The 225,902-nt window shown below is 62.3% G+C and carries 209 protein-coding genes, 3 tRNA genes, 3 pseudogenes and 1 riboswitch (2 of these 216 only partly in view); of the genes and pseudogenes, 85 read left to right on the top strand and 130 right to left on the bottom strand.

The annotated features are described in order from the left end of the window. Window positions 1–66, bottom strand: the 5' portion of a protein-coding gene (locus tag SINAR_RS0112445) for a TetR family transcriptional regulator C-terminal domain-containing protein (protein ID WP_027999405.1). Its footprint begins 549 nt before the window's first position; the window shows 66 of its 615 coding nt (coding positions 1–66); its start codon is at window positions 64–66; its stop codon lies off the left edge, out of view. 269 nt (window positions 67–335) lie between these two features. Here SINAR_RS0112445 and SINAR_RS0112440 point away from each other — a divergent pair, with 269 nt between their 5' ends. From SINAR_RS0112440 to SINAR_RS0112400, 8 genes are all read left to right on the top strand, one after another. Then, window positions 336–1,109, top strand: coding sequence for an ABC transporter ATP-binding protein (locus tag SINAR_RS0112440; RefSeq protein ID WP_027999404.1), 774 nt, complete (start codon window positions 336–338; stop codon window positions 1,107–1,109). A 36-nt stretch (window positions 1,110–1,145) separates the two neighbouring features. Further along, window positions 1,146–1,928 (top strand): transporter substrate-binding domain-containing protein, encoded by a 783-nt coding sequence (locus tag SINAR_RS0112435; RefSeq protein ID WP_027999403.1) that lies wholly within the window; start codon window positions 1,146–1,148, stop codon window positions 1,926–1,928. A 106-nt stretch (window positions 1,929–2,034) separates the two neighbouring features. After that, the gene (locus tag SINAR_RS0112430) at window positions 2,035–2,760 is read left to right on the top strand and encodes an ABC transporter permease (protein WP_027999402.1); all 726 of its coding nucleotides are present in this window, start codon (window positions 2,035–2,037) and stop codon (window positions 2,758–2,760) included. Continuing rightward, the gene (locus SINAR_RS0112425) at window positions 2,757–3,581 is read left to right on the top strand and encodes an ABC transporter permease (RefSeq protein WP_027999401.1); all 825 of its coding nucleotides are present in this window, start codon (window positions 2,757–2,759) and stop codon (window positions 3,579–3,581) included. Before SINAR_RS0112430 ends, SINAR_RS0112425 begins: the two co-directional genes overlap by 4 nt. Before the next feature lies 1 nt (window position 3,582). Continuing rightward, entirely contained in the window at window positions 3,583–4,752 is a 1,170-nt protein-coding gene (locus SINAR_RS0112420; RefSeq protein WP_027999400.1) for a M20 aminoacylase family protein, read from the top strand. 211 nt (window positions 4,753–4,963) lie between these two features. Then, entirely contained in the window at window positions 4,964–6,445 is a 1,482-nt protein-coding gene (locus SINAR_RS0112415) for a cytochrome ubiquinol oxidase subunit I (RefSeq protein ID WP_027999399.1), read from the top strand. Then, window positions 6,435–7,439, top strand: coding sequence for a cytochrome d ubiquinol oxidase subunit II (gene cydB, locus SINAR_RS0112410; RefSeq protein WP_027999398.1), 1,005 nt, complete (start codon window positions 6,435–6,437; stop codon window positions 7,437–7,439). The genes SINAR_RS0112415 and cydB overlap by 11 nt, the downstream gene beginning before the upstream one ends. A gap of 235 nt (window positions 7,440–7,674) precedes the next feature. Then, window positions 7,675–7,986 (top strand): chorismate mutase family protein, encoded by a 312-nt coding sequence (locus tag SINAR_RS0112400; RefSeq protein ID WP_027999396.1) that lies wholly within the window; start codon window positions 7,675–7,677, stop codon window positions 7,984–7,986. Window positions 7,987–8,019: 33 nt separating this feature from the next. Here the strand turns inward: SINAR_RS0112400 and galE are convergent, their stop codons facing one another. From galE to mscL, 3 genes are all read right to left on the bottom strand, one after another. Then, window positions 8,020–9,048, bottom strand: a complete 1,029-nt coding sequence (galE, locus tag SINAR_RS0112395; RefSeq protein WP_027999395.1) for a UDP-glucose 4-epimerase GalE — start codon at window positions 9,046–9,048, stop codon at window positions 8,020–8,022. A gap of 169 nt (window positions 9,049–9,217) precedes the next feature. Then, on the bottom strand, window positions 9,218–10,384 hold the full coding sequence (locus tag SINAR_RS0112390; RefSeq protein WP_027999394.1) for a pyridoxal phosphate-dependent aminotransferase: 1,167 nt from the start codon (window positions 10,382–10,384) through the stop codon (window positions 9,218–9,220). A 127-nt stretch (window positions 10,385–10,511) separates the two neighbouring features. Further along, on the bottom strand, window positions 10,512–10,940 hold the full coding sequence (gene mscL / locus SINAR_RS0112385; protein ID WP_027999393.1) for a large conductance mechanosensitive channel protein MscL: 429 nt from the start codon (window positions 10,938–10,940) through the stop codon (window positions 10,512–10,514). 219 nt (window positions 10,941–11,159) lie between these two features. On the opposite strand from mscL, the gene SINAR_RS0112380 reads away from it, so the two are divergent. Continuing rightward, complete coding sequence (locus tag SINAR_RS0112380; protein WP_027999392.1) at window positions 11,160–14,666, top strand: PAS domain-containing hybrid sensor histidine kinase/response regulator; 3,507 nt, start codon at window positions 11,160–11,162, stop codon at window positions 14,664–14,666. A 213-nt stretch (window positions 14,667–14,879) separates the two neighbouring features. Here the strand turns inward: SINAR_RS0112380 and SINAR_RS0112375 are convergent, their stop codons facing one another. After that, window positions 14,880–15,527: a response regulator gene (locus tag SINAR_RS0112375; RefSeq protein WP_027999391.1), complete on the bottom strand. Its 648-nt coding sequence runs from the start codon at window positions 15,525–15,527 to the stop codon at window positions 14,880–14,882. A gap of 143 nt (window positions 15,528–15,670) precedes the next feature. Further along, on the bottom strand, window positions 15,671–16,108 hold the full coding sequence (locus SINAR_RS0112370; RefSeq protein ID WP_027999390.1) for a hypothetical protein: 438 nt from the start codon (window positions 16,106–16,108) through the stop codon (window positions 15,671–15,673). A 120-nt stretch (window positions 16,109–16,228) separates the two neighbouring features. On the opposite strand from SINAR_RS0112370, the gene SINAR_RS0112365 reads away from it, so the two are divergent. Together SINAR_RS0112365 and SINAR_RS0112360 are read left to right on the top strand one after the other, a co-directional pair. Then, complete coding sequence (locus SINAR_RS0112365) at window positions 16,229–16,576, top strand: DUF952 domain-containing protein (protein WP_027999389.1); 348 nt, start codon at window positions 16,229–16,231, stop codon at window positions 16,574–16,576. Further along, window positions 16,573–17,661, top strand: a complete 1,089-nt coding sequence (locus SINAR_RS0112360; protein ID WP_027999388.1) for a quinone-dependent dihydroorotate dehydrogenase — start codon at window positions 16,573–16,575, stop codon at window positions 17,659–17,661. Before SINAR_RS0112365 ends, SINAR_RS0112360 begins: the two co-directional genes overlap by 4 nt. On the opposite strand, the gene SINAR_RS0112355 is transcribed toward SINAR_RS0112360, so the two are convergent. Genes SINAR_RS0112355 through SINAR_RS0112345 form a run of 3 tightly spaced genes read right to left on the bottom strand, consistent with a single transcriptional unit; the run spans window position 17,637 to window position 19,823 of the window. Next, on the bottom strand, window positions 17,637–19,004 hold the full coding sequence (locus tag SINAR_RS0112355; protein ID WP_027999387.1) for an MATE family efflux transporter: 1,368 nt from the start codon (window positions 19,002–19,004) through the stop codon (window positions 17,637–17,639). The genes SINAR_RS0112360 and SINAR_RS0112355 overlap by 25 nt on opposite strands. A 46-nt stretch (window positions 19,005–19,050) precedes the next feature. Next, window positions 19,051–19,554 carry a CAP domain-containing protein gene (locus tag SINAR_RS0112350; RefSeq protein WP_027999386.1) on the bottom strand — a complete coding sequence of 168 codons (504 nt, stop codon included), beginning with the start codon at window positions 19,552–19,554 and terminating at the stop codon, window positions 19,051–19,053. A 2-nt stretch (window positions 19,555–19,556) separates the two neighbouring features. Further along, on the bottom strand, window positions 19,557–19,823 hold the full coding sequence (locus tag SINAR_RS0112345) for a DUF6460 domain-containing protein (RefSeq protein ID WP_027999385.1): 267 nt from the start codon (window positions 19,821–19,823) through the stop codon (window positions 19,557–19,559). A gap of 147 nt (window positions 19,824–19,970) precedes the next feature. Between SINAR_RS0112345 and SINAR_RS0112340 the strand changes: the two genes are divergently transcribed. Beyond that, on the top strand, window positions 19,971–20,909 hold the full coding sequence (locus SINAR_RS0112340; protein ID WP_027999384.1) for a class I SAM-dependent methyltransferase: 939 nt from the start codon (window positions 19,971–19,973) through the stop codon (window positions 20,907–20,909). A gap of 109 nt (window positions 20,910–21,018) precedes the next feature. Then, entirely contained in the window at window positions 21,019–21,654 is a 636-nt protein-coding gene (locus SINAR_RS0112335) for a YitT family protein (protein ID WP_027999383.1), read from the top strand. Between the two features lie 50 nt (window positions 21,655–21,704). On the opposite strand, the gene SINAR_RS0112330 is transcribed toward SINAR_RS0112335, so the two are convergent. Next, window positions 21,705–22,166: a carboxymuconolactone decarboxylase family protein gene (locus SINAR_RS0112330; protein WP_027999382.1), complete on the bottom strand. Its 462-nt coding sequence runs from the start codon at window positions 22,164–22,166 to the stop codon at window positions 21,705–21,707. Window positions 22,167–22,193: 27 nt separating this feature from the next. Further along, window positions 22,194–22,700 (bottom strand): Rrf2 family transcriptional regulator, encoded by a 507-nt coding sequence (locus SINAR_RS0112325; protein ID WP_027999381.1) that lies wholly within the window; start codon window positions 22,698–22,700, stop codon window positions 22,194–22,196. A 107-nt stretch (window positions 22,701–22,807) separates the two neighbouring features. On the opposite strand from SINAR_RS0112325, the gene SINAR_RS0112320 reads away from it, so the two are divergent. Both SINAR_RS0112320 and pdeM read left to right on the top strand, forming a co-directional pair. After that, window positions 22,808–25,363: a ligase-associated DNA damage response DEXH box helicase gene (locus SINAR_RS0112320; protein WP_027999380.1), complete on the top strand. Its 2,556-nt coding sequence runs from the start codon at window positions 22,808–22,810 to the stop codon at window positions 25,361–25,363. A 247-nt stretch (window positions 25,364–25,610) separates the two neighbouring features. Beyond that, window positions 25,611–26,339 (top strand): ligase-associated DNA damage response endonuclease PdeM, encoded by a 729-nt coding sequence (gene pdeM, locus SINAR_RS0112315; RefSeq protein WP_027999379.1) that lies wholly within the window; start codon window positions 25,611–25,613, stop codon window positions 26,337–26,339. Window positions 26,340–26,341: 2 nt separating this feature from the next. Here pdeM and SINAR_RS0112310 read toward each other — a convergent pair whose 3' ends face one another. The 4 genes from SINAR_RS0112310 to SINAR_RS0112295 form a co-directional block, all read right to left on the bottom strand. Further along, window positions 26,342–26,578: an Lrp/AsnC ligand binding domain-containing protein gene (locus SINAR_RS0112310; protein WP_027999378.1), complete on the bottom strand. Its 237-nt coding sequence runs from the start codon at window positions 26,576–26,578 to the stop codon at window positions 26,342–26,344. Between the two features lie 110 nt (window positions 26,579–26,688). Next, window positions 26,689–27,492, bottom strand: coding sequence for a TIGR02186 family protein (locus SINAR_RS0112305; protein ID WP_027999377.1), 804 nt, complete (start codon window positions 27,490–27,492; stop codon window positions 26,689–26,691). Continuing rightward, window positions 27,492–28,418 carry a sulfite exporter TauE/SafE family protein gene (locus tag SINAR_RS0112300; protein WP_027999376.1) on the bottom strand — a complete coding sequence of 309 codons (927 nt, stop codon included), beginning with the start codon at window positions 28,416–28,418 and terminating at the stop codon, window positions 27,492–27,494. The genes SINAR_RS0112305 and SINAR_RS0112300 overlap by 1 nt, the downstream gene beginning before the upstream one ends. A 376-nt stretch (window positions 28,419–28,794) precedes the next feature. Continuing rightward, a complete protein-coding gene (locus SINAR_RS0112295; protein WP_027999375.1) occupies window positions 28,795–32,496 on the bottom strand; it encodes a peptidoglycan-binding protein in 3,702 nt (1,233 codons plus the stop codon). Between the two features lie 417 nt (window positions 32,497–32,913). On the opposite strand from SINAR_RS0112295, the gene SINAR_RS0112285 reads away from it, so the two are divergent. The 3 genes from SINAR_RS0112285 (at window position 32,914) to SINAR_RS0112275 (ending at window position 38,295) form a co-directional block, all read left to right on the top strand. Next, window positions 32,914–34,710: an acyl-CoA dehydrogenase C-terminal domain-containing protein gene (locus SINAR_RS0112285; RefSeq protein ID WP_027999374.1), complete on the top strand. Its 1,797-nt coding sequence runs from the start codon at window positions 32,914–32,916 to the stop codon at window positions 34,708–34,710. Window positions 34,711–34,851: 141 nt separating this feature from the next. Beyond that, a complete protein-coding gene (locus SINAR_RS0112280) occupies window positions 34,852–36,060 on the top strand; it encodes an acetyl-CoA C-acetyltransferase (protein ID WP_027999373.1) in 1,209 nt (402 codons plus the stop codon). A gap of 21 nt (window positions 36,061–36,081) precedes the next feature. Beyond that, on the top strand, window positions 36,082–38,295 hold the full coding sequence (locus SINAR_RS0112275; RefSeq protein WP_027999372.1) for a 3-hydroxyacyl-CoA dehydrogenase NAD-binding domain-containing protein: 2,214 nt from the start codon (window positions 36,082–36,084) through the stop codon (window positions 38,293–38,295). A gap of 125 nt (window positions 38,296–38,420) precedes the next feature. On the opposite strand, the gene SINAR_RS0112270 is transcribed toward SINAR_RS0112275, so the two are convergent. After that, window positions 38,421–38,894 carry an SRPBCC family protein gene (locus SINAR_RS0112270; RefSeq protein ID WP_027999371.1) on the bottom strand — a complete coding sequence of 158 codons (474 nt, stop codon included), beginning with the start codon at window positions 38,892–38,894 and terminating at the stop codon, window positions 38,421–38,423. A 123-nt stretch (window positions 38,895–39,017) separates the two neighbouring features. On the opposite strand from SINAR_RS0112270, the gene SINAR_RS0112265 reads away from it, so the two are divergent. Next, window positions 39,018–39,527, top strand: coding sequence for a winged helix-turn-helix transcriptional regulator (locus SINAR_RS0112265; protein ID WP_027999370.1), 510 nt, complete (start codon window positions 39,018–39,020; stop codon window positions 39,525–39,527). A gap of 3 nt (window positions 39,528–39,530) precedes the next feature. On the opposite strand, the gene SINAR_RS0112260 is transcribed toward SINAR_RS0112265, so the two are convergent. Then, window positions 39,531–40,616 carry a calcium:cation antiporter gene (locus tag SINAR_RS0112260; RefSeq protein WP_027999369.1) on the bottom strand — a complete coding sequence of 362 codons (1,086 nt, stop codon included), beginning with the start codon at window positions 40,614–40,616 and terminating at the stop codon, window positions 39,531–39,533. 229 nt (window positions 40,617–40,845) lie between these two features. Between SINAR_RS0112260 and SINAR_RS0112255 the strand changes: the two genes are divergently transcribed. The 4 genes from SINAR_RS0112255 to SINAR_RS0112240 all read left to right on the top strand — a co-directional run bounded on the left by SINAR_RS0112255 (window position 40,846) and on the right by SINAR_RS0112240 (window position 43,737). Then, a complete protein-coding gene (locus SINAR_RS0112255; RefSeq protein WP_027999368.1) occupies window positions 40,846–41,502 on the top strand; it encodes a S24 family peptidase in 657 nt (218 codons plus the stop codon). A gap of 10 nt (window positions 41,503–41,512) precedes the next feature. Continuing rightward, window positions 41,513–42,322, top strand: a complete 810-nt coding sequence (locus SINAR_RS0112250) for a thermonuclease family protein (RefSeq protein WP_027999367.1) — start codon at window positions 41,513–41,515, stop codon at window positions 42,320–42,322. A gap of 110 nt (window positions 42,323–42,432) precedes the next feature. Next, window positions 42,433–42,843, top strand: a complete 411-nt coding sequence (locus tag SINAR_RS0112245; protein WP_027999366.1) for a tellurite resistance TerB family protein — start codon at window positions 42,433–42,435, stop codon at window positions 42,841–42,843. Window positions 42,844–42,924: 81 nt separating this feature from the next. Continuing rightward, the gene (locus tag SINAR_RS0112240; protein ID WP_027999365.1) at window positions 42,925–43,737 is read left to right on the top strand and encodes a sterol desaturase family protein; all 813 of its coding nucleotides are present in this window, start codon (window positions 42,925–42,927) and stop codon (window positions 43,735–43,737) included. 46 nt (window positions 43,738–43,783) lie between these two features. On the opposite strand, the gene SINAR_RS0112235 is transcribed toward SINAR_RS0112240, so the two are convergent. From SINAR_RS0112235 to SINAR_RS0112225, 3 genes are all read right to left on the bottom strand, one after another. Continuing rightward, entirely contained in the window at window positions 43,784–44,617 is an 834-nt protein-coding gene (locus tag SINAR_RS0112235; protein ID WP_027999364.1) for a transporter substrate-binding domain-containing protein, read from the bottom strand. Between the two features lie 29 nt (window positions 44,618–44,646). Further along, window positions 44,647–44,721: transfer RNA gene (locus SINAR_RS0112230), tRNA-Gly, on the bottom strand. Between the two features lie 49 nt (window positions 44,722–44,770). After that, the gene (locus tag SINAR_RS0112225; RefSeq protein ID WP_027999363.1) at window positions 44,771–45,868 is read right to left on the bottom strand and encodes a 2'-deoxycytidine 5'-triphosphate deaminase; all 1,098 of its coding nucleotides are present in this window, start codon (window positions 45,866–45,868) and stop codon (window positions 44,771–44,773) included. Between the two features lie 75 nt (window positions 45,869–45,943). Beyond that, window positions 45,944–46,022: riboswitch (SAM riboswitch) on the top strand. 42 nt (window positions 46,023–46,064) lie between these two features. Here SINAR_RS0112225 and SINAR_RS0112220 point away from each other — a divergent pair. Further along, window positions 46,065–47,249, top strand: a complete 1,185-nt coding sequence (locus tag SINAR_RS0112220) for an O-succinylhomoserine sulfhydrylase (protein WP_027999362.1) — start codon at window positions 46,065–46,067, stop codon at window positions 47,247–47,249. A 54-nt stretch (window positions 47,250–47,303) separates the two neighbouring features. Here the strand turns inward: SINAR_RS0112220 and SINAR_RS0112215 are convergent, their stop codons facing one another. Then, the gene (locus SINAR_RS0112215) at window positions 47,304–47,921 is read right to left on the bottom strand and encodes a CDP-alcohol phosphatidyltransferase family protein (RefSeq protein WP_027999361.1); all 618 of its coding nucleotides are present in this window, start codon (window positions 47,919–47,921) and stop codon (window positions 47,304–47,306) included. Between the two features lie 285 nt (window positions 47,922–48,206). Between SINAR_RS0112215 and apaG the strand changes: the two genes are divergently transcribed. Next, entirely contained in the window at window positions 48,207–48,599 is a 393-nt protein-coding gene (apaG, locus tag SINAR_RS0112210; protein ID WP_027999360.1) for a Co2+/Mg2+ efflux facilitator ApaG/CorD, read from the top strand. A gap of 15 nt (window positions 48,600–48,614) precedes the next feature. On the opposite strand, the gene SINAR_RS0112205 is transcribed toward apaG, so the two are convergent. The 3 genes from SINAR_RS0112205 to SINAR_RS0112195 all read right to left on the bottom strand — a co-directional run bounded on the left by SINAR_RS0112205 (window position 48,615) and on the right by SINAR_RS0112195 (window position 52,250). After that, window positions 48,615–49,607: an Hsp33 family molecular chaperone gene (locus SINAR_RS0112205; protein WP_027999359.1), complete on the bottom strand. Its 993-nt coding sequence runs from the start codon at window positions 49,605–49,607 to the stop codon at window positions 48,615–48,617. 457 nt (window positions 49,608–50,064) lie between these two features. Next, on the bottom strand, window positions 50,065–50,976 hold the full coding sequence (gene argF, locus SINAR_RS0112200) for an ornithine carbamoyltransferase (RefSeq protein WP_027999358.1): 912 nt from the start codon (window positions 50,974–50,976) through the stop codon (window positions 50,065–50,067). Window positions 50,977–51,050: 74 nt separating this feature from the next. Next, on the bottom strand, window positions 51,051–52,250 hold the full coding sequence (locus SINAR_RS0112195; protein WP_027999357.1) for an aspartate aminotransferase family protein: 1,200 nt from the start codon (window positions 52,248–52,250) through the stop codon (window positions 51,051–51,053). Between the two features lie 411 nt (window positions 52,251–52,661). On the opposite strand from SINAR_RS0112195, the gene SINAR_RS0112190 reads away from it, so the two are divergent. Then, window positions 52,662–53,183 (top strand): GcrA family cell cycle regulator, encoded by a 522-nt coding sequence (locus tag SINAR_RS0112190; RefSeq protein WP_027999356.1) that lies wholly within the window; start codon window positions 52,662–52,664, stop codon window positions 53,181–53,183. A 217-nt stretch (window positions 53,184–53,400) separates the two neighbouring features. On the opposite strand, the gene phoB is transcribed toward SINAR_RS0112190, so the two are convergent. The 7 genes from phoB to phoR form a co-directional block, all read right to left on the bottom strand. Beyond that, the gene (phoB, locus tag SINAR_RS0112185) at window positions 53,401–54,084 is read right to left on the bottom strand and encodes a phosphate regulon transcriptional regulator PhoB (protein ID WP_003530178.1); all 684 of its coding nucleotides are present in this window, start codon (window positions 54,082–54,084) and stop codon (window positions 53,401–53,403) included. A gap of 111 nt (window positions 54,085–54,195) precedes the next feature. Further along, complete coding sequence (gene phoU / locus SINAR_RS0112180; protein ID WP_027999355.1) at window positions 54,196–54,909, bottom strand: phosphate signaling complex protein PhoU; 714 nt, start codon at window positions 54,907–54,909, stop codon at window positions 54,196–54,198. An 85-nt stretch (window positions 54,910–54,994) separates the two neighbouring features. Next, the gene (gene pstB / locus SINAR_RS0112175; RefSeq protein WP_027999354.1) at window positions 54,995–55,810 is read right to left on the bottom strand and encodes a phosphate ABC transporter ATP-binding protein PstB; all 816 of its coding nucleotides are present in this window, start codon (window positions 55,808–55,810) and stop codon (window positions 54,995–54,997) included. Between the two features lie 13 nt (window positions 55,811–55,823). Then, window positions 55,824–57,146, bottom strand: a complete 1,323-nt coding sequence (gene pstA / locus SINAR_RS0112170; protein ID WP_027999353.1) for a phosphate ABC transporter permease PstA — start codon at window positions 57,144–57,146, stop codon at window positions 55,824–55,826. Beyond that, window positions 57,143–58,627: a phosphate ABC transporter permease subunit PstC gene (gene pstC, locus SINAR_RS0112165; protein WP_027999352.1), complete on the bottom strand. Its 1,485-nt coding sequence runs from the start codon at window positions 58,625–58,627 to the stop codon at window positions 57,143–57,145. The genes pstA and pstC overlap by 4 nt, the downstream gene beginning before the upstream one ends. A gap of 90 nt (window positions 58,628–58,717) precedes the next feature. Beyond that, complete coding sequence (locus SINAR_RS0112160; RefSeq protein WP_027999351.1) at window positions 58,718–59,752, bottom strand: substrate-binding domain-containing protein; 1,035 nt, start codon at window positions 59,750–59,752, stop codon at window positions 58,718–58,720. Window positions 59,753–59,946: 194 nt separating this feature from the next. Next, window positions 59,947–61,209: a phosphate regulon sensor histidine kinase PhoR gene (gene phoR / locus SINAR_RS0112155; protein WP_027999350.1), complete on the bottom strand. Its 1,263-nt coding sequence runs from the start codon at window positions 61,207–61,209 to the stop codon at window positions 59,947–59,949. A gap of 211 nt (window positions 61,210–61,420) precedes the next feature. On the opposite strand from phoR, the gene ppk2 reads away from it, so the two are divergent. After that, window positions 61,421–62,323, top strand: a complete 903-nt coding sequence (gene ppk2, locus SINAR_RS0112150; RefSeq protein WP_027999349.1) for a polyphosphate kinase 2 — start codon at window positions 61,421–61,423, stop codon at window positions 62,321–62,323. Between the two features lie 30 nt (window positions 62,324–62,353). On the opposite strand, the gene SINAR_RS0112145 is transcribed toward ppk2, so the two are convergent. After that, window positions 62,354–63,508 carry a hypothetical protein gene (locus tag SINAR_RS0112145; RefSeq protein ID WP_027999348.1) on the bottom strand — a complete coding sequence of 385 codons (1,155 nt, stop codon included), beginning with the start codon at window positions 63,506–63,508 and terminating at the stop codon, window positions 62,354–62,356. Between the two features lie 389 nt (window positions 63,509–63,897). Between SINAR_RS0112145 and SINAR_RS0112140 the strand changes: the two genes are divergently transcribed. Next, a complete protein-coding gene (locus SINAR_RS0112140) occupies window positions 63,898–64,908 on the top strand; it encodes an NAD(P)H-dependent flavin oxidoreductase (protein ID WP_027999347.1) in 1,011 nt (336 codons plus the stop codon). A gap of 75 nt (window positions 64,909–64,983) precedes the next feature. Beyond that, window positions 64,984–65,059: transfer RNA gene (locus SINAR_RS0112135), tRNA-Thr, on the top strand. A gap of 134 nt (window positions 65,060–65,193) precedes the next feature. Here SINAR_RS0112135 and SINAR_RS0112130 read toward each other — a convergent pair. The 3 genes from SINAR_RS0112130 to SINAR_RS0112120 are packed head-to-tail and all read right to left on the bottom strand — an operon-like array spanning window position 65,194 to window position 66,205. Then, a complete protein-coding gene (locus tag SINAR_RS0112130) occupies window positions 65,194–65,652 on the bottom strand; it encodes a hypothetical protein (protein WP_027999346.1) in 459 nt (152 codons plus the stop codon). Beyond that, window positions 65,649–66,014 (bottom strand): S24/S26 family peptidase, encoded by a 366-nt coding sequence (locus SINAR_RS0112125; protein WP_027999345.1) that lies wholly within the window; start codon window positions 66,012–66,014, stop codon window positions 65,649–65,651. The genes SINAR_RS0112130 and SINAR_RS0112125 overlap by 4 nt, the downstream gene beginning before the upstream one ends. Beyond that, complete coding sequence (locus SINAR_RS0112120; RefSeq protein ID WP_027999344.1) at window positions 66,011–66,205, bottom strand: hypothetical protein; 195 nt, start codon at window positions 66,203–66,205, stop codon at window positions 66,011–66,013. Before SINAR_RS0112120 ends, SINAR_RS0112125 begins: the two co-directional genes overlap by 4 nt. 126 nt (window positions 66,206–66,331) lie before the next feature. Here SINAR_RS0112120 and SINAR_RS0112115 point away from each other — a divergent pair, with 126 nt between their 5' ends. Next, window positions 66,332–66,574, top strand: coding sequence for a helix-turn-helix transcriptional regulator (locus SINAR_RS0112115; RefSeq protein WP_027999343.1), 243 nt, complete (start codon window positions 66,332–66,334; stop codon window positions 66,572–66,574). Window positions 66,575–66,578: 4 nt separating this feature from the next. On the opposite strand, the gene SINAR_RS1000000136640 is transcribed toward SINAR_RS0112115, so the two are convergent. Next, entirely contained in the window at window positions 66,579–66,779 is a 201-nt protein-coding gene (locus SINAR_RS1000000136640) for a YlcI/YnfO family protein (RefSeq protein ID WP_150823914.1), read from the bottom strand. A gap of 93 nt (window positions 66,780–66,872) precedes the next feature. Here SINAR_RS1000000136640 and SINAR_RS0112105 point away from each other — a divergent pair, with 93 nt between their 5' ends. Beyond that, complete coding sequence (locus tag SINAR_RS0112105) at window positions 66,873–67,130, top strand: hypothetical protein (protein ID WP_027999342.1); 258 nt, start codon at window positions 66,873–66,875, stop codon at window positions 67,128–67,130. Window positions 67,131–67,175: 45 nt separating this feature from the next. On the opposite strand, the gene SINAR_RS0112100 is transcribed toward SINAR_RS0112105, so the two are convergent. After that, a complete protein-coding gene (locus SINAR_RS0112100; RefSeq protein ID WP_027999341.1) occupies window positions 67,176–68,030 on the bottom strand; it encodes a DUF6551 family protein in 855 nt (284 codons plus the stop codon). Between the two features lie 203 nt (window positions 68,031–68,233). Here SINAR_RS0112100 and SINAR_RS0112095 point away from each other — a divergent pair, with 203 nt between their 5' ends. Further along, window positions 68,234–69,031, top strand: a complete 798-nt coding sequence (locus tag SINAR_RS0112095) for an RES family NAD+ phosphorylase (protein WP_027999340.1) — start codon at window positions 68,234–68,236, stop codon at window positions 69,029–69,031. A gap of 25 nt (window positions 69,032–69,056) precedes the next feature. Here SINAR_RS0112095 and SINAR_RS0112090 read toward each other — a convergent pair whose 3' ends face one another. The 4 genes from SINAR_RS0112090 to SINAR_RS01000000133475 form a co-directional block, all read right to left on the bottom strand. Next, the gene (locus SINAR_RS0112090; protein ID WP_033057671.1) at window positions 69,057–69,419 is read right to left on the bottom strand and encodes a hypothetical protein; all 363 of its coding nucleotides are present in this window, start codon (window positions 69,417–69,419) and stop codon (window positions 69,057–69,059) included. Window positions 69,420–69,612: 193 nt separating this feature from the next. Continuing rightward, on the bottom strand, window positions 69,613–69,888 hold the full coding sequence (locus SINAR_RS0112085; RefSeq protein ID WP_027999338.1) for a hypothetical protein: 276 nt from the start codon (window positions 69,886–69,888) through the stop codon (window positions 69,613–69,615). Then, the gene (locus tag SINAR_RS0112080) at window positions 69,885–70,085 is read right to left on the bottom strand and encodes a Pam3-gp28 family putative phage holin (protein ID WP_150823913.1); all 201 of its coding nucleotides are present in this window, start codon (window positions 70,083–70,085) and stop codon (window positions 69,885–69,887) included. The genes SINAR_RS0112085 and SINAR_RS0112080 overlap by 4 nt, the downstream gene beginning before the upstream one ends. A gap of 5 nt (window positions 70,086–70,090) precedes the next feature. Then, window positions 70,091–70,807, bottom strand: coding sequence for a lysozyme family protein (locus SINAR_RS01000000133475; protein WP_084617355.1), 717 nt, complete (start codon window positions 70,805–70,807; stop codon window positions 70,091–70,093). Between the two features lie 95 nt (window positions 70,808–70,902). Between SINAR_RS01000000133475 and SINAR_RS1000000136635 the strand changes: the two genes are divergently transcribed. Then, entirely contained in the window at window positions 70,903–71,856 is a 954-nt protein-coding gene (locus SINAR_RS1000000136635) for a hypothetical protein (RefSeq protein WP_150823912.1), read from the top strand. 70 nt (window positions 71,857–71,926) lie between these two features. On the opposite strand, the gene SINAR_RS0112060 is transcribed toward SINAR_RS1000000136635, so the two are convergent. After that, window positions 71,927–73,831, bottom strand: coding sequence for a hypothetical protein (locus SINAR_RS0112060; protein WP_027999335.1), 1,905 nt, complete (start codon window positions 73,829–73,831; stop codon window positions 71,927–71,929). Window positions 73,832–73,926: 95 nt separating this feature from the next. Between SINAR_RS0112060 and SINAR_RS1000000136630 the strand changes: the two genes are divergently transcribed. Then, on the top strand, window positions 73,927–74,379 hold the full coding sequence (locus SINAR_RS1000000136630; RefSeq protein ID WP_150823911.1) for a hypothetical protein: 453 nt from the start codon (window positions 73,927–73,929) through the stop codon (window positions 74,377–74,379). Here SINAR_RS1000000136630 and SINAR_RS0112055 read toward each other — a convergent pair. The 23 genes from SINAR_RS0112055 to SINAR_RS0111940 form a co-directional block, all read right to left on the bottom strand. Beyond that, the gene (locus SINAR_RS0112055) at window positions 74,376–78,494 is read right to left on the bottom strand and encodes a hypothetical protein (RefSeq protein WP_027999334.1); all 4,119 of its coding nucleotides are present in this window, start codon (window positions 78,492–78,494) and stop codon (window positions 74,376–74,378) included. The two genes, SINAR_RS1000000136630 and SINAR_RS0112055, sit on opposite strands and share 4 nt — an antisense overlap. Beyond that, window positions 78,494–81,088, bottom strand: a complete 2,595-nt coding sequence (locus SINAR_RS1000000134685; RefSeq protein ID WP_050577497.1) for a hypothetical protein — start codon at window positions 81,086–81,088, stop codon at window positions 78,494–78,496. Before SINAR_RS1000000134685 ends, SINAR_RS0112055 begins: the two co-directional genes overlap by 1 nt. 9 nt (window positions 81,089–81,097) lie before the next feature. Next, window positions 81,098–81,625: a hypothetical protein gene (locus tag SINAR_RS0112045; RefSeq protein WP_234710610.1), complete on the bottom strand. Its 528-nt coding sequence runs from the start codon at window positions 81,623–81,625 to the stop codon at window positions 81,098–81,100. Further along, window positions 81,613–81,978 (bottom strand): hypothetical protein, encoded by a 366-nt coding sequence (locus SINAR_RS0112040; protein ID WP_027999332.1) that lies wholly within the window; start codon window positions 81,976–81,978, stop codon window positions 81,613–81,615. Before SINAR_RS0112040 ends, SINAR_RS0112045 begins: the two co-directional genes overlap by 13 nt. Further along, a complete protein-coding gene (locus SINAR_RS0112035) occupies window positions 81,971–84,637 on the bottom strand; it encodes a phage tail protein (RefSeq protein ID WP_027999331.1) in 2,667 nt (888 codons plus the stop codon). Before SINAR_RS0112035 ends, SINAR_RS0112040 begins: the two co-directional genes overlap by 8 nt. After that, window positions 84,637–85,299, bottom strand: coding sequence for a phage connector family protein (locus SINAR_RS0112030; protein WP_027999330.1), 663 nt, complete (start codon window positions 85,297–85,299; stop codon window positions 84,637–84,639). The genes SINAR_RS0112035 and SINAR_RS0112030 overlap by 1 nt, the downstream gene beginning before the upstream one ends. A 2-nt stretch (window positions 85,300–85,301) precedes the next feature. Next, window positions 85,302–85,739 (bottom strand): hypothetical protein, encoded by a 438-nt coding sequence (locus SINAR_RS0112025; RefSeq protein ID WP_027999329.1) that lies wholly within the window; start codon window positions 85,737–85,739, stop codon window positions 85,302–85,304. A gap of 69 nt (window positions 85,740–85,808) precedes the next feature. Then, the gene (locus SINAR_RS0112020) at window positions 85,809–86,114 is read right to left on the bottom strand and encodes a hypothetical protein (RefSeq protein ID WP_027999328.1); all 306 of its coding nucleotides are present in this window, start codon (window positions 86,112–86,114) and stop codon (window positions 85,809–85,811) included. Window positions 86,115–86,126: 12 nt separating this feature from the next. Then, the gene (locus SINAR_RS0112015) at window positions 86,127–86,963 is read right to left on the bottom strand and encodes a phage capsid protein (RefSeq protein ID WP_027999327.1); all 837 of its coding nucleotides are present in this window, start codon (window positions 86,961–86,963) and stop codon (window positions 86,127–86,129) included. A gap of 382 nt (window positions 86,964–87,345) precedes the next feature. Next, on the bottom strand, window positions 87,346–88,299 hold the full coding sequence (locus tag SINAR_RS0112005) for a hypothetical protein (RefSeq protein ID WP_234710609.1): 954 nt from the start codon (window positions 88,297–88,299) through the stop codon (window positions 87,346–87,348). Beyond that, window positions 88,226–88,618: a hypothetical protein gene (locus tag SINAR_RS0112000; protein ID WP_027999325.1), complete on the bottom strand. Its 393-nt coding sequence runs from the start codon at window positions 88,616–88,618 to the stop codon at window positions 88,226–88,228. The genes SINAR_RS0112005 and SINAR_RS0112000 overlap by 74 nt, the downstream gene beginning before the upstream one ends. Beyond that, complete coding sequence (locus SINAR_RS0111995; protein WP_027999324.1) at window positions 88,611–90,284, bottom strand: portal protein; 1,674 nt, start codon at window positions 90,282–90,284, stop codon at window positions 88,611–88,613. The genes SINAR_RS0112000 and SINAR_RS0111995 overlap by 8 nt, the downstream gene beginning before the upstream one ends. Further along, on the bottom strand, window positions 90,284–90,496 hold the full coding sequence (locus SINAR_RS0111990) for a hypothetical protein (RefSeq protein WP_027999323.1): 213 nt from the start codon (window positions 90,494–90,496) through the stop codon (window positions 90,284–90,286). Before SINAR_RS0111990 ends, SINAR_RS0111995 begins: the two co-directional genes overlap by 1 nt. Further along, complete coding sequence (locus SINAR_RS01000000133465) at window positions 90,493–92,079, bottom strand: terminase family protein (RefSeq protein ID WP_033057387.1); 1,587 nt, start codon at window positions 92,077–92,079, stop codon at window positions 90,493–90,495. Before SINAR_RS01000000133465 ends, SINAR_RS0111990 begins: the two co-directional genes overlap by 4 nt. Further along, the gene (locus SINAR_RS01000000133460) at window positions 92,066–92,584 is read right to left on the bottom strand and encodes a DNA-packaging protein (protein WP_050577496.1); all 519 of its coding nucleotides are present in this window, start codon (window positions 92,582–92,584) and stop codon (window positions 92,066–92,068) included. The genes SINAR_RS01000000133465 and SINAR_RS01000000133460 overlap by 14 nt, the downstream gene beginning before the upstream one ends. 214 nt (window positions 92,585–92,798) lie before the next feature. Further along, window positions 92,799–93,308 carry a transcription termination/antitermination protein NusG gene (gene nusG, locus SINAR_RS0111975; RefSeq protein ID WP_027999322.1) on the bottom strand — a complete coding sequence of 170 codons (510 nt, stop codon included), beginning with the start codon at window positions 93,306–93,308 and terminating at the stop codon, window positions 92,799–92,801. A gap of 56 nt (window positions 93,309–93,364) precedes the next feature. Continuing rightward, window positions 93,365–93,967, bottom strand: a complete 603-nt coding sequence (locus SINAR_RS0111970) for a ribonuclease H family protein (protein WP_027999321.1) — start codon at window positions 93,965–93,967, stop codon at window positions 93,365–93,367. Beyond that, window positions 93,955–95,046, bottom strand: coding sequence for a hypothetical protein (locus SINAR_RS01000000133455; RefSeq protein ID WP_050577495.1), 1,092 nt, complete (start codon window positions 95,044–95,046; stop codon window positions 93,955–93,957). Before SINAR_RS01000000133455 ends, SINAR_RS0111970 begins: the two co-directional genes overlap by 13 nt. Beyond that, on the bottom strand, window positions 95,046–95,294 hold the full coding sequence (locus SINAR_RS0111960) for a DUF6074 family protein (RefSeq protein ID WP_027999320.1): 249 nt from the start codon (window positions 95,292–95,294) through the stop codon (window positions 95,046–95,048). The genes SINAR_RS01000000133455 and SINAR_RS0111960 overlap by 1 nt, the downstream gene beginning before the upstream one ends. Next, window positions 95,291–96,079 (bottom strand): hypothetical protein, encoded by a 789-nt coding sequence (locus SINAR_RS0111955; protein ID WP_027999319.1) that lies wholly within the window; start codon window positions 96,077–96,079, stop codon window positions 95,291–95,293. Before SINAR_RS0111955 ends, SINAR_RS0111960 begins: the two co-directional genes overlap by 4 nt. After that, on the bottom strand, window positions 96,076–96,252 hold the full coding sequence (locus SINAR_RS1000000137355; protein ID WP_167333599.1) for a thioredoxin domain-containing protein: 177 nt from the start codon (window positions 96,250–96,252) through the stop codon (window positions 96,076–96,078). Before SINAR_RS1000000137355 ends, SINAR_RS0111955 begins: the two co-directional genes overlap by 4 nt. Further along, the gene (locus SINAR_RS0111945) at window positions 96,249–96,536 is read right to left on the bottom strand and encodes a winged helix domain-containing protein (RefSeq protein WP_234710647.1); all 288 of its coding nucleotides are present in this window, start codon (window positions 96,534–96,536) and stop codon (window positions 96,249–96,251) included. The genes SINAR_RS1000000137355 and SINAR_RS0111945 overlap by 4 nt, the downstream gene beginning before the upstream one ends. Before the next feature lie 142 nt (window positions 96,537–96,678). Beyond that, the gene (locus SINAR_RS0111940) at window positions 96,679–96,891 is read right to left on the bottom strand and encodes a helix-turn-helix transcriptional regulator (RefSeq protein ID WP_027999317.1); all 213 of its coding nucleotides are present in this window, start codon (window positions 96,889–96,891) and stop codon (window positions 96,679–96,681) included. Window positions 96,892–97,032: 141 nt separating this feature from the next. On the opposite strand from SINAR_RS0111940, the gene SINAR_RS0111935 reads away from it, so the two are divergent. Beyond that, window positions 97,033–97,602 (top strand): hypothetical protein, encoded by a 570-nt coding sequence (locus tag SINAR_RS0111935; protein WP_146033153.1) that lies wholly within the window; start codon window positions 97,033–97,035, stop codon window positions 97,600–97,602. Here SINAR_RS0111935 and SINAR_RS0111930 read toward each other — a convergent pair. The 6 genes from SINAR_RS0111930 to SINAR_RS0111905 form a co-directional block, all read right to left on the bottom strand. Further along, window positions 97,579–98,892, bottom strand: coding sequence for a tyrosine-type recombinase/integrase (locus SINAR_RS0111930; protein WP_027999315.1), 1,314 nt, complete (start codon window positions 98,890–98,892; stop codon window positions 97,579–97,581). The two genes, SINAR_RS0111935 and SINAR_RS0111930, sit on opposite strands and share 24 nt — an antisense overlap. 553 nt (window positions 98,893–99,445) lie before the next feature. Next, window positions 99,446–100,243: a substrate-binding domain-containing protein gene (locus tag SINAR_RS0111925; protein ID WP_027999314.1), complete on the bottom strand. Its 798-nt coding sequence runs from the start codon at window positions 100,241–100,243 to the stop codon at window positions 99,446–99,448. Window positions 100,244–100,392: 149 nt separating this feature from the next. Next, window positions 100,393–101,334 carry a phosphatidate cytidylyltransferase gene (locus tag SINAR_RS0111920; RefSeq protein WP_027999313.1) on the bottom strand — a complete coding sequence of 314 codons (942 nt, stop codon included), beginning with the start codon at window positions 101,332–101,334 and terminating at the stop codon, window positions 100,393–100,395. Window positions 101,335–101,341: 7 nt separating this feature from the next. Next, window positions 101,342–101,953, bottom strand: a complete 612-nt coding sequence (locus SINAR_RS0111915; protein ID WP_027999312.1) for a lysophospholipid acyltransferase family protein — start codon at window positions 101,951–101,953, stop codon at window positions 101,342–101,344. Continuing rightward, window positions 101,950–102,615 carry a CDP-alcohol phosphatidyltransferase family protein gene (locus SINAR_RS0111910; RefSeq protein ID WP_027999311.1) on the bottom strand — a complete coding sequence of 222 codons (666 nt, stop codon included), beginning with the start codon at window positions 102,613–102,615 and terminating at the stop codon, window positions 101,950–101,952. Before SINAR_RS0111910 ends, SINAR_RS0111915 begins: the two co-directional genes overlap by 4 nt. Window positions 102,616–102,710: 95 nt before the next feature. Next, complete coding sequence (locus SINAR_RS0111905; RefSeq protein ID WP_027999310.1) at window positions 102,711–103,886, bottom strand: AI-2E family transporter; 1,176 nt, start codon at window positions 103,884–103,886, stop codon at window positions 102,711–102,713. A 450-nt stretch (window positions 103,887–104,336) separates the two neighbouring features. Here SINAR_RS0111905 and SINAR_RS0111900 point away from each other — a divergent pair, with 450 nt between their 5' ends. Both SINAR_RS0111900 and pgi read left to right on the top strand, forming a co-directional pair. Beyond that, a complete protein-coding gene (locus tag SINAR_RS0111900; RefSeq protein WP_027999309.1) occupies window positions 104,337–106,037 on the top strand; it encodes a long-chain fatty acid--CoA ligase in 1,701 nt (566 codons plus the stop codon). Between the two features lie 191 nt (window positions 106,038–106,228). Further along, window positions 106,229–107,854 (top strand): glucose-6-phosphate isomerase, encoded by a 1,626-nt coding sequence (gene pgi / locus SINAR_RS0111895; protein WP_027999308.1) that lies wholly within the window; start codon window positions 106,229–106,231, stop codon window positions 107,852–107,854. Window positions 107,855–108,004: 150 nt separating this feature from the next. Here pgi and SINAR_RS0111890 read toward each other — a convergent pair whose 3' ends face one another. The 7 genes from SINAR_RS0111890 to SINAR_RS0111855 all read right to left on the bottom strand — a co-directional run bounded on the left by SINAR_RS0111890 (window position 108,005) and on the right by SINAR_RS0111855 (window position 114,725). After that, window positions 108,005–108,931 (bottom strand): carbohydrate kinase family protein, encoded by a 927-nt coding sequence (locus tag SINAR_RS0111890; protein WP_027999307.1) that lies wholly within the window; start codon window positions 108,929–108,931, stop codon window positions 108,005–108,007. Window positions 108,932–108,987: 56 nt separating this feature from the next. Further along, window positions 108,988–109,686: an orotate phosphoribosyltransferase gene (locus SINAR_RS0111885; RefSeq protein WP_027999306.1), complete on the bottom strand. Its 699-nt coding sequence runs from the start codon at window positions 109,684–109,686 to the stop codon at window positions 108,988–108,990. A gap of 14 nt (window positions 109,687–109,700) precedes the next feature. Next, complete coding sequence (pyrC, locus tag SINAR_RS0111880; protein WP_027999305.1) at window positions 109,701–110,747, bottom strand: dihydroorotase; 1,047 nt, start codon at window positions 110,745–110,747, stop codon at window positions 109,701–109,703. Window positions 110,748–110,939: 192 nt separating this feature from the next. Next, the gene (locus tag SINAR_RS0111875) at window positions 110,940–111,560 is read right to left on the bottom strand and encodes a nucleoside triphosphate hydrolase (RefSeq protein ID WP_027999304.1); all 621 of its coding nucleotides are present in this window, start codon (window positions 111,558–111,560) and stop codon (window positions 110,940–110,942) included. Further along, on the bottom strand, window positions 111,557–112,339 hold the full coding sequence (locus SINAR_RS0111870) for an ATP-binding cassette domain-containing protein (protein WP_027999303.1): 783 nt from the start codon (window positions 112,337–112,339) through the stop codon (window positions 111,557–111,559). The genes SINAR_RS0111875 and SINAR_RS0111870 overlap by 4 nt, the downstream gene beginning before the upstream one ends. Then, a complete protein-coding gene (locus tag SINAR_RS0111865) occupies window positions 112,339–113,421 on the bottom strand; it encodes an ABC transporter permease (RefSeq protein WP_027999302.1) in 1,083 nt (360 codons plus the stop codon). The genes SINAR_RS0111870 and SINAR_RS0111865 overlap by 1 nt, the downstream gene beginning before the upstream one ends. Before the next feature lie 278 nt (window positions 113,422–113,699). Further along, complete coding sequence (locus tag SINAR_RS0111855) at window positions 113,700–114,725, bottom strand: sugar ABC transporter substrate-binding protein (RefSeq protein ID WP_003531511.1); 1,026 nt, start codon at window positions 114,723–114,725, stop codon at window positions 113,700–113,702. A 358-nt stretch (window positions 114,726–115,083) separates the two neighbouring features. On the opposite strand from SINAR_RS0111855, the gene SINAR_RS0111845 reads away from it, so the two are divergent. Continuing rightward, entirely contained in the window at window positions 115,084–116,313 is a 1,230-nt protein-coding gene (locus SINAR_RS0111845; RefSeq protein WP_027999300.1) for an ROK family transcriptional regulator, read from the top strand. Between the two features lie 3 nt (window positions 116,314–116,316). Then, window positions 116,317–116,745 (top strand): RbsD/FucU family protein, encoded by a 429-nt coding sequence (locus tag SINAR_RS0111840; protein ID WP_027999299.1) that lies wholly within the window; start codon window positions 116,317–116,319, stop codon window positions 116,743–116,745. A gap of 70 nt (window positions 116,746–116,815) precedes the next feature. Here SINAR_RS0111840 and SINAR_RS0111835 read toward each other — a convergent pair whose 3' ends face one another. Next, window positions 116,816–117,253 carry a DoxX family protein gene (locus tag SINAR_RS0111835; RefSeq protein WP_027999298.1) on the bottom strand — a complete coding sequence of 146 codons (438 nt, stop codon included), beginning with the start codon at window positions 117,251–117,253 and terminating at the stop codon, window positions 116,816–116,818. A 239-nt stretch (window positions 117,254–117,492) separates the two neighbouring features. On the opposite strand from SINAR_RS0111835, the gene SINAR_RS0111830 reads away from it, so the two are divergent. Next, window positions 117,493–118,197, top strand: coding sequence for a Crp/Fnr family transcriptional regulator (locus tag SINAR_RS0111830; protein WP_027999297.1), 705 nt, complete (start codon window positions 117,493–117,495; stop codon window positions 118,195–118,197). A gap of 61 nt (window positions 118,198–118,258) precedes the next feature. Continuing rightward, window positions 118,259–120,126, top strand: a pseudogene (locus tag SINAR_RS0111825) (CHASE2 domain-containing protein); the annotation flags it as partial. A 232-nt stretch (window positions 120,127–120,358) separates the two neighbouring features. Here the strand turns inward: SINAR_RS0111825 and SINAR_RS0111820 are convergent. Then, window positions 120,359–120,973 carry a FecR domain-containing protein gene (locus SINAR_RS0111820; protein ID WP_027999295.1) on the bottom strand — a complete coding sequence of 205 codons (615 nt, stop codon included), beginning with the start codon at window positions 120,971–120,973 and terminating at the stop codon, window positions 120,359–120,361. A gap of 181 nt (window positions 120,974–121,154) precedes the next feature. Here SINAR_RS0111820 and SINAR_RS0111815 point away from each other — a divergent pair, with 181 nt between their 5' ends. The 9 genes from SINAR_RS0111815 (at window position 121,155) to SINAR_RS0111770 (ending at window position 131,073) form a co-directional block, all read left to right on the top strand. Further along, window positions 121,155–121,718 carry a hypothetical protein gene (locus SINAR_RS0111815; RefSeq protein ID WP_027999294.1) on the top strand — a complete coding sequence of 188 codons (564 nt, stop codon included), beginning with the start codon at window positions 121,155–121,157 and terminating at the stop codon, window positions 121,716–121,718. Window positions 121,719–121,827: 109 nt separating this feature from the next. Next, window positions 121,828–122,634 (top strand): 2', 3'cyclic nucleotide phosphodiesterase SpdA, encoded by an 807-nt coding sequence (gene spdA / locus SINAR_RS0111810; protein WP_027999293.1) that lies wholly within the window; start codon window positions 121,828–121,830, stop codon window positions 122,632–122,634. A gap of 58 nt (window positions 122,635–122,692) precedes the next feature. Further along, entirely contained in the window at window positions 122,693–123,007 is a 315-nt protein-coding gene (locus tag SINAR_RS0111805; protein ID WP_027999292.1) for a YkgJ family cysteine cluster protein, read from the top strand. Between the two features lie 185 nt (window positions 123,008–123,192). Further along, window positions 123,193–126,894 carry a trifunctional transcriptional regulator/proline dehydrogenase/L-glutamate gamma-semialdehyde dehydrogenase gene (gene putA, locus SINAR_RS0111800; RefSeq protein WP_050577494.1) on the top strand — a complete coding sequence of 1,234 codons (3,702 nt, stop codon included), beginning with the start codon at window positions 123,193–123,195 and terminating at the stop codon, window positions 126,892–126,894. Between the two features lie 250 nt (window positions 126,895–127,144). Continuing rightward, on the top strand, window positions 127,145–127,729 hold the full coding sequence (locus SINAR_RS0111795) for an IMPACT family protein (RefSeq protein ID WP_027999290.1): 585 nt from the start codon (window positions 127,145–127,147) through the stop codon (window positions 127,727–127,729). Window positions 127,730–127,818: 89 nt separating this feature from the next. Then, window positions 127,819–128,805 (top strand): aldo/keto reductase, encoded by a 987-nt coding sequence (locus SINAR_RS0111790; protein WP_027999289.1) that lies wholly within the window; start codon window positions 127,819–127,821, stop codon window positions 128,803–128,805. A gap of 18 nt (window positions 128,806–128,823) precedes the next feature. Beyond that, window positions 128,824–129,255 (top strand): DUF1810 domain-containing protein, encoded by a 432-nt coding sequence (locus tag SINAR_RS0111785; RefSeq protein ID WP_027999288.1) that lies wholly within the window; start codon window positions 128,824–128,826, stop codon window positions 129,253–129,255. A 487-nt stretch (window positions 129,256–129,742) separates the two neighbouring features. After that, on the top strand, window positions 129,743–130,420 hold the full coding sequence (locus SINAR_RS0111775) for a methyltransferase family protein (RefSeq protein WP_027999286.1): 678 nt from the start codon (window positions 129,743–129,745) through the stop codon (window positions 130,418–130,420). Between the two features lie 182 nt (window positions 130,421–130,602). Further along, window positions 130,603–131,073, top strand: a complete 471-nt coding sequence (locus SINAR_RS0111770; protein WP_027999285.1) for an aminoacyl-tRNA deacylase — start codon at window positions 130,603–130,605, stop codon at window positions 131,071–131,073. 54 nt (window positions 131,074–131,127) lie between these two features. On the opposite strand, the gene SINAR_RS1000000137800 is transcribed toward SINAR_RS0111770, so the two are convergent. The 7 genes from SINAR_RS1000000137800 to SINAR_RS0111730 all read right to left on the bottom strand — a co-directional run bounded on the left by SINAR_RS1000000137800 (window position 131,128) and on the right by SINAR_RS0111730 (window position 146,834). After that, window positions 131,128–131,646: a hypothetical protein gene (locus SINAR_RS1000000137800; RefSeq protein ID WP_084617349.1), complete on the bottom strand. Its 519-nt coding sequence runs from the start codon at window positions 131,644–131,646 to the stop codon at window positions 131,128–131,130. 157 nt (window positions 131,647–131,803) lie between these two features. Next, complete coding sequence (locus SINAR_RS0111755) at window positions 131,804–135,391, bottom strand: DUF7933 domain-containing protein (protein WP_027999284.1); 3,588 nt, start codon at window positions 135,389–135,391, stop codon at window positions 131,804–131,806. After that, window positions 135,388–141,207: a hypothetical protein gene (locus SINAR_RS0111750; protein WP_502362164.1), complete on the bottom strand. Its 5,820-nt coding sequence runs from the start codon at window positions 141,205–141,207 to the stop codon at window positions 135,388–135,390. Before SINAR_RS0111750 ends, SINAR_RS0111755 begins: the two co-directional genes overlap by 4 nt. A gap of 220 nt (window positions 141,208–141,427) precedes the next feature. After that, window positions 141,428–144,121 carry a DUF11 domain-containing protein gene (locus SINAR_RS0111745; RefSeq protein WP_027999282.1) on the bottom strand — a complete coding sequence of 898 codons (2,694 nt, stop codon included), beginning with the start codon at window positions 144,119–144,121 and terminating at the stop codon, window positions 141,428–141,430. Between the two features lie 561 nt (window positions 144,122–144,682). Continuing rightward, the gene (locus SINAR_RS0111740) at window positions 144,683–145,828 is read right to left on the bottom strand and encodes an alpha-hydroxy acid oxidase (protein ID WP_027999281.1); all 1,146 of its coding nucleotides are present in this window, start codon (window positions 145,826–145,828) and stop codon (window positions 144,683–144,685) included. A gap of 77 nt (window positions 145,829–145,905) precedes the next feature. Next, a complete protein-coding gene (locus SINAR_RS0111735) occupies window positions 145,906–146,127 on the bottom strand; it encodes a hypothetical protein (protein WP_027999280.1) in 222 nt (73 codons plus the stop codon). Window positions 146,128–146,138: 11 nt separating this feature from the next. Further along, a complete protein-coding gene (locus SINAR_RS0111730; RefSeq protein ID WP_027999279.1) occupies window positions 146,139–146,834 on the bottom strand; it encodes a TetR/AcrR family transcriptional regulator in 696 nt (231 codons plus the stop codon). Window positions 146,835–147,037: 203 nt separating this feature from the next. Here SINAR_RS0111730 and SINAR_RS0111725 point away from each other — a divergent pair, with 203 nt between their 5' ends. After that, complete coding sequence (locus SINAR_RS0111725; protein ID WP_027999278.1) at window positions 147,038–147,526, top strand: RidA family protein; 489 nt, start codon at window positions 147,038–147,040, stop codon at window positions 147,524–147,526. Between the two features lie 178 nt (window positions 147,527–147,704). After that, window positions 147,705–148,832 (top strand): glycoside hydrolase family 18 protein, encoded by a 1,128-nt coding sequence (locus SINAR_RS01000000133445; protein WP_050577493.1) that lies wholly within the window; start codon window positions 147,705–147,707, stop codon window positions 148,830–148,832. On the opposite strand, the gene SINAR_RS0111715 is transcribed toward SINAR_RS01000000133445, so the two are convergent. From SINAR_RS0111715 to SINAR_RS0111675, 9 genes are all read right to left on the bottom strand, one after another. Beyond that, window positions 148,833–150,365 (bottom strand): oligosaccharide flippase family protein, encoded by a 1,533-nt coding sequence (locus SINAR_RS0111715; RefSeq protein WP_027999277.1) that lies wholly within the window; start codon window positions 150,363–150,365, stop codon window positions 148,833–148,835. Then, window positions 150,362–151,657: a polysaccharide biosynthesis/export family protein gene (locus SINAR_RS0111710; RefSeq protein WP_027999276.1), complete on the bottom strand. Its 1,296-nt coding sequence runs from the start codon at window positions 151,655–151,657 to the stop codon at window positions 150,362–150,364. The genes SINAR_RS0111715 and SINAR_RS0111710 overlap by 4 nt, the downstream gene beginning before the upstream one ends. A 48-nt stretch (window positions 151,658–151,705) precedes the next feature. Beyond that, window positions 151,706–153,313: a nucleotide-binding protein gene (locus SINAR_RS0111705; RefSeq protein WP_027999275.1), complete on the bottom strand. Its 1,608-nt coding sequence runs from the start codon at window positions 153,311–153,313 to the stop codon at window positions 151,706–151,708. Window positions 153,314–153,357: 44 nt separating this feature from the next. Then, window positions 153,358–154,443, bottom strand: a complete 1,086-nt coding sequence (locus SINAR_RS0111700; RefSeq protein ID WP_027999274.1) for a glycosyltransferase family 4 protein — start codon at window positions 154,441–154,443, stop codon at window positions 153,358–153,360. Continuing rightward, window positions 154,440–155,228, bottom strand: a complete 789-nt coding sequence (locus SINAR_RS01000000133440) for a WecB/TagA/CpsF family glycosyltransferase (protein ID WP_050577492.1) — start codon at window positions 155,226–155,228, stop codon at window positions 154,440–154,442. The genes SINAR_RS0111700 and SINAR_RS01000000133440 overlap by 4 nt, the downstream gene beginning before the upstream one ends. Next, window positions 155,225–156,385 carry a hypothetical protein gene (locus SINAR_RS1000000134680; RefSeq protein WP_050577491.1) on the bottom strand — a complete coding sequence of 387 codons (1,161 nt, stop codon included), beginning with the start codon at window positions 156,383–156,385 and terminating at the stop codon, window positions 155,225–155,227. The genes SINAR_RS01000000133440 and SINAR_RS1000000134680 overlap by 4 nt, the downstream gene beginning before the upstream one ends. A 35-nt stretch (window positions 156,386–156,420) precedes the next feature. Next, window positions 156,421–157,569, bottom strand: coding sequence for a non-hydrolyzing UDP-N-acetylglucosamine 2-epimerase (gene wecB, locus SINAR_RS0111685; protein WP_336884852.1), 1,149 nt, complete (start codon window positions 157,567–157,569; stop codon window positions 156,421–156,423). A 219-nt stretch (window positions 157,570–157,788) separates the two neighbouring features. Continuing rightward, window positions 157,789–159,078 carry a hypothetical protein gene (locus tag SINAR_RS0111680; RefSeq protein WP_027999272.1) on the bottom strand — a complete coding sequence of 430 codons (1,290 nt, stop codon included), beginning with the start codon at window positions 159,076–159,078 and terminating at the stop codon, window positions 157,789–157,791. Window positions 159,079–159,189: 111 nt separating this feature from the next. After that, a complete protein-coding gene (locus SINAR_RS0111675) occupies window positions 159,190–159,435 on the bottom strand; it encodes a hypothetical protein (RefSeq protein WP_027999271.1) in 246 nt (81 codons plus the stop codon). A gap of 357 nt (window positions 159,436–159,792) precedes the next feature. On the opposite strand from SINAR_RS0111675, the gene SINAR_RS1000000137795 reads away from it, so the two are divergent. Both SINAR_RS1000000137795 and SINAR_RS01000000133430 read left to right on the top strand, forming a co-directional pair. Further along, a complete protein-coding gene (locus SINAR_RS1000000137795) occupies window positions 159,793–160,089 on the top strand; it encodes a hypothetical protein (protein ID WP_084617341.1) in 297 nt (98 codons plus the stop codon). A gap of 249 nt (window positions 160,090–160,338) precedes the next feature. Then, complete coding sequence (locus SINAR_RS01000000133430) at window positions 160,339–161,043, top strand: sugar transferase (protein ID WP_084617339.1); 705 nt, start codon at window positions 160,339–160,341, stop codon at window positions 161,041–161,043. A gap of 39 nt (window positions 161,044–161,082) precedes the next feature. On the opposite strand, the gene SINAR_RS0111665 is transcribed toward SINAR_RS01000000133430, so the two are convergent. Then, window positions 161,083–161,874 carry a YdcF family protein gene (locus tag SINAR_RS0111665; protein ID WP_027999270.1) on the bottom strand — a complete coding sequence of 264 codons (792 nt, stop codon included), beginning with the start codon at window positions 161,872–161,874 and terminating at the stop codon, window positions 161,083–161,085. 250 nt (window positions 161,875–162,124) lie between these two features. After that, the gene (locus SINAR_RS0111660) at window positions 162,125–163,021 is read right to left on the bottom strand and encodes a phosphotransferase (protein WP_027999269.1); all 897 of its coding nucleotides are present in this window, start codon (window positions 163,019–163,021) and stop codon (window positions 162,125–162,127) included. A gap of 794 nt (window positions 163,022–163,815) precedes the next feature. Here SINAR_RS0111660 and SINAR_RS0111655 point away from each other — a divergent pair. Together SINAR_RS0111655 and SINAR_RS0111650 are read left to right on the top strand one after the other, a co-directional pair. Next, window positions 163,816–165,429 carry a BCCT family transporter gene (locus tag SINAR_RS0111655; RefSeq protein ID WP_027999268.1) on the top strand — a complete coding sequence of 538 codons (1,614 nt, stop codon included), beginning with the start codon at window positions 163,816–163,818 and terminating at the stop codon, window positions 165,427–165,429. 186 nt (window positions 165,430–165,615) lie between these two features. Then, window positions 165,616–166,449 carry an alpha/beta fold hydrolase gene (locus SINAR_RS0111650; protein ID WP_027999267.1) on the top strand — a complete coding sequence of 278 codons (834 nt, stop codon included), beginning with the start codon at window positions 165,616–165,618 and terminating at the stop codon, window positions 166,447–166,449. A 42-nt stretch (window positions 166,450–166,491) separates the two neighbouring features. Here SINAR_RS0111650 and SINAR_RS1000000138285 read toward each other — a convergent pair whose 3' ends face one another. Continuing rightward, window positions 166,492–166,758 carry a c-type cytochrome gene (locus SINAR_RS1000000138285; protein ID WP_336884856.1) on the bottom strand — a complete coding sequence of 89 codons (267 nt, stop codon included), beginning with the start codon at window positions 166,756–166,758 and terminating at the stop codon, window positions 166,492–166,494. A gap of 122 nt (window positions 166,759–166,880) precedes the next feature. Further along, a complete protein-coding gene (locus SINAR_RS0111640) occupies window positions 166,881–167,171 on the bottom strand; it encodes a hypothetical protein (RefSeq protein ID WP_027999265.1) in 291 nt (96 codons plus the stop codon). Between the two features lie 352 nt (window positions 167,172–167,523). Here SINAR_RS0111640 and SINAR_RS0111635 point away from each other — a divergent pair, with 352 nt between their 5' ends. Together SINAR_RS0111635 and SINAR_RS0111630 are read left to right on the top strand one after the other, a co-directional pair. After that, the gene (locus SINAR_RS0111635) at window positions 167,524–168,201 is read left to right on the top strand and encodes a YoaK family protein (protein WP_027999264.1); all 678 of its coding nucleotides are present in this window, start codon (window positions 167,524–167,526) and stop codon (window positions 168,199–168,201) included. A 169-nt stretch (window positions 168,202–168,370) separates the two neighbouring features. Further along, window positions 168,371–169,621 (top strand): MgtC/SapB family protein, encoded by a 1,251-nt coding sequence (locus tag SINAR_RS0111630; protein ID WP_027999263.1) that lies wholly within the window; start codon window positions 168,371–168,373, stop codon window positions 169,619–169,621. 22 nt (window positions 169,622–169,643) lie between these two features. On the opposite strand, the pseudogene SINAR_RS01000000133425 reads toward SINAR_RS0111630, so the two are convergent. From SINAR_RS01000000133425 to SINAR_RS1000000137170, 6 genes and pseudogenes are all read right to left on the bottom strand, one after another. Then, window positions 169,644–172,330 (bottom strand): annotated as a pseudogene (locus SINAR_RS01000000133425) (cation-translocating P-type ATPase). 75 nt (window positions 172,331–172,405) lie between these two features. Further along, the gene (locus SINAR_RS1000000137785; RefSeq protein WP_234710606.1) at window positions 172,406–173,011 is read right to left on the bottom strand and encodes a hypothetical protein; all 606 of its coding nucleotides are present in this window, start codon (window positions 173,009–173,011) and stop codon (window positions 172,406–172,408) included. Window positions 173,012–173,020: 9 nt separating this feature from the next. Beyond that, the gene (locus tag SINAR_RS0111610; protein WP_027999261.1) at window positions 173,021–173,848 is read right to left on the bottom strand and encodes a universal stress protein; all 828 of its coding nucleotides are present in this window, start codon (window positions 173,846–173,848) and stop codon (window positions 173,021–173,023) included. Window positions 173,849–173,933: 85 nt separating this feature from the next. Beyond that, window positions 173,934–176,624 (bottom strand): bifunctional acetate--CoA ligase family protein/GNAT family N-acetyltransferase, encoded by a 2,691-nt coding sequence (locus tag SINAR_RS0111605; RefSeq protein ID WP_027999260.1) that lies wholly within the window; start codon window positions 176,622–176,624, stop codon window positions 173,934–173,936. A gap of 114 nt (window positions 176,625–176,738) precedes the next feature. After that, the gene (locus SINAR_RS0111600) at window positions 176,739–176,942 is read right to left on the bottom strand and encodes a DUF2933 domain-containing protein (RefSeq protein WP_027999259.1); all 204 of its coding nucleotides are present in this window, start codon (window positions 176,940–176,942) and stop codon (window positions 176,739–176,741) included. Between the two features lie 13 nt (window positions 176,943–176,955). Next, window positions 176,956–177,096: a hypothetical protein gene (locus tag SINAR_RS1000000137170; RefSeq protein ID WP_158500195.1), complete on the bottom strand. Its 141-nt coding sequence runs from the start codon at window positions 177,094–177,096 to the stop codon at window positions 176,956–176,958. A gap of 60 nt (window positions 177,097–177,156) precedes the next feature. Between SINAR_RS1000000137170 and SINAR_RS0111590 the strand changes: the two genes are divergently transcribed. Further along, window positions 177,157–177,813 (top strand): CBS domain-containing protein, encoded by a 657-nt coding sequence (locus SINAR_RS0111590; RefSeq protein WP_027999258.1) that lies wholly within the window; start codon window positions 177,157–177,159, stop codon window positions 177,811–177,813. A 373-nt stretch (window positions 177,814–178,186) separates the two neighbouring features. Beyond that, window positions 178,187–178,555 carry a VOC family protein gene (locus SINAR_RS0111585; protein WP_027999257.1) on the top strand — a complete coding sequence of 123 codons (369 nt, stop codon included), beginning with the start codon at window positions 178,187–178,189 and terminating at the stop codon, window positions 178,553–178,555. A 316-nt stretch (window positions 178,556–178,871) separates the two neighbouring features. Here the strand turns inward: SINAR_RS0111585 and SINAR_RS0111580 are convergent, their stop codons facing one another. The 3 genes from SINAR_RS0111580 to SINAR_RS0111570 form a co-directional block, all read right to left on the bottom strand. After that, window positions 178,872–179,372, bottom strand: a complete 501-nt coding sequence (locus tag SINAR_RS0111580) for a GNAT family N-acetyltransferase (protein WP_027999256.1) — start codon at window positions 179,370–179,372, stop codon at window positions 178,872–178,874. A 101-nt stretch (window positions 179,373–179,473) separates the two neighbouring features. After that, window positions 179,474–179,953, bottom strand: coding sequence for an NUDIX hydrolase (locus tag SINAR_RS0111575; protein WP_027999255.1), 480 nt, complete (start codon window positions 179,951–179,953; stop codon window positions 179,474–179,476). Continuing rightward, a complete protein-coding gene (locus tag SINAR_RS0111570; protein ID WP_027999254.1) occupies window positions 179,946–180,584 on the bottom strand; it encodes a histidine phosphatase family protein in 639 nt (212 codons plus the stop codon). Before SINAR_RS0111570 ends, SINAR_RS0111575 begins: the two co-directional genes overlap by 8 nt. A 147-nt stretch (window positions 180,585–180,731) precedes the next feature. Here SINAR_RS0111570 and SINAR_RS0111565 point away from each other — a divergent pair, with 147 nt between their 5' ends. From SINAR_RS0111565 to SINAR_RS0111545, 5 genes are all read left to right on the top strand, one after another. After that, entirely contained in the window at window positions 180,732–181,379 is a 648-nt protein-coding gene (locus SINAR_RS0111565) for an HAD family hydrolase (protein ID WP_027999253.1), read from the top strand. A gap of 33 nt (window positions 181,380–181,412) precedes the next feature. Next, window positions 181,413–181,964, top strand: a complete 552-nt coding sequence (locus tag SINAR_RS0111560; RefSeq protein WP_033057381.1) for a GrpB family protein — start codon at window positions 181,413–181,415, stop codon at window positions 181,962–181,964. 49 nt (window positions 181,965–182,013) lie between these two features. Next, window positions 182,014–182,439, top strand: coding sequence for an NUDIX hydrolase (locus SINAR_RS0111555; protein WP_027999251.1), 426 nt, complete (start codon window positions 182,014–182,016; stop codon window positions 182,437–182,439). Window positions 182,440–182,556: 117 nt separating this feature from the next. Further along, complete coding sequence (locus SINAR_RS1000000137165) at window positions 182,557–182,706, top strand: hypothetical protein (protein WP_158500194.1); 150 nt, start codon at window positions 182,557–182,559, stop codon at window positions 182,704–182,706. A 167-nt stretch (window positions 182,707–182,873) separates the two neighbouring features. Then, window positions 182,874–183,446: an alpha/beta hydrolase gene (locus SINAR_RS0111545; RefSeq protein WP_027999250.1), complete on the top strand. Its 573-nt coding sequence runs from the start codon at window positions 182,874–182,876 to the stop codon at window positions 183,444–183,446. An 80-nt stretch (window positions 183,447–183,526) separates the two neighbouring features. Here the strand turns inward: SINAR_RS0111545 and SINAR_RS01000000133420 are convergent, their stop codons facing one another. Together SINAR_RS01000000133420 and SINAR_RS0111535 are read right to left on the bottom strand one after the other, a co-directional pair. Next, window positions 183,527–183,880 carry a nucleoside triphosphate pyrophosphohydrolase family protein gene (locus SINAR_RS01000000133420; protein ID WP_234710605.1) on the bottom strand — a complete coding sequence of 118 codons (354 nt, stop codon included), beginning with the start codon at window positions 183,878–183,880 and terminating at the stop codon, window positions 183,527–183,529. A gap of 190 nt (window positions 183,881–184,070) precedes the next feature. Continuing rightward, window positions 184,071–184,550, bottom strand: coding sequence for an NUDIX hydrolase (locus SINAR_RS0111535; RefSeq protein WP_027999249.1), 480 nt, complete (start codon window positions 184,548–184,550; stop codon window positions 184,071–184,073). Between the two features lie 255 nt (window positions 184,551–184,805). Between SINAR_RS0111535 and SINAR_RS0111530 the strand changes: the two genes are divergently transcribed. Further along, a complete protein-coding gene (locus SINAR_RS0111530) occupies window positions 184,806–185,789 on the top strand; it encodes a phosphotransferase enzyme family protein (protein WP_027999248.1) in 984 nt (327 codons plus the stop codon). Between the two features lie 232 nt (window positions 185,790–186,021). Here the strand turns inward: SINAR_RS0111530 and SINAR_RS0111525 are convergent, their stop codons facing one another. Continuing rightward, window positions 186,022–187,488 (bottom strand): winged helix-turn-helix domain-containing tetratricopeptide repeat protein, encoded by a 1,467-nt coding sequence (locus SINAR_RS0111525; protein ID WP_234710604.1) that lies wholly within the window; start codon window positions 187,486–187,488, stop codon window positions 186,022–186,024. Between the two features lie 336 nt (window positions 187,489–187,824). After that, the gene (locus SINAR_RS0111520) at window positions 187,825–188,508 is read right to left on the bottom strand and encodes a gamma-glutamylcyclotransferase (RefSeq protein ID WP_027999246.1); all 684 of its coding nucleotides are present in this window, start codon (window positions 188,506–188,508) and stop codon (window positions 187,825–187,827) included. A 199-nt stretch (window positions 188,509–188,707) separates the two neighbouring features. On the opposite strand from SINAR_RS0111520, the gene SINAR_RS0111515 reads away from it, so the two are divergent. Next, the gene (locus SINAR_RS0111515; RefSeq protein ID WP_234710603.1) at window positions 188,708–190,597 is read left to right on the top strand and encodes a tetratricopeptide repeat protein; all 1,890 of its coding nucleotides are present in this window, start codon (window positions 188,708–188,710) and stop codon (window positions 190,595–190,597) included. A gap of 42 nt (window positions 190,598–190,639) precedes the next feature. On the opposite strand, the pseudogene SINAR_RS1000000138465 reads toward SINAR_RS0111515, so the two are convergent. Then, window positions 190,640–190,858 (bottom strand): annotated as a pseudogene (locus SINAR_RS1000000138465) (NUDIX domain-containing protein); the annotation flags it as partial. Between the two features lie 463 nt (window positions 190,859–191,321). Between SINAR_RS1000000138465 and SINAR_RS0111510 the strand changes: the two are divergent. Then, entirely contained in the window at window positions 191,322–191,819 is a 498-nt protein-coding gene (locus SINAR_RS0111510; RefSeq protein WP_084617337.1) for an SRPBCC family protein, read from the top strand. A 430-nt stretch (window positions 191,820–192,249) separates the two neighbouring features. On the opposite strand, the gene SINAR_RS0111505 is transcribed toward SINAR_RS0111510, so the two are convergent. From SINAR_RS0111505 to SINAR_RS0111485, 5 genes are all read right to left on the bottom strand, one after another. Then, window positions 192,250–192,326: transfer RNA gene (locus tag SINAR_RS0111505), tRNA-Arg, on the bottom strand. Window positions 192,327–192,462: 136 nt separating this feature from the next. Next, window positions 192,463–193,944, bottom strand: a complete 1,482-nt coding sequence (locus tag SINAR_RS0111500) for a sensor histidine kinase (protein ID WP_027999243.1) — start codon at window positions 193,942–193,944, stop codon at window positions 192,463–192,465. 122 nt (window positions 193,945–194,066) lie between these two features. Beyond that, a complete protein-coding gene (locus tag SINAR_RS0111495; RefSeq protein WP_027999242.1) occupies window positions 194,067–195,488 on the bottom strand; it encodes a dihydrolipoyl dehydrogenase family protein in 1,422 nt (473 codons plus the stop codon). Window positions 195,489–195,511: 23 nt separating this feature from the next. Beyond that, on the bottom strand, window positions 195,512–196,312 hold the full coding sequence (locus SINAR_RS0111490; RefSeq protein WP_027999241.1) for a TVP38/TMEM64 family protein: 801 nt from the start codon (window positions 196,310–196,312) through the stop codon (window positions 195,512–195,514). Between the two features lie 239 nt (window positions 196,313–196,551). Continuing rightward, window positions 196,552–198,549, bottom strand: coding sequence for a methyl-accepting chemotaxis protein (locus SINAR_RS0111485; RefSeq protein WP_027999240.1), 1,998 nt, complete (start codon window positions 198,547–198,549; stop codon window positions 196,552–196,554). 306 nt (window positions 198,550–198,855) lie between these two features. On the opposite strand from SINAR_RS0111485, the gene rpmH reads away from it, so the two are divergent. The 5 genes from rpmH to SINAR_RS0111465 all read left to right on the top strand — a co-directional run bounded on the left by rpmH (window position 198,856) and on the right by SINAR_RS0111465 (window position 202,674). Further along, window positions 198,856–198,990: a 50S ribosomal protein L34 gene (rpmH, locus tag SINAR_RS1000000135260; RefSeq protein ID WP_077068067.1), complete on the top strand. Its 135-nt coding sequence runs from the start codon at window positions 198,856–198,858 to the stop codon at window positions 198,988–198,990. Window positions 198,991–199,011: 21 nt separating this feature from the next. Continuing rightward, window positions 199,012–199,410 carry a ribonuclease P protein component gene (rnpA, locus tag SINAR_RS0111480; protein ID WP_027999239.1) on the top strand — a complete coding sequence of 133 codons (399 nt, stop codon included), beginning with the start codon at window positions 199,012–199,014 and terminating at the stop codon, window positions 199,408–199,410. Next, window positions 199,410–201,194: a membrane protein insertase YidC gene (gene yidC / locus SINAR_RS0111475; protein ID WP_027999238.1), complete on the top strand. Its 1,785-nt coding sequence runs from the start codon at window positions 199,410–199,412 to the stop codon at window positions 201,192–201,194. Before rnpA ends, yidC begins: the two co-directional genes overlap by 1 nt. 157 nt (window positions 201,195–201,351) lie before the next feature. Next, window positions 201,352–202,005: a ribosome biogenesis GTP-binding protein YihA/YsxC gene (gene yihA / locus SINAR_RS0111470; protein ID WP_027999237.1), complete on the top strand. Its 654-nt coding sequence runs from the start codon at window positions 201,352–201,354 to the stop codon at window positions 202,003–202,005. A 129-nt stretch (window positions 202,006–202,134) separates the two neighbouring features. After that, window positions 202,135–202,674, top strand: coding sequence for a DUF1269 domain-containing protein (locus SINAR_RS0111465; protein ID WP_027999236.1), 540 nt, complete (start codon window positions 202,135–202,137; stop codon window positions 202,672–202,674). A gap of 79 nt (window positions 202,675–202,753) precedes the next feature. Here SINAR_RS0111465 and msrB read toward each other — a convergent pair whose 3' ends face one another. Beyond that, entirely contained in the window at window positions 202,754–203,248 is a 495-nt protein-coding gene (msrB, locus tag SINAR_RS0111460; RefSeq protein ID WP_027999235.1) for a peptide-methionine (R)-S-oxide reductase MsrB, read from the bottom strand. A 277-nt stretch (window positions 203,249–203,525) separates the two neighbouring features. Continuing rightward, window positions 203,526–204,236 (bottom strand): anti-sigma factor, encoded by a 711-nt coding sequence (locus tag SINAR_RS0111455; protein WP_027999234.1) that lies wholly within the window; start codon window positions 204,234–204,236, stop codon window positions 203,526–203,528. A 288-nt stretch (window positions 204,237–204,524) separates the two neighbouring features. On the opposite strand from SINAR_RS0111455, the gene argB reads away from it, so the two are divergent. Then, window positions 204,525–205,412 (top strand): acetylglutamate kinase, encoded by an 888-nt coding sequence (argB, locus tag SINAR_RS0111450; protein WP_027999233.1) that lies wholly within the window; start codon window positions 204,525–204,527, stop codon window positions 205,410–205,412. Between the two features lie 238 nt (window positions 205,413–205,650). On the opposite strand, the gene SINAR_RS0111445 is transcribed toward argB, so the two are convergent. The 3 genes from SINAR_RS0111445 to SINAR_RS0111435 are packed head-to-tail and all read right to left on the bottom strand — an operon-like array spanning window position 205,651 to window position 208,563. Further along, window positions 205,651–206,427 (bottom strand): isocitrate lyase/PEP mutase family protein, encoded by a 777-nt coding sequence (locus SINAR_RS0111445; RefSeq protein WP_027999232.1) that lies wholly within the window; start codon window positions 206,425–206,427, stop codon window positions 205,651–205,653. A 35-nt stretch (window positions 206,428–206,462) separates the two neighbouring features. Next, entirely contained in the window at window positions 206,463–207,590 is a 1,128-nt protein-coding gene (locus SINAR_RS0111440) for a bifunctional transcriptional activator/DNA repair enzyme AdaA (protein WP_027999231.1), read from the bottom strand. Window positions 207,591–207,648: 58 nt separating this feature from the next. Then, window positions 207,649–208,563, bottom strand: coding sequence for an EamA family transporter (locus SINAR_RS0111435; protein ID WP_027999230.1), 915 nt, complete (start codon window positions 208,561–208,563; stop codon window positions 207,649–207,651). A gap of 203 nt (window positions 208,564–208,766) precedes the next feature. Here SINAR_RS0111435 and SINAR_RS0111430 point away from each other — a divergent pair, with 203 nt between their 5' ends. Further along, window positions 208,767–209,480 carry a pyrimidine 5'-nucleotidase gene (locus tag SINAR_RS0111430; RefSeq protein WP_150823906.1) on the top strand — a complete coding sequence of 238 codons (714 nt, stop codon included), beginning with the start codon at window positions 208,767–208,769 and terminating at the stop codon, window positions 209,478–209,480. On the opposite strand, the gene SINAR_RS0111425 is transcribed toward SINAR_RS0111430, so the two are convergent. Further along, a complete protein-coding gene (locus SINAR_RS0111425) occupies window positions 209,481–210,380 on the bottom strand; it encodes an LOG family protein (RefSeq protein ID WP_027999228.1) in 900 nt (299 codons plus the stop codon). It lies immediately after the preceding gene. Between the two features lie 295 nt (window positions 210,381–210,675). Here SINAR_RS0111425 and dapD point away from each other — a divergent pair, with 295 nt between their 5' ends. The 3 genes from dapD (at window position 210,676) to SINAR_RS0111410 (ending at window position 213,967) form a co-directional block, all read left to right on the top strand. Then, a complete protein-coding gene (dapD, locus tag SINAR_RS0111420) occupies window positions 210,676–211,533 on the top strand; it encodes a 2,3,4,5-tetrahydropyridine-2,6-dicarboxylate N-succinyltransferase (protein WP_027999227.1) in 858 nt (285 codons plus the stop codon). A gap of 2 nt (window positions 211,534–211,535) precedes the next feature. Continuing rightward, on the top strand, window positions 211,536–211,922 hold the full coding sequence (locus SINAR_RS0111415; protein ID WP_027999226.1) for a DUF805 domain-containing protein: 387 nt from the start codon (window positions 211,536–211,538) through the stop codon (window positions 211,920–211,922). Window positions 211,923–212,074: 152 nt separating this feature from the next. Beyond that, window positions 212,075–213,967 carry a DEAD/DEAH box helicase gene (locus SINAR_RS0111410; protein WP_027999225.1) on the top strand — a complete coding sequence of 631 codons (1,893 nt, stop codon included), beginning with the start codon at window positions 212,075–212,077 and terminating at the stop codon, window positions 213,965–213,967. 63 nt (window positions 213,968–214,030) lie between these two features. Here the strand turns inward: SINAR_RS0111410 and SINAR_RS0111405 are convergent, their stop codons facing one another. After that, window positions 214,031–214,348 carry a DMT family transporter gene (locus tag SINAR_RS0111405; protein ID WP_027999224.1) on the bottom strand — a complete coding sequence of 106 codons (318 nt, stop codon included), beginning with the start codon at window positions 214,346–214,348 and terminating at the stop codon, window positions 214,031–214,033. Between the two features lie 88 nt (window positions 214,349–214,436). Between SINAR_RS0111405 and SINAR_RS0111400 the strand changes: the two genes are divergently transcribed. Further along, window positions 214,437–214,835: a winged helix-turn-helix transcriptional regulator gene (locus SINAR_RS0111400; RefSeq protein ID WP_050577488.1), complete on the top strand. Its 399-nt coding sequence runs from the start codon at window positions 214,437–214,439 to the stop codon at window positions 214,833–214,835. Between the two features lie 8 nt (window positions 214,836–214,843). Here SINAR_RS0111400 and SINAR_RS0111395 read toward each other — a convergent pair whose 3' ends face one another. After that, a complete protein-coding gene (locus tag SINAR_RS0111395; protein WP_027999222.1) occupies window positions 214,844–215,752 on the bottom strand; it encodes a LysR family transcriptional regulator in 909 nt (302 codons plus the stop codon). A gap of 139 nt (window positions 215,753–215,891) precedes the next feature. On the opposite strand from SINAR_RS0111395, the gene SINAR_RS0111390 reads away from it, so the two are divergent. From SINAR_RS0111390 to SINAR_RS0111370, 5 genes are all read left to right on the top strand, one after another. After that, the gene (locus tag SINAR_RS0111390; protein ID WP_027999221.1) at window positions 215,892–216,707 is read left to right on the top strand and encodes an alpha/beta hydrolase; all 816 of its coding nucleotides are present in this window, start codon (window positions 215,892–215,894) and stop codon (window positions 216,705–216,707) included. A 66-nt stretch (window positions 216,708–216,773) separates the two neighbouring features. After that, window positions 216,774–217,982 (top strand): efflux RND transporter periplasmic adaptor subunit, encoded by a 1,209-nt coding sequence (locus SINAR_RS0111385; RefSeq protein WP_027999220.1) that lies wholly within the window; start codon window positions 216,774–216,776, stop codon window positions 217,980–217,982. Window positions 217,983–218,106: 124 nt separating this feature from the next. Next, window positions 218,107–221,292, top strand: a complete 3,186-nt coding sequence (locus SINAR_RS0111380; RefSeq protein ID WP_027999219.1) for an efflux RND transporter permease subunit — start codon at window positions 218,107–218,109, stop codon at window positions 221,290–221,292. A 182-nt stretch (window positions 221,293–221,474) separates the two neighbouring features. Then, complete coding sequence (gene dapE, locus SINAR_RS0111375) at window positions 221,475–222,671, top strand: succinyl-diaminopimelate desuccinylase (protein WP_027999218.1); 1,197 nt, start codon at window positions 221,475–221,477, stop codon at window positions 222,669–222,671. Next, window positions 222,658–223,254: a hypothetical protein gene (locus SINAR_RS0111370; protein ID WP_027999217.1), complete on the top strand. Its 597-nt coding sequence runs from the start codon at window positions 222,658–222,660 to the stop codon at window positions 223,252–223,254. Before dapE ends, SINAR_RS0111370 begins: the two co-directional genes overlap by 14 nt. 29 nt (window positions 223,255–223,283) lie before the next feature. Here SINAR_RS0111370 and truA read toward each other — a convergent pair whose 3' ends face one another. The 3 genes from truA to def all read right to left on the bottom strand — a co-directional run bounded on the left by truA (window position 223,284) and on the right by def (window position 225,561). Continuing rightward, window positions 223,284–224,027, bottom strand: a complete 744-nt coding sequence (truA, locus tag SINAR_RS0111365; RefSeq protein ID WP_027999216.1) for a tRNA pseudouridine(38-40) synthase TruA — start codon at window positions 224,025–224,027, stop codon at window positions 223,284–223,286. Next, window positions 224,027–224,962, bottom strand: a complete 936-nt coding sequence (fmt, locus tag SINAR_RS0111360) for a methionyl-tRNA formyltransferase (protein ID WP_027999215.1) — start codon at window positions 224,960–224,962, stop codon at window positions 224,027–224,029. Before fmt ends, truA begins: the two co-directional genes overlap by 1 nt. Window positions 224,963–225,036: 74 nt before the next feature. Continuing rightward, window positions 225,037–225,561: a peptide deformylase gene (def, locus tag SINAR_RS0111355; protein WP_027999214.1), complete on the bottom strand. Its 525-nt coding sequence runs from the start codon at window positions 225,559–225,561 to the stop codon at window positions 225,037–225,039. Between the two features lie 139 nt (window positions 225,562–225,700). On the opposite strand from def, the gene SINAR_RS0111350 reads away from it, so the two are divergent. After that, window positions 225,701–225,902, top strand: the 5' end (the start) of a protein-coding gene (locus SINAR_RS0111350; RefSeq protein ID WP_027999213.1) for a DNA recombination protein RmuC. Its footprint extends 1,004 nt past the window's final position; 202 of the gene's 1,206 nt are visible here — the first part of the coding sequence; its start codon is at window positions 225,701–225,703; its stop codon lies off the right edge, out of view.

Genomic DNA, 225,902 nt, shown 5'->3' with positions numbered 1-225,902 from the left:
CGTCGCCTCGATCAGTTCCTGGCGCCGCTCGCCCTCGGGGGCGCGATAGAAGCTGCGCCGGTTCACGGCATGCTCCGCGCGGTGCCGTTCAGCCAGATCGTCCATGCCTGCGAACCGGTGAGGCTCATGCGTTGCTCCGGGGAGTGACCATTGTTGCGAGGAGCGTCAAAAAATCGGCGCCGGCGTTATTATACGCTTGAATAATAGCGACACAAGTGCAACGATGCCATTCAGAAACAGCGTGACAAGCCGAAGATGCTGCACGAAAGAATGACCGGGGGAACTGTCTTCATGGCTTCAACGAGCGTTCCGCGAACGACAGGAGCCGCGCGCCGATGACGGATGCGCGGCAGGCCATCTCGGTTACCGAACTCCACAAGCGTTTCGGGCCATTGGAAGTGCTGAAGGGCGTATCGCTGAACGCGCGGCAGGGGGACGTGATCGCGATCATCGGCGGCAGCGGCTCCGGCAAATCCACTTTGCTTCGTTGCATCAACATGCTGGAGCTGCCCTCCGCCGGCCGGATCAGCGTGCACGGAGAAGAGATCCGCATGAAATCGGACGGCCACGGCGGGCTGATGCCGGCCGACCGCAAGCAGGTCCAGCGAATCCGGACGCAGCTCGGCATGGTCTTCCAGAGCTTCAATCTCTGGCAGCACATGACCATCCTCGAAAACGTCATCGAGGCACCGGTTCATGTGCTCGGCAAGGCGAAGGCCGAAGCGGTGGACACGGCCGAGGCGCTGCTCCGCAGGGTCGGTCTTTACGAGAAGCGGGACGCCTATCCCGCCTTCCTTTCCGGCGGCCAGCAGCAACGCGCCGCGATCGCCCGGGCCCTTGCAATCCAGCCGCTCGTCATGCTTTTCGACGAACCGACCTCTGCGCTCGATCCGGAACTCGTCGGAGAAGTGCTGTCCGTGATCGGCGATCTCGCGCGGGAAAAGCGGACGATGGTGCTCGTCACCCACGAGATGAAGTTCGCGCGCGACGTCGCGAGCCACATCGTTTTCCTGCACAACGGCGTGATCGAGGAACAGGGGCCGCCGGAGGCGATCTTCGGTGCCCCGAAATCCGAAAGGCTCAAGAAGTTCATCAGCTCCATTCACTGAATTCCGCAATGCTCAACAACCAAAAAAGGGAACGGCATGAAGAAGACATTGAAACGCATGGCGCTCGGCGCCGCTCTTGTGATCACGGGTGCGGCTGCCGCCTCGGCCGAACAGGTCAAGGTCGGCATCGCGGCGGAACCTTATCCGCCCTTCACCTCGCCTGACGCCAGCGGAAACTGGGAAGGCTGGGAAATCGAATTCATGAAGGCCATGTGCGCCGAAGCCAAGCTCGATTGCGTGGTCACGCCGGTTGCCTGGGACGGCATCATTCCGGCACTGACCTCGAAGAAAATCGACATGATCATCGGCTCGATGTCGATCACTGCGGAACGGCTGAAGACCATCGATTTCTCCGACAAATACTACAATACGCCAACCGGCATCATCGGCACGAAGGGCGAGGACATCAAGCCGACGCCGGAGGGCCTCGCCGGCAAGACGCTGGGCGTGCAGGTTGCGACCGTGCACCAGGCCTATGCCATGAAGCACTTCGCGCCGGCCGGCGTCGAAGTAAAGGAATATCAGACGCAGGACGAGGCAAACCAGGATCTCGCCGCCGGCCGCGTCGATGCCGTCCAGGCTGACGCGATCGCCCTCGATGCCTTCCTGAAGAGCGACCAGGGCGAGCAGTGCTGCGATTACAAGGGCGAGGTTGCAGAAGACGTCGACGTCATCGGTCCCGGGGTCGGCGTAGGATTGCGCAAGGGCGAGACGGAGCTGAAGGACAAGGTCAACGCGGCAATCAAGGCGATCCGCGAGAACGGCACCTACGACGCCTTCTCGAAGAAATATTTCGACTTCGACATCTACGGCGGATAACCGCGACCGGCCGGCGGTCCGGGCGGCCGCCGGCCCTGAATTCGTGTTCGAGCGAAATGTGGCCGGCACATGCGGTCCATGTTCCGCTCTTGTTTAAGAGGCTGCCTTGGTCGGGGATTCCTTCATCAACTGGAGCCTGCTTTGGGTCTCGGCGCCCGGCTGGGGCGGCGTCCTGCTGCAGGGCTTCCTCAGCTCGATCGAGATTGCCGTCGGCGGCTATGCGCTCGGGCTCGCCCTCGGTATCGGCGGGGCCTTCGGAAAGCTCTATGGCGGACCGGTGCTGCGCGATCTCCTGGAGTGCTACACGACTGTGGTTCGCGCGGTGCCCGAGCTCGTGCTCATTCTGCTCCTCTATTATGCCGGCACCGATCTTCTGAACCAGTTCCTCGGCGCCATCGGGATCGGAGCCGTCGATATCAGCGGGCTCATGGCCGGTATCTTCGTGATCGGGGTGGTCCAGGGCGCCTATTCGACGGAGGTGCTGCGCGGTGCGATCAAGGCGGTTCCCGCCGGCCAGATCGAGGCGGCCCGCGCCTACGGCATGTCGCCACTCCTGGTGCTGAGACGCATCACGCTTCCGGCGATGCTGCCCTACGCCATCCCCGGCCTCGCCAATCTGTGGCTGATCGCCACCAAGGACACGGCTTTACTCGCTGTCGTCGGTTTCAGCGAACTGACGCTCGTCACGCGGCAGGCGGCCGGCGCCACCAAGGCCTATTTCCTCTTCTTCTGCGCCGCCGGGGCGCTCTATCTGGCGCTGACGCTCGTTTCCAACCTCTTCATCGGCATGCTCGAGCGCCATGCGCGGCGCGGCTTCGCGGAACAACGATGACCGACGAAACAACGCATGCGCTCGCATATACGCCGGAAGACCTCCCGAGAAAGGAGAGCTTTCTCAAGCCCCACCGCATCCTGCTGATGCTTCTTTTCGCGGCGCTCGTGGTAGCGGTCGCGATTTTCATGCGCTGGGACTGGCTGCCGCGCTACCTGCCGCGGCTCGGCTCCGGCATTCTCGTGAGCCTGGCGATGCTCTTCAGCACGGCGATTCTCGGCTTCCTCCTGGCCGTGCCGCTCGGCCTCGCCCAGGTGACCGGCCCCTGGTTCTTCAAGGCTCCGGCCCGCATCTTCTGCACCGTGATCCGCGGGACGCCGCTGCTGCTGCAGCTATGGCTTCTCTATTACGGGCTCGGCTCGCTGTTTCCGCAGTTCCCGGCGATCAGACAATCCTTTCTCTGGCCGTATCTGCGCGAGGCCTGGCCCTATGGGGTGGCGGCGCTCACGCTCTCCTTCGCCGCCTATGAGGGCGAGGTCATGCGCGGCGCGTTCGCCGGCGTGCCGTCCGGGGAGCTGGAGGCCGCCCGTGCCTACGGCATGGGCCGATGGACGATGTTCCGGCGCATCTGGCTGCCGCGGGCGATCCACCGCGCGCTGCCGACCCTCAACGGCGAGACCGTGCTGCAGCTGAAATCCACGCCGCTCGTCGCGACGATCACCGTCGTCGACGTCTATGCGGTGATCTCGAAGGTGCGGCAGGAAACCTACCTGACCTACGAGCCGCTCCTGCTGCTCGCGGTCATCTACATGTGCCTGACCGGCATCCTGGTCGTCGCCTTCCGTTATTTCGAAAACCGCATACCGACTCGTGGTGCCTGACATGAAGCTTTCCGCCGTCATCGACAATGCCATGCCGGAACTCGTCGCCATCCGGCGCGATCTGCATGCCCATCCCGAGCTCGGGCTCGAAGAAACGCGGACATCCGCCTTCATCGCGCACCACTTGGAAGCGCTCGGATACCAGGTGACGACGGGCATCGCGAAAACGGGCGTGGTCGGTACGCTGCGGAATGGCACCGGGTCGCGCTCGATCGGCATCCGCGCCGATATCGATGCGCTGCCGATCCAGGAGGAAACCGGGGTCGCCTATGCAAGCACGAAGCCGGGCCTGATGCATGCCTGCGGTCATGACGGCCATACGGCGATGCTGCTCGGCGCGGCCCGGGCGCTCGCCGAACGGAAGAATTTCGACGGCACGATCCACCTGATTTTCCAGCCGGCGGAGGAGAATGCCGGCGGCGCGAAGATCATGGTCGACGAGGGTCTCTTCGACAGATTTCCCTGCGACGCCGTCTTCGCGCTTCACAACGAACCGAACCTGCCCTTCGGCCAGTTCGCGCTGCGCGAAGGTCCGATCATGGCGGCGGTCGACGAGGCGCGGATCACCGTCCACGGCCTCGGCGGCCACGGCGCCGAGCCGCAGGCGACGGCCGATCCGATCGTCTGCGGCGCCAGCATCGTCATGGCGCTGCAAACCATCGTCGCACGCAACATCCATCCGATGGATCCCTCCGTCGTAACCGTCGGCGCGTTCCACGCCGGCTCCGCGAGCAACATCATCCCCGAGCGTGCAGAGATTGTCGTCGGCATACGCTCCTTCGACCCGGCCGTTCGGGATGAGCTGGAACGCCGTATCCGGATGATCGCCGAGGTCCAGGCCGCAAGCTTCGGCATGCGTGCAACCGTCGATTACGAGCGAAGCTACGACGCGACGATCAACCACAAGGCGGAGACGGATTTTCTCCGCGAGGCCGCTATTCGGTTTGCCGGTGCCGAGAAGGTCGTCGATCTCGCCCGGCCGTTCATGGGAAGCGAGGACTTCGCCTATATGCTGAAGGAAAGGCCCGGCAGCTATTTCTTCCTGGGCTCGCGCGTGACGGGCGAGGAAAAATCGCTCCACCACCCCGGCTATAATTTCAACGACGATCTGCTGCCGATCGGCGCTGCCTTCTGGACAGAACTCGCCGAGGCCTACCTCGCGCGTCGGTGAGGTTGCGGACGGCCGGGGAAAGGCTTTTTAGTCCAAGAACTTGGACTGGCTGGGACAAGCATAGGAATGGGGAAGTTGGGGACGGGGCGCCGGCAGCTTCGATCTGCAAGGCGGTGCAAAATGCCGCGCGCGAACGATTGCCGCAGTGTGACAACGTGGCGATCCGACCGTCATTGACCTTTGGCGATATTGCGTCAGATTCAATCACACGATGCAGATCGCAGATATCGGACGCCCTTCGCGTCTGAGCTTGCGGCTTCCGTCTGAAAGGATCAGCGCCGTGTTCGAAGCTTTTGACGCAACTGTCCTTGCTCGCATTCAGTTCGCCTTCACCGTCTCCTTCCACATCATCTTCCCCGCCTTCTCCATCGGGCTCGCCAGCTATCTGGCCGTTCTCGAAGCGCTCTGGCTCTGGAAAAAAGACGCGGTCTATCTGGAGCTCTTCAATTTCTGGAAGACGATCTTCGCAGTCGCTTTCGGCATGGGCGTCGTCTCCGGCATCGTCATGTCCTACCAGTTCGGCACCAACTGGAGCGTGTTTTCCGACAAGGCCGGGCCGGTGATCGGGCCGCTGATGGGCTATGAGGTGCTGACGGCCTTCTTCCTGGAAGCGGGCTTTCTCGGCGTCATGCTTTTCGGCCTCAATCGCGTCGGTCCGAGGCTGCATTTTTTCGCAACCGCGATGGTCGCGCTCGGCACCCTGATCTCGGCCACCTGGATCCTTGCCGTGAACTCCTGGATGCAGACGCCCGCCGGCTTCTCCGTAAACGAGGCCGGGCAATTCATTCCAGAAGACTGGTGGGCCGTGATCTTCAACCCGTCCTTTCCCTACAGGCTGGTGCACATGGTGCTCGCCGCCTATCTGACGACGGCCTTCGTCGTCGGCGCCTGCGGGGCGTGGCACCTCCTGCGCAAGACCGCACCGCGCCGCGCCCGCACGATGTTCTCGATGGCCATGTGGATGGCGGCGATCGTCGCGCCGATTCAGATCTTCGCGGGCGACCAGCACGGCCTCAACACGCTCGAGCATCAGCCGGCAAAGGTGATGGCTATGGAAGGGCATTATCAAAGTCATCCCGACGGGGCGCCGCTGATCCTCTTCGGCTTGCCTAACTCCGCCGAGAAGCGCGTCGACTACGCGCTAGAGATCCCAAAACTTTCGAGCCTGATCCTGAAACACGCGCTCGATGCGCCGCTTGCCGGTCTCGACACCATACCCGAGGAGCGGCACCCGCCAGTCGCCATCGTCTTCTGGTCGTTCCGCGTGATGGTGGCGATCGGCTTCGCCATGCTCGGTCTCGGTCTCTGGAGCCTCTGGTGTCGGCTGCGCGGCACGCTCGACACGAGTGCCGCGCTCCACCGCGCGGCGGTGTTCATGGGCCCGGCGGGGTTCGTGGCGGTGCTTGCCGGCTGGATCACCACGGAGGTCGGACGGCAGCCCTACACGATCTATGGGCACCTTTTGACGGCGGACTCGATTTCCCCGATCGCAGCGCCGGCTGTCGGCGCCTCGCTCGTCGCCTTCATCATCGTCTATTTCCTCGTTTTCGGCGCCGGCACTTTCTATATCCTGCGGCTGATGGCGCGCCTGCCGCGCGATACGATGCCCGAACTCGACGAGGGACCGTTGCGCACGGCCGGCGTCACGCCCGGGCCGGCAACCGCCAACCAGGGAGGCCGTCATGGCCATTGATCTGCCGCTGATCTGGGCCGCGATCATCGCTTTTGCGGTGCTTGCCTATGTCGTTCTGGACGGTTTCGACCTCGGCGTCGGGATATTGTTTCCGTTCTTCCGTGAGAAGCATGACCGCGACGTGATGATGAACTCCGTGGCCCCCGTATGGGACGGTAACGAAACCTGGCTCGTGCTCGGCGGCGGAGGGCTGCTCGCCGTGTTCCCGCTCGCCTATGCGACTGTTCTGCCCGCGCTTTACGCGCCCATCGTCGCGATGCTGATCGGCCTCATCTTCCGCGGCGTGGCTTTCGAGTACCGCTGGCGCACGCAGCGAGGCGAATTCCTGTGGAACTGGGCCTTTGCGGGCGGCTCGATGCTCGCCGCCTTCGCGCAAGGACTGGCGCTCGGCGCCCTCGTGCAGGGCATCCCGGTCGAAAACCGGGCCTATGCCGGCGGCTGGTGGGACTGGCTGACGCCGTTTTCAATCGTGACGGGGCTGGCGATCGTGATCGGCTATGCGCTTCTCGGAGCGACCTGGCTGGTGATGAAGACCCGCGGCGAGCTCGCCGAGCGCGCGCGCGGCATCGCGCTTCGAACGGCTCTCGCCACGGTCGCGGCAATGGGTATCGTCAGTCTCTGGACACCGTTTCTCGAGCCGGTCTACCTGGAGCGCTGGTTCGGCTGGCCGACGGCGATCTTCAGCGTCGTCGTGCCGCTGCTCGTCCTCGGCTGCCTTTACCTCCTCCTCAAAGGCATTCGCGACCGGCATGACGTGCAGCCCTTCGTCGCCGCGCTCGGCCTTTTCGTGCTCGGCTATATCGGCATCGGCATCAGCTTCTTTCCCTTTATGGTCCCGCCGTCGCTGACGATCTGGGACGCCGCCGCGCCGGACGAGAGCCTTGCCTTCCTGCTCGTCGGCGCGCTTGTGCTGGTGCCGATGATTCTCGCCTATACCGCCTATGCGTACTGGGTTTTCCGCGGCAAGGTCGATCCGGAGGAGGGCTACCATTGACCCGCTCTAACGGCACTGCCCGCAAGCTTCTCTGGTTCGCGGCTCTCTGGGCCGCCGGCGTCGCCGCGGTCGGCATCGTCGGCCTTGCGATCAAGCTCGCTCTCGGCGGCTAAAAGCTTCGTCGCCGCCTGACCGGACTCTGCTGCGTCGGTTTAACCCCTTCTCAGCCGTCGTCCCCTTTGCTAGCAGTTCGGCGCGATCAAATGGGGCGGCCTCCGCTCCGCGAGGAGCCGACATGCAGAAAACACCCGCAGAATGCACGACGATGGCCGATATACGTGTGGAAATCGACCGCCTCGACCGCGCTTTGATGACGCTCTTTGCCGAGCGTTGGAGCTATATCGAGCGTGCCGCGGAGATCAAGCGGCCACTGAACCTGAAGGCGGACATCCCGGCTCGGGTGGCGGAGGTCAAAGAGAACGCGCGGCGCAACGCGGCCGAGCTCGGCATCGAGCCGGACTTCTACGAACAACTCTGGGCGCAGCTCATCGCGCATGCCATTGCACATGAGCGCAAGCTGCTCGGAGAGGACGAGGCCTGTTCATGATTTCAGGTCCATCGGCCCTGAAATCGTCGTGATCTAGCCATTGGCGATCAGCCGCTCGTCCTGATTCTCGTCGTAGCTGTTCTTGCGGCTGAGGTGGTTCTCCCAGTCGAAGGCGCTCTGGACGATATGCTCGAGGCTGACATGCGTCGGCACCCAATCGAGCTTCAGGCGGGCGACTGAGGGGTCGGCGACCACCTGCGCCGGATCGCCCGGACGCCGGGGCGCATAGTCGACGGTGAAATCCCGACCGGAAATCTGGCGCACCGTATCGAGTACCTGCAGCACCGAGAAACCGTGGCCGTAGCCGCAATTCGCGACGAGCGGCTCACCGCCGGTCCGCAGATAGGCGAGCGCGCTCCTATGTGCCGACACGAGGTCGCTCACATGGATATAATCGCGAACGCCGGTACCGTCCGCCGTCGGATAGTCCGTGCCGAACACATCAACCTTGCGGCGCCTCCCGAGCGCCGCCTCGCAGGCGACCTTGATCAGATGCGTGGCTCCGAATGTCGACTGGCCGGCACGACCAAGCGGATCGGCCCCGGCCACATTGAAATAGCGTAGTGCGACGAAGCTGAAATCATGCGCGGCCGCGGCATCCTGCAGCATCATCTCCGACATCAGCTTGGAGCGGCCGTAAGGACTCTGCGGCCTCAGGGTGGCCGTCTCCCTGACCGGATCGGGCGTGTCCTGGGTTCCGTAGACGGCAGCGGTCGAGGAAAAGACGAAACGGCGAATGCCGGCCTCGATGGATGCCGCAATGAGGGTGCGGGTATTGGCCGTGTTATTCTCATAGTAACGAAGCGGATTGGCGACCGATTCCGGTACGACAGCCGATCCCGCGAAATGAACGACCGAGTCGATGTCGTTCTCGGCAAAGACCCTTTCGAGCAGCGCCCGGTCGCCGACATCGCCGAAGTAAAAGCGCGCCTCCGGCGCAACCGCCCAGCGAAACCCGGTCGACAGATGGTCGAGCACCACCACGGCTTCGCCGCCGTCGAGTAGCGACCATACCATGTGACTGCCGATATAGCCTGCCCCACCTGTCACCAATACGGCCATTTCCCGTCCCCTGTCCCTGCGTACCCAGGATCAGAAAAGACGGGCGCCGCCTTCAGAAACGTAAATCGCGGCGCCATTCGCCGGCCGGCAGCGCCTATTCTCGGTTGTGTGGTTAAGGGTGCGCCACACCGGTCGTTCGGATTTTAACGATCGGCCTCATCCCGTCGTATCAGCGGCCGAGAATATAGCGCTGCAAACGCTCCGCGGCCTCAGCGATCTGGTTCGGATCGCGCAGGAAGCAGGCGCGCATGAAAGGCGCTCCGCCCTCGCCGAAGGCCGTCCCGGGCGCCAGGCCGACGCCGGTCCGGTCGACGATGTCGAGCGCCGCGGCCCGCGAGTCCTTGACGCCGTCGATCTTCAGGAAGGCGTAGAGCGCCCCATCGGGCTTCAGAGTTTCGACGCGGTTAGTCGCGATCAGAGCGTCGCACAGCGTATCGCGATTGCGCTTCGCCTTGGCGATATTCTCGTCGACGAAGCCGTCGCCCTCGTCGAGCGCGACGACTGCCCCGCGCTGCATGAATTGTGCGACGCCGGACGTCGAATACTGGATCAGATTCTCAAGCACCTGCCCCATTGCCGGCGGAGCCACGATCCATCCGACGCGCCAACCGGTCATGGACCAGTTCTTGGAGAAGGAATTGACGAGGAGGATGCGGTCATCCTCCTCCATCACGTCGAGGAAGGACGGCGCCCGGCCGCTGAGATAATAGTAGAGCGCGTAGATCTCGTCGGCGATGATCCAGAGCCCATGCTTGCGCGCGAGCGCCAGAATGGCCTTGAGATCGTCATGGCTGGCGGTCCAGCCGGTCGGGTTGGACGGCGTGTTGATGAAAAGCGCCCGCGTCCTCCCTCCGATCGCCGCCTGAAGACGCTCGGGATCGAGCTGCCATTTGCCGCCTTCGAAGCGTAGCGGCACCGCAACCGGGCGAACGCCGGAGAGTTCCGCAGCGGCCGCGAAATTCGGCCAGGCCGGCGAGAGCAGGACCACCTCGTCGCCGGGAGAGGCTACCGCCTCGATCGCAAGCTTGATCGCCTGCATTCCCGAACCGGTAACATAGAAGTTCTCAGGCGGAAGCGCCTTCCGGAACCGGCGCTGATAATAGCGGACCAGTGCCTCGCGCAGCGGCGGGATGCCGCGCTGCCAGGTGTAGAAAGTCTCGCCGCCCGTCAGCGCGTCGGCCGCGGTGCGGCTTACGAAATCCGGCGTCGGCAGATCGCCCTCGCCGACCCAGAGCGGGATCAGTCCTTCACGCTCACGCGCATAGTTGACGACTTCGACGATGCCGCTTTCGGGTGCTGCCGTCGCGCGGGGGCTGAGGCTGGTCATGATCGTCATCGGCAGGCTCCTGATTGCCTGCCGTTTCTAGACGCTTTGGCGTCTGCGATCACGCGAATTTCTCTTACCTGTTTATCGAATTCTGTGATGCTTCGACGGCCCGGGACGGGCCTCTGAAGGGCTTGCCTCAGGCGCGCTGCTTCAGAAGATCGCGAATTTCAGAGAGAAGCAGGATGTCCTGCGGCGGAGGTGCTGCCGGCTCCGGCGCCTTTTGCCTTTCGACCGAGGCACGCGCGCGATTCACCAGCTTGATCAGCAGAAAGATGATCCAGGCGAGAATCAGGAAGTTGATGAGCACCGTGATGAAATTGCCGTAGGCAAAGACCGCGCCCTGTTCGCGTGCGGCCGCGAGCGTCGGTGCAGTGACATTGGCTGAAAGCGGCAGGAAATAGTTGGAGAAGTCGAAGCCGCCGCCCGTGATCGCTCCGACGATCGGCATGACGAGATCGTTGACGACCGAATCGACAATCTTGCCAAAGGCCGCACCGATGATTACGCCGACCGCAAGGTCCATGACGTTGCCGCGGGCGATAAACTCCTTGAATTCGTTCAGCATGCCTCTCTCCGTGGATATCCTCCGAACGACCGCACGCACCTGTCCTGCGAGGCAACCGCCGGTAGGACTCTAGACCAAAGCCCCGCGTGAGGAAATCGCACTCCTTGCATTTGGTCAAGCTCTGCGGTTATCGGCGAGTTGTCTTGAACTTAAGACTGATACACGGGCCGATTTCCAAGCAAATGGACTTGTCCTATGCTGGCCGCGGAGGAGTGAGGCATGCTTTCGGGTTCGGTCATTTTCGCCTCAGCCTTCGCCTATCTGCTGCTGCTATTCGCAGTTGCAAGCTATGGCGACCGGCGAGCCAGACGAAACAAGATTGCCGAGAAGGGCAGACCGCTCGTCTATGCGCTGAGCCTTGCGATCTACTGCACCTCCTGGACCTATTTCGGCGGCGTCGGTCTTGCGGCCGGGCGCGGCCTCGAATTCACCGGCATCTACATCGGCCCTATTCTGATGTTCACGCTCGGAATGCCGCTGATCCGCCGCATCGTCCGGCTCGCCAAGACCGAGAAGCTCACCTCCGTCGCCGATTTCGTGGCTGCGCGCTACGGCAAGAACCCGGCCGTTGCGGCGATCGTTGCGCTGATTTCACTGGTCGGTGCCATTCCCTATATCGCCCTGCAGCTCAAGGCAGTGTCGAGTTCGGTCGCCACAATGATCGACACCAGCGACTACGGCATAGGTTCGGGCGAGAACTTCGTCGATCTGCCGCTGCTGGTCACGCTCTTTCTCGCCTGTTTCGCGATCGTCTTCGGTACGCGCCACACGGATGCGACGGAACACCAGGACGGACTGATCCTCGCGATCGCGATGGAATCGGTCGTCAAGCTCGTGGCAATGCTCACGGTGGGCGTCTATGTCGTCTTCATCCTGTTCGGCGGGCCTGCAAATCTATGGGCCGAAGCGCAGCAAAGCCCCACCGTGCTCGCCGCGCTCGAATACCAGACGCCGGTCGCGCGCTGGATTCTGATGATCGCGCTTTCCGCCTTCGGCATCATCATGCTTCCTCGGCAGTTCCATGTAACGGTCGTGGAAAACCGCACCGACAACGAACTGCGCACGGCCGGCATCCTCTTCCCCCTCTATCTGATCGCGATCAATGCCTTCGTCCTGCCGATCGCGATCGCCGGCATTCTTACCTTCTCCGGCTCCGGCAATGCGGATCTCTATCTGCTGGCGCTGCCGCTTGCCGGCGACGTGCCGCTCGTCACGCTCTTCACGTTTATCGGAGGCTTTTCGGCGGCGACCGCCATGGTCATCGTCGCTTCGGTCGCGCTCTCGATCATGGTCTCGAACGACATCGTCATGCCGGTGTTCCTGCGCCGCAGGCTCGGCACCCGCGGCTCTCTCCAGGAGGACATGGCCGGCACGCTCCTCAACATCCGCCGTACGGCGATCTTCGTCGTTCTCTTCCTCGGTTACGGCTATTATCGCGCGGCCGATATCAGCGCCGGGCTTGCCTCGCTCGGACTGCTCTCCTTCGCCGCAATCGCACAGATGGCGCCGGCGCTCCTCGGCGGTCTCGTCTGGCGGCAGGCCAATGCCCGCGGCGCGATTGCGGGGATGGTCGGCGGCTTTCTCGTCTGGGCCTATGTCCTCTTCCTGCCGAGCCTCGGAGGGCCGGACAATTCCCACATCGCCTCCACGGTGCTCAGCTTCCTCCTGCCCTTCACCGATCTCTTCTCCGGCGCGCAGTCCGACCCGCTGGTGAATGCGACGGCTCTCAGCATCCTCGTCAATGTCGCCGCCTATGTCGTGGGTTCGCTGACGCGGGCCCCGAAACCCCTGGAGCGCTTCCAGGCGGGCGTGTTCATCACCCGCCGCTCACGCACCGAACGGACATTCCGCGGGCGCAAGACCAAGGTTACGGTGCGCGACCTCAAGACGACGATCGGCCGCTACATGGGCGAGGAGCGCATGCAGCGCTCCTTCCATAGCTACGAGCAGCAGTCCGGCCGCTGGCTCGACGACAACGCTTCCGCCGACATGGCGCTTGTCCACTTTTCGGAACAATTGCTCGGTAGCGCCATCGGCTCGTCCTCCGCTCGCCTCGTCCTTTCACTTGTCCTGCAGCGCATGGACGACACCTCCTCCGACACCGCCTGGCTGCTCGACCAGGCAAGCGAAGCGCTCCAATACAACCAGGACATGCTGCATACGGCGCTCTCGCAGATGGACCAGGGCATTGCCGTTTTCGACAATGCCAACAATCTCATCATCTGGAACCGGCGTTTCCGCGAACTCATGGACCTCCCGGAGGCGGCCGGACAGGTGGGCTTTCCGCTCGCAGACATCGTCGCGATCCTTGCCCGCCGCGGAGATGTCCGCAAGGAAGAGGAAAAGGCGCTGATCGCCAATTTCCTGACGCTCGACAAACCATTCCTGCTCGAACTGGCGGGCGGCGCACGCATCATCGAAGTCAGAACCAATGCCATGCCCGACAAGGGCATCGTCACGACCTACACCGACATAACCCAGCGCGTCGCCGCCGACATGGCGCTCAAGCAGGCGAACGAAACGCTGGAATTGCGCGTGGCCGAGCGGACGGGAGAACTCACACGCGTCAACCGCGAACTGGGCGAGGCAAGAGCGGCCGCCGAGGAGGCGAATATCGGCAAGACCCGCTTCTTCGCCGCGGCCGGCCACGACATCCTGCAGCCCTTGAACGCGGCACGGCTCTACTCCTCCTCGCTGGTCGAGCGCCTCGGTGATTCCGACAACAGGGCGCTGGTGCAGAACATCGATTCGTCGCTCGAATCTGTAGAGGCCATCCTCGGGGCAGTGCTCGACATTTCGCGGCTCGACACCGGTGCGATGAAGCCGCGCCTGCAATCCGTGCCGCTCGACGAATTGCTCAGGCGGATCGAGACGGATTTCGCACCGATGGCGCGGGCGAAGAACATCGAACTCGTCGTGATGCGGACGTCGATTGCAGTGCGCAGCGATCCGAACCTGCTCCGGCGTGTCGTCCAGAACCTCGTGTCGAACGCCATAAAATACACCCTGCAGGGCAAGGTGCTGGTCGGCGTGCGCCGGCGCGGGCAGACGGCGACGATCGAGGTTCTCGATTCCGGCATCGGCATTCCGTCATCGAAGTTCCGCACGGTCTTCAAGGAGTTCGCCCGTCTCGACGAAGGTGCCCGAACGGCCTCGGGCCTTGGCCTCGGCCTCTCCATCGTCGATCGCATCTCGCGCGTTCTCAATCATCCTGTCGGCCTGCAATCGACGCCGGGGAAAGGCACCGGCTTCAAGGTCGCCGTGCCGCTCGACACGAGCTCCGGCGCCAGGGTGAAACAGCAACCGGTCGGAGCGGCGAAAGCAAGCGAGGTCTTGGCCGGGCTCAACGTCATCTGCATCGACAACGAGCCGAAAATACTCGAAGGCATGGCCCTCCTGCTCGGCGGCTGGGGCTGTGTGGTAACGACCGCCGAGTCGGTTGCCGCCTGCATCGAAATGGCGCCCGGCAGGCTGAGCGCGCGACCCGACGCGATCGTCGCCGATTATCATCTCGGCGACGGCACCGGTGTCGAGGCGATCGCCGCAATCCGGGATCTGTGGCAGGAGAGTATCCCCGCCCTCATGGTGACGGCCGACCGCTCGCCTGAAGTGCGCGGCGCCGCTGAACGGGACGGCGTCTCGCTGCAGCACAAACCCGTACGCCCGGCGGCGCTCCGGGCCTGGCTCACCCAGCTCGCCGCGGCGGGACGGGCAGCGGCGGAGTAGAGTGGCTTACCGCTCGGGATTGCCCCTCATCCGGCCTGCCGGCCACCTTCTCCCCACAGGCGGGGCGAAGGGACAAGCTGCGAACTCCCGGCGCAATCTCACCGTCTGCGAGGCGGCAGGACAGCGCCGCACGTCCCTTCTCCCCGTTTAACGGGGAGAAGGTCGCGGCAGCGGGATGAGGGGCAAAAATCGTAAATCTCAGGAGCCGCCGCCTCAAGCCGCCGCAACGGACCCGAGCTTCGATAGTTGGATCACCGCCTGGGTGCGGCTGTCGACGTTGAGCTTGAGGAGGATCGCCGAGACATGCGCCTTGATCGTCGCCTCCGACACGCCGAGCTCGTAAGCGATCTGCTTGTTGAGCAGACCCTCGGCGAGCATGGAGAGGACGCGCGACTGCTGTGGCGTCAGCGTCTGCAGCCGATGCAGAAGGTCGGCGACCTCCGGCTCGTATTCCTGGTTCTGGTCGTAACCGGCCGGGACGAACACCTCGCCGGCCATCACCTTTGCGATGCCCTCGCGGATTTCCTCGATACCGGCGGATTTGGACAGGAATCCGGCCGCGCCCAGGTCGAGCGCCCGGTGTATGGTTGCAGGATCGTCATGCGCCGAGACGATCATGACGGGCAGGCTGGGAAACTCGGCTCGCAAGGCGATCAGCCCCGAAAGTCCGCTGACGCCGGGCATTGTCAGGTCGAGCAGCATCAGATCGGCGTCCGGGTTCCCGGCCGCAGCCCTGCGCGCAGCGTCGAAATCTCCAGCCTCGACAATGGCCTGCGTGCCCGACATGCCGCTCAGCGCCTGGCGCATCGCGCCACGGAAAAGCGGGTGGTCGTCGGCGATGATGATGGTCATTTCCGGCATGATGACGCTCCCTCCCAAGAGCCTCGGCTGCGATCTCGCAGCCTCTGCGCTGCGGATCTGCCGCATCACCTTATCCCCAAATGATCCCTGTTTCAGGGAAACATGCGCGACGCGCGTCCTCCAACACGCCATGGACTTCGTTTTCAGGTCTTCTGCGGCGGATTCTCGCCCTCGCCGGCGGAATCGCTCCCCTTGTCCTCGAATTCCTTCACGATCCCCATGAACTTGCGCATCATTCTTTCCATGATGCTCATTGCCCGGTCAATCTCTTCATCGTCGGGAAGTGCCGGTTTGGCGGCGGTTTCGCCGCTTTCCACCGCCTTTTCCAGCGCTTCGACGCGGCTGGCGAGAAGATCGAGTTCGCGCTCGAAGGCGGCGCGTTCATCCGCGGCCATCCTGCAAACGAGCTCCCCGCCCTTTTCCCGGCACAAGGTGACCTCGCCGGTCGCGGTGTCGAGCCGGGCGAATCCGGTCTCCGACTTCTGCATGCTGTAGCGGCCGGGCGAGGCTTCCTGCGCAGCCGCCGGGACGGTCAGACCGAAGCCCAATCCGACCACGAGTGTTGCTACTGCCTGTCTCATGACGTTCTCTCCGTTGAATGCGCACGGAAAATCCGCTTCGATCTCATGCTGTGCGGTGGACAGGAGCCGATATTTGCGGCAAGGCCATCACTCATGCTCACGACGGATAAGCGAACAAAGATGAACGCTACCATATACAAGATCGTTCCGGCACTTCTATGGCAGGAAGCGCGACGGACCGGCCGGTTCGCCGGCGCGCCGGTCGATCTCGCCGACGGCTTCATTCATTTTTCGACCCGGGACCAGGTCGTCGAAACGGCCGCCCGGCACTTCGAAGGGCAGGAAGACCTGCTGCTCGTCGCGGTCGACGCGAACGCGCTGGGCGACAAACTCGTCTACGAACCCTCGCGCGGCGGCGCGCTGTTTCCACATCTTTACGCTCCGCTGCCGCTTAAAGCCGTGCTGTGGGAGAAACCCCTGCCTCTGCGGCCGGACGGGCAGCACAGCTTCCCCGAGCTTGCGCCATGATCGGCCGGCTGGAGCACCTCGCCCGGCGCGGCCTCTTCCTCTTCGAACCGGAAGCGGCGCACGGCCTTTCGATCAAGGCGCTGAAGAGCGGTCTGCTACCGAACTGCGCCGCACCGGCTGATCCCCGGCTCGAGCAAACCGTGGCGGGCCTCACTTTTCGCAATCCGGTCGGCATGGCCGCCGGTTACGACAAGAATGCCGAAGTCCCGGAAGCGCTGCTGAAGGCCGGCTTCGGCTTTACGGAGATCGGCACGGTGACGCCGAGGCCGCAGCCGGGCAACGACAAGCCGCGGCTCTTCCGGCTCGTCGAGGACCAGGCGGTGATCAACCGGCTCGGCTTCAACAACGAGGGCCACGGGGCGGCGCTGGCGCGGCTCAAGGGCTGCTCGCGCGAGGCGCTGATCGGCGTCAATATCGGCGCCAACAAGGACAGCGCCGACCGGATCGCCGACTATGTGACAGGCATCCGCACCTTCTACCCGGTCGCGCGCTATTTCACCGCCAACATCTCCTCCCCCAACACGCCGGGCCTGCGCGACCTGCAGGCGCGCGAGAGCCTTTCGGCGCTGCTTTCGGCCGTGCTTGCCGCCCGGGACGACGAAACGGGGAAAAGCGGGCGACGGGTTCCGGTCTTCCTCAAGATCGCTCCGGACCTGACCGAGGAGGGCATGGACGACATCGCAGCGGAGGTGCTGGCGCATGATCTCGACGGACTGATCGTTTCCAACACGACGCTCTCGCGCGAGGGTCTGAAGGACCGGAGGCAGGCCAACGAGGCCGGCGGGCTTTCCGGAAAGCCGCTCTTCGATAAATCGACGGCGGTGCTTGCGCGGATGCGCAAGCGTGTGGGGCCGGATTTGGCGATCATCGGCGTCGGCGGCGTCAGTTCGGCGGAAACCGCTGCGGAAAAGATCCGCGCCGGAGCCGATCTCGTCCAGCTCTACTCCTGCATGGTCTATGAGGGTCTGGGACTGCCGGGCCGGATCGTGCGCGGCCTCTCGGCGCTGTGCGATCGCGAGAAGCTTGCCTCGATCCGCGACATCCGCGACAGCCGGACCGATTACTGGATCGGGCGGAACGTCTGAGCCGCCCGGCGCGGAATCATCATCAGCAGGAAAGCGCCGCGCATCAGCAGGAACAGGTTGAGCCCGGCCCAGAGACCGTGATTGCCGAAGGCGGGGACGAGCACGGCAAGCGCCGCCACGTATCCGATGAAGGCGGCCAGCATCATGTTGCGCATGTCGCGCGACCAGCCGGCACCGATGAAGACTCCGTCCATGAGGAAGGCAAGCGCACCGGTCAGCGCCGTCACTGCCGCCCATGGCATGTATCCATAAGCGAGCGCGCGCACATCCGGCGCCGTGGTGAGCATGTCCACCACGGCATTGCCGAAGGCGAGCAGAGCGAGGGTGGTCAGTGCGGCGAGGCCGAGCGACCAAAGCGCAGTCATCCGCAGAACCCGGTCGAAAGCGGGGCGGTAAGCGGCGCCGATCGACCGGCCCGTCAGTTGCTCGGCCGCTGTGGCGAGCCCGTCGAGATAATAGCCGGCCACAAGGAAGATCGTCATCAGCACCGCATTTGCCGCAAGCGTCACGGGACCAAAGGACGTGCCGATCCGGGTCACGAGCGTGAAGGCGGCCAAAAGGGCGAATGAGCGGATCATGATGTCGCGGTTGAGGCCGAACAATTTCTTGAGGCGGTCGCCGGCAAAGATCAGCGCCCAGCCGGGCGCGTCCCTCTTGTCGAAGCGGCCATAGACGACTGCGAAACCCGCAACTGCGCCGATCACCTCCCCCGCCACCGTGCCGATCGCCACGCCGGCGACGCCCCAGCCCAGAACGAGGCCGAGCAGGATCGAAAGCGTAATGTTGGTTCCGTTGATCAGGGTCTGCAGCATCAGGCCGAGCGTGCCCTCGCCGCGCCCGAGCACGAATCCGAGGATGGTGTAGTTGGCCAGGGCGGCCGGGCCGGAGAGGATGCGACAGAGGAAATAGGTGCGCGTCACCTCCGCAACTTCCGGACCGGGACCCATAAGCCAGAGGCCGGCGGAAAGCAGGATGGGCGATATGAGCACGATGGCGGCGCCGGTGACCAGCGCGATCATGAGCGAACGCCAGAAGACCGCCTGCTGCTCGCGCCGGTCGCCGCGTCCATAGGCCTGTGCGACCAGACCCGTGGTTGCGGCCCGCAGGAAGTTGAAGGTGGTGAAGATGAGGTCGAACATCACCGCGCCGACCGCGAGGCCCGCGAGCAGCTCCGCCCGGCCGAACCGGCCGACGACGGCCGTGTCGACGAGGCCGAGCAGCGGCGTCGTGAGAAAGCCGAGCGTCATCGGCAGCGCGATCGAGAAGATCAGCCGGTTGGTGACCAGGAAAGGTCCGGCTTCTGGATTGTCCGTGTCGCGCTCGAGGCTTTCCGTGGCCGTCATGATCCTGTCCCTACGGTCCGATTCCGTAGGTCACCCGGGAATCAGCTCAGCTGCAAAGCACCATGGCCCAATAGGGTCGGTTTCCGGAAGCGGAATTCTGCGCCACGGCGACGCCAAGCCCCCGGTAATTGCCGAGCATGTTCTCAAGATGCTTCGGAGAATTGAACCAGGCGTCGTAGGCGCGCGCGGCGTCCTCCTGGCCTACCGCGATGTTCTCGGCGGCCGGCAGCGTGACGCCCTGCCCCTTCATCCGATCATGGAAACTATCCCGCCACCCGATATTGTGCCGCATCTTGCCCGCGCTCGCCATCCGTGCCGCCTGATGCATCGCCGCAACGGAAGCGACCGGATCGCGAGCGAGCGTGGGAAGGCCCCTGCCGTTGCGCAGCGCATTGACGTAGCCGAGCGTCGCGTCGGTCTGGTCGCTGCCCGTACCGCTGTCCGGAGAGAGGATGTTCGAGGTGGTGCAGCCGGCGATCACACTGAGGGAAACCACGGCACCGGCACGCAGAAACAGCCGTCTGCGGGCGACAAAGATCTGGTCGTGCATGCTTACCGTCGATAGCTGAAGAGACGCAGAATGATGAAGAGAGGAACGACGACGACCGCGCCGAGAAGCAGGTAGTCGCCCACCCGTCCGAGAGCCGCGAAACCGGTCCGCCAGAGGTCCAGGAGGAAATTGCGGATACCGTAGTAGATGTCGGCCGGATACCAGTCGAAGACCGTCATTACGAAGCCGACCAGGATCGACACCACCAGAAGCTTGACGAGCACGCGTAGCGGCGAGTCTCCCAGAAACTTGTTTATTCCGTCCGACATCGGCGAGAACTTCTCCTGTTTCCCTTCACATAAGCCGCCATTCCCCACCGTGCAAGGCATGACGGTCCGAGATACCGCTTCCAGAATCCGCTTGTATTTTGCCTTGGCCGGCGTCAGAAGCGTCCATCGCAACCAAGCCGCATCTCCATGACCTTCAACCAGCTCTCCTCTGGCGACCTGCTCGCCGACCGCCGCGCCGACTACGCGAAGATGCTCGCCGAAGCGGGCGATACGCCAGGTGCGGCGGAACTCATGGCCCAGGCTCTGGAGCTTGTCCCCGATTGGGCGGCAGGCTGGTTCCGGCTGGCGGACTATGAGGAGAAATCGGGCCGAATAGAGGCAGCCGTCGGCGCGCTGCGCAATACGCTTCGTCTCAATCCGGAAGACATTTTCGGCGCCAGCCTCAGGCTCGCTTTGCTCGGCGCGACCGGGACGCCCAAGCAGCCCCCGAGCCTCTATGTCGAGCGCCTTTTCGACGACTATGCCGACCGCTTCGACCATGCACTGGTCGAAAAGCTCGACTACAGCGTTCCGGAAAAGCTTGCGGCTTTGATCGACCGCGTGAACGGAAGCGGGCGATTTCGCCACGTCACCGATCTCGGTTGCGGCACCGGACTCTTCGGCGAACGTATCCGAGAGCGCGCCGATTTCCTCGAGGGCTTCGATCTTTCCGCCAATATGCTCGCCAAAGCCGAGGCGAAGCATGTCTATGACAGGCTCGCCCAGGCGGACCTTTCATTGGCTGCGGAGGATTCCGGCGTGTTCGGCGAGCTGGAACATCGGCGTGCCGATCTCGTCAGCGCGGCTGACGTGCTGATGTATCTCGGCAGTCTCGACAGCGTCTTCGTCATTGCCGATCGCCTGCTCGCGCCGGGCGGGCTCTTCGCCTTTTCCGTCGAGGACGCCGGCGCGGCCGAGGACTTCGTTCTGCGTCCGTCGCTGCGCTACGCGCATCCGGAAGCCTATATCGCCTCCCTTTGCACCGGAAGCGGCCTTTCCATGATCGCCGTCGAGCGCACGATCATCCGAATGGACGCCGGCGAGCCCGTCGCCGGGATACTGTTCCTCGCCCGCAAGCCGGCGTGATGCAAGCCGCCGCCAAGGCAGAGAATAGGTCAGCATTGCTTACATATCTTTCTTGAAATAATTTGTGCGCTGCAGCAATACTGATGTCATCACGATCTGAGGGTCACTCATGGCACAGGCAGGCAGCGTTTTCGGTCTCTGGAACACAAGTCCCAATCGGCACACGCCGGTGGAGGACATTCAAGGCGTCTTTTCCGGCAGCCTCGTCGCCGCCCTCGGTCTCTATTTCCTGGCGAGCGCCGGACTTTTAACCGGCAGCACCGCCGGCGTCGCTTTTCTTTTGCATTACGCTACGGGCGCGAACTTCGGCCTCACCTTCTTCCTGCTCAATCTGCCGTTCTTCTATCTGTCGCTGAAGCGGCTCGGACCGGCCTTCACGCTTAAGACCTTCATCGCCATTGCGCTCACATCGTTCTTGACCGACGTGCAGTCGCGTCTTTTCGAGATCGGGCAGATCCATCCGGGCTGGGCCGCTCTCATCGGCGGCCTTCTCCTCGGATACGGTCTCCTGGCGCTCTACCGCCATCGCGCGAGCCTCGGCGGCGTCGGCATATTGGGCATCTATCTGCAGGAGCGCTTCGGCATTCGCGCCGGTCTGGTGCAACTCGCGATCGACCTGATCGTTCTCGCGGCCGCATTCTTCGTGACGACGCCAACCGTCGTCATCTGGTCGGTGCTCGGCGCGGTCGTCCTCAACCTTTTCGTGGCGATCAACCACCGCGCCGACCGTTATATTGCGCTTTAGGGCGCTTCGTTGAAGCAGTAAAGCGCCCTGAGCTTCATCCCGCTCTCGCGCTACGCCGCCCTTGCCGGCGCATCGATCGGGGGCAAGGCGCGGAAGCCGACGCACAAGCGGTTCCAAACGTTGATGGCCCCGATTGCGACGGTGATTTTGGTCATTTCCTCTTCGTTGAAATGCGCCTTCAGCGCCTCATAGGCGTCATCGGGTGCACGCGTCTCCGAAACTTTCGTCAGCGCCTCGGTCCAACCGAGAACGGCCCGCTCGCGCTCGTCGAAGTGCGGCGATTCGCGCCAGACACAGACGAGATTGATCCACTGATCGCTGAGGCCGCTGTGACGAGCCTCTTTGGTATGCATGTCGACGCAGTAAGCGCAGCCGTTGATCTGCGATGCACGCAGCTTGATCAGGTGGATGAGGCGAGGCTCGATCCCCGAGCCTTTGACATAGCCATCGAGCGCGGCGACCGCTTTGTAGGCGTCAGGCGCGGCTTTCGCGAAGTTCAGACGTGATTGCATCATCTTCTCCATTGGTGTTGGGCTGCATCAGGCGGCGGTGCCCGATTTCCGTTCATGGTGGGCGAGAAAACCGTTTGTTCGCGCCGCGATCGCCCCGTCGCGGTCGATAGCTCTCAAGTCGGACATGATGTCGGCGATGGTCACGCGCCGGAGTTCGGCGCGGTAGGCCTGCTCTGCCCTGAGCATCGCGACATTGATCGTGCACGGCGCGACCGGCTTGCAGGAATAGGGATTGGGACCGCGAAGGCGGATTTCGTTGCAGCGAAAGGCCGGCTCGGGCCCCTCCACGGCAAGGACGATGTCGAGCAGGGTGATCTTCTCCGCTGCGCGCGCCAGCCGGTAGCCGCCCTTCGGCCCCGGCACGGCTTCGAGCAGTCCGGCCCCCGACATCGCCTGCAAATGCTTCAGCAGGTAACTGGTCGAGACCCCATGGAACTCGGCGAGCGCTGCAGCCGACAGGGTGCTGCCGGGCTGCAGACAGCTCAACATCGTTACGCTGTGAATGGCCTGTTCGACGCCGTCGCCGAGTTTCATCTGCGCCTCCTATCATGGATAACTTTTATCCATGATTCGTATTCCGAGTCAATCGTTGCATCGGCACAAACAATGCCGGCTTCTCTTTTGCCGCTTTTGATCTACCTTTGTTCTCCGTGGACAGGATCGATTCTCCGTCGCCGGAAAGCGACGCCCTGACGTTGCCGGCACCCTTTCTCCGGTGGTTCGCCGAAAAGGGTTGGCGGCCGCGCGCCCATCAGCTCGAACTTCTGTCACGCGCCGAGGCCGGCGAGAGCACGCTTCTGATCGCGCCGACCGGGGCCGGCAAGACGCTCGCCGGCTTTCTGCCCTCCCTCGTCGACATCACCCGGCGCGGCCGGATTCCGCCCGGCTCGCCTTTCGTCGGCATACACACGCTTTACATTTCGCCACTCAAGGCGCTTGCCGTCGACATCGAGCGCAACCTCATGAAACCGGTCGGCGAGATGGGGCTGCCGGTCAGCATCGAGAACCGCACCGGCGACACGCCGCAGGGCAAGCGGCAACGGCAGAAGCTCAATCCGCCCGACATACTGCTTACGACACCGGAACAGCTCGCGCTGCTTCTCGCCAATGCCGAGGCTGAGCGTTTCTTCAAGGACCTGCGCTACGTCGTGCTGGACGAGCTGCACTCGCTGGTGATGTCGAAGCGAGGTCACCTCCTCTCTCTCGGCCTGGCGCGGCTGCGCCGCCTGGCGCCCCGTCTCCAGACAACAGGGCTTTCCGCGACGGTCGCTGATCCGATGGATCTGCAGCGCTGGCTGGTTGTCCAGCTTACCGACCGGGAGAACCATGCGGGGCTGATCACCGTTTCCGGAGGCGCAAAACCCGATATCTCCATGCTGCGGACCGAGAACCACGTGCCCTGGGCCGGGCATTCGGCCCGTTATGCAATCCCGGACGTCTACGCAGCCATCAAGGAGCACCGCACCACGCTGCTTTTCGTCAATACGCGCAGCCAGGCAGAAATGCTGTTCCAGGAACTCTGGACGATCAATGACGACAATCTGCCGATCGCGCTGCACCACGGCTCGCTCGATGTCGCCCAACGTCGCAAGGTCGAGGCGGCGATGGCCGAGAACCGCCTGCGCGCCGTCGTCGCCACGTCGACCCTCGATCTCGGCATCGACTGGGGCGACGTCGATCTGGTCGTCCATGTCGGAGCGCCGAAGGGAGCAAGCCGGCTTGCGCAGCGCATCGGCCGGGCCAACCACCGCATGGACGAACCGAGCCGTGCCATTCTGGTTCCGGCCAACCGCTTTGAGGTGATGGAATGCCAGGCAGCGCTCGACGCCAACTACGTAGGCGCTCAGGACACGCCGCCGATCGGCAGGGGCGCGCTCGACGTGCTGGCGCAGCATATCCTCGGCATGGCCTGCGCAAAGCCCTTCGATGCTTTGGAGCTCTACGAAGAGGTGACCGGCGCTGCGCCCTATGCCCGCCTTTCCTGGGAAACCTTCGAGCGCGCCGTCGATCTTGTGGCCACCGGCGGCTACGCGCTCCGCACCTATGAGCGTTACGCCCGCATTCGCAAGACGAAGGACGGCCTCTGGCGGGTATCCAATCCTCTTGTGGCTCAGCAATATCGCCTCAACGTCGGAACGATCGTCGAGTCGCCGATGCTGAACGTGCGCATGGTCAAGCGCAACCAGCGCGGCTCGCTGGGCCGCGGCGGCATGTCGCTCGGCAAGGTGGAGGAGTATTTTCTCGAAATGCTTTCGCCCGGCGACACCTTTCTCTTTTCCGGCAAGGTGCTGCGCTTCGAAGGCATTCGCGAGAACGAGTGCCTGGTTTCGCAGGCCTTCTCCTTCGATCCCAAGGTGCCGAGCTATGCCGGCGGTAAGTTTCCGCTCTCCACCTATCTCGCAGCGCAGGTGAGAAAGATGCTCGCCGATCCGGTGCGCCGCGCCCATCTGCCGGACCAGGTCAGGGACTGGCTGGCGCTGCAGGGGGACGTGTCGATGCTTCCGCGCGACGACGAACTCATGATCGAGACCTTCCCGCGGGGCAGCCGGCACTACATGGTTGCCTACGCCTTCGAAGGCAGGCTTGCCCACCAGACGCTCGGCATGCTCCTCACCCGCCGTCTCGACCGCGCCGGACTGAAGCCGCTCGGATTCGTTGCGACCGACTACTCGCTCGCCGTCTGGGCGCTCGACGACATGGGCGCGGCGTTCCGGACGGGTGCGCCGTCGCTCGGCCAGCTCTTCGACGAGGACATGCTGGGCGACGATCTGGAGGCATGGCTGGACGAATCCTTCCTCCTGAAACGCACTTTCCGCAATTGCGCTGTCATCGCCGGACTCATAGAACAGCGCCATCCCGGCAAGGAGAAGACGGGACGGCAGATCACCGTCTCCGCCGACCTCATTTACGACGTATTGCGCGCGCACGAGCCGGACCACATTCTCCTGGAGGCGACGCGCAACGATGCGGCCACCGGACTTTTGGATATCGGTCGCCTCGGTTCCATGCTCAAGCGCATCAAGGGGCACATCACCCACCGCCGGCTCGATCGCATCTCGCCGCTCGCCGTGCCCGTCATGCTGGAGATCGGTCGGGAATCGGTGCATGGAGAGGCGCAGGATTTCCTGCTCACGGAAGCAGCGGCGGAAGAACTGATCAACGAGGCGATGGGCGGCGGCCACGGTGCGGATGGATGAGAGAGAATTATGAGAGAGCGAAAATCCTCCCAAGGCCCTGCCCAACCCTTCCGCGGCGCCCCTCATCCGCCTGCCGGCACCTTCTCCCCGCAGGCGGGGAGAAGGGACCCGCGGCAAGCGCCGCCGCTACCGTTTTCACCTGTGTATCGCGAGGCACGTCCCCTCTCCCCGCGTGCGGGGAGAGGGTTAGGGTGAGGGGCAAACCGGAGGAAAGGACCCTTTTTCGCCCACACACAAGAACACCGCAATGACTATGCATAGGCTCATCCACGCGACATCGCCCGCCGCCAACGCATCCCTCCACGCGCGCACGATCATCAATGGGGTCGCCGCGATCTGCGATCCGCTCGGCGCTCTATATCTGCCCGAGAGCGGCACGCTCGTCGTGTCGGACCTTCATCTCGAAAAAGGCTCAGCCTTTGCCCGGCGCGGCATGATGCTGCCCCCTTACGATACGTTTGCGACGCTTCGGATACTGGAGGCGGTCGTCGCCCGCCACGATCCTGCAACGGTCATCAGCCTCGGCGACAATTTCCACGACCGGAGGGGATCGGCGGCTATGCCGGAAGCCTTCCGCCAGATGATTGCGGCCATGGCCTGTGGCCGGGAATGGACATGGATCAACGGCAATCACGATCCCGACGGCGCACACGGGCTGCCCGGCGACTCCATGGACGAGCTTCGCCATGCCGGCCTCGTTTTCCGGCACGAGCCCTCTATAGGGGACGGGATCGGCGAGATCGCCGGCCACCTGCATCCCTCCGCGACCGTGAGGCGGCGGGAAAGATCGGTCCGGCGCGCCTGCTTCGCGACGGACGGCAAGCGTCTCGTCATGCCTGCTTTCGGTGTCACGACGGGAGGTCTCGATCTCAGACATCGTGCGATGAGCGGCCTCTTTGACCGGCAGCATCTCATCGCTCATATGCTCGGCCGCGACAGGATCTATTCGGTGCGGTTCGCCAATCTTCTCGGGTAAGGTCAGAACGCGTTGAAAGTCAGCGTCGTCAGCGAGCGGGAGATGCCCGGAACGCTGGCGATATTGTCGTTGATGAACTTTCCGATGTCCTGGCCTTCCTCGACATAGATCTTCAGAAGCAGGTCATAGTCGCCGCTCGTCGAGTACATCTCCGAGACGATCTCCTTGCGATAAATCTCGTCGGCCACGTCATAGGTCTTGCCGGGAGCGCACTGCAGTTGCACGAAAATCGGTTTCATTGGACTTCCTCAAATTTGCGCACCGTTTGCCGCCGATGCCTGTCCCCTGCTTCCTTAAACCGCCACATGAAAAAAGGGAACGCCAATGCAGGTCCGCAGTCCTGCCTGGATCACTCCTTGCGGAAGAGCAGGCTGGCACCCCAGCCGGTAACGACCGCGAGGGCGACGGCCAGCAGGCCGTAGATCACGGGCTGATCGTGGGCGGCGCGGGTGATCGCCTGCTCCAGGCCGGTCTTGACCACCCGGAGCGGAAGGGCCTTGGCGGCGACGAAGACACCGTCGCGGAAAAGATAGGCACGCACGACGTGAATACCGTTGGGGACATTGGCCGGCAGCCGCACCGAGGCCTTGAACAGGCTGGAACTGATGAACTGCACACCTCCCGGATCGCGCTGATAGACGCCGCTCGTCTCGCGAATCGTCCGGAACGCGTTGCGGAACTCGCCGAGCGTGCTGCCGTCCCCGACGAAGCCGAGCGGCACCAGCCGCATGTGGTCGACGCCGATGCCCATATTGGCGATGTCGCGCCGCGGCGCGATCGTCTCGATGGCACGGGTGCTCGACAGCGAATAGGCCTCGGGCACGAGCTCGAAAGTCATCGACTGGGTATTGACCCAGATGCCGAACACCCGTTCCTTTTTCCGCACCGTCGCGTTGTCCTTCGGGCCTTCCAGCGCGACGATGATGTTGTACTTGCCCTGCGCCAGGAGGCTGGCATCGAACCCGTCGATGGCGCCGAAGATCGTCAGGTCGGCGCCGCGGAAATCGGAGGTGATGGCGATTTCCTCCGTCGAGATGCCGATCTCGAGCTTCTCGGTGAAGTCTGTGACCTTGCGCTCCAGAACCTGCGCTGCGGCTGGGGTGGCGGCGGCGAGAGCCAGGGCGACGAACGAGAGACGGAGGAGCGGGCGCATCAGAAGCCGACCCCCGCGGATACGACCGAGTAGATGTCCTTCGGCGGGATGACGAGCTCGACCGCGAGGCGGATGCCGACGGCGAGAACGAGCAGCGCCAGCAGCGCCCTGAGCTGCTCGCCGCGCAGCCTCTGGCCGACGCGTACGCCGTATTGCGCGCCGATGACGCCGGCGATCATCAGCACGAAGGCCAGCACGATATCGACGGTATAGTTCGTCGATGCCTGGACGATCACGGTATAGGCGGAAACGAAAACGATCTGGAACAGCGACGTGCCTACGACGACGCTCGTCGGAATGCGCAACAGGTAGATCATGGCGGGCACCATGATGAAGCCGCCGCCAACGCCCATAACCGAGGTCAGAACGCCGATCGAGAAGCCGAGCGTCGCCACGGGAATGACACTCAGATAGATCTTCGACTTCTTGAACCGCATCTTCAGCGGGAGGCCGTGGATCCAGTTATGCTGCCCCGGCCGCCTGAGCTGCGGAGGCTGATTCTTCGCCGCCTTGCGCATGGCGCCGATACTCTCCCACAGCATCAGCGTGCCGACCGAACCCAGAAGAATGACATAGAGCAGAGAGATCACCAGATCGAGCTGCCCGACGCTCCTGAGCAGCGAGAACAGCCAGACGCCGACGGTCGCACCCACAAGGCCGCCGCACAAGAGCACCGTGCCGAGTTTGATGTCGATGGTGCCGCGGCGGAAATGGGCGATCGCCCCGGATATCGAAGAGGCGACCACCTGATTGGCACCGGTCGCCACCGCCACAACGGGCGGAATATTGTAGAAGATCAGGAGGGGGGTGATCAGAAACCCGCCGCCCACGCCGAACATGCCGGACAGAAAACCGACGGCCGCGCCCATGCCGAGAATGATGAAGATGTTCACCGACAACTCAGCTATGGGCAGATAGACCGTCACGGCCGAACCTCGATATGCCAGCGGCCCGCAGCGCGGGCGAAAATTGCTCCTCCACAATTCCTAACCGCAAACAATTGAGGAATTGTGCAATGTTTCATTATTCTCGAGCCCCACGCGTCCGAAGAGGGCGCACGGCGCAATCCTTCGAAGTGGTACATGATTAACCACAGACGGGGATGTATTGGTGGACCGCCCGCGCCCCTGAGGGATAAACGGACGACATCCCCCTCATGCGCTCCCGGGCCGGAGCTGTCAACCTTTTCAGGCACATGCACGGTGCCGCTGGCCTGCGGCTTTATGGCGCCCCGTTTGTGCCGGAGCACCGTTGCGGCGTGCCGGCCAGCCTCGCGCATCGTTCGTCAGGCATCCGTCCGCGTCAGGTGTTGCGCTTCAGCAGCTCCCGGACCAGCTCGTCGGTGATCTCGCCCGTCGGCTCCTGGCCGACCGATTTCTGGAAGGCCTTTATGGCGGCAGTCGTCTTCCTGCCCACCTGGCCGTCCGGTGCGCCGGCATCGAAGCCGTTGTTGTTGAGGATCGCCTGAATGTTGCGAACGGCCCTGGTCATGTCGACGGCGGCCGTCTTGGTCGGCGTACCGATCCAGGCGTCCGGGACCTCCACCGTATTCGCTTCGGCGTCGAGAGGCTGAGGCTTCCAGGCGTCGACTTTTGCCTTGGCACTCGACAGCGCCTCGGGCTCCAGCGCCTTGGCGATCTCGTCGCGCTTTTCTGCCGCGTCCTTGTCACCGTCACGGGCCGCAATGGCGAACCATTTGTAGGAATCTTCCAGATTGCGGGCCACACCGTCACCACGCGCATAGAGGACGGCGAGGTTGAACTGGCTGTCGCGAACGCCGAAATTGGCGGCCTTCTCGAACCATTTCGCTGCTTCTGCGAGATCCGGCGCACCGTCCCGGCTACCGGCGAGCATGACAGCGAGGTTGTGAATCGCACTGGCATTCCCGGCCGCAGCCGCCTTGAGATAAAGCGCCTTGGCCTTTGCTCCGTCGCGCTGAACGCCCGCACCCTTCTCATAAAGGCTTGCAAGCCGGTATTCGGCCGGAACAACGCCAGCGTCGGCGGCGCGCTGATACCACTTGACGGCTTCCGCCCGATCTTGCTCGACACCCCGCCCCTCTGTGAAGCGGGCACCGATTTCGTAGAAGGCGAGAGGATCGCCGCCCTTGGCCGCGGTCACCAGCGCGGGCGGGCCGAAGCCTTCCGGCAGAACGACCTCGCTCATCCTGGCCGGCTCCACGGCCGCTGGCTCGACCGCACTTTCTGAAGGCGGCCGCAGGGTCGAGACGGGTCCAGGCGTTTCCGCCTCCGCCGGCTGCATCAAGACGTCCGGGCCGGCGCCTGCCCCTCCAATGGTTGCGTCGGCCTTGGCGGCTCCGGCAACGGCCGGCTGCGTCGGCGTTTCCTCCGCCACGTTCGTCCGGGCGTCGGTCTTGTCGGCAACTGCCGGAACATTCGGCTCTTCCGTGATCTTTGCGGCCGCCGCCGCTTGCACGAGGCGGTCGCCGGCGGTCTTTGGCTGGGCAATCTCTGCCTTGCGCTCGATAGCCGCAACCGGCGCGGCGCTCGGCGCCTCCTTGCCTTTCAGCACCGTGCTGACGAGTGGATAGGACATGATCGCGAGCAGCACGGCGCCGACCGCGAGCAGGATCGGGCGGCGATGACGGGCGAGCGCACCGCCGAGGACCGAGGGTGCCTTGTTCTCCTTGACGCGATTGAGCGTATCGGCCTCCTCCACGGCCAGCTGCGCCGCGCGCCGAGCGGCCGCGATGAAGTCCGCCTTTTCGCCCTCGGCCACCTCCTGCGCGCCGCGGGCCATCTGGCCGGCACGAACGCGTTCGAGGATCTTCTTGACGTCCGGCACGCCGGAGCCTGGCTCGAGGAGCTGATTGGCGTCCTCGAGCGCAAGCATCTCGGACGGGTCGATCGACGGGGCGGGCTCGACCGTCTGCCGCGCCTGGATCGGCATGCTTTCGTTCTGCTTCGGCGCAAACCGGCGGCTGAGACCGGCAAGCAGGCTCGTCTTCGCCGCACGGGCCTCCACTCTGATCTCACCGTCCTCGACCGTTGCGACTTCGGCGGCATCGTTCGTTTTGGCCGCAGCGGCGGCATCGTTCGTTTTGGCCGCAGCGGCGGTCGGCACCGGCGCATGGACGGAGGTCTCGTTTTCAGCCGCTGGCGCCTGCGCCGCGCGTTCCACGTCGTCGCGCTCCGGCTTCGTCAAGGCCCCAGCGAATTCGAGGGGCGCAGCCTTGGGCATCGGGGCATGAGAAGCCGGTGGCTCCCGCTCTTCCAGTCGCTCCAGTTTCTCCGCGATGTGGACAAGCGTTTCATGCAGCGCCTCGAAGGTGCGCGCGGTCCGCTCGTCGCTCGAACGGCTGAGCTCCTCCAGGGTGCGCAGATCCTCTGCGAGCGCCGAAATGGCCGCCATATCGGTGCCCGCCGCCATCTGCGGCGCGGTATTCCTCGTGTACGCCTCCATTACCGCTTCCGCAGCCTGGCGGGCGGCCTCGATAATATATTCGTCGCTGGTCGCAAGGTAATCCTCGAGCGCGGTCATGCGGCCCTCGAATTCCGCGGGCAGACCTGCCGTGTCACCGTGCGTCTGGCTGATCAGCGTGGAGAGATTTCCGATCTGCGCTTCGAGATTGCGAAGGGCCTGCCGGTCGTCGAAAGGCGCGGCATGCGTCTCCTCCAGACGTTGCGCAATGCCCGCCAGGCGATCCTCCAGGCGGTCGAAGCGCGAATCCGCCGCAGGTTCGACATGGGGCGAAAGCCCGTCGATACGTTGGGCGAGATCGTCGAGCCGCTCGGCCAACGCATCGGTGATGCTGTCGCCCGCGAGGGCCTCGATCTTCCGGGAGATGTCGGCAAGGTGATCGGCAAGGTCCGGCTCCGCGCCTTGCCGGTTGTGCTCCAGCATGGCGGAAAGCTGGTCGAGGCGCTCTTCCAAGCGGGCCGCCGCCTTCTCGCCGGCGAGATCCTCCACGCGTGCCGCCAGCGCCTCGATCCGCGCGCCGAGGCCGGACTCGACCGGATTGGAGAGGGTGTCCATCTGCCGGGAAAGATCGCCGAGACGGCTCTCCAGACGGTCGACGAAGGAACCGTCGGCGCCGGCCGAATTGCGGCCGCCGGCGGCGATCGCCCGGCTGATTTCATCGAGCCGCTTATCGAGATCGGCGAATTGCGGGGCCAGACGCCTCTCGTCCGGCTGGATCTGGCGCCCGAGCATCTCGATCGCCTGGGCGACCGCGACGAGCTTGCCTTCCAGAACCTCGATGCCGGAGCCCTTGTCCAGGGCGTTGATCTGCGCCTTGATCTCGTCGAGCCGGTAGGCGAGCGCGACCAGCTCATCGTCGCGGTTCTGATCGAAGGCATTCAGCCGGTCCTCGACGCCGTTCCAGCGGTTTTCCATGCGGCGCATGCTGTCTTCGCGCGCCAGACCGTCGAGCATGGACCTCAGGTCGTCGAATTCAATCCTGAGCGCATTGGCCTCGGCGGGCGAAGCCTGGCGGCCAAGCTCCTTGATACCGACCGATAGACGCTCGATATCGTCCCGCACGTCCTCGGCGAAACGGCGATCCTGCGCGGCCTCGGCCTTGATGCCCCGGATCTCCGACCGCAGCGCAAGCATTTCGCGGGAAAGACCGTCATTGAGATCGCGCTTCAGTTCCTGCCTGAGGCCGACCAGCGCCTCGGCGATTTCAGCTGCGGCCGAAGAGCGTGCCGCCGACGATGCCGGTTGGGAAGGATGATAGCGCGCCTCTGCCGCGGGGCGGCTCGGAGCGAGCCGATCGGCATCGCCCGGCGTCGCGCGTTCGCGCAGCGGCGACCGTTCGCGCGCCGCATTGAGCGCCCGCTGGCGCTCGATAATTTCGGAAACCGCATCGCTCGCAGCCGGACGCTGCCGCTCGGGCTGCCGCGTTTCGCGGCTGACGCTGCTCATCAGGCCCTCGATGCGCGCCTCGAGCCCTTCGATGGTACGGTTCAGGGCATCGAGCGACGGCCTGTCGCCGTAGGACGGGCTGCCCATGCGCTGAGAAGTGGATCGCGATCCGTTCATTGCCTCTTCGCCCCTGTATCTCTTCGCCCGATACTTCAACCGTCACCGATGCCGCCGAATTCGGCCTTTCCACTTCGGCGGCGCTGCCGATGTCGGCAAAGCCGCAACAACGCGAGGACCGGGCCGGTTGCAGCTTCGCCATCTCAATGCGCACAATTCATTAAACGTGGTAAACAAGCCGTTAACCCATCCGATATTTTAACGATTATTGTCGCACCCGCCCCGCGCATTCGGGCGGTCGGACATTTCGGCAAAGCCCGCCGCTTTGCGAAATTATTGCACTGCGACTTTTTGACGTTTACGCAAACGTCAAAGTTCTATAGCATTCTTTCAAGTCGGTCACCGCTCCCGGCGCACGCTCGACACAGCGGGAACCGGGTCTGGCGTACCCGAAAGGACATCAAGGCGAGGAAAAGCATGCCCATCTACAAGGCTCCAGTCGACGACACCCTGTTCATCCTCAACGACGTGCTCGGCATCGAGCGCTATCACAACCTCCCAGGCTTTGCCGATGCGACGCCGGACATGACGGCCGCGATCCTCGGCGAGGCAGCCAAACTTGCGGAAGAGGTCCTCTTTCCGATCAATCTTTCCGGCGACCAGGAGGGCTGCAAGCGCCACGAGGACGGCTCCGTCACGGTGCCCAAGGGCTTCAAGCAAGCCTATGACCTTTATCGTGAAGGCGGCTGGCTTGGCCTGGCCGCGCCGGAAGAGTTCGGCGGCCAGGGCCTTCCCTACACGCTCCACACCGCCGTCGGCGAATTCCTGTCCGCCGCGAACATGTCGCTGATGATGTATCCGGGGCTGACGCAGGGAGCGATCGCGGCGATCCTGGTGCACGGTTCCGAAGAACAGAAGCGGGCCTATCTGCCGAAAATGGTCGACGGCACCTGGACCGGCACGATGAACCTGACAGAGCCCCATTGCGGCACCGATCTCGGCCTGCTGCGCACGAAGGCCGTGCCGAACGGCGACGGCTCCTATCGAATCTCCGGCCAGAAGATCTTCATCTCCGCCGGCGAGCACGACATGGCCGAGAATATCGTCCATATGGTGCTGGCGCGCATCGAGGGCGCTCCTGAGGGCGTCAAGGGCATCTCGCTCTTCATCGTGCCGAAATTCAAGCTCGACGCCAGCGGCGGCCCAGGCGAGCGCAACGGCGTTTCCTGCGGTGCAATCGAACACAAGATGGGCATCCACGGCAACGCGACCTGCGTCATGAATTATGACGAGGCGACCGGCTATCTGATCGGCACGGAGAACAAGGGTCTCAGCGCCATGTTCGTGATGATGAACGAGGCACGTCTGGCCGTCGGCATGCAGGGGCTTGCGATCGCCGAGGTCGCCTATCAGAATGCTGCGAACTACGCGCGCGAACGCATTCAGGGGCGCTCCCTCTCCGGCCCCAAGGCGCCGGACAAGAAGGCCGATCCGATCATCGTCCATCCCGACATCCGCCGCACGCTGATGACGATCAAGGCGTTCAACGAAGGCGGCCGCGCCTTCACGCTGTGGACGGCGCTGAAGTCGGACATCGCCCATCGCTCCGACAGCGAAGAGGAGCGGCAGACGGCAGACGACGTCCTCGGTCTTATGACGCCGATCCTCAAGGGCGTGCTGACGGACAAGGGCTTCGACCATGCCGTGATGGCGCAGCAGGTCTTCGGCGGCCATGGCTATATCGAAGAGCACGGCATGAGCCAGTATGTACGTGATGCCCGCATCGCCATGATCTACGAGGGGGCCAACGGCATTCAGGCGCTCGACCTGGTCGGCCGCAAGCTGGCGATGAACGGCGGCCGCGCCGTCATGGCGCTGTTCAAGGAGATCGGCGACTTCTGCGAGGAGAACCGCAACGACGAAAAGCTCTCCGGCTACACAAAGTCCCTGAAGAAGGGGCTGAACGACCTGCAAGCCGCGACGATGTGGTTCATGCAGAACGCCATGGCCAAACCCGACAACGCCGGAGCCGGCTCGACGGATTACATGCATCTCTTCGGCCTGGTCGTTCTCGGCTATATGTGGGCGAGGATGGCCAAGACGGCGGAGGAGAAGCTGGCCGCTGGAGAAACGCGGCGTGCGGACTACCTCAGGAACAAGCTGATCACGGCGAATTTCTTCATGGAGCGCATCCTGCCCGAAACGGCGCTGCGCAAGGCCCGCATCGAAACCGGCGCCGACACGATGATGGCGCTGGACGCGGCCGCGTTCTGATTTCAGGATTAGGAGCAGTTTCAGAAGTGTGAACCGGTTTCCGTCCGGAACTCTGACGATACAAGGGATTAGAGCATTTCCGCGATTTCAGCGAAAAATGCTCCGGTTACGGGCGTAATGCTCGCCAAGGGAGATCAAGAGATGACGAAAGTCTTCGTTTACGACCACGTGCGCACGCCGCGCGGCCGTGGCAAGAAGGACGGCGCGCTGCACGAGGTGCCCTCCGTCCGCCTTGCGGCCAAGGCTCTGGAAGCGGTGCGCGACCGCAACGGGCTCGACACTTCGACGGTCGACGACATCATCATGGGCTGCGTCGATCCGGTCATGGATGCAGGTGCGGTCATCCCCAAGGCAGCCGCCTTCGAGGCCGGCTATTCGACCCGTGCGCCAGGCATGCAGATTTCCCGCTTCTGCGCCTCCGGCCTCGACGCCGTCAATTTCGGCGCCGCGAAGATCGCCCAAGGGGCGGACGACATCGTGATCGCCGGTGGCGTCGAGTCCATGTCGCGCGTCGGCCTCGGCATGTCGGGCGGCGCCTGGTTCATGGACCCCTCCGTCAACCTGCCCGCCTATTTCATGCCGCAGGGCGTTTCCGCCGACCTGATCGCCACGAAATACGGCTTCTCGCGAGACGATGTCGATGCCTATGCGGTGGAAAGCCAGAAGCGTGCCGCCAACGCCTGGGAGAAAGGCTACTTCGACAACTCGGTCGTCCCCGTCAAGGACCAGAACGGCCTCGTCATCCTCGACCGCGACGAGCATATGCGCCCCGGCACCGACATGCAGGCACTCGCTTCGCTCAACCCCTCCTTCCAGATGCCGGGTGAAATGGGCGGCTTCGAGGCCGTCGGCATCCAGGCGCATCCGGAGGTCGAGCGCATCAACTATGTCCACCACGCCGGCAACTCCTCCGGCATCGTCGATGGCGCCGCGGCCGTGCTCCTCGGCTCGAAGGCCGGCGGTGAAGCCATGGGGCTGAAACCGCGCGCCCGCATCCGCGCTTTCGCCAACATCGGTTCCGATCCTGCACTGATGCTGACAGGGCCGGTCGATGTTACCGAGAAGCTCCTGAAGCGGGCGGACATGAAGCTGTCCGACATCGATCTGTTCGAGCTCAACGAGGCCTTCGCGGCCGTCGTGCTGCGCTACTGCCAGGCTTTCGACATCCCGCACGACAAGATCAACGTCAATGGCGGCGCGATCGCCATGGGTCATCCGCTCGGCGCGACCGGCGCGATGATCCTCGGCACGGTGCTCGACGAACTGGAGCGCCGCGACCTCAACACGGCGCTGGTGACGCTCTGCATCGGCGCCGGCATGGGCACCGCCACGATCATCGAGCGCGTCTGATCCGATCCCGGGAGAGAGAATATGTCTTACACGAACTTCAAGATCGAAACCGACGCCGACGGCATTGCGCTGGTCACCTGGGACATGCCGGGCAAGTCGATGAACGTCTTCACCGAAGAGGTGATGAGGGAACTCGACGCCGTTATCGACCAGACGACCGCCGATCCTGCCGTCAAGGGCGTGGTCATCACCTCCGGCAAGTCCTCCTTCTCCGGCGGCGCCGACCTTTCGATGATCAAGTCAATGTTCACCTTCCAGGCGGAGGAGAAGCAGAAGGACCCGGAAAACGCGGCCCGGAAACTCTTCGACCTCGTCGGCCGGATGACCGGCCTCTTCCGCAAGCTCGAAACCTCGGGCAAGCCCTGGGTTTCGGCCATCAACGGCACCTGCATGGGGGGCGCCTTCGAGATGTCGCTCGCCTGCCACGGCCGTGTCGCGTCCAATGCGAAGGCGGTGAAGATCGCGCTTCCCGAGGTCAAGGTCGGCATTTTCCCGGGCGCCGGCGGCACCCAGCGCGTGCCGCGGCTGACCAATACGCAGGATGCATTGCAGATGATGACGACCGGCTCCTCGCTCACGCCGGCGCGGGCAAAGGCCATGGGGCTCGTCCACGAAGTGGTCGACCCGGACAAGCTGATCGAAGCTTCCAAGGCCATGATCAGGAACGGCTTGAAGCCGGTGCAGCCTTGGGACGAGAAGGGGTTCAAGCTGCCGGGCGGCGGCATCTGGACACCCGCCTCCGCGCAGCTCTGGCCGGCCGCCTCCGGCATCCTGCGCCGCGAGACCTACGGCAATTATCCCGGCGCGATCGCCATCCTGAAATGCGTCTATGAAGGACTGCAGGTTCCCTTCGATACGGCGTTGAGAATCGAGCAGCGCTATTTCACCGAGATCCTGCAGACGACCGAAGCCTTCTCGATGATCCGGTCGCTATTCGTCTCGATGCAGGAACTCGGCAAGGGCGCACGCCGCCCGGCCGGAGTCCCGAAGACCGAGCTCAGGAAAGTCGGCGTCGTCGGCGCCGGTTTCATGGGCGCCTCGATCGCCTACGTGACCGCGGCAGGCGGCATCCCCGTCACCCTCATCGACCGCGACATGGAAGCTGCCGAAAAGGGGAAGAAGCATTCGGAAGGCCTGGTCAAGGACTCCATCGGCAAGGGACGATTGACCAAGGAAGAAGGCGAGGCTCTGCTTTCGCGCATCACGCCTTCGGCGGACTACGACGATCTCAAGGATGCCGGCCTTGTCATCGAGGCGGTCTTCGAGGACCGCCAGGTCAAGAAGAGCGTGATCGAGAAGGTCGAAGCGGTGATCGCCGAGGACGCGATCTTTGCCTCCAACACCTCGACGCTGCCGATCACCGGCCTCGCCGGGAATTCCAGGCGCCCGGAGCAGTTCATCGGCATTCATTTCTTCTCGCCGGTCGAGAAGATGATGCTGACGGAGGTGATCCTCGGCAAGGAAACCGGAGACCGCGCGCTCGCCACCGCCCTCGACTATGTCGCGGCGATCAGGAAAACGCCGATCGTCGTCAACGACACGCGCGGCTTCTACGTCAATCGCTGCGTCTTCCGCTATATCCACGAAGCCTATGACATGCTGATCGAGGGTGTGCCGCCGGCAATGATCGAGAACGCCGCCAAGATGGCCGGCATGCCCGTGGGGCCGCTGTCGCTCAACGACGAGGTGGCTATCGACCTCAGCCAAAAGATCCTGAAGGCTGCCGTTGCCGATCTCGGCGAGAAGGCCGTCGATCCCAGGCACATGGCACTGATCGACAAGATGGTGGACGAGCTCGACCGCCGCGGCCGCAAGAACGGCAAAGGCTTCTACGAGTACCCGGCAAAGCCGGCCAGGAAATATCTCTGGCCGGGTCTGAAAGAGCTCTACCCGCAGAAGGATGCCGGCGAGATCGATGTCGGCCGGCTCAAGCAGCGCTTGCTCGTGACGATCGCACTCGAGGCGGCGCGCACGATAGAAGAAGGCATCGTCACCGACCCGCGGGAGGCTGATGTCGGCTCGATCCTCGGCTTCGGCTTTGCGCCCTACACCGGCGGCACGCTCTCCTACATCGACGGCATGGGCGCGAAAGCCTTTGTCGAGCTGTGCGAAAAGCTCGCCGCGGACCATGGCGACCACTTCCGGCCGACAGCGCTTCTGAAGGAGATGGCGGAAAAGGGCGAAACCTTCTACGGGCGCTTCGACCCTCATGGCGAGGGGCAGAAGGCGGCATAAGCCGCCGTCGGGCCACCGCTGCCGACGGGCGGCCTTTTGCCGGCCCCGCCGCACCGCGCAAACGTCACCTGCTCCGGTCATTCTCGGCAGGCCCCGGATGACCGGAGAGGAGCGTGTTCAAGGCTTCAGGCCGTTTCCGCCTTCTCGCCGAGCTCGGCCGCAAGAAATCCGATCAGCTGCTTCCAGCCTTCGCGGCGGTATTCGACCTTGTCGAGCCCATCCAGGAATGCCCCCTGCTCCGTGAAGACGACGCGCGTGCCGGTGCCCTCCGGTATGAGGTCGACGGTGGCGATCGATGCGGAGAGCCGCTGCTCGTCCTTTGCCATCGTATAGGCCGACACGATCCGCCTGTTCTCGACGATGTCGAGATAGACCGTTTCATTGAAATAGAACGTCTTGCCATCCTGGCTGAACCGGCCGCTTTCCCGGCCGCCGATACGAAAGTCGTGGCTATATTCGGCGACGGGCCAGTTGTCGGCCTTGACGAACCAGCGGTCGTGCGCGGCAGGATCGGCGAAGGCCTCGAAGACCTGTTCCGGGGGTGAATTGAAAACGCTTTCGATGGTGAAGTCCGCATGTTCGACAGAAGCCTTGGTCATGATCTTCTCCTTCTCGCCCAGAAACTGATTGTGAAATGAAAGCAGTTGCAAGCTAACTTAACTGGTGCAATAATGCAAGCAGTTTTAGAGCGGATGCTCCGCTCCCGTTTTGCAGAGATCGAAATGACCGATGACCATCGCTCGGGTTGCCCGATCAATCTCTCGCTCGAAGTGTTCGGCGACAAATGGAGCCTCCTGATCATCCGCGACATGATTTTCGGCGGCAAACGCCACTTCCGCGAACTCCTGCGCTCGCAGGAGGGGATTTCCACCAACATCCTTGCCGACCGGCTGAAAACGCTTGTGGAGATCGGCATGCTGACGAAAGCGGACGATCCGAGCCACAAGCAGAAGGCGATCTACAGCCTGACGGAAATGGCCATCGCGCTGGTGCCGATCATGGCCCATCTCGGCGCCTGGGGCCGGCGCTACCTGCCGGTCACCGAGGAACTCAGCATCCGCGCCCAACTGATGGAGGAGGGCGGCCCCGAGCTCTGGGAGCGTTTCATGCGGGAATTGCGCGCCGAACACCTCGGCGATCCCAAACCGAAAGGACCCTCCGTGCGACAAACGCTGCAAGCCGCCTATGAGGGCGTGGTGGCGCGCAAGGCGATGAAAGAGCAGCCGGCTTGAGCACTAAAGCCCGAGGGCGGACAGCATGATGAAGGTCGCGAAGAGCACGAAATGCGTCATGCCCTCGATGGCATTGGTCTGACCGTCATTGAGATTAATCGCGGCGGCAATGAGCGTTACCGCAACCATGACCGTCTGCACGGGCGACATGGCCATGATGAAGGGCTGGCCCGTATAAAGGGCAATCGCCTCCATGACGGGTACGGTCAGGATCACGGTCGAGAGCGAAGCGCCGAGCGCAATGTTCACCACTGCCTGCATGCGGTTGGCGAGTGCGGCGCGCATTGCCGTCATGACCTCGGGCGATGCGGAGATCGCAGCGACGACGATCGCGGCAAGCGCCGGCGGCGCAGCCGTACCTTTGATCCCGGCCGACAACAGCCCGGACATGATTTCGGCGAGAAAGCCGATCACGACCACGCCGAGGACGAGCACGACGACGGAAGGAAGCACCGGCTCGCCTTCCAGCCGGCTTGCGGCAGTTCCCGCTTTGGCGCGCGGATAGCTGTAACTGAAGAAATAGCTGTGCACGCCAACCTGCATGCGCAGGAACAGCGTATAGAGCACGATCATCGCGCCGATGGTGAAAGCGGAATAGTAATGCCATTTCGACTGCGGCACGAATTCGGGAACGAGCATGGAAATGCCCATGGCCGTGAGAATCATGACGCTGTATGTGCGGGCGGAATCGTCGTTATAGGGCTGCTCACCATGTTTGAGACCACCGAGCAGCGCCGCAAGTCCCAGTATTCCGTTGATATCGAGCATCACCGCCGAATAGATCGTATCGCGCACGAGCGTCGGCGAGGTCTCGCCGGTCATCATGATGGCGAGGATGACGACTTCGACGAGCACCGCGGAGAGCGTCAGGATCATCGTGCCGTAGGGATCGCCGACCTTGGCGGCAAGCACTTCGGCATGATGGGCGACCCGCATGGAAGCAAGCACGATTGCCGCCACCATCAGGGTCGCACCTAGGAGCGATGCGGCGCGGCCGGCCTCGAGCAGATGATGCTCGAGCGCGACGCCGGCGAGCGCAGCGAGAAAAGCGGCAATGAGATGCCGTTCCGATCTCAGGATTGCAAGCAAGCACGCCTCTTGGCCCGGAGTAAAGCTGCTTTATTTAGCACAGCTGCGCAGGAGTTCACCCTCGAAGACCACCGCATCTGCCGTACGCCGTCCTTTAATCGCAAAGGGAGGAAGGACTATTTTCCTCGCCGTCCTTTACGGTCGTTCGGCGCTTGGCTAAGGTATTCGCAGACGCGAAACGGCAGGCCGTGCCGCCCGCATCGCCTCTCCTTTCGGAAGATGGGTCGACATGCTCTCACATGACAGCATCTGGCGCGCGATCGACGCCTTGGCAGAACGCCATCGGCTTTCGCCGTCAGGGCTTGCGCGGCGGGCTGGCCTGGACCCCACCTCCTTCAACAAGTCGAAGCGCCAGTCCACCGACGGGCGCGACAGATGGCCCTCCACCGAGTCGATATCGAAGATATTGCAGGCCACGGGAGCGACCGTCGATCAGTTCCTCGCGCTGATGGAGCCCAATGCCGTCAGAAGCGAACGGGAAGAGGCATCGGCAGCGCCGGGCATCCCGTTGATCGGTTTCGCGCAGGCTGGCGCCGGTGGGTTTTTCGACGACGGCGGCTTTCCGGTCGGCCAGGGCTGGGACACTATCGAATTTCCCACGCCCGAGCGGAGGCAGGGCGGTGCCTATGCGATCGAGGTTCAGGGCGACAGCATGCTGCCGCTGTATCGCGACGGCGATATCCTGATCGTCGACCCGGGCGCACAGGTGCGCCGCAACGACCGCGTCGTGGTCAAGACGCGCGGGGGCGAGGTGATGGCGAAGGTGCTGGCCCGGCAAACGCCCCGTGGCATCGAGCTCGTCTCGCTCAATCCCGACCATCCCAACCGCAATTTCGAGATGAAAGACGTGGAATGGATCGCCCGGATCATCTGGGCCAGCCAATAGGACCCTTCGAATGCGGCCGAGGCTCTTCACCATTGCCGGCGGGCTTGCCGCCCTCGCCCTCTATGCAGGCATTCTGATGGCCGGGGCCGCGGCCATCCGCAACCGCGACAGCGCCGAAACGCCTGAATTCGTACTCGAAACGCCGGAAGCCGCAGCGGCCGGCGAGCCGGCTTCGGAGGAACCTCCAGGCGACACCGATGCCGCTCCCCCTTCCCCCGGACCGGATGCAGGCTCGGGCAAAGGATCTCGCGTGGTGGTCAGGCCGGTCGGGCCGGGCCTCTTCAACCAGCCGGAGGACGGCATCGCCAAACCGCTGGAACGGATCGCGGCGACACCACCGCTTTCCAGGGCGCCCGAAAAGGAGAAGCCCGCGTCCGCCGTCTTCCCGCGGCCGGTTGCGCTTGCCGCCGGGCTCGTCCGATCCGGCGACACGACCCTGCAGCTCAAGGATATCGAACCCGAGAAGCCGGAGAAGGTCTGCCAGGCCAAGGGCAAGAGCTGGCCCTGCGGCATGGTCGCACGCACGGCGTTCCGCAACTTTCTGAGGGGGCGCGCGCTCGTCTGCGACGGCGCGGATGGTTCCACGGGAACCGTCAATGCCCGGTGCAGCGTCGGCGGTCGGGACGTGGCCGAATGGCTGGTCAGCAACGGCTGGGCGAAACCGCTGCCGGGCACGGCGCTTGAGGCGAAGGCAGAAGCCGCAAAAACCTCCAGGCTCGGCTTCTTCGGGGACGACCCGCGCGATCTCGCCCGAACGCCCCTCGCGCTCGACGATCCGGCTGCAAGCGTCATCCCGGAACACGCCGCGCCGGACTTGTAAGGCTTTGAGCAAGTCCTTAACTGTCATCCACGATTGAAGGTCCCTAACCCGCTATGCACTGGTCATGCATCGCGGCTCCAATGAGAACAACGAAAGGAACTGGAGGCAGGATGTCCGCAAGTCTCAGCCAGCACGAAGCCCTCGTCCACGTCATGGTCATGATGTCCGCCGTCGACCGGAACATGACCGACGACGAGTTTGCGCGCATCGGCGTGCTCGTGCGGTTCCTGCCGGCCTTCGACGGTTTCGAGGAAGATCACCTGATCCATATCGGCCGCGAATGCGCGGCTCAGCTCGCGGCCCCGGAAGGCCTCGACGTGGCACTCGAGATGGTGCGAGAGGCGCTGCCGAAGCGCCTCTATGAAACCGCCTATGCCCTTGCCGTCGAGATCGCCGCTGCCGATCAGCGTATCCGCAACGAGGAAATCCGGCTGCTGCAGCTGCTGCGCGACCGCTTGGGCCTCGACAAGCTCACCTGCGCGGCGATCGAGCGCGGAGCCATCGCGCGCTTCCGCAAATAGGCACCACCCGAAACAGGTCCTTGCCCGTTCCCGGCGCAGGACAATATGGTGGGTAGAGTTTGATGCAGCGGGGATCGACGCATGCTCTATTTCGGTCTCGCGGAACCGGTCTGGCGGCTCGGCGCCTTTGCCGCCGCCTTCGCCGCGCTGGCAGCGCTCGAGCTTCTTCATCCTCGACTGGAAAGGCCGGAGCTGATGCAGGCCCTGAAGGCGCGCCGCTGGGTCACCAACCTGTCTATACTTGTCCTGTCCTCTCTCCTGCTTCGCGTCGCCTTTCCGGCTGCCGCCACTGGCGTTGCTATCTGGGCTCAGGGACGCGGCTATGGGCTGCTCCCGGCTCTCGGCATCGCCCCGCTGCTTGCCGGCCTGATCGCCTTCGTCGCGCTCGACTTCGCCATATGGCTTGAACACGTCGTGTTTCACAAGCTACCGGTCCTGTGGCGGATCCACCGCGTCCACCATGCGGATCCCGGCGTTGACGTCACCACAGCCCTTCGCTTTCACCCCCTCGAAATTCTGCTGTCGATGATCTGGAAGAGCGCGGTGATCATTCTCATCGGCGCCCCTCCACTCGCCGTACTCCTGTTCGAAATCGTGCTCAATGCCGGCGCTATGTTCAATCACGCCAATCTGCGGCTGCCGAAAAACGCCGACAGGCTGTTGCGCCTGGTCATCGTCACGCCCGACATGCACCGCATCCACCACTCCGTGGAAAAGCGGGAGACCGATTCAAACTTCGGTTTCAACCTCTCTGTCTGGGACCGATTGTTCTCGACCTATGTCGCCCACCCATCGCGCGGCGACGATGCGATCGAGACAGGTTTGAGGGCCTATGGGCGCACCAAGCCGGTAAAGCTCCTGTGGTCGCTCGTGCTGCCGTTCCGGCGTGAATAGGATAGAGCAAGATGAGATGAGGGAAATGCAGCGAGTACCCCTCTCCTCAGTAAATTCCGTTCGGGAAATAGCGAAGATAGATTTCCTCCAGTCTGCCGCTGCGCGAGAGCGCCAGCAAAGCGTGGTCGATCGCCTGGGTCAGGGCCGGCTCGGCCTTTCGGTTCATGATCATCAGTCCCTCACCCAGGAAGTGTTGGGAGAAATAGGAACCCTCCAGCATGGCGCAGCATCCTGCAGCGAGGCTGCCGGAAACCCAGAAGGACAATTGCATGCCATCGGAGAACGCTGCCGCAACCGTGCCCTCGCGAAGCGCGGAGAGCAGCGCGTCCCGGTCCGGAAAGCCCTTGGCTTCGAGCTTCGGGAAAAATGCCTTCAGCATTGCCTCATGGGTGGTGTCGGAGACGACGCCGACAGGCTTTTGCCCGAGATCGGCAGGGCCGGTGATCGCGCCGGCGGCCTTGGTGTTGATGACGAAGCGGGCTGGCAGTTGCATGAAGGCACGGGAAAAGGCGAAACGCTGCCTCAGTTCCGAGGTCACGGCGATGCCGGCGACGATCGCTTCCCCTTGCCCCTGCTCGAGAGCCGGCATGAGCTCCGGATAGGTCACCGCCTGGATCTGGCACTTGGCTTCGATCTCAAGCTCGCGGCATATCTCGCGCGCGAGGTCGACATGAAAGCCCGACAGCTTGCCCGACTGGTCGATGAAGTTGAAAGGCGGGAAATCGACGGTCGTCAGGAAGCGAAGCCTGGCGAGGCCGCTGAGGTCCGGCTTGGCAATCCGCTCGCGGGCGTCGAAGAGCCGCGGCAAGTCCTTCGGCTGCGCCAAAGCCGCCCCTGCGGCGACAACGACCGACAGAACGAATAGCCAGAAAATTCGCAGCGGCACGGCGCCTCTATGGCAGGAGGAAGTGGAGCGGGTGATCGGGATCGAACCGACGACATCAAGCTTGGGAAGCTGGCGTTCTACCACTGAACTACACCCGCGACAGATCCGGAAATTTCCTCAACAGCCGCGATCTGTCAAGCACAATGCTCACTCGGCGCGAAAATGCTTGGAGAGCTTGAGCCCCTGCGCCTGATAATTGGAGCCGAGGTCGAGGCCGTAAAGTCCCTCCGGACGTTCCAGCATGTGCTCGTAGACGAGGCGGCCGACGATCTGCCCGTGCTCCAGAATGAACGGCACCTCGTGGCTGCGGACCTCGAGCACCGCCCGGCTGCCGCTGCCCCCGGCCGATGCATGGCCGAAGCCGGGATCGAAGAAACCAGCATAGTGGACGCGGAACTCGCCCACCAGGGGATCGAAGGGCGTCATTTCGGCGGCGTAGAGCGGCGGCACATGCACGGCTTCGCGGGACACGAGGATGTAGAACTCGTCCGGATCGAGGACGAGATCGTCGCGGCCGCGGCTGTAGAGCGGCTCCCAGAAGTCGAAAACGGCGTGCTGGGCTTTCTTGTCGACGTCGACCACCGACGTGTGATGCTTGCCGCGATAGCCGATCAGGCCATCCGGCCCCGTGCCCTTGAGGTCGATGGAAAGGGCGATGCCGCCGCCCGAAACGTTTGGCCGATCACTGGCGACGAGCACGTCGCTTTCGTGCAGAGCCAGCAATTCCTGCTCGGAAAGAACCGAGTGGCCGATGCGGAAGCGTATCTGCGAAAGCCGCGAACCGCGCCTGACCACGATTGGAAAGGTCCGCGGGCTGATTTCAAGGTAAAGCGGGCCGCTGTAGCCCGCCGGGATCTTGTCGAACTCCTGCGCCCGATCGGTGATCACGCGCGTGAAGATATCGAGACGGCCGGTGGAGCTCTTCGGATTTGCGGAAGCCGACATGTTCGGCGGCAGCGAGAGACTTTCCATCAGCGGGACGATGTAGACGCAGCCGGTTTCAAGCACGGCGCCTTCGCTCAGATCGACGACATGCAGCTTGAGCCGGTCGAGCTTGTCGGCGACCAGATGAGAAGGGCCGGGCATGAAGCTCGCCCGGACGCGGAACGCCCTGGACCCAAGGCGAAGATCGAGGCTGGCCGGCTGGATCTGGTCATCATCCAGCGGCCTCTCGCTCTTCAGACGTCCCGAGGCATACAGCGCTGCAATGGCGCGGTCGGCCAAAATCCCTGTGTCGCGGCCCATTCCTATCCTCATGTTCAGTTGCCAGACAAAACCAAACTCCGGGAATTGACGCAAGCGCGGCCAGGCAGTATTGGACCTTTATCCCGTGGTGATTTGGCCGGTCGGCTTGCAGCCACGTTAAACAAGTAGCTAAAAAGGCCGGGTGTCAAACCGGTCGTTTCGCGACCGGTTTTTTGTTTTTGAAAGTGACCGTCTCATGAGCAAGAATTGGCGCCCGGCAACTCAACTCGTCCATGGCGGAACGCTCCGCTCCCAGTACGGCGAGACCTCCGAAGCGATCTTTCTGACGCAAGGCTTCGTCTACGACACCTCCGAAGCGGCGGAGGCCCGTTTCAAGGGCGAGACCGACGGTTTCATCTATGCACGCTACGGCAGCCCGACCAACGACATGTTCGAGAAACGCATGTGCATGCTCGAAGGGGCGGAAGACGCGCGCGCCACCGCTTCGGGCATGGCGGCCGTTTCTGCGGCAATTCTCTGCCAGGTGAAGGCCGGCGATCACATCGTCGCCGCCCGTGCGCTCTTCGGCTCCTGCCGCTGGGTTGTGGAGACGCTGGCGCCGAAATACGGGGTCGAGTGCACGCTGGTGGACGGTCGCGATCTCAAGAACTGGGAAGACGCGGTGCGTCCGAACACCAAGGTCTTCTTCCTCGAAAGTCCGACGAACCCGACTCTCGAAGTGATCGACATCGCCGGCGTCGCCAGGCTCGCCGATCAGATCGGCGCCAAGCTGGTGGTCGACAACGTCTTCGCCACGCCGCTCTTCCAGAAGCCGCTGGAGCTTGGTGCCCATGTCGTCGTCTATTCCGCGACGAAGCATATCGACGGCCAGGGCCGCTGCCTCGGCGGCGTCGTTCTCTCCAATAAGGAGTGGATCGACGAGAATCTGCACGACTATTTCCGTCACACCGGCCCGGCCATGTCGCCCTTCAATGCCTGGACGCTGCTGAAGGGCATCGAAACCCTGCCGCTCCGTGTCAAGCAGCAGACGGAAAATGCCCGCCGCGTCGCGGACTTCCTTGCTGAGCAGCCGCAGGTCGCCCGCGTCATCTATCCGGGACGCAAGGATCACCCGCAGGCCGACCTTATCGCGAAGCAGATGAGCGGCGGCTCGACGCTGGTCGCCTTCGAGCTCAAGGGCGGCAAGGAAGCAGCGTTCGTCCTGCAGAACGCGCTCGAAATCGTCCGGATCTCCAACAATCTCGGCGATTCCAAGAGCCTGATTACCCATCCGGCCACCACGACGCACAAGAACCTCACCGACGAAGCCCGCGCCGAACTCGGCATCTCCGCCGGAACCGTGCGCTTCTCGGCGGGAATCGAGGACAGCGAAGACCTGCTCGAGGATTTCGCAAGGGCGCTGAACGGCGTGAAGGCCTGAGCGACGCGCATCTGCGCAGCCGAGCCGCGCCCGCTGCCCTCGCCAGCGGGCGCTTTATTGCCGGTCGTCCGGAAATGCCAGTCTTGCGAGAACGATCCGCGACAGCGCGGTATAGAGACAGACGAGCGCAAAAACCGACGCCAGTACCGGGAACCACGCCGGGAAAAGGCACGAGAGAAGGAAGAAGACGATCGTCTCGGTCGCCTCTGCCAGGCCGGTGGTGAAGTAGAGCGACTTCGCACCGCGCACCTCGGTCGTCATGGCGCGTTTCTCGGCCATCACGGCATAAGCGAGGAAGCTCGCGCCGTTGACATAGAAGGCAAAGAGCAAAAGGCCGCCGGCAAGACCGTTTGCGGCCGGATCGGCGACGATGAAGCCCAGTGGGACGGCGCCGTAGAAGGCGAAATCGAGGACGATGTCGAGAAAACCGCCGAAATCCGTTTTCCGGCTCGCGCGGGCGACGGCCCCGTCAAGGCCGTCGCAGAGCCGGCTTACGAGGATCAGGGCCGCTGCGGGCAGATAGGCGCCGAGACCGACCAGCAGGGCTGCAGCAAGACCAAGGCAAAGACCGAGGATCGTGACGGCATCGGCGCTTACCCCGCGGCCCGCCAGTGCGGCGCCGAGCCTGTCCAGAACCGGATCCAGATGTTTTCGAAGTGCCCCGTCGAGCATAGCCGTTCGACCTCTTCTGCAATTCTCGCTCCTGTGCTTGTCACAGCAAGCCAACCAGGCCAAGCCCTTTGGATGAACGCCTTTCGCGCCGCAGGCGCGGCACTGCTGAACCCCAGTGACGAGCACAGGAATAAGGGAGGAAGGGGCTAAGATGCGGTGCCCCGATAGGTTTCATAGGCCGTGCAGTCCATGAATTTGAATGCCACGGGCACAATCTTGCTGTTATTCTTGACGAAACCATATTGCTGTAGAATACGCGTACGGATTTGGAACAGGGTGTTGCACATGTACCGCGCATTGACACGCGACATCGAAGTGACGGTCGAGCCGTACTACCTGGAAGAGCAGTCGGATCCCGATGACAGCCGCTATGTCTGGGGCTATCGCATCATCATAGCCAACCACTCCGACGTCGCGGTCCGCCTGATGACCCGCTACTGGCACATTACCGACGAGAACGGGCAGGTGGACGAGGTCAGCGGCCCCGGCGTTATCGGCGAGCAGCCGCTGCTCAATCCCGGCGATACCTACGAGTACTCCTCCGGCTGCCCCCTGGATACGCCGTCCGGCGTGATGTTCGGCCATTACAGCATGGAAGCGGAAGGCGGGGAGACCTTCAATGTCGCCATCCCCGCCTTCTCGCTCGATTCGCCGGGCCTCGTCCGCACCCTCAATTAATCCCGCGCGCTTGCCTTACTGCGAACGCACCTCGCTCGCCTCGAAGCGATAGGTCGTCGAGCAGAACTCGCAAGTGACCTTGATCAGGCCGTCCTCGACGCTGCCTTCGATGTCCTCGTCACTCAATCCCACCAGCACGTCCCTGATCTTCTCGCGCGAGCAGCTGCAGCGATCATAAACGGCCTGCGGTTCATAAACGCGAACGCCGCGCTCATGGAAGAGGCGGTACAGCAATCGCTCGGTCCCGACGGTCGGATCGGTCAGCTCATCGGTGTCGATCGTCTCGACCATCACCTTGGCTTCCGCCCAGAGGTCGTCCTCGTCGAAAATGTCCTCGCCGTCTCCGTCGCCGTCACCTCCAGGCAGATCCGGCTGGCGCATCCGGTCCGGGGCGTCGGGCAGGAACTGCGCGACCATGCCGCCGGCGCGCCAGCGATGCCGCGGCTTGCCGTTCTCGTCCTTATCGAGAAGCTCGGCAACGGCGAGGCGCACTCTGGTCGGTATCTGCTCCGACTGGCGGAAATAGGCGCCGGCGATCTCCTCGAGCGTCGCCCCGTCGAGCGCAACGACACCCTGATAGCGCTGGGTATGCGCGCCCTGGTCGATCGTGAAGGCGAGGACGCCGTTGCCCAACAGTTCGTGAGGCTGAGCGCGTCCGCTCTTTTCGGCAGCGGCGAGCGCGTCCTCATCGTAGCGGGCATAGGCGCGGACGCGGTCCGGCGTCGAGAAATCCGCAACCACGAGGTCGACCGGCCCATCGCCCTGTGTCTGGACGATCAGCTTGCCTTCGAATTTCAGCGACGTTCCGAGCAGGACCGTCAGCACCACGGTTTCGGCGACAAGCCGCGCTACCGGAAGCGGATAGCTGTGCCGCTCGAGAATGGCATCAAGCATCGGGCCAAGCTGTACGGCGCGGCCGCGCACGTCGAGTCCCTCGACCTGAAAGGGCACGACCTGATCGTCACCGGCAAAATCGAACTCGCCAAGTCCCGGCGCTGTTTCTGTCATCGCTTGCTCCTTGCCTCGACCATGATCGTCCGGATTGCGTCAATCCGGGATTGTGGTCATGACCTTTCCAAAAAACTCTTTACGGGATGCGCACGGAAACCGCTCGCTTCCCCTTCGTGTCGGCACGGCCGCCCAAGTGCACCGGCGGGCACCGGTACAACCGTCCGCCATTCCATTTGATCCCGTCATGGACGAATTTCTCCGCCGGCACGAGCCTGGAAACGCCTTGAGTTTCCAGGTGGGCGATGCCCGGCGTGGGCGGCTGACCGATTTGAAGATCGGAGCGCCCGCTCCCTACAACGCCGCGCATCCTGTCCGACGCGCAAAGATCGCTGTAGCACTTTGACCTGCTGCATGCTTTGTCCCTGAATCGGCTAGGATTCGAAGAAACATGCAGTAGATCGTGTCGTATGGAGCCGATTTCAAGTGACGCCCAGGCACTGCCCGCCTCTACCCCTCAGACCACGCCCATGCACCAGGCGAGGATCGACTTCTGCGCGTGCAGCCGGTTCTCGGCCTCGTCGAAGACCACGGATTGGGGACCGTCAATGACCTCATCTGTTACTTCCTCCCCGCGGTGCGCCGGAAGGCAATGCATGAACAGGGCGTCCGGCGCCGCGTGCTTCATCAGCGCGCCGTTGACCTGATATGGCTGGAAGACGTTGTGCCCGCGGGCGCGATGCTCCTGGTTCATCGAAATCCAGGTGTCCGTGACGACGCAGTGGGCACCGGCAACCGCCTGCTCCGGCTCGTGGCTGAGCAGGACCTCGGCTCCGTTGTTGCGCGCCCAGTTCAGGAACTTGTCGTGCGGTTCGGAGCCCAGCGGCACGGCCATGTTCATGCGGTAGCCGAAACGCGCCGAACCTTCGATCAGCGAGTGGAGCACGTTGTTGCCGTCGCCGGTCCAGGCGATCGTCTTGCCTTTGACCGGGCCCCGGTGCTCCTCGAAGGTCAAAATATCGGCCATGATCTGGCAGGGATGCGTATCGTCGGTGAGCCCGTTGATGACGGGCACGGTCGCATGCTCTGCCATCTCCAACAGCCGGCGGTGGTCGGTCGTGCGGATCATGATCGCATCGACGTAGCGCGACAGTACCTTCGCCGTGTCGCCGATCGTCTCCGCTCGGCCGAGCTGCATTTCGGTGCCCGACAGAAACAGCGTCTCGCCGCCAAGCTGGCGCATGCCGACATCGAAGGAAACGCGCGTGCGGGTGGACGGTTTCTCGAAGATCATCGCAAGCATCTTGCCGGCAAGCGGCTTCTCGGCGGTCCCTGCCTTGGTCGCCGACTTGCGGACGCGGGCATCGTCGATGATGGTCCTGAGGTCGGTGGCCGTCATGGCTGAGAGATCGAGGAAGTGTCTGGTCATGCTGCCTTTTGTCCTGTCGTAGAATCCGTTTGTCGATCCCGCTCGGGTCGGTTCGAACCGAAGCGTTCGGGCGCTCAAGCCGCGGCGTTGCCGCTCTTCCCGCGCACCGCTTCCGCGGCGCGCTCGAGCCGCGCCAGACCTTCGCGCGCCTCGGCGGCGGTGGTGATCAGCGGCGGCAACAGGCGCAACACGTTTTCGCCGGCCGGAACGGCGAGCAGTTTCTCGGCGCGAACTGCCTTCAACAGGTCCGCCGAGGGCACCTTCGCCTTGATGCCGAGCATCAGCCCGTCGCCGCGGATTTCCTCGATCACATCCGGAAAACGGTCCTTCAGCGAAGCAAGCCCCTGACGGAAGACGAGAGCCACCTCGCGCACCTGATCGAGAAAGCCTTCGGCAAGAACCACGTCGAGCACGGCGTTTCCGACCGCCACGGCCAGCGGGTTGCCGCCATAGGTCGAACCGTGCGTGCCCGCCACCATGCCGGCGGCCGCCGCTTCAGTCGCAAGGCAGGCGCCGAGCGGAAAACCGCCGCCGATGCCCTTGGCGACCGCCATGATATCCGGCGTGATACCTGCCCATTCATGGGCGAAGAGCTTGCCGGTGCGCCCGACCCCGGACTGGACCTCGTCGAGGATCAGAAGCAGGCCGAACTCGTCGCAGAGTTCGCGCAGTCCCTGCATGAACTCCTTCGATGCCAGCCGAATACCGCCCTCGCCCTGGATCGGCTCCACGAGGATCGCTGCGGTTTCGTCATTGATCGCGTTCTTGACTGCCGCGATGTCGCCGAAGGGAACCTGATAGAAGCCCGGCGCCTTCGGTCCGAAGCCTTCGATGTATTTCTGTTGCCCGCCGGCGGCGATCGTCGCGAGCGTGCGACCATGGAAAGCGCCTTCGAAGGTAATGATGTGGAATTTCTCCACGTGCCCCTTGGCGAAATGATAGCGCCGTGCGGTCTTGATCGCGCATTCGAGCGCCTCCGCACCCGAATTGGTGAAGAACACACGGTCGGCGAAGGTGACCTGGGTCAGCCGCCGCGCAAGGCTTTCCTGCCCCGGAATCTCGTAGAGATTGGACAAATGCCAGACCTTGTCGGCCTGCGCCTTCAGGGCTTCGACGAGATGCGGATGAGCGTGGCCGAGTGAGTTCACGGCGACACCGGCTGCGAAGTCGAGATAGCGGGTGCCATCGTCGGCGATCAGCCAAACGCCTTCACCTCGCTCGAAACGCAACGGCGCGCGCAGATAGGTGTCGTAAAGCGGCGTGGTTGCGGTCATGTCGAACTCTCCTTCATTCCGGCAGCAGCTCGGGTTCTTCGGCCCGGTAAAAATCAAAAATGCCGCCTCGCGGCGGCGAGAGGCACTATTCCCATTTCGCACCGCAATGTCAACAAAACCAAGGTTTGCAGGCGCTTGCAGATACCGATTCCGAACCGTGAAAAAATCGCGCCTTGGGACTTGCAAAAATGCAACGCTCCGACAGCAAGTTGGGGAAAACCACGAAATCGATTCGGCGCGATTCCGGCGACTCTTGCCACGGAGTCACCCTGCCGGTAGGTTAATATTCAATTACTAGACGCATGCGGCGGACCTAGTCACCAAAAGTATTATCGCGTTGAATCTTCGGGCTTTTCCCGGGGAGCGGTGACGGATTCCGCCATCCCAACGCCGAGAACGGGGAGTGCAGAGATGAACTGGACTGACGAGCGGGTCGAGAAACTGAAGAAGCTGTGGTCGGAGGGCCTGAGCGCCAGCCAGATCGCGGCGCAGTTGGGCGGCGTCAGTCGCAACGCGGTCATCGGCAAGGTTCACCGCCTGAGCCTGCCCGGTCGCGCCAAGGCCGGCGGAAATGCGACCGCTGCTGCCCGCCCCAAACGGGCGACCTCCGCGCCACGCGCACCGAACTACGCCGCGCGTTCGGTAACGCGCACCGTGACCCGGACTGCCGGCGCGACAGCGCTCAAGGAAGAGATCGCAGTCGACCTGGCGATCGACCAGGAAATGGAACTCGACAGCAACATCGTCGTGCCGATGTCGCGGCGGCTGGAACTCACCGAGCTTACCGAACGCACCTGCAAGTGGCCGATCGGCGATCCGCTCAAGGAAGAGTTCCACTTCTGCGGCAACGAATCTCCGGAAGCCTCTCCCTATTGCACCTATCACGCCCGGCTCGCCTACCAACCCTCCGCCGAGCGCCGGCGCATGCGCTAGATCACGATGATTTTAGGTCTGGTCGACCTGAAATCATGAACGTAACGGTTTCCGTGCGAAGTGCGCAGTTTAGTTCAATGCATCAGAGCGTTTCGCCGCTTCAATGAAGCAGTGGACCGCTCCCAGGCGCACTCGACAACGAACAAAATGGGGCCGGAAGGGCCCCTTTTTCTTGCCATGTCGCAAGCCGGCACGGGCGACATTGGACGCACAGTCCTCAGCTTTCCAGCGAATAGCCCGCGCCGCGCACCGTCCGGATGACGTCCGGCATGTTGGAGAAGTTCAGCGCCTTGCGCAGACGTCCGACATGGACGTCCACGGTCCGTTCGTCGACATAGATGTCATGTCCCCAGACGCCGTCCAGAAGTTGCGAACGGGAAAAGACGCGTCCCGGTGAGGACATGAGGAATTCCAGAAGCCGGAACTCCGTAGGGCCCAGGCGCACTTCACGGCTGCGGCGATGGACCCGGTGCGTCTCCCGGTCGAGCTCGATGTCGCCGCAGCGCAGGAGCGTCGACAGGACCTCCGGCTTCGCTCGCCGGAGCATCGCCTTGACCCTCGCCATCAGTTCCGGCGTCGAGAAGGGCTTGACCACGTAATCGTCGGCGCCGGTGGCAAGGCCCCGCACCCGTTCGCTTTCCTCGCCGCGCGCCGTCAGCATGATGATCGGCAACCGTTCCGTTTCCGGCCGCTGGCGCAACCTGCGGCAGAGCTCGATGCCGGAAACTCCGGGCAGCATCCAATCGAGAATGAGAAGATCGGGCAGGCGCTCCTGCAGGCGGATTTCCGCCTCGTCGCCGCGAAGGATCGTATCCACCTCGAAGCCTTCCGCCTCGAGATTGTAGCGCAGGAGAACGCTCAGGGCTTCCTCGTCTTCGACTACGGCAATCTTCGGCAACATTCAGTAGGACTCCTTCCTACGCACGACGACCGTCATGCCGCCGCGCCTGGTATAGGCCGCGCCAGGGCGGCCGGAACAAAATTCTGCGTAGGCACCGGATGCCGTGCGATTTCAGTCCGTCACGGAACCCAATGTCGACGTCATGTCGTCCTTCGGCCGTTCGCCCTGCGGTTGGGCGCCTGTCGCCATGTAGTAGATCGTTTCCGCGATGTTGGTCGCGTGATCGCCGATACGCTCGATGTTCTTGGCGCAGAAGAGAAGATGCGTGCACGGCGTGATGTTGCGCGGGTCTTCCATCATATAGGTCAGCAATTCCCGGAACAGCGAAGTGTAGATCGCGTCGATCTCTTCATCGCGCTCGCGAATGCTGTTCGCCTTTTCAGGTGAGCGCGAGGCGTAAACGTCCAGGACCTCCTTCAACTGAACGAGCGCGAGCTCGGCCAGGTGTTCGAGGCCGCGCGCGAGCTTGCGCGGGATGCCGGACCCCGCAACGGCGATCACGCGCTTTGCCGTGTTCTTGCCGAGGTCGCCCACGCGCTCCAGGTCGGCCGCGATACGGATCGAACCCATGATCTCGCGGAGATCCGACGCCATAGGCTGGCGTTTGGCAATGGTGACGATCGCCTTCTCGCCAATCTGGCGCTCCGCGTCGTCCAGAATCGCGTCATCGGAGATCACCTTCTGGGCCAGGGCAAGATCGGAATTGACGAGAGCGCGGACGGAGTCCGCAACCATCTGCTCGGCAAGCCCCCCCATCTCGGAGATGCGTCGCGTCAGATATTTCAACTCTTCGTCGAAGGCGGACATGATGTGTGCGTGAGACATATTCGTTTCCTCGGGACACGCGCTGTTCTGAACGGGCTCGGTCGATCTTAAACCGGGAGGGGCGGAAAAGCGCGCCCCTCCGCCATCAGCCGAAGCGGCCCATGATGTAGTCCTGGGTGCGCTGATCGTCCGGGTTGGTGAACATTTTGTCGGTATCGTTCTCCTCGACGAGATTGCCGAGATGGAACATGGCCGTGCGCTGCGAAACACGCGCCGCCTGCTGCATCGAGTGGGTGACGATCACGATCGTGAAATTTGCCCGCAATTCGTGGATGAGTTCCTCGACCTTCGCGGTCGCAATGGGGTCGAGTGCCGAGCAGGGTTCGTCCATCAGGATGACCTCAGGGCTGACCGCGACGGCGCGGGCGATGCAGAGGCGCTGCTGCTGGCCGCCGGAAAGGCCGGTGCCCGGCTCCTGCAGCCGATCCTTCACTTCGTTCCAGAGTCCGGCCTTCTGCAGGCTGGTTTCCACGACCTCGTCCAGTTCGGCCTTGGTGCGTGCCAGACCATGGATGCGCGGACCGTAGGAGACGTTGTCGTAGATCGATTTCGGAAACGGATTGGGTTTCTGGAACACCATGCCGACGCGGGCACGCAGTTCCACCACGTCGATCGACGGATCGTAGATGTCGTCTTCGTCCAGCGTGATCCTGCCGGTCACGCGGCAGTTCTCGATCGTGTCGTTCATCCGGTTCAAAGTGCGCAGGAACGTCGATTTGCCGCAACCGGAGGGACCGATCAACGCCGTGACCGTATTCTCGCGGATGTTGAGGTTCACGTCGAAAAGCGCGCGCTTCTCGCCGTAGTAGACCGACACATCCTTGCCGATCATCTTGTAAGGCACCGTGTTCATTTTCTGGTCAAGAGCCTCTTCGACTGCAGCTTCCGACATGATGTTCATAGTCCTTACCCCACTACCAGCGGCGCTCAAAGCGACGCCGCAAGAGAATTGCCCCGAGATTCATGACGATGAGAAAGATCAAGAGAATGATGATCGCTCCCGAGGTACGCTCAACGAAGGCACGCTCGGCCTCGTTGGCCCACATGTAGATTTGTACCGGCAGCGCCGTGGACGGCTCGAGGGGCGACCCCGGAAAGTCGACCACGAAGGCGACCATGCCGATCAGAAGCAGCGGCGCCGTCTCGCCCAGCGCATGGGCGAGGCCGATGATCGTGCCGGTCAGGATGCCGGGCATGGCAAGCGGCAGCACGTGATGGAAGATGGTCTGCATCTTCGATGCGCCAAGGCCGAGCGCGGCGGAGCGGATCGACGGAGGCACCGCCTTCAAGGCCGCCCGCGTAGCAATGATGATCGTCGGAAGGGTCATCAGCGTCAGCACGAACCCGCCGACGAGCGCCGCCGAGCGCGGCATGCCCGCAAAATTGACGAAAACGGCAAGCCCGAGGAGACCGTAGACGATGGACGGTACGGCCGCCAGGTTGTTGATGTTCACCTCGATCAGATCCGTGAGCCGGTTTTTCGGTGCGAATTCCTCAAGATAGATGGAGGCGGCAACGCCGATCGGCAACGACAGCACGAGGACGATCAGCATCATATAGAACGAACCGAGAAGGGCGACGCCGACACCCGACGCTTCAGGTCGGCTCGATGCGCCGAAGGTGAAGATACCGGTGTTGAAGCTCTTCTTGAGCACGCCGGCCTCGGCAAGCTGATTCATCCACGCGACCTGCTCGTCCTTCACCTTGCGTTTGGATTCGTCGACCGAAAGGTCGATCTGGCCCTTGAAGGCGGAGTCGATGTTCGCATCGGCAAGCAGCGTGACGGGGATCGTCCTGCCGATGACCGACTGATCGGCGACGACGATGTCACGCAGTTGCGTCCGGGCGCTGGCGGAGACCATATCGCTCGCCTGTTTCACCAGCGGCCGCTTCGTCGGATCGATGCCGAGCTGCTTTACCAGAGCTTCGCGCACGAGCAGCGGATAATTGGCGGTGTAGAGCTGCTTCGGATCGGTCGCCCGTTCGTTTTTCGGATCGATCACCTTCTCGGAGAACTCGATCGGCAGCGTGATCGTCGTCTGCTGGAAGGCGGTGTAGCCCTTCGAAACGACGCTCCAGAGGAGAACCGCAAGAAAGAAAAGACCGATGGCGATGGCACCGATTCCGAAGGCACGGAAACGGCGCTCCGCGGCATAGCGGCGCTTGATGCCGATATCGCGGCGGCTTGCGGCGGGGCGGGTGGAGACCCTTGCCGTCGGGGAGGCAAATTCGGTCATTCGTATTGTTCCCGATATTTGCGCACGATGTAGAGCGCGTAAACGTTGAGGCCGAGCGTGATAACAAAGAGCGTGATGCCGAGTGCGAAGGCGACCAGCGTCTGCGGCGAGGTGAACTCGAGATCGCCCGTCAGCTGATTCACGATCTTGACCGTCACGGTGGTCATCGGCTCAAGGGGGTTCAATTGCATGCGCGCGGCAACACCGGCAGCGAGCACGACAATCATCGTCTCGCCCACCGCGCGCGACGCCGTCAGAAGCAGCGCACCGACGATGCCGGGAAGCGCGGCAGGCAGGATCACCTTCTTCACCGTCTCCGAACGCGTCGCCCCGAGGCCGAGCGAACCGTCACGCAGCGCCCGGGGCACCTGGGTGATGATGTCGTCGGACAATGACGAGACGAACGGAATGAGCATGATGCCCATGACGATGCCGGCGGTGATGACGCTCTGGGCCTGAATGAAGTTCTGGTAGTTTCCGGTGACGAGGCCGTTCAGTTGCGCGGAGATGTCGCGCAGGAACGGGCCCACGGTGACCAGCGCGAAGAAGCCGTAGACGATGGTCGGGATGCCGGCGAGCACTTCGAGGAGAGGTTTCGCAAGAGACCGCAGCCGCGGGCTTGCATATTCGGCCATGTAGATGGCGGCGAAAAGTCCGATCGGCACGGCGAAGAGCATCGCCACGAAGGCGATATACAACGTACCTGCAAGCAGCGGCAGCAGGCCGAACTGACCGGAAGCGCCTCCGCTTCCGGCGGCCGCGAAGCGCGGGTCCCAGACCGTGCCGAAGAAGAACTCGACCGGCGATACCATGGTGAAGAAGCGACCCGCCTCCGAAAGCATCGAGGCGACGATGCCGACTGTCGTCAGAATGGCTATGGAAGAGGCGACGACGAGCGAGCCGAGCATGACGCGCTCTACCCGGTTGCGGGCACGGAAACGGACGTCGATGTTGCGGATCGCATGCAGCCCGCCGGCAACGGAAGCGATCAGCACCACGGCGCCCATCAGCCAGCGGCTGTATTGCCGCATCGAATTGAACTGCTGGGCGGACTGGACCATGTAGGGCTCGCCCTCGCCGGCAAGCGCCACGCCCTTCGAAGCCAGGGCCGCCCGCATGTTGGCCGAGCCGTTTTCGATTGCAGCTATCTCGTTCGCACTCAGGCGCTCGAAGCCGACGGCCACGGACTTGACCTGACCGAGCGCGAGCTGGGCGGTGGCAGCCCCCTGATCCCGGACCGACTCCGGAAGAGACGAACGAACGGCATAATCGATATAGACCGGAGCGGCGACGAGCCAGACGGCGAGCAGCAGAAGGGCCGGCAGCGTCGCCCAGATGGCGACGTAGCTGCCGTGATATCCGGGCAGGGAATGCAGGCTGGCGAGCTTGCCTCCGGATCGGGCGAACGAGCGGGCGCGACCGGCAAGAAACGCAATGAAACCGATCAGAAAAATGATCAGGAGAAGGAGCGAAGTACTCATCAGCACGTCTCCGCGACAGGCTTGCCACAAGCCGCCGGCAAATTCGGAAGATGCGGCTCCGGCGCCGCGAGGCACCGGAGCCTGTCATGATCAGAGCAGGTTGCCTGCCTCGAAGGACTCGCGGATTTCTTCGCGCTCGGCGTCCGGAGCGGCAACGAGGCCGTATTCGGCGAGCGGGCTGTCGGGGCCGATCATCTGATCGTCGACGAAGAATTCGACATATTCCTTGAGGCCCGGAATAACGCCGATATGAGCCTTCTTGACGTAGAAGAACAGCGGACGGGAAACCGGATACTCACCCGAAGCGATCGTCTCGGTCGAGGGAACGACGCCGTTGACGGTTGCAACCTTCAGCTTGTCGGCGTTGTTTTCGAAGAACGAAAGACCGAAGACGCCGATGCCGTTCTTGTTCGAAGCGATACGCGCCAGCGTCTCGGTGTAGTCGCCGTCGATGTCGACGGCCATGCCGTCCTTGCGCACGGCGATGCACTTGCTGTGCTGCTGCTTTTCATCGCTGACCGCGGTCTTGATGACGTCCTGAGCGCCGCTGTCCTTGCAGCCTGCAGCAAGGATCTTCTCTTCGAAGACTTCGCGGGTGCCGTGCTTCTCGCCCGGAATATAGGCGGCGATTTCGGCGTCGGGCAGCGAAGCGTCGACTTCCGACCACTTCTTGTAGGGGTTGGCAACCAGCTTGCCGTCGACGACGACCTCGGCGGCGAGCGCCTTGTAGAGGTGCTCCGGCTTCAGAGTGAGGTCGGCGTTGCCGGCGTCGGTGGCGAAGACGATGCCGTCGTAGCCGATCTTCACTTCCTGGATCTCGGTCACGCCGGCGGCCTTGCAGGCCTCGACTTCGCTGTCCTTGATCTTGCGGGAAGAGTTGGCGATGTCGATCGTGTCTTCACCGACGCCCTTGCAGAACTCCTTCAGGCCGGCCGAGGAACCGCCGGACTCGACCACCGGCGTCTTGAAGTCGGGGAACGCCTCGCCGAAGTTCTCGGCAACGATCTTGGCATAGGGAAGAACGGTCGAGGAGCCGGCGACCTGGATCTGGTCGCGAGCCGCTGCAACGCCCGCGAAGGCGGCGGAAGCAACCAGCGCCGCTACAGTGAATTTAAGAGCTTTCATAAATGTTCTCCCGGAATGGGCTTGTGTTGTCGCGCCAGGATTCAGCGCTCTCTTCGCCGTATCATCGGCCGCCCCTAGTTAGCCGCCGATGGCTACAGCTTTTATGTCAATTCAGTGAAACATTTATGACAGACTAAGCAGCTGAAAATGCTTATCATTTTTCTCATTTCGAGATTCTTTGGCAGCGTCATGTGTCAGAAGCGGACCGTAAAGACCGTGCCCTTTCCCACCTCCGAATGGATGACCAGACGGGCGCGGTGACGCGTGAGTATATGCTTGACGATGGCAAGGCCGAGCCCGGTGCCTTTCTTCGACCGGCTCGCCTCGACATTGACCCGGTAGAAACGCTCGGTAATGCGCGGGACATGCTCGGCCGGTATTCCCGGCCCGTGGTCGGTGACCGTCACTTCCGCCTGATGACCATTCCCGCCCGTCAGCCGGACATCCACCTGCTTGCCTTCCTGGCCGTATTTGCAGGCGTTCTCGATAAGGTTTTCGAAGACCTCCACCAGTTCGTCCCGATCCCCCTGGACGAAGACCGGCATCTCGGGGACCTCCAGCGCGATCGTCACGCCAAGCTCGCCCGCAAGCGGCGCCAGGCTGTCGCGCACGTGTCCGAGCAGCGGCCCAAGATCGACGGCATCGTCCGGCGCAATGTGCGACTTCAATTCGAGCCGCGACAGCGACAGAAGGTCGTCCACGAGCCGGCTCATGCGCGTGACCTGCTCGTGCATGATGGCGAAGAATTTCTCCTGTGCTTTCCGGTCTTCGCGGGCGGGTCCCTGCAACGTCTCGATGAAGCCGCGCAGCGATGCGAGCGGCGTGCGCAGCTCATGGCTGGCATTGGCGACGAAGTCGGAGCGCATCCGGTCGATGCGGCGCGCCTGCGAGATATCGCGATACGTCAGCAGGAAGATGCGTCGGCCGGAAGCTTCTGAGCCGATGTCCACGGGCGCGACACGAACCACGTAGACCGCCTCCGAAGGCAGCCGTTCGGCGTGCTCGATCTGATTGACCTTGCCCGTCGCGATCGTCTCGCGCACCATGTCGAGAATGCCGGGCGAGCGGACGCGGGCGGAAAGATAGCTGTCCCGGGGAATGGTCCCGAACGCCTTCTCGGCGGCGGCGTTCTGAAAGACGACGGTTTCATCGGCCCCAACGACGAGCACCGGCATGTCGAGCGCGTTGAGCAAGGGAGCAAGCGGGTCGGCCTTCGGCTCCACGGCGGCACCGGCGCTCGCCGGCGCTGCATGGGCAGGCGGCGCGCTCCGGCTGAGGATGGCCGCGGCGAGCACGATCCAGAACGGCAGGACGGCCAACGGATGGATGCCGGCGAGCACGGCGAGGAAGGCAAGCGCCGCCGACAGGGCCAGAAGCCGGCGCTCCGCCTTCAGCCTTGACGGCAGGTTGCGCCAAAACACCTTCGCACCATCCAATACGATACTCTCGTTCCTCAATTCGCTCCTCCTGCACCTGATGGCTTGTGCTGATCGTGCCAGCGGGCTGGACGTCCGACAGGTGATGAAATCCGCCCCAAAGCCTCCTCCCGATTCCGGCTATAAGGGCGCAGAGATAGCGTTGCTTCATGACATGATTTTCACGACATGCTTGAATCCGCAATGCAATTATGGCCTCCTCCGGAGAAATCGAGCGAGCGGGAGGCAGCAGATGGCACTCGACGACGCGCCGGCCACAGCAGGGCCGGGGAGCCGGGCGGTCGAATTGGAGATTGACGGGAAAAGCCGCGTCTTCGACATCGACGATCCGGAATTGCCGAAATGGATCGACGAGGAGGCCTTCCGCTCGGACGATTATCCCTACAAGAAAAAGCTCGATCGGGAGGAATACGAAGAGACGCTGAGAACGCTGCAGATCGAGCTGGTCAAGGTCCAGTTCTGGATGCAGGCGACCGGCAAGCGCGTAATGGCGGTCTTCGAGGGGCGCGACGCTGCCGGCAAGGGTGGCGCGATCCACGCGACGATGGCCTATATGAACCCCCGCTCCGCGCGCGTCGTCGCCCTGACGAAGCCCACGGAGACCGAACGGGGCCAGTGGTATTTCCAGCGCTATGTCGCAACCTTCCCGACCGCCGGCGAGTTCGTACTTTTCGACCGCTCCTGGTACAACCGCGCCGGCGTCGAACCGGTCATGGGCTTCTGCACTCCTGAGGAGTACGAGCAATTCCTCAAGGAGGCGCCCCGCTTCGAGGAGATGATCGCGGATGAGGGTATCCAATTCTTCAAATTCTGGATCAACATCGGCAGGGAGATGCAACTGAAGCGCTTCCACGACCGGCGCCACGATCCGTTGAAGACCTGGAAGCTTTCGCCGATGGACATCGCGGCGCTGAACAAGTGGGACGACTACACCGGGAAACGAGACCGTATGCTGAAGGAGACACACACCGAGCACGGGCCGTGGACGGTCATCCGCGGCAACGACAAGCGCCGCGCGCGGATCAACGTGATCCGCCACATGCTGACGAAGCTCAACTATGACGGCAAGGACGAGGCGGCGATCGGCGAGGTCGACGAAAAGATCCTCGGCTCCGGCCCCGGTTTTCTCAGATAATCTCCGACGGGCGGCGCCCCGGCTCGACGATCAGCCGCCCGGCTGCACCCGGATCGCAAAGAGATCGAGGCTGTTGCCGCCGCCGCTGACATCGCTGTTGATCACCAGTTCTCCAGGGCCGGTCGGTGCCGAGCCGCGCTCGAAATTGAGCTTGAGCAGCATGTCGACGCGCTCGTCGTGCACGGTGAAACGGTGACGGCCGCAGTCGCCGAGCGTCGAGAAATCGCATTCGACCGAGAATTCGGTCGCCTTGCCCGGGGCCGCCTGAACCGTGAGGGCGAGTGTCGACGACCTGCCCGAAAGCCGAGCCAGGACATCCGCGGGAATTTCGATCGCCACGTCGCCATCCTTCCCGGCCGCTGCCGAAATCAGCCGCATGCGCTCGCCGGCGTCACCGTCGAAGGGTTCCGCACGGGCCTGCGGCCCCGGCGTGACTGCCGCGACCTCACCGGGGGCAAAGACCTCCACCCAGTCACCGGAGAAACCTTCCTGAGCACCGAGGGTCTGCAAGCCGGCCGCGCCGTCGAAATCCTCGGCATCCACCGTCGCGGGCGGATTGGCGACGCCGGTATCCGTCGGTGGCCTCAGCAGGTCGTTCGTCTGAACCCACCAGACCGCAACCCCGGCCGCCGCCGCAAGCGTCGCGACGATCATCGCATAGGAGAAGAAGCGGCTGCGCCTGCGCCTGCGCGGACGCCGGTCGGCAACACCCAGATCGGGTGCAGGCGGGGGAGATTTGCCCGCGGCCTCGATTCTCCCGTCGCCCGCCGCCGCCCGGTTGGCAGCCGGTGGGCCGTCGCGTTCGGGACGCAGAGCGCCGAGTCCGCCGTCCAACTGTGCATGCGGGCTTCCCTCCGGCTTCAGCTCCGGCTCGCGCCGTGGCGCGGCGGGTGCAGGGGATTCGCCAGCGCGCCCTGCCCCCCTCGCCTTCACCTCGCCAAGGCTCACCACCGGCGTATGACCGCGCTCCTTCAAGGCGGCGCGCTCCTCCATTTCGATCGTGCGGATGACCGCTTCTAGCCGGTGACGCTGCACGGAGATGACCTCCGGATCTTCGATCTGCTGCTTCTGCAGGCCGTTTTCCAGCGCCTGACGCGCCGACTGGTAGATGCGCGCCCGGATCTCGGCATTGCTTCGATCCGATCTTTCCAGCGCATTCCTGATCGCTGTCTCAAGTCCGCTCACGTCAAATCCTTCTGCGCGAAGTCTTCCGGCTGCCGTCATGGGCGACCGGATGTGCCTTTTCTCGCGACGGGTCCGCCTCTTCCTGTCACACGCCGTTGGTTTTATTAGGGATTGGGTAACCGCTGCATTCCGAATCTGCAAGTGCAGCCGCGACTTCGGCTGGTGTTCCCCAGGGAAAACGTGGACGAGCGTGGCCGAATTGCCGGAGCATAGACCGTCCAGCAGCATCGCGCGTCTCACCGGAGGCGCATGGGCCGCCGTAGACTGCGAGTTTCTGTATGTTTTACCTGAACCGGTTACGGCTTCAGGAAACATCGGTAGGCAAGCGCGTCCATTGCTGCTATCTGTTTTGACGTTTACGAAAACGTCAAAGTTGGGAGATTTTTTCGATGTCGTTGCCGCCAATCCTGTCAGGGAAAACGAGGCTACCGGTCGTAGGGGCGCCGCTGTTCATCGTCTCGCACCCCCGACTGACGATCGCACAATGCAAGGCTGGCATCGTCGGCGCCTTTCCCGCACTGAATGCCCGCCCGCAATCGCAGCTCGACGAATGGCTGGCGGAGATCACCGAAACCCTGGCCGACCACGATGCCAGGCACCCCGAGCGCCCGGCCGCGCCCTTCGCCGTGAACCAGATCGTGCACAAATCGAACGCCAGGCTCGAACAGGACCTGATGCTTTGCGTCAAGTACAAGGTGCCGATCGTCATCTCCTCGCTCGGCGCGGTACCGGAGGTGAACGCCGCAATCCATTCCTACGGCGGTCTCGTGCTCCACGACGTCATCAACAACCGCCATGCGAATTCCGCGATCCGCAAAGGCGCTGACGGACTGATCGCGGTCGCGGCAGGCGCCGGCGGCCATGCGGGAACCCTCTCGCCCTTCGCCCTCGTCCAGGAAATCCGAGCCTGGTTCGACGGACCGCTCCTGCTGTCAGGCGCGATCGCTACCGGCGGCGCCATCCTCGCTGCACAGGCGATGGGGGCCGACATGGCCTATATCGGCTCTCCCTTCATCGCAACGGAAGAGGCCCGCGCAAGCGACGCCTACAAGCAGATGATCGTCGACAGCAACGCCGCCGATATCGTCTATTCTAATTATTTCACCGGCATTCACGGCAATTACCTGAAAGCCTCGATCCTTGCCGCCGGAATGGACCCCGCCAATCTGCCGGAAGCCGACCCCTCAAAGATGGACTTCGGCACGGCGGCGGAAGGCGCCAAGGCATGGAAGGACATCTGGGGCTGCGGCCAGGGGATAGGCGCCGTGCGCGAAGTCCAGACCGTCGCCCGGCTCGTCGACCGGCTGAAACAGGAATACGACGCCGCGCGCGCCCGCATCGGCTTCGCTTCCGACGCCGATTCCGGGCGAGCCAAGGATTTTTCAAGTTCTCGAAAGTGATGGCTTGAAATCTTGCCGCTTTGCGTTTATCAGCGCCTCACATTCGTTCCGCGGCTTTCGCGGAACCGCCCCAGGGCCGCTTTAGCTCAGTCGGTAGAGCACATCATTCGTAATGATGGGGTCACGTGTTCGAGTCACGTAAGCGGCACCATTCTTTTCAAAGACTTAGCGTCTCCCACCCCTTCCGCGGGCGTTTGTCGCGCGGTTGGGGTAACGTGTGGGGTAACAGAAACAAAAAACCCGCCACCGAAGCAGCGGGCGCTTTTCTCAGCACGTTTCGAATATTCATGAGTGCATAACCGCGTAGGCCTCATCCTTCTTGCAGATAATCCTGATCGCCTCCGGCTTCAGTTTCACGGTGGTTTCCAGCCGTCCCTTCCAACGAGTTTCGGCGCGGTAGTAATAGCCGGGAACAGTCTTGTACTCGGCACGATCGAGCCAGAAGATGGGCCTGCAGAGCTTCCCGTTTTGCCGCTTCCATTCAACCTCGTAAAAGCCAGGGCCGCTCCATTCCACCGGTTTGGGAGGCGTCTTGACCCCCACGAACACGTAATGGGAATACTGCTGGATCTCTACGCCAACGTGGGCGGGGTTTATTTCCCGCAGGATATCGGCCACCGCGGAAACCGCCGCTTGCAGACGTTCCTCCGGGCTCTGGACAGGCGCCGGAGCGGCAACGGCCGGCAATGGGGCTGCGGCCGTGGCCATGGCGCCGAGGATTGTCCGTCTGGTAATCTGCGTCATTGGCACGCCTCCCTCAGAAACCGTTCGTCCTTCACTTTAATCTCGGCGACCACAAATCCGACGACACCCTCCTCGAACTGCTCGCGGCTTAAGATGACCTCCTGGTAGTGTTTGTTGTCCCTGAATAGGAGCAGGCTGCCTTTGCCGTCCAGGACCGGCGTGACGCGGTAGAAATCCATCCATACGCCTTGGCTGATCGCATAAATGCCTTCGCCCACATAGGTTGAGACCGGCGCCAGCAGGACATAGTCCCGGCGGGCTTTGAGCGTCGGTTCCATGCTGTCGCCGTTGATGAGGTGGACGCGGAAGTTATCGGATAGGATGTTCTCGGCAGGGATCGGTGCAGGAACAAGGGCATTCATTCCTTGCCCTCCCGCACCTCAGAAATGATCGACATCGCATTGCGGATCTTCTCCTTGGCCACATCAGCCAAGCGCTGAAACACGGCGGTGTCTTCGGCGTCTTCCAAGCCGACTGCGGCCAGGAAGATAGCTTGGCAGAAGTCCTCTGCCTCGCTCAGCCTGTCGTAAGCTTCGATGAGTTTGCTCTGCATTCGGTAGCCCTCATTTAGTTTTAAGCACTAGGTAACTATGTTTAGTAACCTTAACCCGAATTCAGGCCTTGTCAACAGCTATCTAGTTTTGATACCTATTTATCAGGTTTCAAAGAGGAAGTTTCGATGCTTACAACGGGGAATCAACTCAAGGCAGCGAGGGCTTTAGCCGGGCTTGAGCAAAAGGACGTGGCCGAGAAAGCGGGAGTGAACGTGAACACGATCCGCAATATGGAGGCGGCCGGCGCCGGTCAGATAGCCGGGCGTGCGCAGAACGTGCAGAACGTTCAGCGGGTCCTAGAACAGGAGGGGATTGAATTTCTCAATCACGGGCAGCCAGGGGTGCGCCTAGTGAGAGCGAGAGATTGATGCCTTATTCCGATGCCTCGGATTTTTCGCGGCGTTTTAACTCGGCTTCCACGGCCTGGCGGATGAACTCCGCGCGCTTGTTCTTGCCAACCAGCGCGTCAATCCGCTCGGGCATGCCTTCCGGCAGCCGAACAAGAATAGGCTTCACTTTTAACGGAGGCCGCCCCATGCGGCGAGGATTATTCGATATCGGAAAGTGAGTCAAACCGACCTCCTCCTGCGCATAAACGATATCGCTTATTGAACATATAAGCGATATCTCTTATGCTTTCAACCTTGCCAGATGGAGGCCTGGGAAATGCCGAACGTCGGGAAGATCCGAATTGGTAGCCGTCCTGAAGACGTGGTCATTCTTTTCGACAAGGGGGAGCCCCCTCTGCACGTGGACCTCTTTACCGAACTAGCCGAAGAGGAGGGGATTATCCGAGTTTCCTTCGCAGCCGTCACGCAGGACGGAGAAGGCCTCCGAAAAGCGGACATCGTTGCCCGCCTGCGTATGAAGAAAGAGACCGCATGGGAGCTTTGCCGCGAGCTGAAAGCCTTGGATCGACGATAACGAATGGACGGAGGTGTCTCCGCACCTCCATCCACATCGGACTGCTCACGCTGCCTTGGCGGGTGCCTGGCGCCGCTTCTTGCACTTCCTGAACCAAGTTATGGCGAGCGCCTTCCAGAAGGTGATTTTGTGCGTTACCCCGAGGAGTTTCGCTTCGTCTTCCGCGGTGTGGAGTAGATCGACAATGGCCTCGGTCAGGTCCTCCGGATTAAACTTTTCGGCATACTCAGGATCAGTCATGAGGAGCTCGACAGCTTTGATCTGTGGGGCTGTCAGCGGTCCACGCTCGGCATTGGCCAGAACCTCAAGAATCTCGCGGGCGATCCGCGCCCCTTGCCGGCTGATTAAGGCCTCGATCTGCTTGACGGCAATAGTCTGGCGCGATCCCGTGCCGGTGTAAGCGTTCGTCGTTTTGAGAACCTTTATGCCGGCCCGTGAACACACCAGTTCAAGCGTCTGCGCGTCTTCATCAGCTGCTGCCAGAGCGGCTTGGTGAAGCTGCAGGGTGGTAATTCCGAGGCGATCAGTATTCTGTCCTATGAACGCTTTCGCCTGCGCAATCGTGTCGTCCGCTTCAACGATCATGACGGGAATCAAACGTATGTGCGGATTGGAGGCGGCCGCAATCGCAGTATGCTGCCCATCGAGCACTTTCAGAATCGTCTTGCCGTCACATTCCGAGTAAGCGCAAATCGGCGGCTTGAATTTAGCCCAGTCGAAACCTTCGATGATGCGCCGGATCTGACGCATCCCTCGATCGCCTACGCTCCTCTGGTAGGCCGGATCAACATACAAGGCAGTTGGAGCAACGACCTCGCAAATCGGCATGCCGGTAGCTGGCGCCTGCGGTATGAGGCCGGCAACGCTAACCGGTGCGATTGGTCGGATATTATCTTGCATGGTGGCCTTCTCCTCGTTCTGACGAGCGAGGTTGTATGCGCGGCAACTCCGATCGGTCCACCAAACCGCCGGTTTTAACGTTTTCGGATAGATAAGCTCCACAGGCATGCGACCTATTTTGGTGCAGCGGCGGTATCTTGGCGTATCCTGCGCCTCGTGGCATGACGCGAATGGTGCGAGCAAATTGGAGGAAGACCGCGCGAATGACAGATGCTCTTGATAACCCAAACGGGCCTGCTTTCGCGTCGTGGCGGAGCTATCAGCTCTTTGCATCGCGCATACGAGGAGCGCGGCGGTTCGTTTGGACTTCAGAGATACAAGCGTTTTTAGACACCGTGTTGGCGACGGCCAGTTCACGTGAGTTTGTTATCCCTGAAGGTGCGATCCTTTTTCGGGCCCAAAGAGGTGTCGAATATGTTCAGAACGAGCACGGCGGAGAGGAGCCGCTCGGGCATGGGCGGGAAAGAATGAAACCGTTGCCCAATCGCGCGTCTGAGGGAAGAGCCAACCCCGCTGGAATTCCTGTCCTGTATCTCGCCACCAAGATTGAAACTGCTGTCGCTGAGACGCGGCCATGGATTGGCGCTGAGATGTCGGTCGCGAGATTCAAGACTGTTCGTCCTCTCACAGTTATTACCTTCATCCAGGATGTGCGCAAATCAGCTCTTACTACCGTCCTTTTTTCTGACGTCTTGGGGGCTTCGGAGCCGGACCTGGAACGAACGAACGAAGCTGTTTGGGCTGACATTGACAATGCATTTTCAACGCCGGTTTCGCGCGACGACGTCGGTTCTGCGGATTACGCGCCAACGCAGATCATCACTGAGCTTTTCAAGAATGCCGGTTATGACGGTATTGCATATAACAGCAATTTCGGCGAGGGCCATAACATGGCATTATTCGACACTAACAGCGCAGATGTTGTCTCGTGTGCGCCCTACGAAGTTCAGTCGATCGAGGTGCGGGTCCGCCAATTCGGAAACGATTGGTTCTCCAAGTAAAGCAGCAACATCGCTTGAATTCTGATCACGGCCGCAACTGAGCGCCATCGCGTTGGCTTGCCTCGATGCGCTGCAATATCTCGCGCATGACGCGCGTGTCGACGGAAAGGCTATTGAGCGTACTCTCAACGGCCTTCATTGAAGTAGCCGCCTCGGCAGCCTGCTTCTCCACCGCGGAGATCCGGAGCTCGTGCTTGTCGAGCAGCCGGAGAGATACCTCTGCCGCGGTAAGGCGCTTGTCGAGGCGATCGATGGATTGGGCGTGCGCTTCCTGGTTGGCGTTGACACGCTCCCATGTCGCGCCCCACGCGATGAGGCCGCCGCCGAAGCCGAACAGGATCACCAGGGTGTTGAGGTTTAGTTCCCATTTCCATGCGGGTGCTTTCACGGTGGTTTTCTCTCCGCTGTCCAATCCCCTGCCCTCGTAGAATGCAATGCTGCCGAATGGTTATTCACTGCAGCCGGCCAGAGATTGGCAGGTGCGATTGTGAGCAGCCACTTGCCGCGCGAATGGCTGATCATTTGCGATGATGAATTGTCGCGTTGCCGGCGACGGAGTCAGGACCGAGAACCCGGCTCCTTCACTCGCAGAGCTTCTTGTCTGGCACCCAGCGACCGCCAAGAGCGGCACACAGGCCAGCGTCATCAAGAGCATTGATTTCCGCATTGGTGCGGCTCCTTTGTTCGATCAATTCCATGGAGCGTTTGAGAGAAGCGGCGCGCTCTAGCTCGCGTCCTTCTTCTCTGGCCTCTGGCAGCCACAGGAGAGCGTTGATGGCCGAGAATAGTAGGAAGCCGCCGATGGCGCCTATCGCGTACTGGCGGGCTCCCCAGAAGATGTAAAAGAGGCCGATCATGTCGACCACCCCAGCCGCTTCGCCAAGCGCCACCAGATGACGGGGATGGCCGCGAAGATTCCCGAGATCAGCGCCTCGATGCTCGCGACCAGATCAGGGTCGGTCGTCACTAGATCCTTGACCTCCTCGCCGATAAGACCTGAGCCGTAAAGCCAGCCGGCGACGAGGTAGAGAGCGATTCTTATCCATACGACCATGATCATCACCCGCAGAAGGCGCCGAAGAGATTGCAAGGGACCGAAGCAAACCACGCGCCGGCGGCAGCCAGAGCGGCCAAAATAAGCGCAGCGATGCCGCGGGACTTGGAGGCGGGTGCGGGTGGCGGATCGACTTCGACGGACTCGGGAACGGGCTGGATGTCCACCGGCCGGCGCGCGGTGGCGAGAACCTGGCGCAACACCGCCTCCACCTTCTCCGACTTCACCAGCGCCTTGTTCACCCCATCGCCGGCATAGAAGCTCATCCCACGATTGATGAACCGGTGCGAGCCCTTGCAGTCGGCCAGGACCGGGAACGACGCCCATTCCATCGCCAGGCGCCGAGCGAAGTCGACCAGCGTGATCTTTCCGGTCACGAACTCCTCATAGCCGCGGCGCTTCAGGAGGTGATAACCAAGCCGGTCTTGCAGGTCGGGCGTGAAGATGTCCGTTCCGCTGATCGACGGGATTTCCTTCGCCAGGCCGATCAATGTGGCGCGCATGAACTGGTAGGCGCCCGCCGCGCTCGATCCGTGGTTTTTCGACCACTTCCTCTGCTCGTCGACGACGTCTCCATAGTTCATCGTCGTGAGAGGCTGCTTCAGCTTCCCCTGCTTATTCGCATAGATCACGTCATAGGACGCGCGGTCGCTCCGGCCGACTTCCGTCTCGCGGATGAAGTCGAGCAGGATCGCCGCGCCGGGAGGAACGGTCTTGTCCATGTTTCACCTTTTCATTGAAAGTAGCTGCCTAGTCGCTGCGTGGCCCGAGACTCATGAGGCGAGAATCACTTAGCTTGCCGCGAAAGGAGTCTCAGATGGCCATAGGGATTGAAGTAAGTGCAGGCGGGCCTGTTTTCGAAGACATGACCATCAGCGATTTTGACGTTGGCATAAGCCTCCGCAATTCACACGGGGGCGTCTTTAACCGTCTGCAGTTCAACAACGTGCGACATCCGTGGGATGTCGAACACAGTAGCGTAGGGGTCTCTGGCACCAGGATTTCCAACGACCCGAAGTCGACGGAGCCAGCAGGTAAATCAATGGTGGGCTATCGACGACCCAATGGGCCGCCCCTACCGGCGATGTGCCCTCAATGCCGCACTGTATTCCCATCCAAAAACTACAATGTTGGGAGTAGCAGGTTCTACGGCTTCGACAACGAAGACACCTGCCCAAAGTGCCGATGCGAGCATGCCAAGCTAGTGGAAGGTATCTTTGATCTTGGCGAAGAAGTTGCGCGGATCATCGAAGGAGAGCCGCTTACGCACGCGATGTTCGCGGCCATCGCGCACATCGCGAAACAGATGAGTTCTGGCGAACTCCCAGCGTCTGCAGCTATCGAAGAAGTCGCTAGGGTGTCCCCCGGCCTAGGGGCCGTTTTCAAACGGTACATGACTTGCCCGACGACACTTGCTTGGCTCAGTTTGTTCGTGACAACGTTAGGGATTGCACTCCCGTATTTGTGGCCGGCCCAGCAAGAGGACACCTGCGCGATATCGGAATCGTTCCAGCGAGACGGCAGAAGCACACGATATGAAATCCGGACGACTGCTGAAAAGTGCCTCCAGCAACTGGCGAAAGTAGAGATATTTCTAAACGACGATACGATCGAACAAGAGAGCGGCATACCACCCCAGAATGAGCCCCCAGAAAAAGCGCCTTCGCCTGAGGTCAGCAACGATACCCACAGCCAACCCGAAAACAGCCGCGAGGGCGTAGAGCTTCCAATGCGCGGCCCCCTTCCGCTCGATAGACCCGAGAACCCGTAGCGCAAGCTGTTCCATTGTTTTCACCGGCATTCGTATCGGGAAATCGACGCTCCGCGATTGCCTTGGAGGCTCAGGTCGTCACCACGACGCCAGCGGTCGCCCAACCACTGAACGAAGCATCAATCGTCGACGTGACTTCGCGGATGAGCGTGTTGTTGGCTGGGGTATTGAATGCCCGAAGGAATGGTCGGGACGTAAAGTTGCTTCGGCCATGCGTTCCTAGGAGCTTGATCACGGAGCTAGGAACCGTCGAACTCACCTGGATAGGGCTTCGATCGCCGCCGTCTTGGCCTATTCGATCCCACACGACATTGCTAAAGCAGATATTCTCATACGCGCCGTCACCCTGCAGATTGACGCCTGCTTGCAAGGTTGGCCCGATAGTGCCTCCGATGACAAAGATATCCTTGATGGGATTGGCGGCGCTAGAAGTCATACGGATAGCATGATTTGCCATTCTGTTCCCGCTGGCCCCAATGTAGCCGGCCGCATTGAAGTTCGTCAGGGTAATGTTGCGCGAGCCAGGGTTAAGTTCGAAGATGCGCGACCCCGCTTGCGCCGAGAAGCGGCACTGGATGTCCGTCGCTTGCATGTCGATAAAGACACCCTTGAACAGCCCGCCATCGCAGCCGACATCGGCCATGACACCGTTAACCTCGATGCCGCCGATGTTCAGCGCGTATGTGCCCGCATTCAACAGGAACGGTGATTGCATCACGTGAACGCGGTTGCTCAGAATGCGAACCCCGCGAGTACCCGTGTCAATACCGTCAATCGATGTGCTGCCGCGAGGTGTCCACGTAGCTGGCTGATCGAACTCAATACCAGCGGTGTGAAAATCAGAAATCGTATTTCCAAAGAATTCTAGGCCGCGACCTTTGTGATAGATTGCCCTCGCCCCGAAATTGAGGCTCATATTCACGATCCGAGCGTCAATGTCGCGGTATGTGTCGACAGTTCGTTCCAGCCAGAACATGGTCGTGGTCACGTTCGTGTCGTTGCCCCTGACGCTGAATCCGGACGCCTCGAAATTGTCGTGGCCGACTTGGAACAAGACTGGCAAGGCATCATCGACAACCTTAATTTGACTAACCGCACCAGCATTGCGGTTTGACTGAATTGTCGCGCCGATTTTCGAACTCTCAAGGTTGCAGACGACAGTATTGTTGGCCTGCAATATCACTCCGCTTACGTCGATCATTTCGCCGGATGACATGGCAGACTGGAGCGCGGCCGTATCGACGGTCGCGTTGCCGGCACCCACGTCTGTGAGGGATGAGCCGAACGCCTTGATGTGCCATGCGCCCCTTGCCTTATGATAGGTCAGCTTGAGACCTTCGCCCTGAAGGACTTGGCTATTAGGATCCAGGATACTGATCGCTTGTGAGCCAGTTAGATCTTCCGGGTCGCCAGCACCTGCCGTGGCTCGTCCCTTGATCGTGGCGGTTGCCATGTCCGCCTGTTTAGCGTTCGTAACCGCGTTGTCGGCAATCTTCGGCGTTGTGACAGCGCCCGCCTGAATTTTCGCAGTGCTTACGGCATCATCGGCTACTGATTCAAGGAATAGATCCCAGTGAGCATCCTCGGCTGGCGCGTGATTCTGGCTTGGCTGCACAGCGATCCAGATGCGGCCCTGATAGCTGACCACGTCTGCTCGGCGATAGGTTGCGGAGCTTTCCCACGGCCCACGCCAGGGAACACGGCCGAAGAGCGTCTGATTTGTCACCTGCTCCCAAGTCGCACCGATAGGGTTCCATTCCTTGAGCAGGGCCGGGTCGAAGTTCTTATCCAGCCAGAGCTTCGACAGGTCGGATGGCGGGAGCGTGCCGTCTTCCATGTTGTCGAGAAAGCCGGCGGCGCGCAGCGATGCAAGTACAACCTCTGACCATCTGATGTAGAAGCCATTGCCAGACGTGAGCGTGGTTCCGCTCATGAAGAAGCCGTAGTGCTGGCTGTCGCTGAATTCTGTCGACATGCATTTACCTCAATAGGCAATAAGGCCGCGCAGCAGCCTTGCGTTGTGAAACTGTTTGGGGTTTGATCGCCGCGAGTGGGCGTTGGGGGATTCTTATGCGTAGATGCGCTATCGCACTTGCGGTGCTGCTGGCCGGGTGTGTGACCGGACCTGTGAACGTGCTTCACAAGACAGGTTCATCGTTGGCTGAACGGCAACTTGCGGCGGACGAATGTCGGATAGCGGGCCTGCAGCAGGTTCCTGAGTCCACGCAGATCCATACCAATCCCGGCTATTACAATCCGGGGACGCTGCAGTGCTCGACGATAGGCAATTACACGAGCTGCAACCGTGTCGGAGCAGTGAATATTCCTGGCTCTGTGACAACCTCGGATGCAAACCAAGGCCTGCGCGAACGCTTCATTCAGAGATGTTTGGCCGCCAAGGGATACGACATTGTGCAGCGGCCAATTTGCCGAACTCGGCAGGAAACTGCGGCCTACGAGGCAGTACGCAACAATCAGCCCCCGGCCGAGCAGATTTCGTGCGTGCCCAACGATCCGATTTAGTCGACCGCCTCTGCCAACGCAGGCTTGAGGCCGATGTGAATGGCTGAGCGGACTCCCGGAAGGGTAGCCCCAGGCAATTGCCGGATAACCGCATTCGCGCCGGATTCTTTGACATCACCGTCTGCGACCTGACGAAGGATCTCGGCCAGATCCTCGAAGGCACCGACGCTCGGGCCGGCGAGCGCACCGAACTTCCCGCGGCTCGCATAGCGCGAAGCAGAACCGCCGCGGTCTTCATCTCCGGTAACCGCCTGAGCAGCAGTCATTAGCCCGGGCAAGCCAATCTTCTCGACGGTATTCGAAATCTCAAATGGAATAGCGAGCACGCCCGAACGATCGAGGCCGTTCGCGATCCACAAGCCCGGATTATCCAGGAGCCGCTGCGCCTCGTCGGAATCCCCGCGCTCGATGTATTTCAGGTAGGAAATCAGCATGCCGATGCCTGTTGCAAAGACGAGCTGCTCGGCGAGGCGATGCGGGCGCTCTTGAAGGCCGGCGAGAAGAATGCGCTGGTGAGCTGCGAGAGCGAAGCTTTTAAACTGGAAAAGCAACTTGCCAAGGTTCGTCTTCATCCAGAGCGGATTATCCGACACGCCTTTGACGATGATGGTGCGGTCAGCGTCCTTATTGAGGGCAGCCGCCCAAGTCCGGTAAGCCAATGCGTCATCCCAGGCCGACGCATTAGCGCCGTAGATACCCTCTTCCTCGATCCCGTGCCGGCGGAACTGTGACGCGATCCGTTCAGCCATGTGCTCATCGATGCCCAGCATCGCGAGATAGGCCCGCTCTTCCTTCGCCGCCTTATCCCACTCCAGAGCAACGCGCATAATACGGTTTTGCGACATCACCGAGACCATGGTCCTCAGCGTGTCGTTCCACAGTCCGAGGCCGGTGGCCTTGGTGAAAAGATTCGAGGTGTTTGAAAGGAACCGATCGAACGTGGAGCCGTGCCGGTACGGGTCTTGCAAATCCGCAAGCGATGCCAGCCGGGACTGCAAAACGCGCTCAGCAACGACGCCAAGCTCGCGAGCGTCCTGCCTGGCAATCTTCGCTGCCTTGGTGCCGCTGACAAGCCCGGGCAGAGCTTCCCGCATGGTGGCTCGCATTCCGAATTTTCCCAGAACGTTGACGGCATCCGTTAGGCTGGTCATCACCACGCCGCCCATGAGGCGGACATAATTCCAGGTGAGAGCCGCACGAGTAATCTTGCTCCAGTCGCTGCCTTCCTCGGCCGCACGATAGGTGCCGCGGATCAAGTCCCGAAATGCCGTGAGGTTCTTGACGTCGCGGGCTTCGGCAGCATTGAGCTTTTCGCGTTCTGCATCCGTCTTCGCCGCTTTCCGAAGATCCGTGTATTCGCGCGTGATTTCCTCAAACTGCTCCTTCATGTCGGCGCGGCCGAACTTCTGCGCTATCTCGACCTCAGCCGCCATCGTGCGAGCATAGCGGCGCAGCACCAGTTCCATATCGTTCTCGAGGAAGTCTTCGACGCGCTCGTCTGGAATATTGAAGGTGCGCTCCTTCAGCGGTCCACGCGTCACAGGAACGAGCCATTCGGGCACATCACCCTGCCCCCGGCCGGTCAGGTTGTTGAAAACCGAGTCCACGATTTCGTTGATGTAATCGTCGCGGTCCTCATGGCTGACAAAGTCGGGGATGTCCTGTTTCTGCTTCGGAAGCGTCTTCTTGAGCTTGTCCGATTTGGCGGTGGTCTTGGCGATCCTCTCCTCTATTTCCTTCGCCTCGGTGGCGAGTTTCCGCATCTCGGCCTCCAGTTCGGGCGTGAGGCGTCCTTCGGAGTCGACAAGCTTCAGTGCCTCAAGACGGTTCGTGACGCGGATCTGCTGATAGCGAGCGGCGCCATATTCACGGCGAGCCTTGGCGTAATCAACCATGCGGCCAATTGCCGGCGAAGCCTTCGCGAGATCCGCACTGGCGTTAATCTCGTCTTCCAGGGTACGCAGTTCGTCAGCGACCTTCCGCGCTTCCGCGTCGGAAATGATCTGCTCGTTCTTAATTGCGTCTGTGGCCTGGTCGAACTCCTCGATTTCCCGGTTGAGGCGAGCAATCTTGGCGTCGACCTCACCCAAGAGATTTTCGGGGCCAAGCACCTGATTAAGGTGCTCGCGAATTTCCTTGATCGTTGCGTTCTCGCGGAGCCCGATCGACTGCAGCCAGAGCCGGGCGTTTTCAGTAAGCGCCTCTGCGGAAGCAACTTCGGCCTCGTCAGCACTGGACCGGATCGGAACACCCGCCATTTCCGCGCGGATCGCGTCAATGATGGAGTCCTGCAGCACGTAGCCGTTTTCGTCGGTCGGAAGATTGTCGAAGAGGTCGAATTCGCGGGCAACGATATTGTCCGCAGCCCCGCGCCCGCCCTCACGTTTGAAGAGGCCAGGCACGGTTTTGGGGTTTACCCCGATAGCCTCCAGTTCGCCGGCGAGAGGCGAGCCGATGCGAACGCCCCCACGCTTCCTCAGGATCGAGAGGACCGGCGTCTTCGCGCGCTTCACGTTCTCGGAGGATCTGGCTTCCTTTACGGTCTTGATCAAGGAGTCGTCTGCTGCTCCCTCGCGGAGCGCATCAACGACGGGACGTGGCGCACGCTTCTGAAGGACATCGAAACGGCGAGCCTCCTCAGTCTGAACCCGCGAGAGCATGCCGCCGCGAATGCGGGCGCGGTCGGAAAGCCGTTTTTCGATGTTGGACAGGCGCTGAAACGCCTTGTTGAACCGGTCGTCAACGTACATCGACTCGACAATCTTGTTGCCGAGCTGGCGTTCCTCCTGCCGGATAAGGGCCCGGTCCAGCTCTTCGTTGAAATATTTGCGCGCGATATCTCGGAAACGCGTTTCCTCGCCGATCAGCCGCTGGCGGTTCCACATTCGCGTGACATAGCTTGCCGCCGTCGTCGTCTTCACGTCGTCGGGAAGGAGCTTCAATTCCTTCGCACGCTCTAGCAATGGATCGAAAATCAGGCCGCGCGCTTCCCGTGCGGCCCGCGTCACGAACATGTTGCCGTCAGGGTCAACGTCACCGCGGCGGCCGGCGTGAGCGATTGCCTGATAGAACTCCGTCCGCGTCCCGGTATAGCCGGCCTTGCGTGCTTCCCGGTAAAGTTGGCGCGAATTGCCGAGCCAGGTGCCGACCGCACCGCGCTCGTAAAGCTTCACCGAGTTTTCAACATCTGCCCCGAGCGACCGGCCTTCCATGTTCATGGTCGTATAGATCGGATTGTCGACGAGCCGGCCGTAGACTTCGCGGACCTTCACCGACGGCGACAGCATTGTTTGAATGCCCGGATTGATACGAACTGCAGCCGTTGCTCTCGCGAGCAGGTCCGCAGCTTTCGGACCGCCAATTCCCAGGTCAGAAAGGTCGAGCTCTTCGACGGAGTCCGCACCGGCCGCCTGCATCCGCTTGACGATGGTGTTCGTGACGTCGATCGGGTCTGCGACGTCGTCGGTCAGATCCGCCTCGAGTTGCTTGCTGACACGCCCCCACTCGGCTTTGCTGAAGAACTTCGCACCAGCACCACCAATAAGCCCGCCCAGGATAACGGAGCCTCCCACGGCAAGCGCGCTTTCTGCTGGCGTGCGCAGTTCCTGCGTGGCCTGCAGTCCCGCCTCTTGGGCAAGGGCGCCAACGCCGGCAGCAGCACCGACCGAGGCAACCGACCGCAATGCCGAATAGCCGACCTTGCCGGCTCGGACGAAGGCACCGCCAGGAATGAGCGTGGGAATGTCGGTCAGCCCCGCAGCCATCGAAACGCCGAGGCCCGTCCAACCGCTTGCCGCAAGCGTTTCGCGGTCGCGCTTTTCCTGATCGATCTGAGCCTTTTTTGCATCCGCCGCCGGCCTGCTGAATACGTTCTCGAAGCGGTCCGCGTAATCCTCGTAGCCCTTCAGGTCCTCGAAGACATTGTATTCAGGGTCGACTGAATTGACGTCGCCGGCCGCCAAGTTGATCCGGGCATTGGTGAAGGCAGATCCGATGATGTTTTCCTGGCGATAGGCGGCGGAAAGCGTGTCCATGAAAGCCGGGTCCGGCCTGTCATAGTCTGATATCCCGACCGTCGCGGCTTCAGGCTGAGCTCGTGTGAAATCCAAAGGCATCAGTAACCGCCTCCACCACCGCCATTGATCGGGCCGGGGTTGAACCCGCGCAGATCACGCAAGGTCTCGTCCTGGCGGACGCGCTCGCGTTCCTGTTCAGCAGCGCGAGCCTTCATCCAGTCGGGACCGACTGTCTGGTCAAAGGCGTTCTCCGCTGCGTCGCGTTCGCGAATAGAGCGCTCGCGGTTTTCGATCATGCGGCCCTCGGACTGGCGAATGCTGTTCGCCTTCTTCTCTTCGTACCGCTTCTTCATCTCGATCGTGTCGGCGTAAAACGGCACATTGAACCGTTCGAGCTTCCCGTCCTTGCGGTAGAGCACGACATACCGTGGAGGCAGGCCTGCGCGGATATCTCGAGCCGTCATCTCGTCCGGATGCAGGAAGAACTCTTCAGCCTCGACGCCCTGACCCTTCATCGTTTCCGCCAGCTGCTCGCGAATGTAATCGAAGGTGCCATCAGGAGCCGGCGGATAGGCCTTCTCGGGAGGGTTCTTGACGACGACGTTGTTTCCCATCGTCGAGAAGCCCGTGACTCCGTAAGAGCGCTTGAAACGCTCGTCAGCCGCCAGTTTCGCGGCCGTCATGTCGCCACCGGCTTCAACGATTGCTTCCTGGTAGATCGATCGATACTCGGCCAGCATTGCAGCTTCCGCGGCGGGGTTGGGTCCCAGGGAAGGATTCGGCGCAAGACCGAGACGGCTCGTGTCGAAGGACGAAGCGATTGTGTCCGCAGAGACCGCCTTTAGCGCATCCGCAACAGTCTTCGACTTGAGCAAGGCCTCACGCTGAGAAGCCTTTTCCGGATCATTGGCATCGACCAGCTTCCGGCCAGCCTCTTCTGGCGAATAGCCCATGTCGCGGGTGTAAGCCCTGTAGACGTCCATTTTGCTCCGGACGCCGGCAGAGCCTTCGAACGCACCGAAGGATACAGGCGCATTCTTTGAGAGAACGAGGCCCGCTTCCATCGATTGGGCAACCACGGCCGGATCTGTGGACGATGCGCCGTTCCGCAGCTCTGCCTGCACCGTCTTGGGAATGTAGCCGGTGCGCGCGACGAAATCGGAGGTGACGGCCTTCTGCTCTTCCGGGCTCGCGGCGACGGAAAGAAGCTTCTCATATCCCTTGTCGGCAACCTTCACCTGATCCGCATTGAACGGATTGACGTCAACATTGCCCTGCGCCAGCGACCCGATGAATTGGTTGACGCCCGCACTTTCCTTCAGCGCCGATCGAAGCGAGGTGATCAACTGCGCCTTGTCACCGGTATCTAGCGCGGGGTCCTGCAAGATGACGCTTTCGCGCACCTGCTCCGGCTGCGTGGCAATCAGGAGGCTATAGCTGTCCTTTGCGGCCGCACGCTGCTTGGTAATCTGCTGGCTGTATTCGGTTTCGCCCCAAGATGCCAACTGCGCGCGACGCTCATAGGGGATCGCGTCAAGATCCGGATCATTTGCAGCTGGCGTGTAGGTGCCGCCCAGAAGCGCCGCGGCTTTCGCCTTGTGCTGCTCCATCTGGTATTTCACCTTGTCGGCCACGGTACCAGGAGCGCCGCCCTGCTTATAATCGGAGCGGTCATAGAGGCCCGGGGCCCCGGCATTCACGGCCGAGTAGATGTCAAGCAGTCCCATGCCAGGCTGAACGCCCGCATCGCGGAGATACCGGCCAACCGCCGCGACCTGCTGCTCGATCGGCATATCTGCAGTGACGCCATATTTGGCGCGCTGCGGCTCGCCCCACTGGATCAGGCCGCGATGCTCACCCCATTTGGTCGTCGGGCCCTTTTTCCAAGGATCGAACGTGCCCCCTGTCTCGTAAGACATGACAGTGGCGAGATCGACGGGATTGACACCGAGTTGCTCAGCCGTCTGTTGGATCGCGTTGGAGAGCCCCTTTGCGTCAACAGTAATGCCCTTCATCTGGCGGACGGCAGTGTCGGGGTCCTGCTGGAATTTCCAGCGCCACTTGCTTTCGGCCGCATCAGAGTCCCACAGGGCGCGACGCTCAGCCTTCCACGCTTCCGGCATGTCTGCAGAATTGATTGCCTCCAGACCCTGCTTCTTGAGCTGGTCGAATGGAGCAGCGTTGTTGCCGATCTGCGTTCGGATCTTGTCCAGGTTGCCGTTCGTGGTGCGGTCGTAGAAGTTCGTTTTCGACTGCTGTTCGTAGGCGTGAGACTTGCCATACAGGCTGTTGCCAAGGCCGAGGAGGGTTTGCCGGGACTGAGCGTTCTGCCCTTCGGAAATGTTGGCAAAATTCGCCTTCACGAAGTCGTTGGCACGCTTCTCGTAGCCTTCCATGAAGGACCGGGTAAAGCCGATTCCGCTTTCGCTGGCTTCCTCACGCGCCTTGTTAAACGACTGCTCTTCTTGATCGCGAAACTGCGCAATCTTCGTTTCGAGGTCGAAGCCGGCCTTGTTCTGATTGTCGAGCGCCTCCTGGGTGCGAAGGTCGTTCAGATTGTAGGCGACATGCGTTAGAGCCTGGCCAGCATCTGCGACCGCGGCGCCAACGCTTACAGACGGCCCAGAGGGCGCTATGCGGCCCGATCGAGAGCTGGCATAAGCAACGTCGCGAGAGGTGGGAATCGTAACCATTTATCTCTTTCAGCCGTAGAGCGGAGCCGTGGTGCCGGTGGCCGTCCGCGATTGCATGGCCTGCTGTCCGAAGCGGCTGTACATGTCGGACACGCCAGCGAAGAGAGACGCGCCAGCCCGAAGCCGTGCGGCACTCATCGAATTGCTGGCGTTGATGCCGGCGACCTTGGCGGCGTCATTGTAGCCACGCGCCTGCTGCTCGCCCTTGTAGATTTCGGTTTGAGCTGCAAGCGTCGTCCGCTCCTGGGTATCGTTCATGAGATCGATGACGGAGGGATCGGAAACACTGCCGCCAGAACCAGCGATTGCCGCGCGCTGCTGCGAAAGCATGAACCGGCCCTCACGATAGCGTTCCGCTGCGTCGCGCTGGCTTGCTGCCTGCGCTTCGTCGGCTTGCTGCTCCTGAACCTTCTGCTCGTAATTAAACCGCGCTTCCTGCTCGCGGCCGGCCTGCATGGTGCCAGCCACCTGGAGCAGCGTGCCGCCGATGGCTGCGACCTGGCCAATTGCGCCGAGTACCGGTGCTAACGCTCCCATTTCCACACCACCTTGCCGTCTAGGATTTCGTCTGTCGGTGCAAAGCCGAGGTGCATCATCAGATCCACAGCTCTCGGAATGCTGGCATCGCAAGTTGCCTTGATGACTTTCGCGCCTTGCTCTTTCGCTTCTGCGAATGCGGCCAGGACGTGCCGGAAAACAGACGGTTTCCGCTCTTCCCGCGGCACTTCAAGGAATGCGAACCATTCCCCGGCGTCCGTCTCAATGAGGCCCCCAAACCCCGCAATCATGCGCCCACGCCACATGGCACGGCCGACCCAGCGTCCCGTTACCTCGATGCCGCCGTAATATCGGGAAAAATCGATCTCGCTTGCGGGCAGGATCTTAGCCATTGGTCTTCACGTCCATCACCAGCGACGAGGCCGTAAACGGATAGGGAGCGCGAGCTTCCAGGCATATGCGGCTGTCCGTGTCCCAATCGCTGGAGACTGACATCATGTCGGCGTCGAAATCTTCGAATAGGTAGCCAGCCGGAACGGGCTTATCGCCCTTCGTGACGGTCAGCCGGCGAAGGTTGGCGAAGGAGTTGCCGACTCGCAAGCCATCCAACATCGTCTTCGTCAGCCCGAGCCCAAGCTGCGAAACCCGCTTCTTGCGGAAGAGAGCGCTGCCGTTCGCGGCACCATAAGCAAGCTTCGTCGACTGCCATTTGCCGGTGTACGGAAGCCCGATGACGACGTTCGTCTTTGCGCTCGAGAGCACCACCTGATTGCCGGAGACGGTGTAAAGGTTGTCCTGGTCGTGGATCGCCTGACCGTTGGCCCACACCATGACCTGCTTGCCATTTAAATGCGGGACGGAGAACGTCGTCGCAGCGGCCCCGGTGAAACGCTTGAACCCATCCGCAAGGCAATTGATCGCCCCGCCACGGCACTCCGAGAGCTTGGCCAATCGCTCCAGACGCTGCGCACCGTTTCGCACGACCGCGAAATAAACCGAGTCCTGACCGGCGCCGCGGATAGCCGCCACCCGCTTGAACAGACCATCGGTAACAACGCGCGACCAGGCAATCACGTTTTCGGCAGGTTCGTAGGTGAGCGCCCTTGCCTCGCCATTGGCGAGGATGAACCAGACGACCGTGTCGGGCTTGCGCTGGACAGCGACATCCACAATCGGCGATCCATCACATATCTCCTCGTGCATCGCCATAAGGTCGGATGACGAATAGTCGAAGCCTGACTGATCCGGGGACATCCGGAAAGCGCCGGTCCCCGACGCCTGAACGAAAATGCCGTCCTTATCGGCCTTGACCGCGCGGAGGTTCGCGCAGCCTCGCGTCGACGCATCCACAGGGAACCAGCTATCCGCAGTAAGCGGCTCATCGAAGCTCGAAGCCTTGATGGAGACTTCGGACGCGTCAGTCCCGGCAATCAGCCGCTGCAGGCCGAGCATCCAAAGAATCCCACGCTGGGAACTGGCGTTGATGGAGCGCGATATTGGCGCGGAATTGCCTTCGACCTCATCATCGAAGCTCTTGAACGCATCAGGCACCGATCCGTAGATCATGTCCGAAAGGCTCCAATAAATGCGCCCCCCGAACACGTCCACGGCGGCCGGCCAGCCGTCATAGTCTGACCAGACAGAGTGATCCCATTCGAACGTCGCATTGAGCGAATAGAGCCGACTGATGACCTCCATACTTGCCGATGTCGCGCTGGTGTAGCCGGTGATACGAACAACGCCCGACTGGCTGCCGCCGCTGTACACGATGCGGGTTTCGATTGTGCCGCTCGTATAGCCGCCAGTTGCAACTGCGAACCGAAAAAACTTGACGACATTATCGTCAGGGTCCGTATACGCCTCGGTGTCGTTGCTTGATCGTGTAAGCACATCCGTCCATGCGCCTGGGTTGCCCGACCCATCGTCTGTCGCCACCTGCAACCGCACTGTGCCCGCCCAAGTGCCTTCGACATACCACGTGAACCTTCGGGCCGCGCCGACGCCGGACACGCGGATGTGCGCTCCTTCGGCAGGATCAGTCGTGAAATCCTCGATCACCGTTTGACCGCTTTGGAACAATCGGACTAGGCGCCCAACCATACCGGTATCGAAGTAACTGCGACTGGCCGTCAGCGTGCCGTTCCCAGTGTAGACTGAGGGGTCGAGTGAAATCGTCCCGTCAGAGGCGACGAAAGGCCCGTCATCAACCTTGTAGCGCTGCACGCCCCAGGAGGTATCTCCGCGGCGCTGGATCTCGCGCTGCTGATAGACGCCGGAGGCAACATAGAGGATGTCCTTGTTCTGCTTGTAGCGGACGATGTTGTCGGTCAAGTCATCGGAGGTCCACGGCGCAGGGATGACCATGACCCCTGCGCTTTCGATCTGGCACGAATGTAGCCAGACGAACCGCGCCTCATCATTGAAGAGTTCGAGGTAGATGTTTGCGGTCGTCGGCGTGAAGGCGATCGAGTGCACGCCGTCATCGAGCACCGCCTCGGGGATCAGGTCGTCCGCGCCACTCGTCGAGCCGAGGCGAATCTTCAGGGGTCCGCGGAAAAGGTCCAAACGCAAGGCATGCTCAATCCCTCGATCGGCCACCGCCACGGCAATCGTCTGCTTTGCAGATGCCCGGTCTTGCGTGGTCCCGGCGAGACGGAGGTCTCCACCGCTGACTGTTGCGGTGGCAGCCCCGGTGCTCGCGTCCGTCCAGCCGGTGAAGGAATTGAAGTCGCCGTTCAGTACGGTGGTGCTAACCGATGCTCGGGAGACGAGTGCATCGTCCTTGACGACACGCATCGCTTGGTTGGAGAGGATCGGGATTAGGGCCGATCCGCCTGAATAGTTGTACTCGAGAAGCTGGACGTCGCCGAAATCGATGTCGGTTATGTATTCCAAGCCCGGCCGCAGCGTCATGGAGCCGATGACACGCGGTAGGAGATTGGAATAAAGCGAGCCGGCAAACTGCAGGCGCTCAAGATCGAGACGCGAAAGCGCCTCGTCGCCAACCTCTCCGCCATTCAAGGAATAGACCGGCGCCGAAACGCGAGGCATCAGACGTCACCCTCTTGGAAGGTGATTTCGCCGCCTACCAGCGTGCCGCCGTCATTGATGCCACACGGACCATAGCCGCCGTAGCGCGAACGGAGCCACGTTCCGGGATTCAGGACCTTGTTGTTCTCGTTTCGGGCATCGACGCTCTTGGCCTGCCGAAGGGCCTTGACCATGCGCTTTTCGAGCTTGTCCTCTAGGGTATCGCCGGAGGTCAGACGTCCGCAGGTATCATAGGCCAGCTTCGCAGCGACATAGCGCCAGAACATCGACGGCCAGGACGCAACGTCCGTCATCTTGGCGCGGCTGATATACCGCAGGTACAGGACGTTCGTATTCGCGTGGAGAAAGCCGTTTTCGTCCACGTAATCATAGAACCGAGTGCGGAACTCAGGGCTGCTGTTGATTGCAACAGTCCGCATCCAATCGGTCGGATAATCGAACACGTAGGACCAGCCGACAGCCGGCGTCTCGGTATTGTTGAGCGACAGAGCTACAGAGAGCTTGGCAAAATTCCAGTCACCCGCATTGAAAGCTTCCTCGACAACGCCATCCCATGCGGCGCCGAACGTATAGACGGCCGGCACATCATCGGTAAGCGTCGCGATGGTCTCCTTCTGGAGGTAAACGAGCGCTTGCTTCCACACCTGTAGCTTGTCGGCCATGCTTATTCGCCCTTGAGGAGATCGATGTATTTCGACGCGGCACGTTCGGCCGCATCCTTCGTCTCAAAGCCGTGCTGGACGACTTCGCCGTTATGGATGAAGCGCCATTTGTGGACCGGGCCGCCGTGATTGATCAGCGGAGCGGAAATGTCCGCCTCCTTCACCTTCGGAGCCGCCTTCTCGTCGTAGACGCGGAGCACGCGCACCCTTGCCGATGTCTTGGTGACCGACAGAATGCGAAGGTCGCAATCAAGCTTGTGGTCGTCGGAGAGAACGCTGATGGTCGCCCCCACCCGCAAACTGTTGAGATGGTTCGCGAAATATTCCGGGTGCGTCACGTCTTCGAGGGTGGTTTCAGCGGGGACAGTCGCAGCAAAGCGGCCGATCGAGTAATCAGCCTGCGAAAAGCGATGGCCCGCCAGTTTCTGAATACTGGTCATGGTCTTTCACCTGTGGAAATGGAAAGGGAAAAGGCCCCGCTCCTGAGAACGAGGCCTGATTTGACACCGTTAGTCGGTATCGGTTGCCGTGACGGCAAGACCGTCGGTCAGGTCGACGCCCTGGGCGGCGGAACCGGTGCCAACATCAAGCACGAAGGCAATGTTGACCGCCGAGACGGCGCCGGCCGGCAGGGACGCACGCGTGCGGACGAAGACGATATCGCCCTGCGCCATGCCACGGGTTACACCATCGCTGATGTAATCCGAGGTATTGACGGTTGCGATGGCATCGGTCGTATCCAGCAGCCACATGTTCATAGAACTGTTGGACAGGCCGCCGACTAGGAGTTTGAGGCCAGATGCTACATAAGCCATTTGCGCGCCTCCTTAGCTGAACGCCGCAGTGTCGTCGGTGACGACCTTGATGACGCCGGCCTGCTGGAGGATCACGGCGCCGTCATAGATCGTGTGGCGCGAGTACGAGTAATCGTCCTCGTCGTTGTAACCGACCCCGACTTGGATGTTCCCCTGTGCGATGGCATGGCCGACGGCCGGCTTCGCAAAGATGAAGTTGGAGGCGGTTGCGGTGCCCTTGCCAGGGAGACCGTTGTGCATGATGTGCTTCGCGCCGAGCCAGATTTTTGGGCGATCAAGCGTCAGTCCGACGAGCGGCTTCGATTCGATGTAGTCGGCAGAGGCAAACTGCTGGAAGGTCAGCAGACGAGCCCAGGCCTTCGGGGTCCAAAGGCAGGTGATTTCGTTGCCCGACATGACGTCGTTTTCGAAAAGCTCGGTGAGAGCGTCCACCGTCTTGCCGTAGGTGAGCGTCTGGGCCGCACCGCTGGCGTAGACGTTGGTGGCGGTCGCCAGTGCGTCGATGATGGTGTAGTCGATTTCACGAGCGGCAGCATTTGCGCCGGCGTTCTGCATAGCTTCACGCAAGTTTGCCGGGGCGGTGAAGACGTCGAAGCCGGGGCGCGTTTCCTTGGAGTGCTTCTCAGCAAGGGTAACGCTCGGCTGCGTGTCGGTGCGGTTACGAGACGGAATCAGGCCGTTCGTGCCGCGGGTGGTCATGCGACCGGCTGCGCCCTGCAGAGCGAACTTCGCAGTGAGGCCGGAGAGCATTTCTTCCTTGGTGACGCAGTCCTTGAGGTAGGTTTCGCCGCGCTGAAATGCGACGACCCACTCGTCCACGAACTGGTCTTTGGTAATAGCGTAAGCCATTGGCCAATAACCTTTCGATCTTGATTGGGAGGTTGGATTTCAGCCGTGCTCAGGGTGCCGCCTGGCGCGTTCGCGGGATGCCTCGCACATGGCAAGGGGCCGCGACGTCGCGTTCAACGGGGCGTCGCATCAGCTTGAATGTTCGGGTGGATTAGGTGCGGGGCCGTTTCCGGGGTGCCGCATAGAGCGCGTGTGTAGAACGCTATAACTGTTCGCGTGGATAGTGGTTCTTATACGGAGAGAAAGTCTCCGAACTTCAGCTCAAACAGAAGGAGAACCGCTTGATTCGCTTCATCATTCGGCGCCCGGTATTCATTTTCGTTCTGACGCCAGACGCAATTCAATTCCTATTGGACCTCATGCAGAGACTTCAATAGCCCTGCTATTTCCGAGCGTTGATCTTGTCGCGCTGCGCGTACAGCTTCGTAATTTTCTGCTGGACGTCGTCACTCTTGTACTTCTCAGGATCGGAAACGCGAAGAGCGAGCAACTCGTCGATCCGTTCCTGAACTGTCTTGGCGGTCGTCTCGACATCGCCTGTCATGATGGCATTGCCACCGTAATAGTCGCCGCCGAGCTGGGCCATCATCTTCACGAATGCAAGATTGTCCTGGAGGCGGGAGCCGTCCATGAGACGGAGGCCCATCATTTCCTCGAAACCATCCTTGCCGAGGTGGGACGTCATAAGCTGCTGAGCGGCGCCTATGTTGCCGTCGTATTCGCCGCCCCATTCGTTCCGAAGCGCTGACTGCGTCTCTTTCGCGACGCGGGCCAAATTACCATCGAGCTCCTGCTGCTGCGCCGTCGCGAAGTCCTGATACCAATCGAGCGCAGCAGCCGCCGCAGCCGGCGGTACGTTTCTGGCGTGCATCGCGGTTTTGAATTCGCCGAGGATCGCCTTATCAGTGTCCGTCGCCCTGAAGTCCTGGCGGAAATCGCCCGGATAGGCAGACGGATCTTCCGGAATGCCGTGAGCATCGCGATAGGCCTTGATCTCTTCAGGAGTTGATTTGTCCGTCAGCGCCGGCAGTTTTGCACCGCCGTTCTTCGCAGTGTTGTACGCCTCTCGATAGGCGCGGGAAATGGCATCGATCGACTTGTAACGGCCGAGCTGTTTCAGGATCGTCTCATCGCCACCGGCCAGCCTCTCGCGGAACGCCTGCAATTCACCATCGCCGGCCGGAACCGCGCCAGTGTCATCACCGCCCGCTTTCGAAGTAGTGCCGCTCTCGACCTGTCCAGACTTGGACGTATCGATTGCATCATTGCTTGGCGCGGTCTGCGTTCCTGTCGTCGGCTGGCTTTCCGCTGCGCCGGTCGTGCTTTGGTCCGTCATGTTTCTCACCTGTCAAAATGGAAATGGAATGGGACATCAGCTTGCGGAGCTGGTGCCCGACGTGCTGTTTGCCGGCGGCGAAGGTCGTATCCCTCTCGCCGCCGTGCTCTTCCGGCATCCAAGCCAGATTGTTGATGCCGCAGATGTGCAGGATTGCCGCTACGGCACGTTGCTGCTGCTCGGCGCTGGCAATGCCCTTCGAAACGGCTTGGATCGCCACGCAATCAGCCTTGCGGATTTCGAGGTCGCTTGCTGGCTGCTCATTGTCCGAGCGGACCGCGACCGGGTGCCAGGGACGATAGGGGCGCCGCTCAGCCATTCATTGCCGCCTGGAGCTGTTGAGCCGCATTGCCAACGAGGCCCGCGACTTCGGCACCTTGTCCCACCTGCTGCATTTGCTGCTGTGCCGCCATTTGCTCTTGCATCTGCTGGCGGCCGGCGTCCGCCTGTTCCTTGTTGACGAGCCAGTCGGCGCGACCACCCGGGACAGCGCCGAATGCATCCCGGAACATCGTCCGGGTGTCGACGTCGGAGGCGAGCGAAGGATCGAGAGCCATGCCGGCCTGAAGGATCGCGGACGATTCCTGATAGCCGTTGATCACTTGCCGGTCGCGGGCTTCCTTCAGCGAGTTGTTGAACTCGTAGGTGATGTTCTGCCCGAGCAGGATATCAGGCATGTCCACCGGAATTCCGTTGCGGTCCACCGGACCATAACCGCCCGCACGCATCACCTTCTCGGTTACGAGATCCAGCGTTGCGCCGGTCCATTCGTCCTCGATCGGCTCGAACAGCGGCAGAGCATGGCGGATGTACTCCTGCACCATCTGCGATGCCTGGTAGGCCGTCACCTCACGGCCCTGCAGGGAAGCCATCGGGGCAAGCTTGTTGAGGTAGAACGCCTCGGTCAGGGTGCTTCGAGCATCGTTGACGAGATCGACGCCAAGGCCTGTGTTCTTGCCGAGGTCGACAGCACGAAGAGCAGCACCAAGACGCTCGTCATATTCGGCATCAATGAAGGTGACACCGTTCGGGGTCAGGTCGATCGGGCTCGTTACCGCGTCTTCCGTCGCAATCATCGGCGGATCGACCTGCTTTTCGCCCGCTTCGATGATGGTCATCATCATGCGTTGAAGCATGCGAGCCTGCGGAATGCCGACAACGACGGCCGGCGAGAACGCGTAGAAGTGCCCGGAGACCGTCTTCCACCGCGGGGCGATGTAGTCGAACGTAAAGGCAGGAAGCTCCTGAAGAATGGCGCCATCTTCCGTCACATAGATGTCGGCCCACTTCGCGCCCGCCGGAAACTTGCGATAGGGCTCGTAGACATCGAGCGGGATGAAGACGTGCCGCGTCTTGAACGTGCTGGAGAGGTCCTTGCGCTGAAGAGCGTTCTTCACCGGCTGCGGCAACTTTGCTTCGCCGAAGAGGTGCGCCATCGTGTGCGCCTTCATATCGCACTTGCGGTGAACGTGGTTCACGCGCCCGTCGTGGCCTTCGCACCCGGCCATATTCCGCGGATGGTGCGTCCGGAAAAGCAGGTTGTCGCGTTTCTTGTTGTAGCTGACTTGCACCCAGCCCATCCCGAACGCCGAGAAGTCGTGCTCGCACTCGTTGGCCGCCCGACGATAGCCGCTGTCCCGGGAATAGAGGATTGCCCGGTTCACGTCGGTCATGAACTCGAGAAACTGTTTTGCGGAGCTGTCACGAGCCACGCGCTCATTCGAAGCACTGGCCTTGAACCACTGCCGATCGGAGGGCCGAACCATGGAGCCGATCTGGTCGCCGAGCTCACGCCGCACCTGCACGGGGTAAGAATCCGTCAAGTGGGAGGCAAAGTCCTGCCCGAGCACGAGCTCCTGCGTGAAGCTCGCGCGCTCAGGATAGAAGAACTCGGCAATCTCCTGGTGGAAACTGTCGAGACTTCCCTTGCCCGAGAACAGGCGGGAGTCGATTTCCATCAGGTCCTTGCCGGCTTGATCCGCCATCAGTTCGCACCCAGCGTCGAGCGCGTGAACTCGCGGCCGATGGTGCCGGGAACAGGCGCCAACCGGTCAGCGGTCGAGCTGCTGGGCGTGCTCAGCGTGCGCGTCTGCTTGCGACGCTGGCGCTTGGCCAACGGGTCATCAGGATCGGGCATCGTTGCCGGCGGTTCCGGATCGGGATAGTCGGGCTTGTCGCCACCGAAAAGCTTGCTCATCGCTTCTTTCCTCGCAGACGTGCCTTCAGGGAGGCGTTGGAAGTGACGGATTGAAGCCGCAGGCGCTGATGTTCGCGGCGTTCCTGGGCGGCCTTCGGGCGCTTGAGGCCGCCCAGCTTGGAAGCGGAAAGCATGATGGTCGTGTCGCCCTTGTCAGGCGATCGACCCAGCATTTCCTTCATGTCTTCCTTAGGAAGAACGACGATTTCCTCGCCGCCGCCCCCTGCCCGTATCTCGTACCGGAAGGCACAGAGATCAGCCGACAGTTCCGGGTCAGGGGGCAGTGCGATTTGCGACCCGTAGTCGGGGTCGAGCTGCTCGCGGAATTGCCAAACCACTTGCGAGCGAAGGTTTTTGAAGCCGTACATGCCTTCCCGCGTTCGGGAGGCAGAAGCAGACCCACCTTTGAAGCCGAAGCAATCGACATCGGCATGAGCCAATTGCGTCAGGGTATCGCCGCCATAGCCGCCGCCGGCATCAACAATAACGCGGCAACGGTCACGCATTTCCTTGATGATCAGGCCGGCAACCGTCGGTCCGTCCGGAGTTTCGCTGCCCTTGTAGCTGCTGAAGCGGGAATACCACCAATCATAGCGCGTCTGGATCTGCGTTTTATCCGGCCCACCCTGCGCCACGTCCGCGGCAACGGCACTCATCGGCACATCTTCCGGCGGGCGTTCGGTCCATCGAGCCTGTGCGGCCTTCACCCATTTGGTGGGGATGATCTGCCAAGGATCGTCTTCCGCCTCGACATCGAACGCGCCGTTGCGCAGGCGCTCGCGAAGCTCTTTCGGAAGGGCATTCAGCCTCGAAGCGTAGCCGGTCGCCATCAGGTCCGGATTGTCTTCGAGACGTGAGGGAATGAACGTCCGGGAAACCGCTTCGACCCATTCGCCGTTGACGAAGTGCGGCCCCCTGCCCTCTACCTCGATATCTTCGCCGTCGACGGTCGTGAACCATCGAAGCTCACCAGGCGCAGCAGGATTCGGGTGCGAAGGATCGAGCCATGGGCCCCAGTATTTCACCACCCACATGCCTTGAGCAGACGTCGGCGGGTTTCCCGTTGCAACGATCCGGCATCGTCCGCCGCTCGCATCTCGGTTCCAGGCGTTCACGTAGCGGAACTGCGTTTCCGTGAATTGGGTGATTTCGTCCCAGCCCTTCAGATCGTTCTGGCGGCCCTGGTACTTCTCCTTGTCGGTCTCGTTGGGCATGCCGGCAAACTGCAGCCGGTTGCCAGCAGGAAGGCGCCACTTGTGGACTTGGCTGTTGTAGCCGTCGCGTGTGCCAAGGATGCGCTCGACTTCCTTTTCGAGGCCGTCGACCTGCGGGATTTGGCGCCGGAAGATCAGGCTGTCCTTGTGGCGTTCGATCGCGAGGCCGCACAACAGCGTCGTCTTCCCGCCACCAGCGCCGCCGCCATAGAAAAGCTCGTCGGCTTCAGAGAACCAGGCGTCTGTTTGCGGGCCCGGGTTTGGGACGAACAATTGCCCCTTGGTTCCTTCGAGGGCCAGCCGTTCAAGTTCTTTCCGCTCCTCAGCAGGCAGCGCGTTGAACGCCGCTAGAACCTCATTCAGATTCATCGGGCTTCTTCGCCTGGAGGCCCTTTGCCAGCATGAACGCGACGCGACGCGCTATCTCGTTCTCGCTGGCATCCTTCGTTTCGATCGGGCCGCCGTCCTTGCCGGTCAGCTCTGCCTTGTCCGCCAAGCCGAGATCCCGAGCAATAATGTTTGCGTTGAGCAAGTCAGCCGCGGCGCCGGCAAACTTCTGCGACCGGATGACGTTCTCGGCTCGCGAGGTGACTTCCGAAAAATCATCCCTGCCCTTGTAATCGTGCCAAGTCTGGATGCCGATATCGAGAAATAAACACAGCCCATCGATTGTCATCGCCCGCATCTTCGGAATGCTCTCGATCTTGGTCTCGCCCTGATACGAGAAGGCCTTCGCCTCGTAGAGAGGATTTTCCTCCACCCACTCGAAATACTCGACGCAGGCGGTCCACAGATCATCAGGATTCGCGAAGATTGGCTTCCGGCCGTGCGAGCTTCTCGCCTTCCAGAACTGGTTGCCCACCGGAGCGCTCATGATGTCACCTGTCGAAAATGGAAAACCGCATCAGCCAGCGGTAGGCGTGTTCGATACGCTTGACACCGGCCGAGTAAAACCAGAGCGTGCGTCATCAACGGAAGGGAATTTTGGCAAAGTAAAGCCAAGGCGGGGAACGCGAAATTTCCCCTAAGCCCCGTGGGTCACTCTTTGGCGCCCAGCAGATACAGGCTGCAAATCGCTGAGCGGCAATTTAAGCTACTCGCCTGATACTTTCAAGCCCGATTTCTACCTCGCGCAGAGATCCAAACATCTCCACAACAGCTTTGATTGCGCGCCGTCCTACTACATTCGTTACTGATGCGTAATGACCTGAGAGAGGGCCGTCTTTGAGCTGCACGGTGTCGCCAGCTTTCAGGCGACGAACAGGCGGCCGGAGAACGTCGAAGTCTCCACGCTCCTGTGCATCCCGGATGTCTTGCACAACATCGCCTGGCACGGGTATCGGCGTCCCGCCGGCATCCGCCAAAAAAGACAGGACAGAACGCATTTCGCGGAGCGTGCCGAAATCGGCAATGCGAAGGTTCGCGAAGACATAACCGGTGAAAAGCGGATATTCCCGCATGATCCATTTTTTTGTTTGATGATGCCTGGTTTCCCGCCGCATCGTTGGGCAGTAAGCCGTGATCCCGTTATCATCGAATTCGAGCATGGCCTTCTGCTGCTGCCCTGCGCGCGTCCTCAAAACGTACCAGTGACCCATTCAAACGCCCTCGTTTTCCGATTTGCGAAGCATAGCAAATATTTGAGAATCCAGCACTATTCACCCATTAGACTACGATATTCGGCGGTTAGGTAATCAACAGGTTCTTGCGCTAGTGGGACCGCGGCGAGCGACGCAATGCCGATATTTGACAATTGGTCCGCGCGCTCGTTGCCAGTAATGCCGGCGTGACCTTTGCACCACTTAATCTTGATGTGGTCCGTACCAGCCAAGGCGTCATCGATCGCCCGCCACAGCTCGGCATTGAGCAGGATGCGGTTCTTCGGATCCGCATTCGGGCCGCCTCGCTGCCATCCGTGTTTCTTCCAACCGTGACGCCATTCGTTGGTGCCCTTGACGGCATATTGGCTATCACACCAGATCGTGACTGGCGAACCGAACGACTTTGCGGCTTCGATACCCCTCAACAGCCCTGTCAGCTCCATCCGGTTGTTCGTGGTGTCAGCGTCGCCACCGTGATCGGAAGCAACCTCCATGCCGTCCCTGTAGACTGCCACGCCCCAGCCGCCAGGGCCGGGGTTGGGCTCGCAAGCGCCATCAGCGAAGATATGAAGCCCGACAGAGAAAACCTCATGGTCGATTTCATAGGAGCGCTTGCCAGTGAATTTACGAAATCGGTTTTTGCTCATGCGCGCCATGTTTTTGCATCCGGGTAAATTTCGTTGATGGGGCTCAAGGGAGCGTAGCTCTCCGGATCGGGAAGATATGCGTAGAGGGATTCAGGTACGGTGATGTTCGAGTAGTGCTTGCCCTGATAGCTCTCCGACCGCAGGAACACATGATTGCCCTCTCTGCGGAACTCCAACAAGGCAAACGGGGATTCATCCATCCGGCCCCACCTCTCCAGCACGGCCAAATTTTCAGCATTCCAGAAGCCACGCGCGCCCAGGAGGAAGGCGAGTGTCTCGCGGAGGCTCTTCAGCATCGACATTGCTCGGAGACCGCGGGAGAGGATTTCCTCCATCCCGGCCGTGTCATCGTCGCTCGCGTTCCAAGCAGGCAAGGGATTGGCAATGTCATCGAGGACCTGCTTTGCCTTTTCCAGGTCCCTCACCGGTCGGCGGCTCGAGCCGAGTACTTCGTAGCCGCGGACGGCCCCGACATGCAGAGTTTCGAATATCCGCTTCTTCCGGTCGTCCTTGAGCCCGGTATCCACCATGACAGAGATGGAGCCGTTCATCAGGGACAGTTCGTTATGGAGGAACGGCGCGAACCCTGGCGCATCTTTCTCCAACTGGTGCCAACGCGAGAGCTCTAGTGACTTCGCCACCGGCATCATGCGCGCCACCAAGGCGCACAGATCCTCACGGCGAAATTGGAACTCTTCCCACGACGCCTGATAGCGCCGGCAGCGCGCCTGCTTGCGATAGAGGTCGTCAGCTTTCACATAGTCTTCGCCGATGTGCTTTTTCGCACATTCATGACCGATGAAAAGAACCGTCTTTTCGTGTGGGAACCAGGCCATCCGACCGACTTTGAATTTCGGACTGTTTGGCTGGCACAGTGGGCAAGGCACCAACGACTGATCTTCGCGGCGCGTGGTCGGAACCCGGAGTTCACCGGAGAGCAGTCGGACGTCCGCCAGATTGAACGGCCGTACTGTGGAGACGCGATCGAACTGTTCCGGGTAGCCGGTCGAATTCAAGTGCTCATGCCAGCCGCTCACGAATTCTTCGCTCGGCTGCTGATCCCAAACGGGAAAATATCGCTCTTCCATCAAGCGGCTCCCTCCATGCCTTTTGCAATCTCGTCATGGACAGCTCGCCAAAACTCACAAACACGTTCGGGCCGTTCGACCGGATCGACACCGAGCTTGCAGAGATGGTTGAGCAGCACCGCGGTGATCTGAGCCCGATATGCGCGCGCCATTTTTTCGGTGCGCATTGCCTTCAACGTCGCCGCTGCCGTTCTGATCTTTCCGACCCGCCGGGCCAGAGGGAACACTATGATCTGCGTTTCGCTCATGCCGCGGTCCTCGCATCGCTGCCCAAAATGTTCATTGCTCTTTGCGGCGAGAGAGTTCCGCCCATCAGGAACAGCTTCAGGGTGCGCCTGACCGAGTCGACGCGCTGCACATCGGTGCAAATCGCGTCCAAGATGCTCTCTGCCTCATCATCGTTTGCCGGTATAGGAAAGGGTTGGGTCGTATCGTCACCGAGAGACACAACAGCGTAGTGGTTGGAGTAAGAAAGAGGTTCCTCCTCTTCATAGCTAATAACCTCTACGGTATTCTCTACGTAATTCCCTGCATTCTCTGCAGTGCTGTCCCTGTAAATTCTGCAGTGCAGATCGTGCTCCAGCCCTGCAATTCTTGCAGTGGACAAATTGCAGGACTCGGTGCCAGCAGCCCGCCTTCTCCGTTCCTCTTTTTTGTCCGCTTCAAACTGCTTGAGGACTTCACGAGTGATGGTGAGGTGATCGAGAACACGATTCTTGCCGGCATTGACGATCTGGTACCGGATCGCTCCAGAACTGGTTTTACCGGCTTCCTTGAAATAGCCTTCGTTAACGAGCTCACGGCGAGCTTTGATGATCGTGTGCTCTGTTAACGCGGTGAGCGCCCGAAGGTGCACTAGCGACAGGTATGGGGCCGCATTGATGTCCCCCATAAAGTCCAGGTAGGCTCGCACGATTTTCAGACATGCGGGACCGAGCCGCGGATCTGCGTTGACCGTATTTTCCAGGTCGAACTTCCACGTCGCCAGGCTTGTATCTTTCTTCTTCTTCGGCTTTCTGGTTTTTCCTGTCATTCGACGGCACCTCGCCTATAGTCGCCGGCGAGTTTGCATGCTTGGCATGCCTGCAATGCCTTCAGGTCGAACTTCGTTTTGAGGATGTTCACGACGTGCGGCGGTACGTGGTTCTGTTTGGAGAGCCACCTTGCGGCAGCCCTCACCTTGTCTTCACCGATCGCCTCCATCATGCGGCGACCTTCGCGTCTTCCAACACGGAAACATCGGAATGCAGCACGTATCGCGCATGCGTCCCGGGGAAGGGTCCACCGTGTTTCTCGTGAATGGTTTCGATCGCGAAGCCCATAGCGCGGAGCTTCCACGTGTAGTGACTCCAGCGAGGTCCAGGATGATTGATCGGCGTGCATCCTGCAGCACCGGCGCTGATTAGGTTGCGAAGCGCCCAGCAAAGGCGTCCTTCCACAACCACGGGCAGGCCCAGCGGCTCTCCCTTGTCCAAAATCTGGACGCGCATGCGATAGTGTGCTTTAGCTTGTGTCGTCATCGACGGTCCTTATCGTTGGTGATGGGGGGTCGCTATAAAAGCGATGTCTGATCGAGCGGCGGGGACGTGAGTTTGGCGACCGGTCCCCGCTGCTTTTCGTTTTCTGCTGGCCTCATGCCGCACCTTTTGCGCGGTCTCGTTCCCATGCAGCCAATTCGTTCTCTTTGAAGAACTTGCGCCGGTTGACCACCATCGGCTGCGGAAACGCTAGCTTCGGATCGCGAAGCCAGCGGTACAACGTCATTCCCGAAATCTTGTATCTTTCAGCGACCTGCGGCCCGGTCAGAAACTCGGTTTTGCCGCCCTCGATATGTTCTCTTTTCATTCGCGATTCCTTAGTTTCCCGTACAGCAATCTATATACACGATCACTCGTTAACCATCAAATGCAACTGTGGAACAAAAGTTGGCATTGCCCGCAATTCACAGGCGTCGTAAGGGAAGAGACGCTTACCGGAGGGGATTCCGTGGCTAGACCCGCAGCCAAAACCGCGAAAACCGAGATGTTGACGATCCGACTGGACCCGAAGACACGGTTTCTCTTGGACTATGTTGCTCGCCTGAACGGGCAGACAATCACAACAGTCGTTGAACGTGCCATTATGGCCGCCGCCAGCAGCAACCCCATCCCGGGAAAGGATACATACGAGGCAGACACTACCTGGCAGGACATATGGCATGTCAGTGAAGGGGTGAGAAAATTGCGTGTCGCTCGCATCCCTGAGATGTACCCGACTTACGAGGAGGAGCGCCAGCTAGCGTTCGCGAAGGAGCACTGGCCATTCTTTTTCGAAGATGCGCAGGGCGTCAGCATCATCAGTGCTTATGTGGACGTCCTCTGGCCGCGAATTGACGAGTTCGTCCAAATGCACGAAGAGGGTCGGTCAAAGGATTACTTTGCTGCCGGTGCGGCAATGCAGGAAGCACTGCGTGAAGCGAAACTCAGAGTCCCTGATTGGCCCCTGAAGCCAAAATCTGAGCCGAAGCGTGAACCGGGCGCTTTTAGCCGAGATTTAGACGACGACATCCCCTTTTAGCGAAGCACCAGCCGCAGCTCGCCGGGACGCGATCTGCTGCACCAAATCGGCCCAGGCGGTGAGGGCTTGGCGCTTCTCATCGAGATAGTCGTACCTGTTGTAAATCTTGGCGACGCCCTGGATCGCACCGCTCTTGTGATTGATCACCGCCTCGACCACGTGGACCGGAAAGCCGAGGCGCGCCATCCCGCTGGCAGCCGTGCGCCGAAGGTCGTGGAGTGTCCACGGCTCCAACTTCACCTCATTCGGATCTAGACCGCGCTCTTCCGTCTCCTTCCTAGCCAGCGCAAGCATCTCAGCATCAATTATCTTCTTGGCCCTGGAGAAGCCGCTTATCGGCGTTTCGCCAGTCGTGGAAAGCAGGAACTTCTTCCCCACCTTCGGAAGAGCCTCGATGATCTGCAGCGCCAGAGCGGAGAGAGGGACGACGTGTTCCTGGCCGTTCTTCGTCCGCTCCTCCGGAATAACCCACTGCTGATCGTTTCCCTTCAGCGAGAATTCTTTGAGCTCTGCATGAGCGACCTCGTTGCGGCGCTGCGCTGTCAAGAGAAGGAGTTTAACGAGCGGACCGAAGGGCCAGCCTGCCTTATCGCAGGCCAGCCATAGCAGTCTGACTTCGTCGTCGGTCAGAACGCGCTCGCGGCTCGAGCCCTGTTTCGCCGTCGTGCCCTTCGGAACGGGTGAAGCGCCGACGATGTCCCGATCGACGCACCAATTGAAAAACTTGCTCAGGATAGCGCGCACACGCACCGCGGATTCTGGTGCGCCCCGATCGGCAATCTTGTCGAGCAGATCAACAACGTCACGCTTGGTGATGGTCTTGATGTCTCGAGACTTCCATACCGGCCTTATTTCGTTATCGATGAAGGCGATGGTGTTCTTCTGGGTGCTCTCGCGGTTTTTCTTTTTTACGTGCCTTTTGACGAAGTCATCCAACACCGCCGGAACAAGGTCCATTTCTGCCGGCCGCTGCGCCTCACGCTCGGCTCTTTCGGCTGCAGGGTCTCTGCCGTCGGCAACAATGCGCAACGCCTCCCTAGCGGCAGCCCGAGCGACTGAAAGCGGGAATGTTGCGTCGTCGCCTAAGACGAACGGCCCGATGGTCATCTTCCGCGGCCGACCTGCATGCCGATACCGAACCGCCCAACTCATAGAGCCGCTTGGCTGCACCACGAGATAGAGACCTGGAAGCCCCGCGTCAGGAATTTCCGTCCTGACGACATAGCCTTCAGCAGCGGCTGCCTTGCCGATCGATTCCAGTTTCTTCTGGGTCAGGATTGTCTTTGACATGCCGCTTTCCGGGGTAACGCCAGGGTAACACAGGCGGCTGTCTGCCCCTGTTAGCTGGTGTTATTAACACGACCGGCATATGGCCGCGCAAGCCCTGAAAATGCTAAGGTTCAAGCGTTATCCACTGTTGGGCAAAGTCGGTTCGTGAAAGATGCTTTCACATCATTCGTAATGATGGGGTCACGTGTTCGAGTCACGTAAGCGGCACCATTTTTCTTCGCGATCGACCTTCGATACCCGCGGCGAATCCGAACCGCCGGCACAATTCCCGACGGTTCACACCCTCCTCCAGCGCAAGTCGCACAAACTCCCGCCGCTCTCCCATAGTTGATACCTCTCGCCACGGCATGGAATACCCCCTTCGAAGCCAAATCCATGCCAGCATTAGCCGTCAGTGATGTATCCGAACGCCCGTCAGTCATGTCCCCGGGCTAAACAACGAGCACAGGGATAAGGAAATCAAACAAGCCGCGGCGGGCACCCCCGAATGTCAACGGGCCTCGGAGCGGGAGACACCAACCGCCTCAGGTCTTGCCGGCGCCCGGATATCAGGTCAGCGTACCCAACCTTCGCGGGACATGATCTTCTGCGCCTCATCGGAAATCAGATAATCCAGAAACGCTTCTGCTTCGGGATCGGCGTCGGGGGCAAGGGCCACGCTGAGGTCGCGCCATATTGCGCGATCGCTTGCCAGCGTCACCGCTTCCAGGGTTTCCGGGTTCGAAATCGGCCAATTCGGCCAGGTGATCCAGGCGTCTGCATCCAACGCTTTGAAGGCCTTGAAGCTGGCGCCGGAGCCCTGTTCGAAAGCGACAATGTTCCTGCGGAAGGCCGCGACATCCTCCAGCCGGCCAAGACGCCCCGCGATATCCTCCCACACACCCGTCCCCGATGTGTTGGCTATACCGGCCCCTTCGGTCACGACGATTTTCGTCTCTGCCGCCAGAAGGTCTTCGAATTTCGTGATCCCCTTGGGATTGCCCGCTTTCACCGCAATCACTGCCGGACGCAGGTATATCGGTTCGACCTGATCCGATGAGAAGCCCTTATAGGTTTCGAGGAAGGCAGTCATCGCCTGTTCGGACGTGCCCCAGATGACATCCGCATCGGCCTGCGCCTTTTTCGACCATGTCTTCTCCGGTCCGGCGGTGATTTCGACCTTGCGCCCAGTCTCCTTCGTCCAGATATCCGCGACTTTCCGGATCGCGGTGTGCGGACCGCCCGCACCATAAAGACGGATCACCCCGTCCTGGGCATCGCGGCTGATCGAAGGGTCATGGAGTGCGGTATCCTGCGCCGAAGCAGGTGTGGCAAGGACAGTCGTCAGAACAATCAGAACTGCAATTCGCACGGGCTTCTCCTTGTTGTCCGTAGTGGACCGCGACACCTTTCATTGGCTGAAGCGGCAGGAGAAACGACTGTTCGAAGGGTGCAATTCTTCCTTCAAGGAGGAACACGAAACCGTGATCCGCCGTCACACCGGAGCGGCTTTTCATCGTCTCACGTATAGAAATACCGCGTCAGGTGGAAAAAAACCGGCGCCGCGAAGCTCAGCGAATCCATGCGGTCGAGCACGCCGCCATGGCCGCTGATCATCGAGCCCCAGTCTTTTACGCCCATCGAGCGCTTCACGGCCGAGAGCGCCAGGCCGCCGAGGAAGCCCATGGCGACGATGGCGAAGGCCATCGCGGCCGCCTCCAGCGGAGTGAAGGGCGTTATCCACCACAGGGCGGCGCCGGCGGCCACGGCCGAAAGCCCGCCTCCGGCAAGTCCCTCGACCGTTTTCGACGGACTGACGACGGGTGCGATCTTCGTCCGGCCGAAAAGCTTGCCGAAGACATACTGCATGACGTCGCTGAACTGCGCGATGGTGATGAGAAAGAAGAGAAGCAGGAAGCCTTCGCCGGGCCGGCCGGGGATGTCGAGCGTCAGAAGCGCCGGCGCGTGGCTGATGCAATAGACCGTCAGCATCAGACCCCACTGGATTCGCGAGACGCGCAGCAGGAACTGCTCCGTGTCACCCTTGATGGCGGAAAGGCTCGGCAGCAGGAGAAAGCCGTAGACCGGTATCAGAATGGTGAAGAGCGCGTACCAGTCGATCCAGATCAGCCAGTATTGCAGCGGCAATAGAACGTAAAAGGCGGCAACGAGCGGCAGATGATCGGCGGTGCGCGTCGGCGTCAGCGAGACGAATTCGCGCAGCGTGTAGAAGGAGGTGAGCGCAAACAGCACCAGCGTCACGCCCCGTCCGAGAGCGAAGCTCACGGCGAAGATGGCGATCATCACCCACCAGGCCCTGATGCGGGCATTGAGATTGTCGGCCGTCGCCCGCCCCGCTTCGGAGGTAACGCGGCGCGACAGCACGAAGCCGATCAGCGTGGCCCCGCCGAGAAGAGCGCCGACGCCGGCGAAGAGGACCACGAGTTTGTCGCTTAAGGGCATGGCGGCCTCATCCGACTGAGTTCGGTGCGAGAGCTGCGACCGCCGCGCGGGCGCGTTCGAGAAAGCCGTCCTTCTCCTCACCGGCGCGATGCGCGACGGGTGGTCCGAAACGCACGGTGCAACTGATGGGCACGGGCAGAAAACTTCCCTTCGGAAAGGCGCGCGAGGGATTGTCGAGATAGGTGGGGATCAGTTCCACCTGGGGAAATTCCTGCGACAGCCAATAAAGCCCACTCTTGAACGGCCCCGGCAGCCGCTCGCTGCCACGCGTTCCCTCCGGGAAAAGAATGAGCGACCCGCCCTCGGAGAGCACGTTGCGCAAGGGTGCCAGCGCCGCACCGGGCGGCCCATGGGTCGACCGGTCCACGAGTACTCCGTTCAGCACCTTGAGACCGATATGGCGCCTGACGGCGCCCCTGCCCCAATAGTCTGCCGCTGCGATCGGATGCGTCGAGGCACGCAACGCACGCGGCAGCGCCGACCAGATCAGCAGCGCATCGAGATGGCTTGCGTGATTGGCGAAATAGATGCGCTGGCGCATTTCCGGCGACGAGCCCATCCAGTGCGCCTGCCCGCCGACAATGAACCGCGTGAGGCCGATCAGTGCCAGGTCGATCACGGTTCCGCGCCTTTCCGAATGCGCGAGACGATGGCCCGGGTGCGGGTCGCGCATGTGAGAAGCGATCCGGCAAGAATGATCCACGCCGCGGCATAAAGCACCAGGCGTTCTGTCATCAGCAATGCTTCACCGAGTGCCAGCACGCAGGCGAGACTCATTAGTGCCATGCGGTGCTGTTTCGCCATGGGACCGCGGAAATCCTGGGCCTGCCCGAGCGATCCGCCGAAGACTCGCACATAGGCCGTCAGGGCGGCCGCAAGCGCTGCCGCCCAGCCGAGCCACCCTGCGCCGGCGGCATAGCCGAGTGCAACGATGAGCAAGGTGTCTGCAACACGGTCGGGAAATTCGTTGTAGAGCGCTCCGACCGGCGAGCCGCGCCCGCCCTCGACCGCCACCATGCCGTCGAGGAGGTTGCACAGGAGGCGCAACTGGATGGCGGCGAGTGCCGCGAGATAGAGGAGCGGCCAGCCGGCTGCAAAAAGGAGGGCCCCCGCTCCCAGTACGGCAAAGACGACGCTTGCGAGCGAGATCTGGTTCGGGGTGACCGCAGTCTTCAGTAGCAATGCCGTCAGGCGCCGCGCGAACCCGCTGTCGCGCGCCGCTATGGGGCGCCGATCCGCGCCCGGCCCGTCTGCGTCTTCGCCGTCAGGTGCGACACTCATGTTCGAGAATTGCGGCCTACCAATTAAAGATTGCAGATTGTCTTAGAACAACTTCGATGCAAATTCCATATGGCCGCTGGGCGTCAGCTGCGGCCTCACTTGGCGGAAATATCCAGCCCGGAGATCCCGTTGCCGGTCGGTTCCGGTTGGCTCGTCACCTCGCGCAGCCATTCGCGCCAGATGGCTACGAGCAGCGCCATGAGCACGGGACCGACGAAGAGACCGAGAAAACCCATGGTCTTGACGCCGCCGACAAGGCCGAAAAATGTCGGCAGGAAGGGGAGCTTGATCGGACCGCCGACGAGCCTCGGACGCAATGTCTTGTCGACGATGAAGAGCTCCGTCGTGCCCCAGGTGAAGAGCGCGACGCCATGGATCGGCGAGCCGCTTGCGACAAGATAGACCGAGACCAGGGTGAAGCAGAGCGGAGCGCCGCCCGGCACGAGCGCCATGATTCCTGTGATGATGCCGAGCGTGACCGGCGACGGCACGCCGGCGAGCCAATAGGCAACGCCGAGCACGATCCCCTCGCCGATCGCGATGATGCCCATGCCGGTCACGGTCGAACTGATCGTGAGGGGCACCACGCGCGACAGCCTCTCCCAGCGCATCGGGAAGATCCGTTCGCCGAGATGGTCCAGTTGCTTCGAAAAGGACTGGCCGTCGCGGTAGACGAAGAAGAGCGTGATGAGCATGAACAAGAGCGTCAGGAAGGACTGGAAGGCGGACGCGCCGACCACGAGCACGCCGCGATATATGTTGCCGATATTGGAGCCGCTGACGAGCTGGACCAATTCCCCGAGGGCCCCGGGGTGGCCGACATATTTGACCCACTGTTCGCCAAGCCAGGCGCCCACCGCCGGGATCGTCGTCAGCCAGGCGGGCGCGGGTGCGCCGTTCGCGTTGGTCGCAACCGCCCAGACGAGCCAATCGCGCACCTCGTCCACGGCGTAGATCACAACGAGCGAGATCGGCACGACAATAAAGGCGACAACGGAAATGATGGCGATCGTCGCGGCAAGCGTGCGGTTGCCGTCCAGGGCCTGAAGCAGCCGGCGGTAAATGGGCCAGCTTGCAAAGCCGATCACCACGGCCGCAAGCACCGGCACGAGGAAACCATGGAAGAAATAGACGCCGCAAAGCAGAACGAGGACGAGCAGCCACCGGGCCGCCGAGATCGGAACGACAAGGGCAGAGCGTGAATGGGCCGGCTGCCCGAAGAGCCGCGGCTCCACGGGAAGGTTCTCTCGTTCGCGATTGCCCAATTGCACCAGCACTCCTCCGTCTATCCGAACCTTACAACAAACCCGCAACCTTGCCAGCCCGTTCCGCTCCGCTGGACGCGGTTTCCGGCGCAATGATGGCGAGAAGCACCGAATCGGCGCTTTACGCGAGAACGCACGCTTTTTCATCTAGCAGGGGGACGTGACAGCAAGATTTTCAGCTTTTCCAGGAAGACAGGCATTGATTTCCGTACGGAAGTGCGGCCTCAAAGCCGCCGGCCGCCGATATCGCGGCAAGAAACTGTGCTGCGGCGCAGCCGAAATTTCGCAAGCCTGCCCATTCCGCAGATCGTTGACGTTTACGTCAAAGTTATATAATTCCGATTACGGCTTGAAGAGGCGGGCTAAAAGCAGCATCTTCGACGGAGAGGAAGATCGGGAGGGATTTTTCTTCGCCGTGATGACGGCCGTTCATTGGCGACCAGAGGGAGGAAGGTCATGGCGGAAGCAAGCACGCAGCAGACGGGTTCCAACGCGGCGAAGATTTGGCTCGACTCCTATCCGCCGGGGGTACCTGCCGAGATTGGCCCGCTCAGCTACCGTTCCATCGGCGAGTTCTTCGACCATGCGGTTGCGCAATATTCCTGGCGCCCCGCATTCACCTGCATGGGAAAGGCGCTGACCTTCTCCGACCTCAACGCGCATTCGGCGAAAATCGGTGCCTGGCTGCAATCTCTGGGGCTCGCGAAAGGCGACCGGGTTGCGGTGATGATGCCCAACATCCTTCAAAATCCGGTGATCGTCTACGCAATCCTTCGAGCCGGGTTCACTGTCGTCAACGTCAATCCGCTCTATACGCCGCGCGAGCTGGAGCACCAGTTGGTGGATGCCGGTGCCAAGGCGATCTTCGTACTTGAGAATTTCGCCCATACGGTCGAGCAGGTCCTGGCCCGCACCGGCGTCAAGCATGTCGTGGTCGCCAGCATGGGCGATATGCTTGGCCCGAAGGGAACGATCGTCAATCTGGTGGTGCGCCGCGTCAAGAAGCTCGTTCCCGCCTGGTCGATTCCAGGTCACGTTTCGTTCAAGGCGGTCCTTGCCAAGGGCGCGGCGCTCGGCTTCAAGCGCCCGAACGTGGCCCCGGGAGATGTCGCGTTCCTGCAATATACCGGCGGCACGACCGGTGTCTCCAAGGGCGCAACGCTCACCCACGCCAATCTTCTGTCCAACATGGCTCAGATGGAGCTGTGGCTGAACACGGCCTTCCTGCGCAAGCCGCGCCCGGAGAGCCTGACCTTCATGTGCGCGCTGCCGCTCTACCACATCTTCGCGCTCACGGTGAATTCGCTGATGGGGCTGGCAACCGGCGGCAACAACATCCTGATACCGAACCCGCGCGACATTCCCGCCTTCGTCAAGGAGCTCGGCAGGTACAGGACGAACATCTTTCCGGGCCTCAACACACTGTTCAATGCGCTCATGAACAATCCCGAGTTCCGCAAGCTGGACTTCTCGTCGCTGATCCTGACCTTCGGCGGCGGCATGGCGGTGCAGCGTCCGGTAGCCGAGCGCTGGCTGGAGCTGACCGGCTGCCCGATCCATGAGGGCTACGGACTTTCGGAGACCTCGCCGGTCGCGACCGCCAACCGCCTCGACACCGACGATTTCACGGGCACGATCGGCATACCGTTGCCCTCGACGGAGGTCGAGATCCGCGACGAGGACGGTCGCACGCTCCCCGTGGGCGAAATCGGTGAAATCTGCATTCGCGGGCCGCAGGTGATGGCGGGCTACTGGCAGCGCCCCGAGGAGACGGCCAAAGCCATTTCGCCGGACGGTTTCTTTCGTACCGGCGATGTCGGCTTCATGAATGCCGAAGGGCAGACGAAGATCGTCGACCGCAAGAAGGACATGATTCTCGTCTCCGGATTCAACGTGTTCCCCAACGAGATCGAAGAGGTGGCGGCGACCCATCCCGGCATCCTCGAATGCGCCGCAATCGGTATTGCCGACCCGCATTCCGGCGAGGCGGTCAAGCTCTTCGTCGTGCGCAGGGATCCGAACCTCACCGAAGAAGAGGTCAAGCGCCACTGCGCCGCCAACCTCACCAACTACAAGCGGCCGCGACACGTGGAATTCCGCACCGAACTGCCGAAGTCGAATGTCGGCAAGATCCTGCGCAAGGACCTGCGCGGGTAGCGCGGCTCGCCCGCCAGCCCCTTTTATCTGCACAAAATCTCCTCCGTGCGGATGCAAGGGGCGGAGCCGCCCGCCTTTTTTCGCTGCAGCGCACACCCGCCCTTGATTTGCCGCGGTTAAACCGACTAGCTATCGCAGCCAATTCCGATGCCCCCATTCCATGCCCTGGTTGCAATGCAAGGAGCCCTGCGATGAAAGCGCTTGTCGAAAACCTGAAAGCCACTGCACGCGAGACCGACGCGACCGATATCCGCGCCGCCTTCGCGGCCGATCCGAACCGCTTTTCGCGCTTCAGCACGGCGCTCGACGACCTCCTCTTCGACTATTCCAAATGCGCGGTGAACGACAGGATCATCGAGGGTCTCGAATCGCTCGCCAAGGCGGCGAAGGTGGAGGAGAAGCGCGAGGCGATGTTCCGGGGCGATACCATCAACATCACGGAGGAGCGCGCGGTTCTGCATACGGCGCTCAGGAACAGGTCGAACCGGCCGGTGCTCGTGGACGGGAAGGACGTCATGCCGGACGTCAACGCCGTGCTGGGGGCCATGGGCGGCTTTGCCGACGGCATCCGCTCGGGAGCACTGAAGGGCGCCACCGGCAAGCAGATCACCGATGTCGTCAATATCGGCATCGGCGGCTCCGATCTCGGTCCAGTCATGGCGACGCTGGCGCTCGCGCCCTTCCATGACGGCCCCCGGCTTCACTTCGTTTCCAACGTCGACGGCGCACACATCGCCGACACGCTGAAGCTCCTCGATCCCGAGACCTCTCTCTTCATCATCGCCTCCAAGACCTTCACCACCATCGAGACGATGACCAATGCGGCGACTGCCCGCGCCTTCATCGCCGGCAAGCTCGGCGAGGCGGCGGTAGGCCATCACTTCGCGGCCGTCTCGACCGCCCTGGACAAGGTCGGCGCCTTCGGCATCGATGCCGCCCGCGTCTTCGGCTTCTGGGACTGGGTCGGCGGACGTTATTCCATCTGGTCGGCAATCGGACTGCCGCTGATGATCGCGATCGGCAAGGAGAATTTCGGCCGTTTCCTCGACGGCGGTCACGCGATCGACGAGCATTTCCGCACCGCGCCGCTTCGCCAGAACATCCCTATGCTGCTCGGACTCATCGGCTTTTACAATCGCAACGTTCTCGGCTACCCGTCGCGGGCGATCCTGCCCTACGATCAGCGGCTTACGCGCTTTCCGGCCTATCTGCAGCAGCTGGACATGGAATCGAACGGCAAGGGCGTCACGCTCGACAGCCATCCGGTGGAGTTCTCGACCGGTCCTGTCGTCTGGGGCGAGCCCGGCACCAACGGCCAGCACGCCTTCTACCAGCTCATTCACCAGGGGACCGATATCATACCCGCCGAGTTCATGATCGCGGCGAACGGTCATGAGAAAGACCTGCGCCACCAGCACCAGCTCCTCATGGCGAACTGCCTGGCGCAATCAGAAGCTCTGATGAAGGGTCGTACGCTGGCGGAAGCCAAAGCGCAGCTTACCTCCAAGGGCATGGACGAGGCGAAGGCGGACAAGATCGCTCCGCACCGCGTCTTCGCGGGCAACCGGCCGTCGCTCACCATCGTCTACGACCGGCTCGATCCCTTCGCGCTCGGCCGTCTGATCGCGCTTTACGAACATCGCGTTTTCGTCGAAGGCGCACTTTTCAACATCAACTCCTTCGACCAGTGGGGCGTCGAGCTCGGCAAGGAGTTGGCTACCGGCCTGCTGCCCGTCATCGAAGGCAAGGAAAGCGCCGAAGGGCACGATTCCTCGACCGCCGGCCTGGTCGCTGCGCTGTTGAAGGCGGCACGCTGATCGGCAACAGGGGCTCAGCGAAGCACGCCTCTGGCCGCCCCTCTCCCCCACCAGGGGGAGAATCCCCACGGCACTCTCGGTGACCGCGTTCCCCTTGTTGAAACGTTCCCATCGGAGCGATCGGTCAGCCGCGCGTGGCCGGCACCAATCTCACAGCCCGAGTTCGTGCCGCCAGGGCGGATTGGCACCCGCGCGCGAGACGGTGACGGCCGCAGCCTTCGCTCCGAGCGTCAAGGCCTGGCGGATCGCCTCGTCGGTCAGACTTGCCACCTTATCCTTGGTCAGGAGGTTATTGAACTTCAGCGAGGCCAGTACACCGGCGTCGAAAGTGTCACCCGCTCCGACCGTATCGACGACCTCGACCCGTTCGCTCGCGACCTCGACCTTTTGGTCACTCGTATAACCGACGGCGCCGTCCGCGCCGCGGGTGATCAGCACCAGTTTCGGGCCGCGTTTCAGCCATTCGGCTGCGAGCGCGTCGTGGCTGCCCTCCACGCCGAACCAGGCAAGGTCCTCGTCGGAGAACTTGACGATATCCGACATGGCAGCCATTCGGTTCATGCGTCCGACATGCGCCTCCCGGTCCTTGATGAAGCCGGGGCGGATATTCGGATCGAAGGAGATCACCCGTTTTTCGTGCTCCCGCGCCATCAGCGCCTCGTAAGTGGAGCCGCAGGGCTCGGGAATGAGGCTGATCGCGCCGAAGTGCAGCGCCTCGCAGAAATCCCCGAGCGCCGGTAGGTGCTCCGTGGTGATCATCCGCCCGGCCGTGTTCTCGTCGAAGAAGGCGTAACTCGCATGCCCGCTGACGAGCTTCACGAAGGCGAGCGTCGTGTGCAGCGGCAGCGTGGCGCAGGGAGCGAAATCGACATTCGCAGCCTCGAGCGTCGCGCGCAGGATGTCGCCGAACATATCGTCCGAAAGTCCGGTGAAAAAGCCTGTGGGGACGCCGAGCCGGCCGAGCGCGACGGCCGTGTTGAAGATCGCGCCACCCGCATAGGGCGCAAAGGCGCTCTCGCCCGCGGTCGTCTCCCGCGGCAGCATGTCGATCAGGGCCTCTCCGCAGCAAACGATCATGTCCATTCCTCCCCAAACCTATTCAACCGAGCCGACAAATCGCGCCAGGCCCTTCGTTATTGGACCGCGAGCGCGCTGACGCCGCCGTTACGACCCGACCAGTCGAGCGGAGCATCCAGGAAGGCTTCGACCTCGTTCAGCGTTTTCTCGTCGAACAGCGCCTGCTCACGCGCGACGGCAAGCACATTGCGCCAGGTGGCGATGTAGTGCAGGTCGACGCCCTTCGACTTCATGCTGCCGCGGGCTTCCGGGAAGATGTCGTAATAAAAGAGGGCGATGCCGTGCTCGACCACGCCGCCGGCCGCGCGGATCGCATCGATGAACTTGAACATCGAGCCGCCGGCGGTCGTCAGATCCTCGATGACAAGGACACGCGCACCCTCCGGCATATGACCTTCGATCTGGGCGTTGCGGCCGTGTCCCTTCGGCGCCTTGCGCACATAGATCATCGGCAGGCCGAGACGCTCGGCAAGCATCGCTGCGAAGGGAATGCCTGCGGTCTCGCCGCCGGCCACCACGTCGAACTGCTCGAAGCCGGCTTCGCGGAGGATCGTCGCGGCAGCGAAATCCATGACCGCCGAGCGGATGCGCGGATAGGAGATCAGCTTGCGGCAGTCGATATAGACCGGGCTCGCCATGCCGGAGGCGAGCTTGTAGGGCTCGTCGGCGCGAAAATGCACGGCCTTGATTTCCCAGAGCATCTTCGCGACCAGCTCGGCCATCACGGCCTTGTCGGTGAATGCGTTCGAAAACATGAACTCTCCTTCGGCTATCGGGTCGGTATCACGGCCCAGTGGAGCGGGAACATCGGGTCGAAAACCGTGACCGGACCGGCTTCGGTCTCGATCCTGGCGGGATAGCTGACCGGCTCCTCCTGCTTGCGCAGCGTGATCCTCTCCTCGTTTGCCGGCAGGCCATACCAGGCGGGGCCGTTCAGAGAGGTGAAGGCTTCCAGCCGATCGAGCGCGCCTTCTTCCTCGAAAACGTGAGCGAGGCAGCTCAAGGTGTTGATCGATGTGTAGATGCCGGCACAGCCGCAGGCGCATTCCTTGAGGGGGTCGACATGCGGGGCAGAGTCCGTTCCGAGAAAGAAGCGAACGTCGCCCGAGATCGCCGCTTGGCGAAGCGCCAGCCGATGCGCCTCGCGCTTCGCCACGGGCAGGCAGTAGTAATGCGGCTTGATGCCGCCGACGAGGATGGCGTTGCGGTTGATGATGAGATGATGGGTGGTGATGGAGCCGGCAAGATTGGCCGCATGCTCCCGGATATAGTCGACCCCGTCCTTCGTCGTCACATGCTCCATGGTGATCCTGAGATCGGGCAGTCGCCGGCGGAGCGGGTCGAGAACGGTTTCGATGAAGACCGCCTCGCGGTCGAAGATATCGACGTCGGCCGTCGTCACCTCGCCATGGACGCAGAGCGGCAGGCCGATCTCGGCCATGCGCTCGAGCACCGGCATCGCCTTGTCGATATCGCGCACACCGCTCGACGAATTGGTGGTGGCGCCGGCCGGATAGAGTTTGACCGCCTTGACGAGGCCGCTCCTGAAGCCCGCCTCCACATCGCCCGGGTCGGTGCCCTCGGTAAGATAGAGCGTCATCAGCGGATCGAACCGGTCCCCTTCGGGAATGGCTGCGCGTATGCGCTCGCGATAGGCGGCCGCGTCGGCGGAGGTCACGACGGGCGGTACCAGATTGGGCATGATGATGGCGCGCGCGAAATGGCGGCTCGTATCGGCAATCACGCCGCGCAGCATGCCGCCGTCGCGCAGGTGAAGATGCCAGTCGTCCGGGCGGCGGATGACGAGGTCTTGCATATCAGCGTTCTCCCGATGCTCGCGCCCGATCCGCGCGGCCGGCGTCAGGACGTACCGGTGCGCTCGAAGGGCGGCAACTCATGTGGTGAAACCGCGCTTCGATAACACCATTGCGCCGCCGAAGACAATGGCGATTCGAGAGGTCACGGCGGTATGCGGCCGGAAACCGCGCACACATTTCCTCGTCCCGCTCTAGAAGTTCCGGATGACGATATCCGCCGGCCTGCGGCTTCCGACGACCCGGCGGGCATTGGGTATGTCGTTGCCATAGGCCTTGCTGCGTGCCGCCTCCTCGTCATAGCCGTGATCGTGCCAGCGCTGCAGCAGGCGCCGTTCGAGCTCCTCCAGGCCCGGATCGATGAAGATCGAATAATCGAAGGCGCCGTCGAGTCCGCTCCAGGGCGCCTCGTCGAGCAGCAGATAGTTGCCCTCGACGAGGACGATCCGCGTCTCGGGCGCGATGATCCTCGCAGAGGCCACCGCGAGTTCCCGGGAGCGGTCGAAGACCGGGACGAGAACCTCGCCGTCATCGGCGCGGACGGCGGCAAGCGTTGTGAGAAAGGATCGGACGTCGAAGGTCTCGGGCGCCCCCTTTCGGGCAAGGAGACCTTTTTCCTCGAGAACGGCATTGTCCATGTGAAAGCCGTCCATCGGCAACACCGCCGTCTTTTCTCCCGCCTGCGTGATCGCCTCCGCAAGCGTTTCGGAAAGCGTGGACTTCCCGGCGCCGGGCGGTCCGGCGATGGCGACGATGAAGCGGCCGGAATCGACCGCCCGCTTCAGGATCTCATCCGCAAGGGACTCGACGCTCATGCCGCAATCGCCTCGCGCGGCGGCTCCTTCGCACCGGTCATGAAGGCCACGGCATCCGACATGGTGTAATCCTTGGGATTGATCACGCAGAGGCGGCGGCCGAGGCGATGGATATGGATCCTGTCCGCGACTTCGAAGACATGCGGCATATTGTGCGAGATCAGGACGATCGGCAGGCCCCGGCGACGCACGTCCAGGATCAGTTCCAGCACACGCCGGCTTTCCTTAACCCCGAGCGCAGCCGTTGGCTCGTCCATGATGACGACCTTGGAGCCGAAGGCGGCAGCGCGCGCCACCGCCACGCCCTGGCGTTGTCCGCCGGAGAGCGTCTCGACCGCCTGGTTGATGTTCTGAATGGTCATCAGACCGAGCTCGGAGAGCTTCTCCCGTGCCTGCTTTTCCATGGCGGCGCGGTCAAGCGAACGGAACCACTTGCCCATGATGCCCGGCTTGCGGATCTCCCGGCCGAGGAACATGTTGTCGGCGATCGACAGTGCCGGCGACAGAGCCAGGTTCTGATAGACCGTTTCGATGCCGGCTTGCCTCGCTTCCATCGGAGAGCGGAAGTGGACGGGCTTGCCTTCCAGGCGGATCTCGCCCTCGTCTGGCGTGACGGCCCCGGAAATCGCCTTGATCATCGAGGACTTGCCGGCGCCGTTGTCGCCGATCACGGCCAGGATTTCGCCGGGATAGAGGTCGAAATCGGCACGGTCGAGGGCGGTGACGCGACCATAGCGCTTGACGAGGCCACGAGCGGTAAGGATGGGTTCCTGTGCCATCAGGCTGCTACCTTTCTGATCCACTGGTCGATTGCGACGGCGATGATGATCAGCAAGCCGATCAGGAGATAGGTCCATTGCGGGTCGGTGCCCATAAGGCGCAGGCCGAGCGAGAAGACGCCGACGATCAGCGCGCCGAAGAGCATGCCCATGATGGAACCGCGGCCACCGAAGAGCGAGATGCCGCCGATCACCACGGCGGTGATCGATTCGATGTTCGCAAACTGGCCCGCTGTCGGGGAGACGGAGCCGATGCGGCCGATGAGGGCCCAGCCGGCAAGGGCGCAGATAAGACCGGAGAGCGTATAGATGGTGATGAGCATGCGCGTGACGTTGACACCGGCGAGCTTGGCAGCCTCGGGGTCGTCGCCGACGGCATAGACATAGCGCCCCCAGGCGGTGCGGTTCAGAACGTACCAAAGAAGGCAGACGAGGAGCACCATCATCACGACGCCGTAGGTGAAGACGGCATTGCCGATGCGGAAGTTCTGGCCGAAGAACTGCAGGATCGAGGCATTCGCGGAAATGTCCTGAGCCCTGATCGTCTCATTGGCGGAATAGAGGAAGTTGGAGGCGAGCACGATCTGCCACATGCCGAGCGTGACGATAAAGGGCGGCAGCTTCATGCGCGCGACGAGCATTCCGTTGATGTAGCCGCAGAGCGCCCCCACCCCAAGTCCGCAGATGACGGAGAGCACCGGCGGGAAGCCGTAGCGGAAGGTGAACTGCCCCATGATCACGGATGAGAGCACCATGATGGCACCGACCGAAAGATCGATACCGGCGGTCAGGATCACGAGCGTCTGAGCGGCACCGACGATACCGACGATTGCCACCTGCTGAAGGATCAGCGTCATGGTGAAGGCGGAGAAGAACTTTCCCCCCAGGATGACACCGAAAACGATCAGCGACAGGACCAGCACGATCAGCGGCACCGCGGCCGGGCTCGAATGCAGGAAGTGCTGCAGCTTCTGAAGCAGCGTCTTGTCATGCGTGTCGAAAGACGCCAGATCCGTCGAACTGTTGGCCAGGACCTTTTCGAATTCCTGGGATGGCTGTGCGGCTGTGTTTGTTTCGCCCATGGGGACTCCTCCCGTGAACCCCGCTCAAGAGGGGGTGCATTGCTGCAGGATGCGCGGCCCACCGGCCGAAGCGGCGAGCCTCAGAACTCTCCACGAAATCCGGCTCGCGCCGCAATCGGTTCTGAGAAGCCAGAGCGGAACGCGGGCAAAAAGCACCTCGCGCTTTCCTCGCCCCGCTCTGAAAATTGCGCAGGTTTTCGGCACCTTGTCAAAGACCTTGGCCCTTGCGGGAAGGGCGGCCGGGGCCGCCCTTCCCTGCACACCCGTGTGCCGGCCGATCAGCCCCAGCACTTCTCCATGCCGGTCTTGGTATCGATCGACTCGACGCCGGACACCGGCTTGTCGGTGACGAGCGAAACGCCGGTGTCGACGAAGTCCTTGCCTTCGGTCGGAGTAGGCTTCTCACCCGTATCGGCGAACTTCTTGATCGCCTCGATGCCGAGCGCCGCCATCATCAGCGGATACTGCTGCGACGTCGCACCGATCACGCCCTCGGCGACATTCTTGACGCCCGGGCAGCCACCGTCGACGGAAACGATCAGCACGTCCTTCTCGCGTCCGACGGACTTCAGCGCCTCATAGGCGCCGGCGGCGGCCGGCTCGTTGATCGTGTGGACGACGTTGATGGTCGGATCCTTCTGAAGGAGGTTCTCCATGGCGGTCCGGCCGCCCTCTTCGTTGCCGTTGGTGATGTCGTGGCCGACGATGCGCGGATCATCCTCGTCGCCGATCTTGTTCGGGTCCTTGGGGTCGATGCCGAAACCGATCATGAAGCCCTGGTCGCGCAGCACGTCGACGGAGGGCTGCGACGGCGTGAGGTCGAGGAAGGCCACCTTGGCCTCCTTGGCGGCGTCGCCGAGCGTGGCGGCCGCCCACTGGCCGATGAGTTTGCCGGCAAGCAGGTTGTCCGTCGCAAAAGTCGCGTCGGCGGCATCGAGGGGTTCGAGCGGCGTGTCGAGCGCGATGACCAGAAGACCCGCATCCCGCGCCTTCTGGACCTGAGGCACGATACCCTGGGTATCGGAGGCGGCAATCAGGATACCCTTGGCGCCGTCGGCGATGCAGGTCTCGATCGCAGCGACCTGGCTCTCGGAATCCCCGTCGATCTTGCCGGCATAGGACTTCAGGGTAACGCCCAGTTCCTTGGCCTTGGCGGCCGCGCCTTCCTTCATCTTCACGAAGAAGGGATTGGTGTCGGTTTTGGTGATGAGGCATGCCGACACCTCGGCTGCCTGCGAGGGCGATGCGAAAGCCACGCCCATGGCGAGCGCGCCGAATGCGGCAGAAAGAACTGTCTTCTTCATTAAATCCTCCCAAGGATGAAAAATGCCGGCGTGCCGGCTTCAGGATCCGCTGCAGCATTCTCCTCAGCTGCAGACGGCGCTTCCGATGGTCAATCAAGCATCAAAAATCCGCGGTGTCAATAAATAAATCAAATTGAATTATTATCTCGTTGTGGCATTCTGCACGTGGCGTCGCCTCAGTCGAACCGGGAGGATTGGGCAGACAGTCGTGGATCAGATACGGACGGGCCCACGCGGAGCAGGCGGCATCAGGGTGCCGCGATCAGGAGTGGGGTCGCGGTAAAGCTTTAAGGTAGAGCGTGGCCGTCCCCGGATCGGGGCGAGGAACCGTACGGTACCAATGGGAGGAAACGGTGGCATGTCACTGACAGATGGCCCCTATGCGGGGCCGCCCCAGCCGGATGTGGTCGACCCGAGCGGCGGGGCCAACCAAACGCGCGTGCGCGCCTATAACGAACGTCTCGTCATGTCGCTGGTGCGCCGTCACGGCAGCCTGTCCAAGGCCGAGATCGCGCGCCGCTCCGGTCTTTCGGCGCAGACCGCGTCCGTCATCATGCGGTCGCTCGAAGCCGACGGGCTGCTCGTCCGCGGCGCGCCGGTGCGCGGCCGCGTCGGACAGCCCTCCATCCCCATGCGGCTCAATCCGGATGCCGTCTATTCCTTCGGCGTGAAGATCGGCCGGCGCAGCGCCGATCTGGTGCTGATGGATTTTCTGGGCACCATTCGGCTGCATCTGCATCAGATCCATACCTATCCGCTGCCCGAGGAGATCGTCAGCTTCATTGTCGGGGGTATAGAAAAACTCGAAGGACAGCTTGGCCCCGGCGAGCGCGGCCGCATTGCCGGCGTCGGGATCGCCACGCCGTTCGAACTGTGGAACTGGTCGGAAGAGGTCGGCGCGCCGCGGGAAGAGATGGACCGGTGGCGTGATTTCGACCTGCAGGCGGCGGTCACCTCCCGCATCCGGCATCCGGTGTTCATTCAGAACGACGGCACCAGCGCCTGCGGTGCCGAACTCGCCTTCGGTGTGGGTGCCAGCTATCCGGATTTCGTCTACTTCTATATCGGCTCCTTCATCGGCGGCGGCGTCGTCATCAACTCCGCCCTTTTCTCCGGCCGAACCGGCACCGCCGGCGCGGTCGGCCCGCTGCCGGTCGCCGGCAAGGACGGCAAGTCGACGCAGTTGCTGAAGATCGCCTCGGTCTTCGTGCTGGAAAAGCTCCTGCGCGAACGCGGCATCGACCCGGAGCCGCTCTGGTACTCCGCCGACGACTGGATCGACTTCGGCGAGCCGCTCGAGATCTGGATTCAGGACGCGGCAGCAGCGCTTGCACAGGCCGTCGTCTCCGCGGTGTCCGTCGTCGATTTTTCCGCGGCCGTAATCGACGGCGGTTTTCCGCCCTGGGTGCGCGCCCGCCTTCTTGCCGCGACGCGCAAGGCCCTGCAGACGCTCGACCTGCAGGGCGTCACGCTTCCGGACCTCGTCGAAGGCACCGTCGGCAGCCACGCCCGCGCGATCGGCGGCGCCAGTCTGCCGCTCTTCTCGCGATATCTGCTGGACACCAATGTCCTCTTCAAGGAGCTTTGAGCGTTGCTGAAAGGAATAAGCCCGATTCTGAGCCCGGAGCTTCTCTCCACGTTGAGAGCGATGGGGCACGGCGACGAGATTGCCATCGTCGATGGAAACTATCCCGGACTCGAGCACGCGCGCCGGCTCGTCCGACTGGACGGGCACCCGCTTATCCCGGTGCTCGACGCCATATTGAGCATTCTGCCGATCGACGACTTCGTGCCCGAGGCGATCTTCCGCGCAACGGTGAAAGAGCACCTGGACGTGCTCGATCCGGTGCATCGGGACATCATCGCCTGCTGCCGGAAACATGAGCCGACACAGGCGGTCGTTCCGTTGCTCGGGACCGACTTTTACCCCCGGGTGAAGGCGGCCCATGCGGTGGTGCAAACCAGCGAGCCGCGGCTCTACGGCAACGTCATCCTGCGCAAGGGCGTTATCCACCCTTGAGGACGTGACACCATAAACAAAGTACCCGCCGGCGCGCCGGCGGGTACTTCTTCGATCAGCGATGCCTGCGTTAAGCGGCGACTGTGTTTCCGGCGCGGGCGTCGAGCGAAAGCGCGCCCGGGCCGAAACCGGCCAGCACGAGGAATGCGCCGGCGATCGTGACGTTCTTCATCATCATGATCTGATTGAAGACCGTCAGCAGCCCGTTTGCCGCCGGCGGAAAGTCCGGAACGTTGATTGCGCCGCTGTGGAAGACGAAAGCGGTGACCAGGCAGAAGGCCGCAAGCAGATAGGATGCGATGCGGGTCTGAAAGCCGACGAGAACGGCAAGACCGGCAACGAGTTCGAAGAGACCGGCAAGATAGGCGAGCGCCGTTGCGGCCGGCCAGCCGGCATTGGTGATCATGCCGGCCGTTGCGGACGGATCGGTAAGCTTGCCGAAGCCCGAAGTAATGAAGATGATCGAGAGAAGAATGCGCCCGATGAGCACGATGACGTTCTGGGACATGCGCGAGGCTCCTGTTGGAAAACGTGTTGGCAGCAGAGATATCTGGATTTTCGAAATCCTCTAGCCGCCTGCCCGGCGACAGATCGTTCACGATTTAGAAACAAAATCGATTCGTCGTCAACTCCACGCCCCGTGCGGCCCTATGCAACGCCGGCGCCTCGTGCGCTTTTCTGTTGCAAGTCGGGGCGGCAGGGTGAAAACTCCCCGGCGCGTAAAGGGGAAACGCAGGGGTAATCGCAATGGCTGAAGTCAACCGGAGCCCCGCCTTCTGGCGGTCGTTCCCGATATTCGAGGAATTCGACGGCGAAACCTTATGCGAGCTCGCCGACATTGCCAGCTACCGGAAATGGTCCGCAGGCACGGTCATCTTCCAGCGCGGGGATCATGGCGACTATATGATCGTGGTGGTTTCCGGACGCATAAAGCTTTCGCTGTTCACACCACAGGGCCGCGAGCTCTTGTTGCGTCAGCACGAAGCCGGAGCGCTGTTCGGCGAGATGGCCCTGCTCGATGGCCAACCGCGCTCGGCGGACGCAACCGCCGTCACCGCCGCCGAGGGCTATGTGATCGGGAAGAAGGATTTCCTCGCTCTCATCACACAGAGGCCGAAGACCGCCGAGGCGGTGATCCGCTTCCTCTGCGCGCAGTTGCGCGACACGACGGACAGGCTGGAAACCATCGCGCTCTACGATCTCAACGCCCGCGTCGCCCGTTTCTTCCTGGCAACGCTCCGCCAGATCCACGGTAGCGAGATGCCGCAAAGCGCCAATCTCCGGCTGACGCTCAGCCAGACGGACATCGCCTCCATCCTCGGAGCGAGCCGGCCGAAGGTGAACCGCGCGATATTGTCGCTGGAGGAAAGCGGTGCGATCAAGCGCGCTGACGGCATCATCTGCTGCAATGTCGGGCGCCTGCTGAGCATCGCCGATCCGGAGGAGGACTGATGCCGCTCGCCTAAAAGCGGGCGGTTTCAAAGACTTGGAGCGGTTGAGCGTAAGGCCGAGGATGCATTACCGCATAACCCCGCTTTCCGGAGGGATCATCGCCAGCCTCGCTGCGGCGCTGCTGCTCTATCTCTCTGCCGGAACCATCCTCGACACCCAGCGCGAACTCTTCTTCGACAACATCACGCAATGGGTGCCCTCGCCGAGATCGCCGGGCATCATCGTCGTCGATGTCGACCGCGAGGCGTACGAGACGAGCGGCGGTCGCTGGGACAGGGCAGCGACCGCCGATTTGATTTCTCGCCTGGCCGCGGCCGGGCCGAAGGCGATCGCCGTCGATTTCGTCTTCAGTTCCGCCTGCGACCAGAGTTCGCCTGCAAACGCCGCGCTCGCTGCGGCAATCGGCAGGGCCCCCGTGGTCCTCGGCTTTTTGGCGGCCGGCCGCGTCCTCGAACGGCCGCGGCCCGTCCCGCCTCTGGCCCTCAGGCGCGAGCTTGCGATTCCTGCGCAGTGGTTCATCGAAGGCGCGGAAACCTCCTGCCCGGCCTTCATGGACCGGTCGGTGGCCGGGACGGCCGCCTTCCTCATCGGCGACGAGGATGCGCGCGTCCGGCGCGCGCAGGCTTTTGCCATCCTCGGCAACGATGCCTACCCGGCGCTCGGCATCGAAGCAGGGCGCCTTGCCGCCGGCAGCAGCACGCCCGTTCTGGGCGGAGAACCCGCGTGGTTGAGACTCGATCACGCGATCATTCCACTCGACGAGAGCGGCAGCCTGCGCTTCGCCGCGAGCTCCGAGGAAGCGATCGCCGCGCGCACGATCTCTGCCGCCGACATCCTCGCCGGCCGCGCCGAAGTGAGCCGTCTGGCGGGCAGGCTGGTGTTCCTCGGCAGCAGCCTTCCGAACCTGGGCGGGCTGCGGCCTACCGCCTCCATGCCGCTCCAGCCGTCGGTTCAGATCCACGCCGACATCGCCAATGCGGTCATGACGGGGTTCGTGCCCTATCGCGGCAGCAATCTTCCGCCCGTCGAAGCGGTCTTCGCTTTCGCCGCGGGGATTCTGGCTTCCTATGCGGCAACAAGGGTTCGACCGCTCGCCGCCCTCCTGTTGGGCGCCGCGGCGGTGCTCGCCTTCATCGCTGTGGCGGGAGCGATCTATGCTTCTACCGGCTGGCTCTTCGATGCCGTCGGCACGTCCCTGGTACTGATTGCGGTACTCGTCGTCACCAGCGCATTGCAGCTCGCGCATACGCGGCGCGCCGAGGCGATCGCCCGGCGAAAATTCTCCCAATACCTGCCGCAAACCGTGGTGGCGCGCTACATAGACGAGCCTGATCGCGGGCGTCTGGCCGGTGAGGAACGCCCCGTGACGGCGCTTTTCACCGATATCGAGGGTTTCTCGACGCTGTCGCAGAGACTTGGGCCGCGCGAACTCGTGGCCCTGCTCGACATCTATTTCGCCGAGGTGAACGCTCTCGTTTCTGCACATGCCGGTATGGTCGACAAGGTCGTCGGCGATGCTGTCCATGCTCTTTTCAACGCGCCCGAGGATTTGGCCGACCATGTGGACAAGGCGATCGACTGCGCCGCGGCGATCCATATTCTGACCGAGGAGATGCGCAGACGTCCGCAATTCGCCGAACACGGTTTCGGCCGGACTCGTATCGGCATCGAAACCGGGCCGGCGGTGCTGGGTGAGGTGGGCGCCGGCGGGAAACTCGACTACACCGCCCACGGCGATGCGGTGAACCTCGCAGCGCGCCTGCAGGAGGCGAACAAGTTCCTCGGTACCGCCATCTGCATCGGCCCGGCGGCGGCTGCGCAGTCGAAAGCGGTACTGCGACCGCTTGGCCGGCATGACATCAGGGGCTTCGGATCGATTGAGCTTTTCACGGTAGCGAGCGATGGTTGAATAAGGATCTTCGAGCGGAACGAGGGGACGCCGCCCCTCATCCCGCTGCCGCGACCTTCTCCCCGCAAGCGGGGCGAAGGAGACTCGCGGCACACTCTCAAGTCCCCCTCTCCTCTTGTGGACCGCAGCGGGTGAGAGGGACCGAGCATGCACCGCTTGCCCCTTCGCCCCGCCTGCGGGGAGAAGGTGCCGGCAGGCGGATGAGGGGGCACACATCTACAGCAACCGCATCGTGGTGTGCCAGCTATCGCCCTACCTCAACCCGACGCTCGCATAGGCCTGGCGGATCCGCGCCTCTCCCCAGCGCGTCGGTTCGCTGGGCGCAGCGCCCGGGCGACTAAAATCGACGCCCTGGCCGGCCGCAACTGTCCGTGTAACGCCGCCGCCCTGAACCGAGACCACGCCATGCTCCACGAAGACCGCAAATGCCGCGCGGCTCGGGCCGCAGAAGAATTTCGTTCCACGAACGCCGATCATGCCGAAAGCGGTACGCACCGCCACGTCGGTCTTCGGCAAGCCTTCGGGCCGGTCGAAGACCATCCGGCCGACGCCCAGTTCCAGCGTGCCCCCCTGGCCGGCGATGAAGCTGTCGATCAGCAGCTCCGTTTGCGGACCCAGCAGGATGCGCGTCTCGCTCAGTGCAAGATCAGCAAAGCTGTCGCTGCTCGTCACAACATAATCCTTGTCGAGAACGGCACCGCCGATCGCCAGCCGCTCTTCGTCTTCGCCCTGGCGACGGCGGACATTGCCGCGGATTTGCGCGGCTTTGCCGACGACCGGAGCAGCTGCCGTCGAACGGCCGCTGGAAGCGACCGCAAGCATCAGGCCGCCAAGAAAGACTCGCCTCCTCATCTCGAATCGCCGCATCGGCATCTCCGCTGGCTTCCGCAGCGCTCCCTGTTCCTTCGAGGATAGACCGACGCGGACCCGATGCAAGTCGCATCTCGGCCCACAATTCATCCGTTCGACGGATCAGCAGCTGTTTCCCGAGGAACAGATGGCGCTTTGCGGCGGTCCTAGGATCGCGGCGACCAAAAAGGAGAGCGCCATGAGAAAACTGTTTCTGTCGAACTGTCGGATCGGCTTGCGCCACCTGCTCGCAGCAGCGGCACTCGTGTCTCTCGCCACTTCAGCAGTCCCTTCGGCGCACGCAAGCGATCTGACTGCCGCCGAACAATGCGACCGGGAAGCCGGTAGCGAATTCGACCTCGAACGCAACAGGGCCTTCCCGGCCGTTGCAATGCAGGACATCCGCATCGGGGTGGCGCTTTCCGCCTGCCGAGAGGCCTATAATCAGGATGGCGGCGCCAGGACGCAGTTTCAGCTCGCCCGCGTTCTCGACAGGGCTGGCCAAAAGCTGCAGTCCGTCCGAATTCTCGCCGAAGCCGCCGAGAACGGCCACGCTCTGGCGATGGTCAGTTATGCCGATCTGCTCGCCGAGCGCGGCGACCGAGACTCGGCCTTCGCCTATTACCAGCGCGCCGCCGCTCGAGGAAATGCGCTTGCTGCCGGCAAACTCGCCGTCGCCGACCGCGTCTCTGCCGGGACCTCCGCCGGCGCCGTACTGACCGCCCGGCGCTTCGTGCCGGCAACCGCGGACCGGTTGCGGTGACGAGGACGATCCCCGTCCTTCCCTCTGCCTCCGACCCGCCCAAAGATGCCGCTTGACGCCCGCAAGCAAGCGCAGGAGCGTGACCCGCGAGACATCATGCGGGACGCACATGACGAAGCTCATCATTTTCTCCGACCTGCACATGGTGCCCGAAGGCGAGACGATCATCGGGCTGGACCCGTACCGTCGGCTCGCAAACGGCATCGCCCACGTCAACCGCTACCATGCGGATGCCGACCGGGTGATCTTCGCCGGCGATCTGACACACCGGGCGGACCGCTCCTCCTACGAGCGGCTGAAGGCGCTTCTCGGCGAACTCATCCCACCGGCGTCCCTCATGATCGGCAATCACGACCGGCGCGAGGTGTTTCTCGACGTCTTCACCGACGCGGCGACCGACGCAAACGGCTTCGTCCAGCAGGTGCTCGATTTCGCCGATTGCCGCGCCATCCTGCTCGATACGCTGTTTGCACCGCCCTACGACTATCCGGTGAGTCACGCCGGCCACCTGTGCGACAGGCGCCTTGCCTGGCTCGACCGGCAACTCGAAGAGGCAGGCAGCCGGCCGGCACTCATCTTCATGCACCATCCGCCGCATGTCAGCGGCTTTGCCGGAATCGACATGATCCGACTCATCAATGAAGACGACTTCTACGCCCTGGTGAAGCGGCGCGGCAATGTTCGTCACATCTTCGCCGCCCACGTTCACCGCACCATCAGCGGCTCCAGTCGCGGTATTCCCTTCTCGATCTTCAAAAGTCCCGTGCACCAGCAGCCTATGCCCTTCGACACGGCGAACGCCTCTCTTTCGGTGGACGAGCCGGCGGCCTACGGCATCGCGCTGGTGACCGGCGATGGCGTGCTCGTGCATACGGAAGACTACGAGATAGCAAGGCGCGACGCAGCGGAAGCGTGATCTTCCGGCGCAAGCGGCAGGCATTCCGGCGCCACCCGCTTCATGATAGGCTGATGTCATGAGCCAATCCGTTCCCGCCGATCAGATTTTCGACTGCCAGCGCTGCGGCGCCTGCTGCGCCTATTCGGCAGACTGGCCGCGGTTTTCGCTGGAGACGGAGGAGGAGCTCGAGCGCATTCCGGCGGAGTATGTGGCTGCAGATCTCGGCGGCATGCGCTGCGAGAGCGGCCGCTGCACGGCGCTTGAGGGCAAGCTCGGCCGCTCCGTCGCCTGCAAGGTCTACGACATACGCCCGATCGTCTGTCGCACCTGCATGCCGGGGGACGACGAGTGTCTGATGGCGCGGGAGCAACTTTTCGGGACGGTATCCTGACCTATGATCGTCCGGAACATTCGCTTACGCTCCGTATAGTTCTCCCTTTGCGGTGCCAATTGTGGAGAAACATTCGGCTATCACGCTAATTTGCCGGATGGATGTTCGGCGGCAGCACGCGTATTTTCTGCCACCACATCAGTGCGCGAAAGCGCCCGCTACCGTTCCGTGGAGGACAGCGTTCAATGAGCCAGAGCCCGCTTCAGAAACCCGCGATCGACGCCGCGCCCGCGCCCTTCGCCGACTTCGCACCGCCAGTCCGGCCGCAAAGCACGCTGCGCCGGGCGATCACGGCCGCCTACCGCCGCCCGGAGACGGAATGCCTGCCGCCGCTCGTCGAAGCGGCCACGCAACCGAAGGAAATACGGGAGGCCGCAGCAAGCACCGCCCGCAAGCTGATCGAGGCGCTGCGCGGCAAGCATAGCGGTTCCGGCGTCGAGGGACTGGTGCAGGAATATTCGCTTTCGAGCCAGGAAGGCGTGGCGCTGATGTGCCTTGCGGAGGCGCTGCTGCGCATTCCCGACAGGGCGACGCGCGACGCGCTGATCCGCGACAAGATTGCCGACGGCAACTGGAAATCGCATCTCGGCGGCAGCCGCTCGCTCTTCGTCAATGCCGCGACCTGGGGACTTGTGGTCACCGGCAAGCTGACCTCGACCGTCAACGACCGCAGCCTCGCGGCGGCGCTCACGCGTCTCATCTCGCGCTGCGGCGAGCCGGTGATCCGGCGCGGCGTCGACATGGCGATGCGGATGATGGGCGAACAGTTCGTCACCGGCGAGACGATCCGGGAAGCGCTGAACCGTTCGAAGGAGCTCGAGGAGAAGGGCTTCAGCTACTCCTACGATATGCTCGGCGAAGCGGCGACCACGGCCGCCGACGCCGAACGCTATTACAAGGACTATGAGACGGCGATCCATGCGATCGGCAAAGCCTCTGCCGGCCGCGGCATTTATGAAGGCCCCGGCATCTCCATCAAGCTCTCGGCACTGCACCCCCGCTATAGCCGCGCGCAAGCCGCGCGCGTGATGGGCGAATTGCTGCCGAAGGTGAAGGCGCTCGCTCTCCTCGCCAAGAATTACGATATCGGGCTCAACATCGACGCGGAGGAAGCCGACCGGCTGGAACTGTCGCTCGATCTCCTCGAGGAGCTCTGCCTCGACGGCGATCTCTCCGGCTGGAACGGCATGGGCTTCGTCGTGCAGGCCTATGGCAAACGCTGCCCCTTCGTTCTCGACTTCATCATCGATCTTGCCCGGCGCTCCGGCCGGCGCATCATGGTGCGGCTCGTGAAGGGCGCCTATTGGGATGCCGAGATCAAGCGGGCGCAGCTCGACGGGCTCGTGGATTTCCCGGTTTTCACGCGCAAGATCCACACCGACGTCTCCTATACCGCCTGCGCAGCCAAGCTGCTTGGCGCGACCGATGTGGTCTTCCCGCAATTCGCGACACACAACGCCCAGACGCTCGCCGCCATCTACCACATGGCGGGCAAGGACTTTCAGGTGGGCAAATACGAATTCCAGTGCCTGCACGGCATGGGCGAGCCGCTTTATGAAGAGGTCGTCGGCCGCGGCAAGCTCAATCGCCCCTGCCGCATCTATGCGCCTGTCGGCACCCATGAGACGCTGCTCGCCTACCTGGTCCGCCGCCTGCTCGAAAACGGCGCCAATTCCTCCTTCGTGCATCGCATCAACGACCCGAAGGTTTCGATCGACGAACTGATCGCCGATCCCGTCGACCTCGTCCGCGCCATGCCGGTCGTCGGCGCCAAGCACGACAAGATCGCCTTGCCGGCCGAGCTCTTCGGCGATGCGAGGACCAATTCCGCCGGGCTCGATCTGTCCAACGAGGAAACGCTTGCGGCGCTTACGGAAGCGCTGAGGGAAAGCGCGGCGATGAAGTGGACGGCCATGCCGCAGCTCGCAACCGGCCCCGCTGCCGGCGAGACGCGGACGGTTCTGAACCCCGGCGACCATCGTGAGGTCGTCGGCTCGGTGACCGAGACCTCGGAAGAGGACGCGCGGCGCGCCGTGCGCCTTGCCGCCGAAGCGGCGCCGGCTTGGGCGGCCGTGCCGCCGTCCGAGCGCGCGGCCTGCCTCGACCGCGCCGCCGAGCTGATGCAGGCCCGCATGCCCACGCTTCTCGGACTGATCATCCGCGAGGCAGGCAAGTCGGCGCTGAATGCCATTGCCGAGGTGCGCGAGGCGATCGATTTCCTGCGCTACTATGCCGAACAGACGCGCCGTACGCTCGGCCCCGGCCACGGACCGCTCGGGCCGATCGTCTGCATCAGCCCATGGAACTTCCCGCTGGCGATCTTCACCGGGCAGGTCGCCGCCGCGCTCGTCGCCGGCAATCCTGTGCTCGCCAAACCCGCGGAAGAGACGCCGCTGATCGCCGCCGAGGGTGTGCGCATCCTGCATGAGGCCGGCATTCCGGCGAGCGCATTGCAGCTTCTTCCGGGCGACGGACGCGTCGGTGCCGCGCTGGTCGCCGCAGCCGAGACCGCGGGCGTGATGTTCACCGGATCGACGGAAGTCGCGCGGCTGATCCAGGCACAGCTTGCCGACCGCCTTTCGCCCGCCGGCCGGCCGATCCCGCTGATCGCCGAAACCGGAGGCCAGAATGCGATGATCGTCGACTCCTCGGCGCTTGCCGAGCAGGTGGTCGGCGACGTGATCACCTCCGCCTTCGACAGTGCCGGCCAGCGCTGCTCGGCACTGCGTGTACTGTGCCTGCAGGAGGACGTGGCCGACCGCATCCTGACGATGCTGAAGGGCGCTCTGCACGAATTGCATATCGGCCGCACCGATCGTCTCTCGGTGGATGTCGGCCCGGTCATCACGTCGGAGGCGAAGGACAACATCGAGAAACACATAGAGCGGATGCGCGGGCTCGGCCGCAAGGTCGAGCAGATCGGGCTTGCCTCTGAGACCGGGAAGGGCACCTTCGTGCCGCCGACGATCATCGAACTGGAGAAGCTTTCCGATCTTAAGCATGAGGTCTTCGGGCCGGTACTGCACGTCATCCGCTACCGGCGCGACGATCTCGACCGGCTGGTGGACGACATCAACGCCACCGGCTACGGCCTGACTTTCGGGCTCCACACGCGCCTCGACGAGACGATCGCGCATGTGACGAGCCGTATCAAGGCCGGCAACCTCTACATCAACCGCAACATCATCGGCGCAGTGGTGGGTGTTCAGCCCTTCGGCGGCCGCGGTCTTTCCGGCACCGGTCCCAAGGCCGGCGGTCCGCTTTATCTCGGCCGCCTGGTCACCACCGCACCGGTCCCGCCGCAGCACAGCTCCGTACACACGGATCCGGTCCTTCTCGACTTCGCCAAGTGGCTCGACGGCAAAGGCGCGCGCGCGGAGGCCGAAGCGGCCCGCAACGCCGGCAGCAGCTCGGCGCTTGGCCTGGATCTGGAACTGCCCGGCCCGGTCGGCGAACGCAATCTCTATACGCTCCATGCGCGCGGCCGCATCCTCCTCGTGCCGGCGACGGAGAGCGGGCTGTACCACCAGCTCGCCGCTGCGCTCGCAACCGGCAACAGCGTCGCGATCGATGCCGCCTCCGGTCTGCAGGCTTCGCTGAAGAACCTCCCGCAAACCGTCGGCCTGCGGGTTTCCTGGTCCAAGGACTGGGCCGCCGACGGCCCCTTCGCCGGCGCGCTGGTCGAAGGTGACGCTGAGCGCATTCGCGCAGTCAACAAGGCTATCGCCGCCCTGCCCGGCCCGCTGCTGCTCGTTCAGGCCGCAGGGAGCGAGGAGATCGCCCGCAACCCCGACGCCTTTTGCCTCAACTGGCTCGTGGAAGAGGTTTCCGCCTCGATCAATACGGCGGCAGCCGGCGGCAATGCCAGTCTGATGGCGATCGGGTGAGCGTGCCGATTTACCCCTCCCCCATCCCCAGATTTACCCCTCCCCAGCCCCCACAAGGGGGAACAAGGGGGAGGGGTTGATCCCGCCCAGCCTCTCCGTTCTTTTTAGCCGTTTCAGCAGGCCCGGTTTTCAGGTCTGACTGTCGGCGGCAGCGAGCACCAAAGCCCTTCCCCCTTGCGGGAGGGGTGACCTTGACGATGACGGTGCGCCCTTCTTCCGCTATGACGCTGGAAGAATCGGGACAAAGCGGATGTTCACGCTCCAACGCATCGAGACCTCGACACAGGAAATCAAGAAGAGCCGCTTCCTGGCGATTGCCGGGCCGATCGAGGACGAACTGTCGGCCAAAACCTTCATTGCCGCCCACTCGGACCCGGCGGCCAATCACAATTGCTGGGCCTGGCGGGTCGGTCAGAGCTATCGCTTCAGCGACGACGGCGAACCAAGCGGGACGGCGGGCAAGCCGATCCTTGCGGCGATCGACGGTCAGTCGCTGGATCGCGTCGCCCTTGTCGTCACACGCTGGTTCGGTGGCATTCTGCTCGGCAGCGGCGGGCTGGTCCGCGCCTATGGCGGCACTGCGGCGCTTTGCCTGAGGGCCGCGGAGAAGATCGAGCTCATCGAGCGCCAGCGCGCCGAGATCGTCTGCGACTTCGCCGATCTCGCGCTCATCAAGGCGCGGCTGCCGGCCCGCGGCGTGTCGATCGCCTCCGAGAACTTCACCGGCACCGGTGCGGTGCTGTCGGTCGAGATACGGCAAGACGCGGTGAACGACATGCTCACCCTTGTGAGCGATCTCAGTCGCGGGAAGGCGCTCGTGACGCTCCGCGACTGACCGGAGCTTTCATCTTCGCCACTATCGTCATAGTTATGCGAACCGAACGGAGCTGAGGTTCCGGCATCAAGATGGAGAGGAAACACTCGATGAAAACAAGGATCTTGGGACGAACGGGCGCCACGATTTCGGAGATCGGTTTCGGCGCCTGGCAGATCGGCGGCTCCTGGGGCGACGTCAGCGAAGAGGATGGCAAGCGCGCGCTCAATGCCGCCCTCGACAGCGGCATCACCTTCATCGACACGGCGGATGTCTATGGAGACGGCCGCTCGGAGAGGATCATCAGGGACGTATTGAAGGAGCGTGGCGGCGAGCGGCCCTTCGTTGCGACCAAGGCCGGGCGCCGACTCGATCCGCATGTCGCGAACGGCTATACAGGCGCGAATATCGAAGCCTTCATCGACCGCAGCCTCGGAAATCTTGGGCTCGATACGCTTGATCTCGTGCAATTGCACTGCCCGCCGACGGACGTCTATTACCGGCCGGAGGTCTTCGGCGCACTCGACCGGCTGGTCGCCAAAGGCAAGATCCGTCACTACGGCGTTTCGGTCGAGAGGGTCGAGGAGGCACTGAAGGCGATCGAATATCCGGGCGTCGCAACGGTGCAGATCATCTATAACATCTTCCGCCAGCGTCCCCACGATCTCTTCCTTGCCGAGGCAAGAAAGAAGAATGTCGGCGTCATCGTGCGCGTGCCGCTCGCTTCGGGCCTGCTTTCGGGCAGGATCGGCAGGGATACCGTCTTTGCTCCTGACGATCACCGCAACTTCAATCGTCACGGCGAAGCCTTCGACGTCGGGGAGACCTTTGCCGGCGTGCCCTTCGACGTGGCGCTCGAAGCGGTAGACGAACTGCGCGCGCTGGTGCCCGCTCAGATGCCGATGGCGCAATTCGCATTGCGCTGGATCCTTGTGCAGGACGCCGTTTCCGTCGTTATTCCGGGCGCCCGCAATGCAGCGCAGGCGCAATCGAACGCGGCCGCAAGCGCCCTCGCACCGATCGACGAGGCGACGCTCGCGGCAATCGCGGCGCTTTACGAGCGGCTCATCAAGGTTCATGTTCATCAGCGCTGGTGACAAACCGATGAGACGGTGATGGCAAGCGGGGCCTTCGATCTCGAACGCTTCGTCGCGGCGCAGGAAGGAACCTATCCGGCTGCGCTTGCGGAGCTTCGCGCCGGAACCAAGCGGACCCACTGGATGTGGTTCGTCTTTCCGCAGATTGCGGGGCTCGGCCATTCACCGACGGCGCGATATTACGCGCTGTCGGGCCTCGGCGAGACGCGCGCCTATCTCGGACATCCGCTCCTCGGCCGGCGCATTCTCGAATGCACCGAAACGGTCAACCGGATCAGGGGCCGCAGCGCTCTCGAGATTTTCGGCCGGCCGGACGATCTGAAATTCCGCTCGTCGATGACCCTCTTCGAAGCGGCAGCGCCTGATGTCGAAGCCTTCACCCGCGCGCTCGGCCTCTACTTCGACGGAGTTCGGGACTCAAGGACGATCGAGATTCTCGGCAAGAGCTGACTTGCGCTCAACAAGAGCTGACTTGCGCTCAAAAGGACGCGGCTGCTCCCTGCGACAGGATGAGCAGGAACAGGACCGCACAGACCGTCAGGCCGGCGATAATGAGCATCAGTTCCTTCATCATATAGCGATACATCGCGTCCCTCCTTTGCGGACGGCGAGTGCTGCTCCGGCGCCGCACGTCCCGTTCGACGTACAAGGTCGCCGTAGCGCTTCGCATTGCTGCATGCCTTGGCCCCTGAATCCGTCATGGCCCAAGCGAAGATGCAGCGGATTTAATATGGGAATCCGGTTATGCGGGTTTAAGTTCCGCGCAAAGCACAAGAGTGTGAACGCTTCAGGCAAGCGCCGGTGAAGCCTCGCAGGCGCGCCCCGCTTAATACCACCCCGCCGGAAATGAGAGTTGCGAGCGCTGGCCGAAACACTATCTCAGGAGTTCGTAGCGCTAAAGCGCCCTTTATCGCACAAATAATGCAGGAGCTTGCTCATGCTTGTCAGGCTGACCGTACAGACGATCGTCTGGTTCGGGTTCATCGGAGCCGTCCTCTTTCTCTCCGCCGGAACGCTCGCCTGGCCGGCGGCGTGGACCTACCTGTTCCTCGTGCTTGCGCTTTCGTTCCTCGTCGGACTCCTCCTTGCCCGGCACGATCCCGCACTGCTCAAGGAAAGACTGGCTGCCCCCATTCAGGAGGGCCAGCCCCTGGCCGATAAGGTGCTCCTCTCGGTCATCCTCCTGTTCCTTGTCGCCGGCTTCGCCTTCATGGCGCTCGATGCCGCGCGATTCAAATGGTCTTCCATGCCGGACTGGGTGCAGTCTCTGGGTGCGCTGCTCGTCGTCCTCTCCATCGGGTTCAGCTATCGGACGTTGCGCGAAAACAGCTTCGCATCGCCGGTCGTCAAGGTGCAGACGGAGCGTGCGCAAAGCGTGATCACCACGGGGCCCTACAGTTATGTCCGCCATCCCTTTTACACGGGCAGCCTTCTCTTCGTCGCCGCGACCTCTTTGTTCCTGGGCTCCTGGTGGGGCCTGCTCGTGGTACTCGGACTGACGGCATTGCTCGCTATCCGGATCGGCATAGAGGAAAAGGCGCTGCGCACGGCGCTCGCCGGCTACGATGCCTACGCGGAACGCGTGCGCTACCGGCTCGTGCCCTTCGTATGGTAGCCGGCACGGCGTTCGGCGTTGACTCCTCCGATGATGAGAGGAAAATGTCATCTTCCGCGTCACTACAGTGCTCCGCGTCCTGCCGGACGCCCAAAAGGCGCTGTAGCACTTTGAAGCGCTGCATTTTTTCTTGAGTCGGAACGGCTCAGGGAGGCTGCAGCAGGATAGAAGAGGCGCCTACGATGACGATCGCCAGGAGACTTCAGGACTATATCGACAGCGAAGGGATCGCCTACGACACCCTCGCGCATCACCGTACCGCAACCACCAGCCAGACTGCCGAAGCCGCCCATGTGCCGGGCAACAAGCTCGCCAAATCCGTGGTCGTTCACCACGAGATGGGCTATGCGCTCGCCGTGGTACCGGCCACGCACAGGGTCGAGCTCTCCACGCTGCAGGACGTCATGAACCGCCGTCTCGGTCTTGCCTCGGAAGAAGAGGTCTGCGAGCTCTTCAGCGACTGCGAGACCGGAGCCGTCCCGCCCATCGGCGAGGCCTATGGCGTGCCGGTCATTCTGGACGAAAGCCTCGACGGGGCAAACGACATCTATTTCGAGGGTGGCGACCACAGGACGCTCGTGCATATGAGCGGCACCAATTTCCGCAACCTGACGAAGGATGCACGTGTGGCCCGGTTCAGCCACCCGTCGTGAACGGGCGGCATATGCTCGGCGCTGCGTGAAGCGCTTCTCTCCGGCGACGCCGCGCTACTGCTCGACCCGGACGCGGTAGGTCGTAACCAATGTTGCGCCCGGCGCGAGCGCTTCTGAAAGTCGCCAGCGGATCTGACGGTAGTCCGACGCTTGCGCCTCGACGCGGCTTTTCGTGCCATCCTCGAGGATATCGGTCTTGTAGGCCGGCAGAACCTGCCAGGGTTCGCCTTCGATCAGCACTTCGAAGGCGGCCTTGTGTGAGACCGCGCGGCCGGCATCCACGAAAAACGTATTGGCCGGAATCGGGCCGTTGATGACCAGACCGGAAAGCGGCTCCTTCGACATATTGCCGTAGCGCCCCGTATACTGCAGAAGGTCGCCCGGAGCGGCCGACTTTGCCGGCGAAAAAGACTCCTTCCCGCCTTCGTCCACCGCGACGCTCTGCACGGAAAGGCTGGCCGCAAGCGGGCTTGCCGGCTTCTGCTCCTGGGCAGCCGCGAACGACGATGCGAACGCCACCCAGGCCGCAGCGAGACATGACGCGATCCAGTTTCTTGCAGTCCAGTTCCTCACAGTGCCTCCATTCGAAGTAATGTCCGTCTGCCGGACGCGGATACCATTGAAGCTGCCTGCCGCGACTTGGGACGGGACAAAGCGGCTATGACCTAGGCCACGAGCGCTGACTTATTGGCAAATAAGGACTTCCGCCGCGCTCCTCCGGTTCAAGCCTTTAATTCGCGATCTTCACACGGAAGTCGACCTTGCCGACGTCTCCGGGATTCATGCTGCCGGCGCAGTCCCATCTGAGCAGGCCGGTGTAGCCGTTAGCCCCCCCGCCGGCGGGGACGGCAAGTGCGCAGCTCATGCCCGCCGGCGTGGCTGCGACGGTGGCGCCGGGCGGGACGGCGAGGCTGGTATAGGCCGGCGTCTCGTCGCGCACCGAGACGTTCGATACCGGATGAGCGGATGGGTTGGTGAAGGTGATCCTGTATTCGAGGATGTCGCCGGGCGCTCCGGCGGATGTGACCGAGAAAGCACCGCCAGCCGTGACGTTGCGCACCCGCTTCGTCAGCGTGATCGTGCCGCCGGCCGCTAAGACCGTGATCACGTCATGGTCCTCAAGCGTCGCGAGCAGCGCAAGCGTGCCGGAAAGTGCCGTATCGGCCGTCACGTCATACTGAAGCCTGGCCGCCGTCGCCGCTCCCGGTGACGCCTGCACCAGAACGACAAGGCAGACCTCCTCCCCCGCCGTCACGGCTATGGCCGCCGCAACTGCGGGCTCGCCCGCCTCCGGCGTGCCCGAGCAATCCGCATCCCGGATGAGCGTATAGGTAAAACCCGAAAGATCAGGTTGACCCGCGGCGTTGCCGATACCGAAGGTCACCACCGCCGAAGTCGTGGCGGCATAGCGATGCGCGAGGAATACCGTAGCGCCCGGAGCGACGGTTGCCGAGCCGTCGGTGGCGAGCGTGGGTTCGCCGATCAGTCCGAAAAGAATGGAGCCGTAGCTCGTCGCTTCGCCGTAGGTGAATTCGATGCTGTCATAGCCGGGCGTCGAGACGGTGCCGCCTGTGTCGCCGGGTTTCCCGCTCACCCCGACCAGACCGGCAACGGCGCCCCGCACGACGCAGACGCTTGCGCCGTCCACGGGACCGGCCAGCGGCAGCGAGAAGGTGCCGTCGCCCGACGTCACCGTGCTTGCATAGGTCGTGGCGCCGCAATCGGTAAAGCGCACCGGCACGCCGCCGAGGCCGGCTTCGCCGCCGTCCCGCGTGCCGTTATGGGCGGTGCCGCCGCCGGCGCCGTTGTCGTCGATCGCCCTGCCGGTCAGGTTGAGGCCGACGAAGCGGTTGGTGAAGGTGCAGAGGAGCCTCGCACCCGCCTTGGCATTCTCCGCCGGGATGACGAGCGTCCTGCCGTCGGAGACGGAACCGATCACCTGCCCGCGCGGATTGCCGCTCTGCTGCCAGTTCACGTCCTCGCATCGCGCCGACTTCAGCGCCCATCCGGCCGGAAGAGCCTCCTCGATCGCAGTGGTCGCATTGGCGGCTGAGAGATTCACCTCCGCTCCCGTCACGGCGGCACCGTCTGCCCCCGTCGTCAGGCTGTAGCTGCCGCCGCCGGGAAAGCCGTTGGCACTCGCGGCCGCTCCCCTGAAGACGAAGGTCCCCGTACCGCCCTCCGATACCTTGACGATCGTCACGGTTGGAGTGGCGGGGGTGATGCTGACGCATTGATCGGTGACCTTGTTCACCAGCTTGCCGGACGAAATCGCCGTGATGTTGCCGCTGCCGTTGGTGATGCCGGCCCTGGCGCCCGCATCGGAGCAGGAGGCCGGTCCCTGGGATGATGCCGTCGTCACCATGGCGGTCACCGTACATGCGGCCGGACCTGCGGCAAGCGCACCGCCCGAAAGGCTGATCGTGCTCCCGCCGGCCGTCCCCGACACCGCGCCGCCGCATTGCGACGCCGCCGGCGCGCTTGCCAGAACCAGGCCGCCTGGCAGCGTATCGGTGAAGGAGAGGCTCGACACCGCGGCCTTGCCAGCCGGGTTGGTCAGTGTGAAGGTCAGCGTCACGGTTTCCCCCTTCGGCATCGACGCCGCACCGAAGGATTTTGTCAGGGTCGCCGCCGGCTTGATGGCGAGGCACTGGTCGGTGACGTCGTTTGCGAGATTCGTGGAAATCGCCGTGATGTTGTTCTTGCCGTTGGTCGTGCTCGCATTGGAGCACGCGGCGGGCCCCTGAGAGGCTGCCGTCGTCACCGTTGCGGTGACCGTGCACGTGCTCGGTCCCGGCGCAAGGCTGCCGCCCGAAAGGCTGATCGAATTGCCGCCCGCCGTGCCCGAGACGGTGCCGCCGCATTGCGCGGCTGCCGGCGCGCTCGCCAGAACGAGGCCGTTCGGCAGCACGTCCGTGAAGGAGAGGCCCGTCTGCTGCCTTGCCGCCGCCGGGTTCGTCAGTGTGAAGGACAGCGTCGTCGTGGCATCTTCCTCGATGGAAGAGGCACCGAAGGCCTTCGCCAGGAGAGCGGTACGCCTTATGCCGACGCATTGATCGGTGACACCGTTCGCGAGGTTGTCCGAGAGCCCTGATACATTGCTCGCACTGTTGGTCGTGGCCGGTTCGGGGCAGGTTGCCGGGCCCTGAGCGGCTGCCGTCGTTACGGTGGCCGTCACGGTGCAGGCGCTCGCACCCGCGGCGAGCTTGCCGCCCGAGAGGCTGATCGTGCTGCCGCCGGCGGTGCCAGAGACCGCGCCGCCGCACTGAGAGGCCGTCGGTGCGCCTGCCAGGACCAGCCCGGCTGGCAAAGTATCGGTAAATGCAAGCCCGCTTTGCGCGGCGGCACCGCTCGGATTTGAGAGCGTGAAGGTCAGGGAAAAGGTCTCGCCTTTCTTCACGGAGGCAGTGGAGAAAGCCTTGGTAAGGGAGGGTTTGAGTGCGGTGATTTCGACAAAACCGAGGGGACCTTCATTGCCGGAGTTTAAAGCTCGGGTACCGAGGGAAAGGGTCGGACCGGCCGCAAATACGCTTCCATCGCTCGTCCGACATGAGCTTCCACCCCCCGAAGCCGACCCGCCCGTGCTTCGATCGGCATGGCCGATTCCGCCTGAACCGCCAGTATAGCCCCCTCCGCCGCCACCGCCGCCGCCGCCATCGCCGGAGAAGTCTGCACCTGCTGTGCCATTTCCGGAGGCGCTGCAAGCCCCCTCCGTCAATCCAGCCGCGTCTCCTCCGCTCTTCGCAGAGTAGCTCTGATACGAGCCGCCTTGACCGCCACCACCGCCGCCGGCCAGGAGCACGACCGTTCCGTCCAGAGCCAGCGACGTGCCGCCACCGCCGCCGCCGCCGGCACCCGATTTACCCCGGTCGCCCGACCTGCCGCCGGCGCCGCCGTTGCCGGCACCGGCGCCACCGATTCCGCCCGGTGCACTTGCGCCTTGAGCTCCGGCATGACCGCCGTCCCCGACGATTCCGCTTATGATCTGACCTGGCGTGACATTCAGGATCGTTTCGAACACGTGTCCGCCACCACCGGCTCCTCCCGGGCCGCTGGTGCTGTCGATCGCACCTGCCGCGCCGCCGCCGCCGGCCACCTTCACTTTCAGGCGGGTCACGCCGGCGGGTACCGTGTAGCTGTAGCTTCCCGGGCCGAAGGTTTCGGCCTGCACGGGCGTGGAGAGCGCGAGCTGCGCGGCGGCGATGGCAGCGAGTGCGCATGCCGCCGTCGCTCGGGACGCGTCTCGCGTCCGGCCCGGGCCGCCGCGGCTTCCCGCCGGAAACATCGCCCGCTTCCATCGTTCGGGGACGATCGTCATCGCCTGCCCTCCCCGTCGACCGGAACCGTCACCCCGGCGCGGTCGAAAAAGCCCCAGAGCGAATCGTCGAGTTTGATCGAAAGCCGCACATAGGGGCCGACCGTGTAGATATCGGATACGGCGGAAGCATCGACGTCGGAGTAATTGTAGCCCGCGGCGACGAGCACGTTTTTCGCCGGCACGAAACCGACCTCCGCACCCATGCCCGTGCGCGACCGGCCCGTGAGCGGGTCGTGGAAGAGCGTGCCATTGAAGCCGAGCCGCAACTGCATGCCGTCCTTGATTTCGAAATCGCGCTCTATCCCCGCCTGGCCGAGCAGCGTGAAGGTCTCGCCCGTGGCGCCGAAGGCGGTCTTGGCCTGGAACTGTCCCGCCTGCCTGCCGGTGATTCTCGTATCGGCGCCGAGCGCCCAGGAGCCGCCGGCCGACCAGTAGGCGGTACCGCTGTCGACGCCGGCGACATCGTTGCGGTCGATCCGGATGCCGCCCAGGAAAAGCGCGTCGAGGCTCTCCTCTTCCGGCCGGAGCGCTGCACCGATGCGCAGGTGGTCGCGCAGCCGCTGCTGCCTGTCGGTATCGGCTTTCGCCAGACGGTTTTCGACGGCCCAGGTCCACTCCCCCGCCTGCTCCGCCCAGTATTGCTGGCCGTAGGCGGTATAGCCGCCGTCCCTGATGGAGAGTTCCGCGCCGAGGCCGAGTCGCGCCTTTCCGCCCTTCAGATTGGCGAGGTAGCCGGCGGCAAGCGTGGTCTGCGGCGAGACGTCCTTCCCCGAGCCGAAAGGCAACCCGATGAGCTGGTCGAGATCGTATGGCTGGAAATGCTCCAGGGTCGCATAGAAGCGCGTGTCCTTGCCGCCGATCCATCCAGGCAGATCCCAGCCGCCGGGGTCGAAGTCGCCGAGGTCGAAATCGCCGGAAAGGCCGCCGGCGAAGCCCGTCTGCGAGCCGCCGCGCATCTCGCCGAAGGTTTTCACCTGATCGGTGAGCCGGTATTCGACACCGGACCTCATCGTGGCTGTCGCGCCGTCGGCGGTGGAGAAGTCGAGGAATTCCGACCCGTTCGCGGCCCAGTCGACACCGGTATAGATCTTCGTCCGTTCCGTGGCCCGGTAGCTGGCCTCGGTCAGGATCCGGAAGTGCGAGAAATCGGTGGCCTCCGCCTCGACTTCCCCCTTTAGGGCGAACTTCGGGAAGGCGGACGGCCGCCACTCGGCACCGGCCACAGCCGAGGGCACGGACCTGGGGCTGCTGCCGTCGCCGGGAGCGAGCCGCACGAAGCGCATGCCGGCGCTGAGGGTAAGCTCCGGACTCACCATCCAGTTCGGCAGCACTTCAAAGCCGAAGCGCTCGTTTCCGGACGGCATCCGCTGGCCGTAAAGCGCCGATGTCCTCAGCCTCAGCCGGGGATTGACGTTCCAGTCGGCCGTGACGGCGACCTCGGCGCTGCCGGGCGAGAGGGACGCCCCTTGGGCGAAACGCTCGTCGGCACGCGCGGCGTCTGCGCGCACCGTGACCCGCTGCGTCTTGAGCTCGTATGCGACCCGGGAGGCCGACCCCGTTTCGCCGTCCTTGCCGTTGGTCTGGGCCAATTCCACCTCGGCCTTGCCGTAAGTCCCGAGATCGGCCGAAACGTAGCCGGCACGGGCAGTTCGAAGATCGCCGAAGGGAGTGTCCGCCTGCGAGCGGACTTCGCGATAGCCGATCGCAATGCGGTCGTTGACCCGGTAGCGCGCCTCGCCGGCATAGATCCAGTAGGGATCTCCTTCCGTGTCGAGCTCATAGGTGATGCGGATGAAATTCGGGTTGCCGTCCTCGTCGAAGGCCGGGACGGGCCTGTTGAAGACGATGGCGTTGCCGAAGAAGTCCAGCCGGTAGTCGTCGAAGCGCTTGAGCGATACCGTGTCGAGGACGACCGAAGGCTGGCGTCGGTCGCGCGTGACGATCTCGACGCGTTCGGAACCCTCCGCATAGCCGGAGAGATCCAGTTCGTAGGGACCGGACAGTCCTTCCGCACGGAATTCCCGTATCACCTGACTCTGATCGGTGCGGCCGGCAAAGAGGTCGATGGTGACCGGACCCTGCTCGATATGCGTCCGGGCACCGGTCAGGAGCCGACTCTGCGATCCGAGTTTGAACTCGCTCGCCTGCGGGGCGATGTCGATATCGCCGTAGAGAACGTAGTTGAGACCCTTCTCGACCTTCACATAGAGGCGCGAGCGGGACTGGGCGTCGTAGCCCCGCTCGGAGGCGTCTCCGTAAACGGGATAGTAGCGCTGCGGGTCGATGTCGCGGAACAGCCGCTCCTTCGTGTCGAGATCGCCGTCGTAACGGAGCGTCAGGAGAGCGTCGCCCCTGACCTTGCCCTGAAGATAGAGCTCGCCGTCCACGCCCGCGGTAACGTCGTCGAATCCCTCCGTGCCGGTGGCCGGCTCCACCGACCCGGGCAGTCGGACCGCTCCCTCCACGACGCCGGCGATGATCCTCCTGCTGTCGTCGGCAAGGAGCTTCACCTCGGTCTCGTATCGGCCGAGGCCGTTGCGCACCGCGATCCTGTGCGTACCGGAGAGCGGCGGCGGATAGTAGTCGACAAGTGCCTCCCCCTTGTCGATGAAGACCTGAAGACCGGGTTCCGTGGCGCGGATGTCGTCGGCCCCCCACCGGCCGCGCCCAGAGCTTTCGAGGGTCACGTCCATGGAGGCATGGGTCGGCACGCCGTCGGCATCGACCACCCGGATCAGCACCGGAATGGGCGAGGCTGGATCGGCGAAGGCCGCGGGCGGGGCGACGAGTTCGATCCGCGCCGGCCGGCCCGGCGCCAGGACGGCGATCTTCCGTCTTTCGCGGATATTGCCGAACGGATCGGAAAACGTGGCTTCGAGTTCGTTGCGGCCGCCCTCGAGCCGGACTGCGACATATTCCGCCGCCTGCACGCCGCCCGAAGAATAGATCACTCGCTGGCCGACCTGGCCTTCGGACACGGCTGCGCCGTTGAGATTGAGCGCGAGCTTGCCGGCTGCCGGCCCCTTGATGCGGATGGAGACGATGTCGCCGTTCAGCAGGCTGTCGGCCTCGAAGTCGAGAAAGCCGAGTTCGGGCGAAAGTCCCTTGATTTCGGCTTCCAGATCGCGGGTGCGCTCGGGCGCCACCGCCTCCGGCCGGTCCGGCTTCCCGGTCCCCTCGCCGGGCTCGTTCTTTGGGCGCGGGACGATCTGCGTTTCGGTGACCTTTGCCGCTTCGCCCCGGGAGCCCGCGAGCCGGCCGAAATAATCGACCCATTCGTCGCCTCCGAGATTCAGCCGCTCGGGAACCGTCGTCCGCCCGGCGAGAGCGGCGTTTTCCTCATAGGCCTTCCGGCGCCCGTCGAGCTCTGCGAGAACCTCCTTGCGGCTGACGCCAGGCTTCGGAGAAACCGCGAAATATTCGCTCGCCACCTGCCCCGGCAGCAGGCGCATATAACGGCTTTGCGGGCTCATCGCATCGCGCGCCGAGGTGGCCCGCAGTTCGAGGGTCGCCGGCAGCGTAGCTTCAGAGACGGCTACGACATGGGCTCCGGGCGGCAGTCCCGGCAGCGAATACTTGCCCTCCAGGTCGGTGACGACGCTTGCGCCGTTGGAGAACTGGAGCTTCACGCCCGGAACGCCCGGCTCCACCCGCCCAGGCGCACCGTCCTCAACGGCGGGATCGACCTCCGGAAGATGGCGGTCCTGCAATCCGTTGCCGTTGAAGTCGATATAGACCTTGCCGAGAACCACGCCCTCGTCGCTGAAAACACCGCCGTCCCGCTGGACACGCACGACCGCGCGTGCCTCGTTCGAACGCACCTGCCCTTTGCCGGCCAGCTGGCCATATGCCTGCGCGATATTGCCGAGCTGCCCGCTCGCCGTCGCATCGACCGCCGCCATATAGGTCACGGTCACCGTTCCGTTGGCGGGCAGGAAGCCGGTATCGAAGATGAGATTCCGGCCGGGGAAGCCGGAGACCCTGACCGGCTTTCCGCCGAGACGCGCCGTGCCGGGAAGGAAGGTCAGGCCCCTGGGAAGCGCTCCCTGTATGGTGCTTCCGAGAACGGCGATGCCGGTCGTATTGCTCAATGTCAGCGTGAAGACGACGATGTCGCCAGGCGAGGGATTCGCGTCGTCGACCGAATGCTCGAGCCGCAGGACGGACGCGCCGTCCGCATCGAGCGGTATGTCGGCGCCGCCGAAGCCGGCCGCAGCCGTGAAGGGGCGTCCGTAGGAGGCCTCCGGATCGACGTTGCGCCCCGGCGGGAATATCTCCCGGACGGACGGGAAGGAAAGCCCCGCGGGCGGCTCCACGTCGATCCGGTAGGTGCCTGCGGCATTTATCGCGGTCAGTGCATAGAAGCCGTCCGCATCCGACTGCACACGCTCGATCTCGGCGCCGGAAGCGTCGCGGAGGATGACCCTCGCGCCGGCCACCGCGGCATTGCTTGCGGAATGGAAGACGTAGCCGCCGGGATTGACGATCAGGAGAGCGGAGGCGTCCCGGCCGCTGCAGGTGGCATTGGCTAGCGCCTTCGTATTGCGGCCTCCCGAAAGAACGTTGTCGCCCCGCGACACAGTGGGCAACCGCTGAACGGGAATGAGCGCGGTGGTGAAAATGCCCGTGTTCGGGCCTGTTTCCGTCGCGATCACCGTCTCCAGGTCCCCCTCGGGATCGGTCGCGATGCGGATCATGGCCTGGTCGAGGCCGGCGGTCATGTTGCAGGAGGCCGCGCTCAAACGCAACCGTACATTGCTGTTCAGCGCCGTGCTCGAAATCGGATCACCGCCGGGCGAAACGAAGCGCAGCACCGCGGATCCTCCGCGCACGGGCGTCGTGACGACGTTGGAGCGCACCTCCGCTGTTTCATCCGGGGTCCCTTCCCAGACCGAAGCGACGTTCAGCAACGAACCGGACTGGATATTGTCCGCGGCGACGACCTTGAGGGAAAAGTCCGCGGCAAAGCCGGCGGGATAGTCGCCCGCCCTGAAGAACGCCACGGCGTCGACGGCCGTCATGTCGGCGGGGGGCTGCGCGGTATAGGTATGTGTGGGCTGCCCGGCGACATGGAAGAGCCCGGCGAATCCCGAGGAAGCCGAGACGGACTTGACGCGCGTGTTGAGCGGGCGCTCGTCGCGCACCAGCAGACCGGACGCCGCCTTACCGTCGATGACGATAGGACTGCCGGAGATTTCGGCATAGGCGGTCACGGGGCTGGTGCCGTTGTTGCGCAACTGAAGATCGTACCGCAACTCCCCGCCGGCCGAAACCTCGTTCCCGCTCGCGGTCTTGTTGATCACGAGGCCGGTGGTGGAAAGGACGCTCGTCCCGGTGGCCGCGGCCGCGGCATGCCCGTCGCGAGCGCCGAGCCGTACCAACGCTCTGTGGCCATCGCTGCCAGCCGGCGGCGTCCTGAACTGCAGGACCACCGGAATCTCCGAATCCATGTCCACTTCCACGGATTCTTGCGGCGTCAGCTGCGGCTCGTCTTCGTCGGCCGCGCCGTTTCGGTTCCGGTCGACGACCATGCGGAGATCGTTGACATCGTAGTCGTCGCCGTCGAGCTGTTCGACCGTAACCGCCGGCCTCGCCGCCGCATTGCCCACGTTGCGGATGAATAACAGGAAGTGCCCGGCCGAGTTCAGCGGCAGGTTGACCGTTTGATCGCGAACCACTTCGAGGGATTTGACTTCGACGACACGGGTGACCACCGTATTGGTCGAAACGGATTCGTAGATACCGAGTTCGGCGTTGAAGTAGGAGACGACGGCCCGCAGCTCGATCACGGCGCCCGCCGGTGCCGGTGCGGCCATGACGGCTCGCTCCTGCAGGGGGCCGAAGACCGCCAAACAGGCAAGCAACCCGACTATCGTTCCGCGCAGTGAGGCCATGGTGCTGATGGTTTTGCCTGGATGAGGGGTGGGCGCGCAGGGCGGCAGGGACTGGCCGGCAGGAGTCGGCCGGCCGGAACTGAACAGGCAGGAACTGGCCGAGCAGCGACTGAACGGCCAGCCGCTGCCCCCGATGCCCCGATCACTCGTCGATCTTCACCCGGAATGTGAGCCTTGCGGTGCCGCCGGGATTCACCGTGCCATGCGAGGAGCGGAGCGCGCCGGGCTCGCCGTCGGCCGGCTGCAGCGCGACCGCCGGCAAGGAACCGCCAGCCGCCGCCGCCGAGGACCCGACGTAGGTGGTGTATGCCGGCACCTCGTCGTCGATGCGCACCTCGTTCGCATCCGCCGCGCCCACGTTGGCCGCGGTTACCCGATAGACGATGCACGCACCCGGATTGGCCGCCTGCGCCGCCTGGGTGAAATTGCCGTCGGGAGCGCCGTCGCAGGCGGCATCGAGCGCCTGCTCCTTGCTCACGACGACGTTGCCGGATACGACGGTGACGGTTTCGGTGACGGCGTTGTTGGCCGTGTTGGCATCCGCGACCGCGGCTCCGCCGCTTTCGGTGAGGCTGCCGCCGACCACGACCTTCGCCGTCTCGGAGAGTCCGCCGACCGCGCTCGCAGGAGCCTGAACCCGCGAGAACAGCAGCACGCTTTCGCCCGGCGCAAAGCTTGCGGCGCCGCGTGCTTCATTGATGTCGGCAATGCCGGCTACCTGCACGTCGGCGCCATCAAGCACCCCGTTGCCGTTCTTGTCGACCCAGAGCGTCTCCACGAAGCTCGGAAAGGCCGGATCGTAGCCGATGGCGCCGCCCGTGACGGCCACGTTGCCGAGATTTTCCAGCGTGTGGCTGATGACCACCACGCCGCCGGGCGCCGCCTCGGCGGACTGGTCGCTGCGGATGGCGAGGTCTGCGACCCGGCTGACGGTGACGCGATCCAGCTTCGTATCGACCGCCGACGCGCTGCTCGCCGAAGACGCACGGAAATAGACGTCCGTGCTGCCGGGCCGCGCGGAGCCCGGCGGCGTCACTCTGGCCGTGAACGTCGCGGAGGAGCCGGCGGCGATCACCCCCGTATTGGTGACCGTATCACCGCCTGCATTCAGGAACACGACCTGCCATCCGTCGGGCATCGAGCCGGGCGCGAAGTTCGAACCGCTGTAGGAGAGATTGAAGCTGTCGGAAACGGAACGCCTGTTGACGACGACGAGCGTGAACTCGGCCGTCTTGCCCGGATCGGTGCTGACGGTCGTCCAGGGTGCGCCGCCGCTGGCGACCTCCGCACCCTGCGCCTTGCCGTTTTCGTTCTGCAGGTCGACGGTGCCGCCGCCGACGGCGCTCTCCACTCGCAGCCGCGTACTGTTGGCGGCCCCGGGCTTGTTCGCAGGCGTCGCCGTCATCGTGGCCTCCCAGGCCGGCTCTTGCCCCGCATTGCGTGCCGCACCGTCCGGCAGATGGGCCCTTGCCCAGAACGCCGCCACCGTATTCGCCGCGATCTCGATGTCGGGCCGCCCGTCCGAAGTCGTGTCCAGGAGCGCCGTCCCCTCGGACGTCGAGGCGAAGGTAAACGTCGTTCCGCTCGGGAAACTGCCCGCCACGGCGGACAGATCGAACCTTTGCGCCGTATTCGACTGGTTGGTGATGATGACCTCGAAGAGCACCGGGCTGCTCGCGCTCAGATAGGGGGTCTCCACATCGGCGACCGCATCGTTTGCGAGACCGTCCTGGTCGGTGCTGGATTGCCGCCCGCCGGCGGCGTAGTTGTTGTCAGGCAGGTCGGCCGTGGGGCGGTCGGCATAGGATGTGCCCGCCGCCCTGTCCGCCAGCGTGACGGCGATCGAATAACCGTCGTCGACGACGAGCCGCGCCACGTTCGACGTCTGCAGGTCGGTCTGGTCGGAATCGATCGTACCGGTGTTTTCGATCGTACCGACCGCGCCGGCGGTGACGGTCGTGGTGAATTCAATGTAGCCGCTTCGCCCGACGGGCACGGACGAGACCGTCGCCGTAACCTTGTCGGCGCCGACCGAATAGGCGATCGTCTGGCCCTGGCCGTTGGTATGATCCGCAGCGCCCTCGGCATCGGCCATCGTTCCGCCGTCCGACCACTTGCCCGATCCGGCGACATAGACGAGCTCGGCCGGAATCTGGTCGAAGATGGCTACGTTCTGCGCATCCGATCCGCCGGTATTGGAATAGTTGAAACGGACGCGCACCCGGTCTCCCGGCGTGACCGACCTGGAGCCGTCAAGGTCTTCGAGCAGGGTCATGTTCTTGGTAAAGGCCAATACGGCTCCGGTCGTGACGTTCACCGTGTCGGTATTGGACGCATTCGGCCGGGCGGGGGAACCGGATTGATAGTTGGCGGCCGTGGTCAGAGTGCTGGCCGCGGTGATCTTGAAGGTCGGACTGTCCGTCGCCGAGGCCCCGACGTCGATCCGGGCGACGACGCAGGTGCTCTCCCCCGCGTTCAGCGAGGAGGTCTTGCTGATTGCCGTCAACGTGTCGGGTACGCCGTCGCAGTCGCCGTCGGAATAGATTCCCGCCGCCGTCAGGCCGGAACCGAGGCTGCCGATGGAGAGATCGTAGGAATCCGCGGCATTGCCGACGTTGGTCACGGTGTGCGGAAAGAACACGCTGCCGCCCGCGACGGCGGACTTGATCGTATCGGTCTCGATCTGAACGCCGGCGATCGTGTTGATCGTCGTCTGGACAAGGTTGGAGGTGACCGAGAAAGTCTGCCCGCCCGACTCGAAGGTCGCGACTGCCTGATTGCCGATGACGGTACCGGCGGCCGCCGGTGCCGCAAGCGCCGACGGCACGAACCCCATTACACTCGCAGACGCAACCAAAAGCTGCGCCAATAGTTTTCTGCGCCAGAGATTTGTCTGTCTGCCGCCTGTTTCCAAGACGCTCGAATTCGCTCGCTTAACTCGCCTTCCCGTTGCCGATTTCGAACAGGAGTTGCAAGAGATGCCCCTTATATGCAAATAACCAAGATGATTTTAGGGGAATTTTAGCGCCACGCTGCCATCACAAACGGGCGGACCCATGCCGAATGCGGGCCCGATTGCCGGCAAACAGTTGTTTTATTTACAACCATAAGAAGAAAAGGCGTGCGATGGCGGTCGCATATCGTCGCCGGAGCGGTGTTCTCGCGAGCAACGGAAAAAGCTGCCTTGCCCTTGAAGCTGTGGGTGATTCGGAAAAATCTCACCAGAGCGGGGTGAGGAACACTGTGCGCGGTTTTCCGCCCGCATCCCGCGTCTCAACTTCCTGGAATCGATCATGTTCATGTGTTCAGGTCGACCCGACCTGAACACATCGTGATCCAGGCAGGCTTCAGTCCGGCTGCGTCATCCGTATGCACCCCGGCAACGCCGAGCGTTTCCTCACCGGAAACGCAGGTTTTCTTTCGTAAGCTCGCCGACCGACGAGCAGCCCATCAGCTTCATGCCGCGTTCGATCTCGATGCGCATCAGTTCCAGCGCCCGTTCGACGCCAGCCTGTCCTGACGCAGCGAGCGGGAAGAGATAGTAGCGACCAAGCCCGACCGCCTTGGCTCCCAGCGAGAGCGCCTTGAGCACATGGGTGCCGCGCTGCACGCCGCCGTCCATCATCACATCTATCTTGTCCCCGACGGCCTGGACGATCTCGTCAAGCTGGTCGAATGCGGTGCGCGAACCGTCAAGCTGCCGCCCGCCGTGATTGGAGAGCACGATCCCGGTGCAGCCGATCTCGACCGCCCGCTTGGCATCCTCGACCGACATCACGCCCTTCAGGCAAAACTGGCCGTCCCAGTGCTGCACCATCTCGGCGACATCGTCCCAGGACATCGACGGATCGAGCATCTCGGTGAAATAGCGGCTGATCGACATCGCGCCGCGCCCCATATCGACATGGTTTTCGAGCTGCGGCAGCCGGAAGGGCTCATGCAGGGCATAATTGATCGCCCAGGACGGCTTGATCGCAAATTGCGTCATGCCGGCGAGATTAAGCCTGAACGGAATGGCAAAACCGGTTCGCCTGTCGCGCTCGCGATTGCCCCCGGTGATGCTGTCCACGGTCAGCATCATCACCTCGACTCCGGCCTGCTTGGCACGCGCCATCATCTCACGGTTCAATCCGCGATCCTTATGGAAGTAAAACTGGTAGACCTGCGGACCGTCGGAGATCCGGCGGGCCTCTTCCAGACTGACGGTGCCGAGCGAGGAAACACCGAACATCGTGCCGTATTTCGCCGCCGCTGTTGCCACCGCCCGCTCTCCCTGGTGATGGAACAGGCGCTGAAGCGCAGTCGGCGAGCAATAAACCGGCATCGCCAGCCTTTGCCCCATGATCGTCACCGACATATCGACATCGCCTACGCCGCGCAGGACGTTCGGAACCAGATCGCAGCGCTCGAACGCAGTCGTGTTGCGCCGGTAGGTGACCTCGTCATCGGCCGCGCCGTCGATATAGTTGAAAATCGGCGATGGCAGGCGCTGCTTTGCCATTCGACGGAAATCGTGGAAATTGTAACACTGTTTTAGACGCATCTGCCCCTCGGACCCGAACGAGCGCATCAATAGCACTGTTTCGATAAAACAATGAAGGCTCTGCGTGGCACCGGCGATCAGTCCGTGGTCGAGCCCGCAACGATGGTCAGGCGCCGCCTGGCAGGTATGTAGACGCTGAACAGGAAGACGCCCCACCATTCGGCGCCCGCATCGAAATAGTCGGAGACCTCCGGCAGCCGCGCGTCGGACCAGTCGAGGATCTCGCTCCCGTCGAACGGCGGCAGGATGAAATCCCTGACCTCTTCGAAGGCAGGCGGCAGTTTCTCGATCCGGTTCATTCGTTGTGTCATTATCCTGGAACGAGGCCGTCGAGCAGGAAGTCGAGGCCTTTTCGGAAGGCGCCATCCCAGTCGCCGTCCAATAGCAGACGAGAGCGTTCGACGGTCGGGTAGCGTTCGCCGAGAGATGTGAGGCGCTGCTGCGCGGCGGCCCTTTCGTCGTCCGAGAGGCCGAAGCTCGCTCGGGTGATGGTCGCGCCCATCACATAATTCCACAGCGACCATATCGCGACGTTGAGATCTGCGTCCGCCACACCGGCTCCGGACAAGGTCCTGCTCAGCAGTTCCAGGCGGCCGAGCATATTCGGGCCGAGCGCCCGGCGCGGCAACAGCGACGCCGACCAGGGATGGCGCAGCATGCTGGCGCGCCAGTCTTCGAGCATATGAAAGACTTCTCCGCGCCAGTCTTCCGACTTAACGATTGGCGGCGGTCCGCGATATTCGAGCACCCGGTCGAGCGCCAGATCGAAGACATCCTCTTTGTTGGCGACATGCCAGTACAGGCTCATGACGCCTGAGCCGAGGCGATCCGCCAGCCGGCGCATCGTCAGTCCGTCGACTCCTTGGGCGTCCAGCAGTTCTACCGCGGCCGCCACGATATGTTCCCGAGAGAGAGGCGGTTCACTGCCCGGCTCCTGCACGGGCCGGGGCCGCGCGCCTGTTCGCTGAAGCCGTTTGCTCCTGATGTCGCTGGGTTTGGCTGCCATTCGTCTTCCTTGCTGGTCAGAACGATGATTTTGACCGGCAATGGGAGGAATGTCGATCATGAACCATTGACTCGTACGATGTACGATGCGATTGACTCGTGCACTGTACGATTCAACCCTGTCGGCGGCATGGGCCCCGAAGTTCCAAACCTTTCCGACCGCCAGTGTCCCTTGCCCGCAATCCGCAGAGACGAGAGAAAATCATGTCACGCGCAATCAAGCATCTGCTCATCGGAGGACTAATCATCATGACCATGGGAGTTCCCACCGGGACGGCGGCGGATGAGAATGGTCTCAAGCTGACCATCGTCAATCCGCAAAACCTCTACGACCCATCGCCGAATGGTTACAGCACGGCGGTGATCACGCCGGCCAATGCCCGGGTGGCCTACATCTCCGGACAGGGCGGTCAGGACGGCACGGGAGCCTTGTCGCCCGACTTCGCTGTCCAGGTCGAGCAGGCCTATGCAAATTTGCGCACCGCCCTCGATGCGCTCGGAGCCAGGCCGGATCAGGTCGCCAAGCTCACTGTCTTCGTGGTTGATCACGATATGTCCAAGCTTGCGGTGTTGACCAGGAACGTCAAGGACATGTTCGGCGAGGCGCTGCCGGCGCAGACTCTGGTTCCCGTTCCCAGACTTGCGATCGATCCCATGCTCTTCGAGGTCGAAGCCGTTGTCGTTCTGGAGTAGCGTTGGCAGTCTTCCTCAGGACGGCGCCCGGCCCACAGCCCTCGCCACGATCAACTTGGCGAGGATCGGCCCAAAATCATGAACGCAATCGATTCTGACAGGTCGGGTCGCGAGATCCGGACGGCGGTTTTCCGTCCCGATTTCTGTTACGGTGGTCCGCTTTCACGGAGGAGCGCCAATGCCGAAGCACTTCACGACATTGCTCGCAGCAGCGGCTTCGCTCGGAATTCTCGGAAGTTCGGCGCTCGCCCAGGAACGGTGGCTGGCCGGCTTTTATCCAGGTTGGGAATACGAATTCTATCCGCCTGAACGCATCGACTTTTCTTCTCTCACGCATGTGTTGATGTTCTCCGTCGTTCCGGAACCCGACGGGTCGCTGGACACGAGTTTTTTCGTGAGCCCCGAGGCCGGTCCTCGGATCGCGCGCGACCTCGTCGTGCGGGCACATGCGGCGGGTCGCAAGGCGCTGCTCTCGGTCGGAGGAGCCGGACTGACCGATCGGATGCGCAAGGCTGCAGGCGAGCCTAACCGGCGGCGCTTCGTCGACAACCTCGTCAACCTGGTGCAGGAATGGAATTACGACGGGCTCGATATCGACTGGGAGCCGATAGAGCCGAGCGATCTGCCCGATCTGAAGGCTCTGGCCGAGGCGCTGCGCACCAGGATGCCCGACAAGATGCTGGCCATCGATCTCGGGTGGAAGAACGTCAATTTTCCCATCGCCGACGAGGAGGTGCAATTTCTGAGAGAGATCGAGCCGCTTTTCGACCAGCTGAACGTCATGACCTACGACATGGCCGACAATTGGGAGGAATGGCTGTCGTGGCACAATTCGCCGCTTTACGGCGAGTCGAAGAATACTCCGGCATCGGGCGCGAGCAGCGTCGAGGCTTACATCGGCGCAGGCATTCCGCCGGCCAAGCTTGGGCTCGGCGTGGCCTTCTACGGCCGGTGCTGGACGGCGCCGGTCTCGGCTCCGGGGCAGGTCACAGGCATGGCGAAGGTGGCCGCCGGCGACCAGGACATGAGCTACCGGAACATCATGACCCTTTACTACAATCTGGGCCATGCCGCCTACGACGCGACGGCCGAGGTGCCCTACTTGACCTTCCCGGAGGCCGCGGGCTCTTTCGGCTGTACGTTTGTTTCCTATGAGGACGAGCGCTCCATTGCCGCCAAAGGGGCCTTCGCCCGGCGGATAGGCCTTGGCGGCGCGATCATCTGGTCTCTCGGGGAGGGATATCTTCCGGACGCCACCAATCCGAATAGCCTTCTGCACGCCGCCCGCAAGGCCTTCCTGGATTGATCACCCGGCGCGGAACTTTCCGCCGAGCCCGCGCCATCTTGCCGGAAGCGCCTGCAGCGTGCATTCGGCGAGTCTTGGAAAAGCGATGGGGACGAAGCCGATATAGACTGCAAGCGAGATCGCGAAGACGGCGATGCTGAACCGGTCCGAGGCGAAAGCGTGCCGGAACAGAAAGACGGCAGCGAGCGAAATCTCGATCAGGGCCACGAGGCTGAACGCTTCCCGGATCGTTTGTCTGTCGCGTCCCGCAGACCTGGCGAGAGACCGGGACCAGAGCAGACCGGCGCCGATATACAGGGAAAGCGTAAAGCCGAAGGAGGCGATGACCACGTCCCACAAGGCCCCGAGGGCAACCAGGGCCATTGCCGCCAGCAACTGGGCCGCGGAACACCACAGCAGCGCACCCGCCTGTTGGGAGGCGATCATGAAGGATGGGATGGCGGCCACGAGAGCAAGCGGCGGTAGCGTCATGGCGAAGATCATCATGACATCCGCCGTCTGCATCCAGGCGGGTCCGGCAGCGATCCGGATGATCATCGGCGAGAATACAGCGAATCCGAGCGCCGGCATCGACACGATCACGACACTTGCCACGCAAACGTTGAGCGCGAAGCTCTCGAGCTTCTGCCGATCGCCTGACATGCGGGCGAAGACGGGGAGCAACCCGGCGGAGATCGGATAGACCAGGATGCTCTTGGCGAGATCGAGGAGAGCTTTCGCCAGGCGGAACAGCCCGGCGGCGACCGGTCCCGCCAGAAACCCCAGAAGGGCCTCCGGCAGACGCTGCGAAGCGACGTCGAGCACCTGCCGGCCCATCAGTTTCGTGGCGCTCGACGAGGCATCTCGCCACTCGGTCTTGGAAAACCTGGATGCCGGAACAACAGGCATGGCCATCAGGCAAACGAGCGATCCGGTCGCCGCTACGAGCACCGTCTGCGCGATGATGCTCCACGCTCCGAAGCCCAGATAGGCAAGCGCGATTGACAGCGCTCCTCCGACGAGGATTGCCAGCGGTCGCCGGACCGCCAGCACCGAAAATGCGAATCGCCTGGCAAGCATGCCCTCCTGCACGAGCCCGACCCCCGCAAGCGCGGGAGCGAGCGCCGAGACCCGCATCAGGTCGCCGGCAAGATCATCTCCGACGATGTAGGAAACCATCGGCGCGGCCGCGACAATAAGCATTGCCATCAGCAGACTGCTGCCGATCGCGCAAGCGAGGGACGCGCCCACATAACCCGGCCCGAGATCGTCCCGCTGGATGACGGACTGCGTGATCCCCTGTAGCGTATGGTTCGCAATCAGCGCGGGAGCGACTGCCATGGCCGCCATGCCGAAATCGGCCGGGCCGAGCAATCGCGCCGTGATGATGAATATTGCGGCCTGGCTGGCGCGCTCGGCGCAAATCTGAACGAAGGACCAGGCCACCCCTCTCGTAGCCGTGGAGCGCACCTGGTCGCCTGCCAGGCCTTCCGGCGGCGGCGTCGGTGCGCTCGGAACTTCGGTCGCCGGGCCGACGGGAGGACTGGCGTTCATTGATAGTCGGCGGCGGTGATGTCGCCAGTGGTGTTCCGATCCGTGAGCAGTCCCGTCGTGCGCAGCTGCACCTTGATCACGTCTCCGGGGCTGACAGGGGACGCTTCGCTGGCCTCTTCTTCGATCAGCTCTCCGTTCCGCTCGCTGAGAATGCTGTATCTGGTCTCGACCTCCTGCTCGTTCTGACCTGTGATGGCGGCCTCTTCTACCTGTAACTGCCGGATCAGGTTCTCGGCAGTACGAAGCCTGCGCGTGACGGTCTCGAGATCGCTGTCCACTGCGCTGAGCTCCGCGAGCAACTCCTTACCGCTCGCCTGGAGCCGCTTGACCGAGGCTTCATTGTCGGCGATGCGCTCACGGACCTTGAGGATCTCCGTTTCGATCTCCTTGCGCTTACTGTCGACGGCCATCGCCGTGCGCTCGAGCATGAAGAGGCGTCCGGGGGTCGCCAGACCTTGAACGTCGAGCTTGCGAACATTGGCGATCTCGCGATCGACGCTGCTTATCTGCTGGTTCTGCGTCTCGTTCTGGTTCTGCAGCGTGTCCACCTGACCGTGGAGCAGCGCAAGCTGGTCGTTATATTTCGCCAGTTCCAGGGCACGTGTCTTGTTCTGCTGGCCGAAGAGGAGCTGTTCGCGATCCATGGTCTCGCGGACATTCGGCTCGGCCGAGCGCGACTGAAGGCTCGGGGGGAATTCGATCGTGTCTTTGCCGGCAATGGTCGCCTCCAGCCGGGCGCGCCGCGCTTCCAGCTTGTCCCTCTGCGCCCGCAGGACATCGAGCTCTCCCCTCGCCTGAATGGCGTCCCGCTCGAAGCGGGTCTGGCCCGTCGGAGGAGTCCTTGCCATTCCGCCGGCCACGCTCAGCGCATGGATCACCCTCATACCCGGCGTGTAGGGGTAGGCGCCCGGTTTATCCACCGCACCGACGAGGTAAATTGGGCGGTACTGCAGCAGTTCCACTGCGGTAACCGGAGGATTGACCAGCCGTGCCTTGGCCTGGAACTGCAGGGAAATGGAGGTCGCAAATTGCGCGGCGCTCAACCCCGCCGCTTTGATGTTCCCGAGCAGCGGTATCGCCACGTCGCCTGCGGCATCGATGGTGAAATCGCCGTTTAACCGGGTTCTGATCTCGCCCGTCGCGGAGGAGATTTCCGACACGCTGATCCGGAGCTTGTCCTGCGAATTCAGCATATATCCGTCCACCGCGTCTGCGGCAGATGCAACTCCCGACAACAGGAAGAGCACCAATATGCCGATGCGCATCGAGCCTGCCGCACTGATACGTGCCATAACCACTTCCTCCACGCTTCCGGCGCACCGCAGCGAGCCGAGTTCCGGTCATTCCATCAATGTCATTTTCCGGCGGCCGACCTTGTTCAGCACGACGCCCAGTACTTTGGACCGCACCGGCTCGAGCATCTTGAGAGCCAGACCGAGGACGGACATCTCTGTCCGGTTCCATTCCGCCACGATCACGACGTGATCGAGGGCATCGATCATGGCAAGCGCGTCACCGCATCTGGCCAATGCCGGCATGTCGACGCAAATCCACTCGAATGCGTCCCGGTTGGTCGCCACGATTTGTTCGATCCAGGCCTGACGGTTCATGAAGTCATACTCCGCGTTCCGCCCGTGCAAGGCGGCGAACCTCAGCGTTGTAGCAGGGAGGCTTGACACCTCCGCACCGGCGTCCCCTTCTCCGAGTGGGGCCCCCAAGGGGGCAAGCGCCCTGGAGAGTCGCCGGTTCGAAAAATCGGCGTCGACGAGCAGGACCCTGTCGCCCGCTCGGGTTAGAAGTTCGGCGAAATTGGCGATCAGCGTCGACCGGCCTTCGGTTCCGCTTGGGGATACGACGCCGACGACGATCGCACGCTCGCCATTGCTCACGGCGGCCATCTGCGCCCGCAACAGGCGAAGCGACTCGCAAAAAAGCGACGACGGGGCGTTTGCTGCATAGGACATCGTGCCTGGTAGCGGCTTCTGGGACGTCCGCCGCCCGCGCAACCATCGGGGCAGGAGCCGCGAAAAGAGATTGCGCTGCAGGGCCCGCACATTCGGCACCAGTCCCAGGCACCGCACGCCAAGTTCGTCTTCGAGATCCCGCCGGCCCGCAACGGTGCAGCGCATCGCTGCACCGGCGGCGATGACGCATGTTCCGAGCCCCAGCCCGCCGACCAGGCCAAGGACCAGCAGGACCGGCGTCTTTAGTCCAGCCGGTTCGACGAAGGGGCTGGCGGGGGTTACGATACGGGCCAAGGGCACGCTCTCCCGCTCGGTCGCCTGCAACCGGAACTGCGCCTGATGTTCGACGTAGGTCCGGGCGATCGCATTCGTGATGCGCGCCGACTTTTCCGAACTGCTCGCCTGAACTTCGATCTCGGCCACATAGGAGCGCGCGGCTCGGTTGACCCGCATGATCTTGCGCAGCTGCTTGGCCGCGATTTGCTGCCGTTCGTTGGCCGACATTGCCTCCCAGCGGTCCAGGCCCGGCTCCTGAGGGCTCGGATGTGCTGCGAGGAACAACCGTTCCAAGCGCTGTCTCCAAGCGGCCAGACGGGCGGAGAGACCGGAAGTTGCGGCAACGAACTCGGGATCCTGGTCGAGGTGGAGCTCTTCGATTACCTCCCTCAGCACGTCGTCGGTCTCAATGATCATGATCTGGGTATCGATATACGCCGAATCCGCTGAATCGCTCAGGACCTGTTGCCCCCCGGTCACCGGTGTGCGGTAATCGAGAATAACGACTGCCCGCGCCTGATATACCGGCGCGGCAAAACTGACGTAGGCCGCCGCCAGCGCCAGCCCCACAATGCCCCAAAGGGCGAGCTTCAGCCGGTTGGCAGACAGAAACGACAGAATGGAACCGAGAAGGAGGGGGCGCGGAACATCCGGGCTCAACGCGGAGATCTTTTGCCAACGTGCTGCTTGGTAATGTTCGTAGCGCATGCGCTTCACCCATGAGAATGCGGATGGGGTACTTCTCCCATCCGTTACGATTCCGAAACGATTGTGCTTAAGATCTTCGCGCCATTGTCGACCGTGTAGGGCGCTATGAGGGTTTCGCACCTTTCGCGAAGACACGCGACCTCGGTCCGCGACAGGGAGAGAAGCGTCCTCAGACACGCTTCGACGTCGGTGGAACCGGGTTCGAAGACGAGACGCGGATCGATCGCCCGCACCAGCTCGGCGCTGCCGCACGCCGTGCTCACTGCGCAAAGGCAGCCGCGTTGCAGCGCCTCGTTGACGACCAGTCCCCACGGGTCAGCAAAGGACGGGAGGATCAGCACGTCGATCGATCGGTAGAACTGCTCCCGTGTCTCGCCGTCCACGTACCCCCACCAGCGGATGCCTTTCGCGGTGAACATTGGATCCATTCCGGCCATGTGAAGCTGCGCATCGGTTTGCCCCAGTGCCGTGAATGCCGCGAGAAGGGCGTCTACGTTCTTTCTCTTGGAACTCGAGCCTATATAGCCGATGTCCCTGATCGGGCCGCTTCGGCGGACCAGAGGTTCCTTTGCCGGGGGAACGACATAGATCATGCGCCTGGTCGGAATTCTGGTCGAAATGCCGCGCATGTATTCCGCCGTCATATCGGAGAAGACGATTGCGGTATCGCAGGTCGCAGACAACATCTTCGAGCAAATGCGCTGATACAGCTGCTTGAGGCGGGGTTTGAAACGATCCGGTATGTGCATTTCCCAAAGCAGCAGCCGCTTGCCCCGAAGCTTCAGGACCACCGCCCAGAACAGCATGCAGAGATTTGTCGGATTGTTGTCGTGGAGCACGATCGTGTCGGCTTCCGTGCGAAGCCAGAAGAAGATCAACGGACCGGCCGAGATACTGGAACAGTTGACGGCCCTGTAGGAGGCTTCGTTTCCGAACGTCCATCGCCGGCCCTCGTCCTCCGGGCGCTGCAGATAGTAAACGGTCAGGTCCATGCCCGATTGCGCCATGCGCTCGAAAACCGCGTGCCGGGCCGGCGTGTAGTAGTTCTGAACGAAGGCGATCGTACCGGCGGCCTTCCCGCACCGTCCGGCCTTTGTCGTGATCGACGAGGTTTCATGCATGCTGGTCATCTTGGCGACTCGAGTTGGCGATGGACGGCCCGCCTGGCGAGCTCGGCGGCCAGGATGGCGATGAAACGGGAATTGGTCGTCAGGTTGCGCTTCCACAGCTTCCGCGGCTCCAGGCAAAGACGCCAGGCCCATTCCAGTCCGGCATTCTGGAGGAACACCGGGGCGCGGGGCAGGAACCCGCCGACCACGTCGAAGGCTCCGCCCACGCCCAGGACGGCAGGGACCCCCAGGGCGGCGCGGTGGTCCTCGCACCAGATCTCCTTGAAGGGAGCCGGCATCGCGACGAGCAGCAGATCTGCGCCGCTGTTCCTGATTTCCGTCACGATCTCAGCGTGCTCGTTCCTGGAGAAATAGCCGTTTCGCGCCCCGGCAATTCGAACGCCCGGATATTTCCTTGTGACGATCTCGACGAATCGCTGCAGCCGTTGCTGGGTGGTTCCGAGGAGGAAGACGCTGAGCCCTTCCAACGATCCCCTTGCGAGCAGCGCCTCCATCAGGTCTATCCCGGTCACCCGCTCGCGCACCGGGGCGCCGAGAAGGCGGCTCGCCCACACAAGGGGCATCCCGTCGGCAACCACGACATCCGCCCTGCCGACCGCTTCCGAAAGCCGCGCATCGGCACGCATCGTCACCAGAAGCGAGACATTGGCGGTGATGATGATGTGCGTTCGCCGCTCGGGCTCGGAGCGCCAGCGAAAGACGCGTTCGACGACGTCCTGGGCAGCGACGGCGTGGAGCCGTGCATTCAGGAATTCCGCGACGGGCATTTCCACGAGGCTGTTCATACGATATGCCTCCCCCTGTCCTTGCCCTCGGCCAGGCTGCCGGCATAGAGGCACCATCCCCACTCATATGGGCGTATTTCCCGATTGAGCCTGAGTGCCGCCGCAGGAGCCTCGCTGTCGCGACGATGCCCGGCAAGCTCGAGCATCTTGCTTCCGAGCGACACGACCGGGGGCTCCGACCGTTCGATATCCCGCCAGATCGCCGGCGTCTGAGGATCGACAACGTCAAGGTCGAGTTCATTCCGCTCCAGCCAGCTGTGGCTGCGTGCGATTGCCGCCGCGTGGTCGCTTCCGCCTGCGGCCCGAAGCGTCATCAGCGCCATGGGTGCCATCGCATGCTGGTGAACCGAATAGACCGGGTAGCCTTCCGCAACCTGCCCTGTGGACGCGTCGTAGTGCCACCACCACTGCCCGAGCCTCCCCTGGAGTTCGATAAGGCGCCCGGCGATGCGTTCCGAAAGCAAGAGGGCGCGCTCGTCCTGGAGTACGATCGCCGCAAGCGCCAAAGCCTGGACGGTGTAGATCTGGTCCGCAAAGTTCGGGAGCCGCCGGCGCAAGCGGTCCTGCAGCGGCCCCGTCGCGCCGGAGTGGCTGACCAAACAAGCTCTCTCCCCGAAACGCGAGCAGAGAGCGGTGACGACGGAACGCGTGATGCACGCCAAGCGGTGACTGTACCCTCGCTCCATTTCGTGAAGCAGGCCGCTGGCAAGCCATGCGACTTCCATGGTGGTGAGGCGCTCGGCGAATTCCGCACCGTCGTCCAGCGACAGATCGATGCGCTGGAACAGTTCATGCACCGCAACCCCGTCAAGCACCGCGTTGGCCCAGATCGCGAGACCTGTGGCGCCGTGCGCCTGCTGGCGAAGCAGTGAGTCGAACGCCGCGGCCAGTGCTCTTTCGGACGGCAGTCCGAGATCCTCGGCGGCGATACCCGCCCTGTCGAGACCGATCAGGCAGATCAACGTGCTGGTGACGTTCTCGGTCGCCAGGGTGGGCTGCGCGGCCTTTCCGCCCCTGATCTGCAGATCGAAGAGCCCTGTTTGCCGATTGGCCGCTGCCTGCAAGCCGGAGACACAGAGCGGCAACAGGCGGGCATAGGTTGCAGTCACTGTCGCCGACGGCGCCGAGTCCGTGTTCAGAGTCGTAACGTTAGACATCGGAGTCTCCAGAGACGGATGAAAGGTCGAGATCGTCACGAAACGCGCGCCCGTTCCGCGCCCGTGCCGGCAAAGCGTTCTCGCAGGTTCTCAAGCATGCGACTGCTGGCCAGGCCATCGCCGTAGGGGCTTCGGTGAATCGTCATCGACGGCGAGCGGCTGACGTCGAGGGAGCGGATAGCCTCTTCCACGATCCGCTTGCGATCGGTGCCGATCAGCTTTGCAACGCCTGCTTCGACGCCCTCGGGCCGCTCCGTTCGGTCACGCGTGACCAGGACCGGCACGCCGAAGGAGGGCGCCTCCTCCTGGACACCGCCCGAATCCGTGATGATGAGATGAGCCCTCGCCATCAGATAGACGAAGGACACATAATCGACCGGCGCGATCAGATGTATGCGCTCGCGCAGCAGCGGATGAGCGCTGCCGAGGATGGCATTCACCGGCTCCTGAACGTTAGGGTTCAAGTGAACCGGATAGAGGATCTCTGCGTCCGGGACCTGTTCGACGAGGTCGACCAGAGCCTCGCACATCCTACGGATGGGGCCGCCAAAGCTTTCACGGCGGTGCCCGGTGATCAGGACGAGGCGTCTTTCGGGATTGAGAAACGCGAACCGGTCCTCGACCTGTCTCCGCAGCCGGGCATCCGACTTCAGGACATTCATCACCCATATCAGCGCATCGATGACGCTGTTGCCGGTTACGAAGACCGCGCTTTCGGGGTGGCCCTCGCGCAGCAGGTTGGCGCGGGCCCATGGTGTCGGCGCAAAATGAAGGTCCGCAATGCTGCTGATGAAGCGCCGGTTGGCCTCCTCCGGAAATGGAGAATATTTATCTGAGGTGCGAAGCCCCGCCTCCACATGGGCGATCGGCACCTTCTCATAAAACGCGGCGAGGCTCGCGGCAAAAGCCGTCGTCGTGTCGCCCTGGACCAGCACGCATTCCGGACGCGCATGCCGGATCACGCCCGACACTTCTGTGACGATTCTCGAGGTGACCTCGGCAAGGCTCTGAGCCGGCTTCATGAGGTTGAGATCGTAATCGGGCGTAATGCCGAATACGTCCAGGACCTGATCCAGCATGGAGCGGTGTTGTCCGGTTATGCAGACCTGTATGTCGAAGGTCCGGTCTGCTTCAGCAGCCTTGACCAATGGGGCGAGCTTTATCGCTTCCGGCCTTGTACCCAAGACCGCGAGTATCCTCGAGCCGAAACCGAGCATTTCTCAAATATCCTAAGTAGATTTGTCAAGTATCCATTTGCGCTATGATTGTGCGTCCGTAGGAATATTTCAAGTGATCCTAATTTAGTATAGTACGCAAGTATTAGTAGACGGCGCCGACAAGCGAGCCAGGCGGCCTCTTGATGGGCCACCCGGGCGTCTCATGATGCAGCCGCCGCTGGCGGCTCATCGTTCCCGGTCGATAATCCCTGTTTGGCTGGGTGCCTGGCGATTGGGCAACACGGACGAAGCCCCCCCTCCGTCCCGGCGCAGAGTGACAGCGCTCCCGTTATCGGGCGGCTTATGGCTCGCCACGAGGAAGCCTAGAAGGGCTCCGGTCTTGATCGAAGCGAAAGCATGGCCGAACAGGCTGGTGCTCGCCAGGTATATCAGCGCTGCATTTGTGATGAACGGGCGCTCCCCCGTCGATGCGACGCCGGCAGATATGTACATCAACAGGATGTAACCCAATATCCCGGCAACGTCGGCGAAGTAGAGGATGGCGCTGTCGTTCGCATGGGTCTGGTCGAGGCCGCCGAAGAGCAGCGCCGACAAATCAGCGGCCCTGAGTTCTTCGTAGGTCCAGGACAAGCGCGTCGCCATGTCCACGATGTGGTGGCTACCCACCGCGGAATAGTACACAACCGCTCCCCCGGCAAAGACGAGGAACGGCAACAGGAGCCCCACCAATCGCGGCAGGCGCGCAAGTATCGGCGCACCTGCCGCAATGACGAAAAGCACGCCCAGCGACGCTCGGGCGTCCGCCAATATTATGATGAGGACGCACCCGGCAAGGGCAAGCATCTTCTTGGCGAACTGATATTTGTACTCGTAGATGTAGAAGATGGCGGCGATGCACGCGAAATAGCCGGTGGAAAGGGGTTCGAGAAAGAGGCCGCTGGCACGGTGGATCCCCCCGTCTCGCTCGGCCCCGAAATAGAAACCAGGGTCGCCCGAGTCGTCCTCCAACTTGTCCGCGACCCAGCTTCTGGTGTTGGCGTAATATTTCAGTGGGTTGACGACCCTGGCATAGAGGTCCGGCGCCAGCGCTTCGACCAGCGTGGTGGCCAAAACGGCAACGAACAGGGCATGCACGAACCATCTTGGTATCTTCCTGATCGTGGAGCCCAGGACGACGAAGAGCGGAATTACGGACATGTCGTACAGCGTCTTGAGGTCTGTACTCCGGTGATAAACGGTCGAGGCGAAGACGCATATCGCCAGCATGATGAACAGCATGGCCTGATCGGTCGTCACGCGGGGCCGCCGCAGCACCAGCAGCCCGGCGGCGCACAACGTCATGAACAGCTGCAGGACGACCACATGGATTTCCTGGACGCTGGCCACGAGACTGTTGAGGAGGGCCAGGGCGAAATTCATGACCATGCAGAAGGCCACGAGAGCGAGTGGCAAGAAGTCGCTCGCCCAAGTCCGAGCCAGAATGCCTTTACGAACAGCAGCCGGCATTCCGCTCATCGCCGACGCTCCGTGCCCGAGAGTTGGAGCCTTCCCGCTATTCCCGCAAACGCCCTTTGTCGCACGGCAATTCCGGAGGGAAAACCGTGAGGCGCTTTTCCCGGAATTGCTCTAGTTGCTTCCGCCGGTTCTTCGAATTGCATTGAGGACCCATCCGGCCAGGAAAAATGAAATCAGGAAAAAGGCAGGTGCGCCAATGAACGCAATGCTGATGCCGTGCCGGTTGAAAAGCAAGGAGCCCACGCTGGCGAAAAGGGAGGCCGATGCGAGAATCACGCAGGCAATCGCCGGAAGGCGAAACCCTGCAGCCAGTGCGCCTGCAGCGCAAAACCCTATCAGAAGCCAGTAGGTTGGCATGACCCGAGCCTCGCTGTGCTGCTGACCACAGAGGACAGACACCCGACTACACTGAAGATTCGACCCTGGAACACGATGCAATGGATGCGGGGTGGACGCAATGGCCGATTTCGCTCGCAACGGACGACCGCGATCGAGTAGCTCCCGCCGGCGAAATCAACGGAGACACCTCCCCTAACGGACATCAGAGTCATCCCAGTATTACGCCGCCCGACCACGCAGGCGTTCCGTGATGTTTGCGGCGTTCCCAGGAGTATACTGTACTGTATTAGGATTATACGGTACTGTATATTTTCAACGCCGTCCTGCAGTGGCAATCTTCCCGCGTACAATCGATGCACGCGAAGGGAGGCGTTCATGCCAGAAATCCCGAACCAACCGCCAAAGAGCGACGAAGATCGGCGCAAATTTCTGAAGAGTTGCGGTCGTTTCGCGGTCGTGACACCTCCTGCCGTAACCATGCTGCTCTCCACCAGCCTTACGTCAAATGCAATCGCGAAGTCTGGGGGCGACGGGAAGGTTAAAGGCAACAACGGTTGGGGCAATGGCGCAGATCCAAGGAACCCCGGCAGTTCCCATGGCAAGGGCGTGTCCCGAGGCGGTCCCGGCGCGGGGCAGTCGCAAGACGGCTCAAAGACCGGCAGAGGTCGGTAGACCGTCGCGTGGTTCCTTCCGACAAATTGTCTCGCCTCCTGCAACCGCGGGTCTTTTCAGACGCACGATATCGATCTCTGCGATCGCCATTCCAGCTCGCGCACTGGAAGTACTGCAATGGCAAACGTAGTACCTATGGGCGATCTATATTTATATCATTTATCACGTATATATTAAAAATACGTCTACGCCGCGGAGCAACATCGGGTCATTCACAATAAAGTTGCCCGCGATTAACAGGGGGGTTCTATGTCTATTTGGCATATACACCGTCATGGACCATCGCTGCATTTTCAAAAGCACATCAAGTGCGAGCGCTTGCCGCTTCATCTCGCCAATCGCGATCAACTCGATGCAGCGCTTGGCCGCCGCATGCGCTACCTGCTCATCAGACGCATCGTGGATGTTGCATTCGTCCTCATCACCGCACCGGCCAGTCTCCTGCTGATCGGCATTGCAGCGGCAGCCGTGGCGCTGACCATGGGCCGTCCCGTCTTTCTCGTCCAGGATCGCGTCGGTTTCAAAGGCCGGATGTTCCGCGCTTTCAAGCTTCGGAGCATGCGCATGTCCGACGGCCCGCCGCGGCCCACAAGCCGCAACGATGACAGGATCACGCCACTCGGCGCCTTCCTTCGGCAGTCGCACCTAGACGAACTGCCGCAGCTCTGGAACATCTTGCTCGGTCAGATGACGCTTATCGGCCCTAGGCCAGAATGGGCGCCTTTGGCGAGCAGTTACGAGAGCACCATTCCCGAATACGAGCTGCGCTATTACGCACCTCCGGGCCTGACCGGATTGGCTCAGGTTAAGCAGGGCTACGTTTCGACACTGGACGAAGTCGTCGAGAAAATTGAATTTGACCTCTATTACATAACGAACATGTCGCTCTTGCTGGACGCGAAGATAATGCTCCTGACGGCGATGACGCTGTTCAACAATTCGCTATCGCGGTAAAACGCCGTCCATCCTGGCAGCAAAGCGGATCAGCTCTAGCTACCGGGCAATGGGGAAAAGCTCGGTATTCATGGAGAAGTGATAGGCCACGAGTCCCACCCACTCATGGGCAGCGAGATCGGCGAGATATAAGCCCATCGAGAGCGAGCTCGTCAGGTGTCGTACGTCCGATCGCCTCACCTGGTAGCCCACAGGGTATGGAATGACTGGAAATCCGGCGGCGCGAAAGCAGGCGACTGACCTCGGCATGTGAAAGGCAGATGTGACGAGCAGCCATGCCTCGCCGGGCTTCGGACGTGCAACGGCCTTACTCTCGACAGCATTCTCGCAAGTATTCCGCGAGCGTTCTTCAAGCTCGATCCGCTTGTCCGGTACACCGATCCGCATCAGCAGGTCGCGCGCCATTGCGGCCTCCGATTCCGCCTCGTAAGAAAGCAAATTCGCACTTCCCCCTGAGAGCAGGATTCTGGCCTTGGGGTAAACCAGGCTAAGCTCGGCCGTCTTGGTGAGACGCTCGCCCGCGCTGCTCAGGGCAACCGTGTGGCGTTCAGTCGAGAGGTCAGTATCAATTTCTCCGCCCAGGACAACGATGCCCGCCACCTCGCCAGGAATTTCCGGCAATGGGAACCGGTCCTCCAGTATGCGAAGAGCTGCGCTGCCAACCGGAAGCCAGCCAGCGATCAGCAACAGCACGACCGCCGTGATCAGAAGCCCTAGTCCCTGCTTCCTCCGGCGCAGCGCCAAGGCGACAAGCCCTGCACCCGCCGCCAAGCCAATCAGGTTCGAAAGCACCGCAAATGCTGCTAGAAGTTTCGAAAGAACGAAGAACACGTGCCACTCCTGATGTCGCTTTCAACGACCACCATATCCTTTTGACACTCCGCCTGTCTCTAACGAGCATTTTGCATCGGGCTTTCGGCCAAGTGCCGTGATTGACTGATGGAGACCTCTCGATCTTCGGAGGCGGCGCGATCCTGCGTCACCTCGGCGAGCGCTGTGAAGCGCTGGTGCCCTCCGATCCGCGCGGTCCCGAATCGGCTCGCGAATGGCTGTGGGCGGCGCTCAATTCGAGATGCCCTGCTCAGATGTCGGGGTCGTCGAGGAGGCGTTGGAGCGTGCTGCGGCCGAGGGCGCTCATGCCGGGGTTGGTGCGCTCGTAGTACCAGACCAGGCCCATCGCCTGCTGGAACGCCCACGCCGCCCCGCGCCTCCACTCGATCTCGCTCGATTCAAGATGGCTCCGCACGGTCTTGCGCTCCTCGTGGTCCAGCAGGTGCCACGCGGCCACCAGATCGAGCGCAGGATCGGCCGGTCCGAAGCCGCCGCCGTCGAGCACGCCCACGAGATGCTCGCCGCGCACGAGTAGATTCGGCGGAATGAGATCCCTGTGGCTCATGACGAGGAATCCCGGCCGCGGCAGCTCACGGAGCCGGGCCCATAGCCGACGGAGCCGAGCAACGTCGAGCAATCCCTCGCTCTTTTCGAAACAGACGACTATCCAGTCGTCGTGATCGGGAAGGTCGCCGCCCCTACCGTGCCCGTCGAAGTGCCGGCCACGGGTGTCGGCCGCGCGGAGGGATGCAATGAGGGTCGCGAGGTCACGCGCGAATGTCCGCGATCCCGCGAGCCCGTCTGGGGTAGCGACATCCCCCGCTATCCACGTCTGCACTGCCCAGGGCATCGGATATGCCGGGCCGGGTCGGCCCAGTCCGACGGGCCTGGGTGTCGGAAACGGGCAATGCTCCGCAAGCTCGGCCATGGCTGCCGCTTCGTTGGCAAGCATTCTGGCACATAGGATCGGGTCGCCCATCCGTAACGGAAATCTCGCGGCCGCTTCCGATCCGATCCGGAAGATGGCGTTGACGGTTCCGACCGCATCAAGTTGTTCGATCTGTTCGAAGCGATACCGCGGAAACTGGTCGAAGATCATCTGACGAGCGACATCAACGTCGACAGACACTTGATCGCTATGCATCATGCAATTGATATCCCTAGGATATTTTCGCCTCGACTCAGATGGACGTGTTTGTCAATCAGACGCGGGAAGCCTGCCACGCTGTTGCCCTTACCGAATTTTGCAGGATCAGCGCCGGGACATGGGGAAAGCAGACGGATGTCGCATTTGCTCAGAATGTCGTCGGTGAGGCAACGACTCCCACCTTTTTCTAGCATGCATATTCATCCTCCGAGCCGCTTACAGCGTTGGGGCGCAATCTTCCGAGCGGTGTGGAACATCGCCGCCGTGCGACACAACAACAGCAATTGAGAACGAAGCATAAGCCTCGAAGGCAATAATCTGGAGGGGAAATCTGCGCGAAAATAATGATGCCCATTGATCTGACGCACAGCGCAAAATCGAAGTGTGCGCTCGCTGGCAGCGGCAGGTCTGGCGAAACTCTATAACGCTTCCGTATTAGGTTGGGCGTCGCGTGCGCAGAATCCGATGCCTCGAGCACAACGCTGCCGAAACACTGCCGCCTTCGCTACGGATGAGCGCACCGATCTTGGCATCTTCGGCGATCAAAAGTGATTGTCCGGCATGACCGGCAGCGGATCTCGGCGATGCACTGATTGAAGCAGTCAAGGACACAGGAAGTGATCTCGTCGTCTCGGCGACGGAAATTCCCGATGCTGATGACTGTCTGGGCCACTCAATGGAGCCCGCCTGGCACTTCGCAAAGGCGTTTTCATTTTTTCTGGTCCGCAGCTAACGCGCTGCGTCAGGAGCCGGCCGCAGCAAGTCACCGCTAAACTTGGAGGAGCATAAGCTACATGAGTGAAGCTGGAATCCCGGCCCCCGAGGGCGCTTCAACGCTGATTCAAACCGACTACGAGGTCGGCCAGGACAATATCGTCAAGCAGATTGGCCCATTCGGTCTGGATGTCCACAATCCGGTCTTCATGATATCCGGATTGACAATTGTCGCCTTTGTCGTGCTGACATTGGTCCTTCAGGATCAGGCGGGGGCTATCTTCAACAGCCTGCGCGAGTGGCTGACCTCAACGTTCGACTGGTTCTTTCTTCTCGCCGGCAACGTTTTCGTTCTGCTTTGCCTTTTCCTGGTTGTCTCGCCGTATGGCAAAGTGCGGATCGGCGGAAAGGAAGCCGTTCCCGACTATTCATATTCCGGTTGGTTCGCCATGCTGTTTGCTGCCGGGATGGGCATCGGACTGATGTTCTACGGCGTTTCGGAGCCGATCTCGCACTTTTCGTCATCAGTTGCGGAAAACGCGGGCGCACCCGATAGCTGGGCACCACTTGGCGGCGCGCCCGGCGATGCGGTAGCGGCCCGCCACCTGGGGATGGCTGCGACCATTTTCCATTGGAGCCTGCATCCCTGGGCGATCTACGCCATAGTGGCACTTTCCCTGGCGATCTTCGCATATAACAAGGGCTTGCCGCTGACGATGCGCTCCATATTCTACCCGGTCTTCGGGGAACGGACATGGGGGTGGCCCGGCCATATCATCGACATACTCGCGGTCTTCGCGACGCTGTTTGGCCTCGCCACATCGCTGGGTTTCGGCGCCGAGCAGGCCAATGCCGGCCTCAACCACGTTTTCGGCCTGCCGGTCACTGACGCCTCAAAAATACTGCTGATCATCGCAATCACCGGTGTCGCTCTGACGTCCGTGGTGGCTGGACTCGATGCGGGGGTGAAGCGCCTGTCGGAAATCAATATGATACTGGCCGCGCTGCTTCTACTTTTCGTGCTGATCGTCGGACCGACCTGGGCAATCATCTCGGGCTTCTTCACCAATCTCTATCAATATATGCGGTACCTGCCGGAACTCTCGAACCCGTTTGGCCGTACGGATGACAGTTTCCGTGATGGTTGGACTGCGTTTTACTGGGCTTGGTGGATATCCTGGTCTCCCTTCGTCGGCATGTTCATCGCTCGCATTTCTCGTGGCCGCACCGTGCGTGAATTCATCGTCTGCGTTCTCATCATCCCGTCGCTCGTTTCAGTTTTCTGGATGACGGCGTTCGGCGGCACGGCGATCAGCCAAATCGTCAACGATGGCTACCAGGCCGTCGTCGAGGCGCCGCTGGAACTGAAACTGTTTTCGATGCTTGAGGCACTGCCTCTTCAGGCGATCACGTCATTCATCGGCATCTGTTTGGTGATCGTATTCTTCGTCACCTCGTCGGACTCGGCCTCACTGGTCATCGATACGATTACGGCCGGTGGCAAGGTCGATGCACCGTTGGCCCAGCGCGTTTTCTGGGCCAGCTTCGAAGGCATCGTCGCTATCGCGCTTTTGCTGGGCGGCGGATTGGGGGCGCTGCAGGCGATGGCGGTTTCGACGGGCTTCCCCTTCACGATTGTTCTGTTGCTTGCCTGCTATGCCATTGTCAAAGGTCTGGCGAGCGAACCGCGCTAAGCGCTTATCAGGGCCAACGCCGCCACGAAGCGCGGGCGTTGGCCTTTGGTGGGTACCCATTTTGGCCCGTTCAACAGATTGCCGGCGGACAATCACAGACAATCGAACTGAGGGAGCGCCAACGACAAGCTTGCAAACCAGTTCGTCTGGACGGCACCACCGGGAAAAATACATGGAGGATGCTGGATGTCGTGGAAACTCGACGAGACCGTGCAAACATCTGCAGGCAGAGTCGCTGCGGGTCGAACTGGCAGCGGGCCTGCACTCGTGTTGGCTCATGGTTGGCCGTGGTCTTCGTTCTCATGGCACCGGATCATTCCGGCCCTTGCAGGCCAATACCGCGTCCATTGGTACGATATGCCCGGATACGGGCGATCCGCCAAAGGCGTGGAGCAGCGTACGTCTCTCGATGTGCAAGGAGAGGTGTTCGCCGAGATGCTCGCCCATTGGGCCCTCGAGCAGCCGATCGTCGTAGCCCACGACATGGGCGGAGCGACGACGCTGCGCGCGCATTTACTGCATGGCTGCGATTTTGAGCGGTACGTTCTGATGAATGTCGTCGCGATGCGCCCATGGGGCTCGGAATTCTTCGATCATGTCGGTCGCCACGTGGAAGCCTTTCTGGGCCTGCCACCGCATATCCACAAGGCGGTCGTGTCGGCTTACATCAGCGGAGCGCTGGTCAATGACATCGATTCCGCAGATTTCGACAAGCTCATCGAGCCGTGGCTTTCCGAAGAGGGCCGAGCAAGTTTCTACCGGCAATTCGCGCAGGCCGATGAACGATACACCGCCGAAATCGAGCCGGCATTCGCAGAGATTCGCTGCCCGGTCAAAATCATCTGGGGCGAGGAGGATCCGTGGATCCCGCTGGAGCGAGGCAAAGCGCTTCACGCGCTGATCCCGCAGGCATCGTTTGAGACGCTGCCCGCCGTTGGTCACTTACCGCATCTCGAAGCTCCGCAGCTCGTTCTTCGGCGATTGAATGCATTTCTGTCGCGCGAAGGCGACGGCTTATAAAGAGATCCCGTTGAGCGTCGATCCGCGACGGATCGACCAGGATTATTTCGACCTTATGTACGCAACGAGATCGGCAATCTCGGTACGTGTCAGGGATAGATTCGGCATGCGGGAGTGGTGAGGAGTCGCCAGAAATGCCGAAAGGCTTCTCTCGTCAAATCGGTCCGATTCACCAATCTGAGCGAACGTCGGAACAGTATCCGAGCCGCGTACTTGTCCAGGTGCAACGACGTGGCACTCGCTGCACCAGCGTTGGGCGATGGCGCGGCCGCGGAGTCGATCGGCCGCGGCGCTCTCGCCGGTGACCATCAGAAGGAGAGTAACGGCAACAGCGCTTTGCAGTCCACATATTCGCTTCATTGCAGCCGTTTCCATTGAGTTCGCCAGCAACTCGGCGTTCGCGTCACCGGCTAACGTTGCAATTGACGCTCTCAAGCCGCGTCCGGGTGGAGAGCCTTCCAAGCAGAAACATCAGTCGCGGTTACTGCCACGTGCCCATCGGACGTGAGCTTCTTGCCATCGAATTTGTTGGACGCGATGTCGCTGAACACTGTGACGTATTGCTGCAGCCGACACTCGTTGCAGAGAGGCGGATCGGCGATATCGAGAAGGGCTTCCTTCGTGACGACAACGATTTCGTCGCCTCCGACGTCTCTTTCCATGATCAGAAGCGCCTCGTCTCCCGATGCCTTCATCATTCCACTGAGCAGCTTCAAGGGCATTTTCGTCCTCCCGGCACGAGTGCGAGTCGAGCCAACCAAACGGCGTTCACTCAAGCATTATGCTTCGCGCGCACCGAAACTCCTTGATCAAGCTCAAAGTCGGATCTCAAATCGCGATCCGTTGGAGGTTAAAATCAACAGGCCCGTCTGCCGTTATCGCGCATCTCATCGATCCAGCGAGAGCGCTTCTTCTCGTCGGCAAACGAGAGGCCATGGAAGCTCTCGCGAATAGGTTTGATCCCGGCGTGCCGGAATGGTCGCGGTTCCGGTGCGCCGTTCCTGGCATGTCGCGAGCTTGCAATACGGGGCCGCGTTTGCTTTGCTTGCGGGGGTTTCACTTGGATCATCACAAATGACGGTACAGCGGCGGCGGCGCATCATCATGCGCCAGAGAAGTTCTGTTGGTTTGGCGCTCGTCGCTGGAATATCGTTCCTTGCAGGCATGACCGATGCCATAGGACTCATGTCCGTCGGCGATTTCGTGTCCTTCATGAGCGGCAACACGACTCGCGCATCGGTCGCCCTGATGCAAGGCGACGTCGCTCGGGGGGCGCTTCTCATCGGCGGTTTGGTCACTTTCGTCATCGGCAACGCCGCAGGAGTGGTGGTGGCGATGAGGTTCAGGCCGCAAGCTGTTTTGCTGGTTGTATCGGTTCTACTCGTATGCGCAGCCCTGCTGGGCGATCAAAGAGAGCTCCGGTTCCTTCTGCTCGTTCTGGCGATGGGGGCAATCAACGCCTCTGTCGAGCAGATCGAAGGGCTGCCGGTTGGCTTGACGTATGTCACCGGGGCCCTGTCACGCTTCGGACGAGGTTTGGGGCGCTGGGCGATGGGCATCCGCAACACGCATTTGGCCATCCAGATCGTGCCGTGGCTCGGCATGATGGCAGGAGCAGTTTTGGGGGCAGCCCTCGTGCAGACAGTGGGAAATCTGGCCCCGTGGCTAGCGGCTGCTGCTGCCCTTTCTCTGACATCGATCGCGATCCAAATACCCCGACGTTGGCAAATCAGGTTCGTTCAACATCGTTAATGGCTTTCCGCCTATGATCTGCCGATCGCCATTTGCAAAGCCGTTCGCTGCCCGTCCGCTTCAAATCGGATATGTTTTCCGGGTCGGGCACACCGGACCGGTGATCACGACTTGCGCTTCGAGCGAGCGCCGACATTAACACGTTGCAAGAAGGCGAAGCCGGAAACGAATGGAACCTCTTATTCTCCGTCTGGGGCTCGCCCTTGCCATAGGCCTGCTCGTGGGACTCGAGCGTGGATGGCGGGAAAGGGAGGCGCCGGAAGGCAGCCGCACGGCAGGCATCCGCACCTACGGCATTTCGGGTCTGCTTGGCGGGATCCTGGCGGCACTGTCCCATGCACATAGGAGCGACCTGATATTTGCCGCCGGTTTCATGAGCTTCGCGCTGAGTTTCACCTGGTTCAAGCTGCGCGAGGCGCGGCACGATGAGGATTTCAGCGTCACCGGCGTCATTGCCGGATTGGCGGTTTTTGCGCTCGGCGGATTGGCTGTGACTGGCGACTACAGGGTGGCGGCGGCGGGCGCCGCTGCGCTCGCTGGCGTGCTCGCCAGCCGCGAGCTAATGCACAATCTTCTCAAGACGCTGTCATGGATCGAGCTGCGTTCGGCCCTCGTGCTGGTGGCGATGACCGCCATCGGGCTGCCTCTTCTTCCAAACCATGCCATCGACCCATGGGGCGGTTTCAATCCACGTGAAATCTGGTTCTTCACGGTTCTGAGCGCCACCATTTCATTTGTTGGCTACGTCGCGGTTCGTCTGCTTGGCTCGTCGAGAGGACTGGTTGTGGGCGGGCTGGTGGGCGCAGTCGTTTCATCGACTGCCGTGACAGCCAGTTTCGGGCAGAAGTCACGCTCCGGCGAGGAGCCAGGGCCGCTGGCCGGAGCCGCGAGCTTCGCCGCCGTCGTCTCGCTATTGCGAGTGCTGACGGTAATTCTTTTCGTCTCTCCGCCGGTCTTCCCCGAAGTTGTTCTGCCAACCATCGCAGCGGCGTTGGTTTTCGCCGCGGGTGGTGTCGCTCTGATCGCCAGGACTGCACCTCCCGCCGACGAACCGATCACTGCACGCAATCCGTTCGAACTCTTTCCGCTTCTTGTTTTTGCAGGCCTGTTTGCCTTGACCGCGACGGCCGGCGCGGCCTTGATGGCCGGTATGGGCGACAACAGCTTGGTCGGCATATCGGCAGCGTCAGGGATATTCGACGTCGACGTTGCGGTGCTGACGGCGTTGCGCGCTGGAGGCGGAGCCGCACCGCTACAGATCGTCGGAGCCGCAGTGCTCGTCGCGATACTCGCAAACGCAGGCGGACGGGTGATGGTGGCGATGGCGTCGGGAACAGGACGCTATTGGGGACCGCTCGCCGTTGTATCGCTTCTCGCCTCAGGAACCGGCGTCGCGGTGTATTTCCTGACTGTCAGCTAGATGAGTTCACGACGGAATGAACTCACGGTGCGCGAAGGTCGGCCGGCTTGCTGCGGACCCGCCACTTGTCGATCTCCACGACCAGGAGGGCAGACGATGCTGCAACAAGCAGGAGCGCCCACTCTGAGAACGAGATCGGTGAAACCTGCAGCGCTCGCTGAGAATCGGAATGTACATCGCAGCGATATGAAGGCACTGGGCCGCTGCGATTGAGAGAAGCAGAAGCGGGTTGGCAAGAAAGCCGAGCTGGAAGATGGATTTGCGCTCGGAGCGGCTCGCCAGCGTCTGAAAGTTCTCGAAAAGCACGAACAACAACAGCAGCAGATTGCGGGCTTCGCTCTCGCCATAGCCCTGCTCGAGCAGAACGTAAAACATCGCGAAACCTCCGGCTCCCATGACCAGCATGGATTGCCAGATGCGTCGGATCATGAGCCGGTCAAAGATCGGCTCGGACGGAGCGCGTGGCGCGCGGCTAAGCTCGTCGCCTTCCGGACTTTCGCCGGCGAGCGCAATGTCCTGAATGCCGTTGGTCACGAGGTTGAGCCAAAGCAACTGCACGGGAAGAAGGGGCATCGGCAATCCGAGTGGGATCGCCAGCAGGAACAGCAGCAGCTCCGCGGCCCCCGTCGACATCAGCATGAAGATGACCTTGCGGATGTTCGCATAGGCGACCCGGCCCTCGCGGATACCGCTGACGATCGAGGCGAAATTGTCATCGGTGGTGACTATATCGGCGCTCTCCTTGGCCACCTCCGTACCCTTGCGCCCCATCGCCACGCCGATATGCGCGTGCTTCAGCGCAGGCGCATCGTTGACGCCGTCGCCTGTCACGGCGACGAAGTGCCCGTTGCGCGCGAGCGAGAGGACGATCGCCAGTTTTTGCGCCGGAGCCACACGCGCATAGACGCGGCCATGGCGGGTTAGTCTGTCCAGACTCTCCTGCCCGTTCTCCTCGGCCCTGCGCACGTCTTCGCCGGTGACCACCTGATCTTCGGTGAATATCAGTCCGGCATGGGATGCAATTGCCGCCGCGGTTCTCGGGTCGTCGCCGGTGACCATCGCCACGTCCACGCCTGCTGAGTGGCAATCGCGAATCGCCTGCGGTACCTCCGGCCGCACCGGATCCTGCATTCCGGCAAACCCCAGGAAGACAAGGTCGACGAGCAGGTGCCGGCCGAAGTCTCCATCCGGCTCAACCGCCGTTTCGCCCTCCGCAAAGGCAAGCACGCGTAAACCGCGCGCGGCCATCTCTTCCTTTTGGCGGAGAAGGACCTCACGATCGATCGGCTCGGCGCGACCGGCCACGTCCATTCGATCGGCCATGTCGATCAGGGTTTCCGCTGCGCCCTTGACGAAGATGCGAACGCTGTCGCCGTGACGGTGAAACGAGGCAGCGTATTTGAGGTCCGGCTCATAGGGGATCCGGGCGACCAGAGGATAGGCATTCTCGATAGCCTCCCGCGGCAAGCCCGCCTTGTAGGCGGCCGCCAGCAATGCGACGTCGACCGTATCGCCGACGGCGGTCCAGCCGTTCGCGTTCCTGACCAGCGATCCTTCGTTAGGCAGTGACGCGGCCTTGAACAGGGCAAGGGCACGTTCCCGTGCCTCCGCGGGAGGGGTTCCATCGCCCCGAATCGTGCAGGCGTCCAGATCAGCGCCCGTATCGCAGACAATATCGGTGCCGTCCGGCAAGCGGATATCCGTCACGGTCAGCTCGTTGAGCGTCAATGTGCCGGTCTTGTCGGTGGCGATCATCGTGCAGGAGCCGAGAGCCTCCACGGCGGGCATTCGGCGCACGATCACGTGTGCTTTGGCCATGCGGCGCATGCTGATCGCCAGCGCGACCGAGATCGCTATCGGCAAGCCTTCAGGGATCGCGCTCACCGCGAGGCCGACGGACATCATGAAGAGCTCGCTCGGCGCCATAGCCCGGACAATTCCAACGAGGACGAGCAGAGCGACGGCAGCCGCAACTATCCAGGCGATGAGTTGGGAGAAGCGCTCCAGGCGGATCATTAAGGGAGGCTTGGCAAGGGATGCCTTGCCGATCTCCGCGGCGATTTTTCCGATCTCCGTGGCCGCTCCGGTCGCCGCGACGATACCGCGCCCGCGACCACGCGTAACGAGCGTTCCCGCGAAGGCAACGGAGCCGCCGTGGACCTCGACGGGGAAGATGGTCTTATGGACCGGAGCCGATTCTCCCGTCAGTAACGATTCGTCGCAGACAAGGTCGGTTACGGCGGTTAGTCGCATGTCGGCCGGCACGCGTCCGCCCGCCTCGAGCAGAACCAGATCGCCCGGCACGAGGAGCTGGGCGTCGATCTCCTGAGTTTGCCCCTCGCGGACAACGTTCGCCTTCGGCTGTTCCAGTTTGCGCAACGCGAGCGCCGCCTTCCCGGCCGAGTGCTCCTGCATGCAGCCGATGATGCCGTTCACGGCGAGGACAATGCCGATGAAAAGAGCGTCCCGCACATCACCGAGCGCGAGTGACACAAAGGTCGCTGCCAGCAGGATATAAATGAGCGGACTGCGAAATTGGTGCAAGAACGTCGCGATCAGGGACGGCACTCGCGGTTCGGGAAGGGTATTCGGCCCAAATTGTGTGAGCCGGATGTCCGCCTCCTGCTGGCTTAACCCCACGGAAAGACCGTCGTCGACTGCAACGCCCCGGTTGAGCGACGCGGTTTCAAGGAGGGTTGCCGTGTTCATCGGATGCGCCTCGGTTTGCTTGAGCTGCCGCTCCATTTCAAGCATGCTTGCCTCCCCGGAGCCGCGCCGCCCCGGCTAAATCACCGTTTGCGCGACCAGGTTCTCGGCCAACAGCTTTTCTTCTCCATGAATGCGCTTTGCCGCCTTGGCTGCGATATTGGAGCCGATGTCCGCAACGCGGCCTGCCTCCCTCGAGTAGTCGAGGAAGGCCTTTTGCCAAAAGCAGCACCACAAATCGAAAGAGTCGTTCACGTGACCAGGCGACCAGATTTCCTGCAGAAACTGCAGGTCCTGCTCACAGCGGCTCTTCAGGAATCCCAACGCTTCGATTTGATAGCGAAGCATTGCATTAAACGCGTCGGTCTGAAGACGGCCGAGCGAGAAAAGGACGTTCGCACCCTCGACCGAGATCGGTGTCTCCGCCGAATTGGTCCAAAAAGTAGGTGACGAGTGTGAGTGCACGTGCATAGGTATGGCTCCCCTACGTTGCGGTTCCATGCTTGCTTCGTCGATATCGACGCAGAAGAAGATATGCGGCGAAGCGGCTGCTGACGGCCCGGATGATGGGCGCGATATGAGGCCCGCCTTCTTTGCAACACCGGCCGCATTCGAAGGCGCGGCATGAATGACAAGCCACCAAACCAGCGGCGCCGGTGGCGCCTCTGAGTTTCCTTTCGGCATCAGTGACCGTCAGCGGACCATCAACACCGGCACGATCGGTGCCTCGATCATCGCCTTGGTAACGCCACCAAATATCTTTTCGCGGAGACGCGAATGCCCATATGCACCCATGACGATCAAGTCGGCGGAGGTGTCGAGCGCATGCTGATTGAGAACTTCCTCGACCCGGCGCCCCTCACTCGAAAGCCTATCGACGGTCACCTTTATGCCGTGGCGAGCGAGATATCTCGCCACATCGGCACCCGGTTCTTCTCCGTTTCTGGCTGAAGCCGCCGTCGGATCAACCAATACGACATTCACAGCTTCCGCACCTCTCATCATATCGAGCACTTCGCGAGCGGCCCTTGTGGATTCGAAACTCGAGTTCCACGCCAGCACAATCCTCTTCGGAAGCAGGGTCGCCGATCGGCGGCGGCCTGCAAGCAGGACCGGGCGGGCCGAATAGAAAAGCGCGCCTTCTATGGCGCGCGTCCACAACGAGGGATCCATGCTGGCCCCCATCACCGTAACGTCAGCATAGCGTGCACGCCCACCAACGATGTTGTCGGCCCATGCGGGCTCGGTGTGTTCGCCGGCGACGTCGAATGACACTCCGAGATCTTTGAGAGTCGTTTGTGCCGCCTGAACGGCTTTTTCGAGCTGTTCGATCTCGGCCATCCGTACGTCCAGCCACGCAACCGAGAGGCCCGCATGATCTGCGAACTGAGGAGGAGCGGCGAGTTTCACGAGGAGGACCGACAGATGGGCTTGAGCCGCCGCGCAGAGATCTGCCGCCGCGGTGAGGTCCGTTTCATACTGATTTGCATCGAGCACTAGAAGAACAGTCTTGTAGGTCACTGCTCCGGTCTCCCCAGATAGATGGCTTTCTGAAAGCCAATCTACGCCAGATGGGGGACGGCCACATTGATCCCGGTCAAGAGGCTTACGCCTGAGACTGGAGTGCCAGTGTTGCGATCCTCAGGGTCGCATCAGTCGGGTGCGACGAGATCGAAAACCCGAATTCCTTGCACATTTTCAACATCTTCGCATTGTCACTCAGAATGAGACCTTCGATGCGTTTCAGTCCGTCGGCCGTGGCATAATCCCTCAACTGGGCCAGGAGCGCCCAGCCAAGTCCGTGTCCCTGCAGATCGGTCCTGATCAGCAAGCCATATTCGGCGGCCTCGTGATCCGGATCCGCGTAAAGCCTAGCAATGCCTGCAAGCTCGCCGCTTTGCCTGTCGAGAGCAACGAAGGCCATCTCGCGCTCGTAGTCAATCTGTGTGAGCCTCACCAACATCTGGTCCTGAAAGTGCTTCCGCGAGGACAGGAAACGAAATCGGATGTCAGCCGAGGACGTCTTTGACAGAAAATCCGGATAGAGCGCCGCGTCTGGCGGCCTGATTGGCCGCAGATGGTAGAGCCGGTCAGCGAGCGTCACCTGCTTTTCCCACCCGCTCGGATATGGGCGGATCGCGAGATCGCGGTTAGGGCCTGGACGCGCGACGGTTTGCGGGTCGATCTCGATGCGGGCGTCGAGCGCGGTGACGCCCTCTGCGCTGGCGACCAGAGGATTGATATCCATCGAAAGCACGCAGGGGAAATCGACGGTCATCTGGGAGAGCGCCGTTAGTGCTTTGCAGATCGCTGATCTGTCTGCCGGCGGCTCGTTGCGGAAACCGGCGAGGAGCTTGCCGACCCGTGTCTGGTCGATCAGGTCGCCGGCGAGCACGGCGTCGAGTGGCGGAAGCGCCACCGCGGTGTCTGCGACCACTTCCACCGAAACACCTCCCGATCCGAATAGAACGACGGGACCGAAGATTGAGTCTCGGCTTATTCCCGCGATCAGTTCCCACGCATGTTTGCGTTCAATCATCGGCTGCACGGCAAAACCGTCGACAACGGCAGTCGGGTCGTGGACCTTGAGCCGCGCCGCCATCGCCTCGGCAGCCTGGCGAGCGGCGACTGCGCTCCGGATGTCGAGAACGACGCCGCCCACATCGGATTTGTGTGTGATCGACTTTGACACCAATTTGATCACCACCTTCGTCGCGCCCGCAAGAAGCCGGCCGGCTACCGCTTCCGCCTCCTCCGGTGACTTTGCGATTACGGTGTGAGGAACGGGAATGCCGTAGGCCGCGATCACGGACTTGGCCTCCAATTCGCTCAGCATCCGGCGGCCTTCGGCCGCCACCTTGTGGAAAATGGACTGTACCAGGGCGCGATCGCATGGCACTTCCTCGTCTTGGCTCGATGGCACCCGCACCAGTGCCTGCTGCGCCTTTGACCATCTGGCGAGATAAGAAGCCGCCAAGGCGACGTCGGACGGTGTGTCGTAAGATGCCAGCCCCGCCTGCTGCAGCACCTCACGCCCGGCACCGGCGGTTCGACCGCCTAACCAGCATGTGAGGACCGGTTTCCCCGAGATTGTCCCTGACCGCGCAAGGGACGCGACCGCACGGGCGGCATCGACGGGCGAGGCGAGGCCGGTCGGGCAATTCATGACGATCAGAATGTCCAGTTCCGGATCCTGAGCGATGATCTCGACCGCCCTCCTATAGCGGTCGGGCGGTGCATCACCGATTATGTCGACGGGATTGTCGCGCGACCAATTGGCGGGAAGAATTCGATCGAGTGCGCGGATGGTGTCCGGGGAAAGATCTGCGAGCGCGCAAGCGAAGTCCACCAGGCGATCCACGACGAGAACGCCGGCTCCGCCACCATTGGTGACGATTGCGACACGGCCGCGCTCAAGAGGGGGAAAACGCGCGACGGTTTCTGTCGCGTCGAACAATTCGCCAAGGCCTTCAATCCTCAAGATGCCGGCACGACGCAAGGCCGCGTCAACGACGCGATCGGCTCCCGAAAGCGCACCGGTATGCGTGGCGGCCGCTTTGGCCGCCTCGGCATGACGGCCCGCCTTGATGGCGACGACTGGCTTTACCCGAGCCGCTGCGCGCGCCGCGGACAGGAATTTCCGGGGATTGGAAATGGTCTCGAGATACATGACTATCGCGTGCGTCTCGGGATCTCCCGCGAACAGGTCGAGAAAATCGCCGGCATCTGCATCGGCCATGTCGCCAAGGGAGACGATCTTCGAAAAACCGACATTGTTGTCCGCGGCCCAGTCGATCAACGAAGTCGTAATCGCTCCGGATTGCGAAAGCAGCGCGATTCCGCCCCGCTGTGCCTGCATATGCGCGAAGCTCGCATTCAGCCTCGCGGAAGGCACGATAAGGCCCACTGTATTCGGGCCGATGATGCGAAGGAGAAATGGTTTCGCCGCCTCGAGCATCGCTTGTTTCAGGCCCTCGTCAGCGTTGATACCGGCCGTGATGACCACCGCAGCGCGGGTCCCTTTTTTGCCCAGCTCATGGATCAGAGCCGGCACGGTCTGCGGTGGAGTGACAATGACGGCGAGGTCGGGGACACCGGGAACGTCCGCTACTCGGCTATAGCAGCGATGGCCTGCGACCTGCTCATGTTTAGGGTTAATCGGCCAGATTTCTCCCTCAAATCCGGTGCCGATCACATTCTGGATGACGACCCGGCCAAGCGATCCGGCGCGATCAGAGGCACCGACGATCGCTAGCGACTTTGGATCGATCGCATGATGGAGGTTGCGAATGCTCATGATCTCGATCTCCAATCTTCCTTGATGGAAGATATCGCCGCTTTCCGCCGGCGCGTTGATCGCGCTCAACAGAAAATTGCAGTTCGGACAGGTGCACCGATGACGAGGCGTAGGTTATGTGAGATCGTCCGTGTTCGTGCGGTGGCCCTGATGGCGATGAGCGCCATGACCATGGAAGAGGTGCATCAACGGGCAGGCGAGCAGCAGCAGGTATGGGGCGATCCCAAGTGCATGCTGCCAGTGCTCCCGCAGCACGAAGAACGCGACGATGATCGCGAGCGAGGCGGCGAACATTGTCCATCTGCGATCCCAGATCATATCCGTGCCTTTCTTACCTGAGCGAATTGCCGGTCACGCTGACCGACGACAGCGCCATGGCGGCCGCTACGATGACCTGCGACAGCAAGAGTCCGGCTTGGATCAATTTCCATCCCGGCATCTTATGTATTTCGGCAGCCAGTTCTTTGACCAACGTCAATCTCCTGCTGCATGGGACGGCGTATGCTGCGAGCACTAATCGGAGGGCGATAGGATGCTGGCCAGAGACATTATGAGCAAAAAGGTGCTGTCGATAAGCCCCGATCACAGTGTAAGCCATGCAGCGCGCACGATGCTTGAGCACGGGATAAGCGGACTGCCCGTATGCGACGAGCGAGATAAGCTCGCCGGCATGTTGTCGGAGGGCGATTTGTTGCGGCGTACAGAGCTGGGATCGGCTTCGTGGCGCGGCATTGCGGGCATCGGACCGAAGCCGGAGGCGTTCATCAAGAGGCATAGCTGGCGCGTCGGCGACGTGATGACGCAGCCTGTTGTCACCGTTGATGAAGACGTGCCCGTTGACCGCGTCGCCGAACTCATGGCCGCCAAAGGTATCAAGCGAACTCCGGTCATGCGAGGGGAAGAGATGGTGGGCATCATCAGCCGCAGCGACATCCTTCGTGCGATTGCCGGCTTTGTGCCTGATGTTGTTGCTGCCGGTGATGAAGCGGTGCGGCGGGCCGTCCTGGCGCGGCTTTGTTCCGATCTCGGACTCGACAGGGCGACGATAGACGTGACGATCGAGAACGGAAACGTCAATTTGTGGGGAAATGTCGAAAGCGAAGCGCTGCGCGAGGCGGCCCGTGTCGCCGCCGAGACGATCAGCGGTGCTGGGGGCGTCAGGAACAGGCTGCGTATCGTTGCGACCTGAAGCATTTCGATGGGTGGGCTAGTTTTCTCGTTTTTCGTCGCGATCATCGGGGAGCGCCACTCGGCGATCAACAATCGGATCTGCGCGGCTTTACTTTTTGGATAACGCAAAGCGGCCTGGCGCGCACTGCCTTGGCCGAGCCCGTGAATCAGTCGCTGAAGCCGGCGCCGAGGTTCGCATCATCACCGCCGATGAAGAAGCCGCCATCGCAGAAGGAGCCAACGATTTCCCACCAGGGAACGATCCTCCGAACTGAGCGAGCGGCCTGAGCTGAGCCATCACGACCGGCCTGTCGAGAATTGACGCAAGGCGTCAGTAGGAGATATCGAGTAACAGGCTCGGTGGCACGCAGTACGAAGAGTTGACGCGATAAATGACACTGATGAGGATCGACCATATTCAGCTCGCCATGCCTGCTGGACAGGAAGATGTCGCCCGTGCGTTCTATCGCGACCTACTCGGCCTATCGGAAGTGGCAAAGCCACCCCATCTCGCAGTTCGGGGAGGCTGCTGGTTCGAGATCAACGAAGTAAGACTTCATCTCGGTGTTGACCCTGATTTCGTTCCGGCGAGAAAGGCTCACCCTGGTTTTGTCGTTGACAACCTTGATGCTCTATGTTCCGCGCTGCAAGCGGCAGGCTATGAGACAGCCCATGACCAGCCGCTTGAGGGCTTTATGCGGCAATATGTCAGTGATCCCTTCGGCAATCGCATAGAGTTGATGCAGGTGACCGGAAGTTAACTGCCGCCTTCGGTCACAACGCACATACAACTGCTGCGGAAGCGTCGTTCATCTTAGTCAAAGCGTTTTGCAGATGTACCTTTCGGGCTAAGGCACTTTCTCCGCTTACGGGCCCAATCGAGTCATTGGTCGTGCTCGTCGTCTACGGTAGGGAGCACTCGATCTTTCCGGTTCCCTCTTTTCGCGATTGGCTGGAAGAGCGATCGCTATTTAAGGTCCTCTTACGCAAGTTTGTCTGTGACAAGGAGATCTGGCGTCTCAAGAATTGCCGAAGTGAGACGACGGGAAGGGAATGCGCACGATGCGGACGATGCGGTCATTCGTCCCGCCGAGGTGCTCGGGCCTCCATTGGTAGAATGAAACCCCATGGCGTTTCCCGTTCTACTCCGGCAATCCGAAATCCGAGCTTCCCATAGACTGTGATGGCCCTTGTGTTCGCCGGATGCGGATCGACGGCGATTACGGGAACGCCAGCGGCAAACAATTCGTGCATCCTTTGCCGAATGAAGGCTGTGCCATGGCCGCACCCCATCATCGCTGGATCACCAATGTACTGGTCTATCCCGCGCGATCCAGGCGGAAGGTGCCCGAAATGATGCTCTTCCCATCCATGAACCGAATAGTCCTGCATGTATGCGAATGACTTGCCGTTCAGTTCGACAATCCATCTTGAAACGCGGGAATCACGCAACTCTTCTTCGTCGAAAGGCTCGTCATTGTCCCACCATTCTCGAACGTGTGGGAGGCTTTGCCACACCCGGAGCAGGGGCAAGTCGGTCATTGCTGCGGGTCGAAAAACATACTCTGTTAATGTCATACTTTCACTCTACCAACGAAGGTGACGAAAGGCAGCTTTGGGCGCGAACCAGTCTTTGCCCATTACATCTCCAACGGCTGCACAGGGTCGACGTCCCCTGATCAGAGTGACTGGACGCCCGCCGCCGTTATGAGCAGATGCCGGATCGGCTCGCGATCGACGAATTCGGCCTTCACGTGCCTGAGCACATGGCGCTGTCCCGCGAACGGAACCATGATCAGCGCTTCTTCGAACGAAACCCAGCGAAACTCGCTATGCTCGTGATTGATGACGACGGCCGCCTGCGGCTCCACGAAACCGACGAAGACCGGCAGCAAGCTGATAGCGTCGCGGTCGGCTTCATAGAACTGCTCGCAAACATCGGCCGAGTAGAGCTGTCGGCATGCCAGTCCGGTCTCTTCCTTGACTTCGCGGAGAGCAGCCTCCCAGGCTTCCTCGCCATTCTCGATGGCTCCTGCAATCTGGCACCACTCGCCGATCAGGGTGTGGTTCCTGCGAAGAAGCAGGACCTCCGGCTGGCCCTCAACGACGCGCAGGAGCACGACAGACACTGCGGAACAACGCACGGGGATGTCAGCCATCTGTCGCCTCCGGTCTCAAGTGGGATATGTCGGCCAGGCTGATGACCGAGCGGCTCTTCCAGAAGTCATCCTGACGCAGGTGAGTAATGCTTCCCGGTTGCGCCGGGAAACTCACATAACCGGCGGCATCGAGAGGCATCTTGATCCATGCGGCGATGACGAACGTCAGCGCAAAGCCGTGCGTCACGATGATCTGCCTTTCGCACGGGCGCTCGACGACGGACTCGACGCACCGGTAGACACGGCTTGCAGTATCTCTGCGGGTTTCCGCACCTTCGATGCCGCCGCGATGGTCCATTCGATTATCGTCGGGTGCCGCTGTCTGACGCTCGGCCAACCAATCGCTGGGCATTCCGCCGGCCAAGCCATAGCTGATCTCCCGCAAATCGGCGGTCGAGACGACGGGCCGGTGAAGGCGCTTCGCGATGATCGCCGCGGTTTGAGATGCGCGCAAAAGGTCGGAACTGAAAATTTCGGCGTCCTCGTCACCGACGAGGCTTGCCAGTCGCTCGGCCGTTGCCCTGGCGTCGATCTCACCGCGAGGAGTCAGGCTAGTGTCGTACCAGCCGCCGACTTTGTTCTCGGCGTGATGGATAGATTGGGTGTGCGTCACGACAAAGAGGTCTTTCATGAGGTTTTTTCCGGCAGTGCCCTCGAACTCGCGATTGAAGCGACAGCGTCGCCACGACGGGAAGCTGAATTTCGAGTTGTAGTCACCCTGATGGCGAAGTACTGAACTGGTAGCAACTGTTCGTTGTCGCGGAAAGTGAGGGGACACGTGAAGGTCTTCTTTGATGTGGACGGCGTGCTGATCGACGGCTGGCATGCCGATGTTACCCGTCGCAAACCTTGGGATGCAACGATCGAAGCCGACCTGGGCGTCGACCGCGATGCGTTCCAGCTCCTGTTCTTTGGCACGCCCGGCAACCGGGCTGCCTCGCCGATGTTCGCATGTGTCACCGGACACCGTGACCTGAAGGAGGCTTTGGCAGCTGTTCTTCCCTGCACCGGGTACAAAGGCGCGGTAGATGACTTCGTGCGCTATTGGTTCGAGAAGGATTCGAACATCAATCCGCAGGTGTTCGACCTAGTCCGGGAACTGCGCGAGCGTGGGGTACAAACCTTCGTTGCGACTGGCCAGGAGCATCATCGCGCGACCTACTTGTGGAACGATCTGGGCTTTGCAAACCACTTCGATCGGCTCTTTTATAGCGCCGAGATCGGCGTGCCGAAGAAAGATCCACGCTTCTTCGAAGCCATAAATCGGACGCTCGAGATCGGCCCGGGAGAGAGACCGCTGTTCTTCGACGATCAGCCGGAAATTGTCGAGCTGGCCAGCCATGCCGGATGGGATGCGGCCACTTTCACCTCGGCACGGAACATTCGACAGCACCCGCGCCTCAGACATTTGTGGTCGCAAGCCTAGTCGCTCCTGCGGGCTGCTGGACAAGGAGTGCTGATGTTCCCCGTCGGTAAAATCGAAATCGTCGACTGGTGCCCTGAGTGGCCGGAAAGTTTCCGTCGCAAGGCATCGGCCATCCGCAGCGCTTTGGGCGATCACGCCCTTCGCATAGACCATATCGGCTCGACATCGATCCAGGGTTTGGCCGCCAAGCCCATCATCGACATCCAAGTTTCGGTGGCCACCTTTGAACCGATTGAGACTCTCACGGAACCGCTGTGGGAAATCGGTTACGAGTGGCGACAGGCCAACTCCGAATTGACGAAGCGCTACTTTCGGGAGCGTCCGGGTGGCGAGCGGACACACATCCACATCCGGCGGCTCGGGAGTTGGCACGAGCAGTGGGCGCTGCTGTTTCGCGATTACATGCGTGTCCACCCGGAGGAGCATGCTCCCTACGTCGCACTGAAGCGCGCTTTGGCTGAGCGATACCGCGAAAATCGGGCAGCCTACATCGACGGAAAGTCAGACCACCTTTGGGCCATTATCCGACACGCAGACCGTTGGGCCGCGGACGTTGGTTGGACACCCCCTTCTTCCGACGCCTGATCAACGGCTTGCCGATTTGCGCGTCGATGCTGACACTGGAGGCTGAGGAATGATACCGCGAAAGGTTCTGATTTATGGCACTTCAAGCTCGGGCCTTCTCGTCTTCGATGAGCCGGAATTTTCAGAGGTCCCGATCCAGGTTCCAGGTGGGACGGTAGATCCCGATGAAGATATTTTCGAAGCGGCACGAAGGGAGTTCCATGAGGAAACGGGTCTCCACTTCAAATCCGGCTTCGACCATCTCGGCACGACCAGCTACAGTTTCGTCCGAGATGGTCAGCTTCATACCCACGAGCGCGCTTACTTTCATCTAAAGCTTCCAAATGACCTGCCCGAGAGTTGGCACCATTATGAACGGGAGCCTTCCGGAGGCGGAAAACCAATCCTCTTTCGATTCTTCTGGCTCGACCTCCGCCTCGCCCGTTCACGGCTTGGACTTGGGATGGAAGAATTCCTTCACCGGATTCCGGCTTGACGGATGCGATCAGTCGCGGCGCGAAGGGTCGCAGGGGAGCCCCTTTACAGGCTCTGCGGCAGGCGCCAGATTGCCGACACAACCGGAGACTGTGTCCGAGACCGAGGAGTTCGCATAGTGACCGATCCGAATGCCTATTATGCCGGAGGCTGCGGCGTTGAGCTTTACGACCTGTTCACAGGAGCGGGACTGGCTGGACTGCATCGGAAATTCCGGTCCGTAACCATGAGCGGCAGCCATGCGGAAGTCCGGCAGCCGTTCGGCTGAGGTCTGGTCGGTCCATTGCCGAAGTGAGACGACGGGAAGGGAATGCGCACGATGCGGACTTTTGAGACGTTCGCATTGGCGGCTCGTAGGGACGAGTTCGGTCCATTGCAGTCATTCCCCTGTCACACGCCGCAAATAGGTGACGTCCGGACCTTTGGGGAATTGCGATGATTGGTATACTTGGCTTGCACGGTTCCTCGCAGCATCCGGAGTTCATTGGCGAATTTACCAATCGGCTTGCGCCACAGCAGCCACGTTGCAACCCGCGAGGAACATTTGTGGATGGTGAAGGCTTCACCTTCTTCCAAAGGCGATCGGATCGCTCCATACCTCCCGAAGAACTTATAGCTCTCGCTAGGGAAAGCATATCTGCCCACGGTTTTGTGTTCGCTTGCGGCCTAAAAGACATGCTCGTTGTCGGGTATTCCAGCGGAGCAATTTTCGGAACCGCTCTTCTTGCGCTCGCACCGGATAATTTCGTTGGAGCTATATTGCTACGGCCACAGCCAATCTCAGATGATTTCACTTTTCCAGAATTGTCAGGCAAGCCTGTGCTTATCATTTCGGGTCTGCATGACAACAGGAGAGAGCCACAGCACGCCTCCCAAGTCGCGGAACAGCTTGTCGCCGCGAACGCAGTGGTTACCCATCACGCGCTTGATGCGGGCCATGGATGGGCCCCAAACAACGACGATCTTGTGCTCGCTCGGTCGTGGATGGATGAGAACTTCCCAACCTAAGTTCCCCGTAACCTCCGGAGCGATGATTGCTGTTGGCGCATCCCTGCCGTGGCCCAGGTCGGGCCTTTGCGCCACAAATATCAGACACTTTCGGTTGTAGTATTTGGGTCGAGTCCAACATACTGATCAAGATGCCGAAGCCACTTACGCTCGATGGCAGCTTCGATATCGATATCATTTTCGCGCAGATACAGGACGAATTGCCCGAACAAATCGGCGGCTTCGTTCTCCAATGCTTCGCGCGTGCCTCCTGATCCATCCGCGTTTGGTTTAGCTCTGCCGCCAATCAGCAGATGTTCGGCTGTCAGTTCGCCAAGTTCCTCCGTCAGCTTCAGCAGATACCAGTCCGCGCTACGCGGAATATTGTGCACTCGTGCGTAAACCTCTCCGACTTGACTTATCCGGTCGCTCAGCTCTTTGAATGTGGCGCTCATCCGATCCCCGGCAGCAATAAAAGGACTCAGTCAAGTGACGCTACCAAGGGTTTGCGACACGGCGGTTGCAATGGCCGAAATTTGGCGCATCTGTGCCGCTGAACTCGACACCTGGGAGGGCCGCAATGGGCTCGAACCAGTCTTTGCCCCATTACATCTCCAACGGCTGCACAGGGTCGACGTCCCCTGATCAGAGTGACTGGACGCCCGCCGCCGTTATGAACAGATGCCGGATCGGCTCGCGATCGACGAATTCGGCCTTCACGTGCCTGAGCACATGGCGCTGTCCCGCGAACGGAACCATGATCAGCGCTTCTTCGAACGAAACCCAGCGAAACTCGCTATGCTCGTGATTGATGACGACGGCCGCCTGCGGCTTCACGAAACCGACGAAGACCGGCAGCAAGCTGATAGCGTCACGGTCGGCTTCACAGAACTGCTCGCAAATATCGGCAGAGTAAAATCGATCGCATGCCAGTCCGGTCTCTTCCTTGACTTCGCGAAGAGCTGCCTCCCATGCCTTTTCGCCATCCTCGATGGCTCCTGCAACCTGGCACCACTCGCCGACCAGGGTGTGATTCCTGCGAAGAAGCAGGACCTCCGGCTGACCCTCAACGAGGCGCAGGAGCACGACAGACACTGCGGAACAACGCACGGGGATGTCAGCCATCTGTCGCCTCCTGATTTAAATGGGAAATGTCGGCCAGACTGATGACCGACCGGGACTTCCAGAAGTCGTCCTGCCGCAGGTGAGTAATGGATCCAGGCCGAGCCGGAATACTCACATAGCCGGCGGCTTCCTCCTTATGCGAACACTCGAACAGATGGTTCGATGATCTCGTCACCCCGATCTTTGCGGTCGTTGTAGCACTCCGTTAGTTTGCAATGCTAGATTGCCGTGTGCGGCACCTGTGGAACGTCGGCCATGTTTGACTTTGATCCGCTATATTCGACCTCTCAGATTGAGGCGATCGAACGCTTTATCGATAAGCACTACGCGTTGGGATCGCCGGTTTCTTGCCAATTGCTTCAACGCGGATTGAATGACGTTTACCTGGCCAGCGTGACCAGCGGCGAGCGCTATGTGTTTCGGCTTTCTCACCACCGCGCCCGCGGGCCAGCCAACGTCAAGAGCGAAACTGCATTCTTGACACACCTCTCTAAGCTGGGAGTTCCGGTCGCCGCGCCCATTCCGACACGCGACGGCACGTTTTTCCTTCAAGGGCACGCACCAGAGGGTGTGCGCGATGGTGTGCTTTTTCAGGCGATCGATGGTCGAGAACCGCTTGCGACTGACACCGGTGATGCTTGGGCCAACGGAAAGACCCTTGCGCTACTGCACAACGCCGCCGAGACATTTCCGGCTGACGGTGCGCTGTACCAGCTTGATCTGGAACATTTGCTGCATCGGCCTCTTGCCCGAATTCGCGATAGCGGAATTGTGGAAGACACGCATGTCCTCAGCGACCTTGCCCAGATTGCCGAGCGGACTGCGGCGGCTATCAAGGTGTTCAGCAATCTGACATGGACCTATTGCCACGGGGACTGCCACGGCTTCAATTCGCGTATCAATGGGGCTGGAGAAGCGGTGTTTTTCGACTTCGATGACGGAGGTCCAGGATATCTTGCGTATGACTTGGCCGTTTTTTTGTGGGCACAAGTGTCTTTCGGCCGGTCGTTGACTGCTGTGTGGGCGGCCTTCGTTGATGGATATCAGTCAGTCCGAGCAATAGCTCCTGACGATTTCGAAGCAGCTATTCGGTTTGTGATCGTCCGCCACTTTTGGCTGATGGGTGAGTACGCGAGCCGCGCGCGAGAGTGGGGGAGCAACAGTGTCGGTTGGATAGCACGGGAGATGACTTTTCTCAGGGCCTGGGAGACCGAGCGATTTGTCGACCGTCTATTCTGAAGGCGATTTCAACCTCGCCACCAACCGAGGAATGACCGCTTCGGGCCAGCACCGAAATTCCGGCTCGTATCTACAAGGACAGCAAGAGGAGGGAGCGAAGCCCTGGTCGGCATGCAGAGCGACTGCAATGCGGACTTTGCGGTCGTTCGGATCGGCGCCTGCTTGGGACGAGTTCGACCCGAAGCCGACTGCGTGGAGGCAACGTCGAACGCCCGGAAACCCTGAACACCTGTCATCCCGTAGCCGAGGAGGACATGTGGCTTCGCTCTGCCTCGGCACATGCCTTCGTCACGCCTTCGACAACATGCTCGATATCGGCCGCGTGCTCGAAGGCAAGGCCATTCTTGACATAATCCAATGGGGAAAATCCCGCCGCAACGGCAACGCCCAGATGCTGCCTGGCAAGTTCCAGTTCTCCCATCTGGGCGTAGATGACGGCGAGACGGACGCGGGCACCGGGACCGAGCAACGGCACCCTCTCGAGTTCTGTTGCCGCCGACCTATACTCACCGATCGAATACAATGCCATGGATCGATCAAGGTGGTACCAATCGGGATGGATCGGGTTGAGGCGAACCGCGCGATCCATCCAAGCCAGGCCGTCAAGCGGCCTGCCGCGCAGCGTGAGCAGATAGCCCATTTGGCAAATGGTGTCGGCATCATAAGGATTGAGATCTAGCGAGCGTCTGACGTGCTGTTCGGCGGCGGCGTGCTGCCTGAGATACAGCCGCACGATCGCCAAGATGCGGTGGCATCGGGGCTCCTCGGGGGCCAAGGTCACGCCTTTGAGGGCGAGGTCGAGCGCCCCGGCAAGCACCTCCGTGGAAGCCATGGCGTAGCCGCCGTTGATGACCCGGGACAGCGCGAGATAGGATTGTGCAACGCCGTAGTTCGGGTCCTTTTCGACCGCCGCTTCGAACAACATCCGGGCATCCTCGTTGTCTTGAGGCCGATAGCCGCGCAGCGCCGCGGTACCGCGAAGCACCAATTCGTAAGCGGCAAGACTATCGGTCGGCTTGCTTGACGTCCATTGCAGCCTGGCGTCCTCCAGACGGGAGACAAGGCGGCTAACGATTCGATACGCGATCTCGTTTTGGACGGAGAAAATCTCGGTATCCTGCGCCTGATACCGATCACTCCAAAGCTGGACCCCACGGGAGGCTTCGGTCAAACGAACCCCGATGTGGAAGATTCCGCTGAAGCGCTTGATGTCGCCGTCCACGAAGTAAGCGGCACCAAACTTGTTGCCGAGCGTCTGCCAACCTTGCCGTGCCTCGGCGCTCTCTGCGAAACTTGTGTTCCGTGCAAGCACCGTTACGGACCTGAATCGACCCAGACCGTTGAGAATATCCTCGGCAATGCCGTCGGCAATCGCAGCGTCGGTAGGATCGCCGGTTGCATGACCGAAGCGGAGAACGGCGACCACGGGCGCGTCCGTCGCGATGTCGGGACCGCTTGCGACCGCGAGCATATATCCTCGCCGGGAGACCGTGCGGACAAGCGTCTGCGCTTCATCGCCGAGCGCCTTTCTGAGTTCGCGGACACATTGGGTGAGCGAGTCTTCGGTGACGGTCACCTCCGGCCAGACCGCATCGAGGAGCTCCGACTTCGAGACGACGCGGCCGGTATTCTGGAGCAGGTGAGAAAGGAGGGCTTGGGCCTTAGGCCGCAGGAAGACGGTTTCACCGTGGCGGGACAACGCCCCGCTGCTGGGGTCGAAGCTGAACTTGCCCAGAGGAGGAGTTTGACCTGGCGCTTCGGTCGCCATCGAAAGCCGTGTGCCCAAATTGCCTGCGCTAATCGTTTATAGGCCAACGACATGCAATTCGAGTCAAGGGGAAGGTCGCCTTGGCTTCGACGGAAGCTCCGGGAAATCCTCGGTCTCAAGGGCCGCCAACGCCGCTTCGAGCCGCTCCACAATGAAGGCTTGTGATGGGCAGCACCAAAGGTTCGGCGTGCTGCTCGCGAGAAGCTCGAATATTTCGTATCGGATTTCGTTTCTGCGCTCGAACGAATAAGGCATCTCTCGTTCCTTTCACGCCCGTATGACTCGCAGCCGTTCGGCCACCAACGCCTGAAGCAGCCAGAGCTTCCTGTCCCGGATTCCCCTGAGTTCGAGTTCAGTGACGGTGTTGTAGAGATATTCGGCACCTGAACCCCAGTGTCCGGCTGCGGTCGACAGAACTTCCGCCACCTGTTCGAGCGGGAGCCGACCGGCATAGGCGGGCGCTTTGCGATCGACCACGAATGCGAGCGCTCTGATCGGACCTTGCGCGGTCTTGAGCCGTATCCAGCGCGGCATATTCGACGGTGGTTTTGCAGACATCTCACGCCGTAACAGCCTGCCCAACGCCGCGGCCAATCCGTCTTCCGGCAAACGATAGCTGATCCCTTTGCACGTACCACCCCGGTCGAGCGCCAGCATTAGCCCTGGACGTTCCGGCGAGCCGCGCCAGCGGGTCAATTTGAGCGCAAACGCGCGATGCCAGCCGTAGGCATGGGCGATCCTTTCCTCAACGGCCGCAAACTCGGGTTTCCAGAGCAGGGAGCCATAGGCAAATACCCAGAATTCATGGCTCTGCCCGCGTCCTGTAAGGATATCATCGACCCACGACGTGTAGTCCTCGTCTTCCAGATAGGCCGTTCCTGGACGCGGTCCTGGATCGATGATGTGGCGATGGGCCTTGGCCACCAGTTCAGGGGTGAGGGTCAGCGTCATGTTGATATAGCCTCAACGCTCTTCGTCTGAGCTGGAGTGCATTCTGCGTCCGCGAAAGGAGCCCGTACCGATATCGTTCTGAAGTTTTTCTGATTTATCGGTGAGCGGCCGAAGGCAGAATGTCCGCAGTCGGGCGCAATCCTGTCATGTCAGCGTTCAGCGGGGAGGGCAGCAATCCACCCAAAGCTGGCGCTCGCTGATGTCGGCGGCGATGTCCAGTGCTGCCCGTAAGCAGACGCTGGCGCTTAGAGCAATATGTTTTTCGAACCCGCGACAAGGTGGCCAGTGTCTTCCGGGCGCCTTCCCCGTTCCATTAATAGAAGCTAAAATTTCGTGCTTAGGTATGGAGAGCGGGATGACGAAGGGGCGCATCGAACGGCGAGTTGCTGTCATTATGGCAACGGACGTCGTTGGCTATTCGCGCCTGATGGAGGCCGACGAGGCGCGTACCCTTGACGCAATAAAGCGACTAAAGGTCTCCATATTCTCTCCAAACATCGACGCACGCGGCGGCCGGATCTTGAAGCTCATGGGAGATGGAGCGTTGGTCGTGTTCAACTCCGCAGTCGACGCTGTGGAGTGCGCGATATCTCTGCAAGAAAAATTGGCGCATGATCAGGAAGAGCTGCCGTCTGACGAACGAATTGTTCTCCGGATCGGCATCAATCTCGCCGATGTTGTCATCGAGGGAGACGATTTGCTGGGAGACGGCGTCAACGTCGCCGCGCGCTTGGAGGCATCGGCCGAGCCGGGAGGGATATGTATTGCCGACGTCGTGCATCGCCAGCTTGGCGGAAAGTGCCGGACCGATTTCCTGGACGGCGGCGAGATATCGCTCAAGAATATCGTCAGGCCCGCTCACGTCTGGCATTGGAGGAATGCGCCAATAGCAGCGCCGTCGGCATCTTTGACATCGGCGCGAACGTCGATCGCCGTGTTGCCGTTCGAGAATCTCTGCAGCTCACCGGACCAGACGTTTTTTAGCGATGGTATCACTGAAGATATCATCGGCGGCCTCGCACGGTTTCGCTCGCTTTCCGTCACCGCCGCCAGTTCATCCTTCAGTTTTCGCGGCAAGAATACGGGGCTGAAGGAGATCGGCAGGAAGCTGGGCGTGAACTATCTCGTCGAGGGCAGCGTTCGCCGCTCGGGCGAGCGTATACGCATCACGGCACAATTGATTCAAGCAGCCAGCGGAATGCACCTGTGGTCGGAGCATTACGATCGCGACGTGATTGATATTTTCGCGGTTCAAGACGAAGTGACGAGGATGATCGTCTCGACCCTGGTGGGGCAGATCGAGAGCGCCGATCTTCACCAGGCGATGCGCAAGCCGACGACCAGCCTTGCGGCTTACGAATTCTACCTGCGCGGACTCGTGCATATGCGCAGCTACGGCGCAGACGACAATCGGCAAGCCTTTCGCATGTTTGAGGCGGCGGTCGAGCGCGACCCGCAATTCGCTCTGGCGCACGCCCACCTGGCCCTGGCAAGCATCGCGCTCAATGGCTACGCCAACGCGCCGCCGGATATCCTCGACCAGGCGCTGGCCCTAGCGCGAAAGGCGGTCTCGCTCGACGGAGGGGAAAGCGGCTGCCAGCGCATGCTTGCGCTCATTCATGTCAACCGCCGGGAATTCGAGCTGGCGGAACGACACTATCGCCGTGCTTATCAGCTCAATCCGAACGATGCAAACACGTTGGTTCAGATGGGCGGCTTGCTCGCGCGGCGCGGCAAGCTCGAAGAAGCCATGGAATGGATCGATGAGGGTTTCCGGTTGAACCCGTTTCCGCCGCCGTGGTACAGCGCGGCGCTTGGCAATGCCCTCTATATCCTCGGCCGCTACGAAGAGGCCGCTGCGGCGCTCAAGGAACTGCCCAACCCAGGCCCGTTCACCTGCGCTCGCCTGGTCGCCTGCTACGCGCAGATCGGCGACACGAGGGCGACCGAAGCCGCGAGGGCGCAGCTACTGAAAGTGTGCCCCAATTTCTCGACGGAGGATTTCATCAGCCGAGGATTGCTGCTGGAGCGTCCGGAGCAATTGGAACTGTTCCGGCAAGGCCTCCTGAAGGCGGGATTGCCGAAGTGAAGGCTGGACTGGCGGCTGCTTACGGATGGCGTCCGTTCGCTTAGCCGAGTAGAGCTGTCGGCATGCCAGTCCGGTCTCTTCCTTGACTTCGCGGAGAGCAGCCTCCCAGGCTTTCTCGCCATTCTCGATGGCTCCTGCAATCTGGCACCACTCGCCGATCAGAGTGTGATTCCTGCGAAGAAGCAGGACCTCCGGCTGACCCTCAACGAGGCGCAGGAGCACGACAGACACTGCGGAACAACGTATGGGGATGTCAGCCATCTGTCGCCTCCTGATTTAAATGGGAAATGACGGCCAGACTGATGACCGACCGGCACTTCCAGAAGTCGTCCTGCCGCAGGTGAGTAATGGATCCAGGCCGAGCCGGAATACTCACATAGCCGGCGGCTTCCTCCTTATGCGAACACTCGAACAGATGGTTCGATGATCTCGTCACCCCGATCTTTGCGGTCGTTGTAGCACTCCGTTAGTTTGCAATGCTAGATTGCCGTGTGCGGCACCTGTGGAACGTCGGCCATGTTTGACTTTGATCCGCTATATTCGACCTCTCAGATTGAGGAAGGGCAGCAAGAGGGGGGAGCGAAGCCCTGGTCGGCATGCAGAGCGACTGCAATGCGGACTTTGAAGACGTTCGGATTGGCGCCTGCTTGGGACGAGTTCGACCCATACACGCCGTTCGTTGGTTCACCGGCTCGAAAATCGTCTATACTGAGTGGACGGCTCTATGAGTGGAAGACTGATGGCCGCCGGATTAACGGATGGATATGAGCTGCGGTTTGAACGTCTGCTGGACGCACCGCGCGCGAATGTGTGGCGCTGCTGGTCGGAGCCCGCGCTACTGGAGCAATGGTTCCATCCTCCGTCCTGGACCACCGAGGTGAGGGTCTCGGAGCAGCATCCCGGAGGCGCGTCGCACATCGTCATGTACGGCCCCAATGGTGAGGAATCAGACGGTGTTGGCGTGTTCCTGGAAGCGGTGCCGGAACGGCGGCTGGTATTCACGAACGCCTACAGGTCGGGCTGGATTCCGTCCGTCCCACCATCGGGAGTTCCCTTAAGGACCATGATCATCGAGATGTCCGATGAAGGCGGCAGGACCCGATATATTGTACGCGCTCTGCACTGGAACGAGGAGGCGCGGAAGCAGCATGAGGAGACAGGCTTCCACGGAGGCTGGAAACAGACGTCCCGCCAACTCGAGGCCCTCGCTCGAACGCTCTGAACCGGCACTCATCGACGATAATAGCCGCTTTCCCGAGGGTGGCTCTCGGAAGCGGACAAGCCGCAAACCACCCCACCCGTGCCGTTGACGGCAACACCTGGAAGGACCGGATTGGGCTCAATCGAGCCATTCATCGAGTCGTTGCCAAAGACCGCAAGGGAGAGCGGTGCCCGCGCCTTTGCGCATGAACCCCCGCTTGAGGAAGCAGCCCTAGCCTGCTGCAGCAGGATGGACGCCGCCGTTGAGCAGCGCAATGCCGCAGTCGGAGCAATCTGCGCGAGTTGATGTGACGGGATTCTCCCGGTATGCGCGTGGCGCAAAATCCGGAGAAGGAATGATCGTGTCGCGGTAGATAGGTCAACGTTACTGCCTAAAGGCAACATAGTGGCCAAAAAGGCAAAACAGCGTGGCAATCGACACTTGAAGGAAATGGCGCACCCGAAGAGATTCGAACTCCTGACCCCCAGATTCGTAGTCTGGTGCTCTATCCAGCTGAGCTACGGGTGCGTGCCGAAGCGGTGACCACCGCTTGCGTGGCGATCCTCTAAAGGGTCCTTTCGGCGAATGCAAGCGCCTTTCGGCGAAAAAATTCTTTTTTGCGACTCCCGGGAAGCAATCGGGGCCTCCGGTGCGGTACCGGGTCTCAGGACCGTCCCTTCGCTCGAAAGGCATCAAGCCGCACCGGGCGGTCCGGCAGCTCTATGCGGAACAGCGTGCCAGGGGTGGGCTTTTCGACAAGCGCGATCGTTCCTCCATGGGCGAGGACCAGTTCGCGGGCGATCGCGAGCCCCAAGCCCGTCCCCCCGGAGCGCGCCGAACCGCGGAAGGCGGCGAAGAGATTTTCACGTGCCTTGGCCGGCATTCCGGGGCCGGTATCATCGATGGAAATCGTGACCACGCTGCCGGTACGCACCGCCGAAACCGAGATTCGCCGCTCGGAGCCATCCTCCGGCCTGTAGTTCGCCAGCGCCTCGACGGCGTTGCGGCAGATATTGTGAACGACACGGAAGAGCTGCTCGCTGTCCGCATCGACCTCGATGTCGTCGCGGACCTGTATCTGGAAATCGATGCCGTCCTGGCGATCGACGGCGAGCAGTTCGGCCACGTCCTCGACCAGCGGGCGGAGCGCGACGAACCGGCGATGCGGTTCGGCCTCCGTCGTGCGCCCATAGGAAAGAACTTCCCGGGTATAACCGACGGCACGGTCGATGGTCCTCAGCAATGTCGGCGCGAAGCGCTTGACCACGGGATCGTCGACATCGGCCAGGCGATCCGAAATGAGCTGAGCGGAGGACAGGATGTTGCGCATGTCGTGATTGATCTTCGAAACGGCAAGTCCGAGCTCCGCGAGGCTCTTCTGCTGCTTCAGGGTTCTCTGCAATTCGCGCTGCATGCTTGCAAGGTGCTGGCCGGCGACCGCCAGCTCGTCCTTGCCTTCCGGCGGCACCAATACGCGCTCGGGGCTCGACGGCTCGTCCGAAAATTCCTGCATGCTCTTGGTCAACCGCCGGATCGGGAGGATCAGCATGCGGTTGATGGCGAGAAAGATCAGCGCTGCGGTGATCAGCGAGATGACGATCGACAGGAGGAAGACGTTGCGAGAATAGACCAGCATGGCCGTCCGCAGCTTCGCGTCCTTCATCACCAGCTCGATCGTCGCATCGCCCTCGCCCAGCGGGCCATAGACGCGCACCACTCGGTTGCCGCCGAAGATGAGCGTGCCGAAGGCGTCCCGGATCGCGCCGAGAGCCGTGAAGTTCGCTATGTCGTATTCGCCGTCGATCGCGGGAGGCATGTCGACGCTGGCGATCATCCGCGAGGCGTCCTTGCGGCGAATGACGATGGCCTTGGTACCGGTGGCCATCAGGGTCTCGCGCTGCACGGCGCGGGGCAGTTCGACGTTCTGGAGCCCGTCGACCACGACGGCCGCCGCCGCCACGGTGTTCAGGCGGTCCTGCAGCCAGCGAATGCGCATATTGGCGACGGAAGGCACGAAGATCAGCACCTCGGCCAGCATCACGAAGGCGACGGTCAGCAGCAGCAATTTGCCGGAAAGCCCGCCAAGAAAGCCGACCGCTGCTCGAGGTGCCGCACTCGCATTGGCCGGACGCGCGTCTTCTGCCATAACTCTACAACATTCCCTGGATCACGATGATTTCAGGTGGATCGACCTGAAATCATCGTGATCGATTCTGATAGGCCAGAGCGGGATGCGGGCCGAAACCCGCGCACTCTCTGCCTCCGACGTCAGCCGAAATTCCGCAGGAACCGGATCACGGTTCGCAGAAGGCGATTTCGCGCCATGGGGGAATAATAGGAGATCGCCGCCTGTTTTCCAATCTCGGAGAGAGTCGGATAGGGTGCGACATAAGTCTGGAAATGATTGAGCGTCAGGCGGTTCGCGACGGCGAAAGCCCAGAGATTGATCATCTCCCCCGCTCCAGGGCCCGCAATGCCGGCGCCGAGCACCCGACCTCGCCTGCCTACGACGATCTTGATCAGTCCGCGGCCGAGGCCATCGGTGCGGGAACGGTCGTTGTCGGAATAGTCCACGCGGACGGTTCTTGCTCCCGGGGCGATTTCCTGCGCCCGCTCCGCCGTCAGCCCCACCTGCGCCAGCTCAGGCGCGGTGAAGACCACGCGGGGAACGATTGCGGGCCTCTCACGCGCCGGCAGGCGGAAGATGATCTGCTGCAGCACCAGCCGCGCATGATAGCTCGCCTGGTGGGTGAACAGGCCGCCCGCCGCATCTCCCACCGCGTAAACGCGGCGGTTGCTCGTCCTCAGATCCGCCCCGACCTCTATGTGCTTTTGACCGTGGCGAATGCCGGCCGCATCGAGGTCGAGCGATCCGTGGCCGGGACCACGGCCGGCAGCCACCAGCAAGTCGCTCCCCTCGATCTCGAAGGCTCCGTCGTCGCTTTCGCAGAGGAGCCTGACGCCGGACTCTGCCGCCGCGACCGAGCGGATTCTCGTGTGCTCATGAAGGATCGTGCCCTCCGCACGGACATGCTCAAGGACCACCGCCGCCAGTTCCGGATCCTGGCCGGAAAGCGCCGCGGCGCTGTCCACGACCGTCACATCGGCGCCCAACCGGCGGTGAGCCCCGGCCATCTCGAGGCCGACCGCGCCTGCGCCGATGACAACGAGATGCCGCGGCAGGTGTTTCAGTGCGAAGAGCGTTTCGTTGGTGAGGAATGGCGTTTCCGCAAGACCGGGGATCGGGGGAATGGCAGGCGAGGAGCCCGTGGCGATCACGAAGCGGCGGGCGCGGATGAGGTGGTCGCCGGCAGCGATCGTGCGGTCATCGACGAAGCGGGCCGTTGCCTCGATCACCTCGACGCCAAGACCTGTGAAGCGTTCCACGGAATCATGCGGTGCGATGGCCTCTATCACGGACTGTATGCGTGCCGTCAGCCGCTCGTAATCAATGACCGGTCCTGACGCTGCGATGCCGAATTCCGCTGCCTTGCGGACGGCTTCCGCGTGCTTCGCGGCGGCGATCAGAGCTTTTGACGGCACGCAGCCGTAGTTCAGGCAATCGCCGCCCATCCGGCCGTGCTCGACCAGGACGACTGGTACGCCGAAGGCGGCGGCACCGGCGGCAACCGAAAGTCCGGCGGCACCGCCTCCGATGACGCAAATATCGGGTGTCAGTATCTTCGCCACGCCGCTGCCCCCTCCCGCCTTCGTCACGCGCCTTTCCGGCGCGACTGTATTAGCCTGAATGCCAGAGGCAACGCCGCAATGAGCGCAAGCGCAACGAGCGCCAGGGAAATATCCCTGGTGACGAAGTCAGAAAGGGCAAGCTCGCGGCCGCTTGCCGCCGCAAGGGCGATCACCTCGCCGAGGCCGCAGCCCAGCCACGTATAGGCGAGAGTGCCGGGCACGATGCCGATCAGCGTGGCGATCGCATAGGTGCGCAGCTTCACCTGGAAAAAGGCGGGCGCGATATTGATCACGAAGAAGGGGAAGACCGGTGCCAGCCGCAGGACCAGGAGATAGAGGAACGCGTTTTCCCGAAATCCTTCGGCAAGGCGGTCCAGGAATCCGCCGGCGCGGCGCCTCAGGACGTCGCTGAAGGCGCCGCGAGCGGCGACAAACAGCAGGCAAGCGCCCAGCGTGGCGGCGAGAACCGCAACGGTCGCGCCGCCAAGCCAGCCGAAAAGGAAGCCGGCGGAGATCGTCAGCACCGATGCAACCGGAACGGAGAAGACCACCACCGCGACATAGGTCGCGAAGAAGACGAATGCCGAGCGGAACGGATAGGCGGCGACATAGCCGGCAAGCGTCTCGCGGTGGTCGACGAGCGCAGACAACGAGAGATAGTCCTGCAGGCCATAGGCATAGCCCAGGGCACCGCCCGCAAGCAGAAGCGAAAACGGTACGAAACGCCAGGGGGAGCGACGCGCAACAGATTGCAGGTCTCGGCGGCTCGAGGAGGGTTCGAGAGCCGGGCCTTCTTCCGTCCCGTTGCTGGTACCATGGCTCATGCGATTTGCTTCCGGTGCGATTTTGCCCCCGAATTAGAAGGATTTCACCCCCGAAACCAATAACGAATGGTCGCGTCGACAAACGTCGGCGTGACCGGGCCGCGGCGACAGGTCACGCCGACGTGAACCGGCGGGTTTTCCCGGCGAAGGCTCCTCCGGAAATGCCGCTCGCGGCGACCGACAGATCGCCGCGAGCGAAGCTGGCATTCCGCGACTGGAGCTCGCGCCGACAGCCTGGCTCAGAACTCCTCCCAATCATCACGGGCGGCCGCGGCGGAGCCATTGCCGAATGCACGTGCGACAGTGCCCATCATGCGCCGGGCGGGCGAGGCTACCGGGCGGCTTGCGTCCCTTGCGGGCGCGACCGTACGCACCGCCTCACGCTCGACCTTGAAGTAGGCGATAAGGCTGGCGAGATTGTCGGCTTCGGCCGACAGCTTGTGCGTCGCGGCATTCGCCTCCTCCACCATGGCGGCGTTGCGCTGCGTGACCTGATCCATCTGGTTCACGGCGGTGCTGACTTCGCCCAGCCCCGTAGACTGCTCGCGTGCGGCCGTCGCTATCGAATGGATGTGATCGTTGATCTTGAGGACGCGCGTCTCGATCTGACCGAGCGCCGCTCCCGTCGCCTGGACGAGCTTGACACCGGTGGCCACCTCGTCGCCGGATTTGGAGATCAGCGACTTGATCTCCTTGGCGGCGCTGGCGGCACGCTGGGCGAGTTCGCGGACTTCCTGGGCAACGACGGCGAACCCCTTGCCGGCATCTCCGGCGCGCGCCGCCTCGACGCCTGCATTCAGTGCCAGCAGGTTCGTTTGGAAGGCGATCTCGTCGATGACGTTGGTGATCTGGCCGATCTCGCTTGAAGCCTGCTCGATCCGGCCCATGGCGTCGATGGCGTTGCGGACGACCGATGCCGACTCCGCCGCGCTGTCCTTCGCCTCCGCCACCATGACCGTCGCCTCCTGGGCCCGCTCGGTCGAATTGCGGACCGCAGCGGTTATCTCGTCGAGCGCTGCCGAGGTTTCCTCCAGAGCTGCGGCCTGCTGTTCCGTCCGCTTGGAAAGATCGTCGGCGGCACTGCGCAGCTCCGTAGAGTTCCCATTGATCGAGTCCGTCGTCATGCGGACCTCGCGCAAGGTCTTCTGCAGGGTCTGCAAGGTATCGTTGACATTCGTCTGCAGCTCGGCGAAGGCGCCCTGGAACTGGCCCTTCATGCTCTGCGTCAGGTCGCCCGTCGCCAAGCTCGCAATGACCCTCCGGGTCTCGGCGATACCCGTATCGACGCTGCTTACCAGCTCGTTGACGCTCGCCGCAAAGCGGTTGAGATCGTCGTTGTCGTAGTCCTTGCTGATGCGCCGGGTGAAATCGCCTGCCGCAGCAGCCGCGACGACCGTTGCGATGCTCGACTGCAGGTCCGCGCTCTTTTCGCGCAAGACCTCTTCCTGGGCATTGAGCTCGCGCACGGCGAGGCTGTTCTGTTTGAAGACTTCGACCGCTGCCGCCATGTCGCCGATCTCGTCTTTGCGCCCGGCGAAGGGTACATCCACCGACAGGTCGCCGCCCGCAAGCAGTTTCATCTTGCCCGTCAGATCCAGGATCGGACGGCTGAGGTGACTGGTCGCGATATAGAAGGCGGCGCCGATTCCGGCCAGCATGCCGAGGGCCGCGGTCGCAAGGACGATCAGCACGATCGAGCGCTTGTAGTCGGCAAGATCTGCCGTAATCGCGTCAAGCGAGGCGAGGTTCGCGTCGACGACCACGTCGATTTCAGACTGGAAGGCCTTGCGATTGGCCCGGTTCGCCTCGTTGTTGCCCTGGTCGTTGGCCGCTTGCGGCGCAACCTCGGTGCCGAGGCGAGCCGTCTCACTTCGGAACGCCTTGAATTCCTCCGCGCGTTTGACGAGGGTATCGAAAGCGGGCAGGACGTCGGCCGGCACCAGCGGCCGCCACTCTGCGAGCAGCGCATCGATCTTGTCGAGGTTCTTGAGAATCCCCTCGGCAAAAGGCTTTGCCTTCTCCACCGTCGGCGCCGCGTAGATGCCACGCGCCTCCATCACCACGGCCGTTACCAGACGATTGAGCCGCTCGCCCTTGAAGGCCCGGTCGGATGCGTTCTGGTATTCGCCGAGGCGCTGGTTGTACTCGCTCACGATCAGCAACGACATGCCGGTGATCGCTATCGCCAGCAGACTCATGATGCCGACGATCAGGTTTATCTTTCCCCGAATTTTCATTTCCTGTTCCTGTCCCCCAGCCGAGACTCGCCTCAAACGGGAAGCATCTCACGGCTTACACGCAACTGAGTAAATGCTAAAATGCCCGTGGTTAACAAAGCACCCATCCGGCACTCGATTTTTAGGGGTGTCCCGCGGCGGCCCGCGAGCATGTGCCGGCGCTCGGGAATTGACTTTACCGGCGTTTTATACCTATAAGCCGCGCACGTCCGGTCGAGCCGCCCGTTGGCGGAGCCATGCCCGGCGCGTAAACGCTCTTGCATCATGCAAACCCAAGAAGGGCCGCACACCGCGGTATTTAAATAAATGAAGCGTACCTACCAACCGTCCAAGCTTGTTCGCAAGCGCCGTCACGGCTTCCGTGCACGCATGTCCACCAAGGGTGGGCGCAAGGTCCTTGCAGCCCGCAGGGCTCGTGGCCGCAAGCGTCTTTCGGCGTAAGCCGAACCTGCCCGAAACCTTATGTCCGGGCAAATGACGACAGAAAAAGACAAGATGGCTGTCGGACGGCTGAAAAGCCGTCCGCAGTTTTTGGCGGTCCGGGCTGGAGAAAGCCGCAGGGGCCCGCTATTTCTCCTCGAAGTTCTTGACCGGAACGATCCGGAGGGAGAAGCCCGCGTCGGCTTCACCGTTACCAAGAAGCACGGCAATGCCGTCGAGCGAAACCGCATGCGCCGACGCCTCAAGGAAGCCGTGCGGCTTGCGGCCGGGTTTGCAATGAAACCCGGACACGACTATGTGATTGTCGCCCGGCGCGATCTCCTGAATGCCCCTTTTGACGCATTGACTCGGGCGCTTCGGGATCGCATCGAAAATAAGCCGAAACAGAAGCGGCCACCGGCCGGTTCCAGGAAATCATGATGGAAAACAACCGCAATTATTTCGTGGCGATCGCCCTTTCCGTGCTGATCCTCATCGCTTGGCAGTTCTTCTATGTCAGCCCGAAGATGGAGAAGGAGCGTATCGCTGCGGAACAGGCGCGGCAGACGCAACAGACCCAGCAACAGCCAGGCGCTCAGCCGGCTGCACCGGGACAGGCGCTGCCTGGCGGGGCGATCCCGGGCGCGGGCGAAAGCCGTGACCAGGCGATCGGCAAATCGGCCCGCGTGGCGATCGACACGCCGGCGCTTTCCGGCTCCATCAACCTGACCGGCGCACGCTTCGACGACCTGAAGCTCAAGGGCTACCACGAAACCGTCGACCCGAAGAGCCCCGTCATCACGCTCTTCAGCCCGGCGGAGACCGCCGACGGCTATTTCACGGAAATCGGCTATATCGGATCGGATGCGACCGGATCGGTTCCGGGTCCGCAGACCATATGGACGCTTTCGGGCGGCGACAAGCTCACCCCCTCGACGCCGGTGACGCTGAGCTACACGAACGACAAGGGCATCACCTTTACGCGGACCGTCTCGGTTGACGACCGCTACATGTTCCAGGTGGTCGACAGCATCAAGAACGAGACCGCCGCGCCGGTTTCCCTGTCCTCCTATGGCCGCGTCACGCGCTTCAACAAGCCGACGACGCCGAGCATCTACGTGCTCCACGAGGGCTTCGTCGGCGTCGCGGGAGAGCATGGCCTCCAGGAAGTCGGCTATTCCAAGGTGGAAGACGACGAGCCCGTCGAGCCGGGCAAATCCACGGGCGGATGGCTGGGCATCACCGACAAATACTGGGCCGCGACGATCGTGCCGCCGCAGGCGACGCCCTTCGACATCCGCTTCTCGCATTTCGCCGACGGGCGCCCGCGTTACCAGAGCGACTACAAGAGCGATGCGGTCACGGTCGCCCCGGGCCAGTCCGTGGAGCTAAAAAACCTCGTCTTCGCCGGCGCCAAGGAAGTCCCGGTCGTCGACAATTACGAAGTGGCCTATTCGATCCCCAATTTCGACAAGCTGATCGACTGGGGCTGGTTTTACTTCATCACCAAGCCGATGTTCAAAATGATGGATTTCTTCTTCCGTCTGTTTGGCAATTTCGGCATCGCGATCCTGATTACCACGATCGTCGTCAAGCTCATTTTCTTCCCGCTCGCCAACAAGCAATACGCATCGATGGCGAACATGAAGAAGGTTCAGCCGAAAATGGAGGAACTGAAGAAGAAGTTCGGCGATGACCGCATGGGTCTGCAACAGGCGATGATGCAGCTCTACAAGGAAGAGAAGATCAATCCGCTGGCGGGCTGCTGGCCGATCCTCATTCAGATCCCGGTGTTCTTCGCGCTCTACAAGGTGATCTACGTCACCATCGAGATGCGCCATGCGCCCTTCTTCGGCTGGATTCAGGATCTCTCCGCGCCCGATCCGACGACGATCGTCAACCTTTTCGGCCTCCTGCCGTTCGAGGGGCCCGCCTTCCTGCATCTGGGCATCTGGCCGATCATCATGGGCATCACCATGTTCCTGCAGATGCGCATGAACCCGACGCCGCCGGACCCGACCCAGGCGATGCTCTTCACCTGGATGCCGGTGGTCTTCACCTTCATGCTGGCGTCGTTCCCGGCCGGTCTCGTGATCTACTGGGCCTGGAACAACACGCTGTCGATCCTGCAGCAGGGCATCATCATGAAGCGCCAGGGCGTCAAGGTCGAGCTCTTCGACAATCTGAAGTCGCTCTTCTCGAAGAAACCCAAGCCGGCGGAATAGCGGCAGACAGGCTCGCATGAAAGCCTCGGAACCATGCGTTCCGGGGCTTTTTCTTTTAGATCCTCAGGATCCGTCACCGGTGCCGACAGGCGCTCCAAAGCTTGACAAGCCACCACAAAAGCCTGATGCCGGCGAGGCAAAGAGGAAACGCCAGAACATGTCCGGGACCAAAAAGCAGAATGCCGAAAGCGTCTTCGGCCGGCCGTGGATATTCATCCGCGGCGTGCCGTCGATGAAGTTCCTGCCGCCCGAAGGACCGACGGAGATCGCCTTTGCCGGCCGCTCCAATGTCGGCAAGTCGTCGCTTATCAACGCACTCGTGGGCCATAAGGGCCTTGCACGCACGTCGAACACGCCCGGTCGCACCCAGGAACTCAACTATTTCGTTCCGGACGGCTATTCCGGCGAGGCGGACGACTTGCCGCCGATGGCGCTCGTCGACATGCCGGGTTACGGCTATGCCCAGGCTCCCAAGGAACAGGTCGATACCTGGACGAAGCTGGTATTCGACTATCTGCGCGGCCGCTCGACGCTGAAGCGCGTCTACGTGCTGATCGACGCGCGCCACGGCATCAAGAAGAACGACGAGGACGTGCTGGCACTCCTCGACAAGGCTGCAGTGTCCTATCAGATCGTGCTGACGAAGACGGACAAGATCAAGGCGGCCGGCGTGCCGCGACTCGTTGCGGAGACGCTCGAAAAGATCAAGAAGCGGCCGGCGGCCTATCCGGAAGTCCTGTCCACGTCGTCGGATAAGGGCGAAGGCATCGACGAGTTGCGCGCGGCGATCGAGCTTGCCGTGGCGCGCTGACGCGCGCGACGACGCCGGAAAGGCGAGCCCCCCTCGTCTTTGACCTCCGTCACTACCCTGACATGAAAAGCGCTCTATCTCTGCCTCGCGGCGGCAGATTGTCTGCCGGTAGGATCAGGAGAGAGAAACATGTCCGATTTGATTGTCGTGGGTTTCGATTCGACCGATGAGGCCGACAAGGTCCTCTTGAAGCTCAACAGCCTCGGGAAGGAATATCTGATCGATCTGGAGGATGCGGTCGTCGTCGTGCGCGACGCCGACGGAAAGGTGCATCTCAAGCAGAGCATGAATCTCACCACCGTCGGCGCGACGTCCGGCCTTCTTTCCGGTTCCCTCTGGGGCGGGCTCGTGGGGCTGCTCTTCCTCAATCCGCTCGCGGGTTTCGCCATCGGCGGCGCTCTTGGCGCGGGCGCCGGTGCGCTTTCCGGATCGCTCGTCGATTACGGGATCGACGACGATTTCATCAAATCGCTCGGCAACACCATCCCGAACAATTCCTCGGCGCTCTTCGTCCTGGTGCGCAAGGTGCAGCCGGAAAAGGTCCTGGCCGAATTCTCCGGGCTGCGCGGCCGCGTGCTGAAGACGTCGCTCTCGCCGGAACAGGAGCAGAGGCTTCAGGCAGCCCTATCCGAGACGCGGACGTCGTCGCCGCAGGCGGGGGCATTCTGATCGATTTCCGGGCGCGGTCGCCGCTCGTCCCAGCCTCGGCCTTCTCGCCGGAGTCGGCGAGAAGGCCGCACAGCCATGCTCAAACCGCCTCCGGTACGAATACCAGTGCTAGCCCGTTGATGCAGTGCCGCTTGCCGGTCGGCGGCGGACCGTCGTCGAAGATATGGCCAAGATGACCGCCGCAGCGGCGACAGTGGCATTCGACCCTCGTCATGAACAGGGAATCGTCCTCGCGCGTGCCGATCGCGTTGGGAAGCGCCTGCCAGAAGCTCGGCCAGCCGGTACCGCTTTCGTATTTCGCCTCGGAGGAATAAACAGGCAGCTCGCATCCCGCACAGTGAAAGACGCCGCTCCGCTTTTCATCGTTGAGCGTGCTGCTGAAGGGCGGCTCCGTGCCCTCCTCGCGCAAAATGCGATAGCGCTCCTCACCCAGCAGCGCCCGCCACTGCGCATCGGTTCTGGTGATTTCGAAGGTTTCGCCGGCGACGGTGCGCATGGGCCATACGAGACCGCGCAGGGCGATCACGGCCGCCAGGGCCGCGCCCGCCATCAGCAAGTTGCGCCGGCTGATCATCGAAACCTCCATCGGGCGATGCAACTGGCATTGGCCGAACCCGGAGCGTGATGGGAAAGTGCTTCTTCGTCCCGCATCAGGGCGGTCCGACCTGATGTCGCTAATCTACCGCATCGGCCCGAAAATCGGAATCGATTTTCGGAAAGCACGAGGTGTCGGTTCAATAAGTTAGAGCGCCCTTTGTGCGTCCATTCGGACGTACGGCGCTCCAAGGAGCTGCGGCACTTCTGCCAAAACAAGGCTGATCGACCGCCGTGACTGCCTCGCCCTGGCAGAGCTAGATGCCGCGCGCCGTGCCTTGCGCGATGACCGCGCCGGTGGGCGAGCCGGTCGTCGAGCCGCCCAGCGGCTCGACACTGACGGAAAGCTTCGAACCCGTGGCAATCTGCCTTCGCAGTCCCGGCTCAAGGACGATTTCCCCTTCACCGGAAGGTGGCAGCACGCCGAGCGACACCGGAGGATCGTCATCATTGATCAGCCAGAGTTCGAGCGATTTCTCCTCCGTCTGTCCCGCGGCTACCGGCGAAAGCCTGAGGCGTCCCGTGCCTGGCTCGTAATGCGCGACGAGGTCGGCATTGCCATGCGATACCAGGCTGGCCACGAGCGGCGCACCGCCTCGGCGATCGCTGAAAAACCCCGCCATGGCACCTGCCATCACGACGACCGCCGAAAGCGACGCGAGGGCGATGCTGCGCCAGAGGGGAAGCGAACCCCAGGCACCGCGGGGGCCGTTTGCGTCCCGGCCGGCTTCGAAGGCCCCCCGCCCGGCGGAGCCGAACCTGCGTCGCGGCGCATCCGGTTCATAGGCTCCGCCGAAGGCCGCGAGATTGTTTTGCCAGCGAACCACCATGGCGGCGAAGTTCCGGTCCGTTGCCATGCGCGCCTCGGCCTTGCGGCGGTCTTCGGCAGACAGGACGCCGAGCACGTATTCTCCCGCAATCACCTCGTCGCGGCGGGAATCTCCGCTTTCGGGCTTCTGCGTCGTCATGGCTCCCTGTACTCTCTCAGCTCAAGAAGTCTCGGCACGGTTCCCTTCGACCTCTTCCGGGCGAGCTTCAAGCGCCTGCCCCCGGGGGTCGCGGTCCTTTCCGGATCAAAGCAGGATCAGTCAAATCGCCAGCTCCGTCAATCGGCTTGTCCGCCCTGCCGCGCACACTTCGAGCACTTCGGCAAGACCACACGGTTTGCCGTCACAATGGCTTTATGTTGCGCCCGGATCATTCCATCCGCCGGAGAGTTGCGCTAAAGAGCAGCCGGTATTTTTCGAGGATCCGCCATGTCCGCATCAGAAAGCGAAATTCAGGCCCGTCTGCTCACCCAGGCCCTGCCCTACATGCAGCGCTACGAGAACAAGACGATTGTCGTCAAATATGGCGGTCACGCCATGGGCAATGCCGAACTCGGGCGCGCCTTTGCCAGCGACATCGCGCTTCTGAAGCAGTCCGGCGTCAACCCGATCGTCGTGCATGGCGGCGGCCCTCAGATCGGGGCCATGCTCAACAAGATGGGCATCGAATCCAAATTCGAGGGCGGACTTCGCGTCACCGATGAGAAGACGGTCGAGATCGTCGAAATGGTGCTTGCCGGATCGATCAACAAGGAGATCGTCGCGCTCATCAACCAGACGGGCGAGTGGGCGATCGGGCTTTGCGGCAAGGACGGCAACATGGTCTTTGCTGAAAAGGCGAAGAAGACCATCCGCGACCCGGATTCCAACATCGAGCGCGTGCTCGACCTCGGATTCGTCGGCGATGTGGTCGAGGTCGACCGCACGCTTCTCGATCTGCTCGCCCGCTCCGAGATGATCCCGGTGATCGCGCCTGTGGCGCCGGGCCGGGACGGTCACACCTACAACATCAACGCCGACACCTTTGCCGGCGCCATCGCCGGCGCGCTCAACGCGACGCGCCTTCTCTTCCTGACCGACGTTCCCGGCGTCCTCAACAAGAAGGGCGAGCTCATCAAGCAGCTTTCGGTCGCCGAAGCACGGGCACTGATCGCCGACGGCACGATCTCGGGCGGCATGATCCCGAAGGTGGAAACCTGCATCGAGGCGATCAAGGCCGGCGTCCAGGGTGTCGTCATTCTCAACGGCAAGACGGCGCATTCGGTTCTGCTCGAAATCTTCACCGAGCACGGCGCGGGCACGCTGATCGTGCCGTAACTCAAAAACAGGGGACCAAGCCCCTCTCCTCGGGTTTAACCCGAGGACTAGCCCTCTCCCCGCACGCGGGGAGAGGGGACCTGCCTCAGATAGTCGTACTCTCTTGCAGCAGCGCCCAATTGAGGCAAGGCGGCCTTCGCTTGTCCCTTCTCCCCGCCTGCGGGGAGAAGGTGCCGGCAGGCGGATGAGGGGCAATTTACCTTGAAGAGCATATCCTCAAACCGCCGCTCCGCCGCAGCTACTTCCCCCCGCTCCCATAAACCTTCTCCGCCTCGCCGCGCAGCCAGGCGATCATCGCCCGGTATGGGAACGGTCCATAGCTCACCCGCCCGACGCCGGCGGCCGCAAGCGCGGCAATGTCCGGCGCCCCCGGCTTCATCATCACGTTCACCGGCAGAGCCGACGCCGCACAGAGCCTGGCGATGAGGTCTCCGTCGGCGAGCCCCGGTGCGAAGAAGCCGCTTGCGCCCGCCTCGGCATAGGCCTTGGCGCGGGCGATGGCATCCTCCATCAGGGCCGCGTGGCGCGTCGAATCGCTCTCCTGCAGGAAGAGGTCGGTGCGGGCGTTGATGAACAGCGGGACACCCTGGCGCTCCGCCATGTCGCGGATGGCGCGGATGCGGATCGCCTGTTTGTCGACCGGGTGAATGCCGCCCTTGCCCACGACCTGATCTTCGAAATTGATGCCGATGGCACCCGCATCGATCACTTGCGCGACGTTGGCCGCGGCCTGGGCCGGGTCCTCCGAATAGGCGCCTTCGAAGTCCGCCGATAGCGGCAGGTCCGTTGCGGCGACGATCTCGCGCACGGTCTCGAGCAGCAGAGGCAGTGGCAGCCTCTGTCCGTCGGCATATCCATGTGCCGCCGCAACCGACCAGCTCCCGGTGGCGAGCGCCTTGGCACCGGCGTCGGCCACGCACCGGGCGCTGCCTGCATCCCAGATGTTGTACAGAACGACCGGGTTGCCTTTTCGATGCAGTGCCGCGAAGGCGCGCGCTCTTTCTTCCTGGCTCATCGTCTTTTCTCCCAATCCATCACGTTGATGATTCATTACACCGTCGGAACGGCGGCCTGCACAGGCTTCCCCCCGTCTCCATCTCCGAAAAGCCCGACAGGGCGCATCCTGCCCTCGTGGCGAAGCAGCCATTGTTTGCGCCGGAGCCCGCCGCCATAGCCCGTCAGCGATCCGTCCGCCCCGATGCATCGGTGGCAAGGCACGACGATTGCGAGGCAATTGGTGCCGTTGGCCCTCGCCACGGCACGCACCGCCTGCGGGGTTGCGACCTTTCGCGCGATCTCGCTGTAGGAGCGGGTCTCGCCGACGGGTATCGCGCCGAGCTCCGTCCATACCTGGCGTTCGAAGGCACTGCCGCCAAAAGCGAGCGGTGTGCGAAAATCGGCGGAGCGACCGGCAAAATAATCGTCGAGCTCACGCTCCACCTGGTCGATGGGCGGCGTTCTGCCGGGCACCACCGCTGAGAGCGTCTTGCGCTTGAGTTTTTCCATTTCGGCCGGGAGAGCCTTGCGGTCATGGAATTCGATGAGGTGAAGATGCATCTGGTCGGCCACCGCCACCATGGGACCGAGCGGCGTATCGATCCAGTCGGCAAAGAGCAGCACGCGGCCCTGCGATTTTGCAGGGGCCTTCCCGATCAACCGGCCGAAGGCGGCGCGAAAACCGCTCGGAGATTCATAGCCCGCGTCGAGCTGCGCCTCGATGACGCTGGCGCCGCCGGAGAGCTGGCGGGCCGCCTCGCCCATTCGCCGCTGACGGGCGAGATCGAGAAAGGTGATGCCGAGGGATCGCTTGAAGGCGCGCCGCACGGTCGACGGATCGAAGCCGCGACGCACGAGATCGCCCTCCGTCCAGCGATGGTCCGGCCGGCGGTCGAGCAAGCCGATGAGTTCCTTGACGAGCGGATCTTTCCCGGACGCCTCTTCAAGCGGGCGGCAGCGCTGGCACGGCCGGAAGCCGGAATTGATACAGGCGGCAATGCTGTCGAAAAACAGAGTGTTCTCCCGCTTCGGCTTGCGCGCGGGACATGAGAGCCGGCAGAAGATGCCGGTGCTCTTGACGCAGACGAAGGCCTGGCCCTCGTAATCGGAACTGCGGGCCAGCAGCGCATCGTAAAGGATATCGTCATCAGGCAGATCGAAAAGCATATCGCTTTGTAGCATCCGCCACACGCGCCGTCCGCCGAAATTCGGGCATCTATTTTGGCTGCTCGCCGATCCCTCACATGACAAGCAGCATGACAACGCCGAGCACGATCAGCAGGCAGCCGACCAGTTCGAGCCGGTTGATCCACTCCCGGAAGATGAAGAAGGAAGAGGCGAAGGTGAACAGCATCTCCACCTGAGCGACCACCTTGACGATCGCCGCCTGCTGCAGCGTCATAGCCGCGAACCAGCCGAAAGAGGCCGAGGCGCCCACGAAACCCACGACGAAAGCGGGCTTCCAGGCGGCGCCTATGCGTATCAGTTCGTCGCGTTCACGCGCGACGATCCACAGGAGCATGACGATCGTCTGAAGCAGGATGACGAAGCCGAGCGTGAAGCTCGCCTGGATCACATAGTCCGGCTGAGGCAGACTCGGCGCCAGCGCCAGCGACGCCGAGCGGTAGGACACGGCGGAAAGACCGAAGAAGGTGCCGGAGAGCAGTCCGATCCCCGCCGTGCGGCTGAAGACCGATGTAAGCAGCGACCGCGCGCTGAGCGCCGTTCGGGCAACGGAGATCAGCATGACGCCAACCACCGAAATGGCGATCGCAACCAGCGCCCCCTGGCTCGCCTTTTCACCGAGGAAGATCAATCCGAAGAGTGCCGCCTGGGCGGGTTCGGTGCGGGAATAGGCCGTACCGACCGCGAAGTTGCGGAAAGAGAAGAGATGCACGAGCAAAAAAGTCGCGGCGATCTGCGCCAAGCCGCCGACCAGGGCCCAGAGATAGAAAGTGCCGTTCGGCACCGGCAACTGATGCCCGCCGACGCGCCAGAGCAGGACGAGGTAGAGAAGAGCGAAAGGCAGCCCGAAACCGAAACGGACGAAAGTCGCGCCGGTGGTGCCCATGACCCCTTTCAGATGCTTCTGCATGGCGGAGCGGACATTCTGAAGGAAGGCCGCGGCGACGGTGATGAGAACCCAGGTTTCCATATTTTCCTGCTGGAGCACTTCCAGGAAAAGCGTACAGCGTCTTTCCGCTGAAATGCTTAAGATTCAATTGGTTAGACTGTTTCAGCGTTTCCACGAAACGATGGGACGCTCTAACATGCGGGCAGAAAACAATCCATGATCAATCGAAGCCCGTTCAACAAACCGTTTTGCTTCGCAAGGCTGCCCGTGTCATAAACCCGCCCATGAAGAAGATCGACCGCCCGCCGACCCATGCCGAATTCGCCCACGTCACCGACTGGGTCTTCGACCTCGACAACACACTCTATCCGCATCACGTCAATCTGTTCTCACAGATCGACCGCAACATGACGGCCTATGTTGCCGAACTCCTGTCGCTGGAGCCTGCGGAGGCGAAGAAGCTGCAGAAGGAATACTACCGCGACCACGGCACCACGCTCCAGGGCCTGATGCTTCATCACGGCATCGACCCCAATGAATTTCTCGAAAGAGCCCATGCCATCGACTACAGCGTGGTGCCGGCCGACCCGGCACTCGGCGAGGCAATCAAGGCGCTGCCCGGACGCAAGTTCATCTTCACCAACGGCAGCGTCGCCCATGCGGAGATGACCGCGCGGGCACTCGGCATCCTCGAGCATTTCAACGACATATTCGACATCGTCGCCGCCGGCTTCATACCGAAGCCGGCCGGCGATACCTACGACAAGTTCATGGGCCTTCACCGCATCGACACGCGCAACGCGGTCATGTTCGAGGATCTGCCGCGCAACCTGGTCGTGCCCAAGGCGCTCGGCATGAAGACGGTGCTGCTTGTCCCGCGCAATCTCGAATACGAGTTCGCCGAGGCCTGGGAGACTTCGAGCGATGCGGACGATCAGATCGACTACGTCACGGAAGACCTGGCCGGATTCCTGCGCCGCGTCGTTTCGGTCGCGTAACTACCGTCGCCCGGAGGCCATCGGGACCGACTTCGGGTCGACCGTCTCGTAAAAACGGGCGATGATGTCCCATGCCTCCTCGGCCGTCTCCACGAAATGCAACAGATCGATGTCGTCGGGCGCGATGGTTCCGAATTCGGCCAGCGCCTCGAAATTGATGATGCTGCGCCAGAACTTCTCGCCGAACAGGACGAGCGGCACCAGGGCAAGCCGGCCGGTCTGCATCAGCGTCATCGTTTCGAACAGTTCGTCGAGCGTGCCGAAGCCGCCCGGGAAGACCGTGACCGCTTTGGCACGCAGCAGGAAGTGCATCTTGCGGATGGCGAAATAGTGGAAATTGAAGGACAGGTCCGGCGTGACGAACTGGTTCGGCGCCTGCTCGTGCTGAAGCACGATGTTCAGGCCGATCGAAGGTGCGCCGACGTCGGCCGCGCCGCGATTGCCCGCTTCCATGACACCCGGGCCGCCACCCGTGACGACCACATATTCCTTGTAGCCGAGCTTTGCCGACTGCTCCGAGCACAGCCGCGCGAACTTGCGCGCCTCGTCATAATAGACCGAAGCGGCCTCGAGATTCTTGCGCTGGACGTCGTTCTTGGCGGCCCACGCCTCGCCGCCGGGCTCCGGAATGCGCGCACCGCCGAACATCACCACGGTGGAATTGATCCCGCGCTCCTCGAGCATCATCTCCGTCTTCAGGAGCTCGAGCTGCAGGCGGACGGGCCTCAGTTCCTCACGGCAGAGGAAATCGTCGTCGATATAGGCCAGACGATAGGTAGGCGAAGCCGATTGCGGCGTCAAAGGCACGCTCGACGCGCGCTGTCTGCTCTGGGAGCTGTCCGCCAGCGGATCCCAGACCCCGTCCTTGCGGCGTAGAGTGCGCTTCTTCATGCGTGCCATATTCCGTTTCCCGTCGCGTTTCGAACACCGGAGACCTCGTCCGGACGCGTCCTTTCGTGTCATTCTCGGCGATAGAGGCGTCCCTACTGCCGGAAACGTCGAGACTTGCCAAGCCCCGTTGAAGAGTGTGAGCCGAAAAGGCCTTCAACTTTTCAGGAATACCTTCCGGAAACGGCAGGTTTCGGCGAAGCGGCACGACGTCTCGAATCGCGGCATAATCCGGTGAAGCCGGTTCCGATTCCGGGAATTATGCAGTAGAGCTTGCAGCACAAACCGCCGAACGTAAGGAATTCCGATGACGAACCACGATCTTGCCTCCCTGTCGCAGACGATCGAGACTGCCTTCGAAGAACGCGACGCCGTCAATACCGGCACTCGCGGTGCGGTTCGCGATGCCGTGGAAACGGCGCTGAACCTGCTCGACAGCGGCAAGGTACGCGTCGCCGACCGCGGTGCGGACGGCACCTGGACCGTCAACCAGTGGCTCAAGAAGGCCGTGCTCCTCTCTTTCCGCCTCAATCCGATGGAACTCGTCAAGGGCGGCCCGGGCGAGGCCGCCTGGTGGGACAAGGTGCCCTCCAAGTTCGACGGCTGGAGCGTCAACGAATTCGAGAAGGCCGGCTTCCGCGCCGTTCCGAATTGCGTGGTCCGCCGCTCCGCCTATATCGCGCCGAATGCGGTCCTGATGCCCTCCTTCGTCAATCTCGGCGCCTATGTCGGCGAGGGGACGATGGTCGACACCTGGGCGACCGTCGGCTCCTGCGCCCAGATCGGCAAGAACGTGCATCTTTCCGGCGGCGTCGGCATCGGCGGCGTCTTGGAGCCGATGCAGGCCGGACCCACCATCATCGAGGACAATTGCTTCATCGGCGCGCGCTCCGAGGTGGTCGAAGGCTGCATCGTCCGCGAGGGTTCGGTGCTCGGCATGGGCGTCTTCATCGGCAAGTCGACGAAGATCGTCGATCGCGCGACGGGCGAGGTTATGTATGGAGAGGTTCCGCCCTACTCGGTCGTCGTCGCCGGCTCCATGCCGTCAGGCTCGACCATGGCCAACGGCCAGCCGGCGCCGAACCTCTATTGCGCCGTGATCGTCAAGCGAGTCGACGAGAAGACCCGCTCGAAGACCGGCATCAACGAATTGCTCCGGGACTGACGATGGCCAGGGAGGGGCGGCAGCCGAACATGATGTGGCTGTTCTTCAGCCCCTCCGGCCGTATCGGCCGCCTGCCCTTTCTCCTCGCCTGGCTCTTCTGGTTCGCCGTCGGCTCCATTTTTCTGGTGCAGATGATGAAGAACGAGGTGGACGACGCGGCGCTCGCGCTCTGGACGCTGGCGCTGATCGTCTCGGGCGTGCTTTCGACCGTCTCCATCGCCATGCTGGCGATCAAGCGCCTGCACGATATCGGCTATCCCGGGCCGCTGGCGCTCTGCCTCTTCATCCCGGTCCTGAGCCCGATCGTTTTCATCGGTCTCTGCCTCTGGCCGGGTGCGAACCGGCCAAATGAATATGGCAGCCGCCGCAATGCGCCGGCCGGAGATTGATTCCGCCCTGTACATTTCAATGCCCACCAAGTATGTAGCGCGGCAACTGAACAGGGCCGCGACCACGTGGGCCGCGGCAATCGACGCCTGATGACGACCTGCACCGGGGTCCGCTCTTCCGCCGACGACAACCGAAATCCGAAAGAAGAGACATGACAGAATTCGCAGGGATCGCGCCGGCGATCGCCGAGGCGTTGGCAAAACGCGGTTACGAGACGCTGACCCCGGTTCAGCAGGCCATGCTGGACCCGGCGCTCGGCACCGCCGATGCGCTCGTGTCCGCCCAGACCGGCTCCGGCAAGACCGTGGCGTTCGGCCTGGCGCTGGCGCCGACGCTGATCGGTTCGGCAACGAAATTCGCACCTGCCGGGGCACCGCTTGCGCTCGTCATCGCGCCGACGCGCGAATTGGCGCTGCAGGTCATGCGCGAGCTCGACTGGCTCTATGAGATCGCGGGGGCCACCATCGCCTCCTGCGTCGGCGGCATGGACATGCGCAGCGAACGGCGCACGCTCGAACGCGGCGCCCATATCGTCGTCGGCACGCCGGGACGGCTTTGCGACCATATCCGCCGGGGATCGCTCGATATATCGGAACTGAGAGCCGTCGTGCTCGACGAGGCCGATGAGATGTTGGACCTCGGCTTCCGTGAAGACCTGGAGTACATTCTCGAGGCGTCACCGGAGGAGCGCCGCACGTTGATGTTCTCGGCGACCGTGCCGCGTTCGATCGCGACGCTCGCCAGGAATTACCAGCGCGATGCCGTCCGCATCGGCATCACCTCGGAGCAAAAGCAGCACGGCGACATCGAGTATCGCGCGCTGCTGGTCGCGCCGAGCGACCGGGAGAATGCCATCATCAACGTGCTGCGCTTTTACGAAGCGAGGAACGCGATCGTCTTCTGCTCGACGCGCGCCGCGGTCAACCATCTGACCGCCCGCTTCAACAATCGCGGCTTTTCCGTCGTGGCGCTCTCCGGCGAGCTCAGCCAGAACGAACGCACCCATGCGCTGCAGGCCATGCGCGATGGCCGCGCCCGCGTTTGCATCGCGACCGACGTTGCTGCGCGCGGGATCGATCTTCCGGGCCTGGAGCTCGTGATTCATGCCGACCTGCCGACCAACTCCGACACGCTGCTGCATCGCAGCGGCCGAACCGGCCGCGCCGGACAGAAGGGCGTTAGCGCACTGATCGTGCCCGTGAATGCCCGCCGCAAGGCCGAGCGGCTGCTCGAAAACGCCAGGATTACGGCCGCCTGGGCCAAGCCCCCGTCGGCCGACGAGGTGACGCGCCGCGACGACGAGCGCATAGCCGCCGATCCGGCCCTTGCCGATGCTCCGCACGAGGATGAACAGGCAATCGTGGAGACGCTGATCAGCCGCTACGGGGCGGAAAAGATCGCTGCAGCCTTCGTGCGGCAGTTCCGCTCGAACCGTTCCGCTCCGGAGGAGCTTGCCGATGTCGCCGTCTATGATGACCGCAGGAAGCCGCGTCGCGACGGCACGGCCTTCACGGGCGACGGCGACCCTCCTCCGCGAGCCGACTTCGCGGGCGGCCAGTGGTTTTCCCTCTCCGTCGGGCGCAAGCAGAATGCCGAGCCCCGCTGGCTGATCCCGATGCTCTGCCGGCACGGCAAACTGAGCAAGCGCGACATCGGAGCAATCCGCATGCAGCCCGAGGAAACCTATGTCGAGATGACGGCCGACGGCGCCGAACGCCTTCTCTCCGCGATCGGACCGAACCGGTTGCTGGAAAAGGGCATTCGCGTCAAAACGCTTCCAGGAGCCCCGGACAGTCCCAGGTCGCGGCAGGACAAGCCGGACTTCGAGAAAAAACGGCCGCCGGGCCCCACATCGGAGCGCGAGCGCAAGGAATTCAAGCCGAAACGCAAGTTCGACGGGCAGCCTTCCGTCGCGCGGGACGCGCATCCGGACACCCGTGGCGAGAAGCCCTGGGGCAAGAAGAAGGGCAAACCCGAACCGCAGAAAGCCGGCGACGTCAAGCCCGGTGCGAAGCGCAACAACGCCAAGAAGCGCCAGCCCTGACGTTGCATCGTCCCGCCGGGCGATCAGCACCCCGCGGGACACCTGCACTTGAATTCCTACGGATCAAGCCTCCAGAAAGCGCAAGCCTGCGACGGCGACGATGATCATGGCAATGCAGGCAAGCCTGAGCCAGGATACCGGATCACCGAAGAGAACCATGCCGAGGACGGTGATGCCGACCGCGCCTATGCCTGTCCATGCGGCATAGGCCGTGCCGGCAGGGAGGTCGCGCATCGCAATCGTAAGCAGATAGACGCTGCCCAATGCCGCGCCCACGCCGATGATGCTGGGTACCGGCCGTGTCCAGCCTTGCGCATATTTGAGCGAAAGCCCCATGACTATCTCGACGGCGCTCGCCGCCATAAGCATGATCCACGCCATTCCTGTTCTCCAACGATTTGAACTCTGGCGTCAATCTTGTAGCCTGGGCACCGAAGTGCAATTACGCACCTTTTGGTAACTATCAAAAATGTCCGGAAACCCGAATTGCCCGCCTCCGATCAAGTCGACGCCCAGCGTTTTCGATCCGACATGCTCCTCGCGCCACGCATTGGAACTCGTCGCCAGCAAATGGGCGATGCTGATCATCTCCGCGCTGGAGGCCGGCCCGATGCGCAATGCCGCGCTCATGCGCAGGCTTGGCGACGTCTCGCAGAAAATGCTGACGCAGACGCTGAAGGAACTGGAGCGAAACGGCCTGGTGATCCGCGAGGACAAGGGGACCGTGCCGCCGCATGTCGAATATCGCCTGAGCGAGGTGGGCCGCTCGCTGAGCGAAGCGCTGATCGTTCTCGACCGCTGGGCGGAGACCCATTTCGGCGAACTCGACGCCGCGCGCGAGCGCTACGTTGAGGAGAAGAACAGATGAGCGGACGGTCACTCGCCGTTCTGCGACTGCGCCATCACCCTGACCACCCAATCTGCAAACACGCGTAGCCGGCTGCTCAAATGGCGGTTCGGCGGATAGACGAGATAGATCGGCACCGGTTCGACCTCCCAGTCGGGCAGAACCGGAAGCATCGCTCCGTTGCGGAGGTCCTCGCGCACCATGAAGAGCGGCGCCTGGATGACGCCGAGTCCCGCCCGGGCGGCGGCAAGATAGGTGGTCGATTCGTTCGCGGCCACGGTATAGCGGCCACTGACCTCGATCTCCTCGTTTCCGCGCCGGAAGTGGAACGGCATCTGCTGACCGGTCTTCGGCAGGAAATAGCCGACGACGTAGCAATTCTTCTCAAGGTCGGAAGGATGCTGCGGCACCGGGTGCCGCTCGAGAAAATCGCGCGAGGCGCAGGCGACGAACTTCATATCGGTGATGCGCCGGGCGATCAGAGACTGATCCGTCAGGGTACCGGCGCGAATGGCGCAATCGACGTTCTCCGCGAGATAGTCGATCGTGCGATCGGAAACCCCGAGATCGATCTGGATGTCGGGGTACTTCTTATGGAATTCGGGCAAAGCGGGAATAATGACGAGATTGGCGAAGGCGCTCGCAGTCTCGACCCTCAGGCGGCCCTTCGGGAGACTCTGGGCGGTCGAGAGGCTGCCGTCCAGTTCATCCAGGTCGGAAAGCAGCCGTGCCGCGCGTTCGTAGTAGAGCGCGCCATCCGGCGTGACGAGGACGCGTCTCGTCGTGCGATTGAGCAGTTTCGTCCGCAAATGCGCCTCCAGCCCCTGGATGAGATTGGTGACGGTCGCCTTCGGCATGTTGAGGGAGGCGGAGGCACGCGTAAAATTGCCGGTTTCCACCACCCGAAGAAAGGCGCGCATGGCCGTGAGTTGGTCCATTTTCAATAACCGAATTGTTCGAAATACCGAATAGTGTAATCAGAGCTCGCGGACTATTCCAGACGAAAGACAATGTTATGCTGCAAACATCGCGAGTTGTCCCTCATCTAGGGATTCACCCGTGGCGGAGACAAGAGAGATGAACGCACAATTTACGGAAGAGACGATGCAGACGAGCAAAGGCTCGTGCCGCGCGCGCGTCTACCGTGGCGCGTCGCTACTCGTGCCTCCGCCGATCGTGCTGCATCTCCATGGCGGCGGATTCGTCGGCGATTCGGTGGCGACCGGCGAAAAAGTGGCCAATGCTTTGGCGGCCGCGGGCGCGGTCGTCATTTCGCCGGAATATCCTTCCGCGTGCATGAACCCGTTTCCGGCGGCGCTCGACTGTGCCTATGCGATGCTTTCGTCCATGCGCAGCCGCTGTCCGCAGTTCGCGCACAAGAAATCGATGCTGTTCGTCGCCGGCGAAGAGGCGGGCGGCAATCTTGCGGCCGGCTTGGCGCTGATGGCGCGCGATCAGTTCCTGACCGACCTCAAGGGACAGATCCTGCTGTCGCCGTTGCTCGACCCGTGCCTGGCAACGGCTTCGTTTCGCAAGTTCTGTCCGCAGAGTTCGGTGCAATCGATCGCCGAAGGCTGGCAACAATATCTCGGCGAGCGCAGCGGGCTCACGCATCCCTATGCGGCTCCGGGCCATTGCAGCCGGCTCGGCGGGCTCGTCCCCGCCCTCGTCGTCACCAGCGAGGAATGTCCCATGCGCGACGAGGCCGAAGCCTATGCCGAGCGTCTCCGCAGGGCCGGCGTTCCGGTGGAAATGCATGTGTTGCCCGGGCGCGCCTCATGGCTGCCTGTCGGCGGCGCCGCTCAGGAAAACTGGCCGTCGCACGAAGAAATCATATCCGGCATCTTCTCCCGCTTCTTCAAGCAGGCGGGGGCGAAGCCGGCCAAACAGTAGCAAATAAACAGTAAGCCCATAAAACACTGAGCATAGAGCCGGACTCCCAACCGGCGAGGAGAAAATATGACATCGACAGTAACCCGCCGGGTCCTCTGGGGCGCCGGCTTGAGCATCCTTTTATCCATCGGCGGCGGTGCAGCCGTCTTCTTCGGGCTGCCTCAGCGTTTCCAGGCGGATGCCGCGACCGAAGCACCCGCTGCGGCGCCGGCGGCCGTGCCCGTCTCCGTTGCCAAGGCCGTATCGCGGAAGATCACGACGTGGGAGAGCTTCTCCGGTCGTCTCGAAGCGATCGAGCGCGTCGAAATCCGTCCTCGTGTCGGCGGCGCGATCCTGAGTGCCCATTTCCGCGAAGGGGCGCTGGTCGAAAAGGGCGACCTGCTCGTCACAATCGACCCTGAGCCTTTCGCCGCAGCCGTCGAGCAGGCCGAGGCGCAGGTTGCTGCAGCCGAAGCACGCGTCGCGCTCGCGAAAACCGAGCTCGAACGCGCCCGCAAGCTGGTGACCACCAGCGCCATCCCGCAGAGCGGCGTCGACCAAAGGCTCAGCGTCTACGACGAGGCGCGGGCGAACCTCCGTTCGGCGAAGGCGGCGCTGCACACAGCCAAGCTCGACCTGGAATATACCGAGGTGCGCGCACCGATCAGCGGCCGCGTCGGCAGGCTCAACGTAACGGCGGGCAATCTCGTTACCGCCGGCACGGCCTCGCCGGTCCTGACGACGCTCGTGTCGGTGGATCCGATCTATGCGAGCTTCAACGTCAGCGAGGAGGTCGTCGCGGCCGCGCTCGTCAAGCTCTCGGTCTCGGCCGGCAGCATCGATGCGATCGAGCGCATCCCCGTCGAAATCGGCACGTCCGCCGACGAGGGAACGCCGATCACCGGCCATATCCAGCTCATCAACAACGAGGTGGACGCCGCAACCGGCACCATTCGCGTTCGGGCGGAACTCACCAATGCCGACGGGCGCCTGATCCCGGGTCAGTTCGTGCGCATTCGGATCGGCGATCCGCAGCCTGAGGAAAAGCTGGTGATCAGCGACCGTGCGGTCAGTTCGGATCAGGACAAGAAATTCGTCCTGGTCGTCGGAGCGGACAACAAGGTGGAGTATCGCCAGGTGACGCTCGGGCCCGTCGCCGACGGTCTGCGGATCGTGGAGAACGGGCTGAAGCCAGGCGAGAGCATCGTCGTCAACGGCCTGCAGCGCGTGCGCCCCGGCGCCGTGGTCGCTCCGCAGCCGGTCGAGCAGGCAACCGCCTCGATCGCCAAGCCATAGCTAAGTTGCGCCCTGGTCACAGCAGGGCGCTGAAAAGACATTCAACGGCATGCATCGGTGCTCGCGGCGACAAGTCTTCGCCGCAGATGCCCTCCGCTTGCCTGAAGTTCCCAAGGGGGATGCCATGAGTTTCTCACGCTTCTTCGTCGACCGCCCGGTCTTTGCGGGCGTTCTTTCCGTGATCATCTTCGTCGCCGGCCTCATCGGCATGACCGGCCTGCCGATTTCCGAATATCCGGAAGTCGTGCCGCCGCAGATCGTGGTCAGGGCGCAATATCCGGGCGCCAATCCGGCCGTCATCGCCGAAACCGTCGCCACACCGCTCGAAGAGCAGATCAACGGCGTCGAGGGCATGCTCTACATGCAGAGCCAGGCGACTGCCGACGGCCTGATGACGCTGACCGTCACTTTCGAGCTCGGAACCGATCCGGATCAGGCCCAGCAGCTGGTGCAGAACCGCGTCTCGCAGGCCGAGCCGCGGCTGCCGGAAGAGGTCCGCCGGCTCGGCGTCACGACGGTCAAAAGCTCGCCCGACCTGACGCTTGTCGTGCACCTGATTTCGCCCAACGGGCAATACGACATCAACTATCTGCGCAACTACGGCGTCCTGAACGTCAAGGACCGGCTGGCGCGCGTGGATGGTGTCGGCCAGGTGCAGATCTTCGGCGGCGGCGACTATTCCATGCGCGTCTGGATCGACCCCGAAAAGGCCGCAGAGCGCGGGCTTGCCGCGAGCGACATCGCCAACGCCGTCCGCGGGCAGAACGTCCAGGCAGCCGCCGGCGTCATCGGCGCTTCGCCGTCGGTTCCCGGCCTCGACCTGCAACTCTCCGTCAACGCTCAGGGCCGCCTCAAGACACCCGAGGATTTTGCCGACATCGTCGTCAAATCGGGCGAGAGCGGGGAGATCACGCGCCTCGGAGACGTCGCCCGCGTCGAAATGGGAGCCGCGGACTACTCGCTGCGCTCGCTCCTCGACAACAAGGCCGCCGTCGGCATGGGCGTGTTCCAGGCGCCCGGATCGAACGCCATCCAGATCTCCGAAAACGTCCACAAGGTGATGGCCGAGCTGAAGCAGACCATGCCGGAAGGCGTCGACTACGAGATCGTCTACGACACGACGCAGTTCGTCCGGGCCTCCATCGAGTCGGTTATCCACACGCTTCTCGAAGCAATCGCGCTCGTCGTCATCGTCGTCATCGTCTTCCTGCAGACCTGGCGTGCCTCGATTATCCCGCTCGTCGCCGTGCCGGTCTCGATCGTCGGAACTTTCGCGGTGATGTATGTCTTCGGATTTTCGATCAATGCGCTCAGCCTTTTCGGCCTGGTGCTGGCGATCGGCATCGTCGTCGACGACGCGATCGTCGTCGTTGAAAACGTCGAACGCAACATCGAGCAGGGCCTGTCTCCGATCCAGGCGACCTACCGCGCCATGTCGGAAGTCTCCGGACCGATCATCGCGATCGCGCTGGTGCTCGTCGCGGTATTCGTGCCGCTCGCCTTCATCACCGGCCTTACCGGTCAGTTCTACCGCCAGTTCGCGCTCACCATCGCGATCTCGACGGTGATTTCGGCCCTCAACTCGCTGACGCTCTCGCCCGCGCTCGCCGCCCTTCTCCTGAAGGATCACCACGCCCCGAAGGACTGGCTGACGCGCGTCATGGACGGGTTGTTCGGCTGGTTCTTCCGCGGCTTCAACCGCTTCTTCGGAGCGAGTTCGCAGGCCTATGGCCGCGGCGTCGGCGGCATTCTCACCCGCAAATCGCTGGTCATGGGCGTCTATGCCGTCCTCCTCGGCGTCACCTTCGTGCTCTTTCGCGCGGTGCCTGGCGGCTTCGTGCCGGCGCAGGACAAGCAATACCTCATCGGCTTCGCGCAGCTGCCGGACGCGGCCACGCTCGACCGCTCGGAAGACGTCATCCGGCGCATGAGCGAAATCGCCCTCAAGCATCCGGGCGTCGAACACGCCATCGCCTTCCCGGGCCTGTCGATCAACGGATTCACCAACTCGTCCAACTCCGGCATCGTCTTCGTGTCGCTGAAGCCGTTCGAGGAGCGTACGACACCCGAACTTTCGGGTGGCGCCATCGCCATGCAACTGAACCAGGAGTTCGGCGCAATCCAGGACGCCTTCATCGCCATGTTCCCGCCGCCGCCCGTCCAGGGCCTCGGCACGACCGGCGGCTTCAAGCTGCAGATCGAGGACAGAAACGGCCTCGGCTACCGGACGCTGGACGATGCGACCAAGGCCGTTCTCGCCAAGGCGATGGCGGCACCGGAACTCGCAGGACTTTATTCGAGCTACCAGATCAACGTGCCGCAGCTCTATGCCGACCTCGACCGCACCAAGGCGCGCCAGCTCGGCGTGGCGGTCACGGACGTTTTCGAGACGCTGCAGATCTATCTGGGTTCGCTCTACGTCAACGACTTCAACGCGTTCGGCCGCACTTACAGCGTGCGCATCCAGGCCGATGCGAGCTATCGCAGCCACGCCGACGACATCGGCAAGCTGAAGGTGCGTTCGCAGACGGGCGAGATGATCCCGCTGTCGGCCCTGCTCAACGTCGAGCAGACGGTCGGCGCCGAGCGGGCGATCCGCTACAACGGCTTCCTCGCCGCAGATATCAATGGCGGGCCGGCACCCGGCTTCTCCTCCGGCCAGGCGCAGGCGGCCATCGAGCGGATCGCGTCCGAGACGCTGCCGCCCGGCATTTCATTCGAGTGGACGGACCTGACGTATCAGCAGATCCTTGCCGGCAATTCGGGCATCCTCGTCTTCCCGCTGGCGCTGCTGCTGGTCTACCTCGTGCTTGCGGCTCAGTATGAGAGCCTGATGCTGCCGATCGCGATCATACTGATCGTGCCGATGGGCATCATGGCGGCGCTGACGGGCGTCTGGCTGACCGGCGGCGACAACAACGTCTTCACCCAGATCGGCCTCATCGTTCTGGTGGGTCTGTCGGCAAAGAACGCGATCCTGATCGTCGAATTCGCCCGCGAACTGGAACTGTCCGGCAGCAATGCCGTCAGTGCTGCGATCGAGGCGAGCCGGCTCAGGCTCAGGCCGATCCTGATGACCTCGATGGCCTTCATCATGGGCGTCGTGCCGCTCGTCACCTCCACCGGCGCCGGCGCGGAAATGCGCTCCGCCATGGGAGTGGCGGTGTTTGCCGGCATGATCGGCGTCACGGCATTCGGCATCTTCATGACGCCCGTCTTCTACGTGCTGATCCGCAAGCTTTCCGGCGAAAGGCCGCTGAAGCACACCGGAGCGCATATCGAAGCACCGCATCTCGCGCCCGGCGAGTAGCCTCCCCTGCCCCCGAAGTGCAATGGCAGGCCGGACGATTGTCCGGCCTGCTTTCATTTCGAGCCGCGATCAAGGCCGGCCGACGCTCATCGGAGGTGACAGCGGATGACCGATCGGATAAACCGGCAGTCTCTGTTCCCTGGCTCCGTTTCTGGCCAACCGGCTCTGCAGGCATACCCTCCATGTTCCCGACCGATCCCGTTTCCAATCTCGCTGCCCTGATTCGCTGCCCCTCCGTGACGCCCGCCGAGGGGGGCGCGCTTGCGGCTCTTCAATCCATGCTTGCGCCGGTCGGCTTCAAGATCGACCGCGTCGTGGCGAAGGAAGCCGGAACGCCCGACATCGAAAACCTTTACGCCCGGATCGGGAGCGACGGCCCGCATCTGATGTTCGCCGGCCACACCGATGTGGTGCCGGTCGGCGACGAGGCCGCCTGGAGCCAACCGCCCTTCTCCGCCGCTATCGCCGGGGGCGAAATGTATGGACGCGGCGCCGTGGACATGAAAGGCGGCATCGCCTGTTTCGTGGCGGCGGTTGCCCGCCATATAGAAAAGCATGGCGCACCGAAGGGCTCGATTTCCTTTCTGATCACCGGCGACGAGGAAGGCCCGGCGATCAACGGCACGGTGAAACTCCTCGAGTGGGCGGCGGCAAGGGGCGAGCGATGGGACGCCTGTCTCGTCGGCGAGCCGACCAATCCGGGCAGCATCGGCGATATGATCAAGATCGGCCGGCGCGGGTCGCTCTCCGGCCGGATCACCGTTCACGGCGTCCAGGGCCACGCGGCCTATCCGCATCTTGCGGACAATCCCGTTCGCAGTATCCTGCATCTCGCGCAGGCCCTGATGGACCCGCCCTTTGATGACGGCACTGAAGATTTCCAACCTTCGAACCTCGAGGTTACCACCATCGATGTCGGCAATACCGCGGTGAACGTCATTCCCGCGAAGGCGAGCGCCGCCTTCAACATCCGGTTCAACGACCGCTGGACGGCCGAAAGCCTGATGGCCGAGATCGTCGCGCGCCTCGACCGCGCCGCTGCAGGCGATAGCCCGCTCAGGCCCGGCCGTGCTCCGGCCAGATACGAGATCGCCTGGAACGAGCGCCCGAGCCACGTCTTCCTGACGCGCGACAACGCGCTCATCGAATCGCTCTCAGGCGCCGTCGGGGCCGTCACCGGCCGGCAGCCGCAATTGTCGACCACCGGCGGCACCTCGGACGCACGCTTCATCAAGGACTATTGCCCGGTCGTCGAATTCGGCCTTGTGGGCAAGACCATGCACATGGTCGACGAACGCGTTGCCCTTGCCGATCTCGAAATCCTGACCGGGATCTACGAAACCTTCATCGCCCGCTGGTTCGGTCATGCCGCTGCTTGAGGAGGTCCTTGTCTACATAAAGGGGCTGTGGCTGCTGATCCAGGGCAACCAGGAAGGCTATCGCTGGCTGGACATCAGCGAGAGCGGTTTGTGGCGCTCCTTCACGGCGATCCTCTGGACGCTGCCGGCGCTTGCCGTGGGGTGGGCCTCGTGGCGGCTCTATTACCTCTCGGCGATGCCAACCGGCACGACGGTCGGCATCGGCTTCTTCGGGAAGATTCTCGTCGTCGACCTCGTGAGCTGGCTGCTGCCGATCGTGCTGATCGCCGTCCTTTCGCGCCCGCTCGGCTTCTCGGTCCTGGTAGTGCCGGTGATCGTCACGACCAATTGGCTCCAGGTCCCGCTGACCTATGCGATGGCGGTGCCGGCCGCGCTGCTGCTGGTCATACCCGGCAGCGGCGGCATGGCAGCCCTGCTGTGGCTTCTGCTGCTCGTCGTCAGCTCCGCACTGCTCTTCCGCCTTTTGCGGACCGTTACCGCCAACCAGAATCTGCTCGCCGCCGCCCTTGCCGCGATCTTTCTGCTGTCACCGCTGATGATCATGCAATTCCTGCAGCGCCTGCTCGGCCTGATGCCAGGCTGAGCAGGCGGATGAGGGCTGCCGTTTCCAGCTCAGTAATCCACCCGCATGAAATAGAGTCCATCCGGCGGAGCGACCGGGCCGCACGCCTTGCGGTCCCGTGCTTCGAGTGCCGCCTGCAGGTCGTCCGGCGTCCATTTACCCTCGCCGACGAGCTTCAGCGAGCCTGCGAAGGAACGGATCTGGTTGTGTAGAAAGCTTTGTGCCGTGGCGCGGATTTCGATGAGCTCACCCGCACGCGTCACGTCCAGCCGGTCGAGCGTGCGCAGCGGGCTCGTCGCCTGGCAGTGGGCCGAGCGGAACGTCGTGAAGTCGTGGTGACCGACGAGACGCTGTGCCGCCTCGTGCATTGCCGCGTGATCGAGCGCCTTCGGCACCCACCAGGCGCGGCGGGCCTCCAGCGCCAGCGGCGACCGGCGGGAAATGATCCGATAGAGATAATGCCGGCGGATCGCGGAGAAACGCGCGTCGAAATCGGCGGAGGCCTCCGCGGCTTCGAGGATCGAGACCCGCTCGCCCGCAAGCGTCAGATGCGCGTTGAGCGCGTTCCGCAATGTGTGCGGCTTCCACTCGCGCGTAAGATCTAGATGCGCCACTTGACCCATGGCGTGAACACCGGAATCGGTGCGCCCGGCACCGCGGATAGAGACTGCTTCGCCGGCGAGCGAAAAGGCCGCCTTCTCGATCGCGCCCTGGACGGAGGGGCCATTGTCCTGCCGCTGCCAGCCGACATAGTCGGAACCGTCATATTCGACGACCAGGCGATAGCGGGGCATCAGGAGATCCTCGCGCCCGCAGCGACGGGCGTGCCGCGCAGGAAATCGGCGGCAGCCAGCGCCTTGCCGCCCGCACGCTGCAATCTCGTCAGCCGCACCGCGCCCTCGCCGCAGGCGATCCTCAGAGTACCATCGAGCACTTCTCCGTGAGCACCTTTCCCTTCCGACGTCTCGGAGCCCAGCACCTTGATACGTTCGCGGCGGCCGGCAATATCGAGCTCGAACCAGGCACCGGGAAAGGGCGAAAGGCCGCGGATATGGTTGTGAACCTGCGCAGCCGGCCTGGAGAAATCGATCCGGGTCTCTTCCTTCGATATCTTGGCGGCATAGACGACACCCTCCTCCGGCTGCGGCACGAGCGGAAGGTCACCGGCCTCGAGCTTGGCCATGGCCTCCGTCATCAGTACCGCTCCGACCTGCATCAGCCGGTCGTGCAGCTCGCCCGCCGTCATCGCCTCGCCGATCGGCACCGACCGGGTGAGAGCCACGGGGCCGGTATCGAGCCCCTTGTCCATTTTCATCACCATCATGCCGGTCTCGCGGTCGCCGGCCATGATTGCCCGCTGGATCGGCGCCGCCCCTCGCCAGCGCGGCAGGAGCGACGCATGGCCGTTATAGCAGCCGTAGCGGGTGCCCGAGAGTATCTCCTCAGGCAGAAGCAGGCCGTAGGCGACGACGACCGCCACGTCCGCATTGAAATCCCGGAAGAGCCGGCGGTCCGCGGCCTGCTTGAAGTTGATGGGCGTCGACACCGGAACGCCGAGACGTTCTGCAGCCTGGTGCACGGGGGACTTCTGAAGGTCGAGGCCACGCCGGCCGCCCGGCCGCGGCGGCTGCGTATAGACGGCGGCGATCTCGTGCCCCGCCTCGGCGAGTGCGAGGAGCGTCGGCACTGAAAATTCCGGTGTGCCCATGAAGATGATGCGAAGCGGCAAGTGACGGCCTCCGTCTCTTTCGATTGCCCGTGAGCAGGCGGCGACCCAACCGGTATCGGCCGCAAGGCGGGGGATCAGATCGCCTTGGCGCCGCGCGTCTTTGCCGCCTTGGTGAACTTGCGGATCACCATGTCGCGCTTGAGCTTGGAGATATGGTCGATGAACAGGACGCCGTTCAGATGGTCGATCTCGTGCTGCAGGCAGGTGGCGAGCAGGCCATCCGCCTCGATCGTCTGTTCCTTGCCCTCGCGATCGACATACTCGACCGTGATCGCGGCCGGCCGTTCGACCTCGGCGTAATAGTCGGGGATAGAAAGGCAGCCTTCCTCATAGACCGAACGCTCCCCGGAAGAGCGAACGACCTTCGGATTGATGAAGACGAGCGGCTGCTTCTCCTCTCCCTCCTTCGTCACGTCGAGGACCAGGAGGCGTTTCGGCACCCCGATCTGTATCGCGGCTAGACCTATGCCCGGCGCGTCGTACATGGTTTCCAGCATATCGTCGGCAAGCCGGCGAATATCGGCGTCAATGGTCTCCACCGGTGTCGACACCTGGCGCAGAACCGGATCGGGAAGAATGATGAGCGGCTTGATCGTCATGCCGATCCCCATAGCCGATCTTTCCGTGGACGCGCAAGAAAATTGCCGCTTCCCCCGTGCTCGGTCCGATCATCGACACGATGGGGTTTGTTCTCGTTTTGATCTGGTCTTCGGATGCGAATCCGTTTAAGTTGCGGCCATGGAGCCCATCGCCTTTTCCTTCGACCAGCCGCTATTCGTCATCGGAACCCTGCCCGTTACGGTCGGCTGGCTCGTCACCGCCGCCGCCCTGTTGGCGGCGTCGCTCTCGGTTATTTTCACTCGCCGCGCGGGCTCGCGAAGAGCAGTCGAACACGACGAGCGGATGTCTGCGCTTATCGCGGCGCAGACGGAAATGCAGG

It is taken from the genome of Sinorhizobium arboris LMG 14919 (assembly GCF_000427465.1).
Lineage (GTDB): Bacteria > Pseudomonadota > Alphaproteobacteria > Rhizobiales > Rhizobiaceae > Sinorhizobium > Sinorhizobium arboris.
The sequence above is the reverse complement of the archived record's forward strand: the minus strand, read 5'-3'. Positions and strand labels throughout refer to the sequence as shown.

Excerpts from the sequence above, each read along its gene's own strand:
- SINAR_RS0112440 (WP_027999404.1), top strand. The coding sequence starts at position 336 with ATGACGGATGCGCGGCAGGCCATCTCGGTTACCGAACTCCACAAGCGT.
- SINAR_RS0112435 (WP_027999403.1), top strand. The coding sequence starts at position 1,146 with ATGAAGAAGACATTGAAACGCATGGCGCTCGGCGCCGCTCTTGTGATC.
- SINAR_RS0112425 (WP_027999401.1), top strand. The coding sequence starts at position 2,757 with ATGACCGACGAAACAACGCATGCGCTCGCATATACGCCGGAAGACCTC.
- SINAR_RS0112420 (WP_027999400.1), top strand. The coding sequence starts at position 3,583 with ATGAAGCTTTCCGCCGTCATCGACAATGCCATGCCGGAACTCGTCGCC.
- SINAR_RS0112415 (WP_027999399.1), top strand. The coding sequence starts at position 4,964 with ATGCAGATCGCAGATATCGGACGCCCTTCGCGTCTGAGCTTGCGGCTT.
- cydB (WP_027999398.1), top strand. The coding sequence starts at position 6,435 with ATGGCCATTGATCTGCCGCTGATCTGGGCCGCGATCATCGCTTTTGCG.
- SINAR_RS0112400 (WP_027999396.1), top strand. The coding sequence starts at position 7,675 with ATGCAGAAAACACCCGCAGAATGCACGACGATGGCCGATATACGTGTG.
- galE (WP_027999395.1), bottom strand. The coding sequence starts at position 9,048 with ATGGCCGTATTGGTGACAGGTGGGGCAGGCTATATCGGCAGTCACATG.
- SINAR_RS0112390 (WP_027999394.1), bottom strand. The coding sequence starts at position 10,384 with ATGACGATCATGACCAGCCTCAGCCCCCGCGCGACGGCAGCACCCGAA.
- mscL (WP_027999393.1), bottom strand. The coding sequence starts at position 10,940 with ATGCTGAACGAATTCAAGGAGTTTATCGCCCGCGGCAACGTCATGGAC.
- SINAR_RS0112380 (WP_027999392.1), top strand. The coding sequence starts at position 11,160 with ATGCTTTCGGGTTCGGTCATTTTCGCCTCAGCCTTCGCCTATCTGCTG.
- SINAR_RS0112375 (WP_027999391.1), bottom strand. The coding sequence starts at position 15,527 with ATGCCGGAAATGACCATCATCATCGCCGACGACCACCCGCTTTTCCGT.
- SINAR_RS0112370 (WP_027999390.1), bottom strand. The coding sequence starts at position 16,108 with ATGAGACAGGCAGTAGCAACACTCGTGGTCGGATTGGGCTTCGGTCTG.
- SINAR_RS0112365 (WP_027999389.1), top strand. The coding sequence starts at position 16,229 with ATGAACGCTACCATATACAAGATCGTTCCGGCACTTCTATGGCAGGAA.
- SINAR_RS0112360 (WP_027999388.1), top strand. The coding sequence starts at position 16,573 with ATGATCGGCCGGCTGGAGCACCTCGCCCGGCGCGGCCTCTTCCTCTTC.
- SINAR_RS0112355 (WP_027999387.1), bottom strand. The coding sequence starts at position 19,004 with ATGACGGCCACGGAAAGCCTCGAGCGCGACACGGACAATCCAGAAGCC.
- SINAR_RS0112350 (WP_027999386.1), bottom strand. The coding sequence starts at position 19,554 with ATGCACGACCAGATCTTTGTCGCCCGCAGACGGCTGTTTCTGCGTGCC.
- SINAR_RS0112345 (WP_027999385.1), bottom strand. The coding sequence starts at position 19,823 with ATGTCGGACGGAATAAACAAGTTTCTGGGAGACTCGCCGCTACGCGTG.
- SINAR_RS0112340 (WP_027999384.1), top strand. The coding sequence starts at position 19,971 with ATGACCTTCAACCAGCTCTCCTCTGGCGACCTGCTCGCCGACCGCCGC.
- SINAR_RS0112335 (WP_027999383.1), top strand. The coding sequence starts at position 21,019 with ATGGCACAGGCAGGCAGCGTTTTCGGTCTCTGGAACACAAGTCCCAAT.
- SINAR_RS0112330 (WP_027999382.1), bottom strand. The coding sequence starts at position 22,166 with ATGCAATCACGTCTGAACTTCGCGAAAGCCGCGCCTGACGCCTACAAA.
- SINAR_RS0112325 (WP_027999381.1), bottom strand. The coding sequence starts at position 22,700 with ATGAAACTCGGCGACGGCGTCGAACAGGCCATTCACAGCGTAACGATG.
- pdeM (WP_027999379.1), top strand. The coding sequence starts at position 25,611 with ATGACTATGCATAGGCTCATCCACGCGACATCGCCCGCCGCCAACGCA.
- SINAR_RS0112310 (WP_027999378.1), bottom strand. The coding sequence starts at position 26,578 with ATGAAACCGATTTTCGTGCAACTGCAGTGCGCTCCCGGCAAGACCTAT.
- SINAR_RS0112305 (WP_027999377.1), bottom strand. The coding sequence starts at position 27,492 with ATGCGCCCGCTCCTCCGTCTCTCGTTCGTCGCCCTGGCTCTCGCCGCC.
- SINAR_RS0112295 (WP_027999375.1), bottom strand. The coding sequence starts at position 32,496 with ATGAACGGATCGCGATCCACTTCTCAGCGCATGGGCAGCCCGTCCTAC.
- SINAR_RS0112285 (WP_027999374.1), top strand. The coding sequence starts at position 32,914 with ATGCCCATCTACAAGGCTCCAGTCGACGACACCCTGTTCATCCTCAAC.
- SINAR_RS0112280 (WP_027999373.1), top strand. The coding sequence starts at position 34,852 with ATGACGAAAGTCTTCGTTTACGACCACGTGCGCACGCCGCGCGGCCGT.
- SINAR_RS0112275 (WP_027999372.1), top strand. The coding sequence starts at position 36,082 with ATGTCTTACACGAACTTCAAGATCGAAACCGACGCCGACGGCATTGCG.
- SINAR_RS0112270 (WP_027999371.1), bottom strand. The coding sequence starts at position 38,894 with ATGACCAAGGCTTCTGTCGAACATGCGGACTTCACCATCGAAAGCGTT.
- SINAR_RS0112265 (WP_027999370.1), top strand. The coding sequence starts at position 39,018 with ATGACCGATGACCATCGCTCGGGTTGCCCGATCAATCTCTCGCTCGAA.
- SINAR_RS0112255 (WP_027999368.1), top strand. The coding sequence starts at position 40,846 with ATGCTCTCACATGACAGCATCTGGCGCGCGATCGACGCCTTGGCAGAA.
- SINAR_RS0112250 (WP_027999367.1), top strand. The coding sequence starts at position 41,513 with ATGCGGCCGAGGCTCTTCACCATTGCCGGCGGGCTTGCCGCCCTCGCC.
- SINAR_RS0112245 (WP_027999366.1), top strand. The coding sequence starts at position 42,433 with ATGTCCGCAAGTCTCAGCCAGCACGAAGCCCTCGTCCACGTCATGGTC.
- SINAR_RS0112240 (WP_027999365.1), top strand. The coding sequence starts at position 42,925 with ATGCTCTATTTCGGTCTCGCGGAACCGGTCTGGCGGCTCGGCGCCTTT.
- SINAR_RS0112225 (WP_027999363.1), bottom strand. The coding sequence starts at position 45,868 with ATGGGCCGCGACACAGGGATTTTGGCCGACCGCGCCATTGCAGCGCTG.
- SINAR_RS0112220 (WP_027999362.1), top strand. The coding sequence starts at position 46,065 with ATGAGCAAGAATTGGCGCCCGGCAACTCAACTCGTCCATGGCGGAACG.
- SINAR_RS0112215 (WP_027999361.1), bottom strand. The coding sequence starts at position 47,921 with ATGCTCGACGGGGCACTTCGAAAACATCTGGATCCGGTTCTGGACAGG.
- apaG (WP_027999360.1), top strand. The coding sequence starts at position 48,207 with ATGTACCGCGCATTGACACGCGACATCGAAGTGACGGTCGAGCCGTAC.
- SINAR_RS0112205 (WP_027999359.1), bottom strand. The coding sequence starts at position 49,607 with ATGACAGAAACAGCGCCGGGACTTGGCGAGTTCGATTTTGCCGGTGAC.
- argF (WP_027999358.1), bottom strand. The coding sequence starts at position 50,976 with ATGACCAGACACTTCCTCGATCTCTCAGCCATGACGGCCACCGACCTC.
- SINAR_RS0112195 (WP_027999357.1), bottom strand. The coding sequence starts at position 52,250 with ATGACCGCAACCACGCCGCTTTACGACACCTATCTGCGCGCGCCGTTG.
- SINAR_RS0112190 (WP_027999356.1), top strand. The coding sequence starts at position 52,662 with ATGAACTGGACTGACGAGCGGGTCGAGAAACTGAAGAAGCTGTGGTCG.
- phoB (WP_003530178.1), bottom strand. The coding sequence starts at position 54,084 with ATGTTGCCGAAGATTGCCGTAGTCGAAGACGAGGAAGCCCTGAGCGTT.
- phoU (WP_027999355.1), bottom strand. The coding sequence starts at position 54,909 with ATGTCTCACGCACACATCATGTCCGCCTTCGACGAAGAGTTGAAATAT.
- pstB (WP_027999354.1), bottom strand. The coding sequence starts at position 55,810 with ATGAACATCATGTCGGAAGCTGCAGTCGAAGAGGCTCTTGACCAGAAA.
- pstA (WP_027999353.1), bottom strand. The coding sequence starts at position 57,146 with ATGACCGAATTTGCCTCCCCGACGGCAAGGGTCTCCACCCGCCCCGCC.
- pstC (WP_027999352.1), bottom strand. The coding sequence starts at position 58,627 with ATGAGTACTTCGCTCCTTCTCCTGATCATTTTTCTGATCGGTTTCATT.
- SINAR_RS0112160 (WP_027999351.1), bottom strand. The coding sequence starts at position 59,752 with ATGAAAGCTCTTAAATTCACTGTAGCGGCGCTGGTTGCTTCCGCCGCC.
- ppk2 (WP_027999349.1), top strand. The coding sequence starts at position 61,421 with ATGGCACTCGACGACGCGCCGGCCACAGCAGGGCCGGGGAGCCGGGCG.
- SINAR_RS0112140 (WP_027999347.1), top strand. The coding sequence starts at position 63,898 with ATGTCGTTGCCGCCAATCCTGTCAGGGAAAACGAGGCTACCGGTCGTA.
- SINAR_RS0112130 (WP_027999346.1), bottom strand. The coding sequence starts at position 65,652 with ATGACGCAGATTACCAGACGGACAATCCTCGGCGCCATGGCCACGGCC.
- SINAR_RS0112125 (WP_027999345.1), bottom strand. The coding sequence starts at position 66,014 with ATGAATGCCCTTGTTCCTGCACCGATCCCTGCCGAGAACATCCTATCC.
- SINAR_RS0112120 (WP_027999344.1), bottom strand. The coding sequence starts at position 66,205 with ATGCAGAGCAAACTCATCGAAGCTTACGACAGGCTGAGCGAGGCAGAG.
- SINAR_RS0112115 (WP_027999343.1), top strand. The coding sequence starts at position 66,332 with ATGCTTACAACGGGGAATCAACTCAAGGCAGCGAGGGCTTTAGCCGGG.
- SINAR_RS0112105 (WP_027999342.1), top strand. The coding sequence starts at position 66,873 with ATGCCGAACGTCGGGAAGATCCGAATTGGTAGCCGTCCTGAAGACGTG.
- SINAR_RS0112100 (WP_027999341.1), bottom strand. The coding sequence starts at position 68,030 with ATGCAAGATAATATCCGACCAATCGCACCGGTTAGCGTTGCCGGCCTC.
- SINAR_RS0112095 (WP_027999340.1), top strand. The coding sequence starts at position 68,234 with ATGACAGATGCTCTTGATAACCCAAACGGGCCTGCTTTCGCGTCGTGG.
- SINAR_RS0112085 (WP_027999338.1), bottom strand. The coding sequence starts at position 69,888 with ATGATCGGCCTCTTTTACATCTTCTGGGGAGCCCGCCAGTACGCGATA.
- SINAR_RS0112080 (WP_150823913.1), bottom strand. The coding sequence starts at position 70,085 with ATGGTCGTATGGATAAGAATCGCTCTCTACCTCGTCGCCGGCTGGCTT.
- SINAR_RS01000000133475 (WP_084617355.1), bottom strand. The coding sequence starts at position 70,807 with ATGGACAAGACCGTTCCTCCCGGCGCGGCGATCCTGCTCGACTTCATC.
- SINAR_RS1000000136635 (WP_150823912.1), top strand. The coding sequence starts at position 70,903 with ATGGCCATAGGGATTGAAGTAAGTGCAGGCGGGCCTGTTTTCGAAGAC.
- SINAR_RS0112060 (WP_027999335.1), bottom strand. The coding sequence starts at position 73,831 with ATGTCGACAGAATTCAGCGACAGCCAGCACTACGGCTTCTTCATGAGC.
- SINAR_RS1000000136630 (WP_150823911.1), top strand. The coding sequence starts at position 73,927 with ATGCGTAGATGCGCTATCGCACTTGCGGTGCTGCTGGCCGGGTGTGTG.
- SINAR_RS0112055 (WP_027999334.1), bottom strand. The coding sequence starts at position 78,494 with ATGCCTTTGGATTTCACACGAGCTCAGCCTGAAGCCGCGACGGTCGGG.
- SINAR_RS1000000134685 (WP_050577497.1), bottom strand. The coding sequence starts at position 81,088 with ATGGTTACGATTCCCACCTCTCGCGACGTTGCTTATGCCAGCTCTCGA.
- SINAR_RS0112045 (WP_234710610.1), bottom strand. The coding sequence starts at position 81,625 with ATGGGAGCGTTAGCACCGGTACTCGGCGCAATTGGCCAGGTCGCAGCC.
- SINAR_RS0112040 (WP_027999332.1), bottom strand. The coding sequence starts at position 81,978 with ATGGCTAAGATCCTGCCCGCAAGCGAGATCGATTTTTCCCGATATTAC.
- SINAR_RS0112035 (WP_027999331.1), bottom strand. The coding sequence starts at position 84,637 with ATGCCTCGCGTTTCGGCGCCGGTCTATTCCTTGAATGGCGGAGAGGTT.
- SINAR_RS0112030 (WP_027999330.1), bottom strand. The coding sequence starts at position 85,299 with ATGGCCGACAAGCTACAGGTGTGGAAGCAAGCGCTCGTTTACCTCCAG.
- SINAR_RS0112025 (WP_027999329.1), bottom strand. The coding sequence starts at position 85,739 with ATGACCAGTATTCAGAAACTGGCGGGCCATCGCTTTTCGCAGGCTGAT.
- SINAR_RS0112020 (WP_027999328.1), bottom strand. The coding sequence starts at position 86,114 with ATGGCTTATGTAGCATCTGGCCTCAAACTCCTAGTCGGCGGCCTGTCC.
- SINAR_RS0112015 (WP_027999327.1), bottom strand. The coding sequence starts at position 86,963 with ATGGCTTACGCTATTACCAAAGACCAGTTCGTGGACGAGTGGGTCGTC.
- SINAR_RS0112005 (WP_234710609.1), bottom strand. The coding sequence starts at position 88,299 with ATGACGGACCAAAGCACGACCGGCGCAGCGGAAAGCCAGCCGACGACA.
- SINAR_RS0112000 (WP_027999325.1), bottom strand. The coding sequence starts at position 88,618 with ATGGCTGAGCGGCGCCCCTATCGTCCCTGGCACCCGGTCGCGGTCCGC.
- SINAR_RS0111995 (WP_027999324.1), bottom strand. The coding sequence starts at position 90,284 with ATGGCGGATCAAGCCGGCAAGGACCTGATGGAAATCGACTCCCGCCTG.
- SINAR_RS0111990 (WP_027999323.1), bottom strand. The coding sequence starts at position 90,496 with ATGAGCAAGCTTTTCGGTGGCGACAAGCCCGACTATCCCGATCCGGAA.
- SINAR_RS01000000133465 (WP_033057387.1), bottom strand. The coding sequence starts at position 92,079 with ATGAATCTGAATGAGGTTCTAGCGGCGTTCAACGCGCTGCCTGCTGAG.
- SINAR_RS01000000133460 (WP_050577496.1), bottom strand. The coding sequence starts at position 92,584 with ATGAGCGCTCCGGTGGGCAACCAGTTCTGGAAGGCGAGAAGCTCGCAC.
- nusG (WP_027999322.1), bottom strand. The coding sequence starts at position 93,308 with ATGGGTCACTGGTACGTTTTGAGGACGCGCGCAGGGCAGCAGCAGAAG.
- SINAR_RS0111970 (WP_027999321.1), bottom strand. The coding sequence starts at position 93,967 with ATGGCGCGCATGAGCAAAAACCGATTTCGTAAATTCACTGGCAAGCGC.
- SINAR_RS01000000133455 (WP_050577495.1), bottom strand. The coding sequence starts at position 95,046 with ATGGAAGAGCGATATTTTCCCGTTTGGGATCAGCAGCCGAGCGAAGAA.
- SINAR_RS0111960 (WP_027999320.1), bottom strand. The coding sequence starts at position 95,294 with ATGAGCGAAACGCAGATCATAGTGTTCCCTCTGGCCCGGCGGGTCGGA.
- SINAR_RS0111955 (WP_027999319.1), bottom strand. The coding sequence starts at position 96,079 with ATGACAGGAAAAACCAGAAAGCCGAAGAAGAAGAAAGATACAAGCCTG.
- SINAR_RS1000000137355 (WP_167333599.1), bottom strand. The coding sequence starts at position 96,252 with ATGATGGAGGCGATCGGTGAAGACAAGGTGAGGGCTGCCGCAAGGTGG.
- SINAR_RS0111945 (WP_234710647.1), bottom strand. The coding sequence starts at position 96,536 with ATGCGCGTCCAGATTTTGGACAAGGGAGAGCCGCTGGGCCTGCCCGTG.
- SINAR_RS0111940 (WP_027999317.1), bottom strand. The coding sequence starts at position 96,891 with ATGAAAAGAGAACATATCGAGGGCGGCAAAACCGAGTTTCTGACCGGG.
- SINAR_RS0111930 (WP_027999315.1), bottom strand. The coding sequence starts at position 98,892 with ATGTCAAAGACAATCCTGACCCAGAAGAAACTGGAATCGATCGGCAAG.
- SINAR_RS0111920 (WP_027999313.1), bottom strand. The coding sequence starts at position 101,334 with ATGCCCTTAAGCGACAAACTCGTGGTCCTCTTCGCCGGCGTCGGCGCT.
- SINAR_RS0111910 (WP_027999311.1), bottom strand. The coding sequence starts at position 102,615 with ATGAGTGTCGCACCTGACGGCGAAGACGCAGACGGGCCGGGCGCGGAT.
- SINAR_RS0111900 (WP_027999309.1), top strand. The coding sequence starts at position 104,337 with ATGGCGGAAGCAAGCACGCAGCAGACGGGTTCCAACGCGGCGAAGATT.
- pgi (WP_027999308.1), top strand. The coding sequence starts at position 106,229 with ATGAAAGCGCTTGTCGAAAACCTGAAAGCCACTGCACGCGAGACCGAC.
- SINAR_RS0111890 (WP_027999307.1), bottom strand. The coding sequence starts at position 108,931 with ATGATCGTTTGCTGCGGAGAGGCCCTGATCGACATGCTGCCGCGGGAG.
- SINAR_RS0111885 (WP_027999306.1), bottom strand. The coding sequence starts at position 109,686 with ATGTTTTCGAACGCATTCACCGACAAGGCCGTGATGGCCGAGCTGGTC.
- pyrC (WP_027999305.1), bottom strand. The coding sequence starts at position 110,747 with ATGCAAGACCTCGTCATCCGCCGCCCGGACGACTGGCATCTTCACCTG.
- SINAR_RS0111875 (WP_027999304.1), bottom strand. The coding sequence starts at position 111,560 with ATGAGCGTCGAGTCCCTTGCGGATGAGATCCTGAAGCGGGCGGTCGAT.
- SINAR_RS0111870 (WP_027999303.1), bottom strand. The coding sequence starts at position 112,339 with ATGGCACAGGAACCCATCCTTACCGCTCGTGGCCTCGTCAAGCGCTAT.
- SINAR_RS0111865 (WP_027999302.1), bottom strand. The coding sequence starts at position 113,421 with ATGGGCGAAACAAACACAGCCGCACAGCCATCCCAGGAATTCGAAAAG.
- SINAR_RS0111855 (WP_003531511.1), bottom strand. The coding sequence starts at position 114,725 with ATGAAGAAGACAGTTCTTTCTGCCGCATTCGGCGCGCTCGCCATGGGC.
- SINAR_RS0111845 (WP_027999300.1), top strand. The coding sequence starts at position 115,084 with ATGTCACTGACAGATGGCCCCTATGCGGGGCCGCCCCAGCCGGATGTG.
- SINAR_RS0111835 (WP_027999298.1), bottom strand. The coding sequence starts at position 117,253 with ATGTCCCAGAACGTCATCGTGCTCATCGGGCGCATTCTTCTCTCGATC.
- SINAR_RS0111830 (WP_027999297.1), top strand. The coding sequence starts at position 117,493 with ATGGCTGAAGTCAACCGGAGCCCCGCCTTCTGGCGGTCGTTCCCGATA.
- SINAR_RS0111820 (WP_027999295.1), bottom strand. The coding sequence starts at position 120,973 with ATGCGGCGATTCGAGATGAGGAGGCGAGTCTTTCTTGGCGGCCTGATG.
- SINAR_RS0111815 (WP_027999294.1), top strand. The coding sequence starts at position 121,155 with ATGAGAAAACTGTTTCTGTCGAACTGTCGGATCGGCTTGCGCCACCTG.
- spdA (WP_027999293.1), top strand. The coding sequence starts at position 121,828 with ATGACGAAGCTCATCATTTTCTCCGACCTGCACATGGTGCCCGAAGGC.
- SINAR_RS0111805 (WP_027999292.1), top strand. The coding sequence starts at position 122,693 with ATGAGCCAATCCGTTCCCGCCGATCAGATTTTCGACTGCCAGCGCTGC.
- putA (WP_050577494.1), top strand. The coding sequence starts at position 123,193 with ATGAGCCAGAGCCCGCTTCAGAAACCCGCGATCGACGCCGCGCCCGCG.
- SINAR_RS0111795 (WP_027999290.1), top strand. The coding sequence starts at position 127,145 with ATGTTCACGCTCCAACGCATCGAGACCTCGACACAGGAAATCAAGAAG.
- SINAR_RS0111790 (WP_027999289.1), top strand. The coding sequence starts at position 127,819 with ATGAAAACAAGGATCTTGGGACGAACGGGCGCCACGATTTCGGAGATC.
- SINAR_RS0111785 (WP_027999288.1), top strand. The coding sequence starts at position 128,824 with ATGGCAAGCGGGGCCTTCGATCTCGAACGCTTCGTCGCGGCGCAGGAA.
- SINAR_RS0111775 (WP_027999286.1), top strand. The coding sequence starts at position 129,743 with ATGCTTGTCAGGCTGACCGTACAGACGATCGTCTGGTTCGGGTTCATC.
- SINAR_RS0111770 (WP_027999285.1), top strand. The coding sequence starts at position 130,603 with ATGACGATCGCCAGGAGACTTCAGGACTATATCGACAGCGAAGGGATC.
- SINAR_RS0111755 (WP_027999284.1), bottom strand. The coding sequence starts at position 135,391 with ATGACGATCGTCCCCGAACGATGGAAGCGGGCGATGTTTCCGGCGGGA.
- SINAR_RS0111750 (WP_502362164.1), bottom strand. The coding sequence starts at position 141,207 with ATGGCCGCACCGGCACCGGCGGGCGCCGTGATCGAGCTGCGGGCCGTC.
- SINAR_RS0111745 (WP_027999282.1), bottom strand. The coding sequence starts at position 144,121 with ATGGGGTTCGTGCCGTCGGCGCTTGCGGCACCGGCGGCCGCCGGTACC.
- SINAR_RS0111740 (WP_027999281.1), bottom strand. The coding sequence starts at position 145,828 with ATGCGTCTAAAACAGTGTTACAATTTCCACGATTTCCGTCGAATGGCA.
- SINAR_RS0111735 (WP_027999280.1), bottom strand. The coding sequence starts at position 146,127 with ATGAACCGGATCGAGAAACTGCCGCCTGCCTTCGAAGAGGTCAGGGAT.
- SINAR_RS0111730 (WP_027999279.1), bottom strand. The coding sequence starts at position 146,834 with ATGGCAGCCAAACCCAGCGACATCAGGAGCAAACGGCTTCAGCGAACA.
- SINAR_RS0111725 (WP_027999278.1), top strand. The coding sequence starts at position 147,038 with ATGTCACGCGCAATCAAGCATCTGCTCATCGGAGGACTAATCATCATG.
- SINAR_RS01000000133445 (WP_050577493.1), top strand. The coding sequence starts at position 147,705 with ATGCCGAAGCACTTCACGACATTGCTCGCAGCAGCGGCTTCGCTCGGA.
- SINAR_RS0111715 (WP_027999277.1), bottom strand. The coding sequence starts at position 150,365 with ATGAACGCCAGTCCTCCCGTCGGCCCGGCGACCGAAGTTCCGAGCGCA.
- SINAR_RS0111710 (WP_027999276.1), bottom strand. The coding sequence starts at position 151,657 with ATGGCACGTATCAGTGCGGCAGGCTCGATGCGCATCGGCATATTGGTG.
- SINAR_RS0111705 (WP_027999275.1), bottom strand. The coding sequence starts at position 153,313 with ATGCGCTACGAACATTACCAAGCAGCACGTTGGCAAAAGATCTCCGCG.
- SINAR_RS0111700 (WP_027999274.1), bottom strand. The coding sequence starts at position 154,443 with ATGACCAGCATGCATGAAACCTCGTCGATCACGACAAAGGCCGGACGG.
- SINAR_RS01000000133440 (WP_050577492.1), bottom strand. The coding sequence starts at position 155,228 with ATGAACAGCCTCGTGGAAATGCCCGTCGCGGAATTCCTGAATGCACGG.
- SINAR_RS1000000134680 (WP_050577491.1), bottom strand. The coding sequence starts at position 156,385 with ATGTCTAACGTTACGACTCTGAACACGGACTCGGCGCCGTCGGCGACA.
- SINAR_RS0111680 (WP_027999272.1), bottom strand. The coding sequence starts at position 159,078 with ATGAGCGGAATGCCGGCTGCTGTTCGTAAAGGCATTCTGGCTCGGACT.
- SINAR_RS0111675 (WP_027999271.1), bottom strand. The coding sequence starts at position 159,435 with ATGCCAACCTACTGGCTTCTGATAGGGTTTTGCGCTGCAGGCGCACTG.
- SINAR_RS1000000137795 (WP_084617341.1), top strand. The coding sequence starts at position 159,793 with ATGCCAGAAATCCCGAACCAACCGCCAAAGAGCGACGAAGATCGGCGC.
- SINAR_RS01000000133430 (WP_084617339.1), top strand. The coding sequence starts at position 160,339 with ATGTCTATTTGGCATATACACCGTCATGGACCATCGCTGCATTTTCAA.
- SINAR_RS0111660 (WP_027999269.1), bottom strand. The coding sequence starts at position 163,021 with ATGATGCATAGCGATCAAGTGTCTGTCGACGTTGATGTCGCTCGTCAG.
- SINAR_RS0111655 (WP_027999268.1), top strand. The coding sequence starts at position 163,816 with ATGAGTGAAGCTGGAATCCCGGCCCCCGAGGGCGCTTCAACGCTGATT.
- SINAR_RS0111650 (WP_027999267.1), top strand. The coding sequence starts at position 165,616 with ATGTCGTGGAAACTCGACGAGACCGTGCAAACATCTGCAGGCAGAGTC.
- SINAR_RS1000000138285 (WP_336884856.1), bottom strand. The coding sequence starts at position 166,758 with ATGGTCACCGGCGAGAGCGCCGCGGCCGATCGACTCCGCGGCCGCGCC.
- SINAR_RS0111640 (WP_027999265.1), bottom strand. The coding sequence starts at position 167,171 with ATGCCCTTGAAGCTGCTCAGTGGAATGATGAAGGCATCGGGAGACGAG.
- SINAR_RS0111635 (WP_027999264.1), top strand. The coding sequence starts at position 167,524 with ATGACGGTACAGCGGCGGCGGCGCATCATCATGCGCCAGAGAAGTTCT.
- SINAR_RS0111630 (WP_027999263.1), top strand. The coding sequence starts at position 168,371 with ATGGAACCTCTTATTCTCCGTCTGGGGCTCGCCCTTGCCATAGGCCTG.
- SINAR_RS1000000137785 (WP_234710606.1), bottom strand. The coding sequence starts at position 173,011 with ATGCCGAAAGGAAACTCAGAGGCGCCACCGGCGCCGCTGGTTTGGTGG.
- SINAR_RS0111605 (WP_027999260.1), bottom strand. The coding sequence starts at position 176,624 with ATGAGCATTCGCAACCTCCATCATGCGATCGATCCAAAGTCGCTAGCG.
- SINAR_RS0111600 (WP_027999259.1), bottom strand. The coding sequence starts at position 176,942 with ATGATCTGGGATCGCAGATGGACAATGTTCGCCGCCTCGCTCGCGATC.
- SINAR_RS0111590 (WP_027999258.1), top strand. The coding sequence starts at position 177,157 with ATGCTGGCCAGAGACATTATGAGCAAAAAGGTGCTGTCGATAAGCCCC.
- SINAR_RS0111585 (WP_027999257.1), top strand. The coding sequence starts at position 178,187 with ATGACACTGATGAGGATCGACCATATTCAGCTCGCCATGCCTGCTGGA.
- SINAR_RS0111580 (WP_027999256.1), bottom strand. The coding sequence starts at position 179,372 with ATGACATTAACAGAGTATGTTTTTCGACCCGCAGCAATGACCGACTTG.
- SINAR_RS0111575 (WP_027999255.1), bottom strand. The coding sequence starts at position 179,953 with ATGGCTGACATCCCCGTGCGTTGTTCCGCAGTGTCTGTCGTGCTCCTG.
- SINAR_RS0111570 (WP_027999254.1), bottom strand. The coding sequence starts at position 180,584 with ATGAAAGACCTCTTTGTCGTGACGCACACCCAATCTATCCATCACGCC.
- SINAR_RS0111560 (WP_033057381.1), top strand. The coding sequence starts at position 181,413 with ATGTTCCCCGTCGGTAAAATCGAAATCGTCGACTGGTGCCCTGAGTGG.
- SINAR_RS0111555 (WP_027999251.1), top strand. The coding sequence starts at position 182,014 with ATGATACCGCGAAAGGTTCTGATTTATGGCACTTCAAGCTCGGGCCTT.
- SINAR_RS0111545 (WP_027999250.1), top strand. The coding sequence starts at position 182,874 with ATGATTGGTATACTTGGCTTGCACGGTTCCTCGCAGCATCCGGAGTTC.
- SINAR_RS01000000133420 (WP_234710605.1), bottom strand. The coding sequence starts at position 183,880 with ATGAGCGCCACATTCAAAGAGCTGAGCGACCGGATAAGTCAAGTCGGA.
- SINAR_RS0111535 (WP_027999249.1), bottom strand. The coding sequence starts at position 184,550 with ATGGCTGACATCCCCGTGCGTTGTTCCGCAGTGTCTGTCGTGCTCCTG.
- SINAR_RS0111530 (WP_027999248.1), top strand. The coding sequence starts at position 184,806 with ATGTTTGACTTTGATCCGCTATATTCGACCTCTCAGATTGAGGCGATC.
- SINAR_RS0111520 (WP_027999246.1), bottom strand. The coding sequence starts at position 188,508 with ATGACGCTGACCCTCACCCCTGAACTGGTGGCCAAGGCCCATCGCCAC.
- SINAR_RS0111515 (WP_234710603.1), top strand. The coding sequence starts at position 188,708 with ATGTCGGCGGCGATGTCCAGTGCTGCCCGTAAGCAGACGCTGGCGCTT.
- SINAR_RS0111510 (WP_084617337.1), top strand. The coding sequence starts at position 191,322 with ATGAGTGGAAGACTGATGGCCGCCGGATTAACGGATGGATATGAGCTG.
- SINAR_RS0111500 (WP_027999243.1), bottom strand. The coding sequence starts at position 193,944 with ATGGCAGAAGACGCGCGTCCGGCCAATGCGAGTGCGGCACCTCGAGCA.
- SINAR_RS0111490 (WP_027999241.1), bottom strand. The coding sequence starts at position 196,312 with ATGAGCCATGGTACCAGCAACGGGACGGAAGAAGGCCCGGCTCTCGAA.
- SINAR_RS0111485 (WP_027999240.1), bottom strand. The coding sequence starts at position 198,549 with ATGAAAATTCGGGGAAAGATAAACCTGATCGTCGGCATCATGAGTCTG.
- rpmH (WP_077068067.1), top strand. The coding sequence starts at position 198,856 with ATGAAGCGTACCTACCAACCGTCCAAGCTTGTTCGCAAGCGCCGTCAC.
- rnpA (WP_027999239.1), top strand. The coding sequence starts at position 199,012 with ATGTCCGGGCAAATGACGACAGAAAAAGACAAGATGGCTGTCGGACGG.
- yidC (WP_027999238.1), top strand. The coding sequence starts at position 199,410 with ATGGAAAACAACCGCAATTATTTCGTGGCGATCGCCCTTTCCGTGCTG.
- yihA (WP_027999237.1), top strand. The coding sequence starts at position 201,352 with ATGTCCGGGACCAAAAAGCAGAATGCCGAAAGCGTCTTCGGCCGGCCG.
- SINAR_RS0111465 (WP_027999236.1), top strand. The coding sequence starts at position 202,135 with ATGTCCGATTTGATTGTCGTGGGTTTCGATTCGACCGATGAGGCCGAC.
- msrB (WP_027999235.1), bottom strand. The coding sequence starts at position 203,248 with ATGATCAGCCGGCGCAACTTGCTGATGGCGGGCGCGGCCCTGGCGGCC.
- SINAR_RS0111455 (WP_027999234.1), bottom strand. The coding sequence starts at position 204,236 with ATGACGACGCAGAAGCCCGAAAGCGGAGATTCCCGCCGCGACGAGGTG.
- argB (WP_027999233.1), top strand. The coding sequence starts at position 204,525 with ATGTCCGCATCAGAAAGCGAAATTCAGGCCCGTCTGCTCACCCAGGCC.
- SINAR_RS0111445 (WP_027999232.1), bottom strand. The coding sequence starts at position 206,427 with ATGAGCCAGGAAGAAAGAGCGCGCGCCTTCGCGGCACTGCATCGAAAA.
- SINAR_RS0111440 (WP_027999231.1), bottom strand. The coding sequence starts at position 207,590 with ATGCTACAAAGCGATATGCTTTTCGATCTGCCTGATGACGATATCCTT.
- SINAR_RS0111435 (WP_027999230.1), bottom strand. The coding sequence starts at position 208,563 with ATGGAAACCTGGGTTCTCATCACCGTCGCCGCGGCCTTCCTTCAGAAT.
- SINAR_RS0111430 (WP_150823906.1), top strand. The coding sequence starts at position 208,767 with ATGAAGAAGATCGACCGCCCGCCGACCCATGCCGAATTCGCCCACGTC.
- SINAR_RS0111425 (WP_027999228.1), bottom strand. The coding sequence starts at position 210,380 with ATGGCACGCATGAAGAAGCGCACTCTACGCCGCAAGGACGGGGTCTGG.
- dapD (WP_027999227.1), top strand. The coding sequence starts at position 210,676 with ATGACGAACCACGATCTTGCCTCCCTGTCGCAGACGATCGAGACTGCC.
- SINAR_RS0111415 (WP_027999226.1), top strand. The coding sequence starts at position 211,536 with ATGGCCAGGGAGGGGCGGCAGCCGAACATGATGTGGCTGTTCTTCAGC.
- SINAR_RS0111410 (WP_027999225.1), top strand. The coding sequence starts at position 212,075 with ATGACAGAATTCGCAGGGATCGCGCCGGCGATCGCCGAGGCGTTGGCA.
- SINAR_RS0111405 (WP_027999224.1), bottom strand. The coding sequence starts at position 214,348 with ATGGCGTGGATCATGCTTATGGCGGCGAGCGCCGTCGAGATAGTCATG.
- SINAR_RS0111400 (WP_050577488.1), top strand. The coding sequence starts at position 214,437 with ATGTCCGGAAACCCGAATTGCCCGCCTCCGATCAAGTCGACGCCCAGC.
- SINAR_RS0111395 (WP_027999222.1), bottom strand. The coding sequence starts at position 215,752 with ATGGACCAACTCACGGCCATGCGCGCCTTTCTTCGGGTGGTGGAAACC.
- SINAR_RS0111390 (WP_027999221.1), top strand. The coding sequence starts at position 215,892 with ATGAACGCACAATTTACGGAAGAGACGATGCAGACGAGCAAAGGCTCG.
- SINAR_RS0111385 (WP_027999220.1), top strand. The coding sequence starts at position 216,774 with ATGACATCGACAGTAACCCGCCGGGTCCTCTGGGGCGCCGGCTTGAGC.
- SINAR_RS0111380 (WP_027999219.1), top strand. The coding sequence starts at position 218,107 with ATGAGTTTCTCACGCTTCTTCGTCGACCGCCCGGTCTTTGCGGGCGTT.
- dapE (WP_027999218.1), top strand. The coding sequence starts at position 221,475 with ATGTTCCCGACCGATCCCGTTTCCAATCTCGCTGCCCTGATTCGCTGC.
- SINAR_RS0111370 (WP_027999217.1), top strand. The coding sequence starts at position 222,658 with ATGCCGCTGCTTGAGGAGGTCCTTGTCTACATAAAGGGGCTGTGGCTG.
- truA (WP_027999216.1), bottom strand. The coding sequence starts at position 224,027 with ATGCCCCGCTATCGCCTGGTCGTCGAATATGACGGTTCCGACTATGTC.
- def (WP_027999214.1), bottom strand. The coding sequence starts at position 225,561 with ATGACGATCAAGCCGCTCATCATTCTTCCCGATCCGGTTCTGCGCCAG.